This is a genomic window from Massilia sp. MP_M2 (genome assembly GCF_039123635.1).
Classification (GTDB): Bacteria; Pseudomonadota; Gammaproteobacteria; order Burkholderiales; family Burkholderiaceae_D; genus Telluria.
In genome coordinates this window covers 1-230,686 of sequence record NZ_JBCHJF010000009.1, presented here as the reverse complement: position 1 = coordinate 230,686, position 230,686 = coordinate 1, and the positions used below count along the sequence as shown (strand labels likewise).

Here is a 230,686-nt window from a genome sequence, read left to right as displayed (position 1 = left end):
GGCCTGCGTAGCTGCCGCCGATGACGATGGCGTCGTAGTCATTGTCAGAAACAGATTCAAGCGTCGGTTCAGTCGTGCTCATGCTCTGGCCTCGTGTGAAGGTGATTGTCGTAGCGTCCGTTGAAGTCGCGCGACAGGTCGGCCAGGCTCACCTGGCCGAGGCGCTCGACCAGCAGCGCCTCGGCGTCGGCAAAGGCGCTTTCGAGCGAGGCATTGACCACGCGCTCGACCAGGCACTCGCTGTGCTCGTTGCGGTTGCCCATCGCGAACACGGTGGGCGCGCCGACCGCGTCGTAGATATCGCGCAGCGTGACCTCGGCCAGATCGCACGTCACGGTCCAGCCGCCGCCATGGCCGCGTTCGGAGCTGATGTAGCCGCGTTCGCGCAGGCCGGCCAGCACGCGCCGCACGAGCACGGGGTTGGTGCCGAGCATGCCGGCCATCTGCTCCGAGGTCATCGGGCGATCGCTGTGGGCCAGGTGCAGCAGCACGTGGAGGACGGAGGAAAGTTTGCTGTCGCGTTTCATGTAACTAATGATAGTACAAAAACGCGCGGCGGGCGACGACGCAATAAAGAAACAGGGATTTACGGCAGATCGGTACGCGAAACGATGCGGTCGGCAGGCTCTGCGGCTGTGGGCGGCAGCTTCAGTGTCGGCAGATACCACCACATGTAGGTACTCACGCAGGCGCCGATCACACCCATCATGATCAGGATCGCGATGCTGTCGAAGTGCCGCGACGACCATGCCATCGACCCCCACAGCATGATGGTCGCCACGATCTTGCCCTTGAGCGGGATGCCGTGGCCAGCCTCGAAATTGGCGATGTATTTGCCGAACACCCGATGCCCGATCAGCCAGCGATGCAGGCGTACCGAGCCACGCGCGAAGCAGGCCGAGGCAAGCAGCAGGAAGGGCGTGGTCGGCAGCAGCGGTAGGAAGATGCCGAGGATGCCCAGCAGCACAGCCAGTACGCCGAGCGCGTTGTAGAAAAATTTCATGGCGTTACTCTAGCACCCTCGTATCGAACTTGTCGAAATGGCTATTCAATGTGCATTATCTGCAACCTGCAGGCATGATGCGTGGCTGAATCGCATATCATTACGCAACTTTAAATTCCCTAATGAAACTTAATTCGCGTAACTCAGTATAATGGCGAGCTCAACGACGGGCGCGTTTATTGGGCAGTCTCAGGAATTGTTTTTACGCCCGGCTACCCATTCCAGTTGCTGTCCGCCTGTTGCCTGGCTCGATCCGGCCACCTGCCATGTCTCACCCCATTTCGTGCAATCGTTTCGTTGCCATGTTCGGCAGCTACGTCAAGCGCCGCATACTGCGCCAGCTGCTGCTGTATCTCACCCTGATGCTGCTGGTCGTGTGGGGACTGGTCGCGGTCGAGCAGGTGCGCTTTGCCGGGCTGGCCGAAGCGGGCGGCAAGAGCAATGTGCAGAACCTGTCGCGCGCTTTCTCCGAAGAGGTCAGGGCAACGGTGGGACTGGTCGACCTGTCGCTGGTTCAGCTGCGCGGCTCGTGGCAGCGCGCCCCGGCCGATTTCGCCCAGGGCGTGGCCGAGCACGCGCGCCACCTGCGCATGCCGATCCATTTCACCGTCACCGATGCCGGTGGCCGTCTGCTATATTCGAATGATGACGTGCAGCTGCAGCTGCGGCTGCGGGCGCTGGGAGCGTTGCCCGAGTTTGCCATCCACCGCACGCAAGACGGCGACCGGTTGTATGTCGGCCGTCCCGAGAAACATGGCGTCAGCGGGCAATGGTCGATCCAGTTTACGCGCCCGATCCGCGATGCCGGCGGGCGCCTGACGGGCGTGATCGCGGCCTCGATTCCGCCATCGTATTTCCTGCGCTTTTATAACAGCATCGATCTGGGCCCGGATGCCGCTGTCAGCCTGATGCGCCTGGACGGCACCATCATCGCGCGCAGCTCGCGCCCGGACGGCGAACGCTACATGGGCGTCAACATGGGGCAGGCGCCGCATATTCGCGCCAGAGGTGACAGCGGCATGTTCCGCAAGGTCAGCATACTCGATGGTGTCGACCGGTTCTTTGCCTGGCACAAGCTGTCGGACTACGGCCTGGTGGTCACGGTCGGCCAGGCCGTGCACGATGCCGAAATGCGCTTTACCCGGCAAAGCACGATGATGCGCAATGTGGGCGTGATCGTCTCGCTGGTGTTGGGCGTGCTGGGATGGGCGGCGATTGGCGCTGTCGACCGACAGCGGCGCGCGCTCAAGGCGCTGGCAGCGGCCGAGGCGCGCTGGAAGCTGGCGCTCAATGCCGCCGGTGACGGCGTCTGGGATTGCGATGTCACGCAAGGCACGGCGCTGCTCTCGCCAAGTGCACAGCGCATCCTCGACAGCGAACACGCGACCGTGTCCTGGTTCGGCAGCAATGGGCTGGCCGAGCTGGTGCACCCGGACGAGTTCGAGGCCGTGCGCACGACCTTGCGCGACCATATCGACGGCGTCACGCCCGACTATGCCATGGTGCACCGGATCCGCATGCGTGACGGAGGCTGGCGCTGGATCGAGGCGCGCGGGACTGTCACCGAACGGGGCGAGCAGGGCGAGCCGCTGCGCATGGTGGGAACGTTCTCGAATATCGACGCGCGCAAGCAGGAAGAAGAGCGCATGCGGCGCATGGCGCATGAAGACGCACTGACGAAGCTGCCCAACCGTGTGCTGCTCGACGACCGCATGCGCCAGGCGATCCTTGTCGCGGCGCGCGACGGCCACAAGGTGGGCCTGATCTATTTTGACCTCGACAAGTTCAAACCGGTTAACGACACGTACGGCCACGCGGTGGGCGACCGCCTGCTGCGCATGGTGGCCGGGCGCGTGCGCGAGGTGCTACGCGAATCGGACACGCTGGCGCGGGTGGGCGGCGACGAATTCGCCGTGCTGCTGCCACGCTGCGTGCAGGCGCAGGACACCGAGCGCGTGGCCGGTGCCATCCTGGCCTGCCTGGAGCAACCGTTCATCGACGGCGTGCGTGAACTGAATATCTCGGGCAGCCTCGGTTACGCCTTGTATCCCGATTGCGGCGACGATGGCGAAGCGCTGCTGCACTGCGCCGACCTGGCCATGTACGACGCCAAGGCGCACGGGCGCAACCGGATCTCGGGCAGCTACCGTACCCGGGTCGGCTGACGGCGGCGCGCCGGCGTTACAGCAGCGCCCCCGCGTCCGGCGTGGCCAGCGCCGGCAGCACATGCGCCGTATGGCGCGGCAGGTAGATGGTGACCCTGGTGCCGGCGCCCGGCTTGCTTGCCAGCCGGATCTGTCCGCCGCTCTGGCGCACGAAGCCGTGCGCCATCGACAGTCCCAGTCCCGTGCCTTTGCCTTCCGGCTTGGTGGTGAAGAACGGTTCGAACGCGTGCTCCATCACTTCCGGCGGCATGCCATGGCCAGTGTCGGCCACCGTGATCATCACGTAGTCGCCCGGCGCCAGCTCGGCATCGAGCTGGCCGGCTGCGGTGCTGATCGTCACGTTCGCCAGCTGCAGTGCGATGTGGCCACCGCCTTCCATCGCATCGCGCGCATTGATGATCAGGTTGAGCAGCACGTGCTCGAGCTGGTTCGGATCGACCAGCGTCGGCCACAGATCGGGCGCGCTGCTGCGCTCGAGCTTGACCGCGTCGCTGGCGGCGCGCTGCAGCAGGCTGTCGCTGCGATCGAGCAGCTCGGCCACGTTGACCACGCTCGGGTGCAGCGGCTGGCGCCGCGCGAACGCGAGCAGCTGGCCGGCCAGCTTCGAGCCACGTTCGACCGCATCGAGCACGTTGTGCAGGCGCTTGCGCGTGGGCGGGCCATCGGCGCGCAGCATCAGCTGCACGTTGGCGCTGATGATGTGCAGGATGTTGTTGAAGTCGTGCGCCACGCCACCGGTCAGCTTGCCGACCGCTTCGAGCTTCTGCGCCCGGTGCATCGCCAGGCGCGCTTCCACCAGGCGCGCCTGGCGCTGCAATTCGCGTTCTTCGGCTGCGCGCCGCGACGTGATGTCGCGCACGAACACGGTGGCGCCGGCGCCGTCCGCTGGCGGCAGCAGCGCCACCGCCAGTTCGACCGGCACGCGCCGCCCGCTCGTGTGCAGCACCTCGGTCTCGGTCGGCTGGCCGGGCAGCGGGCCCACGCCACTGCGGGCAAAGACGTCGAACGCGTTGCGGAACGCCGCATGCTGCTCTGCGGGCAGCAACTCCTCGGCCGGGCGACCGATGGCGTCTTCGGCTTCCATGCCGAAGATCTGCGAAGCCTGCGCGTTCCAGTCGGTCACGCGGCCCTGGCGGTCGAGCGCGACGAAGCCGTCGTAGGCAGTTTCCAGGATCACCCGGGTACGGCGGCCGTCGGCGGCGATCCGGTCGTGCGACTCGCGCAGTTCGAGCGTCATCGCGTGCGCCAGTTCCAGCGCGCGCCGGCGCGAACTGGCCAGCAGCCACACGACCAGGCTGGCCAGTACGCCGAGCACGACACCGGCGATGCCGATCATGCGCGGTCGAGCGGTGTCGAGCGTAGCTTCCAGTGCGCTGCCTGAACCCATCCGTACGGTCCAGACGCGGCCGGCAATCATCATCCGGGTCGTCGTGGAAAAGCGCGGCGCTGTACGCGTGTCTGTGCCGGTGGACTGGTACAGCAGCGTGGCCGGTGTGCGGGCGTCGCCATCGTGGATCGTGACGTCGAGTTCCAGCGCGCCGATGCCGCCCACGCGGCGCATCAGCTCGTCCATGCGAAACGGCGCGTAGATCCAGCCGGTCAGCGCGGCCCGGCGCTGCGCGGCATCGTCGGTCAGGCGGCCGGTGCGATACACCGGCAGATACATCAGCACGCCCGATTCGGGGCTGCCGTTCGCTTCCTGGACCAGCACCACCTTGCCGCTCAGGGTCGCCTGACCGCTGTCGCGCGATGTCAGCAGGGCTGCACGGCGCACCGGTTCGGTGGCCATGTCGAAGCCGAATGCGCGCAGGTTGCGCGCATTGAAGGGCTCGATGTGCGAGATCACCGCGAGCATCGTCCCGGCCGCCGGGTCGGGCGGTGTCGGCTCTACGCGGTAATCGGGAAAACCATCGGCGCGCACCTGCGCCTCGTGCGCCGCCACATCGTCGGGCGCGAGCCGGGTAGCGATGCCGAGCGCGCCGATGCCGGGGAAATTCTGGACCAGGTCCAGGCTCCGGTAATACTCGCCGAACACGGAGCGCGGCAGGTCGACCGAACCGCGCAGGAAGCCGCGCGCGCTCTGCAGTGCCTGCTCGTAGACGAGCATGCGCCGGCTGATGTTGTAGGTCATCGCTCGGGTGCGATAATCGAAGGCTTCGCGCAGCTGCGCCTCGGCATTGCGCTGCGCGCTCGACCAGGCCACCCAGGTCACCAGCAGCGTGATCACGAACACCAGCAGCGCCATCAACATTGGCGCGTGGCCGGCGGTGGACGGCGGCGATGAGGCAGGGGGGCGGGTGGTGGTCTGCTGCATGTCCTTGTCTGGTGCAGCCGTGGTTGCGCAGTAGATGGGAGCCGTAAGGACTCCACAGGATACGCGCCATCACATTCGCAGGGCGCACGCCACTTTGCTGATTTGTTAATGAACCACGCCTGCCTGGGCCCATTGCTTGTTAATTTATTTCATGAAACATTCTAGCGTGAATCTCCTTTTTTGTAAGTACGAGGGTGCAAGATGAGGCAATTCCTGCTCCGCCATCTGCCGTTGACGATGCTGGCTGCCGCGCTCGGTTTGAGCGTGTTGTGGAGCATCCTGGCGCCAATCAAGGGCGGCAGCCATCAATTGCTGCTGGCGTTTCCACCCGGCGTGACGGTCAGCGGCATGGCCGTGCCGGACGAAATCCGCCTCACGCGGGGCGTGCAGGATGTGCTGCTTTTACGCAACAGCGATCGGGTGCCAATCGTGTTCGGCCCGCTCAAGCTGGCACCGGGGCGCGACGTGCGCCTGCCATTCGGCGAAGAAGGGGTGTTCGAGTATGTGTGCCCGCCGGTACTGGGCAAGGTGGTGCGCGTGCGCGTGGTGGCCGCGCCCGGCCCCGGCTGGGGACGCCTGGTCTGGCGCCTCGGCAGCCTGCGCCAGTGGGTGCGCTACCTGCCGCTGCGCTCGCCAGCCGACTGATGTGGATGCGGTGACGGCTGCGCAGCCTGGTGATTCGCAGCCGCCGGGGGCGCGGCAATCGTGTCCCGCGTTGGCGACGATTCTGTCATCATGAACCCATGTCGACGATTTCCATGCCACTGTTCCCGCTCAGTACGGTGCTGTTTCCGGATGGGGTGTTGCCGCTGCAGGTGTTCGAGGTGCGCTATCTCGACATGATCAGTCGCTGCATCCTCGATGGCACACCGTTCGGTGTCGTCCTGCTCACGAGCGGCCACGAGGTGCGCACGCCTGCCGGGCAAGAACGCTTCGTGGCAGCCGGCACCATCGCCTCGGTCACCGAAACGACCGCCGAAACACCGGGCCTGCTGCAAGTGCTGTGCCGTGGCGGGGCGCGCTTTAATGTCGTCACCGCCGAACAGCGCGTCAATGGCCTGTGGGTGGCTGAAGCCGAGCTGGCCGAAGACGACCAGATCGTGCGTATCCCATCCGAGCTGCAGGGCGCCGCCGATGCGCTCGACCGGGTGCTCAATTCGTTGCACGAAATACCACAGCACCGCTGGCCGGTGCAGCCACCGTTCCGGCTCGACGACTGTGGCTGGGTTGCCAATCGCTGGTGCGAGCTGTTGCCATTGCCCAACCAGCAAAAGCACAATATGCTGATGCTTGATAATCCCGTGATCCGGCTCGAACTGCTGCACGATGTCCTCGACGAACATGGGTTGATCACTTCCTAGCCGCTCATCGGGGTCCAGCCAGCATGACATTCTCGGACGACTTGCTCATTGCCTACATCAACGGCGACCTCGCCGAGCCGGCGCGTGCTGCGGTCGAGCGGGCTACGCGGGCCGATCCGGTCCTGGCGGCGCGCGTGGCCCAGCACCGGGCCGAACTGCGCAGCAGCCACGGGCGCAGCGTCGGGGTATCGGCCAATGGCCACGATGGCGGCCCCGGCCCGCAGCGCGCAGCGCCTTCCGGGGCCAAGGTGGTGCACCTGAACAGCCTGCGCCCCGGGCGCCCCATGCCCATGCCGCTGCCGCAGCCCGCCCCGAGCCGCGTCGTCGGCTTGCACTGGGTAACCCTTGCTGCGGCGCTGCTGGGCAGCGCAGTGCTGGGCGCGGTCGGCTGGCATCACCTGGGGCAAAGCCCCGGTCTGGCCGTGCTCGACCATGACAACGGTGTGCTGGTCGCGCGCGGCGCGCTGGTGACGGCCCTTGACGATCAACTGGCCACGCCGGGCCCGTCCGACAGCGGCGTGCGCATCGGCGTCACGTTCGTGGCCAAGGATGGCGGCTATTGCCGCAGCTTCGTGGTCGATACGACGGCGGGCCTGGCCTGCCTGCGCCGTGGGCGCTGGACGATTCCGGTGCTGTCCCAGGGTACGGCCGGCGCCGCCTGGCTCGACGGCTCGATCCCGCCGCCTGCCGTGCGCGCCGCCATCGAGGCACGTATCGCTGGCAGCGCGCTCGCCCCGGCTGCCGAACGCGCTGCCCAGCAACGCGGCTGGGTCCGGTGAGGCGGGCGTCGTCTGCGGGCGCCGCAGTGTTCCTTCTGGTAAACTGCTTAAAAAAGTGGCGGGCATATACATGGGTGCCGATTTCGGGTATCTTGTCACCCGCTAAAAGTGTCTCTACGTCCGCTTTCTCCGGCCCGCTTGCAGGCCAATCTTCCGGTCCCGCCGCCTTGCGCCGGCGTCCGGTTTCCGTTGTCACCCCTCGCTGCGTGCTGCCGATCGCGATGGGTCAACATGCCCGATCGTAGAGCTGAACGAATGACTTCCCGAAAAAACTATGTCTGATACCCCGAACAATACCGAAGTCGCTGTCACGCCAGACGTGGATGTGCTGGTCGCTGCCGACGCCGTCCCGGTCGTGCGCTTTGCCGATTTCGGCCTGGCGCCGGAAATCCTGCGCGCCCTCACAGACCAGGGCTATGTGAACCCGACGCCGATCCAGGCCGAGGCCATTCCTGTCGTGCTGCAGGGCCGCGACGTCATGGGTGCCGCCCAGACCGGCACCGGCAAGACGGCCGGCTTCTCGCTGCCGATCATCCAGCTGCTGATGCAGCATGCCAACCCGAGCATGTCGCCGGCGCGCCACCCGGTGCGCGCGCTGATCCTCGTGCCGACCCGCGAACTGGCGGTGCAGGTGGCCGAGAACGTCAAAGCCTACGCCAAGCACACGCCGCTGCGCGCCACCGTCGTGTTCGGCGGCATGGACATGAAGCCGCAGACCGAGATCCTGCGCGGCGGCGTCGAGATCGTCATCGCCACGCCGGGCCGCCTGCTGGACCATATCGAGCAGAAGAACGTCAGCCTCGGCCAGGTGCAGATGCTGGTGATGGACGAAGCCGACCGCATGCTCGACATGGGTTTCCTGCCCGACCTGCAGCGCATCATCAACCTGCTGCCAAAGCAGCGCCAGAACCTGATGTTCTCGGCCACGTTCTCGCCCGAGATCAAAAAGCTGGCCAACACCTTCCTGAACAATCCGTTGACCATCGAAGTCGCGCGCAGCAATGCCACTGCCGACAAGGTTACGCAGATCGTCTACAAGGTCGAAGAAGGACAAAAGAGCGACGTCGTCGAGCACCTGATCCGCTCGCGCAACCTCAAGCAGGTGATCATCTTCTCGAACACCAAGATCGGCGCCTCGCGCCTGTCGACGCACCTCGAAAAACGCGGCATCAAGGCCTCGGCGATTCACGGCGACAAGACGCAGCAGGAGCGCATGGCGGCCCTGGACGCGTTCAAGGATGGCGGTGTCGAAGTGCTGGTGGCGACCGACGTTGCCGCCCGCGGCCTGGACATCACCGACCTGCCGGCCGTGATCAACTACGATCTGCCGTACAACGCTGAAGACTATGTGCACCGGATCGGCCGCACGGGCCGCGCCGGCGCCTCGGGCGACGCGCTGTCGGTGTATTCCGAAAAAGACGAGCGCCTGTTGCTTGACATCGAAAAGCTGATCAAGCAGACGATCACGCGCGGCACGCTCGACGGCTTCGTGGCGCCGGCCAGCCGTGGGCGGGATGCCGCTGGCGGTCGCGAATTTGGCCGTGAATCGGGCCGCGAATCGGCCCGTGAATCTGGCCGTCCACCGCGCGATGCCAGCCGCGAATTCGTGCGCGATGGCAGCCGCGATGCGGCAGCGCCACGCGATCCTGAACGCGCCCCGCGCCGCGATGCCGAAGCCGCTCGTGGCATGCCGCGCACGCCGCGCACCGGGCCAGGTCCGGGTTCGCGTCGCGAGCGCGTCGACCCGTGGTTCCTCAAGCCTTACGAGCCGACCAGCAGCCCGCGCAAGGACCTCGATCCGGTCAACGCACCGGCCAAGCCGGGCAAGCAGAAGCTGGCGTTTCTGCTCGGCGGCGGGCCGAAGTAAGCACTTGGGTGAACTGTTGAACGCTGTGCCGGCATGGTTTCCATGCCGGCTTTTTTTTATGGCTCAGTCAGCATTATCTGTTGATGACTCTGATGGCAACACTAAGCAACTGTTCTGGTGAAATAGCCCTCTGGCCATCCAGCGCCCAGCGCCAGCCCAGATAATTGGGCAGGTAGCGCGATGCTACGCCATGGAAGCCCTGTAGCCAGGCCTTGAAGCGCTGGTGGTAAGCGTTCACGTTCTGCACGTGGATGGCAAGGCTACCCAGACGCCTCACACGCACTCCGGCGCGCAAATTGACAGTCTCGTGCGCGATCCTGTGCTTGCGTGCAAAGGCGCGGTAGGCAGCATGGCTGTCACTGACCAGCAATGCCTGCGGATCCAGCCTGGGCAGTAAGTCACGCTCGAGTTGTGCGGCCGTGAGCGCCCCGCGGCCGGTTACGGCATCGATGGTGCGCCCCTCGCGGTCACGCGCGACCAGGATGCAGTCCAGTTCGCTGGAAATGCCCCGTTTGGCAGCATGGCCGCCGCGGTGGCGCGGTGGCCGATCGAGCGCACGCGAACCTTTTTGAGATTCGAGCAGAAATGTTTCGTCAGCCTCGACGATGCCATTGAGGGCTGCGGGCCGGTCGAGCTTGACCCAATGCAGGAAGCGGTGGCGCCAGCGAAAGGCCGTGTTGCGGTGTACCCCGATACGATCTGCGGCCTTGCGCACGGGCAGTGAATCGAGCAGCACCTGCGAATAGGCGAGCCATTTGGCCTTGAGCCTGAGCCGCGCCAGTGGCGTGCCGGTCAGGTCGTTAAAGGTGCGACCGCAGGCACAGCAGCGGTAGCGCTGCAAGTCGTTGGCGAACCCGTGCCGGTAGCAGCGCTTGTTGTCGCATCTGGGGCAGCAGCGGCCTGGCGCCCTGACCTCGGTGATGAGCGCGACCACCTGATCGAGCCCGGCTGCAGGGTGCAGGGCGTCAAGCACTTGTCGACGCTGCGGCTGGTTGAGAGAAGGCAGTTTTGCGAACCAACCCTTGAAACGTGGCGCTTTCATGATCGACTCCTGACGCTGGGGACAGGGGTTGGACTACTGGAGTGCGCGTCAGTTCAAAGCTGGTCTCTATTTAACGTTGACTGCGCCTTTTTTTATCTGTTGCAAACCGGTTATTTCACTCATCCCCACCATCAATTGTTGCTGACATGGCATGTTTACGTGCGATAATTTTGCCCTTAAGCTACTTTAACGGCTGGTGACAAAGCCGTGATTCATACCTGGGGATTCTTTTGCATTCTGATAGTCAGGCAGTGCTCGCTGCTCAACATTTACCTTACCGAGCAGATATTGACGGAATGCGCGGCGTGGCCGTCGCCATTGTCGTGTTGTTCCATGCTTTTCCGTCGTTGATTCCGGGCGGCTTTATCGGTGTCGATATCTTCTTTGTTCTGTCCGGTTTCCTGATCTCCAAAATTCTGATGGTTGAGTTTGCGCAGAACGGATTCAGCTACGCAAATTTTTATGCGCGTCGCGCGCGGCGGATCTTTCCGGCCCTGATCGTGGTGCTGGCGGCGACACTGGCTTTCGGTTGGCTCGCGCTGTTTCCCGACGAACTGAAAATGCTCGGCAAGCACATGGTCGGCGGCGCGTCGTTTCTGTCGAACGTGTTTCTCTGGTTTGAGGTCGGTTATTTCGACACCGCCGCCGAAACCAAGCCACTGCTGCACCTCTGGTCGCTGGGCATCGAAGAGCAGTTCTATATTTTCTGGCCCATCCTGCTGGCGTTGGCTTACCGCTTCCGCGCCAATGTGTTCGCGCTGACGGCAACGCTGCTGATCGCGTCATTCATCGTCAACGTCGCCGGTATCAAGGCGTTCCCGTCAGCCACCTTCTATTCGATCGCCAGCCGCGCCTGGGAATTGCTCATGGGCGCCATGCTCGCGCATCTGTCGCTGAGCAAGATCTCGGTCTTTTTCGGCGGCATGCGTCGCCTGGCGAGTGATGGCACAGGCCTGCAAACGCAGCCACTCTTCGATTCGAGCAGTGCAGCCGGACGCAGCGCGATGTCCGTTGCCGGTCTGTTCTTCATCGTTCTGGCCTGTGTTCTGGTCCGGGGCGGAAACCGGTTTCCGGGCTGGTGGGCCCTGCTGCCGACATTGGGTGCCAGCCTCCTGATCGCGGCTGGGCCGGCTGCCTGGGTCAATCGCGTCATCCTGTCGAACCGCCTGCTCGTCTGGATTGGCCTGATCAGTTACCCACTATATCTGTGGCACTGGCCGCTGCTGTCGTTTGCGCAGATTGTCGAGTCGGGCGTGCCGGCGCGCGAGATTCGCATGGCAGCGGTGGCGGGCGCCGTGCTGCTGGCCTGGCTGACCTACAAGGTGATCGAGCAGCCGATTCGCCGCCGTGGTCAGCGTCATCCTGCCTCAGCGATCGTACTGACCTTGCTGGTGGTGGCGCTGGGCGGCATCGGGGGATGGGTGTACAAGAACGATGGTGTGCCGTCGCGCGCCGGCATTGTGGAGAACGCGAGCTTCCAGAAAGCGCTGAACCTGGTCGAAGATCGCGACAATGCTGCCGCGTGCAAGAAGCGCTACGGCTTCGACACGATCTATGAATATTGCCTGCTCGCGCAGGTTGACCGGGCGCCGACGATCGCGCTGGTTGGCGACAGCCATGGTTACCACGTTGCAGCCGGACTCACGAAATACTATAGCGGGCAGGGCGAAAATCTGATTTACCTGGGCACCGGAATTCCATTCTTCGATGTGCCGGCACTGCCCCATGAACTGTACCAGGGCGCGACACAGCAAATGTTCGAGCTGGTCCTGTCGACGGACAGCATCAAGAAAGTCATGATTTCCACGATGCTGAAACTGAATGTCGACACGAGCGGCGGGCGAATGATGGTGGAGAAATTCCGCGGAACCCTGAAAAAGCTGCTCGATGCGGGCAAGCAGGTCACGTACCTGTACGACGTGCCTACACTGAACTTTGACGTGCGTGCCTGCATCAAGCGCGCTGGCGTGGCCAGCTCGACGACCAATCGCGACTGCACGATGGATGTCGCCGATTACAACAAGGCAGTGCAGGCGCACAACGATATCGTCGCTTCGGTACTGAAGGAGTTTCCGACGGTGAGGACCTTCCAGCCGGCCAAATACCTGTGCGACCGGCAGCACTGCAAGGCGAAGATAGATGGCAAGCTGATGTACAGGGACACCAACCACCTGAGCTACGATGGTGACTTGTATATCGGTGCCAGATTCGCCGAAGAACAGGCGGCGCTTGCGCGCTGATTGCGCTGCCGATGTCCAGGCAGCCACGCGACTGCTGCACGAAACCGTGCACTATCGCCAGGCCCAGGCCCGGCCCCTTGGTCAGGTCGTCGAATGCGCCGTTGGAGAACACGATCGGGTTGTCTGGCTGGCGCGGGTCGGTGATGGGCATCGGCATGCGCGTCATCTGCACGGCGGCAAAGAAGATGTTGCCGCGTTCGTGCAGGCCGCCGTGCCCGATCCAGCCGGCCTGCCGGTGGTTCACGCCGGGGTTGTCCCTGGGCGGTACCATCGGGTTGACAGCATTGCCCTCGACCTGGCCAGTAGCCCGTACGCCGCGGCTCTGGCCGCCTCCTTGCACACCGAAGTCTTTCTGGAGCGTGTCGTCCCCGGGTAGCCCGAGTACCACGCCTTTGCTTGTGCCTGGCTGCGGCGGTGGCCAGGCTTGCTCAGATTGCCCGGCAACATCCAGTTGGCCGGGCATCTACCAGGGTCACGGCGTGGCTGGCGCCGGGGCGGCTTCGGCGCCAGTCTGGCTGAACGTCATGTCGCTGATCCCGATTCCCAGCAGGCGCGCATCGCCCGGGGTACCGGCCGACGCCGGCGAGGTCGGCTTGGGAACCTCGATCACCAGGCTGCGTGCGGTGCCGTCGGTATTGAACGTCAGGCTGATTGGCTGGAGGTGCCAGCCCAGTTGGAATTCCTTGGACACATTGCCCACCTGGATCTTGAACGGCAGGCCGGCATTCTCGCCATAGGCGCGCGCTTGCAGCACCAGGCCGAAGTTGCGCGGCAACGGCTGCGCGAAGTGGAACACGACACGCTTGGCATCTGACCAGCGGCCCCATGGTTCCGCGACCGACAAGCCTTCCACGCTGGTCACGAAGGCGGGATCGAAGGCCTTGGATAATGCCACTTTCGCGAACGATGGCAATGGTTCCGGCAGGCGCAGCAGGACGAAATCTTCAGCCTGGTACACCACCTTCGCAGCGCCGGCAATCTCGCGCTTGTCCAGTACCATCAGCCATTTCTGTTCGACCGGCATCTGGTATTCAGCCAGCGGTGCGTTGTCGCGCAGTTCGACGCCGACCGTGTCGGGATGGTCGGTATGGAATTGCACACGCATGACCTGGGTCATCTCGTTGCCAACAATCATGATCTTGCCGCGTTCGGCCGCAGGGACATGTTCAAGGATGACCTTGGCGGCGCGGTCGCCGTGACCGGCCGGACGATGGGCCTGGGTGAAATCCCAGGCCCGCTCCTGGGCGGCCAGCATCGACAGCGGCAGTGCCGTGAACAGGAACAGCCGCCCGGCGTGCCAGCGCTGTGTCGCCCAGATGGCCAGCAAGGCCAGTTGCGCCGCCAGCATGAGGTGACCGGATGTCTGGCGCATGCCGATCGATGCCACATCGGGGCCATCCACCATCTGTGCGGCGTAGCCAGGCAATGTGTACCACGCCAGGACAACCACGATGGCGACCAGCGCAGCAATCGCCCAGCGCAGGCGTGGCGCCAGGTCACGCGCCTTGTGCAGCCCTGCCGCCGCCACGATCCACACCATCGGGAAGATGAAGTTGTAGTAGCGCATGTGCAGGCGGACACCTTCGTTGCTGTCCGCACGCGCCAGCGTGGCCGTGTACAGGACCGTCATGCCAACGGCAGCGCCCAGCATCAGGAAGACATACACACGCAGCAGATTGGTGGATGCGCCGCGCTCGCGCACGCCGACGATCAGGCCGTGCAACAGAATGGCGAGCGGCACGCCAAGCAGGATGGCCAGCGCCGCCAGGTGACCGCGTCCGCTGATGAAGGCTGGCGCCAGCAGTGCCAGGCGCGCCGATGAATTATCGGCATTTGCGGCGCCCTGGTAGAACGGGCCCAGCAGACTCAGGCCCGCTTCGCCGGCAAGCACGAAGCCCAGGCCAAACTTGACGCCGACGGTTACCACGCCCGCGATGACGGCGGCAATGATGCCACGGATGAACCATGCACCGCCGGCATTCCAGCTCGCAAAGACCAGATACAGGCACAGGGCCGGGATCAGGAACAAGGCATGGACCTTGACCAGGCTCATTGCGCCAAGCACCGCGCCCGTGACGAGGGCAATGCGCGTCAATGACCACTCGGTCCTGGTCAGCACGATCCAGCTCAGGACGCAAAAACCGAAGTAATACGTCGTCTCGGGCATGAAGTAGGCAGTGTACAGATTCAGTGGCGCCGCCATGGACAGCAGTGCGACCGCAAGGGCGTAGCCCTGATCCATGTAGCGGCGCGCGATCAGGTACAGGAACGGCACCGCGCCCAGGTAGAACGCCAGATTGGCGGCGCGGACGCAGTCGAGGAATCCGGTACCGCAACTGCTGCTGGCGCCAAATATCCACAAGTACAGGTAGGAGGGCAGCAGGGACTCGGCCAGCGGCGTCAGGCGTGCCATCTTGCTGTAATACCATTCGTCGGCAAAGACGGTTGGTTGGAGTCCGTGGTTACGCAGGTACAGATAGGCCGCACAGAGGGCCAGGACAAGGCCGAAGGCGGCGTGCCAGATGCCGCGGTGTCGGTCAAACGTGGAAGTGGTCATGATTTCCCGGTGAGTTGAATGTTGTTATGGGGATGGCGGGTGACACGGTGACGGGGTCAGGCAGGCGGTTCGGGCGCCGTCGTCCCTGTTCCGATGCCGATCTCGGCAATCCCGATACCCAGCTCACGGTCGTCCGGCCATTCACCCAGCGTGCGTGGCGCGGTCGGGCGCGGCACCTCGATGGTCAAGCTGCGCTGGCTGCCATCGGTCGCAAAGTGCAGGCGCACTTCCTGGAAGCTGCCGGCGATGCGAAACTGCGCGCTCGCCGCGCCAACGCGCATCGTGAATGGCTCGGTCGTGTTGGCGGCGTAGGCGCGCGCCTTGATCACGATATCGACCTGCGGTGGCAATGGCTGCGCGAAATGCAGCACCACGCGCTTGCCATCGGACCAGCGGCCCCAAGGCTCCGAGACCGATAATCCCTCGGCCCGTACGATCGGGTTGGCGCCGCCATACGCGTCGGTCAATCGCGCCAAGGCCAGCAAGCGCAGGCCCGAATCGATGTTCAGCAGCGCGTAGTCCTGTCCCTGCAGCACCGGGGTCAACCCAGCGGGCAGCGCATGCTGGCCCATCACCAGCAGCCAGCGCTGGCGTGCCGGCAACTGGTAGCGTTCGATCGGTGCGCCGGCCGGAAGCTCGAGCATGCCGACGTCGCGCGCGTCGATGTGGAACTGCGCGCGCATGATATCCACCACTTCGGTACCGGCCACCGTGATCAGGTGCCGTTCGTTCTTCGGCACATGGTCGCGCGCGGCCTTGCCGGCGCGGTCGGCCGTCCAGTCGTTGGTGACCTGGCTCAGGTAGGTGGTCGTGACCATGCCGCCCAGGATGAGTGTGAGCGGCATGGACACGAACAGGAACAGTGGCGCGGCAGCGCGCTGGCCACCTGCCCACAGGCCGATGATAACCAGCGCCAGCGCGGCGACCGTCCAGCCACTCCAGGTGCGCAGGGCGAGCGATGAGATTTCGGGACCGTCGACCGAATTGAGCACGTAGCGCGGCACCATGACCACGGCGGCAACGACGGCAGCGCCAATCAGGAGCGCGACGACCAGGCGCAGACGGGTCGCGGTACGGCGGTGATGGGCGGTGGCAGCGGCCACGGCCAGCAGCAGCGGGAACGTGAAGCTGTAGTAGCGCAGATGCAGGCGCAGCACCTCCTGCGGGCCGACGCCGGCAATCGAGGCAGTGTAGGCCACCGTCATGCCGGCGGCCGAGCCGAGCGTCAGGATCGTGTACAGGGCCAGGCGATTGAACGGCGCGCCGGCATCCCGGCGCATCGCAGGACTGAACACCGCCAGCAGCAGCGCCGCCATCGGCAGCGGCATCAGGAGTGCCAGCACCATCAGGTGCGCGCGGCCATTGATGAACAGCGGGCGCAGCAGATCCAGCGGGGAGCTGCCGGTGCCCGAGGCCGCGGCGGTCGCATAGAAGTTACCGACCAGGGCCAGTCCCGGCTCGCCCGCCAGCAGGTAGCCCAGGCCCAGGCGGACGCTCAAGGTCACTGCCGCCAGCACGAGCGCGGCGATGAGGCCCGTGCGCAGCCAGCGGCTGTCGGGGGCGCGCAGCCAGGTGGCGCCGACCATGAACAGGCACAGTGCGGGCAGCAAAAACAGCGCATGCACTTTTACCAGGCTCATCATGCCAAGCACGACGCCCGCCACCAGCGCCAGGCGGGCCGGCGCCCAGGCCGTACGCGTCAGCACCAACCAGCTCAGCAGCGCGAAACCGAAGTAATAGCTGGACTCCGGCATGAAGAAGGCCGTGTACAGATTAACCGGGGCAAGCAAGCTGAACAGGGTGATTGCCACCGCGGCGACTGGCGCGGTGACCTGGCGCGCTACCAGATAGATGAACGGGCCGGCGCCGACGAACAGCACGGCGTTGCCGATGCGGACGCAATCGAGAAAACCGGCGCCGCACGCGCTGCTCGCGCTGAACAGCCACAGGTAGAGATAGGACGGAACCAGCGCCTCGCCCAGCGGCTGCAGGCGCGCCATCTGGCTGTAATACAGCTCGTCGGCGAAGATCGCCGGGTTCAGGCCGAGATTGCGGTACAGCAGCCACGCGAACACGGCGCCCAGTACGGCGACCAGCGCAGCCCAGGCGCGCGGGGAGGTGGTGCGGGGCTTGCCGGTAGGCCGGATCATGATGACCGAAAAATCCAGAAGCGGCCAAGCAGATAGCCATTGACCGCCACCAGCGGCAGCGACACGATCTTGCCGGCCATCGGGCTGTCGAACAGGGCCACGGCCAGCGCCACGCAGCCGAGCGTCAGGCAGTAATTCAGGCCCACTACGCACATGTAGCGTGCAAAGCTCGCCTTCGTGGCGGCCTGCGAGAACGTGACCTGGCTATGGAATGCGTAGTTCACCACCAGGCCGGCAACGAAGCCGGCGCTGGCCGCGCCCGCCGGGTGCACGCCGTTGGTCATCAACAGGTGCATCAGGCCGACGTCGATGGCCGCGCACAACAGGCCTCCGGCGACGTAGATGATGAACTGGCGCAGGCGCGCCGATTCAACCATTGCTGCGGCGCCGGAACAGCGTTTTCATGTGCAGTGGACGGGTCGGCACCGACGCGATGTCGTAGTTCAGGAACCCCAGGATGAACTGCACGCCCATGATCAGTGGCAGGGCGGCGAGCATCACGGTGCCGGCCGGTGTCGCGACGTCGCTCTGGGCCGAGCCGATCCAGTGGACGATGCCGAACACGATGCCGAAAATGCTCAGGGCCACGCCGATCGGCAGCTCGAGCGACGCCACCGACAGGTTGCGCAGGTAGTAGTTGTAGAACAGGCGCTTGAAGAAGTTGCGCACGTTCTTGGCTGCGAACTCGGTGATCACCTGCGAGACCTTCAGGTTACTGACCTCGTCGCCATACACCGCGTCCATCGGCACGTCGACTGCCACCGCGCCCAGCGTATTGAGGCGAAACAGCATGTCGCTTTCAAAGAAGTAGCGCTTGCTGATTTTGTCGAACGGCAGGTAGCGCGCCGCATCGGCGTGGATCGCGGTGTAGCCGTTGGTTGGGTCGAACAGGTGCCAGTAACCCGACGAGAGCTTGGTCATGAACGAGAGCATCGCGTTGCCGAACAGGCGGATCGGCGGCATCGAGCCGATGCGCTCCAAGTCGAAGAAGCGGTTGCCCTTGGTGTAATCGGCTTCGCCGGCCAGGATCGGCGCGATGAACATCGGGATCAGCGAGGCGTCCATCTGGCCGTCGCCATCGAGCTTGACGATGACGGTGGCGCCATCAAGGATCGCGGCGCGGTAGCCGGTCATGACGGCGCCACCCACGCCCTGGTTCTCGGTGTGGGTCAGCACCGTCACGCGCGGGTCGGTGCAGTTGGCGGTCACGAACGCGCCGCTGCCGTCGGGGCAGCGGTCGTCGACGACGTAGACGCGCGACACTTCAGGGCCGATCCCGGCGATGACGCCGATGATGTGACGCGTGACGCGGTAGCTCGGGATCACGACCGCGATCTGCGCCGCCTTGAGGGCGGGCAGGGGCGCTGCCGGGGCGGTAACGTTCATATCGTTCGCGGGAGAATCGGTCAAGGAATGCATTATCAGGTATTTATTGTTGAGTTGACTACTGGTTTGCTTCCCGGCAGGGTCTTGTACCAGCGCTGGCGCACCAGCGCGTCGAGCGCCTGCTGCGCGCTGCCATCCCAGGTCAGCCACGGCATGCCGGTCGATGCCGGCGCCTTGCCTTCGCGGTGCAGCGCCAGCCAGGCCCGGATGGCGTCGGCCAGGTCGCTCGGGGCCAGGCCATCGAAGTACGACGCGTAGTCACCCGCCACTTCGCGAAACACCGGCAGGCTGCGCGCCAGGATCGGAATGCCATGCTGGGCCGCTTCGATCAGCGGCAGGCCGAAGCCTTCGCCTTCGGAGGCCGCCAGCAGCGCGGCGGAGCCAGCGTACAGCTTGAGCAGCATCTCGTCCGAGATGCCCGGCAGCCAGAACAGGCGCACCGATTTCTCGGGATGGGCCGCCATGCGTTCGCAGACCTTCTCGACCATCCAGCCCTGTTTGCCGACGACGACCAGGTTGACGTCGACGCCGGATTCCCACAGCAGCTCGAACGCGGCCAGCGCCTGAGCGTGGCCCTTGCGCGGTTCGACCGTGCCAACCATGATGAAGCTCGGGCGTGCGGTCAGTTCGGCCAGCACGTGGTCCGCTTCCGGCGGCAAGCCAAAGCTCGGCGCGCTGGCATCGATGTCGGCGCCAAGGTGGAAGTGGGCCAGCTTGAATGGCGTGGTGCGCTCGAGCTTCTGGCTGGCGATCCAGCCGGAAAATTCGTCAGCCACGGCGCGCGAGATGCACAGCACGCCGTCGGCCACCTTGTGCACGGTACGCAGGAAGTCGCCGAAATACTGCTCGGTCCCGAACGGGAAGACTTCGGGGCGCAGCATCGGCAGCACGTCATAGATGACGAAGTACACCTCGACGCCGCGCATGCGCATGTCGAGCAGGCGTTCTTCGTTCTGCGAGGTGCCGTTGGTAAACAGGTCCAGGCCAAAGAAGATGTCGCCCGGGCGCACCTCGGCCGGCGCGTCTTCGAGCACCAGGTCGGTCTCGTCGACGACTTTCATGCCGAAGCTGCGCGCGTAGATATAGGGCTGGTTGCCGCCGTGCGAGTACACCGGTTCGATGCGTAGGCCCTGCGGCGGATTGGCGATCATCGAGCGCAGGATGCTGCGCACCACGCGCTGGATGCCGGTGCGCAGGTCGGACTGCATCAGCGCCGAGACGTCCACCAGCAACTGGCGCTGCGGCGTCGGCGCGCGGTTGAACGCAATCGCGGCGGCCAGCGCCGGCAGGTCGGCGGCGCTGCACAGCGGCGCGGCCTGCGTCACCAGACGGCGATAGATGGCGCTGCGGCCATTGTGCGCGAACGCTTCGATTGCCTCGGCGTACTGGCGCCCGACCTGTGCCGGCGCATGGCGGGCCGCCATGAACTCGAGGGCGTGCTGCGACAGGCGCTCGCGCAGGCCGCGGTCCAGCCGCAGGCGGCCCAGGCTCGCGGCCAGGTCGGCGGTGTCGAAGCGGTCTTCCAGCTTGATCAGCATGTCGTCCGGCAGTGCCGCGGTCGAGCCGTGGGCGTTGACGATCGTCGGCGCGCCGTACAACAGGCAGTCGAGCACCGAGGCCGAGGTCTCGCCGCGCGTGACGCCGCGCAGCTGCACGGCGCCGTCGCAGGCAGCGAGCCAGTCGGCGTAGGCGCCGGCATCGACGAATCCGGTGATGCGGATGCGCGCGGCAGCAGCGCTGGCCTTGATCGTTTTCGCCAGCACCTCGCCATACGGGCCGGGATCGTTGGCGCCGACGAACACGAGGTGGCAATGCGGATCGGCCGCCAGCGGCGAGGCCAGGAACGCGTCGAGCAGTTCGGCATTGAGCTTGGTGCTGCCCAGCATGCCGAAAGTGCAGACGACGAAATCGTCGTCGGCCAGTTTCAGGCGCTTGCGCGCGCTGCGCCGCGCCTTGTGGCAGGCTTCGTCGGTGACGCAGCCGTCTGGCCGGCCGCGCAGCAGCGGGATCGTGCGCCAGTCGTCGGCGGCGCCGTCGCCATACCATTTGGCGGCGAGCTGGCGCGAAAAGTCCGAATGCACGATCACGCCATTGGCGGCGTCGAGCACGCCTTTATTGAGCGGGAACTTCCAGATCGACGGGTTGCGGCCTTCCTTGCGGTGCGACAGCAGGCCCGAGTAGCCGTGCGACGCATACAGCGCGCGCAGGAAGCCCTTGGGCAGGTATTGCTCGCGCTCGAGGTTGTCGAGTACGCCCGAGAAGAAAAAGTCGTGCAGCACCACGATACCCGGCACGTCGCGCACCAGCTCGAACATGTGCTGGTGGGCGTGCGAATTGCCGAAGTGGTAGACCACGCGCTCGAATTCGTGCGCATGGGCGCGCAGCCAGGCCGGATCGCGTAATGGCATGCCGTTCAGGCGCGCATCGACCATCGTCTCTTGCGCCACCACGAGTTCGACGTCGTAGAATTTCGCCAGCTCGGGCACCAGTTCGGCGCTGTAGTCGGCGATGCCCGAATGGACCGGCGGCAGCGGCGACACATACGCCAGTTTTGGCCGCGCGGTCGGCAGTGGCCGCGCCGGGGCCGCGCCCAGCGCGCGCAGGCGCGCCAGCAGGCCGGCGGCATCCTGCCCGGTATCGCCGGCGTCGTGCGCCAGCACCGGATACGGCGCATCCGTGTCCGGTGCGCCGGCGCCGATGGCCAGTACCGCGTCGGGCGCCAGGCCCGCCACCGCATGGCGGCGCAGCAGCGCGCGCGCCGGGCCGGCCGGCAGCTCGAACGCGCGCACGCGCGCTGCCAGCGCCGGTTCAAGACGCAGCAGTTCGAGGGTAACGGTGTCGTGCAGCGGAGCGGCGATCCACAGCGTGTGATCAAGGCTGCCGGCGGCTGCAAGGCGCGCCAGGGCGATGGACAAGGCCAGGGCCGGCGCCGGCACGCTGGCGTGGTCGGCGGCGCCGAGAAGGTCGATAACGATACGCATGGATGTCAACTGCCTGTAGGGAGATTGCGGGCGCGCTGCAGGTCGGCCAGCACGGTGCGGACCGACTCTGGCAGGCCACGCAGTTCGTCGGGCACGGCCGGCACGTCCGCCGGCAGCGGCGCGGGCGCCGTCTGCTTGATCGTGGCCAGCTGCACCGACACGCGTCGGGCCAGCCACGGGAAGCGCAGCAGCACCGGGATGATCGTGCGGCGCAGCAGCTCGATCCGGGTCAGGCGCGTGACGACGCGGCGCAGCAGGTGCGGGCGGCGCAGCCCATGCAGCATCGTGCCGGCGCGGCGCAGCGGACGCGTGACGCGCCACGAGGTGCTGTGCTCGATCGCGACGAGGTGCGCTTCCATGCCCTTGGCCCAGTTGGTCAGGCGTTCGGCCTGTGCATGGACCTGCACCAGGTCGTGGGTCAGTGCCGCATTGCGTTGTTCGGCGTCGTTGGCGCGCTGCGCTTCTTCGCTGGCGCGCTGCGCTTCTTCGTTGGCGCGGCGCGTAGCGTGGTCGGCCCGCTCGCCCAGGTCATTGACGCGGGCATTGGCCTCGTCGAGCCGCCGGTAGGCGCCGTCGAGCTGCTCGAGCAGGCCCCTGGCCTGCGCATCGACGCGCTCGAGGTGGCCGTGCAAGGCCTGCTCGCGCGCTTCGACCTGCTTGACGACGGCGGTCAGTTCCCGGGCGTGTTCGCCGGCCTGGCCCAGCGCCGCGTCCAGCGCGTGCTCGTTGGCCCAGGCCTTGTCGAGGTGGTGCGAGACGTAGCCGTCGAACACGTTCGGCTGGATGTCCAGCTGCGCCAGCAGTTCGGCGTGTTCCTCGGCCACGTAATACCGGTTCAGGCCATCGAACCAGGCGTAGCGGTAACGCTGGCCCAGCACCATGTGCTCCCAGCTGGCGTGGTTGGTTTCGCGGCTGTTCGGCAGCGTCGCTTCGATGACCAGCACCCACGGGCGCCAGCGCTTGAAGTCCATCCCGCGCAGCACTTCGCCCTCGAAGCCTTCGACATCGATCTTCAGGAAGTGAATCTCGCCCCGCACGTGCTCGGCGCAGATGCCGGCCAGCGTGCGCACGGGGACCGTGATCTCGGCCACGTCATGGCCTTCGGCGCGGTGCATCTCGGCCACCGACGCTTCGGGCGATGCCCAGCCGCGCACGGCCGGCACGTCGTACAGCGTCAGTTCGCCATCGATGGCGCCGGCGGCCACGGCCAGGTTGACGTCGCGCGGGCGCTGTTCTTCGAAGGCCTGGTGGAACGACGGCAGCGGCTCGATGCTGATGCCGTTCCAGCCGGCGTCATAGAACGCCTTGGTGACCGAGTGCTCGACCGGGTCATTGGCGCCGACGTCGATGTAGTAGCCGTTCTTGATGTGCCCTAATGCGCGCCACAGCAGGACGTCTTCGTTGTTCTGGGAATACGAGATGAAATAGCGCATGCGGTCTTTCATGCCTGTGCCTGCCCGAACAGGTGGGCCAGTGGCGCCAGGCCAGTGGCGGCGTTGGCGCCGGCGGCATCGGCCTGGCGCGCCAGCGCCTGCGCGGCCGATGGTTTGTCATACACCAGCAGCAGCACCAGTGCCTGCGCCAGCAAGTCTTGCTGCGTGGTGGCGGCGCGCACGAACACGGCGTCGCCCCAGCCGAGGCGGTCGCGCGAACGCGCTGCGCTGCCCGCGCTCGGGTAACGGCACAGCGACGAGAAGTCGAGCAGGTAAAAACCTGCGGCGCGCAGCAGCGTCTCGATCTCCGAGAACAGGGCCTGTCCTTCGTAGATCGGCGCGAACGAGACTTCGCAGTGCACGACATTGGTCCGCGCCAGCACCGCTGTCGCGTGGCGCAGCGTCGGCAGTTCAAAACCCTGGATGTCGAGTTTCAAAAAGTCGATCGGGCCGGCGTCTGCCAGCACATCGTCCAGGCGGCTGGTGGCCACGCTTTCGGTCTGCACCGTCGCCAGATGATCGAGGTCGCGCAGCTGCGCGGTCAGGGTCCGGTTGAACGGCAGCAGCGAGGACGTGGCGTCGTCGTTATTGATGTGGAAGGTGTGCTGGCCGCCGTCGCCGATGAAGGTGGGGTACAGCGTGACGTGGCTGTCCGGGTTGTTGCGGCGGCTGGCGTCGATCTTGTCCTGCTGCGGCTCGAAGCCGATGATGCGATACGGCAGGCCGTGGCGCGTCAGCGGTGCATAGACGTGGTCTTCGTTTTCCAGTTCCTGGGCACCGATGTCGACCACGGTGAGCGGGCGTGCCAGCAATGGCGCGGCGGCGGATGCCACCTGCGCCTTGACCGCGTCGATGCCGGCCGCACCGGGCGCACCGTGACCGAGGCCGTATTCGTTCGAGGCCATCAGGGCGGCCAGCAATTCGTCGGCAGCAGCGCCTTCGGCCAGCCGCGCGCTCCAGTAAGCCAGGCCGGCCGGATCGGGCTCGCGCCCCAGGAAGCCCCGGTAGAGGCCGCGCACGATGGCGGCGTGGTCCTGCCGGGATGAAGTGGAATCGTGTTCAGGCATGGTGGTGTCCAATCGGGTCAGCGGATGCTGAACTTGAGCTGTGGGTGCAGGTTGACCAGGCCGCCCCAGACGATCGCTGCCGGATTCGGCGCGACCACGAAGCTGTGCGCCTCGTGCAGGTAGTTCAGCACTTTTTCGAACGCGCCTTCGCCATGGCCGCCGGCGCCCAGGCCCACGGTAAGCGTGTACTCGTCCGGGAACAGCGACAGGTTCAGGGCAAAGCTGGCGCTGATGATCGCGCCGCGCGCGGTCGGGCCGGGCGCGTGGCGCATGCAGTAGCTGTTGGTCTCGAACAGCGTGGCGCCGTAGCGGTTACGGATCTTGAAGCCGATGTGTGGATCGGCGACGTCTTCATGCAGCAGGTAGTCGACCTGCAGCGTGACCATTTCGTCGGCCATCAACGTAGCGCGTTCGGCGCCATGGCGGTCGAGCAGACGCACACCGACGCAATCGGCGCCGGGCGTGGTGATGCTGCCGGTTTTGCCGGCCACGACCGTCAGGTGCTCGCGCTCGATCGGCGCCAGCGGCGCCGTGTCACCTTGAATCTGGATGGCATCCGGCGCCTGGTCGAGCCGGCCCAACAGTTCGGCCTGGTACAGGTCGAGGGCGTCGGCTGGCGAGCCGTCGAAAGCGACCTTGCCGCCACGCAGGAAAATACAGCGATTGCAGATATTGAGTACCGTCCCGGCGCTGTGCGAGACAAACAGCAGCGTGGTGCCGGCCTTGATGAAGCCTTCGATGCGCGCATAGCACTTCTGCTGGAAGAACACGTCGCCCACGGCGAGGGCTTCGTCGACGATCAGGATGTCGGGCCGCACGCAGGTGGCCACGGCAAACGCCAGGCGCACCTGCATGCCGCTCGAGTACACGCGCACCGGCTGGTCGATGTATTCGCCAATGTCGGCAAACGCCAGGATCTCGGGCATCAGCGCTTCGACGCGGTCGGCGTCCAGCCCGATCATCTGACCGGCCATCAGCGCATTCTGGCGTCCGGTGAAGTCGGGGTGAAACCCCAGGCCCAGTTCGAGCAGGGCGGCCACGCGGCCTTCCAGGGTCACCGCGCCGGTGGTCGGCTGCGTTGTGCCCGTGATGAGCTTGAGCAGCGTGCTCTTGCCGGCGCCGTTCACGCCGATCAGGCCGACGGCTTCGCCCGGCTTGATCGTGAAGCCAATGTCTTCCAGCACCCATTTGAGCGTGTGGCGCTGGCCCGGCAGGGTCCAGTCTGCCAGGCGCGCCCAGCGATTGTTATATTGTTTATAGGCCTTGCCCAGGCCACTGGCGACGATCGATCCCATTACAGCTCATCCACGATTTCGCCGGCGCGCTTGCGGAACATGCGCAGGCCGAGCGTGCACAGCAGCAGTGCGATGACCAGCGGATAGACCAGGCTGCCCCAGTCCGGTGGCGTGCCCTTGACCAGCACGCCCTGCCAGGTCGCGATGATCGGGGCCATCGGATTCCAGTCGAGAATCGGGCGCACGTGCTCGGGCAGGATGCTGGCCGGATAGACGATCGGCGTGAGCCAGAACCAGAATTGCAGCGCGATCGTCATGAACTGGCCGACGTCGCGGAAAAACACGTTCAGGATACCGACCACCATGCCGATGCCCAGCGCCAGCATCACCTGCAGCACCAGCACCGGAAGGAGAGTGAAAAACGTCAAGCCGGGGAAATTGCCGGTGACGATCAGGAACACGACGAACAGGCCGAAGATGATGGCGAAGTTGACCAGCGCATTGAGCGTGACGATCACCGGCAGGCAGATGCGCGGGAAGCTGACTTTTTTCAGCAGATTGGATTGTTCCAGGAACATGGTCTGCCCACGCCCGACCATCTCGGCGAACAGGCCCCAGGTCAGGATGCCGGCGCACAGGTAGATGGAGTAGGCGAAGGTCGAATCCGAGCCCGGCATCTTGGTACGCATGACTTCGGCGAAGATCACGGTGTACACCAGGATCATGGCAAGCGGACTGAGTAGCGACCAGACGGCCCCCAGGATTGCATTGGCGTATTTCGACTGGAATTCGCGTTGCACGCTGCCCAGGACGAAACCGCGATAGGCCCACAGGCCGCGCAGCATCAGGGGCAGGATCATGGAGTAGGGGTGTTCAGAAGCGCCTCACAAGAGGGCGAAAGTGTTGTCGTCATAGTAATGCAGGCTGCAATAAGAGCGGAATTATACCGCACGGTCCTGCCTACAAATTGTTCAATTGTAACGACGTGTCGTGGTACGCGACACCTTGAAAGGCATCGCGAAATGCGTTCAGCCGCCCTGCGCCAGCCGCTGCAGCGCGTCCGGATCGAGGATCACCAGGCGGTGCGCATCCTTGAGCACGACCCCTTGCTGCGCCAGTACCAGCAAGGCGCGGGTGACTGTTTCGCGGCTGGTATTGATCATGTTGGCGATGTCCTGGTGCGTCGGGAGGTTCTCGACCACGCGCTGACCATCCTTGTCCTCGGTCTGCGGCATCAGCGCGATGTACGTGTAAATGCGGCGCGTCGTGTTGTTGATGCTCAGTAGTGCGCGGAACTCGGAATCGCGCTGGATCTTCTGGGCCAGGTGGCCCAGCATCTTGTGCGCCACCGACGGCGAGTGCGAGAACAGATGCATCGCAGTCGATGCCGGCAAGAACGCGACCAGCACCTCGGTCATGGCCACCACCGACGCCGAGCGGGTCGAGCCGTTGATCAGGGCGATCTCGCCAAAGAAGTCACCGGCCGCCAGCATGCGCAGGCCGACCGCGCGCCCGTCTTCGGTCACGTCGACCACTTGCAGCTGGCCCGAGAGCAGAAACAGCAGCGCATCGGCGACGCCGCCCTTGTGCAGGACCACCGTGCGCTTCGGGAAATGGCGATAACGCATTTCGCTCTTGACGCGCGCGATGTCTTCGTCGCTCAGGTCGGAAAACAGCGGAATCTTGCGCAGGTGTACCTGGACCTGGTGTTCCTGGAGTTGCGGCGCAGCGCCAGCGGCCGCCTCTTGTGCAGGAGCGGCAGCGGCGGCAGCGGCGGCGGATTTCAGGGAAAGCTTTGCGCTGGAACTCATGGATGTGTCGGTCTCGTCAAAAATGCCCGGCCACGAACATGACCAGGGCGGCGCAGCCGATGCCGGCCGCATTGGCAGCCAGATCGCGCCAGCAGAAGCGGCGATCGGGCACCAGGGCTTGCAGGCATTCGATCAGCCAGCCGAACACCAGGAGGCCGGCCATCCACCACGCTGCCTCGACACCGTCGTGCGCAATGCGCAAGGCCAGCACGGTCAGCAGCGCGAAGGCGCCAAAATGCATCAGTTTATCGTTCGGCAGAGGCGGCAGCCAGCGGTTTGGCACCAGACACCCGGCCAACAGTCCGAGCGACGCGCAGACCAACAAAATCGCTTCCAGTCTCACCAGAACAGCCCTCTACAGAATCAGGACCGCGATTGTACTGCCTACGGCGTGTGCCATTGCCAGCTCAACTGCAGCTGGCGGTTATTGTACTGAAAGATCGAGATGTTCTCGCGGTTGCGCACTGCGCGCGCCTCCAGAATGACACGCTGCTGCTTGCCGATCTGGTACGTCAGCGAAGCGCGCAGCACCTGCGTGCGTTGGGCGCGTACCTGGTCGATCAGCAGTTCGGGCGAATAGGCGCTGGCGCTGTCCCAGCTCTGGCGCGTATAGGCCAGTTCGCCCGTCGTGCTCCAGCCGAGCGGGCGGCGCAGGTTGAGGCTGACGTAGGCGCCATGCCGATTGCCGCCGGGGCGGTCGGCCAGCGCGCGGTCGGACTGCACGCCGGCCGTCACGGTGGCAGTGAGTTTGCCCGTGTAATGGCTCAGCAGCGCGCGTGCCTCGACCAGGTTGGCGTCGAACGCGTTCAGGGTGGCGTAATCGGTGCGGGTGGCCGCGCCGATCAGGTGCAACTGGGTGCGTGGCGGCAGTGGCACCGGTGGCGTCACGCGCACCTGTGCCTGGGCTTGGCGCTGGTACAGATGGCCGCCCATGCCCGTGAGCCCGAGCGAGGCGGTGCCGCGCACCAGCCAGCTGCCCAGCCGCCACGGCGATTCGACGCCGCCGTACAGCGCCGTCGTGTCGTAGTCGTGCAGGCTGTCGTAGCGCCGGCCCTGGAATTGCAGGAAGCCGAGTGTGCCGTTGGCCGTGATGTCGCGCAGGTAGTCGGTGCTCACTTGCGTGTAGCCGTCGCGCTTGGGCAAAAAATCGTCCAGCAGCGGCAGTTCGACCGTACCGTCCGGGCCTTCGACGATGAAGGACGAATTGCTGGCACCCTGGTTGACGTTGTCGTCGATGCCGCGACTGACGCTGATGGCGGCCGTGCTCGCCGGCGTCCAGCGCACGCAACCGGTATCGCGCGCTTCGGCAATCAGTTCCAGGATTTCACGACGCGGATTGAAGCGGGTTTCGACGTTGGCGAACAGGCGCTCGGCTTCATCGCCCTGGCCCAGGCTGCACTGGATCAGCGCCAGGTCGAGCCAGGCGCCGGCGTGCTGCGGCACGATGCCGATCAGGCGCGACATCTGCTCGGACGCATCGCTCTTGCGGCCTTCGGCCAGCGACTGCAGGGCTTCCTGGTACAGCCGTTCTTCCGGTGTATGGCCGGATGGGCCGGGCAGGGCGGCGTCATCAAGGCTGGCACCAGGGGATGGGCTGCCTGACTGCGCGAGGCCGCAGTTGCAGGCCAGCGCCAGGCTCAGGCCTGCTAACGCGTGCAGGACGGTAGGGGACGGGTTCAGGATGTCTGCTCCGGCACGGCGCTGCTTGCTTGCAGACTGGGTTCGAATGTATACAAAGGTGTCGCTCTTTCTTTGCCGCGCAGCAGGCGCTCGCCCAGGGCGAGGAAACGGTGGCGCCGGCTGCGCTCGACCGTTCCCGGACCAATAATGACATTGTGCGTGAAATCACGCGCGACCTGCTCCAGGCGGGCGGCGGTATTGACGCCGTCGCCGACCGCAGTATAGATGCTGCGGAACATCGTGCCAAAGTCGCCCGCCATCGCGGCGCCGCTCTCGATGCCGATCCGTACCCGCAGCGGCTGGTAGCCCTGGCGCACCCGGCGTGCGCTGAGCTCGTTCACGCGCAGCTGGATGGCGCGCGCCGCATCGAGCGCCAGGTCGGCGTGCTCGGCCTGCGGCAATGGTGCGCCCCAGAACGCCATCATCCCGTCGCCCGTGTACTTGTCGAGCGTGCCCTGGTGATCGATGACGGGGCCGGTCAGGCAATCGAGGAAGTCGCGCGTGAGCGTGGCCGCCGCTTCCACCGGCAGCGTCTCGACCTGACTCGTATACCCTTCCATGTCGGCCACGAGCGTGGTCACGTCGCAGCGGCGCGGGCGCAGCGGGTCTTCTTCTTCGCTGCGCAGCAATTGTTCGACCACGGCCGGCGCCACGTATTGGCGCAGCGTCTGCAGCAGGTGGCGCGAGCGGCGCTGGGCCTGCTGCCAGCCGTAGGGCACCGCCACGGCCAGCAGGAACAGGTTGGTGCCGAGCGGGCCCACCGGCGCGAACACCGGGTCGTGCGGTGCCACGACGTAGGCCAGTCCCAGCCACAAGGCCGAACTGGCGCCCAGCAGCAACACGCAATTGGCGGCCGACAGGCGCGGGAAGGCGAAGGTGCAGGCCACGCAGGAAGCCAGTGCGAACAGGCAGGCGATGGCGCGCCCCGGCCACGGCGCCGGTTGCCTGCCTTCCTGACGGTCGAGCAGGGCCGACAGGATGGTGGCTTGCACGCCGAGCCCCGGTCGGTTGGCCGCGAGCGGCGTCGAGACACGATCGCCCATGCCCAGTGACGATGAACCGATCAGCACCAGGCGCTCGCTGGCACCCTTGGGCACGATCCGCTGGGCCAGGATGTCGCCAGCACTGACCACCGTATAGGCGCGCCAGTCGCGTGTATAGGGGATGCGCATCAGGCCGGCGTTCTCGACGGCCAGCGCCGGCCGCCCGGTGCAGCAGTTGACCAGGGCCAGTCCGAGCGCCGGATAGGCCTTGCCGCCAAAGCGCGTTACCAGCGGCACGTGGCGCAGTGCGCCGTCGGCATCGGGAATGAAACCGATGGCGCCGACATGCGGCGCCCGTGCCAGCCCCGGAAAGTTGCCGATGAAGCCGGTGGCCGGGACGCCGCCGGCCTGGCCGGCAATCGCGCCGCCCAGGTGGCCGTCGAGCACCGGCTGCGGCCGGTTGCCGGCAAAGTCGAAATCGAAGGCCTGGGCCGGCACCAGCGGGCCGTGCGCGGCGAGCAGGGCCAGGCGCGTATCGCCATCGGTGCCGCTGGCGGCCGGCAGCAGGATGTCGAGGGCGACGCCGCGCGCGGCGTAGCGTGTGAGCAGGATTTCCACGAGGTGCGCCAGGCGCTCGCGCGGCCAGGGCCATGGCCCGAGTTCGCCAAGCGAGGCTTCATCGATGTCGACAACCAGAATGCGCGGTTCGGGCGCGGTGCTGACCTGCAGGCGCAGGAAGGCGTCGCGCAGCCACTCATTGGGCAGGAAGGACACCTGGTTCAGGCCGATCCGCGACCACCTGTTGTCAGATGGCGACAAGCCCGCCGTGGTGTACCACTGCGTCCATAGGGTGACCATGAAGGCCAGCGCAGCAATGATCCAGCGGCCACGGGTACGTGCTTGCGTTCTCGGTTCAGCCACGCGCTGCGCTCTTGTCAAAGAATTGGTTGGTCAAGTGTAGTGACGCAGTATAACTGGACGCATTGCTCGATTGCATTGTTTATTTGGAAATATCGCACACTGAAATGCCAATTACGGCACCATCCCTTTGCGCTAGAATGTGATAACCGTCACAGCAGCGCGTCAAGGCGACGCGGTACAGTGGGAAGGAAAGGGGTCTATCTTGCACAAATTATTCATTACCGCCACGCTTGCATGCGCCGCGCAGTTTGCCCATGCCGCCGAGGCAGGCAAGATCATTTTCGTCACCGGCGCCGCCTCGGCCGGTGAGCGTGCGGCCGTCGAAGGCGCGCGTGTCGAAGAAGGGCAGATGCTGGCCACCGGCGCCGATGGCTATATGTATGTCAAGACGGCCGACAATGGCCTCTTCATCCTGCGCCCGCAAACCCGGGCCCGCATCATTACCTACCAGATCGACAAGCAGAACCCCGCCAACACCCGCGTCAAGTTCGAGCTGCTCAGTGGCACCGCGCGCAGCAAGTCGGGCGAGGCAGTCAAGCAGGCGCGCCAGAACTTCCGCTTCAATACGCCCGTGGCCGCGATTGGCGTACGTGGCACCGATTTCACGGTCACGACCGACAACGACACGTCGCGCGTTTCCGTGTTTTCGGGCGGCGTCGTCGTGAGCGGATTCGTGGGTAGTTGCCGGCCCGACGGGGCCGGGCCGTGCGAAGGCGCAGCCAGCCGCGAACTGAGCGCTCTCCAGCGCGGGCAACTCGTGCAGGTCACACGTGGTCAGGCCGCGCCACAGGTGCTGGACGCCGGCGGCCATAGCCCCGACCAGGCGGCACCGCCGCGTCCGGACGAGCCCCTGACCAAGAAGGATGCCGACCAGCCGAAGGTCAATGTCGAGGTGGCCAAGAACATCGGTCTGAACACCGCCATCGACAAGGTTGTCAATCCAGGGCCGGCCGAGCCGACGAACCCGCCAGTCGATCTGCCTGACGTGGAAACGCCCGTGGTGGTACCGGTCCCTGAAACGCCGGTACCAGTACCGGTGCCTGAAACGCCCGTGCCGGTGCCGGTACCTGAGACGCCGGTATCGCCGCCACTGCTGGTCGGCGTGCCAAACCCAGTCGAGCGCTTTGCTATCTGGGGGCGCTGGCAACCGGTGAACGGGGAGGCGGCGCCGTTCGACTTTGCTGCACAAGATGCAAAGAATCAACGGATTGCGATCAATGGTTATTTCGCACTGTTCCGTACGCCAGGCCAGGAGTATGTCGCGCCGAATAATGGCAGTGTCGGATTCAGCCTGCGCAGCAGCGAAGCCTATGTCATGACCGAATATGGCAGTGGCATCATCGTGACCGCGCCGGCGATCTTGTCGAATGGCGCGCTGAACGTCGATTTCGCGAAACGCAGTTTCAACACCAATATGGATCTGACCACGCGCACCGATATCGTCAAGCTGCGCGGCGAGGGTACCGTTGCCAGCGACGGCCGCCTGTCGGGTGACGCCGCCGGACGTCAGGGCTACCTGAACATTCAGGGACTGCTGACCAACGAGCGTGGGCCGTCGTCGACTGCCGCAACGATCTTCGACGGGCGCATCGATAATCGCCGCACGGTGAATGGTGCTGCAACCTGGCGCTGAGTTTTTTGCACATTCGATAATAAAAAAACCCGGAGATTCCGGGTTTTTTTATCCAATAAGAATTAATGGCTGTGTGCATACAGCCTTATTTTTGTTTCAAGATGTAACGTCTAGGAACATTATCAAATTACAAGATTCCTAGGGTAGCTGGTGATAATTGAAGAGAATCGCCAGAGAGAATGGGTTTTATCTCGCAACTTTGTCCAGAAATTGTAATTTTTTCAGAAAACTTCGCCCTTACTGTGATGACCGTCACACGAGTGATGCTGACGTATCTGTCATGATGCGGCTCGTTGGACTTCAAGAGTGTTCCTGGCTCTTGCAATAAAGAATCAACATTCGATCGATCGATCTCATTTTTTTGGAGTTACACACATGGCTATCGTCACCACCCACGTTGCAGCAGTTCAACAAATGTACGTTGCATACTTCGGCCGTCCTGCTGACACCGCAGGCCTGGACTACTGGACCAACGTCGTTGAAGCCAACGCCGGCGCAACCGCTGCAGTGTCGGCCGCGTTCGCCGCATCGCCAGAATACATCGTGACCTACTTCGGTCAGACCAACACCCAGATCGTCAACAACGTCTACCAAAACCTGTTCGGCCGTGACGCTGATGTGGCTGGTCGTACGTACTGGGCAAACCTGCTGACCAACGGCACCATCAAGGTCGACACCATCGTTGCTGAAGTTGCAAAAGCAGCGCTGACCACCGACAAAGAAGCCGTTGAAAACAAGGTCGCTGCTTCGACCGCCTTCACCGCTGCTCTGGACACCACGGCAGAAAACGCAGGTTACGCTGGTAACTCGGCGCTGACCCTGGCTAAAGCATTCGTCAAAACGGTCACCACCGATGCAACCCTGGCAACCGCAATCGCTCCAGCGAACCTGACCGCACAAGTCGCTGCTGTCGTCAAAGCCGGCACCCCATTCACGCTGTCGAGCGGCCTGGCTGCTGTTGAAGCTGCTGACGACAACCTGGATACGTTCCTGGACGAAAACGAATTCGCATCGGCAACTGCTGCTGGCACCGCGATCACCACTGCTGAAACCGCAGCAATCGCTGCAATCGATGCCGAAGTCACCGGCACCTACACCGGTGCTACCGCATCGGTGCAAGCTGCTCTGATCGCTGATCAGCGCACTGCCAACACCAAAGCACTGAGCGATGCCAACAAAGCACTGGTTACCGCCAACGCTGACGCTGCTGCCATCACCGGCCTGAGCGCTGCGATCGCTAACCAGCGTGCTGCAGTTGCTGCAAACGAAGCTGCAATCGAGCTGGCTGCAGAGACCCAAGTCGAACTGGACGTCGCTGCTTCGGGCCTGAACACCCGCGTCGGTGGCACGCTGGACATCCAACTGGCTGCTGCTCCTGCAGCTGGCGCTGCCGCAGTCCCAGTCGTGACCTTCGTTGACGGCGCCACCACCGTCAACCTGATCTCGATCAACGCTGCTGGTAACTTCGTGCTGGCAACCGGCGCGACCGAAGTCAAGTACCCAGGCGTGACCGCACTGCGCGATGCACTGGCTGCTGACGTCGACGCTGATGTCGACGCTGGCTTCGCTGCTGCTGACCTGACCGATGCAAACGCTGACCCGCTGCTGGCTGCCAATGCTGACGAAGTCACTGCTGTCAGCGATGCATTCGACGATATCGAAGCTGCCAACACCAACATCGAAGAACTGGCTGACGCTGTTGCCGATCTGGCCGAAGCGCGCGCTCTGAAGACCGAGCTGGCTGCTCTGAACAAGGCAGTTGTCGATGCAGGTGCTGCATTCGAGGCCGCTGGCTTCGCTGCCCCAGTGATGCTGGACGGCCCTTCGGCTGCTGCAACTTCGGCTTCGGACGTCTTCCTGCTGGGCGATGAAATGGCAGTGACCATCAGCGCCTTCGGCCGTTCGGGTTCGGATGCTCTGGTCATCGGCGAAGGTTACGTCGTGAACAGCGGCGCCCTGACCACCGGCAATAACGCCGCACTGGAAGTCTTCTTCATCCAGAACGGTACCCGTACCGAAGTCCACGTCGAAACCGAAGCCTTCGGTTCGGCCAGCGACGACGTCACCGTCATCACCCTGATCGGTGTCGATGCTACTGACCTGCAACTGGTCGACGGCATCATCTCGCTGAAGGCAGGCGCTTAATTATCCAGCCCGCTTCGGCGGGCTTGGGCAAGTAAGATGAGAAACCCGCTACCGCAAGGTCGCGGGTTTTTTAACGTCTGTGGTTGATACGGATTGTTGTGGAAACGATGCGACTGAATGTAGTCAATGTGCTCATAATTTGTGATCTGTATCACAAATTATGAGTTTTATGCGTCATAATGAACGCGCTAAACGGTTGCTTGTAATTCGGCAACATGCAGGGTAAGCCAGCCCCAGCCCGATTCTGATTCCCGACCATCGTCCATGAAAAAACTGCTAAACGCTAAAAACGAAATCGAACGCGCATTGCTTGCGTTTAAGAGCACCTTCATCACCATCGGTGTCTTCAGCGCGATCATCAATATCCTGATGCTCACGCCATCCCTGTACATGCTGCAGGTGTACGACCGGGTACTGGCCAGCCGCAACGAGATCACGCTCTTGATGCTGACCTTGCTGATGCTGGGCGCCTTCCTGTTTATCGCCTGCCTCGAGGTCGTGCGTTCGTTCGTGCTGGTGCGTGTTGGCGCCAAGTTCGACATGATGCTCAACAAGCGCATCTACACCGCCGCCTTCGAGCAGAACCTCAAGCAGAGCGGCGGCAACGCCGGCCAGGCGCTGAGCGACCTGACCAGCCTGCGCCAGTTCCTGACCGGCAATGCGCTGTTCGCGTTTTTCGATGCACCATGGTTCCCGATCTACCTGTTCGTTATTTTCCTGTTCGAGCCGGCACTGGGCTGGTTTGCGCTGGGCGGCACGATCATCCTGATCATTCTGGCGATCGTCAATGAACGCGTCACGCGTGCACCGCTGTCCGAGGCGAACTCGATGGCCGTGGCCGCCAGTGCGATGGCCACCAACAATCTGCGCAATGCCGAAGTCATCGAATCGATGGGCATGCTGCCGAATCTGATGGGCCGCTGGTTCAAAACCCACGGCAAGTTCCTTTCCCTGCAGGCCGATGCCAGCCAGAAGGCCGGCACGATCGGTGCAATTACCAAATTCGTCCAGACCGCGCTGCAATCGCTGGTGCTCGGCTTTGGCGCACTGCTGGTGTTGGAAAACAAAATCACCCCCGGCATGATGATTGCCGCATCGATCCTGGTCGGTCGCACGCTGGCGCCTGTGCAGCAAGTGATTGGCGTCTGGAAAAGCTGGAGCAGCACCCGCAGCGCGCACGAGCGCCTGACCAAGCTGCTGGAAACCAATCCCGAACGCGCGGCCGGCATGGCGTTGCCAAAGCCTGAAGGCAAGCTGACGGTCGAAGCCGTTACAGCAGCGCCACCGGGCGTGACCACGCCGATTGTGCGCAATCTGAGCTTCGGCATCGTGGCTGGCGACGTGCTCGGCGTGATCGGCCCGAGCGGATCGGGCAAGTCGACGCTGGCGCGCCTGCTGGTGGGCGTGTGGCCGGCGATGATGGGCAAGGTCCGCCTCGATGGCGCCGACATCTACCAATGGAACAAGGCCGAGCTGGGCCCGAATATCGGCTACCTGCCACAGGACATTGAACTCTTCAGCGGTACGGTCAGCGAAAACATTGCCCGTTTCGGCGAGGTCGATGCCGAGAAAGTTGTGCTGGCAGCCCAGCGCGCCGGCGTGCACGAGATGATCCTGCGCCTGCCGAAAGGTTATGACACGCCGCTGGGCGATGCGGGCGGCGGCCTGTCCGGCGGCCAGAAGCAGCGCCTGGGCCTGGCCCGCGCGATGTATGACGATCCGGCCCTGATCGTGCTCGACGAGCCGAACTCGAATCTCGATGAAGTCGGCGAACAGGCACTGGTCACCGCCGTGCTCGAGCTGCGCAAGCGCGGCAAGACCATCGTGTTGATCACGCACCGTCCAACCATCCTGGGCGCCACCACCAAACTGCTGGTCATGAAAGATGGCATGGTTCAGGCCTTTGGCCCGACCCAGCAGGTGATGACGGCGATGCAGGAGGCCAACAAGAAAGCGGTCGAGGCAGCGCAACAGCGCGTCGCGGAGCAGGGTGGCGAGAAGCCGGCTGCCGATAAGATCCGCCGGCCGCGCTATGCGGTGCCTGAGCGCCTCGCCCCCGATGCCGCCGTCACGCCACCGCAAGCCCCAACTACACCCGTAGCCCCTGCAGCCCCTGCAGCCCCTGCTGCCCCCGCTGCCACCGCAGCGCCAGCACCTGGAGAAATTAACTGATGAAGTTGCTTAAGAAAGATGCAGCGGACGTCATCACCCATGACGTGACCCCGCTCGAAGTAAAGACCGATGCGCGCGCATTCGCCCGCATCGGCTGGCTGGTCGTCCTGTTTGGCTTTGGCGGCTTCATGCTGTGGGCCCTGCTGGCACCGCTCGACAAGGGCGTGCCGCTGTCCGGCACCGTGGCCAGCGAATCGAATCGCCAGGCCGTGCAGCACCTGAGCGGCGGCACGGTCCAGGAATTGCTGGTGCGCGATGGCGACGTGGTCAAGAAGGGCCAGGTGCTGGTGCGCATGAATCCGATCGTGGCCCAGTCCGCAGTGCAGGCCACCGAAGCGCAATACCTGTCGGCGCTGGCCACCGTCTCGCGCCTGCTGGCCGAGCGCGACGGCTCCCGCACGATCAAGTGGCCCGCCGATCTGGAATCACGCCGCAGCGAACCGCGCATCAGTGAGCTGATGAGCTCGCAAGAACAATTGCTGATGTCGCGCCAGGGTGCGTTGCAGAACGAATTGTCGGGTGTCGACGCGAGTATCGAGGGCCTCAAGATGCAGATCAACGGTCTGCAGGAATCGCGCGACAGCAAGAAGGAGCAGGTCGGTTTCCTGAAAGAGCAGCTTGGTGGCATGCGCGACCTGGCCAAGGAAGGCTACGTCGCCCGTAACCGCCTGCTCGACCTGGAGCGCACCTATGCCCAGCTCGGTGGCGCCATTTCGGAAGACATCGGCAATATCGGCCGTTCGCAGCGCCAGGTGGTCGAACTGACCATGCGCCGTTCGCAACGTCTGCAGGAATACCAGAAGGAAGTACGCACCCAGCTGAACGATCAGCAACGCGAAGCCGAAGGGCAGCACGCGCGCCTGATGGCCCAGAAATTCGAGCTGACCAATGTCGCGGTGCGTTCGCCTGCCGACGGCACCGTGGTCGGCCTGGCGGTGTTTACCAACGGCGGCGTCGTACCGTCGGGCTTCAAGATGATGGACATTGTGCCGAGCAATGCACCGTTGATCATCGACGGCCGGCTGCCGACCAATCTGGTCGACAAGGTGCATGCAGGCTTGCCAGTCGAGCTGATCTTCTCGGCCTTCAATACCAACAAGACACCGCACATCGAAGGTGAACTGACCCATATTTCGGCCGACAGCGCCGTCGATGAAAAAACCGGTATCCCGTATTACAAGGTGCACGTCAAGGTGGCGCCGGCCGGTGAAAAGAAAATCATCGCGAACAATATGGATATCCGCTCCGGCATGCCGGTCGAACTGTTCGTCAAGACGGGTGAGCGCACGATGATGAGCTACCTGTTCAAGCCGATCATGGACCGTGCCCACACGGCCCTGAGCGAGGAGTAAGCGATGACGTCCATCCATACCTCCCGCCTGCGTACCTTCGTGGCTGGCGCACTGCTGGCCGCTGCCGCCGGCAGCGCCGGCGCGATCACGCTCGAGCAGGCCTACCAGGCCGCGCTCAAGAACGATCCGGTGTTTCGCATGCGTTACTTCGAGAACGAGAGCGGCAAAGAAAACCGCATCCTCGGCCGCGCGCAGTTGCTGCCGCAGATCTCGGCCAGCCACTCGTTCAACCGCAATATCACCGACCTGTTGCAGCCGTCGCAACGCGTTCAGGGTACTACTGAGCTGACTCACCCGCGTTACCTGAGCCGGTCGTCGATCGTCCAGCTGCGCCAGCCGTTGTTCAATATGGACGGCATCCAGCGCTACCGCCAGGGCAAGGTGCAAAGCGAGCAGGCCGAACAGGCCTACGAAGCGGGCCTGGACGAAGTCTCGGTGCGCGTCGTCAGCGCCTATATGGACGCGCTGTTTGCCGAAGACCAGCTCGCACTGGCGCGCGTGCAGCGCGATGCCTATCTCGAGCATCAAAAAGTGAACACCCGCCTGTTCCAGCTGGGCGAGGGCACTCGCACCGACATGCTGGAAATCCAGGCCCGGCTCGACCTGGCCGAGGCCCAGCTGGTTGAGGCGCAGGACAACGTGGTTGCCGTGCGCAACACGCTGGCCGGCGTGATCGGCGCCGACCCGGGATCGCTCGACCAGTTGGCCGAGAACTTCCGGCCGGTAACGCTTAACGTGGGCAGTTTCGAAGAGTGGCGCAGCCTGGCCCTGGCGCGCAACAACACGCTGGCCGCCACGCGCCTGGGTGTGGAAAACGCCCGCCTGGACATCAACCGCAACCGCGCGGGCCACTTGCCGCGCGTGGACCTGGTTGCCGCCTACAGCAAGAACGACAGTGAAACGCTGAATCTTCGGGGCACCGAATCGACCAACCGCGCGCTGGGCTTCCAGGTCAATTTCCCGATCTATTCAGGCGGTTCGGTCAACGCCACCACGCGCCAGGCCGCAGCCAATCTGGGCCGCGCCCAGGCCGAGCTCGATGCACGCAGCAACGAGATCCTGATCGAGCTGCGCCGCGCGCACGACCTCGTGCTCAGCAGCGGCCGCAAGATCGATGCACTGGTCAAGGCTGTTGATTCGGGCAAGCTCCTGATGACCGCCACCCAGCAGAGCATCAAGGGCGGCGTGCGCATCAACCTCGACCTGCTCAACGCGCAGCAGCAGTTGTTCACCAGCCAGCGCGACCTGGCCCAGGCCCGTTATTCCTACCTCGTCGGCCTGATGCGCCTGCGCGCCGCCGCCGGCACGCTCGCGCCGGAGTCGATTCGCGAGATCGCGGCGTTTTTCCGCTGATCCTGCCGGCCGGATTTGCACCGCACCTGCCTCGATTGGATTAATATCAATTTATTACCAATCGAGGAGTTCTTCCATGGCCGTCAAAGCACTCGAAGTCCAGCAACTCTACGTCGCCTACTTTGGCCGCCCGGCTGATCCCGGCGGTCTGGATTACTGGATGGATACATTGGCCGGCAATGTCGTGACACTGGGCGACATTTCGCGCTCGTTCGCTGACTCGCAGGAATACCGCGATAATTACAGCCACATGGACAGTCGCACCGTGGTCACCAAAGTCTACGACCACCTGTTCGGGCGTGAAGCCGAGGCCGCGGGGATCAAGTATTGGGCTGACCTGATCGACCGTGGTGTCATCGCGATCGACGACGCGGTCCGGGAAATCTCGGACGCGGCCGTCGGTGCCGATGCAATCGTCTTTGACGGCAAGGTGGCCGTCGCCTCGGTCTTCACGCTGCGCCTGGATACGCCAAACGAAGTGGCCGCCTATGGGCGCGATGCGGCGTTCGAGCTGGCGATGGCATTTCTCGCCACCGTCAACGATGCCAGGAGCGCGCTCGATGCGGCGGACCCGGTCGTGGTTGATGCATGGATTGCGCGCATCGTGGGCGCCGACGGCACCGCCATCGAGGATGTGGGCCTGGTGGGCGTGGCGCCGCTGGCTTGAATCAGGCTGCTGCCTCGCCGGCTGCTGCATGGCCGCCGGCGTCGCTGCTGCCGATACAGTGCGCGCATGACACGCCATACACATAGCTCGGCGCGAGTTGCTGGCGCGGCGTCACCACCGCGCGGCAGGCGAAGCACTGCACGGTTTCGGTCGGCTCGAGCTTCGGGTTGAGCGCGGTGCGGTAGTCGAACACGAAGCAGTCGCCCGTGTAGTGCGCGCCGCCGACGTCCTCGAAGTACTTCAGGATGCCGCCCTCCAGCTGGTACACGCGCTCGTACCCGATTTCCTTCATGTGGATCGCCGCTTTTTCGCAGCGGATGCCGCCGGTGCAGAAGGTCACGACTGTCTTGCCGGCCAGCTCATCCTTGTGCTGCGCCGCCACTTCAGGAAATTCGGTGAATTTGTCGATGCGGTAGTCGAGCGTGTTCTCGAACGTGCCGACGTCGACTTCGAAGGCATTGCGCGTTTCCATCATCACGACCTCGACGCCGTCGTCGTCATGACCCTGGTCGAGCCAGCGTTTCAATGTGACAGGATCAACTGCCGGCGCGCGCCCGAGTTCCGGCTTGATCAGCGGCATGCGCATCGTGATGATCTCTTTCTTGATCTTGACCAGCATGCGCTTGTGCGACTGTTCGGTCGACAGGCTTTCTTTCCACGTCAGGTCGGCCAGGCGGGCGTCGCTGCGTACCCAGTCCAGGTACGTGTCGATGTGCTCGCGCGTACCCGACAAGAACATATTGATGCCTTCCGGCGTGAGCAGCACCGTGCCCTTCAGGGCCAGCTCGTTGCACCGCGCCTGATACTGCGGGCGCAAGGTTTCCAGATCGTCGAGCGTGACAAATTTGTAGGCGGCGATATTGACGTACTGTTGAGCGGAAGACATGGCGATAAAGAAGAGCAAGCGGTGAACGGACAGGCCGATATTATAAGTCAGTCAGCCGCGCCAACCAGCAGGGAACGATCGCATGCTTGTCGGATAGATTTACATGATTGCATCAGGGCATTGAGGAATATCAAATAAGTCATTGATTTGTATGGTAGGTAACGCCCTGGCATCAAGTTTGCTTATAGGGGGCGGTGCTGTTCAAACTTTGATCTACTAGGAAACAACAATGATCCGTAATATCGCTCTGCTGGCCCTTTCGCTGACCGCTGGTGCCGCTTCGGCCGCTACTATTCCTGCTACGCTGACCTTCAATTCGGACAGCAACACGGCCTACACCAATGTGATGCCGACAGCCCAGAGCGGCAGCGTGCTGATCGACTTCAGCTTCACCTACACCGGTGCCACGGTCGACAACAACGATTTCCTGGCCCTGTGGTTCGGCAACTCGAACAACCTGTCCCAAGCCTACAAAGGTCCGAACGTCGGCTTCAAGGCAAACTGCGGCACGGGTGGCAGCTGCACCAACGACCTGTTCGCACGCCTGGGCGGCGAGGGTGGTCCTTTCATGAACAACAGCAACCTGGTTGCCGGTACCACCTACAACATCTTCGCGAACCTGTACAAGGCCGCTGGCTCGACGACCTACAACCGCTTCGACATGTGGCTCAATGCAACGGCTAACGAAAAGTCGTCGCTGACCGGCGCTGATCTGATGGCAACCGGCAACTCGAACCTGACGTCGTTCAACACGATCGGCATTCGTACCCTGGGTCTGGACAAGGGCCTGACCGTGAACCTGAATGGTCTGAGCGTCAGCGGACTCGAGAGCGAAGTGCCTGAGCCAGGCAGCGTTGCCCTGATGGGTCTGGCACTGGCCGGCCTGGCATTCACCCGTCGCAACAAGCGCGGCTGATCATCAAGTAGTGCGCGGCTGACCATGTCAGCTGCGCTTCCCCACCCGCCACTGAAGCGGCCCGGGAAGGTTTCTTGAAGCCTCTCAAGCGGCCAGGCGAAGAAGGTTGTAAGAAAGCAATGCAGAAGTGTTGAAAATTTGTCGCCCAGACAATTTTTGTAGTGGAAACCCCACTGGGTTTCGATAAACTTTTGATGTTGCTGTTTCTGATGTTGGCTTTTCTGCATAATAATTCCACGTGGAAATTCTTTCCGCGGGTGAATAACAATGGCAGATCATGACCACTCAAAACGGCTACGCTTCGACTGTAAATTCCTTCTATCTCGCCTTCTATGGCCGTCCTGCTGATCCGGCAGGATTGGCGTTCTGGTCAAAGCAGCTTGCCAGCGCCAACGGCGAACTGAGCGCTATCACCAAGGCATTTTCCTCATCCGAAGAAGCGCAGACCCGTTTTGGCAGCGACACCCTGAACGAGCGCATCACCGAGATATACCAGCAATTGTTCAACCGTGCCCCGGATGCGACGGGCCTGGCGTACTGGGCCAATGCCATCACCAGCGGCAACGCGACCCTCGCCGACGTGTCCATTGCCATCCTCGGAGGCGCCCAAGGCACCGACAAAAGCCTGTCGACGCTGCGCCTGCAGGCGACCGATGCCTTTACTGCAGCAATCGAAGCCGGTGGCAGCGGCTACAGCGGCTACGCATCAATCGAAGCAGCGCGCGTGCTGGTGCGCGCCGTCACGGCTGACAGCAGCGCTGCCGACCTGAATGCACTGGTCGCTGCCGCCGTCTCGTTCGCTGATACCGCCACCAAGAACCCGTCGGTGGTCCAGGCAATTGCCAGCGGTAGCACCCTGCTGGCGCTGTTCGATACCGCTCGCGGCCTGGGTGATCCGGTCGCGCTGGCCCAGGCCTTGGCCGATACCGCCAGGGCGGCCGCAGGCGACCCGGTCACGCTGGAGCAACTGCTGCGCGGCGGTGGCATGGCCCAGGTACTCAAGGTCATGCCGGCAAGTGCGACGTTGAAAGACGTGGTCAAGGCATTGGCCGAGGGCGGCTTGCCAGCGGCGGTCGAGGTGGTCTACCCGCCGGCGCCGGCCGTGCCAACCCCGGGCAGGACGATCAACATCGATTTTTCCAGCGTCACCCAGAGTGATGACGACCAGGATGATGACCAGGTGACGAACCAGGACACCGCGGACGTCACGTTCAGCTACACGGGTCGCGATCTGGTCACCGGCCAGCACTTCGAATTCAGCCTCGATGGCAAGAACTGGAGCGTGGTCAATCGCGGCGATGTGGACACCGTGCACAACACCGTCACCATTTCGGACCTGTCGCTGGACCGTCAACAGGGAATCCAGGGGTTCTCGCTGCCGCCGGATGTGACGACCTCGATCACGATGCGCGCCGTCCAGGGCAGCCGTGTGCTCGACAGTACGAGCGTCCAGATTGTGTATGACAGCGCCGCGCCAACCGTCGCGGTGAGCTTCCTGCGCCTGGTCGACGGCGTCAACGGCGTTGCCAGCACGTCGCAAGAGAGTGCGTCGGCCTTGTTCGCCATCGATGGTCCATTGGGTGACGGCATCATCCAGTACCGCCTCGCGGGCAACAATGCGTGGACCGTGCTCGATAGCGATCTGATCGACCGCGATGGCGCCTTTATCATCGCCGATATCGATCTTGCGCTGGCCGACCAGACGATCGAACTGCGCCTGATCGATGCGGCCGGCAACGTCGGTGCGTCGATCGAGCAACTCATTGACGGTCCGGCCAGCGATGAGCCGCCTGCATTCGGGGTTACGCCCGGTTTGGACGGGCCTGTCGTGAGCAGCAACTTTGCCGGCGAAATGAGCATGTTTGATGGCAAAGACCATACACCCGTCTTTTCGGTCGATAACTCTACCAGAAGCAATATCGGCTCAACTTTGCTGGGCGCGCAGGCACAAGTCGTCCAAGGCACGTTCAGCCTGCTGCCGGACAGCGGCCCGGTGCCAGAGGATAACGGGACCTTTGCATTCGCGCTCGGTTCCATCAAGGGCGACGCGATATCGGGGCAGGCAGTGTGGGGCTTCGATGGCGACGACATCATTACCAGTACGAGTAACAGCAATCAGGGTGAAGGCAGCGTTGGTAGTTACCTGTTCGGCGGCGCCGGTAACGACGTGCTCACCGGTGGCGAGGGATTCGACGTGATAGTGGGTGGAGAAGGTGCCGACATGATCAACCTGGCCGAGCAGGTGAGCGAGGACGATATTCTCTTCTTTCTGTCAGGCGATACAGCGACTGGCATCTTTGTCGATGGCGGCAGCACTGCCGGCATGGACATCATCACCGGTTTCGATATCGGTGACCGCATCGCGACGCCGCACTTTGACAGCAGTGTTACGCAAGTGCTTTCAGCGTACCTTGGCGCGAGCGCTGGCGATGTCTGGGCGATCGTGCGCGGCACGAGCGTGGGCGGCACCTTCACGGCAGGCGGTCGCAGCACTGACAATGATTACATGGTGCAGTGGGCCGATGACGTCAATATCAATAGCATTATCATCAGCAACTTTGGCGCGCTTACGCCGATTGGCGTGGTCGATTCCAATGGCGGCAATTTGCGTTTCACCTTGCCGGATGTCGTTCAGAGTGGCGGCGCCGGCATTGATTTCGGCGTGGTGATCAGCGCTGCAATTGGGGACATCACCGGCGTGGCCAACGCTGACGGCCTTACCCTGGAAAACATCGCCAGCGGTTCGTCGACGGCGACCTCGGTCATGTTGGCGGCTGCTGCCGGCAAGGTGTTTGTCAGCGACGTCAACCCTGGCGTGTATTTCATGCAGTGGGCAGACGGCACCTTCGCCACCAATGATGGCGTGATGGCAGGCGACGCAGTCCATTTTGCCGGCGGCAGCGCACGGGAAATCGACCATGAGGGCTTCGAGTTCGGCGCTGTCACGATGGTCAGCGTTGACGTGGAAAGTGCCGACAGCACGATCTCGAATGACGCCTATCTGGCCGGGGCCGGATTCAGCGGACGGATTCATACCGGCGGTGGGCATGACGCCGTGTCCGATGTGGGCGGGACGATGACGATTGCCTATACCGACATCGCCGCCGCTTCGTACGACATGATCTTCGGCTTCGACCAAGACCAGGACATCATCCTGTTCGAGAACGAGGTCGCCCAGCTGATCGACAAGAACTTCACTGGCTCGATTGATTGGGACAGCATCGCGGACCTCACTGCCGACACCGAAGCGGTTGCGCTGCAAGTTACTGCCCGCATGACGATCTCGGAGGGCGCTGACATGTCGGCCACCGCCAACGCGCTCAATGCGCAGTTCAGCGGCGGCGAGATCGCGCAGCTCGATACGCTGCTGATCCTGGCACAAAGCGCCAACAGCCTGAACGATGGCGCGCTGTTCTTCTACCGCGACCTCGACAACAACGCCCGCATCGATGGCAACGAACTGACGGTGATCGCCAGTTTCTCCGACGGCATGGCGGTGTCGAGCGATATCCAGCTGATCGGCTCCGTGCCGGGCTGATCGCGACGCATGCAACGCCAGGCCCACTGCGAAAGCGGTGGGCTTTTTTTTGCCGCATGCGCGTCGGCGCGCCTGCGGCGTCGTGCTAGAGTGCACAGACTTTATCGCTCAACAAACAAGATCCTCCCATGCATGACTGGTCCGACGGCTACATGACCGAGTTAGCCTATACCTACGGCTACTATCCCGAACTGAATCCATTGCGTGCACGGCTGGCCCTGCTCGAGGCCGGCATCGTCCCGCCCGACGTCCAGACTGCCTGCGAGCTCGGCTTTGGCCAGGGCATGAGCATCAATATCCATGCCGTCGCTGCCGATGCAGCCTGGCATGGCACCGACTTCAATCCGGCCCAGGTCGGTTTTGCGCGCGAGCTGGCGCAGGACCTGCCGCTGGCGGCCAATCTGTCCGACGAGGCCTTCGAAGCGTATTGCCAGCGCGCCGATCTGCCGCAGTTCGACTTCATTGCGCTGCACGGCATCTGGAGCTGGGTGTCGGACGCCAACCGCCGCGTGATCGCTGGCTTCATCGAGCGCAAGCTCAAGGTGGGCGGCGTCGTCTACGTCAGCTACAACACCCAGCCCGGCTGGGCCGCAACCGGACCGGTGACCGAATTGATGGCCGGCTTCGACGCGGCGCTCAATCCCCCAGGCATCGGCCCCGCAGCGCGCATTGACGCTGCGCTCGACTTCGTCGATGGGCTGATCGCGAGCGGGGCGCTGTATGGCAAGGTCAATCCCCAGGTGACCGAGCACATGAAGCGCCTGCGCAGCCAGGACCGGCGCTATCTGGCGCACGAATATTTCAACCGCGACTGGCAGCCGATGCCGTTCGCGCAGATGCGCACCTGGATGGAAGGGGCGAAGCTGAGCTATGCCACGTCGGCCCAGTTCCTCGACCACGTGCCGATGCTGAACCTGACCGCACCCCAGCAGGACATGCTGGCCGCGATCCCGGACGCCGGGTTTCGCGAAACGGCGCGCGACTTCATCGTCAACCGCCTGTTCCGGCGCGATTACTGGGTGCGCGGCGCGCGCCGCCTGGCGCCGGCCGACCGTACCGAGCGCTTGCGGGCCATGCGCGTGGTGCTGGCCACGCCGGCCGCCAACGTCAAGCTCAAGGTCAGTGGCGCGCTGGGCGAAGCGAACCTGCACGAGGAGGTCTACCGCCCGATCCTCGAAGCGCTGGCCGACCACCGGCCGCATAGCCTGGGCGAACTCGAAAGCACGCTGGCCCCGCACGGCGCCACGCTGGCCCGGATCGTCGAGGCAGTGATGATCCTGGCGGGCGCCGGGAACCTGCACCCGGCCCAGGCCGACGAGGCAATCGCGGATGCCAGGGCCGGCACGCTCTTGCTCAATACGCGCCTGTGCGGCATGGCGCGCTATGCCGAAGATGTCGGTTGCCTGGCCTCGCCGGTGACGGGCGGCGGATTCCCGGTGCGCCGCATCGACCAGCTGTTCCTGCTGGCGCGCAGCCTTGGTGTGGAAGGCGTCGAGGCCCTGGCCGATTTCGCGGCTGCTGCGCTGCAGGCGCAGGGCCAGCGCATCATGAAGGATGGCCAGCCGGTGCTGGACGATGCCCTGCAGACCGACATGCTGCGCAGCCAGGCGCATGCGTTCGAGACGGCGCGCCTGCCGGTCTTGCAGGCATTGGGCGTGGCCGCATAGGGCCCAGGCCAAAAAAGTCGATTGTCGGTCGATACAGGCAACGGCAATAGCACCTTGTCAGTTACTATATTGCATCGTGCACAAGCCTGAGGCCATGCCATGCGGTCGCTGAACATCCAGTACAACCCACGGATCGATCAGCTACGCTGGCTGGCTGCGACGCTCGTGTTCATGTTCCACTTTCATCTGGAATATCGCCGTCTCGGCGGCAATGACCTGGTCAATCCCTGGGCCTCCCTGATCTCCGAAGGCCACACCGGTGTGGGGCTGTTCTTTACGCTGTCGGGTTTTCTGTTCATGCAGATCGCGCTGCGCCAGCGCGGGATTCGCTACGGCGAGTTCCTGCGCAACCGGGTGCTGCGCATTGCGCCGCTGTACGTCGTGATCTTCCTGGTGGCCACCTCGATTTCGCGCGACAAGTTCCAGCCGCAAGACCTGCTGTTCTTCTTTGCGTCGAACCTCGGCATGCCGCCCACGTCGCAAACCGTGATCACTGGCGCAGCGTGGACGATCTCCCTTGAATTCATGTTTTACCTGGTGTTTCCGTTCCTGGCGCGCTTTGCGATGGAGCGGGGCATGCGCTACCTGGCCGGCTGGCTGGTGCTGCTGCTGTTCTTCAAGGCGGCGGCGTTTACCGTCAACACCAACAGCACCCTGATGTATTTCAGCACCTTCGTCGGACGCTTCGACCAGTTCATCATCGGCATGATCGCGGCAATGACCTACGCCCGTCACGAGGCCGCCCTGCGGCGCTGGGCGCCGGCCCTGGTGATTACCAGCGCCGCGCTGGTGGTCTGGGACACCCGGCTCATGCACGTGAATGCCAGCTTCCTGACTGCGCCCCATGCGTCGTTCTGGATCATCTGGACGATGCTCGAAAGCGCCGGCTGGGCACTGCTGATCCTGGCCTGGGTCGCCTTCAAGCCCGGTGCGCAGACTGCGTTCGGGCGCATCTTCAGCCACGGCGGCAAGATCAGCTTCTCGTTCTACCTGCTGCACATGGCAGTGCTGCACGTGCTGGCCGAAGCATTCGGCCTGGTGCGCCCGACCGGCATCGGCTGGCTCGATGCCGCTTTCATGGTCGCGTGCGCCTATGCCATCACCTGGGCGCTGTCCACCCTCAGCTTCAATATCGTCGAAGAGCCGTTCCTGCGCGGGCGCCGCAACTATGGGACACTGCCTGCCGTTGGCGAGAACGCCACGCTGACCCGCCTCCCGGACCCGCCGGCGCCGCCGCGTGAAGCCCGGGCGCGGTAAAATGCGGGGATGACTTCCCCGACTTTTACCCATCTTCGCATCCACTCCGAATACTCCATCGTCGACGGCCTGGTCCGTATTGACGAACTGGTCAAGGCGGCGGTCAAGGATGGGCAGCCGGCGCTGGCCGTGACCGATCTGGCCAATACGTTTTGCCTGGTGCGCTTCTACAAAGAGGCGCGTGGCAAGGGCGTCAAGCCGATCGTCGGGGTCGATGCCTGGATCACCAACGACGACAACCGCGACAAGCCGCATCGCCTCTTGATCCTGGCCAAGAACCACACCGGCTACCTGCAGCTGTGCGACCTGCTGGCGCGCGCCTGGCTCACCAACCAGCACAAGGGCCGCGCCGAGCTGCGCGCCGAATGGCTCGAAGCGCTGGCCACGTCCACGTCCACGCTCAATCCCGAGCAAACCCAGGCCAATGGCCTGATCGTGCTGTCGGGCGCGCACTTCGGCGACATCGGCCAGGCCATCGAGAACGGCGATATCGCCCGCGCCGAAGCCAATGCTGCGCGCTGGGCGCGTGTGTTCCCCGGTCACTTCTATATCGAGATCCAGCGCGCCGGCCAGCTCAATCAAGAGCAGCAGGTGCGCCATTCGGTGGCGCTGGCCGGGCGCCTCGGCTTGCCGGTCGTGGCGACGCACCCGGTGCAGTTCCTCGACAAGGACGAATACATCGCCCACGAAGCGCGTGTTTGCATCGCCGAGGGCGAAATGCTGGCCAATGCCAAGCGCGTGCGCCGCTTCAACGAGAACATGTGCTTCAAGTCGCAGGCCGAAATGGCCGAACTGTTCAAGGATCTGCCGGGCGCGCTGGCCAACTCGGTCGAAATCGCCAGACGCTGCAACGTCACGCTCACGCTGGGCAAGCCGCAGCTGCCGAACTTCCCCACGCCGGGCATGACGATCGACGAATTTTTGATCGCCGAGACCAAAAAAGGCCTGGAAGACCGCCTGCTGCAGCTGTACCCGAACGAGCTTGATCGCGAACGCGAGCGCCCGCGCTACGAGGCGCGCCTGGACTTCGAAAATCAAACGATCATCAACATGAAGTTCCCGGGCTACTTCCTGATCGTGGCCGAGTTCATCCAATGGGGCAAGAACAACGACGTGCCGATCGGCCCGGGCCGCGGTTCGGGCGCGGGCTCGCTGGTGGCGTATTCGCTCAAGATCACCGATCTCGATCCGCTCAAGTACAACCTGCTGTTCGAGCGTTTCCTCAATCCCGAACGCGTCTCGATGCCCGACTTCGACATCGACTTTTGCCAGGAAAAGCGCGAGCTGGTGATCCAGCACGTGAAAGACCTGTACGGGCGCGATGCGGTGTCGCAGATCGCCACCTTCGGCACGATGGCGGCCAAGGGCGCGATCCGCGACGTCGGCCGCGTGCTCGATTTCGGCTACAACTTCTGCGACGGCATCTCGAAGCTGATTCCGTTCAAGCCGGGCAAGCAGGTGTCGATTGCCGAGGCGATCGAAGAAGAACCGATGCTCAAGGAGCGCCTCGAGAACGAAGAAGAGGTCAAGACGCTGCTCGAACTGGCGCAGAAGGTCGAAGGCATCACGCGCAATATCGGCATGCACGCCGGTGGCGTCCTGATCGCGCCGGGCAAGCTCACCGACTTTTGCCCGCTGTACACGCAGGGCGGCGATACCGGCGTGGTCTCGCAGTACGACAAGGACGACGTGGAGGCCGTGGGCCTGGTCAAGTTCGACTTTTTGGGCCTGACCACGCTGACGATCCTCGACCGCGCGGTCAAGTACATCAAGCAGCTCGACCCGGCCGAGAGCGAATTCGACCTGGCCAAGCTGGCGCTGGACGACCGTGCATCGTACAAGCTGCTGTCCGACGCCAAGACCGTCGCGATCTTCCAGCTCGAGTCGCGCGGCATGCAGGGCATGCTCAAGGATGCGCGGCCCGACCGCTTCGAGGACATCATCGCGCTCGTGGCGCTGTACCGTCCGGGCCCGATGGACCTGATCCCCGACTTCTGCAAGCGCAAGCACGGCGAGAAGTTCGACTACCCCGATCCGCGCACCGAGTCGATCCTGTCCGAGACCTACGGCATCATGGTCTACCAGGAGCAGGTGATGCAGATGGCGCAGATCGTGGGCGGCTACTCGCTGGGCGGCGCCGACATGCTGCGCCGCGCGATGGGCAAGAAAAAAGCCGAAGAGATGGCCGAGCACCGCGAGATCTTCCGCGCCGGCGCGGCCAAGGATGGCCTCACCACGGCCAAGGCCGACGAGATCTTCGACCTGATGGAAAAGTTCGCGGGCTACGGCTTCAACAAGTCGCACGCCGCCGCCTATGCGCTGCTGTCGTACCACACGGCGTACCTCAAGGTGCACCACACCGCCGCGTTCATGGCAGCGAACATGTCGCTGGCGATGGAAGACACCGAGAAAATCAAGATCCTGGTCGAGGATTCAAAAGAAGTCTGCAAGCTCACCATCCTGCCGCCGGACGTCAACGAATCGCAGTTCCGCTTCACGCCGGAGGGCGAGGCGCGCTCGAAAACGGGCAAGCCAGTCACCAATATCCGTTACGGCCTGGGCGGCGTGAAGGGCGCGGGGCAGGGCGCGATCGAAGCGATCATCGCCGCGCGCACGGCGGGCGGCAAGTTCAAGGACCTGTTCGACTTCTGCAACCGGGTCGATCGCAAGCAGATCAACCGCCGCACCATTGAATCGCTGATCCGCGCCGGCGCGATGGACGCATTCGGTGTTGACCGCTCGGTGCTGCTGGCATCGGTGTCGTTCGCGATGGAAGCGGCCGGCCAGCTTGCTGCTGCCATCAACCAGGTCAGCCTGTTCGGCGGTGACGATGCCGACCTGGTCGCGCCGCCCGAGTACGTGAAGGCCTTGCCGTGGACGGATCGCCAGAAGCTGTCCGAAGAAAAGATCGCGCTGGGTTACTACCTGTCTGGCCATATGTTCGACTCGTACGCGCAAGAGGTGCGGCGCTTTGCCAAGACGCGCATGAAAGACCTGGAGCCGTCGCGCGACCCGCGCATGATGTGCGGCGTGATCTCGGGCATTCGCACCCAGATGACGCAGCGCGGCAAGATCCTGATCGTGGCGCTGGACGACAAGACCGCCGTGCATGAGGTGACGGTCTACAGCGAAGTGTTCGAGGCCAACAAGAACGCGTTCAAGGAAGACGAATTTTTGCTCGTGGTCGGCAAGGTGTCGGAGGACCGCTTCAATGGCGGCCTGCGCATCACGGCCGAGAAGGTGTTCGACCTGGCCACGGCGCGCATCCAGTACGGCCACAAGCTCGAGATGGACCTGGACAAATCGGTCAGCGCGGCACGCCTGGCCGAGATCCTGCAGCCGCACCGGGTGCATGACGGGATGCCGGTGAGCCTGCGGCTGCGGCTGCAGACCGAGGATATTCCGTTCATCGTGCAACTGGGGGACGACTGGCGCGTGGCGCCATCCGACACGCTCAAGGCGGCGCTGGAGCTGTCGCTGGGCGCCAAGGACGTCGCCGTTGAGTACTAGCGCGCATTCGGGCGACGGCAGATCGGCCTTTGGCCGCATCCTGATCTGCCGCACCGACAATATCGGCGACGTCGTCCTGACGCTGCCGCTTGCCGGCTACCTCAAGCAGCGCTTTCCGCAGTCACACATCGACCTGCTGTGCCGTGCCTACGTGGCCCCGGCCATGCGCCACAGCCGCCATCTCGATCGCGTGCTCACGCTCGATGCATCGGACGACCTGGCCCGCCTGTTTGCCGAGGGCGACTACGATACCGTGATCTTTGCCTTTCCCGACCGGCGCCTGGCGCGCGCGGCGCAGGCAGCGCGCGTGCCGAACCGGGTGGGCACCAGCCACCGCGTCTATCACTGGTTCACCTGCAACCGCCTGGCCCGCTTCAGCCGCGCCAAGTCCGACCTGCACGAGGCGCAGCTGAACTTCCTGCTGCTGCGCCCGCTGGGCATCGACCATGTGCCGACGCTGGCCGAGATCCCGCATCTGTACGGGCTGGCTGCGCCACAGCGCGCCGCCGTCGACGCCTTGCTGGCGCCAGGGCGGCGGCACGTCATCCTGCACCCCAAGTCGAATGGCAGCGCCCGCGAATGGCCGCTGACCCACTTCACGGCGCTGGCAAGCGACCTGGGGAGCGACCCGGACATGCGCCTGTTCATCACGGGCAGCGCGGCCGAGGGCGTGCTGCTGGCCGCGCAGGCGCCGGCCTTGCTGGCGCTGCCGAACGTGGCGAATCTGTGCGGCCGGCTCGACCTCGATGAACTGCTGGCGCTGATCGATGCCTGCGATGGCCTGGTGGCGTGCAGTACCGGCCCGATGCACCTGTCGGCCGCGCTAGGGCGGCCGACGCTGGGACTGTTCCCGCCGATCAAGCCGATGGATCCGGGCCGCTGGGGGCCGCTGGGGGCGCTCGCCCAGGTGGCGGTTGCGCGCCAGCCGTGCGCCGGCTGCACGGACTCGGCGACCTGCTCGTGCATGGGGTCGATTACACCGCAGGACGTGGCCGCGCGCGTGCGGGCCTGGGATGGGGCGGGAGTGCAGCGCGGGGCCGGGATAGTATCCTGATCCTGCGGTTACAGCCTGTTTGTAGTTCCTGCTGAAGGAAATATGTCGCTATCATAGGCGATAGCCGGCAGCCCAAAAAAGGGCGCCCAATTACTCTGAGCATTTGAAGTAAGGCTGAGGACACCATGGAAGCCAAAACGATACCAATCAACCAACTGCATGTGGAACTTGATCGAGATGTATTTCTCAGAACGCTGATACGCGAGCTCGCCGGTACGCTCGAGGATGTCGTCGGGCTGGAGGAAGCTTCAGGTTTTGTCAGTGCCGTAGGTCAGCGCATTGGCGACCAGATCAACCTCAGTTACCGGTCGGCGCTGGGCGTCGAACTGCTGTCGAAGCAACAGGTGGCAGACGTGTTGGTGGATCTGAAACGAAGAATTCAAGGTGATTTTTTCATTTTGGAGCAAACCGATGAGAAGATTGTATTCGGCAATCGCGTCTGTCCCTTCGCCGAAAAGGTGATCGGGCGACCGTCGATGTGCATGATGACGTCCAATGTCTTCGGTACCATCGCAGCAGAAAACCTGGGTTATGCCAAAGTCGCGCTGGAGCAGACGATTGCTGAAGGCGAACCTGCGTGCCGCGTGGTGTTGTATCTGAAGCCGCAACCGGACGCGCACCATGTGCACGGGCGTGAATATTTTTCCGGCTGAGTAGCCCCCGATGGATACACGTTCGCAATTCGAGGACTTGGCCAATCTCTTGCCAGAAGCGATGCTGCTGGTCGATATGGACGGGCTGATTCAGGCGACCAATGCGGCTGCAAGACGGCAGCTGGGCAAGTTGGATATCGAGCCGGGACTGACCGCCCTCGCAGCGCTGTGCATCGAGCCGCCGCATCAGGTAGCCGACTATCTGCGCAGCTGCCGTCGGGTGGTCGCACTCATGCCCGCAACGCTGACCTTTCGCCTACCTTGCGGCACTGCGCTTCCCCTGCGTGCCCAAGGGGCTCGCTTCGCCCCGGCTGGAGAGACGACAGCGTGCTGGGTGCTGTTGCGGCTTATTCCAAAACACGCGGCGGAAAGCCGTTTTTTGGCCATGAATCGGCAGATCGAGAAACTTGCGCATGAAGTCGATCTGCGGCGGCGCGCTGAACTCGACTTGATCGACCAGCGCGAGTGGTTCAGGGTCACTCTGGCGGGTATCGGTGATGGCGTGATCGTCACCGATATCCATGGGGCCATCAGCTTCCTGAACCCCGTTGCGGAAGCCCAGACCGGCTGGAGCCTCGCAGACGCCCTTGGCCGACCCGTCGAAGAAGTCTTCCATATTGTCAATGAAGAGACAAGGACTGTGGTCGAGAATCCGGTGCGAAGGGTGCTTGCGGAGGGAGTCATTGTCGGGCTGGCGAACCATACCATTCTGATCCGGAAAGACCACTCTGAACTGCATATCGACGATTCGGGCGCACCCATTCGCGATGCACAGGGAACACTCATCGGCGTGGTGCTTGTGTTTCACGATATCACCGAACGTTGGCGACTTGAGCAGCAAGTCAGGGCCCGGAAGGTCGAACTCGAAGATGAGCACCGTCGCAAGGACGAATTTTTGGCCATGCTTGGTCACGAGCTCCGAAATCCGATGTCGGCGATCAAAACCGCCCTTGAACTGCAACGACTGCCAAGCGCCAGCAACGAAGCGCTCCAACGCGCTGGCGGTGTGCTGAATCGGCAGGTCAAGCACCTGACGCGACTGGTGGACGAACTACTGGATATGTCCCGGATCTCCAGCGGTAAAATAAATTTGCAGCGCGAAGTGCTCGATATTTCCGTGGTGATTCACAGTGCACTGGAATTGGTTGAGCCGATGTTGCAGGAAAAACGCCATGTCCTTTTCACCGACCTGGCAGCGGGAAGTTTATGTGTCAACGGCGATCTTCACCGATTGATACAGGTGATCGGTAATGTGTTGAATAATGCGGCGAAATACACGCCACATGGCGGCACGATTCATCTGGCTGCCAAAAGAGTCGACGATGCTGTCGACATTTCTGTCCGAGACAATGGCATGGGTATTCCGCTCACATTATTGTCCCGTGTTTTCGATATCTTCACGCAATCCGAGCGCACACTGGCCCGCTCCGAAGGGGGGCTGGGCGTGGGTCTCACCGTCGTCCATCGACTGGTGGAACAGCACGGCGGCACGGTTGCCGTCCATAGCGACGGGCCTGGCACAGGCAGTGAGTTCCGTATTCGCCTTCCGTTGGTTCAGGTCGTTTCCGAGCCACCGTCAACGCCCCATTCGTCTCCCGCCATGCCTGGTTGCAGAAAGATGTTGGTGGTTGACGATAACCAGGATGCCGCAACGATGGTGGCCGAGTTGCTTCGGATGTTCGGCAACGAGGTATCGGTCGCTTTCGATGGGCAAGAAGCGATATCTTTTTTTCATCAGGAGCTGCCAAGCGTGGTTCTGCTGGATATCGGTTTGCCCGGCATGGACGGGTACACGGTGGCACGCACCCTGCGCGCCAACGCCGCTCGGGGACCCTTCACCCTGATTGCCTTGACCGGTTATGGTCAACCAGAAGATATTCGCAAGTCGTTCGAAGCGGGATTTGATCATCACCTCACCAAGCCCCTGGACATCAGCAAGTTGCTCGATATTCTTGCTGCGACCCCGGCCACGCAAGTGCTGAACTGATCGGCTGCCCGGGCTGGTTGTGTCGCGGCGTTCAAGAAGCAAATGCCGCTCGATCCGATTGACGGTTTCATCGCCACGTCATACAAAAAAAATAAGCTTGTCTGCTCTTACATGATCGGAGCAGGCATGACTTCATCGCATTCGCGTCGCACTTTCCTGGCCCAGGGCGGGGCATTGGTGGGTGGTTCGGCACTGGGCGGCACCTTACTGCTCGGGGGCTGCGGCGGCAGCAGCCATGCGGCAGTCGTTGTCAGTGACAAGGAACGGCCAACGATGCCGTCGGGGATACAGTTCGGCGACATCACCGATCAACGCGCGATCATCTGGAGCCGCAGCGACCGCACTGCGCAGATGATCGTCGAATACGATACCAGCGAGCGTTTCAACAACGCCAGCCGCATTGTCGGGCCCACGGCCAGCGATGCGACCGATTTCACGACCCGTGTCGATCTCGGTGGCTTGCCGGTCGGCCAGACGGTCTTCGTGCGCGTGCGCTATGTCGATCCGAATAATGCAAAGATCGAAAGCGAAACCGTCTCGGGCCAATTCAGGACCACGCCCGCTGCCGATGGCACCCGGGCCGTGCGGTTTCACTGGAGCGGCGACCAGTGCGGGCAGGGCTGGGGCATCAATACCGATTTTGGCGGCATGAAAATCTACGAAGCGATGCGGTTGCGCGACCCCGACTTTTTCATCCACAACGGCGACACGATTTATGCCGATGGGCCAATCCTGGCCCAGGTGACGGCGGAAAACGGCCAGATCTGGCGCAATGTCGTCACCGAAGAGGTCAGCAAGGTCGCTGAAACGCTGAAGGAATACCGCGGCCGTTATGCCTACAATATGCTGGATGCGAACTTTCGCAAATTCGCCGCCCAGGTGCCGCAGATCTGGCAGTGGGACGATCACGAAGTAACGAATAACTACAACGCCGCCAAGGATTTGTCGGGCGACGCACGCTATACCGAAAAAAGCATCGCCACGCTCACGGCGCGCGGCCGGCGTGCCTTCCTTGAATATGCGCCGATGCGCTATTACAAGCAAAGCGAGCCGCAGCGCATTTATCGCAGCATCTCGCACGGCCCGCTGCTCGACGTATTCGTCCTGGACATGCGCACCTACCGGGGGCCGAACAGCGCCAATCTGCAAATCGGTGAAGACGCCAGTTCGGCGTTCCTGGGTACTGCACAGGTGGAATGGCTGATCGCCGGTCTGAAAGCCTCGAGCGCTACCTGGAAAGTCATTTCCGCCGACATGCCCATCGGCCTGAATGTCGGCGACGGCAAGAATGCCCGGGGTGAAGACGTCTGAGAAGCGCTCGCCAATGGCAACGATGGCGCGCCGCTGGGGCGCGAACTGGAAATGGCGCGCCTGCTCAGCAGTATCAAGGCCATTCCCAACGTGGTCTGGATTACCACCGACGTGCATTACTGCGCCGCCCACTATTATGATCCGGCCCAGGCCCGGTTCACGAACTTTTCGCCATTCTGGGAATTCGTCGCCGGGCCGATGAATGCGGGCGCGTTCGGTCCGGGCGTGCTCGATAAAACTTTCGGCCCCACGGCGGTCTTCTCGAAAAGCCCGCTGATCCAGAATTCGTCACCATTTGCCGGCTATCAGTTCTTTGGTGAAGTCAATATCGACCCCCGCAGCAAGGCGATGAAGGTCGAGCTGTTCAATCTCGACGGCGTGTCGCAGTTTGCGCAGACGTTGCCGGCGGCAGGCGTGTAACGCCTGGTCGTCAGCCAGCCAGATCAGCTGACGGCAGGGTGTTCACGCAGGCCGACGCTGGCCTGCGTGGTGCCGTCGGCCGCGCGCTCGAGCACAATGCGGCGGTTGCTCGATGCCTGATCGCGCTCGGCTTCGGCGTGCCACAGATGCAGCACTTCGGTCGCCATGGCGCCGTCCTTGCGCAGGACGCCCGCGTGAAACAGGCGCACCACGAGATCCGAATCCTCGTGGCCCCAGCCGGTAAAGCTCTCGTCGAAGCCATTGACTGCCATCAGATCCTGCTTCCATACCCCCAGGTTGCAGCTCTTGATGCGGCGCCAGCTGAACTTGCGGCGCACGCGGCCCAGGTCGGGCCAGCGCAGCATCGTCTGCAGCACCTTGTTCATGTCGCCGGTCAGGCGCAGGCGCAGGCGCGCCATGATGCCGAGGCCGGCCACGTCGATCCCGTCACGCAGCGCGCGTTCGGTCAGCGCCTGGCTGAGCAGGATGCGGCTGCCTGACACCAGGAAACCGGGCTGGGCCAGCGCGCGGTGGCGTGAGATGAAGTCGCGCTGCGGCACGCAATCGCCATCGAGGAAGATGATATAGTCGCCCGTTGCCGCCAGTGTGCCCCGGTTGCGGGCCATCGCGGCGCGAAAGCCGTCGTCCGGTTGCCACACATGCTTGACGGGCACCGGGGCGCCAGCCGCCAGCCGCGCGATGCAGTCCCGCGTGTTGGCAGTCGAGCCGTCATCAGCGATAATGATTTCAAAATTCTTGTCGTCCTGCAAGAAACAGGCGGCCAACACCGCCGCCAATGCGTCGGGCCGGTTGTACGTGGTGATTACGACCGACAATGTCTGTGTTTGCTGCATGGTGTCCGATACAAATGCGCTCTAGGCCGCAAGAATAGCCCACAAGAACAAGAATGAACAATACGTCGATGATGGCCCGGGAGCCGCTGCAGTTGTTGGTTGGCTTCCAGATGTTCCTGTTTCCCCTGATTAGTCTGACCACGCCTTCCGGCATCGGTTTTTCCAGCCTTCTGATCCTGCTCACAGCATTGTTCGTGCCGCGCAAGGCCTGGGCGGCGATCACGCCGTACTGGACAGAGATCCGCTGGGTGATCGCGGCCTTCGTGTTCCAGTTCGCGCTGGCCGTCGCGGCAGTGGCGCTGCGGCCCGAGGCGCACCTCGATGCGCTCGACAAACCGTCGCGCATGCTGCTGGCCATGAGCGCCATGGCGCTGGTCGTGCTGGCCCGGCCGCGCGCCGCAATGCTGTGGTGGGGCGTGGTTGCCGGCGCGATCGCGGCGCTGCCGTTCGTGGCCTGGCAGCGCATCGCGATGGGCATCGAGCGCCCGGGCGGCTTTCTCAATGCGATCACCTTTGGCGACCTGGCCCTGTGCCTGGGTCTGGTAGCGCTGGCGGCGGCGATCGATTATCGCCATCACGCCGCCAAGGCGGCGCTCGCGGGCCTGGGCGCGCTGGCCGGCCTGGCTGCCTGTCTGCTCACCGGCACCCGCGGCAGCTGGGTTGCGCTGGCGCTGGCCGCCGTGCTGTTTCTCAGTTATGCGCAGTTGCTGCGCAGCCGCAAGCTGCGCCTGCTGCTGGCCGGCAGCTTCGCGCTGGTCGCCGCCGCGTTCTTCGTGCCGGCCACCGGCATGCAGGAGCGCGCGCTGCAGGGCGTGGACGATGTCCAGACCTGGGTCGACGGCGGCAACGTGCATACCAATGTCGGCACCCGGCTCGAGTTGTGGAAGGGCGCGGCGATCCTGATCGAAGAGCGGCCGCTGTTTGGCCTGGACCGCAACACGCTGCGCGCCGAAATCCGCAACATGGTCGAGCAGGGTACACTCGATCCGGCGATCCTGTCGCTCGAACACCTCCATAATGACGCCTTGCAGGCGCTGGCCACCGGTGGCATCTTCGGGCTGCTGGCCTGGGCCGGCATCCTCGTGGCGCCGTTCGTGTTCTTTGCGCGCCAGCTCGGCCGCGGCGCGCAGAACCAGGCGCATGTGCGCGGGGTCGGCCTGCCGCAGTTCGCGCCGGCGCTGGCGGGCATGCTGGTGGTGCTGAGCTATTTCAGCTTCGGCCTGACCGAGGTGATTTTCTGGTCGCTCAAGGGCAGCATGTTCTATGCGCTGATGGTGTTCCTGCTGATGGGACTGTGCCTGGTGGCGAAGACGCGCCAGGCGCATGCCGCAACGCTTGAAAAGAAGGTTGAACAACGTGGAAACTAAGGTCATCGTGCGGCGCCTGCTGGCGCTCGTCAAACCGTATAAATCGCGCGCTGCGCTGGCGCTGCTGTCGATGGCGATCACCGCCGCGACGCAGCCGCTGCTGGCCAAGGCGATGCAACTGCTGTTCGATCGCGGCTTCGAAGAGCGCATCGCGTTCAGCCTGTGGCTGATTCCCGCCGTGCTGGTGTCGATCTTCGTGCTGCGCGGGATCGGCACCTTTGGCACCGCCTACTTCAACAACTGGGTGCTCTCGCGCGTGCTCAACGACATGCGCGCCATGGCCTTCGAGCGCGTGCTGCGCCTGCCGGTCGCGCGCTACCAGGACGAGAGCACCGGCAAGATCATCAACACGGTCGTCAACGACGTGCGCCAGGTCGTCGACATGATCCAGTCGGTGTTCGTCGCCTGCGTGCGCGACGTGCTGGTGGTGATTGGCCTCTTGGGCAGCCTGCTGTACCTGAACTGGCAGCTCACGCTGATCGCCATCGTCGTGATCCCGCTGACTGCCGTCATCGTGCGCACGACCACCAAGCGCCTGCGCAACCTGAACCGCGAAAGCCAGCGCGTGACCGCCGAAATGACCGGCGTGGTCGAGGAAGCCGCGCGCGGCCACCAGGTGATCCGCGTGTTCGCCGGCGAAGCCTACGAGCGGCGCCGCTTTCATCAACGCAGCGTCGCGCTGCGCGGCTTTTCGCAGCGCATGACGGTGGCGTTTGCCGCCACCACGCCGGTGACCCAGATCGCGACCTCGCTGGCGCTGTCGCTGGTGGTCGTGCTGGCGATGCAGGCCGACATGACCGTTGGTGAATTCACGCAGTTCGTCACCATGATGCTGATGCTGCTCACGCCCCTGAAGTCGCTGGCCGAAGTGAATGGCCCGATGCAGCGCGGGATGTCGGCCGCCGAGACGGTGTTCGGCATCATCGACGCCGAGCCGGAAGTCGATACCGGCAGCCGTGAACTGGGCCGCGCCCAAGGCCACCTGGTGTTCGAGCAGGTCGCGTTCCAGTACCCGAATGCGGCCGGTCCGGCGCTCGACAATGTCTCGCTCGAGGTGTTGCCGGGGCAGACCGTGGCGCTGGTGGGGGTCTCGGGCGGCGGCAAGTCGACCTTCGTGAATCTGGTCACGCGCTTTTATGATCCGCAGGGCGGGCGCCTGCTGCTCGACGGCGTGCCGTACACCGACATCAAGCTCGCGTCGCTGCGCAGCCAGCTGGCGATGGTGAGCCAGAACGTGGTGCTGTTCGACGACACGCTGGCAGCCAACATCGCCTACGGGGCCGAGCACATCGATTACGAGCGCCTGGCCGGTGCAATCCGCGCGGCGCACCTCACGGACGTCGTGGCGCGCCTGCCGGACGGCATCGACACCCGCATCGGCGAAAACGGTTCGCGCCTGTCGGGCGGCCAGCGCCAGCGCGTGGCGATCGCCCGCGCGATCTACAAGGATGCGCCGCTGCTGATCCTGGATGAAGCGACGTCGGCGCTGGATAACGAGAGCGAACGCGCGGTGCAATCGGCGCTCGACACGCTGATGGCAGGGCGCACGACGATCGTGATCGCGCACCGCCTGTCGACGATCGAGCGGGCCGACCGCATCGTGGTGATGGAAGCCGGGCGCATCGTGGAGCAGGGCACGCACGACGAACTGCTGGCCATGAAGGGCATGTACGCGAATCTGTACTATTTGCAGTTCACGGCCGAGAAGAAACAGCCAATTTCCCCTGCTACGCCGTCCATGGGGTGAGCCGACAGTCAGCGCGCGTGTTGCGTCGCTTCCCGCCGCTGCGTAGCGTGGACGGCTACGCCGTCCACGCGGTGATAGTTTGCCGCCAGATCATCCGGCACGGATCGGCGCCCGTAACGATCGCCGCGTGGACGGGGAACCCGTCCACCCTGCCAGCCGACAGGCAGCACGCCCCCTTTCCCAGCCTAGGGTGGACGGCTACGCCGTCCACGCGGTGATGGTTGGCCGCAGATCATCCGGCACGGATCAGCGCCGGTAACGATCGCCGCGTGGACGGGGGACCCGTCCACCCTACCAGCCGACAGGCAGTACGCCCCCTTTCCCAGCGTAGGGTGGACGGCTACGCCGTCCACGCGGTGATGGTTTGCCGCCAGATCATCTGGCACGGATCGGCGCCGGTAACGATCGCCGCGTGGACGGCTACGCCGTCCACGCGGTGATGGTTGGCCGCCAGATCATCCGGCACGCAAGCAGCACCGGTGATCGGCAAGCCAGCAGCATCAGCGCGCGTAATGCGCCGCTTCCCCGGCCTGCCGGATCCCCGCGCCACCGGCAGCTTCCTGCACCGCATGCGCATACCGCTGCAGCGCATCGTCCAGCGACGGCAGCAGCCGCGCACGTTCGCTGCCCAGCGCACTGTACGCCGGGCGCCGCGCCGGATAGAGGGCAGCGGCGGCTGCGATTTCCTGCAAGCCGTCCGCTGACATGCCCGCTGCCGCGCAGGCGCGTCGCGCCAGCTCGGCCCAGCTCACCGCGTCGCCATTGGTCAAATGCCAGATGCCGCGCTCGCGGTCGATCATCAGGTCGAGCGCCACCTTCACCAGGTCGGGCACATAGGTCGGCGAGACGATCATGTCGCCCGCGGCCTGGAACGGCTCGCCGTTGGCCAGCGCGCCCAGCGCCTGGGTCACGAAGTTGTGCCGGTCCCATGGGCCGAAGAACGCGCTGGTGCGGATCACGAGTGCCTGCGGATCGGCATCGAGCACGCGGGTTTCGGCATCGAGCTTGCTGCGCCCGTAGACGCCCAGCGGATTGGTCGCATCGGATTCGACATACGGCGCGCCCTTGGCGCCGTCGAATACCAGGTCGCTCGAGAACGTCATGAAGCGCAGCGCGTGGCGCATACAGGCCAGCGCCAGCACGGTCGGGCCCAGCGTGTTTTCGCGCATGCAGCGTTCGCTGTCGGCCTCGGCCTCGTCGACCCGCACGTAGCCGCCCGCATTGATGATTGCCCACGGCTTGAAGCGCACGATTGCCGCGTCCACCGAGGCCGGGTCGGTAATGTCCATCTCTTGCCGCGTGAGGGCGTGACAGGCCAGGTTGCGCGCTTCGCAGATGCGTTTGAAGGCTGCGCCGAGCGTGCCGGTCGCACCCGTGATCAGGATCGGCTGCACGGGCGCCGACTTGAACTGGCTGCGCACGGCAATGTCGGCCACCGCCGTGCGGGTGGCCACGGGTTTGCACCAGAAGCGGCCCGGCCGGCGCCACCAGCCTTCGCCCTGCAAGACGGGATTGGACAGCGCGCGCTTGCTGGCCAGTTCGCGCATCAGGGTTGCCAGCGCGGTGGGGCGGGGCGTGGGCGAGCGCACGTCGAACGGGCCGGGCTCGTAATAACCGTGGCAGGCGGTTACCAGGCTGTTCCAGTCGAACGAGCCCAGCAGCGCCCAGACCGTGACGGCGCGGACGTCGGCGCCCTGCTGGCGCGCCTTGAGCGAGGCGTTCCAGATTTCGACGAGCCAGCGCAACTGGTCTTCGCGGTTGGCGTCGATGTGCGCTTCGGTGACCGCGATCGGCAAGCCGTAGCGCTCCCAGGTTTCCATCAACAGCGGGGCAATGCCGGGCGTGGGCGTGGCCAGTGCGCGCGGCGCCTCGATGTCGGCGTGCGCCACGCCCCGGTACACATGGCGATGGCTTTCGGGATAGCGTTCGGGGCGATGGTCGAGCCAGCGTTCGCTGGTGACGTAGTAGTTCACGCCGATCACGTCGGGCGGGCACGGGTTGTCGCGGAACCAGCGCAGTTCATCGGCCGTGGCGCCCGAGTCGAGCAGGTAGTCCCACAGCTTGTGGCCGGTATCGACCATCCCGCACAGCAGGTCCCAGGCCAGCCAGCGGCGCTCGTTGAAATAGTTCGCGATGTCCTGCATCTCGGGCGTGCCGTAGGTCTTGGACAAGTCGTCGGTCTGGACCAGCTTGGCAGCCGGGTTGACGGCGCGGATGGCGCGCATCGACAGCACTGTCGCGCGGCACTGGATCAGCAGGGCGCGGATGAACGTGGCTTCGTCGCCGCCATGCGGGTACCAGACGCCGGCCAGACCCGAAAAGCGCGCCGTGGTGCAGATCTCGTTGACGGGGGTGTAGTGCTCGACCCACGGATAGCGGGCGGCCACGGCGCCGGCATACTCGGCCAGCTGGTCGGGAAAGGCGGGATCGACCAGGCTCGTATGACGCGGGCCGCTGCCGTGGTGGATCAGGCCGACAATCGGATTGACGCCGAGGTCGCGCAGCGCCGGCAGCCGTTCGTCGGCCCATGACCAGTCGGCCTTGTCGATGCCGTCGGGCGCCGTGCGCTCCCACAACACCGGGTAGCGGATCGCCGCGATGCCGAGCGATGCAAAGCGTTCAATATCTTGCAGGCGGCTAGCATGGCCGTTGCGGTCCATCTGGCTGAAGTAGTCGTCGCGTACGCGGTTAACCGTGCATTCGAGCCCGCCCCACAGGGCGAGGTCGGGCTGGGAATCGGTGCGAAGAGTCATGAAAGCTTACCTGCATAGTGAACATGACAACAGACTAACGGTCGCGGGGTGCTCACTATGTTAAGTGGTTCACATAGCGGGCGGTTTTCGGACCAGTCCTACTTTCTGGCGGCGGTATTTTGGGTAGCGCGCCAATTCTCCAGATGAGAACTATTCAAGCGACAATGTGTTTATTCCCAATGCAGGAGAAATCAATGTACATGGTGTACTGGACGATCGTGGATGGCGCCGCCACCCACGCGCAGGCGCAGGGTTTCGACACGACCGAGATGGTCCCGGCGATGGGGTTCATGGAGGCGCTGCGCAAGCGCCAGCGCGATGGCGAAGGCATCCGCTTCATTACCATGTGCTCGGAGCATCCGGACGTCGTGGGCCATCCCGGCGTGGACGTCACGGGCGCCGACTACAGCTGGAAGAAGCGGCGCAATTAGCGCGTGATGCTTGCGGCACGCGGCACGCGCGTGCTGCCAGTGGGTGCCACCGGCAGCGCATGCGGCGGGATGGCTAGCGGGACGGGTCGTTCAGGCCGGTCAGGCTCACGACCTGGCCGTCGGCGCGCACGACGCCGTTCTGGAGCACGATCGTCGATGCGCGGTTCACGTCCGGCAGCTTGATGGTGATGGTGTCGCCACGCTGGGCGATGCTGCCTTGCGCGGCGCAGGTGCCGAACAGCGGCGTGGGCGTGACACCGGCCGCGTCGGCCAGCAGGAAGTAGAACAGCGTTTCGCAACTGTTGCCGCGTCCGCCGCTGCTGGCGATCAGGATTGCTTCGTTGCCGCTGGCCAGCGTGAAGCTGCGCAGCGGGAACTGCCAGCCTGCATCCTCGCCCGTAAACAGGGCCTGGCCATCGAGCAGCAGCGCGCCGGTGCCATCGGCGCCGGTCCTGCGTTCCAGCAGCCCGGCCACCGTGCGCAGCGACGTCGGCAGGTTGTCGGCATTGCTGTCGAGAATACTGCCGCCAGCCAGCGGCGCAGTGGTTGCGGCCTGGTCGGCAGCGCGCTGCACGGCGCGCTCGCGTGTCGTGTAGTCCTGATAGGCAGGAGCGGCGATGGCCCCGAGGATGCCGATGATCAATGCGACTGCCATGATGCCGACGCCCCATTGCGACCACTTGCGCTGGACGCGGTTGAAGTGCTCCAGGCTATCCCACTGCTTGTTTTTCCAGGCCATCTCGCGGCCCTTGAACCCCAGCCAGAACACCATGATCCAGCCCACGTACGGCACCAGTGCGATCAGGCCAATCCAGCTGCGGTTGCCGATGGCCCAGATCCAGTTCAGGAAGAAAGCGCCCCAGCTCCAGCCCTTCACGCCATCGGGGATGTCAGCGCTTGCGCCTGGGGTTGGGGAGAATGGCTTGTCGAGGTTGACTGCCGGCAATGCGACGATCGCTACCGCCTTGCCGCAGACGGTGCATGCGGCAGCATCCGGCGCCATCGGGGCGCCGCAATGAGAACAGAACATGGGGGGCTTTCCTGAAAGTGGGGGAGGTACGCATCGCGGCGCAAGACCGATGCAGCAGGGCGATTATAGCGACCCTTGAATTGCAGGAAACTCACCCAATTCCACCCGTCAGATATTCAGAGCGGCAGGCTGTGCCAGGCCCCCACCGCGTTGTTGCCCCCGGGATGCTGCCGGTTTGGCGCTGGCGCCGATCATGGCCTTGAAGACACCCGGCATGGTTGCGATGGCAAGCTGATACACGGTCACCAAGATGGCACTCACCACCAGCGGCGCCATCACCCAATAGACCGGATAGGGAATGGCGCTGCCATAGCGGCCGTACAGGATCCAGGTCAGCATCAGTATCGGTGCATGGCCCAGGAACAGGAAAAAGCTGTATTTGCTCATGCCGGTCAGCCATACGCCGAACCGCGTGCTCGCCGCCCAGGCGGTTGCTGGCCAGAGCAGGAATGGCGAGGCCAGGCGCAAATAGGTCGTGTCTTCCATCCGGAAATGCAGGATGGCGAGGCAGGCGAGCACGAAGGTGACGAACAGGATGCCGGCATGGCGGTCGAGGCAGCGCAAGTCCCACGCGCGCACCGCCGCCATCCCGCCGACATAGAACTGCAAGGCCATCAGGTTACGCTGTAGCAGATGCCCGTCGAAGTCGCCCATGAAGACCACCGACACGAGGACCAGGCCAGGCCAGGCGGCCTTGCGCAGTAACCAGCCGAACAGAGGTGCCAGCAGGATCAGCACGATCAGGTCGCGCAGAAAATTCAGCGGGTAATTGATTGGCGAGCCAGTCAGGCCGAACGCCGCATTCAACCAGCCGGTCGCATCGAATGGCCACAGATTGGCCGACAAGTGCATGCCGCCAAACATTTCCGCACCCAGGGCCACTGGTGCCAGCGGCAGATTAAAGCAGAGGAAGGGGATCAGGATCGTGCGTGCCTTTTTGGTCAGGCAACGTACCGGTTGCTGATCGATGCAGGACTTGAACAGCAGATAACCCGAGATCACGGTCAGCACCGGCACGCTGGCGCGGAATACGGCAAGCTGGAAAAAGGCCTTGGTCAGGTCGAACCAACCCTCGCCAATCGCCGACATGGGCACGTACGCCGGCGTGTGCAAGACAATGACGCCAAAAATCATGACAATTCGCAAAAACGCGATGCGGTCACCGCTGGCATGGCCACGTGTCATCAAGAGCCTTTCGGACAGGTATCTGGTAGATCATCCAAAGGCAGCGCACAGCGTGTTCATACCACTTGGTAGCAAAATAGCAACCGATAGGTTACTCGAATAATTTACTCTAGTAAATAGAGCCGTTATAAAAAGTTAATAAAAAAAAGACACCGGGTGGTGTCTTTTATCTTGCTTCCCTGTCATCAGGCCTGTCTGCCCCTGTCGTGAGGGCAGGCTGGATTGATTTAGACAGACGGTGGATCGGTTTCGCGGGCAAACACGCGGAAGCCGGCGAGCGCCGTCTTGAATGCCGCCAGGGCCGCATCGCCATTGGCAGCGTCACCCATGATCAGGCCCGGATCATCCGAACCGTCCGGCAGCGTGGTTGGAATCATGGCCTTGGTCAGCAAGTCCGCGCCGGCGCCGAACGCGAGGATCGGCTTGCCGTGACGGTATTGCTCGCGCAGGAATTCGAGCACCTGTGCGTTCTTGGCCAGCGCCGCGACGGCTTGCGCGCCGTCCGGCACGATCACGGCGTCATACATGACCGACGGGCCGGCTTCGACCGACATTTCGACGTCGATCGGGTCGCCGTCCTGTGCCTTGACCTTGCCCAGCATATTGCCGACCATGCGTGGCACGGCGCCATCCTTGAGCAGGCTGCCGTACTGGCTCTTGACTGCCTTGTCGTCGACACCCGAGGCGATCAGCACCGCGACGCGGCGGCCCTTGATCCCGGTAACACCCGGACGGCTCAACAGCGACAGCGATGGCGATACCGGATAGGTTGGAATCGGCGCATCGGTGGCCAGTGGCAGCGGTGCCGGCACGTCCATGCCCAGACCTTCGGCCACACGTGCCACCAGCACGTCATCGACGTTGGCCAGCAGCGCCAGCGTACGCTCGCGCACTGCCGGCGTCTGCACGCGGGTCAGTTCGAAACGGAACGCGTTGACGATGTGGTTCTGCTCGGGCGTGCTCTGGCTCTGCCAGAACAGGCGTGCCTGGGAGTAGTGGTCGGCAAACAGTTCCGGATTGCCGCGCACCTTGTCGGCAGCAATCGTTTCCGGGAAGCTGGTGAAGCCTGCAGGACCAGCCTGGTATGGCACCCCGCCGCCCAGCGAATTCGGTTCGTAGTTCACGCGGCCGCGGTTGATGGCCTGGCGATGGAAACCGTCACGCTGGTTGTTCTGGATCTGGACGATCGGCGAATTGATCGGGATTTCGTGGAAGTTCGGGCCGCCCAGGCGGGTCAGCTGGGTATCCTGGTACGAGAAGTTACGGCCTTGCAGCAGAGGATCGTTCGAGAAGTCGATGCCCGGCACCACGTGCGAGGTGCAGAACGCGACCTGCTCGGTTTCGGCAAAGAAGTTGTCCGGATTGCGGTCCAGCACCATCTTGCCCACTGGCGTGAGTGGCACGAGTTCTTCCGGGATCAGCTTGGTCGGATCCAGTACGTCGAAGGGGAAGCTGGCAGCCTGCTCTTCGGTAAAGATCTGCAGGCCCAGTTCCCATTCAGGGAAATTGCCCGCTTCGATCGCTTCCCACAGGTCGCGGCGGTGGAAGTCGGAATCGGCGCCCGAGATGCGCACCGCTTCGTCCCACACCAGCGAGTGTGTACCCTGCATTGGCGTCCAGTGGAATTTCACGAAGCGCGCTTCACCCTGTGCATTGATCAGGCGGAACGTGTGCACGCCGAAGCCCTGCATCGTGCGATAGCTGCGCGGAATGGCGCGGTCCGACATTGCCCACATCAGCATGTGCGCGATCTCGGGCGACAGCGAGGCGAAGTCCCAGAACGTGTCATGGGCGGTGCCCGCCTGCGGCATCGCATGGTGCGGTTCCGGCTTGGCTGCGTGCACCAGGTCGGGGAACTTCATCGCGTCCTGGATGAAGAACACGGGCATGTTGTTGCCCACCAGATCCCAGTTGCCTTCTTCGGTATAGAACTTGACCGCGAAACCACGCACGTCGCGTGCGGTATCGGTCGAGCCACGCTCGCCGGCCACGGTCGAGAAGCGCAGGAACACTGGCGTACGCTTGCCCTTCTTGGCGAACGGCACAGCGCGGGTCAGTGCGGTGAAATTGTCGTAAGACTCGAAATAACCATGGGCCGCCGAACCGCGTGCGTGCACGACGCGCTCGGGGATGCGCTCATGGTCGAAATGGCTGATCTTTTCGCGCAGCACGAAGTCTTCGAGCAGGGTAGGGCCACGCAGGCCAGCCTTCAGCGAATGCTGGTTGTCCGACACCGGGACGCCCTGGTTTGTCGTCAGGTGACGGTCGGCCGGGTCAACGCGCACGCGGTCGAGCGGCTCGACGGTCGCGTTTTCGCCTTTTGGCGGAGTGCCATCGCCGACCTTGTCATTGGCGATGATTTCGGTCGTCGTGCTGCCGGTGGCGGCATGAGTCGATGGCGTGAAGGTTTCGCCTGCCGCCGGCGTACGCGATGCATCGCCGTATTCGCCGGGCTTGTTGGCATTGAATGGACGTGCCGCTGCGAGCTCTTGCCCTGCAGAGATTTTATCGAGCAAACGATCCGCGATCGGGTTGCTGACGCCAAGGCTCTGTGGCGGCTTGGCATCGGATGGACCGCCTACCGTGCTCAGGACCGATCCGGCGCCGTCGAAGGAGCTGGGGTGCTTGGATGTTGGCATGCTGTTCCTCATTTGTTGTAGGGATAATTAGACTCCCGATAACATAGCCCAGCACGTTAGCCCGGAACTGTGAGGTCACACACACACACGAGGATCAGTATTAAATTATTTCTATGATATCGATCAGGATTTTCAATCGATGACTTGCTTCAAAATAAAGAAGATATTCGTGCGGCATTGATGCAGATGGGACGAAGGGTGCAGCATTGCAATAAGCGGTGTCGGCATGCCACTAGGTCAGCCGACCGATACCTTTCAAGCCTCCTTGCGACGACGTCAATGGCAGGCGCACGACAAGGCACGCGCCTTGTAGATGGGCACTGTCGACGACCAGCGTGCCGCCATATGCGCTAACTTGCTCCTGCTGCGTCGCCAGGCCAAAGCTGCCCGACTTGCGTGGCGCCTGCGGAGTGAATCCGACGCCGTTGTCGCTGATGCTGAGTTCTAGCATGTCCTCATTGGCTGCCAGGTGCAGCTGAACGCGGCTGGCAAGCGAATGACGACACACGTTGTCGAGCGACTCTCGCAGCACGCGGTATAAGCTCAGCACGATGGCTTCGTCGATCTGCAGATCGTCGAGACGCCCGTCAGCCTGCACATCGCACACAATGCCACTTGCACGCGTGAACTTGCACGCCTCGATCTCCAGCGTGGCCACGACGCCCAGCTCAAGGCCGGCAGGCCGTAGCTCGCTCAGCAGGTGTTTGACCGTGCGCAGCGTCTCGTCGATGTTGCCCAGCGCCGCGCTCACCCAATCGTGCAGGGAGCCATGGCGGTCATCGGTTTGCTGGTGCAGGGTGACGATGTCGAGCCGCAAGGCCAGCAGGTTCTGGCCAAGGCAATCGTGGATCTCGCGCGAGATCCGCTTGCGCTCGGCCTCACTGCTGGCGCGCTGGTGGGCCAGTAAGGCATGCAGTTGCTGCTCGGATGTGCGTAACGACGCTTCGGAATGCTGGCAGGCGATGATCTTGTCGACCAGCGCCTGGTTGACGAGCATCTGCCCTTCGGTAAGGTGTCGCATGGACGCTTCGAGGCCGTCATCGGCAACCACGTCGGCATAGCACGATGGCGCCAACGGATCGCGTAGTTGGTCAGGTGCTTTGCTGTGACGATTGCGAAGTGAGTTTGGCATAGCAATCACCGAAGGTTTACGCGCGAAAAAGGAATGCGTTTTTCTGCTACCTGTTGTGAGACGCTAAGTATTTTGCTGACGCAAGTCAAGCGAAACTGATGGGAACGCACGCAGAATCACGCGCGCATGTGGCGTGCGTGTTCGATTCGCGGGCGGCAGCCAAGGCGCACCATGCATCTTGGATGGACTGGCTCTCAATAGGTTTGCAGGCGCGTTCGTCAAGCAGGCTGCAATCGATCTGGATCAACTTTGGCGTTGGTTGATGGATCGTTGATCAGAGTGACGAGACGGCCTTGGCCAGATTTTCCCTGGCGTGCTGCGCCAGGCGCTGCCGGGCGGCTGGCGTCGTGTAAATCTGTTCGCGGTCGAGAAAGCCTTGCAGTACGGCGCGGCGCTTGACGGCGTACACCTCTGGCGGCACCCATGCGTATTCGGCGTTGATCTGCTGCGTGTACTGGGCAAAGCGCGCGGCGGGCGCGCCCAGTATCGCCAGGTCGATGTCAACCAGCAAAGCCTGGTCCGGCGAGGCGGGCAGGGCGGTGTGGCAGGTGGCCATGATCAGGTCATGCACGCGCTGGCAGCGGACCGGATCGACGCCGCCGGCCGCCAATGCTTCGGTGGCCCAGTGCGCCGAGCGCGCTTCGTTAGCGTGGCCTTGCACGTCGTAGACGGCGTCGTGGAACCACAGGGCCAGCTCGATATCGGCAGGCTGTTCGGCATGCGCGCGCAGCGTGTCGAACAGCGCCAGGCACTCGCCGAGGTGTTGCAGCGTGTGGTAGTGGCGCTGGGGCTCATCCCACGCGCGCAGCAATTGCTCGCACAAGCCGGTGGGCGGGGTCAGTTCCAGGGCCGCCCAAGTTGCGAGCCAGCGCGCCACATTACGTTGGTGGGGCATCAATGATGAATGCGTCAGTTAAACACCTTGTTCTTGGGAAGTGCACCACGCTAACGACATCTGACATCGACCTGAGTCTCTCCGGCATGGGCGCCTTTCTTGCCTGTTACTGTGCATGTGGTGATCTCATCAGGTAGCCGTTTTGCCAACGAAACCTCACCGAACGCACCATAGTCCCACCTGAGCCATTTACCATCAGGATAGTGACCATCCAGTGCGTATGTGCGTTTCCAAGCTGTTTTGGTTTTTGTGGCGTCGCGTTCACGAATCAAGCCGAGCCGTTCTGGCGGGCCGTCGGCCGGGGCAGCGCTGCTCAAGTACAGCGGCGAAGCGACAAATGGTGTCCACTCATGACCGGGCGCGGCCAGGCGAAGAGATGCTTCATGGATCGATTGCGGACAGACATAGCTTGTTGGCGCTGCGTAGGCCATGAGGTGGGCCGCCAACAAAGCTGCTGCGACTGCATATTGAATTTTCATGGTTCAGTCGATCACGAAAAATACATCTGCATTGCAGGAAGGGCGATCAATCTGCCACGGCTACCGTACCCCTCCTACGGATAGAGCGCCTACCAATGGTCGCCTTTACATCTAGTCATACGTACACATAAGATTTTGATGTGATGTCGCGATTTCCTACATCAAAATCACGTCGTACTGTTCCTGGTGATACCCCTTCTCGACCTGCAGCGAAATGCGCTTGCCGATGAAGTCCCCCAGCATGGCCAAGTGCTGCGATTCTTCTTCCAGGAACAAATCGATGACCTCTTGCGAGGCGACGATGCGGAACTCGCGCGGATTGAACTGCTTGGCCTCGCGCAGCAGTTCGCGCAGGATTTCGTAGCAGATCGTGCGGCTGGTTTTCACCTGGCCCTTGCCGGAGCAGGCGGGGCACGGTTCGCACAGGATGTGGGCCAGCGATTCGCGCGTGCGCTTCCTCGTCATTTCCACCAGGCCCAGCGCCGAGAAATTACTCACGGATACCTTGGTGCGGTCGCGCGCCAGGGTTTTCTTCAGCTCGGCGAGCACCTGGTTGCGGTGTTCGCTGTTCTCCATATCGATGAAGTCGAGGATGATGATGCCGCCCAGATTGCGCAGGCGCAGCTGGCGCGCGATGGCGTGCGCCGATTCGAGGTTCGTCTTGAAAATGGTGTCGGCAAAATTGCGTCCGCCAACGTAGCCGCCCGTGTTGACGTCGATGGTCGTCATCGCCTCGGTCTGGTCGACGATCAGGTAGCCGCCCGATTTCAGGTCGACGCGCCGCCCGAGCGCGCGCAGGATTTCTTCTTCGACGCCGTACAGGTCGAACAGCGGCCGCTCGCCCGTGTAGTGGGCCATGCGCGAGAGCACGCTCGGCGTGTAGACCTGCGCGAATTCGACGAGTTTCAGGTAGTTCTCGCGCGAGTCGACCTGGATGGTGGCGGTTTCGTCGTGCACGAAGTCGCGCAGCACGCGCTGGGCCAGCGACAGGTCTTGATAGAGCAGCGTGGTCGGCGGCCGGGTGCGGGCGCCCTGGACAATGGCGCCCCAGGTCTTGCGCAGGTAGTCGACGTCGGCCGCCAGGTCGTCATCCGGCGCTTCTTCGGCCATCGTGCGCACGATGTAGCCGCCTTTTTCGTCCGGCGGCAGCATGCCTTGCAGGCGCGTACGCAGGCGTTCGCGCTCGCTTTCCTTTTCGATTTTTTGCGAAATGCCGATGTGCTGGTCTTGCGGCAGGTACACCAGCATCCGGCCGGCAATCGAGATCTGGGTCGACAGGCGCGCACCCTTGGTGCCGATCGGGTCCTTGATGACCTGGACCGTCAGTACCTGGCCGTCGAACAGCAGCTTTTCAATGGCGGTCGGAGCAACGTTGGTGCCGTCGTGGCTGCGCGCTTCCCAGATGTCGGCCACGTGCAGAAAGGCGGCGCGTTCCAGGCCGATGTCGATGAAGGCCGACTGCATGCCCGGCAGCACGCGCACGACCTTGCCCAGATAGACATTCCCCGCCAACCCACGCGTGAGCGTGCGCTCGATGTGCAGTTCTTGCACCGCGCCTTGCAGTACCAGCGCAACGCGTGTTTCCTGCGGCGTGATGTTGATGAGAATATCTTCGTTCATGGACCCGGCCGCACGTATTGTTCAGGGTGATCATGATACACGCTCGCGGCGCATCGCCGGGGCGGGAAGGCGATCAATTCAGACCGTGAGGCCCGCCTTGCGCAGCAAACTGGCGGTCTCGAACAGGGGCAGGCCCATGATGCCCGAGTGGCTGCCTTCGATGTGCTCGATGAACAGCGCCGCCGGGCCCTGGATGCCGTAGCCGCCGGCCTTGTCGTAGGGCTCGGGCGTGGCGCAGTAAGCCTGGATCTGTTCTGGCGTGAGCTTCGCAAAGCGTACGTTCGAAACCTGCGTGACCTGCTCGGCCACGCGCTCGGTGTGCACGGCGACGGAGGTCAGCACTTGGTGCGTGCGGCCCGACAGGCGCTCGAGCATGGCGATGGCTTCGCGCTGATCGGCTGGCTTGCCGAGAATCTCGCCATCGATCGTGACGGTGGTGTCGGCGGTCAGGATGGGGCGTAGCGGCTGGCGCCGTTGGAGCAGCAGGTTGAAGGCAAACGCGCCCTTTGCCCTGGCGACGCGCGCTACATAGTGGTGCACGTCTTCGTCCGACAGCACGTCTTCGCTGACGTCGACCGCGCGGCCCGGATCGCTGCGCAGCAGCATCAGCTCGAAATCGACGCCGATCTGGCGCAGCAATTCGCGTCGGCGCGGGCTTTTCGAAGCGAGGTAGATCTTGTTCTGGTTGTTTCTCATCGACTCGGACGATCAGGAAAAGCAGTCAGGCCTACAAATAATGACTGCACGAGCACATTCAGACCCGATGGTAAGGGTGGTTCTGGGTAATCGACCAGGCGCGATACAGCTGCTCGGCCAGCATCACCCGCACCATACCGTGCGGCAGCGTCATGCTGGAAATACGGATCAAGCCCTCGGCGCGCGCCTTGAGCTCGGGATCGAGACCATCGGCGCCACCGATCAGGAACGCCGTGTCGCGCCCGTCACGTTGCCAGGTTTCCAGCTGCTGTGACAGACCGACGCTGGTCAGGTCGCGGCCGCGCTCGTCGAGCGCGATGATGCGTACGCCCTTGGGCAAGACCGCTTCGATGCGCTCGCGTTCGAGCGCCATCGCCGTGGCGGCGGTCTTGCTGCCGGAGCGCTCGACCGGCTTGATTTCCTTGAGCACGATGCGCAGCTCGGGTGGCATGCGCTTCGTGTACTCGGTAAAACCCGACTCGATCCAGGCCGGCATCTTGTGACCGACCGCGGCAATGATCAATTGCATGGACGCTTACTCGACATCCTTCTTGATACGACGGATCACTTTCTTGACCGGCGCTTCGACCGCTGGCGCTTCTTTCGGCGCGGCAGCTTTCACGGCGCGCTTTGGCGGCTTGGCCTTGGTCGCTTCGACAGCAGCGGTCTCGGTCTTGCTCGGGCCGACCTTCACGGTCTTGCCGCTTGGGACAGCCTTGGCAGCGACCTTTTTTGCAGCCGGCTTCTTGGTGGCAGCAGGGCCTTCGGCAGCGATGGTCTTGGCGACGGTGGCGGCGCGCTTGGCGACAGGCTTGCGCTCGTTGACCGGCTTGGCCTCGACCTTGTCCTGGTTGGCGGCAAGGTGCTTCGACTTTGGCTTGGCGGCGTCGGCTTCGGTGCCTTCGACGGTCGACTTGCGCTTGGCGGCGCCCAGCTTGACCGGCTTTTCGCCCCAGATTTCTTCGAGGCGGTAGTACTGGCGAATGGCCGGCTGCATGATGTGGACGATGATGTCGCCCAGATCGACCAGCACCCACTCACCGGTGTCTCCGCCTTCCATGCCGATGACGTCGCCGCCGGCAGCCTTGACCTTGTCGCGCACCGATGCGGCCAGCGACTTGGTCTGGCGGTTCGAGGTGCCCGAGACGACCACGATGCGGTCGAACAGGCTGGTCAGGTGCGTCGTGTCGAACATGGTGATGTCCTGGCCCTTGACATCTTCCAGGGCGTCGACGACGAGGGTTTGCAGTTTCTTGAGATCCATTAGTTTTTGTACAGGTTATGTTGTTGAATATAGTCTAGCACTTGCGCCATTGCGAGCGCGTTTGCGTCCGCTTCCAGGCCCGCGTGCAAGGCCGCACGAATGCGGCTTGACGAAATGTCGACGTCCAGCGTCGGTGCGAGGCAAACTTTTCCGTGGCTGCTTGCGCGCACGGTGTCGGGCGTCGCAAGGCGCGTCGACAATTCTTGTGCCACCGGTGGCGGCAATGTTTCTTGCGCCAGGTCGTAACCCGGGCGCGTGGCCACACCCAAATTGGCCAGCGCGAACAGTTCGCGCCATTCATTCCAGGTATCCAGATTGCGCAGCTGGTCGGCGCCCATCAGGAAGACGATCGATGCCTGCGGGCCGAGTTCCCGGCGCAGCGCGCGCAGGGTCTCGACCGTGTAGGTCGGCGTCGTGCGTTCGATTTCCTGCAGGTCGAACACGACCTTCAGCTTGTCGTTGTTTAGTGGCCCGAACGCCAGTTCGAGCATCGCGATGCGATGCGCGTCGCCGGCTTCCAGGCCGTTCTTTTGCCACGGTCGGCCGGCCGGCAGGATGCGCAATTCGTCCGCCTGCAGCAAGCCGCAAAACAATTGGCCCAGCGCGACGTGGCCGCGGTGCACCGGATCGAAGCTGCCGCCCAGCACGGCGATGCAAGCCGTCACGGCGCGAGCCAGTCCCGGTGCGGCAAAAAGTCGGTCGCCAGGCGCGCTTCCGGGCTGCCCGGCTCGGGCTGCCAATCGTAGCGCCATTTCACGATCGGCGGCATCGACATCAGGATCGCCTCGGTGCGCCCGCCCGACTGCAGGCCGAACAGCGTGCCGCGGTCCCACACCAGGTTGAACTCGACATAGCGGCCGCGCCGGTAGGCCTGGAAATCGCGCTCGCGCTCGCCGTACGGCTGGTCCTTGCGGCGTTCCAAAATCGGCAGGTAGGCCGTGGTGAAGCTGTTGCCCACGCTTTGCATCAGCGCGCACGACTGGTCGAACCCCAGTTCGTTCAGGTCATCGAAAAAGATGCCGCCCACGCCGCGCGCTTCCTTGCGGTGCTTCAGATAAAAATACTCGTCGCACCAGTTCTTGAAGCGCGGGTGCAGCGTCGGGCCGAACGGTGCCAGGGCGTCGTGGCAGCTCTGGTGGAAGTGGCGCGCGTCGCCCTCGTCGCCGTAATACGGCGTGAGATCCATGCCGCCGCCGAACCACCAGACCGGTTCTTCCCCGGACGCGGTCGCTTCAAAAAACCGCACGTTCATGTGCACCGTTGGCGCATACGGATTACGCGGATGCAGCACCAGCGACACGCCCATTGCTTCCCAGGCGCGGCCGGCCAGTTCGGGGCGCACGGCGCTGGCCGACGGGGGCAGGGCGGCGCCCATCACGTGCGAGAAGTTCACGCCGCCGCGCTCGAACACATTGCCTTCTTCGATCAGGCGCGAGATGCCGCCGCCGCCTTCGGGACGCGCCCACGCATCGCGCAGGAACGGCTTGCCATCGACCTGTTCGAGGTCCTGGACAATGCGTGCCTGGAGGTCGAGCAACCAGGCCTTGATGGCTGCGCTATGAAGGGATGGCATGAAGCGATCGCGGTCGGGAAATGAAAAGAGCGCAGATTGTACACCTGCGCACGTGGTGGTTACCGGTTGTGGCATTGGCGGCACTGGCGGACGGGTTCGTCCACCAGCGCGCGCGCTTGCTTGCCTGGTCGCTTATTTAATCCCGCGCCAGCCGATGTCGCGCCGGTACTGCGCGCCATTGAAGTGGATCTTCTCGACCGTTTCGTACGCGCGCTTCTGTGCCATCCGGACGCTGTCGCCCAGACCCACGACGCATAGCACCCGCCCGCCATTGGCTTGCAGCGTGCCGCCCACGACGCGCGTGCCGGCGTGGAAGGTGACGCATTCGGGTGCTTCCGGCGGGATGCCGTCGATCACGTCGCCCTTGCGCGGACTGTCGGGATAGCCGGCGGCGGCCATCACGACGCCCACGGCGGTGCGGCGGTCCCATTCGAGTTCGACCGTGTCGAGCGTGCCGTTGCAGGCGTGTTCGAGCACGGTGGCGAAGTCGCTTTTCAGGCGCGCCATGATCGGCTGGGTTTCCGGGTCGCCCATGCGGCAATTAAATTCCAGTGTGCGCGGATTGCCATCGGCATCGATCATCAGGCCCGCGTACAGGAAGCCCGTGAACGGAATGCCGTCGCGCGCCATGCCCTGGATGGTCGGGTTGATGATCTCGCGCATCACGCGTGCATGCATCGACGGCGTGACGATCGGCGCCGGCGAGTACGCCCCCATGCCGCCCGTGTTCGGGCCCTGGTCGTGGTCCTTCAGGCGCTTGTGGTCCTGGCTCGTGGCCAGCGCCAGCACGTTCTTGCCGTCGCACATGACGATGAAGCTGGCTTCTTCGCCGGCCAGGAATTCTTCGATGACGATGCGCGCGCCGGCGTCGCCAAAGGCGTTATCGGCCAGCATGTGCTCGACGGCGCCGTGCGCTTCGTCGAGCGTCATCGCCACGACGACGCCCTTGCCGGCAGCCAGGCCGTCGGCCTTGATGACGATCGGCGCGCCATTGGCGTCGATGTAGGCGTGGGCCGCGGCCGCGTCCGAGAAGGTTTCGTACTTGGCGGTCGGGATGCCGTGGCGCTGCATGAACGACTTGGCGAAATCCTTCGAGCTTTCGAGCTGGGCTGCTTCGCGGGTGGGGCCGAAGATCTTCAGGCCGCGCGAGCGGAACAGGTTGACGATGCCGGCGGCCAGCGGTACTTCGGGGCCCACCAGCGTGAGCGCGATGTGCTCGGCCACGACGAAGTCGGCCAGCGCCTGCGGCTCGTGCAGGTCGACCGTCACCAGGCGCGTGTCGAGCTCGGTGCCGCCGTTGCCGGGGGCGACGAAGACCGTCTGGGCGCGTTCCGATTGGGCCAGTTTCCACGCCAGAGCGTGTTCGCGGCCGCCCGAGCCGACTACGAGAATTTTCATATTGCCTACCAGGTTATTCGTCGATCACGGCGTTGGTGAATACTTCCTGGACGTCGTCCAGGTTTTCCAGTGCATCGAGCAGCTTCTGCATCTTGATTGCGTCGTCGCCCGTAAACACCGTTTCGGTGGCGGGTTTCATGATGACTTCGGCCACTTCGGCCTTGAAGCCGGCCGCTTCGAGTGCTTCTTTCACGCCGGCGAAGGCGTGCGGATCGCACAGCACTTCGAAGCCGCCTTCGTCGTCGGCCGCGACATCGTCGGCGCCGGCCTCGAGCGCCGCTTCCATCAGCTTGTCTTCGTCCACGCCCGGTGCGAACAGGAACTGGCCCGTGTGCTGGAACATGAACGCGACCGAGCCTTCGGTGCCCATATTGCCGCCGTTCTTGCTGAATGCGTGGCGCACTTCGGCCACGGTGCGTACGCGGTTGTCGGTCAGGCACTCGACGATGATCGCCGCGCCGCCGATGCCGTAGCCTTCATAGCGCACTTCTTCGTAGTTGACGCCCTCGAGCTCGCCCGAACCGCGCTGGATGGCGCGCGTGACGTTATCTTTCGGCATATTCGCATCAGCCGCCTTCTCGACCGCCAGGCGCAGGCGCGGATTGGACGGGATGTCGCTGCCGCCCATGCGCGCGGCGACGGTGATTTCCTTGATCAGGCGCGTCCAGATCTTGCCGCGCTTGGCGTCAGTTGCGGCCTTTTTGTGCTTGATATTGGCCCATTTGCTGTGTCCAGCCATGTCGAGAATTCCTTAGACGGTATGCAAGAGTGGCCGACATTCTAGCATAGCGCCCCCTTGCAAAAAGGTCGGAGGGCCATCAAGCCACGGTCAAGAATCGGCATGGAAACAACAGTCTTGCGCGCCAGCGCTTTCGCCGGCGGCGGGCATGAATACGGTATTCTTGGTGCACACAAAGGAGAACCACATGCACGCCAAAGCAATCCGCATCGCCGCCAATGGCGGCCCCGAGGTGATGGAGTATGTCGATGTCGCCGTGGGCGCGCCCGGCCCGGGCGAGATCCTGCTGCGCCAGCACGCGATCGGCCTGAACTTCATCGACGTGTACTTTCGCACCGGCCTGTATCCGCAGCCGCTGCCCGGCGGCCTGGGCAAGGAAGGTGCGGGCGTGGTCGAGGCGGTGGGCGAGGGCGTGACCAATGTGCAGCCGGGCGACCGCGTCGCCTACGCTGGCGGTCCCAACGGCGCCTACGCCGACCTGCGCGTGCTGCCGGCAGCGGTCGTGGTCAAGCTGCCAGACGCAATCTCGTTCGAGACCGCGGCGGCCATGATGCTGCAGGGCCTGACGGTGCAATACCTGTTTCGCTCGACCTACCCGCTGCAGGCGGGCCAGACGATCCTGTTTCACGCTGCGGCCGGCGGCGTGGGCCTGATCGCCTGCCAGTGGGCGCGCGCCCTTGGCGTGCAGCTGATCGGCACCGTCGGCTCGACCGAGAAGGGCGAACTGGCGCTGGCGCACGGCGCGGCGCACGTCATCAACTACAACGACGAAGACATCGTGGCGCGTGTGCGTGAGATCACGGGCGGGGCCGGTGTGCCGGTGGTGTACGACTCGGTGGGCAAGGACACGTTTGCCGCGTCGCTCGACTGCCTGCAGCGGCGCGGCCTGATGGTCAGCTTCGGCAATGCCTCGGGCGCCGTGGAACCCTTCACGCCCGGCGAATTGGCCCGGCGCGGTTCTCTGTACATCACGCGCCCGACCCTGTTCGACTACATGACCAACCAGCAGGAAGCCGAGACGATGTCGGCCGAGCTGTTCGAGATGGTCACGAGCGGCGAGGTGAGTATCAACGTCAACCAGACCTTCCCGCTGGCGCAGGCGGCTGACGCGCACCGCGCGCTCGAGTCGCGCCGCACCACCGGCTCGACGGTGTTGTTGCCATGAGGGATACCCGTGACGAGGCGCCGTTCACGCCGCCCTCACCGCCGGCAAACGACGGTTCGCCGAAGTTCGGGCGGCTGCTGGTCGTGCTGCTGCTGGCCTTGCTACTGGTCGTGGCGATCACGTTCGGGTCGGAGGCGTATTTCAGCTAGCGCTGACCATGCGGACGTAAAAAAGGCCAGGCAGCGTTGCCTGGCCCTCGCCGGATCCTTCAAGGGGCCATCAGGCGCCCGGTTCTTTTGTTACCACCACGCGGCGCGCCACGCCCGACTGGCCGGGGAAGCCCTCGAACGCGCTTTGCACCAGCGCCGGCATGACGTCGGGTGTCGACATGGTGCGGCTCGTGTTGTGAACGGTCACTTCGAACAGGCGCTTGCCGTCGCGTGACGACTTGATCGCCACCTGCAGTTCGCGCCGGTACTGGTGCTCGATCGACGTCTGGTACGACGGGTACGGGCCCCAGAACGGATCGTAGAACGGGCTGTACCAGCCGCCCCAGTAGCGGCGGTTGAAGCCGCCGCGGTAGCCGCCATAGCCGAAGCGCGCACTCGGATAGAAATACGGCGTCATCAACGGTTCGATCACGCGCACCGGCACCTCGGTGGTGGTAAAGCGCATCGCCACGGTCAGCGCCGGCGTGGCGCCGTCGGCATCGCGGAAGCCCTGGCGCGCCAGCTGGCCACGCACCAGTTCCTGGTAGCTGCGCCACTCGAGGGTATCGTCCTGCGGCGACGGCACTTCAAACACATAGCTCTTGTCGGCAATCTGCGCCGGCCATTGGTGGAACGTGGTGACATCGCTGCGGATGCTCGTCGCGCAGCCGCCCAGCAGCAACGCGAACGCGGTGCCCAGAGCAATCGTGATGAAGCGTTTCATGCAAATCTCCCGTTTGTCTTGTCGGTTTTTCCCCGATCATCAAGATTACCGCTTGTTTGGAATTGGCGGAGCCACTTTTACACCCGGTTACCGTGCCTACAAAGCGATACATGGCAATTCGTCGGCGGCGATCCAAAAGCTTGTTGGTAAAATAAGCCCCTCATCCACTGTGTCAGCCCAAGCCCACCATGCGCACCGATACGCCCCAGACCATCTTCCGCAAGGACTATACCCCGCCCAGCTATCTGGTGGATACCGTCGAACTCGGCTTCGACCTGGACCCGGCGCGCACCGTCGTGGCCAGCCGTCTCACGCTGCGGCGCAATCCGGCCGCCACCACGCGCGGCATCGAACTGCATGGTGAAGACATTGAGCTGGTGGCGCTGCGCCTGAATGGCAAGCTGCTGGGCAAGCGTGACTACACGCTGGCCAACAACCTGCTGACGATCCGCTCGGCGCCCGATGACGTGGTGCTCGAAATCGAAACGCTGTGCGCGCCTGACAAGAACACGACGCTGAGCGGCTTGTATGTGTCCAACGGCAACTTCTTCACGCAGTGCGAAGCCGAGGGCTTTCGCCGCATCACGTTCTTCCCGGACCGTCCGGACGTGATGGCCAAGTTCACCGTGATGCTGCGCGCCGACAAGGCCCGCTATCCGGTGCTGCTGTCCAACGGCAATCTGCTCGAACAAGGCGACCTGGACGATGGCCGCCACTATGCAATGTGGGAAGACCCGTTCAAGAAGCCGTCGTACCTGTTCGCCCTCGTCGCCGCGCAACTGGTCTGCCAGGAAGAAACCTTCCGCCTGGCCGATGGCCGCGACGCGCTGCTGCAGGTGTGGGTCGAGGACGGCAATCTGGACAAGACCGACTACGCGATGCAGTCGCTCAAGCACAGCATCCGCTGGGACGAAGAAAAATACGGGCTCGAACTCGACCTGGACCGCTTCATGATCGTCGCCACGAACGACTTCAATATGGGCGCGATGGAAAACAAGGGCCTGAACATCTTCAACACCAAGTTCGTGCTGGCCAACCCGCGCGTGGCCACCGACATCGACTTCCAGGGCATCGAGGCCGTGGTGGCGCACGAATACTTCCACAACTGGACCGGCAACCGCGTAACGTGCCGCGACTGGTTCCAGTTGTCGCTCAAAGAAGGCCTGACGGTATTTCGTGACCAGGAATTCACGGCCGACATGATCGGCACCGCCACCGGGCGCGCCGTGACCCGCATCGACCAGGTACGCACGCTGCGCCAGGCCCAGTTCCCCGAAGACGCTGGCCCGATGGCGCACCCGGTGCGGCCCGACTCGTTTGTCGAGATCAACAATTTCTACACGGTGACGGTGTACGAAAAGGGTGCCGAAGTCGTGCGCATGTACCAGACGCTGTTCGGCGTCGACGGTTTCCGCAAGGGCATGGACCTGTACTTCGCGCGCCATGACGAGCAGGCCGTCGAATGCGACGACTTCCGCCGCGCGATGGCCGACGCCAACAAGCGCGAACTGGCCCAGTTCGAGCGCTGGTACAGCCAGGCCGGCACGCCAGTGCTGCGCTTCGACGGGCGCTGGGACAAGGCCGCACAGACCTACACGCTCACGCTGGCCCAGTCGTGCCCGGGCACGCCCGGCCAGACCGAGAAACTGCCGTTCCATATTCCGGTGGCGGTCGGCCTGCTCGACGCCGCCGGCGCCGACATGCCGCTCGTCGTCGATGGCGCGCAGCGCGGCACGACCGCCGTGCTCGAACTGACCGAGGCCGAGCAGACCTTCGTCTTCACGGGCGTGAGCGAGCAACCGGTGGCCTCGGTGCTGCGCGACTTTTCGGCGCCGGTCATCCTGCAGGGCGGCTACACCGATGCCGACCTGCTGCACCTGTTCAGCCACGACAGCGACCCGGTCAACCGCTGGGAAGCGGGCCAGCGCCTGGCCATGGAACGCCTGCTGAAACTCACCGGCGAAGCGGGTAGCAAGGACGATGCCGCCGCGAGCCTGAACCTGGACGAGACCTTTGTCGAGGCGCTGCGCAAGATCCTGGTCGACGAGACGCGCGATCCGGCCTTCCGCGAGCAGTGCCTGACGCTGCCATCCGAATCGATGGTGGCCGAGCAGCTCGAGTGCGTCGATCCGCTGGCCGTGCACATCGCGCGCCAGTTCGTGCGCGCCGACCTTGGCGCGCGCCTGCGCAGTGAGCTCATGGCCCAGTACGCCGCCAACGCCACGCCCGGCCCCTACAGCCCGGACGCCGCTTCGGCCGGCAAGCGCGCCCTCAAAAACCTGGCACTGGCCTACCTGAACGCCGCGCCGGACGCCGCCAGCGTCGCACTGGCGCAGCGCCAGTTCGATGAGGCAGACAATATGACCGACCGCGCCGCGGCACTGGGCGCCCTGGTCGCCGCGCGCGTGCCGCAGGCGGCCGACGCACTGGCCGTGTTCTATGACGAATTCCAGAACGAAGCGCTGGTCGTGGACAAATGGTTCGCGATGCAGGCGTCAAGCCCGGCCACGGATCTGGCGGCGGTGCGCGCGCTGATGACGCACCCGGCCTTCACGCTGCGTAACCCGAACCGCGCGCGCAGCCTGGTTTCGATGTTCTGCGTGAACAATCCGGTGCAGTTCCATGCGCCGGACGGCAGCGGCTACGCCTTCTGGGCCGAGCAGGTCATCGCACTCGACGCGCTCAACCCGCAAGTGGCCAGCCGCCTGGCGCGCGCGATGGACCGCTGGCGCCGTTATGCGCCGGCGCTGCAGTGGCAGATGCGCGAAGCCTTGCAGAAGGTGGCGGGGCAGGTCAAGCTGTCGAACGACGTGCGCGAAATCGTCGGCAAGGCGCTGGCCAACTAAACACATTCAACACAACCTGAGGAATCCATGAAACGCGTAAGTCTGACGCAGTACCTGGTGGAAGAGCAACGCCAGCACCAGAGCATCAATGCGGAGTTGCGCCTGCTGATCGAAGTCGTGGCCCGCGCCTGCAAGCGCATCAGCTATGCGGTGAGCAAGGGCGCGCTGGGCGAAGTGCTCGGCAGCGCCGACACCGAAAACATCCAGGGCGAAGTGCAGAAAAAGCTCGACGTGATCTCCAACGAGATCCTGCTCGAAGCGAACGAGTGGGGCGGCCACCTGGCCGCGATGGCGTCCGAAGAAATGGAAACCATCCGCCAGATCCCGAGCCGCTATCCGAAGGGCGAATTCCTGCTGCTGTTCGACCCACTGGATGGCTCGTCGAACATCGACGTCAACGTGTCGATCGGCACGATCTTCTCGGTGCTGAAAGCCCCGGAAGGCATGCAGGACCCGACCGAGCAAGACTTTTTGCAGGCCGGCAGCACGCAGGTGGCCGCCGGTTACGCCGTGTACGGCCCGCAGACGATGCTGGTGCTCACCACCGGCAATGGCGTGCATTGCTTCACGCTCGACCGCGAGCAGGGTTCGTGGGTGCTGACCCAGAGCGATATGCAGATTCCGGCAGCCACCAAGGAATTCGCGATCAATATGTCGAACCAGCGCCACTGGCACCCGCCGGTCCAGCGTTACGTCGACGAGCTGCTGCTAGGGTCCACCGGCCCGCGCGGCAAGGACTTCAATATGCGCTGGGTCGCCTCGATGGTGGCCGACGTGCACCGCATCCTGACCCGCGGCGGCGTCTTCATGTACCCGGCCGACCTGCGCGACACGAGCATGCCAGGCAAGCTGCGCCTGATGTACGAAGCCAATCCGATGGCGATGATCGTCGAGCAGGCCGGCGGCGCGGCCACCGACGGCAAGGGCCGCATCCTCGATATCCAGCCGACCAAGCTGCACCAGCGCGTGCCGGTGTTCCTGGGCTCGAAGGAAGAAGTGGATGTCGTTACGGGCTATCACGCGGCCTGATGGCGCGTCTGATCGTCTGCGTATAAATTAGGCAAACCGGAAATCTTGCGACAGGGACGCGATACACACTAGCAAGGTTGCCGGTTTGTTTGCTAGAATACGGCTCTTTCGTGAGCGACGGTTTGTTTGTCGGGCATGATGGAAGGCGAAGCACAGGTTTCGCCGCTGTAGCTCAGTCGGTAGAGCAGCGCATTCGTAATGCGAAGGTCACCAGTTCGATTCCGGTCAGCGGCACCAAAATTAGTTAGTCAGATCAAAGGGTTACAGGCTTCGGCCGGTAACCCTTTTTTCTTTTCCCTGCACTTCGTCTGATCGTGTAACCACTCGGTCAGCAGGTCAGCCCTCGCATGCTTCTCCCTGTCCGAAGATCAAGGCCGACGTAGCACGAGTACCCTTCGCTCTTCGTCCAGATGCAGCCAAGATCGCCTTTGCCGCGTTCCCGCTGGTCAGGCCCGGCGCCACAGGCGTGCTTGATGTCGGCGCCAAGATGGTCGAACAAATCCCTGGCAAGTGGCCCTGTCACCATCAACGATAATTTCCTGTCCTTGTCCGTCGGTGGGGTCGAGTCGCCGAGGCTGCCGCCGTACATGTAAAAATCTCCGGTGAGTGGTTTGGCCAGGTACCGGCTTTGGCTCTTGCTTTCGCCAGCAGAGGCGACTGAAGCCAGCGCAATAGCCCCAGCAAGACAGGTCAAGCGAACGTTCATGGCCGCTCCCAAAGTCCGATGTGAAGATGATCATCATGGTCACGCCATGGCTTTACAAGCGAACCGCACACCTCGCGCACCTTGGCGTCGTTGAAGCAGATGAGCTTGACGAGCGGGTGCCGTAAAAACAGGCTGACCAGTTTGATCGTAGCCACCTGATCGTAGATCGCGTCCCGGTACGAGCACCGGGCAGCCTGACCGACCAGCTTGTCTTTGCGGACCGGGCGGATGTCCATGTCGCTGCCCTTCATGTGGGTGGCGTGGTCGAACCTGAGTCCGCCCGCCACACTGATATTCCCGATGCCAAATTTTCGGTCATCGATTGCCTGCCACTCGCGTTCAACCTGAAATATCACGGTCAGCATAGTGGGGTGGGCGTATTGGGCCAGATGACCAGTGCCGGGCACGCCTTTGATATTGCCGCTTTCGTCCCCTTGGCAGATCACAGGCCATTGATGGAGTCTTGCAGCAGGCCGTCGATCGATTTCATCGCGTTGGCCTTCCGGGTTGCTGGCATGGGATGTATGCGGATGAGGATCAGAGCAATATCGTCATACTTGCAATAGAAATAACACTCGCGTGGTGATCACCCCGGTCGACGTGACCTGGATCTGCATGATGCGTACCGCCAGCACAGGAGTTCTGGGTGCGGCCTGATGCAGGCGTACTTCACGAAGCGCGCGCCGCGCAATCCTATGGTGGAGGCGATCCGTGTGCTGGCTGACGTCAGCTGTTAACTAGCTTGGGTCTCTTCGGTCGCGGCTTCCTGCAGGCCGCGCGCCATGCCCGACACGCTCGGGTTGTCGACGAACACACAGCGTTTGCCATGGCGCTTGCAATGGTCCTTCACGCGCCAGTAGGCGCTGTGGCTGATGCAGCCGGTCTGGCAAATCACCAGGTCGGCGGCGGCCAGGCTCGCATCGAGCTGGCTGCTGCTGTCTTCCAGGCCGCCGTCGTGGTGCGCGAACTGGGCACCGACTTGCTCGATCATCGTCCGGTAGATCGGCACGCTGCTGCTGCGCCCGCCCACGCACAGCACGGCGCGGTTGTGCAGCCGTACCGGCATCGCAACGGGGACGGCGACCGGTTCCGGCACCCGCTCGGGTACCGCCTCGGCATCGGGTGCGGCCGCGCGCAATGTCTTCAGTTCAGCGACCTGCGCACGCAGGGCCTGCTCGCGCATTTCAAGTTGTGCGATGCGCTCGGCCATGCGTTCGCGGGTGTCGAGGTCGGGGACGCTGGCTTGCAGGCGCGCCAGCTCGGCGCGCAGGGTAGCGACATCGCCGTCCCGGGCAATGGTGGCGGCGCGCGCCGTCATCAAGTGCTGCTCGTGGCGCTCGGCATCCAGCGCTTTTTCGTGCGTCAACGCATTGCAGCGTTCCTGCAAGCGGACGACCTCGCGCTCAAGCCGGGTATGGTCGGCAACGATCGCATTGAACTTGTTGATGTCGGCGCGGGCGCAGGCGCCGGCCTGGTGCTGCACCATGTGGATATCACGGCACATCTTCTCTTCGAGCGCCACGGTGCAGCGCGGATGCGACAGCCCGGCCCAGAACGCACCAGCCACATCGCCCGCCGCAACGGCCGCCGCCCACAGCGCGTCGACCTGCTCGGTGGTCTTGGCCGCGCGGAAGCGCTGGACATGCTGCGCATAGCGGCGTTCGAGTTCCTTCTGGACTGCATCGGCCACGGGCGTGCGCAATGCGCATTCGCTGACGGTGCCGACATGGATGTCATAGTCATCATGCAGCACTTTCCCGCCCGTCACCTTCTCGACCAGCTTGCGCAACCCATTCAGCGGCAACCCCACGCCCACCAGCGGACAATGCGACGCATGCGACAACTCCCAGACGCGCCGCCGGCGCGAGCTCTGCGCGCCATCGTTGGAGCAGGGTACGGTCGAAGCATGTTTGTCGCACATGGCAGATCCTTTGGCACAGAAAATGGCAGGAGGACAGTGTCCTCCATCAAATGATAATGATAATGATTCTCATTCATTCTAGCGCAGTCTGCGCTTCGTGCAAGCAGAATTTACAACGCCCTTACTATTTCCGACAACGCATCTGGCGTGATCCTGCGTGTCCGCGCGCGTGGATGAGCAACTTTGATTTCCAGATGGCTCTGTTACACTGAGCCGATCTTTTCCACAGCCCGCCGTCGCCCGCGTGATCCACATACATACTCCCAACGGCCTCCCATCCGTCCTCGCCGGCCCGCTGTTGCGCCGCCTCGAACCTGGTCGTCTTGTCCTTTGGCTGGTCGGCAGCACGCCGTTGTCCCTGACCCTGGTACTGGAGCCGCATGGCGGCGAGAAGCAGCGGCTGGTGGTGGACGAGGCCTCGTGCCGGATCATCCCGATCGGGCGCGATGCGCACATTCACTTCATCGACGTGACGCTGCCTGCGCCGCTGCCGCAGGACACACTGATCGACTACGACCTGTTGCTGACCGACGTCAGCGGCGCCGAAGTAGGGATCGCGGCCTGGGCGCCGCACCTCGTGCACGACGGCGCAGCGATGCCGAACATGGTGCTGCGCAGCCGCTCCGACAATATTCTGTATGGATCGTGCCGCAAGCCGCATCACCCGTCGCGCGACGGCATGGCGCGGGGCGACGATCTGATCGCCGCGCACCTGGACCAGGCCGGCGAGCGCCCGTCGATGCTGCTACTGGCTGGCGACCAGGTCTATGCCGACGACGTGGCCGGCCCGATGCTGGGCGCGACCCACGCGCTGATCAAGCGTCTGGGCCTGTTCGGCGAATGCGTCGAAGGCGCCATCGTCGCCGACAGCGACGAGTTGTACGCCCATCCCGACGGCTACTATGGTCGCCAGCGCCTGCTGCCGGCCTTCAAGTCGAACGAGGCGCTGCGCGAGAAGTTCTTCGGCGGCGTCGAAAAGCCGATCTTCACGACGGCCAATGCCGACAACCACCTGATGACGCTGGGTGAAGTGCTGGCCATGTACCTGCTGGTCTGGTCGCCGGTGCCATGGCAGGTCGTGGGCGAGATCGCCATGCCCGCGCTCGACCCCAAGCACCAGGAACGCTGGCACGAGGAAGCAGGCATCCTGCACGGCTTCTGCGATGAATTGCCACGCGCCGCGCGCCTGATGGCGCACGTGCAGACGCTGATGATCTTCGATGACCACGACGTCACGGATGACTGGAACCTGTCGTACAAGTGGGAAAAGACCGCCTACGGCCACCCGTTCTCGCGCCGCATCATGGGCAATGCGCTACTGGCCTACATGCTGTGCCAGGGCTGGGGCAACCGACCCGATGTCTTTGGCGAGGTGCTGGACGATATGGCCGCAATGGCCGCCAGGCCCGACGCCAGGAATCGCCTCGCACCCGAACCGCATGGCGCGCTGATCGAGCGACTGCTGACGTTCCGCCAGTGGGATTACATGCTGCGCACGCAGCCGGCCGTGATCGTGCTCGATACCCGCACGCGGCGCTGGCGCAACCAGCGCCGCCCGAGCCATCCGTCCGGTCTGATGGACTGGGAGTCGCTGACCGAATTCCAGCATGAACTGATCGATGAGACGGCGGCGGTGATCGTGTCGGCAGCGCCGATGTTCGGCGTGAAGCTGATCGAGGTGGTGCAGAAGATCGCCACGCTGATGGGTCAGGCCCTGACCGTCGACGCCGAGAACTGGATGGCGCACCGCGGCGCCGCCCGCAGCCTGCTCAATATCTTCCGCCACTCGCGCACACCGGGCAATTACGTGATCCTGTCGGGCGACGTGCACTATTCATTCGCCTACGACGTCGAAGTGCGCGACGACACCCGGCCGCCGCATATCTGGCAGATCACCAGCAGCGGCTTCAAGAACGAATTCCCCGAAGACCTGCTCAACTGGCTCGATCGCCTCAATCGGTGGCTGTATTCGCCACGCTCGCCGCTGAACTGGCTCACCAAGCGGCGCGCCATGTCGATCACGCCGCACCTGCCCGATCAGCGCAAGCACGGCGAGCGCCTGTGGAACGGCTCCGGCATCGGCCAGGTCTGGCTCGATGCGAAGGGCCGGCCCAAGCGCATCGTGCAGCACAATGCGGATGGCCGGCCTTCCACGCAGTTTTTGAAGCTCGGCGAGGAAACGTCGGCCGAGCGGGCAGTCGAGCGGCCAACGACGACAGCCTAGTCTAGCCGGGCGGCTGGCCCGCCAGCGCCAGCGGCAGTCCGCGCGCCCAGCGGTTCGATGACAGCGAAAACTCCAGCGCCCGCACCTGGTGGTACCAGCCGGCCGGCACGTACAGCATGTCGCCCGGTCGGACGATCACTTCGACCAATGATGCCTGGCGCGCCAGCGGAAAGCGCGCGTCGTCCAGTGCTTCCGGATCGACGGGCGAGCCGAACAGCAGCGGATTGGCTTCGCGCGTATACAAATACGCGTCGTGGTGGGGCGGCGCGAGGAAGATCCGCTTCACGCCGCGGATCTGGGCGAAGATATTGTCGTCGTAGTCGCAGTGCAGCGGCGTGATCGTGCGCGCCGGGCCGATCCAGAAGCGGGGCGGCCCCATCTTGTCGAAATACGCTGGCCAGTGGCACAGCCGGTTCAGCTCGCGCAGCGCCAGGTTGCCCACGTAGGGCGGCAATCCCGATTCGGGCGGCGTGGACAAATCGAGATAGTCGCGCAGCAGCATGTCCTGCATGGCCCGGTCCGGCGCGAACGCGGTGTGCACGTAGTCGCCCACGCGTGCGCGCACCGGCAGATGCCCATACTGCGCGCGCAGTGTGGCGACATCCAGTTGCACGATCGGCCAGCGCCCGACCACGTCCGTGACCAGGAACGGCATCCCAGCCAGCGCATGCGCGCGAAACGCCGCCGCATCGAGCCGTGCCAGGCGCGGCACGTGGGTGAACGCGGGCAGCGCCCGCGCCGCGGCCTTGATCGCCTCGCGCATGCCGGGAATCGAGTCCACACCGCGCACCTGTGCATCGCGCTGCGCGCGTACTGCGGCATCCTGTTCAACCTGGGCCGCGTCCGTGCGCCGCAGCGGCGGCAGGCGCGCGGCGCCGGGATCCTTCTCTACTGCCATGTCGAGCATTCCTGTAGTTGATGAGCGGGCGTATGGTACCGTCAGGTGCCGTAAAGTGCGCCTAAATCACCCAAAATGACCGCTTTATGAACCGATGTGACGGTTCTGTTAGTCAGCGCACGGTCTGCCCGGGGTGCCCATTGTATTTTTTGTATCGCGACGCAGTGAATCCGATACTGCGACTCGGAAAGTTGCCGCAAGGTGGCAAACCGGGATGGGACGCAAAGAAAATGTACAGAGATGCCGAGTCAAATCGATGTTGATGTAACGCAGTCAAAGATCGTTCCCGCTTGTCGTATCGGACTTATTCAATCAAAGATGTGGTGCTAGTCGAATTTCGTTCTACTCCGCGTTGATCACTATTTTATGAGGGTTACATCATGGATAATCAAAAGTCTACCGAGGGTAAAGGCATCAACGCAACCAACGCATCGAACCCAGGTTCGGGCAGCCAGCAAAACGCGTCGTTGTCGGGCACCAGCACCGGCACCGGTTCGCTGGGCACGAGCAGCGTGACCGGCAACAGCGGTCTGAGCAACAGCGGCAGCAGCGCCAGCACCGGCGCCGGCAACACGTCGGGCTCCACCATCGGTTCGTCGACGACGCCATCGACCTCGTCGACCGCATCGTCGATCAGCGACGCCGCAGCGAACACCGCTGCTGGCATCAAGGCAGCGATCTCGTCGATCACGCCAGAGAAAGCCCACGGCGCCATCGACAAGGCAGCGCAAGCCGCTCAGCCAGTCGTTGACAACATCGCTTCGAAGGCCCACGCCGGCGTCGAAAAGGTCAGTGGCCTGATCAGCACCGCGCAAGAGAAATTCGGCGACCGTTCGACCCAGATCACCGAGAAGTACTCGGATCTGTCGGCCCAGGGCAAGGAATACGTCAAGAACAACCCAGGCAGCGCACTGCTGGCTGCAGTCGGCGTCGGCTTCATTCTGGCCAAGCTGCTGGGTGGCTCGAGCGACCGTAGCGACCGTAGCGACTATCGTGACGATTATCGTAACGACTACCGCAAAGACTACAACTCGTATCGCGATTAATTCCGTGGCTTGATCGTCATGGCGTAGGGTGGACGGGTCCTTCCGTCCACGCGTTCAACCGGATTTCGCATTTTACGGGGAGTTTGGTTTGAACGCGTGGACGGCGCAGCCTTCCACCCTACGTATGACGGTTTAACACCAGGGACTGATCCAGGCGCATCATTGATGTGCCGATCAAAAGCCTGACCAGCATCTGCTGGTCAGGCTTTTTTCATTCTGCGTTTAACGCTTTCTTAACGCCTGGTTAACGTGACGGTGACGGCAGGCAATTTAGCATCCATACCGCATCAGAAAGCGCGTTGGATTCAGGTCCGCGTGATCGATTCATCGCCGGGCGGCCCATGGTCCGGCAAATCCGGCGGATTCATGAACACTGACGAGCTCTACCTGCACCGGGCAACCAACGCCCCGACGCGCCCTGCATCTTCCTGGCTGGCACGCTGCACACGCATGGCCGGGCCGTTTGCACCGCTGGTGCAGATGCTGCTCATCGGCCTCGTACTGCTCTCGGGCTTTCGCCTGGCGATGCTGGCCTGGCAATGGGAACGCGTGCGCGCCACCGGCGTCGTGCTCGACATCGTCGTGCAGGGCGTGCGCGCCGACCTGATCCTGCTCGGCTACTTTCTGGCCATTCCGTTGCTGCTGGCGCCGCTGCTGGCATATCCACGCACGTCTCGCCTGTGGCAACGCTTCACGCTGGGCTGGACGACGCTTGCCTTGATCTTCATCCTGTTCATGGAAGTCGCCTCGCCGCAATTCATCATGCAGTACGACGTGCGCCCCAACCGCCTGTTCATCGAATACCTGAACAATCCCCGGGAAGTCTTTTCCACACTGTGGCACGGTTTCCGCACTGCGGTGCTGCTGGGCTGCGCGCTGACGGTACTCGTGGGCGCAGCGCTGGTGCGCCTGCTCAAAGGGGCGTCGGCCAGCACGCCGATGTGGCCGGGCCGCAGGATGCTGCTGGTCTGGCCGGTGCTGTGCCTGCTCGTGTTCATGCAGATCCGCTCGACCACCGGTCATCGGCCCGCCAATCCGGCCATGTTCGCGCTGACGGGCGATGCGATGGTCAATTCGCTCGTGATCAATTCAGCGTGGTCGGTGCTCGACGCGATGCGCTCGATGGACAACGAAGCCAAGTCGTCCGATATCTACGGCGACTTCCCGCGCGCGAAGGTGTTTGCCGAAGTGAAGGCGGCGCCGTGGCTGCGCGATTACCAGTTTGCGCAGCCTGAGCAGCCGACGCAGCACTACCAGAGCGCGGCCATGGCACGCACCAAACCGCTGAACCTCGTTATCGTGCTGCAGGAAAGCCTGGGCGCGACGTTCGTCGAGTCGCTGGGTGGCCTGGCCGTCACGCCGGAGCTCGAAAAACTCAAGGGCGAAGGCTGGTGGTTCGAGCAGCTGTACGCCACCGGTACCCGCTCGGTGCGCGGCATCGAGGCAGTGGTCGCGGGCTACGCGCCGACGCCCGCGCGCAGCACGGTCAAGCTGTCGCTGTCGCAGCAGAATTTCTATACGCTGGCAGCCGGCCTGGGCGACCAGGGCTACCACACCGAATTCGTCTATGGCGGCGAAGCGCACTTCGACAATATGCGCAGTTTCTTTACCGGCAACGGCTTCCAGAAGATCGTCGACATCGGCGACATGAAGCCGAAGTTCGTCGCCAGCTGGGGCGCGTCGGATGAAGACCTGTTCGACAAGTCGCTCGAACGCCTGAATACGCTGCACGCCGCGAACAAGCCGTTCTTCAGCCTGATCTTCACGTCGTCGAACCACGAGCCGTTCGAATTCCCGGACGGTAAAATCACGCTGCACGACGGCGACAAGCAGACCGTCAACAACGCCGTCAAGTACGCTGACTATGCGCTGGGCAAATTCATCCGCGCAGCCAGGCAGCAGGCTTACTGGAAAGACACGGTGTTTCTGATCGTGGCCGACCACGACAACCGCGTGTATGGCGACAGCCTCGTGCCGATCAAGAAATTCCACATCCCGGGCCTGATCCTGGGCGCGGACATTGAACCCAAGCGCATCACGACGATCGCCAGCCAGATCGACCTGGCCCCGACGCTGCTGTCGCTGCTGGGCGTCTCGAGCACGCACCCGATGATCGGGCGCGACTTCGTAAAAGACAGCACGACACCGGGCCGCGCGCTGATCCAGTTCAACGATTATTTTGCCTACCTCGAAGGCAACTCGGCCACCGTGCTGCGGCCCGGGCAGTCGCCGCTGGCGGGCCGGTACGACGCGGCCAGCGGGCATTTCAGCCCGGGTAGCAGCAGCCCGACGCAGGCGCAGGTCGACCAGGCGATGGCGCACGTGATCCTGCCGTCGATCCTGTACCGCGAGCAGCGCTATCGCCCGCGCTGAAAACGGTGACCGATTCGCCTTACAATGACCGGTATGCGCATCCTCATCGTTGAAGACAATCCCGATATCCTGGCCAATCTGTACGGGTTCCTGGAGCCGAAGGGCTACGCCGTCGATTCGGCGCGCAACGGCTACGGCGGCCTGGCACTGGCGTCCGAAAACAACTACGACGTCATCATCCTCGACGTCATGCTGCCCGGCTTGAGTGGCCTGGAGCTGTGCCAGAAGCTGCGCACCGAGCTGCGCAGCGCGACGCCGGTGCTGATGCTGACGGCGCGCGACAGCCTGCAGGACAAGGTACTGGGCTTTGACAGCGGCGCCGACGACTACCTGGTCAAGCCTTTTTCGCTGGTCGAACTCGATGTGCGCCTGAAAGCCCTGGCCCGCCGTGCGGGCGGGCAGCACGCGTTCAGCCGCGTCCTGCGCTTTGGTCCGCTCGTGTTCGATCCCGATCAGCAGCAGGCTTCGCGCGACGGCGTCAAGATCGCGCTGACCAAGACCGGTTACGTGCTGCTGCGCAGCCTGATGGCGGCGGCGCCGCGCATCGTGTCGCGCGAGACACTCGAGCAGGCGGTCTGGGGCGAAGACCGTCCCGAGAGCGACGCGCTGCGCACGCACATCCACGCGCTGCGCCAGGCGCTCGACAAGCCGTTCGCCAGCCCGATGGTCCATACCATTGCCGGTGTCGGCTACAAACTGGCGATGCCCGATGCGCCCGGCTAGTTCGCTCAGCCGGCCGATCGTCGGCGCCTTCATCCTGTTCGGCGTCGTGCTGTCCCTGTTCTTTGCGATGCTGGCCGCGATGGTGGTCGAAGGCATCGAAGTGCACCTGGTCGACGAGCGCCTGGCCGAAGTCGAGAAGTGGGCGCGCCCCAGGGCCGCCGCCGGGCTGCCAGCCGACCTGCCGGCCGGACTGCGCTTTCACCGGGGCGACGACATCCCGCGCTCGCTGCGTACGCTGCCGGCCGGCGTGTCCGAGGCCGACGTCGATGGCATCGGCCTGCATGTCCTATCCGGCGCCGATGAACGGGGGCCGTATGTGGTGGTCGACCACGAAAGCGATTACGAAGAGATCGAGATCCTGGTGTACTCGATGTTCGCCGCCTTTTTTGCCGGCTTCGTCACGCTGGCGCTGTTTCTCGGCCGCTTCGTCGGCAGGCGCATCGTCACGCCGCTGCGCGAACTGGCCGACGCCGTCGGGCAGGGGGCATTTGCCTTGCCGCATATCGAACGCGGCGACGAATTGGGAACGCTGGCGCGGGCGCTGGCTGCGCACACGCGTGAGTTGCGTGACTACCTCGACCGCGAGCGCCTGTTCACCGGCGACGTCAGCCACGAGCTGCGCACGCCGCTGACCGTCATCATGGGCGCCGCCGAGATCCTGGTCGAAAACGGCAGGAGCCCGGCTGTGCAGGCGCCGGCGCAGCGCATTTACCGGGCGGCGCAGGAAGCGACGGAGTGCGTGACGGTGCTGCTGGTGCTGGCGCGCGCACCCCAGCTCGGCCTGTTTTCTCCCGTCTCGGTCAGCGAGATCGCGCGCCGCGAGACCGAGCGTTACCAGGCCATGGTGGCCGGCCGGCCTGTCACGCTGCGCTGCGTCGGCGATGCGGCGTTTCGCATTTGCGCGCCCGCCGAACTGTGCGTGTCGGCCATCGCCAACCTGATTCGCAACGCCTGCCAGTACACCGAGCAGGGCGAAGTGACGGTCGTGATCGAACCCGGCCGCATCACGGTCGAAGACACGGGGCGCGGCTTGCCCGACGCGGTGCGCCAGACGCTGGGCGAGGGCGCACGCCCGATCCCGTCGAGCGGTTCGGCCGGCACCGGGCTGGGCCTGTCGCTGGTCAAGCGCATCTGCGAATACCTGGGCGCATCGCTGGTGTACGAGAACCGGCCAAGTGGCGGCAGCCGTTTCACGATTGTTTTTCCTGCGGCGTTCACGCCATCCTAACGCCGCGTTGACGGTGGCTTGCCATCATCTTTTCTATCCTTGAAGCACTGCAGCGACGTCCGCTGCGATGTTGACAAGGGTGTTGGATGGACAAACTGTTTGCAAGACGTATCGATGCATCGCTGCTGATACTGGTTGTGGCGCTGTTACTGGCAAGCCTGGGCAATGTCACGTTCTGGACCGTGCTGGCCCATGCCGCCGGCGGCGTTTCGCTGGCCAGCCTGCCCATGCTGGCAGGCACGTTCCTGATCGTCGTCCTGTTCTTCAATGCCTGCCTGACACTGGCCAGCTTCCGCTACCTGGCCAAGCCGGTGCTGATCGCCCTCGTGATGGCGGCGTCCGCGGCAGGCTACTTCATCGCCACCTATGGGATCGTCATCGACAAGGCGATGATCCAGAATGTCTTCGAGACCGATACCCGCGAAGCGACTGAATTGATCAGCTGGCAGATGGCCGCCAGGATCGGGCTACTCGGCGTGCTGCCATCGCTGTGGATCGCCCGCGCCAATATCCAGTTCCCCAGCGGACTGAAAGGGCTGCTCAAGCGCAGCAGCAATGCCGGCGGCTCGCTGCTGCTGGCGTTCGTGCTGCTGGCGCTGCTGTTCAAGAGCCTGGCGCCGACGCTGCATGAGCACCGCGAACTGCGCTTCCTGCTCACGCCCACCAATTTCATCCAGGCCGTGCACGGGTATCTGCGCAGCCGCTGGGCAGCCGATGTCGTGGTTGCCCCGCTGGGCCGCGATGCAGTCAAAGGCGCCGCCTGGGCCGGCCATCACCGCAAGACGCTGACGGTGATCGTCGTTGGCGAAACGGCGCGTGCAGCCAATTTTTCGCTGGATGGTTATGCCCGCGACACCAATCCGCTGCTGGCACGGCAAGCTGGCTTGATCAACTTCTCGCGTGTCAGTTCGTGCGGCACCGCGACCGCGGTGTCGGTGCCATGCGTGTTTTCCGCCTTCGGCCGCAACGATTACAGCCAGTCGAAGGCGGCCAGCCACGAAGGGCTGCTCGACGTGTTGTCGCATGCGGGCTTTGCCGTGCTCTGGCGCGATAACAATTCGGGCTGCAAGGGCGTCTGCAACCGGGTGACGTACGAGGATCTGTCCCGCCCCGACGGCAAGAATCCGCATTGCAGCGGCGACGAATGCTATGACGAGCGCTTGCTGGATGGCTTGCCGGGCTTGCTTGCCAACAGCAGCACGGACATGGTCGTGGTCCTGCACCAGAAGGGCAGCCATGGGCCCGCGTATGCCAGCCGCTATCCGCGCGGGTTCGGCCGCTTCGGTCCGGTGTGCGCGAGCAGTGACTTCGACACCTGCTCGCGCGAATCGATCCGGGCCGCCTACGACAACACGATCCTGTACACCGATTACTTCCTGAGCAAGACCATCGACGGCTTGCGCGCGATCGCCGCGGCGCAGGACGCCGATACGGCCATGCTGTACTTCTCGGACCACGGCGAGTCGCTGGGCGAGAACAATGTGTATCTGCACGGCGCGCCGTATATGTTCGCGCCGCGCGAACAGACCGAGGTGCCGATGATGTTGTGGATGTCGGACGGCTTCAGCGAGCGTTTTCGCATCGACCGGCGCTGCCTGGCAGCGCGGCGCAACGAACCGCTGTCGCATGACAACGTGTTTCACTCGGTGCTCGGCATGCTCGACGTGAACACGGCCGTGCTCAATCCGCGCCTGGACTTGTTCCATGCGTGCGTGCGGGGTGCCTGAGATGCGGGCCGATGTCACGCTGCTGTCGGCGCGCGCCCTCCGGCGCCTCGCCGTCATGCTGGCGGCCGGCGCGCTGACCATCCTGTGGCTCGGGCGCTGGACCGATCTCGATCTGGCCCTGGCCGATGCGGTGTTCGACGCGCACAGCGGCGCCTTTCCCTGGCGCGATGCGTGGCTGACCGTCACGTTCAACCACGTCATCGTCAAGCAGCTCCTGATGGTGCTTGCGGTGGGCGTCGTCGGCTACGCGCTCGTCGATGCCTGCCGGCCCCGGCCTGCGCTAAGCGCCCTTGGCCGCCTGCAGCTGCGCATCGTCGCGCTGTCGGCCATCCTGGTGCCGGCCGTGACCAGCACGCTGAAGCAGCTCAGCGCATCGCACTGCCCGTGGGATCTGCTGCGCTATGGCGGCGAGCAGCCGTACGTGCGTCTGTTCGGCGCGTTTCCGGCCGGTGCGATGCCGGGCCAGTGCCTGCCTGCCGGCCATGCATCGAGCGCCTTGTGGCTCGTGGCGCTGGCCGTCTGCTGGCTGCCGGCGCGGCCATCGATGGCGCGCACTGCCGCGCTGCTGGCGATCGGCGCCGGCGCCACGGTCGGCTATCTGCAGCAACTGCGCGGCGCGCATTTCATGACACATACTTTGTGGTCGATCTGGATCGCGTGCACGATCGTCGTGATGCTGATCGCCGCCCTGCAGGCCAGGACACCATGAGCATGCGCCGCACAATGCTCGATCCGTCCCGCACGGCCCTGTCACGCGGCGACCGTCTCCGTTTGCTGGGCGTGGTGAACCGGCTGGCAAGGGCGTATCCGCCGGACTGGCTCGAGCGGTGCGGCGCACAACTCTATGGTGCGACCATCCTGGCCAGTCTGGGACTGACCGCCCTGGTCGGCGCGCTCTGGTCGCCATGGTGGACTTACCTGATTCCCGTCGTGTGTCCGCTGCTGCTGCTGGGCGTGCTGCCGGTCTGGCTGTTTGGCCGCGAACCGGGCCGCCCGCGCTGGGCGCATCCGCTTGCCGTCGTCAGCGACGACGATGCGGCGCTGATCGGGCGGATCGTCGCCGCGATGGACGAACAGAGCAGGGCGGGGCTGTTGCCGCATTGCCCGGCAAACGATGGCGCGAAGGTCTTCGCGCTGTGGCAGCAGTTGCAATCTGCCGGCGTCGAAGAACCTCGCTGAAGGTGATGCGTTCAGGCCGGGCTGTTGTCGGCCTTGTCGTTCCTGACGGCCCGCGCCGGCTGGCGCCGCATCCTGCGCCCGGTGCGCTTGAGCCAAACCTCGAAGTCGTCCACGTACGTGAACACGGCCGGCACCACCAGCAGACTCAGTAACGTCGACGTGATCAGGCCACCGATCACGGCCACCGCCATCGGCGAGCGGAAGCTCGGGTCGCCCGAGAACCCCAGCGCCAGCGGCAGCATGCCGGCGCCCATCGCGATCGTGGTCATCACGATCGGCCGGCTGCGCTTGTGGCAGGCGTCGACCAGCGCGTCGAAGCGGTTCATGCCGGCCTGGCGCGCCAGGATCGCGTAATCGACCAGCAGGATCGAGTTCTTGGTCACGATCCCCATCAGCATGATCAGGCCGATCATCGTCGGCATCGACAGCGCGTTGCTCGTCACGAGCAGTGCCACGAAGGCGCCGCCGATCGACAGCGGCAGTGCGGCCAGGATCGTCACCGGCTGCATGAAGTCCGAGAACAGCAGCACCAGCACGCCGTAGATGCACAGCACACCGATCAGCATCGCCAGGCCGAAGCTGGCAAACAGCGCCTGCATTTCCTGGGCGTCGCCCAGTTCGGCGATCGTCACCGACGACGGCAGCGACTGGAACACGGGCAGTGCGCGCGCCTCCTTGTTGACCTCGCCGAGCGAGCGGCCCGACAGTTCGACGTCGAGCGTGACGTTGCGGGTGCGGTTCAGGCGGTTGATCTGCGCCGGGCCACTTTCCATCGTGATGTCGGCCACGGTCGAGAGCAGCACCGGGCCGTTCTTGCCGGGCACCGTCAGGCGCCCGATGGCATCCAGGTCGGCCCGCACCGCATCGGGCAGTTTCACGCGGATTGGCACCTGGCGCTCGTCCAGGTTCATCTTGGCCAGCGATTGCTCGTAGTCGCCGGCGGTGGCCACGCGCACCGTCTCGCCGATCGCCGCCGCCGTCACGCCCTGGTCGGCTGCGCGTGCGAAGTCGGGGCGCACGATGATCTCGGGACGCACCAGCGACGCGCTCGAACTGACGTTGCCGATGCCGCGCAGGCCGCGCAATTCACGCTCGGCCTGGCGCGCCGCGGTGCTCAGTGCATTGGCGTCTTCGCTGCGCAGCACCAGCTGCATCTTGGTGCCGGCGTCGGGAATGCCAACCGTGAAACGTGCGCCGGGAATGGCGGCCACGCGTTCGCGGATCGTGTTTTCGATCACGCCCAGCTTCACGTCGCGCTCATCCCGCTCCACCGTTTTCACGGTCAGAACGGCGCGTCGCGCTTCGGCAGCGGCGCCGGGCGAAAACGCGTCGCCGCTCGAGCCGCCACCGATCGAACTGAAGACGCTCGTCACGCCCTCTACCTTCATCAGATCCAGGCGCACCTGTTCGGCCATGGCGCGGGTCTGGGCCAGCGTGGCGCCCGGCGCCAGTTCGACATTGACCTGCGTCTGCGAACGGTCGGCCGGCGGGATGAAGCCGGTTGGCAGCAGCGGCACCAGCGCCAGCGAGCCCGCGAAGAACACGGCCGCGCCCAGCATCGTCAGGCCACGGCGGCGCAGGCACCATTGCATGACGGCCAGGTAGCGCCGCATGATGGCGCTGTCTTTGGGCTCGTGACCGGCCACGCCGGCGTTCTTCGGCGCCTTGAGCAGGTACGCGCACATCATCGGCGTGAGCAGGCGCGCCACCAGCAGCGACGCTAAAATCGCCAGCACGGCGGTCCAGCCGAACTGCTTGAAGAATTTGCCGGGGATGCCGCCCATGAACGCGGTCGGCAGGAACACGGCCACGAGCGCGAACGTGGTAGCGATCACCGCCATCCCGATTTCGTCGGCTGCTTCGAGTGAGGCCTGCAGCGGCGACTTGCCCATATGGAGGTGGCGCGAGATGTTTTCGATCTCGACGATCGCATCGTCGACCAGCACGCCGATCACGAGGGCCAGCGACAGCAGCGTGACCATATTGAGCGTGTAGCCAAACAGGTACTGGCCCAGAAAGGCCGGAATCACCGACAGCGGCAGGGCAGCCGCGGCGATCAGCGTCGCGCGCCAGTCGCGCAGGAACCACCACACCACCAGCACCGCCAGCAGCGCGCCTTCATACAGCATGTGCATCGAGGCGTCGAAGTTCTCGTCGACCGACTGCGAGTTATCGATCACTTCGTTGACGATCAGCTTCGGGTTTTCTGTCTTGAGTTGTTCCATGGCGGCGCGGGCGCCCGTGGCGACATCGATCTCGCCGGCCCCGCGCGTGCGGAACACCTCGAAGGCGACGACGCGGCGGCCATCCTGCTCGGCTACCGAGCGCGGTTCTTCCACGGTATCGAGCACGCGCGCCACCTGGTCCAGCCGCACGTGGCGCCCGTCCGGCAGCGGGATTTCCATCGCAGCCAGCGCCTGCGCGGTGCCGACGGTGGCCAGCGTGCGCACCGATTGTTCGACGCCACTGACGTCGCCCCGGCCGCCGGGCGCTTCGCGCTGCACATTGCGCAGTTGGCGCGAGATGTCCAGCGCCGAGACGCGCAGCGCCGCCATCTTCTGGTCATCGAGCTCCACGCGCATCTCGCGCGTCACGCCGCCCACGCGCCGGATTTCACCCAGGCCCGGCACGCCCAGCATGCGCTTGGCGACGTCGTTGTCGACGAACCAGCTCAGGTCCTGGTCGTCCAGGCCCGAGCCTGCCGCGGCGGCGACCGTGAAGGTCGAGACGACGCGCCCGGCGGTGGCGGCCTTGGTGACGGTCGGTTCGCGCAGTTCGGCCGGCATGTCGGCGCGCACGCGCGAGACGGCGTCGCGCACGTCGTTGACGGCTTCGGCCGAATCGCGCTCCAGGATGAATTCGACCGTGACGGTGGCCACCCCATCGAGCACGCGCGTGTAGATGTTCTTGACGCCCTGCAGGGTGGCGACCGAGTCTTCGATCTTGCGCGCGACTTCCGTTTCGAGCTGCGCCGGGGCGGCGCCGTCCAGCACGGCGGTGACGGTGACGATCGGCAGTTCGATGTCCGGGAAGTCCTGCACCTTGCTGGCATTGAAGGCCATCAGTCCCGCCACGGTGAGCAGGACGAACAGCATGATCGCCGGGATCGGATTGCGGATCGACAGGGCGGAAAAATTCATCGTGCAGCCTTTGCCGGTGCCGCTGCCGCTGCCGCTGCCGCTGCCGGCGTCGCGATATTGCGTACCAGGTCGCCGTCGTTGAGGAACCCGGCGCCGGTGACGACGATCGGTGCGTCGGCCGCGAGGCCGGCGGCAATCTCGACCCGGTCGCCCAGGCGGCGGCCCGTGGTGACCTTCAGCTGGCTCACGCGGCTGTCCGCATTCAGGCGGTACACGTAACTGAAGCCGTCGCGCACGGCGATGGCCTGCTGCGGCACGGTCAGGGCATTTGACGTGCCCAATTCGAACCGGCCACTGGCGAACATGCCGGCCTTGAGCGGCATGTCGCTCGACAGCGCCGGTGGCAGGTCGACATAGACCAGCGCAAGCCGGGTCTGCGGATCGACCGACGGCGCCACCACGCGCACCTTGCCCGTGACTTCGAGACCGCTGGCGCCGCGTACGGTGGCGCGCGTGCCGGGCTTGATGCGACCCAGGTCTTGCGCCGTGATTTCGGCGCGCCATTCGAGGCGGCCCTGGCGGATCATGCGAAACAGTTCGGTGCCCACACCGACGACGGCGCCGACGGTGGCGCCCCGCGCCGAGATCACGCCGCTGTCGGGCGCCGTCACCTGCGTGTACTTCAGGCGCAGCTGCTGCTGCGTGAGCGTGGCCTGGGCCGACTGGACGCGCGCGGCGCCAGTCTGCTCGCCCGTCACGTATTGCGTGACTTGCTGGGCGCTCAGGGCGCCAGAGCTCTCCAGTGCCCGCGCGCGATCCGCGTTCGCCCTGGCTTCCTGGGCATTGGCCTTCGCCTCGAGCAGCGCTGCGCGCGCGCCGGCGATATCGGCGCGCACGGTTTCATCCGCGAACACGGCCAGCACCTGGCCCTTCTTGACCACGTCGCCGACATTGACGCGCACTTCGTTCAGACGCAACCCGTTCGATTCGCTGCCGATGACGGCATCCTGCCAGGCGGCGATGCTGCCATTGGCGGTCAGGCTGATCGGCAGGCTGGTGGTGGTGGGACGGGTGGTGGTCACGCTCAGGGCAGGGCGCGGGGCGGCCTTTTCTTCCTTGGCGTCGGCGCGGTTGATCGTGGCCAGCGCAATGACGGCGCACAGCGACGCGGCCCCGAGGGCGATGGCAAGGGCACGTGGATGTCGAATGGTTTTCATGGTGTCTGGGTGATCGCGGCCTGGTCCAGCAATCCGGTGATCCGGTGCTCCGGCAAGCAACTGAGTGTAGCAAATGTGACGCCCCCGGCAGGGCTGCACGGGTGTCATTACAAATAGTGCAGTGCGGAAAAATGGGTGGTTTGGCAGGGCATTCTACAAATTTACAACAGTAGATCGAACGTATTGCACTGCACAATAAAAAGGACTATATTGGATCTGTCTCCTCCAGTTTTCTCCGAAAATTGGATTTGCCGCCCGCCAACCAACAGGTTCTGCGGGCGTTTTTTTTTGCTCTCTTCAAGCGTGCTCGCCCTGGAACGCGTCGGCGCGCCAGGTCAGCACCAGCGTATCGCGGTAGCCGTGCTCGCCCAGCGGCTGGATCGGCGTCGATTCGTGGATCACGGCGGCGTCGTCCAGCAGCAGTAGCGTCCAGGGCTCGGTCATCGTGAAGCGCTGGCCGGCCGGGCCGTCGGCGTCGAACACGCGCGTCTCGCCGCCCTTGATGCCATGGCGGCCGATCATGATCACGGCCACGAAATTCACGCCGTCGCGGTGCGCGCCTTCGGGGGTCGGGCGGCCGATGCCGTCTGCCGTGTCGATCCTGAACTGGTGCGCTTCGACGAACCACGGTTGCACCGGCGTTACCGCTGAACAGACCGCGCCGAGCGCGCACAGCAGGCGCTCCCAGGCCGGGTTGGCGACGGTCGCCGTTTCCATCGGCGCGAATAGCCGGTGCATGCCGCCGTGCAGCGCGTTGTATTCGACCGGCTGCCAGTGCGCGCGGTGCGGCGTCTGCACCAGGCTGGCGCCATCGTCGATGAAGCACGAGTGGCGCCGACGGCGATAGCGCCCGCCATCCTTCAGGTAGTCGTCGAGTTCGAGCCGGTCCCAGCTCGGCACCAGCGTGGCGAGCTCAAGCAGGCTGCAGCCGGCCAGCAGCGCAACGTCGTCAGGGCGAAGCAGGGCGTAGCCGGTGTCGCGCAGTGCGGCCGTCAATTGCGACGGATCGAGATAGGGCAGGGGCGGTGTGGTCATCCCGCTAGCCTAGCACTTTCATTGCCGCCCGGCCAGACTTCACCATGTCTTGACCAGCGTCAGGCGCAGCGAGCGCGGTTCAATCGGGTGGAAATGCACGTCTGCCACCGGCGCGCTCTCGCCCGCCAGTTGCGACTCGTAGAAGTAGTCGATCGCTGACGCGCGCCGGTTGCTCAGGTTGAATGCTTCGAGTTCCAGTTGCAGGTCCTTTGCCAGCTGGTAGCCCAAGCGCCCGTTGAGCGTCACGCTCGCTTTGGAACGCACGCTGTCGTCCTCGATCAGCGGGCGCGGACCGAACCAGCGCAGGCGTAGCGACCCCGACCATGGGCCGCTGCGGTCGACCGTCACGCCCAGTTGCGCGACGCCTTCGATGGCGCCCGGGATCCGGTTGCCCAGCGAGCGCGCGCGGGCCCAGGCCGCATCAACATCGACCGACAGCCATTTGTAGGGCCGGTAGTAATTCGAAAACTCGATGCCGTAGCGGCGGCTTGGGTCGCCCGCCTCGGTATTGCCGGCGTCGCCGATATAGGTCAGCTCGGAATCGAAGTCGAGGCGGTAGACGGCCAGCGACATCTGCATCTTCGGGATCGCCTCGGTGCGCAGGCCAAACTCCACGCCGCGCGAGCGCACGAGGCCCGGCGTGCGCTCGAGCGCGTCGAGCGTTTTCGGGTCGACCGTGGCGACCGTGCCGCGCGCGTCGTTGCTGTGAAAACCGTGGCCGTAGTTGGCATACAGTTCGGTCGAGGCCCATGGGCCGTAGGCGATGTTCAGCGTCGGCGTCACCAGGGTGTCGTGCCCCTTGCCGGCGTTCTCAAGCCGGTCGCCGTCGACGCGGAAGCGGTAGTTATTTGCGCGCACACCGACGACCGTGCGCAGCGCATCGCTCCAGCGCGTGGCATTCTCGACGAACACCGCGCCACTCGTCTCGACGATGTGGTCTTCGCGCGTGGTGGCGATGCGCGCGCGCTTGCTGGTGTGGTACAGGCCGTTGAAGATATTGTCGTTCTGGAGTTGCGCGCCCACCGTCAGGTCGGACGACAGCGTGTCGCTGCGGTGCATGTGCCAGGTGTGGGTGGCGTCGACGCCCGTCGTCACGCGCCGGTCGGGCTGGGCGAACTGGTCGCCGTTCACGGGGTCGTTCAAAAAATACGTAAAATTCGAGAACAGTTCGAGCTCGTTGCGGATCACGTAGGCGCTCACTTTCGAGGCCGAATCGGTGTCCGTGCTGCGCCAGATGCCCGAGATGCTCTGGCGGCGCGCCTTGCCGCCATCGCTGTCGTCGATGAGGTCGTAGCGTCCGATGCGGCCATCGTCGACAGCCCGCAGCGGAATCTGGTCGGTCGAATTCCAGTGGCCGCTGTAGCTCATCGCGGTGACGTTCCAGCCATTGTTGGCGTAACCCTGGCTGTAGCGCAGCACGGCATTGACCTTGCGGTAGCCGTCGGGGCGCGTCCATGGGCCGTCGTTCTTCATCAGCTCCAGCGCGTACAGCAGGCTGCCGCCTGCGACCTCGGGCGAGCCGGCCAGCATCGTGCGGGCGTAGCCGTCCTGGCCAACCGTTGCGGAAGCGATGCTTTTCACCAGGCGATTGGCATAGCCCAGCGAGGCCACGCCGGCGGAAGAGAAGTCGCCTTCACGCGCCGAATACGGGCCCTTGCGGTAATCGAGGCGGCCCACCAGTTCGGGGATCAAAAAATTCAGGTCGGTCCAGCCCTGGCCGTGCGCATGGCTGCGCTGATTGACGGGCATGCCGTCGACCCAGGTGGCCAGGTCGGTGCCGTGGTCGAGATTGAAGCCGCGCAGGTAGAACTGGTTGGCCTTGCCTTCGCCGCTATGCTGGCTGGCGATCAGGCCGGGCGTGACTTCGAGCAGTTCGCCCGGGCGGTACGCGATGCGCCCGGCCAGGTCCTTCGCGCCGGCGCTGCCGGCGCCGGCCGAATCGGCGATGCCGAGCTGGCTGGCGCGGGCGCCTTCGACCAGCACGCGCTGGAGCTGAAAATCATCGGCATGGACGGTCGATGAGACGAACAGCGCGGCGAGCGCGCAGGCGATTGGACGAAGAGGCATCGGACGAAGCAGCATGGGCAAATTCAGGATAAGGTTCAGCGGGCGGGCTGTTCGAGCGCCTGGCGCATGAAGGTCAGCGAACGCACGGCGCCGCCTTCGTTGAGGTTGACGGTGTTGACCTGTTCGGCCAGGAAGTCGACCAGCATGCCCTGGCGGATCACGGCCGTTGCCGACAGCGGCGTGGCGGCCACTTCCTGGTAGATCACGATGCTTTGCGCATCGGCCGTCATGCCGACCCAGGTCACGGGCAGCCGCTTGCCGTCCTTGTCGGCGAGCCAGAAGTGACGCTCGACGTAGGTGCGCAGCACCGCCTGGTCTTGCACGTCGCTCAGGTCGAACTGGCGCCCGTACAGATTGAGCAGCAGCGCATCGATATCGTGCGCAGTGTAGGTGTGGACGATTTCCGTGCTCTCGGTGCGCGCGTTGTACGAGATGTCGGTCATGCCGAAGTGGAAGCGGTGCGCGCTGGCCGCAGCGCTGACGCACAGCAGCAGCGCCAGGAGCAGCGACTGTAATCCGCGCAGGTTCATTGGGCCGCCTTCGGCGCTGCGGTTGGTGCCGATTTTAACGGCGTGGCCGCGTCGCGCATCAGGTTGTTCGGGTCGCGCTCGGTCTTGAACAGCTCCAGGCGCGACGGCGTCGCCTTGCGTGGCCAGCTATTGTTGCTGACATCGATGTCGGCTGTTTCCCAGTACGGGTCCTGCGTCAGGCCGATGATCGGTTCATCGGTGACGAACAGCTTCGTGATCTTCTTGGGCGAATAGCGCCACACTTCGGCCGGAATACGCTCGATCGTCTTCGTACCGTTCTTGAAGGTCAGCTCGACGATCAGCGGCATCACCAGCCCGCCGCGATTGGAAAAGTCGACCAGTGTCAGGTGCTTGCCCTCCTTGAGCAGCGCCTTTTCCCAGTCTTCCAGTTCGGCCGTCGTCTCGGCGAATTTGTTGCGGTCCTTGTTGGTGACGGTGAACTCGTCGTTCTCGTTGTAGAAGTCCTTCAGCTCGGGATGCGCATCGACGCGGCGCGGCATTCCCTGGTTGCGCTGGTCGGTCACCGACACCGGCTCGGCGGCGCGGCGCGCACGCTGCCAGGCTTTTTCGATTTCGGGGTCCTTGGTGGACACGGTGTACTCGCTGATGCCGTCGATGCTGATGTCCACCGCGTCGGTCGTGTAGAACCAGCCGCGCCAGAACCAGTCGAGGTCCGTGCCCGATGCGTCTTCCATCGTGCGGAAGAAGTCGGCCGGCGTCGGGCGCTTGAACTTCCAGCGCTCGGCGTACTCCTTGAACGCGAAGTCGAACAGCTCGCGCCCCAGCACCGTCTCGCGCAGGATGTTCAACGCCGTGGCCGGCTTGGCATAGGCGTTGGCGCCGCGCTGCAGCGTCGACTCGGCATTCGTCATGATCGGCGCCTGGTTCGTGCTGCGCATGTAGTCGACGATGTCGCGCGGCTCGCCACGGCGCGCCGGATAATTGTCTTCCCACGCCTGCTCAGCCAGGAACTGCAGGAAGCTGTTCGTCCCTTCGTCCATCCAGGTCCACTGGCGCTCGTCCGAATTGACGATCATCGGGAAGTAGTTGTGGCCCACCTCGTGGATGATCACGCTGATCAGGCCATACTTGGCGGCTTGCGAGTAGGTCAGCGCGCCCGTCTTGGCGTCCTTGACCGGCCGGCGGCCGTTAAACGACAGCATCGGGTATTCCATCCCGCCCACCGGGCCGTTGACCGAGATCGCCACCGGATACGGGTAGTCGAACGAGTACTTGTTGTACTGCTCGATCGTGTGGATCACGGCCGGCGTCGAGTATTTTTCCCACAGCGGGTTCGCTTCGGCCGGGTAGTACGACATCGCCATCACGTCCTGCTTGCCGCTCTTGATGCCCTGCGCATCCCAGATGAACTTGCGGCTCGAGGCAAACGCGAAGTCGCGCACGTTTTTCGCATTGAAGCGCCAGGTGCGGTTGCCGCTGGCGCGCCCCTTTTCGGTTGCCTGTGCTTCGGCCTGCGACACGATCATCACCGGCTTGCCCGCCTTTTTTGCCTGCTGCAGGCGCTCGCGCTGGGCGCTGGTCAGGACCTCGCCCGCGTTCTGCAGCTCGCCCGTGGCGGCCACGATGTGATCGCTTGGCACCGTGATCGCCACGTCGTAGTCGCCGAACTCCAGCGTGAATTCGCCGTCGCCCAGATACTGCGCGTTCTGCCAGCCGGCCGCATCGTAGTAGGCGGCCATGCGCGGGAACCACTGCGCGATTTCGTAGATGTCGTTGCCGTCCTTGAAGCGCTCGAAGCCCATCCGGCGGCCCAGCACGTTCATCTCGGGGATGTTGAATTGCCAGGCCACGTTGAACGACACGTTTGCACCTGGTTTCAATGGCTGCGGCAGGTCGATCCGCATCATCGTCTTGTTGATCCTGTGGGGCAAAGGACGGCCGTCGCTGCCGGTCACGCTCTGGATGTCGATGCCGCCGGCGAACTTGCCTGCTTCGAGCGTGAAGCGCAGCGCGTCGAACTTCACGCCGTCATTGCCCCTGGCCTGCCACGCGCTGCGCGAAGGCAGCGTCGTGATCTTGCGGTTGTCCGAGTCGCTGCGGAACATGTTCTGGTCCAGCTGCACCCACAGGTACGACAGCGTGTCGGGCGAGTTGTTGTGGTACGTGACCGTGCCGGCGCCGCTGATCGCGCGCCGGGCTTCGTCGAGCGTGACGCGCAGCTTGTAGTCGGCGCGCTGCTGCCAGTAGGCGTGGCCCGGTGCGCCGGCGGCATTGCGCGTGACGCCGGGCGTTGGCAGCAGCTCGTCGAGCTGGCGGAACTTGTCGTCGAAGGCCGGGCCGGCTGCGCCGGCGGTGATCGCAACGCCAAGGGTGAGGGTCGCGAAGGCCGCGTGCAGGTGAGGGATGTTCATGATCGTGGTGCCCAAAAAATGACATCGGGCGGATTGCTCCGCCCGGGTAGTGAACCAACCGGATGCTGCGTTATTCCGCCGGCGTCGGCGCCGCCTCTGGCGTCGTTGCCGGAGCGCCTTGCTCATCCTTCGTCTTGAGCTTCGCATTGAAGTCGCGCATCAGGTTGTTCGGATCGCGGTCGGTCTTGAACAGTTCGAGACGCGACGGCGTCGACTTGCGTGGCCAGCTGTTATTGCTGACGTCGACGTCGGCTGTTTCCCAGTTCGGGTCCTGGGTCAGGCCGACGATCGGTTCATCGGTGACGAACAGCTTCGTGATTTTCTTCGGCGAATAGCGCCACACTTCGGCCGGAATGCGCTCGACGGTTTTCTGGCCGTTCTTGAGCGTCAGTTCCACGATCAGCGGCGTGACCAGGCCGCCCACGTTCGAGAAGTCGACCAGCGTCAGGTGCTTGCCTTCCTTGAGCAGCGCCTTTTCCCAGTCTTCCAGCTCGGCCGTCGTCTCGGCGAACTTGTTGCGGTCCTTGTTGGTGACGGTGAACTCGTCGTTCTCGTTGTAGAAGTCCTTCAGCTCCGGATGCGCATCGACGCGGCGTGGCATGCCCTTGTTGCGCTGGTCCGTGATCGACACCGGCTCGGCGGCGCGGCGTGCGCGCGCCATGGCTTTTTCGACTTCCGGATCTTTACTCGACACCGTGTACTCGGTGATCCCGTCCACGCTCACGTCTACTGCGTCGGTGGTGTAGAACCAGCCGCGCCAGAACCAGTCGAGGTCCGTGCCCGATGCGTCTTCCATCGTGCGGAAGAAGTCGGCCGGCGTCGGACGCTTGAACTTCCAGCGCTCGGCGTATTCCTTGAACGCGAAGTCGAACAGCTCGCGGCCCAGCACCGTCTCGCGCAGCACGTTCAGCGCGGTGGCCGGCTTGGCATAGGCGTTGTTCCCGAACTGCAGGACCGATTCCGAGTTCGTCATGATCGGCACCTGGTTGGTGCTCTTCATGTAGGTGGTAATGGCGCGCGGGTCGCCGCGGCCACCCGGCCAGTTGGCTTCCCAGGCTTCCTGCGCCAGGAACTGCACGAACGAGTTCAGGCCTTCATCCATCCAGGTCCACTGGCGCTCGTCCGAATTGACGATCATCGGGAAGTAGTTGTGGCCCACTTCGTGGATGATCACGCCGATCAGGCCATACTTGGTGCGCTGCGAATACGTCAGTTCGCCGGTCTTCTTGTCCTTGCTCGGACGCGGACCGTTAAACGAAATCATCGGATATTCCATGCCGCCCACCGGGCCGTTGACCGAGATCGCGGTCGGGTACGGGTAGTCGAACGAGTACTTGTTGTACTGCTCGATGGTGTGGATGATCGCCTGGGTCGAGTATTTCTCCCACAGCGGATTGCCTTCCTTCGGGTAGTACGACATCGCCAGCACGTCCTGCTTGCCGCTCTTGACCGCCTGTGCATCCCAGATGAACTTGCGGCTCGACGCGAACGCGAAGTCGCGCACGTTCCTGGCCTTGAAATGCCAGGTTTTCATGGCGCCGTTGCCCACTGCGCTGCGGGCTTTTTCGGCCGCTTCGGCTTCGGCCTGGGTCACGATGATGACGGGCTTTTTCGCCGTCTTTGCCTGTTGCAGGCGCTCGCGCTGGGCGGAGGTCAAGACCTCGCCCGGATTTTGCAGCTCACCGGTGGATGCGACGATATGGTCGCCCGGCACCGTGATGCGCACGTCGTAGTCGCCAAATTCAAGCGTGAATTCGCCCGAACCGAGGAACTGCTTGTGCTGCCAGCCATACACGTCGTAGTAGGCGGCCATGCGCGGGAACCACTGGGCGATTTCGAACAGGTCGTTCTTGTCGTCGAACTTCTCGTAGCCGGCGCGCCCGCCCAGCACCTTCTGCTCATTGATGTTGTAGCGCCAGTCGATCCCGAACGTCACCTTCGCGCCGGGCTTGAGTGGCTGCGGCAGGTCGATCCGCATCATCGTCTTGTTGATGGTGTACGGCAGCGGGCGCCCGCCCGCATCTTTCACCGCCAGGATGTCGAAGCCGCCGGGGAAGGTGCTCCCTTCGAGCAGCGTACGCAGGCCATCGTATTTCAGGCCGGTGGTCGCGGTGCCATTGGCCCAGGCTTCGCGCGAGGGCAGGATGGCGCTCTGGCGCGCATCCGAATCGGTCTTGTAGATGTTCTGGTCGAGCTGCACCCACAGGTATTTGAGCGTATCCGGGGAATTGTTGTGGTAGGTGACCGTGCCGGCACCGCTCAGCGCACGATTGGCTTCATCGAGCGTGGTGCGGATCGTGTAATCGGCGCGTTGCTGCCAGTAGGCATGGCCCGGGGCGCCGGAGGCGGTGCGGATCGTGCCCGGCGTCGGCAGCAGCTCATCGAGCTGGCGGAACTTGTCGTCGAACGGTGCTGCGGCAAACGATGATGCTGCGAGGCATAGCGCTGCTACGCCGATTGGCAAACGAAACATGATTCCCCTGGATTTGTTGTTGGAAATATGACAGGAATTCTATCGTTGATATTCGACAATTGCTTAACGTATTTGTAAAAATCCGGATACATGTGGCGCGCGCCACACCAATGACGCGCGCCTGCATGGTGTTGACCGATTAGTACGTGATTAGTACGTGATTAGTACGTGTTGGTCACGCGCGCATACCCCCGCACCCACGTACCCTGCACGATCGTGCCAAAGTCGGCGTCATAGCGGCGCAGTTCGAGGTCGCGCGACAAAACGAACAAGACCTTGTCCGATTCGGCGTACAGCGGTTCCCATTGCCCGCCGCGCTGCCTGATCACCAGCTCACCCTTGCGCTCGGCGATCTCGAAGTCCGTCACAGCGTCGAGTTGGTAGCGTCCCACCAGCGTGCGCCGCGTTTCCGGCGCGAGCGCGACGGCCTTGCGCAGCTTTGTCTGGTTGGTGTCCCATTTGTATTCGTAGGCGATGGCGCGCATCAGACCTGCCGCCACGTCGATGCCATTGTCGCCGTTGGTCAGGATGACCGCGCCGCTGCCGTCAGCGACGGCGGCGTAGATCACCGCCTTGAAGCCCTGGTTGCTGCCACCGTGGCTGAAGCCCTTGCCGCTGTCCTCGATGCTCAAGCCCAGCGCATAGTTGTTCTTGACCGGCTGGAGCATCGCGCGCGTCATCGCGGGTGTGAGTACGCCGCCCGTCGCACCCGCCGCGCCCTGCTGGATCGCGATCGCAAAGCGCGCCAGGTCCTGCGGCGTGCTCCACAGGCCGGCGGCGGCCTGTTCGGGATAGGTGTAAGCACCGCCGGGGTACGGCTTGCCGTCCTCGTCATGTGGCCGCGCGGCGTTGGGTGCCAGGCTTGCTGGCAGCGGCTGCGCATAGGTGCTGGCGGTCATGCCCAGCGGTGCCAGCACGAGCGCCTGCATGGTCGCGTCGAACGGCTGGCCGGCGCGGTCGATCATCGCCTGCTGCACCACGGTGTAGCCGCCGCCCGAGTAGCGGAAGGCCGAACCCGGCGCGGCATTGACCCGGATGGCCTTCGTGTTGGCGGGGCCGGCGCCATCGAGCACCTGTTGCAGCGTCGGCACGCTCTTGTCGGCGGCGTAGCCGGGAAAGCCCGAGACGCTCATGCCGCCGGTGTGCGACAGCAGCTGGCGCAGGCTCGGCATGCCGTCACCCTTGGGCAGCGTCCAGCTGGTCAGCGCCTGGTCGATGCCCGCGTCCAGATCGAGCTTGCCCTGTTCGACCATGCGCAGCGCCGCCATGGCCGCCACGGGTTTGCTGAGTGAGGCCGCCTGGAACAGCGTCTGCGGCGTGACGGCCGGCCCGCCGGTCCAGGCCACGCCGTAGCCGCGCGTCCAGGCCACCTTGCCGTCCTTGATCACGGCCACGCTCACGCCCGGCACGTTCAGCCGTTTCATGGCGTCGACCAGGGTCAGAGGCGGGACCGGCAGATCGGCCAGGGCGATCTCCGGGCGCAGGCCGGCTTCGATGCGGGCGATCGCGGCGCTGTCATCGGCGTGCGCGCCGGCAGCGGCCAGCATTGCGATGCAGGCGGCGAGGTATCGGACATGGGAATGGCGGCGGGGCAGGGCGGAACGCATCTTCTTCTCCAGACATGGTTGCACAAATGGCAAACAGTATGGGCAGGTGCAGCCAGGGCGGCAAGCGCCGGGAGAAGCTTATGCCACCGGCATGCTGAAGGTGAACATGATGCGCCCGTCCGGCGCGCCCGGCTCAGGCCAGCCAGCGCCCGTCTGCATACACCTGGGCGTCGCCCAAAAACACCGCATCGGTGACCGCGAACACGTCGATGTGAAAGCGCGCATCCTTGCGCTTGAAGCCCGGCTTCGTGTACACGCCATGCTTGGCGCCGAGCGACAGGTGGATGCCGCACATGCGCTCATACGTGCCGATATCGTCCACCCGCAGTTCGCGTGTGAAGGCGCGGTTCAGGCCGAAGCCCAGCTCGCGCACCCAGACCTCGCCTTCCTCGAGGCGGATGTTCTCGAGCACCTGCTCGAAGGCGGGCGTTGCATGTTCGGTGCCGACCACGCGGCCCGCGTCGATGATCAGGGTGACCGGCACGTCGGGATGGTTCGAGCGATACCCTGTGTCGCCGAACACGTGGATCTGCACCCGGCCATGCACGGCTTCGAGGTCTTGGGCTTCGGTGAACACTTCGCCGATCGGGAACTGGCCACCGACGTTGTTCATCTCGCTGTAGTCGCCGATATTCAGTTTGGCCGGCTCGAACGGTGAAGCGAAAGTAAGCGTCTCGCCGCCGCCGACCACGCGGCCATGCGGCGCGGCGTCGATCAGCGCCTTGAGCGCACGCCCGGTGCCGCGGAAGTAGGCGGGGTCGTAGGCCAGCGCATTGATATAGTGTTCGCCCTGGATGCCCGGCATGCGCGACAGGTGCACGTGCTCGATCACTTTCAGGTCAAGCTTGAACAGCTCGACGCGGATGCGAAAACCGTCGAGCCGGAAATTGGTCGACTGGACCAGCACCACCAGGTCGTGCGCGGCCATCGAACGAAACGCCGCCAGCACCGCATCGGGCGTGACGCTGTCGAAGTCGACGAAAGCGGCGTCGGGCAGATTGTGCCGGTAGCCCGCGAGCAGGGCGCGCGCCAGCGGCGTGCGCGTGTCGTACACGACCAGTGCCTTGTGCGCCGGGCCGTGTTCGAGGGCGATCGACAGCACGGCCGCCAGGTGCGCGGTCGCGGCGTCGACCACGGTGGCGGGCAGGTCGTCGTCGGAAAGGAGGGGGGCGGCAGCGGTCATCGGCGCAGAAGAGGGAAGGGGGAAGCGGACATTATACGTTCCGTTGCACCGTGAGGGATCATGCGGCGCTACCGGGCAAACAGCGCGCCGCGTGGCCGTGCGGGGCGCTATGATGCGGCCTTCGATCACGATCGCATCAACCATCACAACAGCGCTTGGCAGGCCGTTTTTCGGCATTCAGGGCAACAGCGAAATACGGGGCACCATGGCACACAACGATTCCTGCATCAATACCGGCTGCGGCCGCGCGTTTCCCCATCTGGTCGATTTTTGTCCGTGGTGCGGTGCGGCGCAGGCGCCGGTCAGCGCCGTGCCGGCGCCACCAGTGGTGATGCCACCCTTGCCACCGGCACCACCCGTGCCACCCGTGCCACCCGTACCGCAGGCGCCGGTCATCGCTGCGCCAGTCATCCCGCCACCGGCACCGCCGACATCCATCCCGGCGCCAGCACCCTTGCCACCAGCGCCGCCCGTGCGCGCCAATCCTGCGCCGCGCCCCGCCGTCCCGACGCGCAAACCGATCCGCCTGCGCTGGTGGCTGATCGGCCTCGGCATCCTGTGGCTGGCCTGGATGCTGACCAAGCCAACGGCAGCCCGCATCGAGCGGCGCATGGCATCGGCCATCGCACTGGCCAAGGAATGCAAACCGAAGGAAGCGCAGGACGAGCTGATCGCATTGCGCAAGACGCGCGCGACGCCCGAGCAGCTGCGCCAGGTCCAGAGCGCGCTCAATACGGCAGCAGCAGCCTGCACGCGCGCCGGGCAGCGCCGCGCCGCGTGGACCACCGCCAACAACGCCATCGAGCGCCTGCTCAATGCGGGCAGCATCGAACAGGCCCGCACCCGCCTGGCCACGTTTACCAAGCGCTGGGGCGAGGACGCGCGCACGCGCGAAGTCAAAGCGCGCATCGACGCCGGCCGGCGCGATCATCCGCTGGCCGATCCTTCGCGCTGAACCCGTAAGGACAGCCACGCCGCCGCGCCCCGTGTATCATCGGGCGCGTTGAAACAAGGAGCGAACCATGAAACCAGTCATGACGACTACGCTGCTGGCGTCGGCACTGCTGCTGACGCTGGCCGGCTGCGCGCGCGACGACGAGGGCAAGGGCCCGGCCGAGCGCGTCGGCAAGGCGCTCGACCACGCTACTAGCGGCGTTACCAAGTCGGTCAAGGATGAAATCGCCCGCGCCGACGAGGCCGTCGAGGATGCGCGCAACAAGGTCGGCAATGCGACGCAGGAAGCCAGCCGGGGCCTGGAGCGCGCCACCGAGAAAATGGGCCAGTCGGTCGAGCGGGCAGGCCAGGCAATTCAGGAGAACGCCGGTACGGCCAAGGACGACTAAGGAAGCACTGATTAATTCGTGGTGGCTTTTTCCGCAGCCAATTCCATCCCCCAGAATACATCAGTGCTTCCCTAAGCGTTGGCGGCCCGCAGCATGTCCGGATCGCCGTGCACGATGGTCATGTCGACCTGGCCCGAGCGCCAGGCGTGCTCCAGGTTCTGCTCGATCACATCCAGGTTCACACGTTCGCCATCGGCGAAACTGCGCACGCCGTAAGCGCGGTTGCGGCCATGCGACTTGGCCATGTACAGGGCCATGTCCACTAGGTTGACCACGCGTTCCCAGGCCATCACCTGCGTGCCGACGGCAAGCGGGAACGGCGCGAAGCCGATCGACACGTTCACCGAAATCTGCACGCCGGCATGGTCGATGACGATCGCGTTGATGCCGCCCAGGATGCGTGCGGCCACTTCGTCCATGCGATCGCGCGGCACCGAGGGCAGGAAGGCCAGGAACTCTTCGCCGCCCCAGCGCACGATCATGTCGGTCTCGCGCAGGATCTCGGCCAGGCTGGCCGAGATCGTGGTCAGCACCGTGTCGCCGGCCGCGTGGCCGTGGGTATCGTTGATATGCTTGAAGTGGTCGACGTCGAGCAGGAACAGCGCGCCGACGCCGTCCACGCCGGCCATGGCCGGTGTTGCCGCAGGCAGCGCGCGCATGTACTCGAGGAAGTGGCGGCGGTTGTACAGGCCCGTGAGCGGATCGCGCACGCTCTGCTGCTTCAGTTCGTGGTTCTTGGCATGCAGCTGCGCATTGGCGTGGCGCACCTTGCGGTACAGGAGGCCCACCACCACTGCCGCCAGCGCGATCACGACCAGCACCAGCCACCAGACGCGCTGCTGCAGCCGGCGGTTGTCGATTTCGGCCGACTTGATCGTGTTCTCGCTGCGCAGCAGTTCGATCTGGCGCTGCTTGCGCTCGGCCTCGTATTTCTCTTGCAGTTCGAGCATTGCCTTCTGGCGGCGCTTTTCGAACAGTTCGTTCGACAGCGTGCGCTCGCGGTGGTAGGCCTTCAGGGCGCCCGGCAGGTCACCCGCGCGCTCGAGCGCCACGCCGTATTCCACCAGCGCCGTTTGCAGTTCGGGCTTGTCGCCCATTTCCTCGAAGCCGGCGATGCCGGTCTCGATATGGCGCTTGCCTTCGACGAGCCGCCCGGTGGCCAGAAAGGCCTGGCCCAGGTTCAGGTGCGCGATCGCGTCGAGCCCGCGATCGTTCAGGGGCCGCGCCGCCTCGATCGTCTGCTGCGCGTAGACGACGGCGTTGCGGTAGTCGCCCATCTTCAGATACCAGTCGGACAGGTTGACCAGCGTGCCGGCGATGCGATTGAAGGCGCCGAGCTTGCGTTCGAGCGCGAGGCCTTCCTGTAGCGCGCGCAAGGCGCGCTCGTTCTGGCCAGTGTCCATCGCCAGGCCGTATTCCATCCGTTTGAGCAGCATCGTGCGGCCGGGCGAATTGGCGCTGGCCGCGGCGGCGTAGGCCTCGTCCAGCACGGCGAAGCCTTTTTCGGGCTCGCGCATCTGCAAATACAGGTGCGCCAGTGAATACAGCGCCATCACGGTGTGTACAGGATCGCTGCTCGAGCGTGCCAGCCCAGCGGCGCTCTGCAGGCCCTGCAGGGCGCGCGGCAGGTTGCCTTCCTCGGCATGCGATTCGCCCGACGAAATCGCGGCGCGCACGCGCAGATCGATGTCGTTGGTGGTGTTGGCCAGCTTCTCGGCTTCCCAGATCAGGCGGTGGGATTCGCCCGGGCGGTGCTGCGCGAATGCGGCATACCCCTGCATCAGCAGACCCTTGGCCAGTGCGCCGGGGTGATCGTGCTGGCGTCCCAGGGCGATGAGTTCATTGGCCAGTGCGACTGCCTGGGCATGCTGGCCCATGCCGTAGCGGGCCGAAGCCATCTGGTTCAAAAATTCGATCCGCTGCGGCAGCGGTGCAACGCGCGCCTGGTCCTCGATGGCTTCGAGCATCGGCAGGGCGCGTTCGGGAACGATGCGGTTGACTTCCCGGATCTCCGTCAGGCGCGCATCGAGCGCCGCGCCGTTACTGGCAAGCGCACAAGCAGACGCAACGCACAGGGCCAAGGCCACGGCGTTGAATCGGGAGCGCGACAAGGCGCGATGCAGGATAGCGAACATGCCGTGGTTTCATCGCACCGGGGAAACCGGCAGAAGTTGGTTTTGATTATTATATTGCTGTTGCAAACGAGAAATTCAGATTGTCGTGAAATGTCACAAAAATGACACAGCGTCACGGGGGCAGCGAGAGCGCGGCCCTAGAGCGCGATCTGTTGCAGCAGATACAGGCGCTGGTACAGCCCGCCCTCGATGCGCATCAGGTCTTCGTGCGGTCCGGCCTCGGTGATCCGGCCATGGTTGAGCACGATGATGCGGTCGGCGTCGCGGATCGTCGACAGGCGGTGCGCGATGGCGATGACGGTCACCTTGCCGCGCAGTTCTTCCAGTGCCTGTTGCACCACCTGTTCGGTGGCGCTGTCGATGCGCGACGTCGCTTCGTCGAGCAGCAGGATGCGCGGCTGGCCCGCCAGCGCGCGGGCAATCGCGATCAGCTGCTTCTGGCCCGACGACAGGCGCGAGCCGCCTTCGCCCAGCTGCGTGTCGTAACCCTGTTCGAGCGCACTGATGAAGTCATGCGCATGCGCCGCACGCGCCGCCTCGATCAGCCGCTCGAGCGGCAGGCCGCGGCCCATGTCGATGTTTTCACGCGCACTGGCGGCCAGGATGAACGGGTCCTGCGGCACCAGGCCCACTTCGTTGCGGAAGCGCTCGTTGCCGATCTTTGCCAGCGGCACGCCGCCGATCTCGATGCTGCCCTGTTCGACGACGTAGTAGCGCAGCAGCAGCGACAGCAGCGTCGACTTGCCGCTGCCGGTGTGGCCGACAATGCCGAAGAACGCGCCCTGCGGCACGTCGAGCGACAGGTCGTGCAGCACCGGCTGCCCGGCGACGTAGGCAAATTCGACGTTGCGCACGCTCACTGCCGGTGCGTCGGGCGAGAACACGTTCTGGCCGTCCTTGCGGTCCAGGTCGTGCTCGGGGGCGCCGGCTTCATCGAGCAGCGTGTTCACGCGCGCGGCCGCGACCACCGCCTGTTGCAGGCCGCTGAACTGCATCGTGATCTGGATGAGCGGCTCGACCACGCGCGCGATGTAGCTGACGAACGCGTACAGCACGCCCACTTCGACGGCGCCGATCTCGCGCTGACCGAAGGCGAAGATCACCAGTGCCAGCAGGGCCACGTTGAGCAGGTCGAGGGCAGGGCGCAGCAGGAAGGCATTGGCGCGCAGCTCGGCCAGGCGCGCCGTGTAGTGGGTGCGGTTGGTGACCAGGAAGCGTTCGCCGAAGCGCAGCTCGGCATTGCTGGCCTGCAGGACAGTCATGCCACCGATCGACTCGGCCATCTGCGCATTGATGTCGCTGCGCAGGGCGCGCGCGCGCGTGACGGCCGGCGCCGACAGGCGCTGGTAGAGCCAGACGATGCCGACCACCGCCGGCACCAGCAACAGCACGATCAGCATCAGGCGCCAGTCGAGCCAGGCCATCGCGATCATCGTCCCGATCAGGACGATCGAGTTGTCGAGCAAGACGTACAGAACCTGGATGTAGAGCGTTTTGACGGCTTCGGTGTCGTTCGTCACGCGGCTGACCAGCTGGCCGGTGATGGCCCGGTCGAAGAAGGCCATCGGCAGGCGCAGCACATGGTCATAGACCCACTCGCGCAGGCGCTGCACCGAGCGCATCGCCACGCCGGACAGGCGAATCAGTTGCAGATAGCGCACCCAGCTCGAGACCCAGCCGGTGACGACCAGGCCGCCCAGCAGCAGGGCCATCTGCGGCCAGTCGAGATTGCGCGGCAGCAGGTGGTCGTCGATCAGCGCCTTGCCCAGCAGCGGGCCGACGACCTCGAAGGCCGCCGCCAGGATCAGCCACAGCGTGGCGATGACCAGGTGGCGCTGTTCGGGCGCGGCGGCGCGGCGCAGCAGGCGCATGGCCAGCCTGGCCTGGTCGCGCATGACGCCGCGTTCCAGGCTGTTGTCGGTCTTGGGCGGCGGCGTGGTGGTGGATGCCGCAGCGGTGTCCAGCGTTGCTTCAGGTTGCGTCAAGGCTGGCCTCCAGTTGTTGATAGCGCCACTGGCTGGCATACCAGCCGTCCAGCAGCAAGAGTTCGTCGTGCGTGCCCGCTTCGATCACGCGCCCGGCGCGCAGGACCACGATGTGGTCGGCCGCGACCACCGCCGACAGGCGGTGGCTGGCAATGATGGCGGCGCGCTCGGGCCGCGCACGGCGCAGTTCGGCCAGATGGTCGAGGATGCGGGTTTCGGTGCCGGTGTCCACCGCCGACAGCGCGTCGTCGAGCAGCAGCAGCGGATTGTCGGCCAGCAGTGCACGGGCAATCGCCACGCGCTGGCGCTGGCCGCCCGAGAGCGTGATGCCTTTTTCGCCTACCGGCGTGTCGTACCCGTACGGGAAGCGCAGGATGTCGTCGTGGATGGCGGCCATGCGCGCTGCGCCTTCGATCTCGGCGCGCGAGGCGTCGGGCCGGGCCAGCGCGATGTTCTCGGCGATCGTGGCCGAGAACAGGAACGACTCTTGCGGCACCCAGCTGGTGGCGCCACGCAGGGCGCTCAGGCGATAGGCGTCGAGTGGCTGCCCGGCCCAGCGCACGCGGCCCTGTTGTGGTGTCGCCTGGCGCAGCAGCACGCGCAGCAGCGTCGATTTGCCGGAGCCGGTCGGGCCGACGAGGCCCAGCGTCTGGCCGGGTTCGAGCGTGACCGACACGTCGGAGAGGGCCGGCGCTTGCGCGGTGCCGTCTTGATGACCTTGCTTGCCACCGCCATTTGCACCATACGTGAACGTGACGCCATCGAGCACCAGCGGGCCCTGGCCCACCTGGTCGAGCGTGCCGGCGTCTTCGACCGACAGCGGCGCCTCGAGCAGCGGCTGCAGGCGCGCCATGCCGGCGCGGCCCCGTTCGATCAGCGTGACCACCCAGCCGGCGGCAAACATGGGCCAGATCAGCTGACCCAGGTACATCGTGAAACTGGTCAGCGCGCCGACCGTCAGCTCGCCCTGCCATACCAGGTAACCGCCCAGGCCCAGCGTCAGGCCGGTGGCAGCGGTCAGCGCCAGGCCGACGGCCGGCTCGTAGGCCGCTTCCCATTTCTGGGCGGTGAGGCTGGCTTCGGCCGCGTTCGCGGTCAGCACGCCGAACTGGGTGCTGCTGCGCGCTTCGAGGCCGAGGGCGCGCAGCGTGCGCACGCCCGACAGCGACTCCTGCACGTGGTCGTTCAGCTTCGAGAAACCCTTGAGCGCATCGCCTTCGGCCTTTTGGATGTGGGTCGAGATGTACCAGAACGCGAGTCCCATCAGCGGGAACGGCAGCAGCGCGACCAGCGCCAGGCGCCAGTCCACGCCCAGTGTCATGATCCCCAGGACCATCACCAGCGTGAGCGTGCCGTCGAACGCGGCCAGCAGGGCTTCGCCGGCGGCCATTTCGATGGCGTCGATGTCGTTGGTGGCCAGCGCCATCAGGTCGCCGGTGCGCTGGCGCTGATAGAAGGCGGGGCCTTGCGCAGCCAGGCGTGCATACAGGCGCGTGCGCAGCTCGACGCCGAGCTGGTAGGCGGCCGAATACAGGCGGATGCGCCAGCACACGCGCAGCACGTAGATGGCCACGCCCAGGCCGATGACCTGGGCGATGCCGAGCAGCAGTTCCTGCTCGCCGAGACGGTTGGTGGCGAGCGCGTCGACCAGTGCGCCGACCTTGCGGGGGATGAGGACCGTGCAGATCGCCACACCGACGAGCATCACGGCCGATGAGGCATAGGATTGCCAATGCCGGCGCACGAAGCCGCCGATCAGCCTGGACAAACTCATTCGAATTCCTTGCGGTTGCGCCCGAAAAAAAGCGGGCCGTAACCCTGATGCCGGCGTAGGGTGGGCGGGTACCCCGCCCACGCGTTCAACCAATGTCAATGCGCCACGAAATCAGTGTGATTTGAACGCATCGCCACGAAATCAGTGTATTTTGAACGCGTGGACGGCAGAGCCGTCCACCCTACGGCATCAGGGCGAGAGTCCGCTAGTGTAATCGTTTCGCCTGTTTGGCGCAGCGCGGCACCCTGGTTGATGCGCTCGTCTGGCGAGCTATCGGCCTTGGCGTTAGTTGCTGCCTTACTTGCGGCGCCGGCGTGGCGTGGCCGCCGTGGCCGGCGCATCCGGGTCGCGTCGCTCGATCGGCGCGGCCGCCGGGGCCGGTGGCGTCGCGGCGAGCACGGCGCCGTTGCCGGCGGCCTGGGCAATCGGCGTGGGCTTGGCTGCAGCAGGGCCGGGCAGCACATGCGGAGCGGCGTCATCGGGCGCCGATTCGTGCAGTACGCCGGCCATCGCGTCGATGGTCGGGGCAGGCTGGGGCGCAGCTTCTACTGCTGGCGCTGCTTCAATTTCTGGCTCGGGCGCTTCGGCAACAGGCGTCGGTGCAACGGCGACGGGTGCCTGCGTCGGCGCTACTGCAACCGCATCGATCGTGCGCTCGGCCGCTGCCTGCACGGTGTCGGCGGTGGCGTTGCCGGCATCGACGACAACCTGCGCCATCTCGGCGACCGGCTCGGTCACCGGTGCTGGCGTCGCGCTGCGCAGCAGGATTGGCTGCGCGCCGACAGCGATGCCCAGCAATTCGCGGCTATAGGCAAACAGGCTGTGCACCTGTTCTTCGGCATGGCTGCGCAGCACGGCGAGGTCGCGGGCATCACGCGCACCGATCAGCTGGCGGGCGGTTTGCGCCGAGCGCTCGAGCACTTGTTGGGACGTGGTCAGATTCAGCGCCGTGATGCGGCTGGCGCTCTCGAGCGCCTGGGTGGCAAATGCATTGAGCATCGTGAGCTGCGCGTTCATTGGTGCAGTCAGGTAATGGTTGGGTGCTGCGGACAACTGCTCGGAGAGTGAGGTCATGAAGTTTCCTATCTATCAAGTATGGCGCGCTGCAATAAATTCAGTGTACCCACGATTGGTGGCGCGTGCAATGAACGTCGGTCGCTTATCCGGCGCGGATGATATTGCGTTGCAGCATTGCCATACCCCTGCGCCACAGTTGCTACAATCGCACAACAACTCAATGGAGTCACCATGGACCTCGTGATCCGCAATACCACGCTGCCCGATGGCCGCACCGGCATCGACATCGGCATTCAGGACGGCCGCATCGCGGCGTTGGCGCCACAACTGGCAGCCCGCGGCGTGCGCGAGATCGACGCCGCGGGCGACCTGGTCAGCCCGCCGTTCGTCGATGCGCACTTCCATATGGACGCCACGCTGAGCTACGGCCTGCCGCGCGTGAACCAGAGCGGCACCTTGCTGGAAGGAATCACGCTGTGGGGCGAGCTGAAACCGCAGTTGAGCCAGGATGCGCTGATCGAGCGCGCGTTGCGTTATTGCGACTGGGCGGTGGCGCGCGGCCTGCTGGCGATCCGCACCCACGTCGACGTCTGCGACGACCGCCTGCTGGCAGTCGAGGCGCTGCTGGAAGTCAAGCGCCGCGTGGCGCCGTATCTCGACCTGCAACTGGTCGCCTTTCCGCAAGACGGCTTGCTGCGCAGCGCCAACGCGTTCGAGAACCTCAAGCGCTCGATCGCCATGGGCGTCGATGTCGTCGGCGGCATTCCCCACTTCGAGCGCACGATGGCGCAGGGCGCCGAATCGGTCCGCCTGCTGTGCGAATTCGCCGCCGAGCGCGGCCTGCGCGTGGACATGCACTGCGACGAGAGCGATGACCCGATGTCGCGCCATATCGAAACCCTGGCGTATGAAACGCAGCGCCTGGGGCTGCAGGGCAGGGTGGCCGGCTCGCACCTGACCTCGATGCATTCGATGGACAATTATTACGTGAGCAAGCTGATCCCGCTGATCGCCGAGAGCGGCGTGGCTGCGATCGCCAACCCGCTCATCAACATCACGCTGCAGGGCCGCAACGACACCTACCCGAAGCGGCGCGGCATGACGCGCGTGCCCGAGCTGATGGCCGCTGGCGTCGACGTCGCCTTTGGTCACGATTGCGTGCTCGATCCGTGGTACGGGATGGGCTCGGGCGACATGCTCGAGGTGGCGCACATGGGCCTGCACGTGGCGCAGATGACGGGACTGGAAGCGATGCAATCGTGCTTTACCGCCATCACCGAGACGCCCGCGCGCATTCTCGGCCTCGACAGCTACGGCCTGGCGCCGGGCTGCCACGCCGACCTGGTGATCCTGGACGCCGGCTCGACGTTGGAAGCGATCCGCCTGCGCGCCCCGCGCCGCTTCGTGTTGCGGCGCGGCCAGGTCGTGGCAGAAGCGCCAGCGGCGGCCAGCCGACTGCATCTGCCCGGGCGCCCGGATAGCGCCGACTTCCGCCTCGGCCGTAGCTAAAATGTCAATATACTGCGTGAGAATTCGTGTATTTTCAGGCAAAATAGCGGACCGCCCTGTCCTGGCACTCCCGTAGATTGTTGTGAAAGATCTTGTTATCCGTCCTGCGCTCGAAGCCGATTTCGAGTCGATCTGGACCATTTTTTGTGCCCATATCGAGGCCGGTGAAAGCTATGTCTTCAGCACGGCGACGTCCCGCGAAGCCGGGTACGACTACTGGCTGGGCGAGGGCGTGGCCAGCTTTGTCGCGGTGAGCGCGGGCGGCCGGGTTCTGGGCATGTACCGCCTGGTGCCGAACCAGGTAGGGCGCGGCCATCACGTGGCCAATGCCTCGTACATGGTCAACCCGGCGGCGCAGGGCGCGGGGGTGGGCCGCGCCATGGGCCAGCACAGCCTGGCCGAAGCGCGCAGCCGCGGCTATCTGGCGATGCAGTTCAACCATGTGGTCAGCACCAATGGCCCGGCCATCGGGCTGTGGAAAAAGCTCGGTTTTTCGATTGTCGGAACGCTGCCCAAGGCGTTTCGCCACAAGCGCCTGGGCTATATCGATGCCTACGTGATGTACCAGTTGCTGCAGGATCCCGATCACTGGCCGACGGCCGACGACGCGCCGGGTGGGTGATGGACGCCGTGCATCCTGTTGTATGTACCGAACGCCTGCGGCTGCGCCTTGTCACCGAGGCCGACGCACCGTTCTTCCTGCGGCTTGTCAACGACCCCGCCTTCGTCGAACATATCGGTCAGCGCAATCTGCATGACTTGCCCGCCGCCCGCGCTGCGCTGCGCGATGGCCCCATTGCGATGCAGGCCAGGTACGGGCATTCCCTCTACCTCGTCGAGGCGCTGGATGGGGGCGCGCCGCTCGGCTTGTCCGGCCTCGTCAAGCGCGAATTCCTCGAACACGTCGACATTGGCTATGCGTTCCTGCCAGAGGCGCGCGGGCAGGGTTATGCGCTTGAGGCAGCCCGGGGCGTGATGGCGCATGCGCGCACCCTTGGCATCACGTGCCTGGCTGCGTTCACGTCGCCCGCGAATGCGGCCTCGATCGCGCTGCTGCTGCGTCTGGGGATGCGGTTTGAACGCCTGGCCGTCCTGGTGCCGGACCAGCCGGCCGTCAACGTCTACCTGACCGATCTGGCGCCTGCACGCGACGGTTGAATAACGCACCTAGCGGCGGCAAGGCCGGTGATACGATGGCGGCATTCTCGATCAACCATCTTTCACCGAATCGACCTTGCGATGCCAGCCACCGAGTTGCTACCTGACGCTCCTTTCTTCATTGTTCTGAACGCGGGGTCGGGTCATTCCGAAACCGAGATGCGTATCTCCACGATCAACGAGGTCATGGCCGCCGGTGGCCGCGTGTGCCATCTGGAAGTGGTGGACGAGCCCGAGCGCATCGAACAGATCGCCAAGGACATGGCGGCCAAGGCTGTCGCCAGCGGCGGCGTGCTGGTGGCCGCAGGCGGCGACGGCACCATCAACACGGTCGCGCACCAGGCGGTGCTGGCCGGGTGTCCGTTCGGCGTGCTGCCGCAGGGTACCTTCAACTATTTCGGACGCACCCACGGGATTCCGGAAGACCTGGCCGAGGCCGTGCACGCGCTGCTGCGCGCCACGATCCGGCCGGTGCAGGTGGGCATGCTCAACGACAAGATATTCCTGGTCAATGCGAGTGTTGGCCTGTATCCGGCACTGCTCGAAGAGCGCGAGCACGACAAGCGCGAGTTCGGGCGCAGCCGCGTGGTCGCGTTTCTCTCGGCCATCAAGATGACGCTGCGTGCGCACCGCCATCTGCAGATCCGGCTCGAGCTCGACGGTAAAGAGCAGCGCTTGCGCACCACGACGCTGTTCGTGGGGAATAACCGGCTGCAGATGGAGCAGGTCGGCATGGAGCAATTGACCGATGCGGTCGAGGATGGTCAACTGGCCGCGCTGGCGCCCAAGCCGATGGGCAAACTCGGGCTGCTGGGCCTGCTGGTGCGCGGTGCGCTCGGCAAGCTGGGTGACGCCGACGACGTCGTGGCGTTCTCGTTCAAGCGCATGACCGTGCGTACGCCGTCGCTGTACGGGCGCAAGCGCCTGAAGGTGGCCGTCGATGGCGAAGTCAGCAAGATGGCAACGCCGTTCGAGTTCCGCGTGCTGGAAGGGCGGCTCAAGCTGTTGCTGGCGCCGCCACAGGCCGACGCCGCCACACCCGGCGACGCCGCCTGAGCCGGCCGGCCTACTTCACGCGGAGCAGCCGCACCCCATGGATGTCGAACCGGTTGGCCGGTTCGGCGCCACCGGCACCGGTGAAGGTGCGGTTGCTCTCCAGATAGCTCATATTGTAGAAATCCGTCATCTCCAGGCGGTAGCTGCCGGCCTCCAGGCGCGCGGCCAGTGGTGTCGAATACACGGTCGGCGTGGCGCCCTTGAACAGCGGCGCATGCGGCAACTGGATCACGCCCTGGGCCACGACCTGGCCAGCGCCATTCTTCAAAGCCAGCCACTTCACGCCGCCACTGATCCCCAGATTGACCTGGTTTGCACCGTTGTGATAACGCACCTGGACCCGGTAGTCGCCCCCATGTTCGACGCGCATTCCGTCCACGGCAAAGCGGTCGTGCGGCCGGCCCCAGTCGCGGATCGCGGGCAGGGCGAAGCGCGCATCCGGCGCGGTGCTCGTCAGGTTCGACGTCACGCGCGGGTCGGTGACGCCGATGTCGATGCCAGCGACTGCGTCAATGCAGCGCGGCTGGCTGTGGTGGCTCACATTGCCGCTGTCGGCAAAGCGCGCCTCCACCGCATAGCACGACGCCACACCGGCCTTGTGGTCGGTCCAGGCGCCGGCCGGCAGCTTGTCGGCCACCCGCTTGCCGTCGCGGTAGACGCGATAGGTCACATTCCCCGCATTGCCACCTGCGCCGATCGTCAACGCCACGGCGCCGGACGCATCTCGCGTCAAAGCGTCGATCACCGGTTCGCGCGGACCAAACGTGACGGACGATTCTTCATACGGATTGGCCTGAACGTGGCGGATGCCCTGCGCCCCGGCGACGACTTTGCCCAGCACGATCTCGATGCGATTTTCGGCGCGCAAATCACCCGTGCGCAGCGTGTCCCTGACCTGCTTGCCGTTCAACAGGATGCGCTCGACCCGGTGATAGCCATCGCCGTCAGCCGCGGGCGGCAGGCGCAGCACCACGTCGATGCGCTTGCCGTGCAGGCGCAGGTCGTGCAAGGCAATCTCGTTCGACGCGCCAAAAGTCTCGCGCCGCAGCCTGGCCGTCACGAACGGGCGCAGCACGATGCCGTCGTCCTGCACGCTCACGCCGAACACGCTGCCGATCACCATGCCCAGATACCCGCCGACCGACCATAACTGGCGGCGCGAATTGATCACGGGGCCGCTCAATGCCGGCGTGGTTTCATCGAGCAGCAATGGCTGGCCCGACAACCACTCGAGGTTTTCCATGTTCGACAGGTTCACCGCCGCGCCGCGCATCAGCGTCGCGTAGGCGGCATCGGCCACCGCCGCGTTCTTGCCCTGTGCTGCGGCGCGCAGGCCATACGCCGTGACGAAGGGCCAGATGGCGCGGTTGTGGTACACCGGCGCGCCGATCTGCTGTGGCCAGATCACGGGCGCGCCCATCGGGCCATGCGGATAGCGCGCCAGGATCGACGCCGTCTGCCTGTCGTCGGCCACGCCGCTGACAATCGCCAGCGCCTGGCCGAGCCAGTCGAACTTGTGCAGCGGCGCGCCGTCCAGATGGCCGGCCGTGAGGCTGCTGTACATGCCTTCGTCGGCCAGCCAGAGTTCCTGGTTGATCGCGCGTTTCAGCTCCGATGCCCAGCGCGTGTAGCGCGCGGCCTTGGCCGCATCGCGCTGTTCGCGCGCCAGTTGCGCCGCCAGCTTGAGCGCCTGGAAGATGACGACGTTGGTCGACAGCGCCTTCGCGCTGGCCATCGACGCCAGGTCGCCTGGCATCCAGGCGGCGTAGGTCTGGTCGCGCCAGTCGAGGAACGATTCTTCGCCCGTGTACAGGCCCGTGGCCGCGTCGAACGCCGCCACGCGATCGATCTCGAGCGTGTTCGACAGCGCGGTCAAGGCCTTGCTGGCGAACGGCGCACGCTCGGCAGCCGGCAGCGTGCGCAGCGTCTCTTCGGCCGCGAAGGCCCAGGTCAGGCGGTCGGTGCTGACAGGCCAGCTGCCGCCGCTGCCGGTGTCCTGCACGATCTGCAGGCCGTCCGCCGTGGCGGGGATCTGCGCCACCGGCGTGACGCCGGCGCGCCAGCCAGAGAGCTTGAAGTCGAGCGCATTGCGCACGCGCTGCGGGTCGAGCAGGGCCAGGCCCAGGTCGGCCGCATACGACAGGTCGCGCGTCCAGACATATGCCCACTTTTCGCCCGTGGAAAAGCACTCGCAATCGATGGCGTTGCCGCCGTTGTAGTTGCCGTCCTTGATCTGGCTGACCGAATTGAGCCGCATCTCGGCGCCGGCCAGCGCGAACAGCGCGTCGAAGGTGAGGTTGCCGGTACGGGCGCGCGGCAACCCTTCCTGCTCCACGTACGCCACATGCTGCGGACCGGGGTCGCGCAGGCTCATCGTGCTTGACTGGACATACTGGCGCAGCAGCGCCTGCGCATCCGGCGTCGAGTAGCGTACCGTCTCGGTCTTGCCGTCCCAGGTCGGCCAGGCTTGCGTGACGACCGCAGCGTGGCCCGCGTGCGGATCGGGCGCGTTGGCGCGATCTGCATCGGCCAGACGCGTGATTTTCAGCGCAGGTTTGGCCGGGTCGCTCGCGTCCAGCGTGAAACGGTACGTCCCGGACGTGCGCACGAACAAAAACGTCTCCGGCCCGGACAGGCGTTCGAGCTGGTACGCGGTGCCGGGGGCCGCATTGACGCTCTTGTCCGGATCGATCACCCATTCGGCCGCCCAGTCGCTGCTACCGAGTTTGAATGCATGATTGCCCGGCGCGACGGCGATGTCGGCCTGATAGATGCCCTTGCCCTTGGGCGCCAGCGCGTCCGCCGTCCCCCAGCCATTGAACGCACCGCGCACGAACAAGGCGGCATCTGACTGTGCATGGGCGGCGCCGCAGGCAAGGAGGGCGGCCAGTGCGATGGCGCTGCGCATCATCGCGGCGTCTCCAGCTCCAGCGCATCTAGTTCCAGGATCACCGAGGCGCGTGGGGGCAGGGTCAGCGTCGAGCGCAGGTCGAACGTCTTGCCGGTCAGGACATCCACGCCGCTGGTGACGCCCGTGAGCATTTCGCGGAAACGGTCGACATCGAGCGCCATTTCTTTCGCGTTGTTGTTGAACGCGACCAGCACTTTTTTATCCGCGTTATAGCGAAAGTAAACGTAGGTATTATTTTGCGGCCCGTAATGCATCAAGCGGCCGCTGTGGATCACCGGCTGGCCCTTGCGCCAGTTGGTCAGCTTGCGCACGAAGGCCTGCGCCGCGCGTGGCTTGTCCTTCAGGCCCTTGCCGGTGAACGCATTGACCTTGTCGCCGGCCCAGCCGCCCGGGAACGGGATGCGGTAGCTGGCGTCGTCGCGGTCCTTGGTCGGGCTGGTAAACAGCAGCTCGTCGCCCACATAGAACTGCGGGATGCGCGGCGCGGTCATCATGAACACCATCGCCATCTTGTACTTGTCGAAATCCTCGCCGGCGACGCTGTAGATGCGCGACATGTCGTGGTTGTCGGCGAACAGCACCAGGTTGCCGGCTTGCGGATACAGGTAGTCGAGCGACAGCGTCTCATACACATCGGAGAACACGTTGCCGCCCTTCTTGTCGGCCAGCGCGGTGCGCATCGCCTCGGCCACCGGGAAGTCCATCATGCTGGGCGTGTAGGCGCGGTAGCCGTCGAAGTTGTCCTTGCCGCGCTGCCAGCGCGCCACGACCGGCACCTTCGTGCTCCACTCTTCGCCGACCAGGTTCAGGTTCGGGTACTCGGCCATGATGCGGCGCGTGTACTCCGACAGAAACGCGCTGTCCGAATAGCCGAAGGTGTCGATGCGCAGGCCCGAGAGCTGCGCGTATTCAATCCACCAGATGTTGTTCTGGATGAGCTAGTTGGCCAGCAGCGGATTGGACTGGTTCAGGTCGGGCATGCTCTTGACGAACCAGCCGCGCGTGAAGTTGTCGGCGTCCTCTTTCGCGCCGTACGGGTCCTGTACCGCCGTGTGGTAGTGCTGGGTCGGGACGAACTTGTCGCTGTAGTTGATCCAGTCCGGCGCCGGCACGTCCTTCATCCACCAGTGATGCGAACCGATGTGCGACAGCACCACGTCCTGGATGATGCCGATGCCGCGTTTCTTCGCTTCGGTCGACAGGCGCACGAAGTCCTCGTTGCTGCCGTAGCGCGGGTCGATCTTGTACAGGTCGGTGGCCGCATAGCCGTGGTACGAGTAGCCCGGCATATTGTTTTCGATGAGCGGCGTCGGCCACAGCTGCGTGAAGCCCATGTCCGCGATGTAGTCGAGGTGGTTGATCGCGCCCTGGATGTCGCCACCGTGGCGGCCCAGGCCCCCCTTGCGGTCGGCCTTGTCGAGCATGCCGGCGACGTTGTCGTTGGACGGGTCGCCATTGGCGAAGCGGTCCGGCATGATCTGGTAGATCGCGTCCTTGCTGGAAAAGCCCTGGCGCGTCGCGGAACCCGGCGCGCGCGCCAGCAGGCGGTAGGCGTGCGTGGTCGTGCGACCGGCGCCGCTGAACGTGATGTCGAATTTGCCGGGCGCCACCTTCGCATCGAGCACGAGGTCGATGAACAGGTAGTTGCGGTTCGGTGTGCGCGTGACCGATGCAATGCGCGCGCCGGGGTAGGTCAGCGTCGGCGTCAGGTCGGCAATTGCCTCGCCGTGGACCATCAGCTGGACCTTGTTGTCGTGCATGCCGGCCCACCAGAATGGTGGCTCCATGCGATCGATGGCAGGGGCCTGGGCGAAGGCGGCAAGCGAAGCGCTGCCGAGCACGATGGTGGCGAGGAATTGTCTCATGGGTTCTGCGGCTGGTGCCAGTCGGGATACTGTTGACGTAGTTTGACTACAGAGGCAGCAAGTCGACGGTGGAACGCGGGGCCGGTGATGGTTGTGTTAATCGAAGGTTACTATAAACCCTGCGCTCCAACAATCCTGTAGGGCGGATTCGATTTCACCCCGACTACATAGACGTACGGCCGGCGAACCTTCAGATTACCTTCAGATTGGGTGTGAAGGGCCCTCAGATGGCCCTAAAGCCCGCAAATCTGTAGCCCAAGTACAACGTGCACAATGTTGTTGTCGTGCAAAGCATGCCATGATCCTCGCCACAGATTGCTGCCTGTTCCGGCTCTAGTTTTAGTACAGAGTCGTTACCGGCAGTTAATAAAAACCGAGGAGACACCTGAACGCCACCGCCACCTGGGCCACCACCGCCCGTCGCCGTACCGCAGCCAGTTTTGCATTTCCGTTGAACCCGTTCGCCGCCGGTTGCGCCGTGCTGCTGTCGGCCCTGGCAGGTAACGCGTATGCGCAAGCCTCGGGCAGTGCAGAAGCCACCCCCGTCGCACCGAACACGCCCGTGGCCGCTGCCACGGTGCAGACGCCGGCAGAGGCGCCGGCCGCCGCACCGACTGCTTTCCCGAACGCAGTGGTTTCGACCGTGACGGTGACTGGCATCCGGACCGGCATCGAAGCGGCGATCTCGATCAAGCGCAATTCGAACTCGATCGTTGAAGCGATCTCGGCCGAAGACATCGGTAAATTGCCGGACACGTCGGTCGCCGAGTCGATCGCGCGCCTGCCGGGCGTGACCGCCCAGCGCAGCCGCGGTTCGGGACGTGCATCGGAAATCTCGGTGCGCGGCCTGTCGCCGAGCTTTAACGGCACGCTGCTCAACGGCCGCGAAATGGCCTCGACCGGCAATGCCCGCAATCCTGAATTCGACCTGTTCCCATCCGAGCTGATGGGCGGCGTCGTGATCTACAAGACACCGGACGCGAGTGTCATCGGCCAGGGCCTGTCCGCGACGATCGACCTGAAAACCGTGCAGCCGCTGGACTTCGGCAAGCGTGTCATTGCCGCCAACTACAAGCGCAGCCGCCTGGGCGTGCGCACCGCCGAAGAAGGCAGTGGCGACCGCGTCTCGTTCTCGTACATCGACCAGTTCGCCGACCGCAAGTTCGGCATCGCACTGGGCATCACGTCGTACGACGAAACCGGCGGCGAGCAGCGCAAGTTCGACGCCTGGGGCGGCAACACGGCAGCCCTGCCGTTCAATGGCCAGAATGTACTGGTGCCACTGGGCTTTACCGCCGACACCGAATCGACGTCGCACAAGCGCGACGGCGCCTTCATGTCGCTGCAGTTCCGTCCGACCGCGATTTCCGCTCGACCCTCGACCTGTTCTATTCGGCCGGCGAGACGGGCTTGAAGCGCAGCGGTTTCGAAGGTGCAGTCGGCTCGAACACCTCGGGCCTGTATGACCCGGCCGGCGTGCTGCAGAATGTCGTCGTGCAGAACGGCGTGGCCACCAGCGGCACGCTGACCAACTACAAGGGCGTGGTGCGTAACCACGTCGAGACGTCGGAAGACGACCTGAAGACGGTCGGCTGGAAGAACGAGCTCAAGCTGGGCGAATGGAGCACCAGCCTTGATACCACCTGGTCGAAAGCGACCAAGCTGAGCGCGCGTTACGAAACCACCGCCGACCTGCCGGGCAATGCGAATCCGCTGGACACGATTTCGCGGACCGGTTTTAGCGGCGGCAATTTCACCGACGTCGCCTGGCGTACTGGCCTGAACTATTCGGACCGCGCGGTTGCGCAACTGACCGACGTGAACGGCTGGTCGGGCACCGCCACCAACATCCTGCCGCAAGCCGGCTACCTGGCCCAGCCGTACGTGGAAGACACGCTCAAGGCGATCCGCCTGAACGCCAAGCGTCCGGTTGAGTGGGGCCCGATGTCGGCCGTGCAGTTCGGCTACAACTTCACCGACCGCGAAAAAGCGCGCAGCGGCGAAGAAGGCCGTCTCGAGATCCTGGGCGGCGCCCAGTTCGCTGCGCAGACAATGCCGGGCACGGGAACCGCCGTTGCCGGCACCACCGGCATCCCGATCGTCTCGTGGAATCCGTCCGGCTCGCTCGGCACCGTGCACCAGCTGGCCACCAACATCAATGCCGACATCCTGACCAAGTTCCGGGATGTCAAGGAGACGGTCCAGACCGCTTACCTGATGGGCGACCTGAACGGCGAGCTGTTCGGCTTTAAATACCGCGGCAACGTCGGCTCTCAGTTCGTGCACACGAAGCAGACGGGCGGCGGCTACAACAGCGGCAGCTGCACCGGCGAAACGGCCGATGCCTGCCCGGCCGTGCGCGTCGTCGACAGCGTCAGCTACTGGGACGTGCTGCCAAGCCTGAACCTGTCGTTCGACCTGAAGAATGACCAGGTGCTGCGCATGGGTCTGGCGCAAGTGCTGTCGCGTCCGAACCTGGACGACCTGCGTGGCGGCATCGGCTTTGGCGTGAACACCGGCGTGACCAACCCGTTCATCAGCGGCGGTGGCGGCAACCCGGCGCTCAAGCCATTCAAGGCCAAGGCGTTCGACCTGTCGTACGAAAAGTACTTCGCGAAGAAGGGCTATGTCAGCGCGGCCGTGTTCTACAAGAAGCTCGACACGTTCATCCTGCGCACGCCGTCGGAATACGACTTCGCGCCATGGACGACCTCGACCACGCCGCTGCCGACCACCGGCGACTTCGCCGGCTCGACCGTTGGCGTGCTGAACCGTCCTGAAAACGGGAACGGCGGCAGCATCAAGGGCTACGAGCTGGCAGTGAATATTCCGCTGAACATGGCGAGCGACTGGCTGGACGGCTTCGGCATCGTGGCCAACCACTCGTTCACCAGCTCGGCCATCGACATTCCGGCACTGGGCTTTGGCAACGTGCAGACGTCGGCGCAGTCGATCCCGCTGCCGGGCCTGTCGCGCAAGGTCAGCAATCTGCGCGTGTACTACGAAAAGTACGGCTTCCAGATCGCCGCCGCAGCGCGCAAGCGTTCGGACTTCCTGGGCCAGTCGCCGGACTTCTCGGACACGCTGCAGTACACGTTCATGAAAGGCGAGACCATCGTCGACTTCCAGCTGTCGTATGTAATCCAGTCGGGCTTCGCCAAGGGCTTGTCGGTGTTTGCCCAGGCCAACAACTGGAACAATGCGCCGTACCAGGAGTACACGAACAGCAGCGATTCGATCACCCGTCGCGTCGATTACGGCCGCACCTACCGGTTCGGCGCCAACTACAAGTTCTGATGACCGGCGAGGCTTAGTAACAGCTTCCCACTTGCGTCAAGTCATCTTCGGCAGCCGCCAGGCTACCGGGGATTTTTTTTCGTCTGTTGTAAAAATACAAAATTTATGTAGTGAAGTTACAAGCGATCTTGTGGGGCCTGAATGTTTTACTACATCCGGCGCACCGTTTCGGTGCAAATGAGTATAAAGCGTCGCATTTTAGAGCCTTTGTAGCCGTACTACACGCGTTAAAAACCACACGCACGCTACTCATCAGTTAATAACTCATTGTTTTTGTTGAATATTGTGACTGTATGTGACCTGAGTTCGTTTGAAAGCTACTCCCGTTGACAGTGCATCTAGTTTTAATACAGAATCCCGCCCAGCGTTGCTGTTAAGGCGTGTCATAACAAAGTCCCGAACGTGCGGTCGAAAGCTGCTCTAGGGAAATTACGTCGTTCTGAGGAGATCATGAAAACTTTCGCCAACAAGCGTTCCGCGTTCCAGCTGAGCCCAGTGGCCGCCGGATGCGCCATCTTCGTCACCATCATGGCCGGCAGCGCGCAGGCGCAAACCGCCACGACGACTGACACCGCCGCCAGCGATGCGCCGGTTGCCACCGTGACCGTCACCGGTATCCGCCGCGCCATCGAGGACGCAATTGCCGTCAAGCGCGAATCGACCGGCATCGTTGAAGCCATTTCGTCGGAAGACATCGGCAAGCTGCCGGACGTGTCGATCGCCGAATCGCTGGCCCGCCTGCCAGGTCTGTCGGCGCAGCGCGTCAACGGCCAGGCCCAGTCGATCAGCATCCGCGGCACCTCGGGCGACCTGTCGACCGCGCTGCTCAACGGCCGCGAACAAGTCACCACCAGCTCGGACCGTACCGTCGAATACGACCAGTACCCATCCGAACTGATCAGCGCCGTCACCGTGTACAAAACCGGCGACGCCGCCGTGATCGGCCAGGGCCTGTCGGGCACGGTCGACCTGCAAACCATCAAGCCGCTGTCGCTGCGCGAACGTGTCGTCACCGTCAATGTGCGCGGCGAAAAGAACTCGAAAGGCGAAATCAGCGCCGGCTCGCCCGACACCGGCAGCCGCGTCAGCGCGTCGTACATCGACCAGTTCGCCAACCGCACGATCGGTGTGGCCATCGGCTACGCACGCCAGGACAAGCCGAACGTCGGCGAACAGTTCGAAACCTGGGACTGGGTGGACGATACCAATGTCGTGCCAGGCTCGACCGTCAAAGTGCCAAAGGGCATGAAGTCGATCGCCACGACCGGCAACCAGGTGCGCGATGGCCTGATGGGTGTGCTCGAATGGCGTCCTAACCGCAACTTCAGCTCGACCTTCGACGTCTACCACTCGCGTTTCGACCAGGAAGAAATCCGCCGCGGCATCGAAATGCCACTCAAGGACGACGGCGAAGTGCGTTTCTCGAACCCGACCGTCGTGAACGGCACGATGATCAGCGGCACCGCCAACAACGTCAATCCGGTCGTGCGTAACAACCGCCTGACGCGCGACGACAAGCTGACCGCCTTCGGCTGGAACAACCGCTATACGACGGGCGACTGGGTCGGCATCGTCGACATCAGCCGCTCGAAGGCTGATCATAAAGAACAGCTGATCGAGATCAACGCCGGCCGCGCTGCGCGCCAGACGCTGAACTACAGCTACAACGGCGGCACGATTCCTGTGCTGGGCCTGTCGGGCACCTATGACGATCCGTCGCAGATCGCCATCGGCGGCCAGTTCGGCGAAGGCTATGTCAATGCCCCGAACATGACCGACAAGATGACCTCGTTCCGCACGAGCATCGAGCGCAAGTTCGACAACGCGTACTTCAACAGCCTGGAGCTGGGCTTCAATTACTCGAAGCGCGAAAAAGAAAAAGCACACCTGGAAACGGGCTTCTCGAAGATCGGCAACGGCACCTTCGGCGCCAACGTTCTCAACAGCTCGCAAGCGTTGTACGGTCTGCAGAACAGCCTGAGCTGGGACATCGACGGCGTGCTGGCCAACAACTTCGGCCCATTCACGCCAGCCGTGCTGGTGCCATGGGGCGCGACCAAGAACTGGACGATCGAAGAAAAGGTCAAGACCGGTTACGCCAAGCTGAACATCGACACCGAACTGATGTCGATGCCACTGCGCGGCAATATCGGCATGCAAGTCATCGAAACCGACCAGAGCTCGACTGCGAACACGCTGCGCGCCTGGCCATTCGCCGACCTGGTCCCGCTGACCGACGGCAAGAAGTACACCGACTACCTGCCAAGCATCAACCTGGCCTGGAGCCTGCCTGACCAGCAATTCCTGCGCTTCGGCGCCGGCAAGACGCTGGCCCGCGCCAAGCTGAACCAGCTGAACGCGGCGCTGGAAGTGGGCCTGACCGCCCAGACCACCGGCACCCCGTACGGTAACGGCGGCAATGCGCAGCTCGATCCATGGCGCGCCAAGCAGGTCGACCTGTCGTACGAAAAGTACTTCGGCAACAAGGGCTATATCTCGGCTGCTGGTTTCTACAAGGATCTGTCCTCGTACATCTACAGCGTGACCGTGCCGCGTGACTTCTCGGAGTTCAACCTGCAGGGCGCCCTGACCAATATCGGCACCATCACCCAGCCGCGTAACGGCGAGGGCGGTAGTCTGCGTGGTCTGGAGTTTGCGGCATCGACCCCGCTGGATATGATCCACCCGATGCTCGACGGTTTCGGCATCACGGCCAACGCGTCGTTCACCAACAGCGAAATCTCGATTCTCGACCAGCGCTTCGGCAATGTCGCGATTCCGCTGCCGGGCTTGTCGAAGCGCGTGTTCAACTTCACGGCGTATTACGAGAAGGATGGATTCTCGGCACGTATCAGCCAGCGTTATCGCAGCGATTATGTGGGTGAAATCGGCGGAATTGGTGGTGCAACCGAGCTGACTTACGTAAAAGCTGATAAAGTAGTCGACCTGCAATTGGGTTATGACTTCAAGCAAGTCGAAGGTCTGTCCGTGCTGTTCCAGGTCAACAACCTGACCGACACCGCCTTCCGCAGCTACGCTGGTACCGAAGACCGTCCGCGCGGCTATGCCAAGTATGGCCGCCAGATGTTGTTCGGCCTGAACTACAAGCTGTAATCCGGTACTGAGCGAAGGTAGCGCCACCCAACGGGGCGCTACCGCGACCGCCAATGCCCTTGCAGGTGTGCCTGCAAGGGCATTTTTCATTGTTCGGATTCTGTGGTTTCGGCCGCCCGGTCCATTGTATTTAGCGCCCCCAACGAAGCAACGGTGTAAACTGTCGCATTCGTACTTACTTAATAAGAGCAACTTCCTCTATGTCAGACACCCCAATCCCATCGTTTTCCGACCTCAATCTTTCGGCGCCTGTCCTGAAAGCATTGAAAGACGTCGGATACGAAACGCCGTCGCCGATCCAGGCAGCCACCATTCCCCTGTTGCTGGAAGGGCGCGACGTGCTGGGACAAGCGCAGACCGGTACCGGTAAAACCGCGGCCTTCGCACTGCCGATCCTGTCGAACATCGACATCAAGCAGACCGCGCCGCAAGCGCTGGTGCTGGCGCCGACGCGCGAACTGGCGATCCAGGTCGCCGAAGCGTTCCAGAGCTACGCCGCCCACATCAAGGGCTTCCACGTGCTGCCGATCTACGGCGGCCAGAGCTACGGCCCGCAACTGTCGTCGCTGCGCCGCGGCGTGCACGTCGTCGTCGGCACGCCAGGTCGCGTCATCGATCACATCCAGAAGGGCTCGCTCGACCTGTCGAAGCTGACCACCCTCGTGCTGGACGAAGCCGATGAAATGCTGCGCATGGGCTTTATCGACGACGTCGAGCAGATCCTGCAAAAAACCCCGGCCACGCGCCAGACCACGCTGTTCTCGGCCACCATGCCGCCAGCGATCAAGCGCATCGCCAAGACCTACCTGCGCGAGCCGCAAGAGATCACGGTCGCGGCCAAGACCGGCACCGCCGACAATATCCGCCAGCGCTACTGGCTGGTGGCCGGCATGCACAAGCTCGACGCGCTCACCCGCATCCTCGAAGCCGAAGCCTTCGACGGCATGATCATCTTCGCGCGCACCAAGCTGGGCACCGAAGAACTGGCGACCAAGCTGCAGGCGCGCGGGTTCTCGGCCGCTGCCATCAACGGCGACATCGCCCAGCAGCAGCGCGAGCGCACGATCGATAACCTCAAGAAGGGCAAGATCGACATCCTGGTCGCGACCGACGTTGCCGCGCGCGGCCTGGACGTCGAGCGCATCAGCCACGTCATCAACTACGACGTGCCGTCGGACCCTGAGAGCTACACCCACCGCATCGGCCGTACCGGCCGCGCTGGCCGCAGCGGCGAAGCGATCCTGTTCATCACCCCGCGCGAGCGCAGCCTGCTCAAGCTGATCGAGCGCACCACTCGCCAGCCGGTCGCGCCACTCGAACTGCCAACCGTCAAGGCCGTCAACGAAGTGCGCATGACGCGCTTCAAGGACCAGATCCGCGCCACGCTGGCCGAAGGCAACCTCGAAGTCTTCCGCGCGCTGATCGAAGACGTCGAGCGCGACGACAATGTGCCGGCCATCGACATCGCCGCCGCCCTGGCCAAGATGGCACGTGGCGACGAGCCGCTGCTGCTGACCAAGCCTGACCGCGACGTGCGTCCGGAAAGCATGCCGTCGCAGCGCGAATTCGGTGGCAGCCACGAGCGTGCACCACGCGAACCGCGCGGTGACTGGGAAGAGCGTCCAGCGCGCCCTGCGCGCGAGCCAGGCTTCAAGAAAGAGCGCGTCATGCGCGACCCTGAGCCGGGCATGGCCACGTTCCGCATCGAAGTGGGCTTTGCTCACGGCGCCAAGCCGGGCAATATCGTCGGCGCGATCGCCAACGAAGCGAACATCCCGTCGAAGCAGATCGGCCGCATCGAGATCTATGACGATTACTCGACGCTCGACCTGCCATCGGACATGCCGGCCGAGCTGTTCACGCAGCTCAAGTCGATCTGGGTCGCTGGCCGCCAGCTGGCGATCACGCGTGACGGTGAAACGCCGGCCGTGCCAGCCGCCGGCGCCAAGAAGCCGTTCACCAAAAGCGGCGCCGACCGCCGCGTGACGGACAAGCCGATGCCGGGCAAGAAGCCGCATCGCAAGGGCGAGAGCAGCAAGGACTGATCGTTTCACCGTAAGTTGAAAAACGTCGTTCCCGCGCAAGCAGGAGCGACGTTTTTACATTGGCCCGTCGAATAACAAGCTCTCTCGCCTCTGTTGTTTGACTACAAAACGCCGTCGACTCTGGGGTGTGGCGCCCGTCGCACCCGCAGATCTCCGCGATTGACACCCCGATACCCCCATGTTATTTTGCTACAGATACGCTGGCAGGCTGGTTGCCTGTTCCGGCACGCCTCTGCACCAACGGCGCGCACCATCAGTGCGCCGCGCATTCACATAACAGCGCCCGCTCCCGTGTCGGGCCAGATTGGGGACACACATGGATATGCAATCGACCGTGCTCAAACCACGCCTGTCGTTCTGGCAGCTGTGGAACATGAGCTTCGGTTTCTTCGGCATCCAGTTCGGCTTCGCGCTGCAGAACGCAAATACCAGCCGTATCTTCGCCACCCTCGGCGCGGATACCGAAAACTTTTCCCTCTACTGGCTCGCCGCGCCTGTCACGGGTCTGCTGGTCCAGCCGATCGTCGGCTACCTGAGCGACAACACCTGGCACCCGAAGTGGGGTCGCCGGCGGCCGTTCTTCTTCATCGGCGCCGTGCTGGCTGCCATTGCCCTGTTCCTGATGCCCAATTCCACCGCGCTGTGGATGGCCGTGGCCGTACTGTGGATGATGGATGCCGCGATCAACGTGTCGATGGAACCGTTTCGCGCCTTTGTCGGTGACAAGCTCGATCCGTCGCAGCAGACGGCTGGCTACGCGATGCAGACCTTCTTCATCGGTTGCGGCGCGGTCATCGCCTCGCTTTTGCCGACCTTCTTTGAAAGCATGGGCGTGTCGAACGCCGTCATCGGCGGCGTGATCCCCGACACCGTGCGCTACTCGTTCTACGTCGGTGGCCTCGTGTTCTTCCTGGCCGTGACCTGGACCGTGGTGTTCGCCGACGAACTGCCGCCGCCCGACATGGAAGCGTTCAAGAAAGAGCGTGCCGCCTCGCGCAGCGTCGGCGTGGCCATCGCCGAGATCTTCGGCGGCTTTTCCAAGATGCCGCGCACGATGGTGCAACTGGCGTTCGTGCAGTTCTTCACCTGGATCGCGCTGTTCGCGATGTGGATCTATGCCGGCACCGCCATCGCCGACAGTGTCTACGGCACCACCGACGCGCAGTCGAGTGCGTACCAGGACGCCGGCAACTGGGTCGGCATCATGTTCGCGGTGTACAGCGGCGTGTCGGCGCTGGCCGCCTTCATCCTGCCCGTGTTTGCGCGCATGACCAGCCGCAAGGTCGTCCACGCGACGTGCCTGACCATCGGCGGCCTGAGCCTGGCCAGCGTGTTCCTCATCACCGACAAGAACATGCTGGTCGTGCCGATGATCGGCATCGGCATCGCGTGGGCATCGATCCTGACGATGCCGTACGCGATCCTGGCCGGCTCGCTGCCCGCCAAGCGCATGGGCTACTTCATGGGCCTGTTCAACTTCTTCGTCGTGATCCCGCAGATCGTCAGTGGCCTGCTGCTGGGTTTCGTGACCAAGCACCTGTTCGGTGGTCACGCCGTGCTGACGCTCGTGCTGGGCGGCGTCTGCATGCTCGTTGCCGCGCTGCTGACCCTCCTGGTGACGGACAAGGCGGCGCCGGTACGCGCTGCCGTGTGACGCCCATGGCGCACGGTGCGCGCGTGCGCGCCGTGAATCCGGCGTCTGTCGTATCGTAACGTTTTATCAACATTGTCCGGCGCTGTCCGAACGTGTTGTGAACGCTTACATTGACAGGAGTAGAGCATGACCATCCAGACCGTCGCGACCACCCCGTTTGCCGGGCAGCGCCCCGGCACATCGGGCTTGCGCAAGAAAGTGACCGAGTTCCAGCAACCCGGCTACCTTGAAAACTTCGTCGAGTCGATTTTCCTGACGCTGGGCGAAGGCGCTTGCCGTCACCTGGTCGTCGGCGGCGATGGCCGCTACTTCAACCGCGACGCGATCCAGACCATCCTGCACATGGCGGCCGCGCACGGGGTCGAACGCGTGCTGGTGGGCCAGGGCGGCATCCTGTCCACGCCGGCCGTGAGCTGCGTGATCCGCAAGCACGGCGCCCAGGGCGGCATCGTGCTCTCGGCCAGCCATAATCCGGGCGGCCCGGATGGCGACTTCGGCATCAAGTACAACATCGACAATGGCGGCCCGGCGCCCGAGAAAATCACCGACGCCATCTTCGCGCACACGCAAACGATCACGCAGTACCGCATCAGCGACGCGCCGGTCGTCGACCTCGATGTGCTGGGCACCACCCATCTTGAAGACATGCTGATCGAAGTGATCGACCCGGTGGCCGACTACGCCGAGCTGATGAAAGGCCTGTTCGATTTCGACGCGATCCGCGGCCTGTTCGCAGGCGGCTTCCGGATGCGCTTTGACGCGATGCACGCAGTGGCTGGCCCCTATGCCAGCACGATCCTCGAAGGCATCCTCGGGGCGCCGGCCGGCACGGTCGTCAATGGCGTGCCGAGCGAAGACTTCGGCGGCGGGCATCCCGACCCCAATCCCGTCAACGCTCACGAGCTGATCGCCGCGATGACCGCGCCCGATGCGCCGGACTTCGGGGCCGCCTCGGACGGCGACGGCGACCGCAACATGATCGTCGGGCGCGGCATCGCCGTCACGCCATCGGACAGCCTGGCCATCATCGCCGCCAACGCCACCGTGGCCCCGGGTTACGCGGGCGGCATCAAGGGCATTGCGCGTTCGATGCCCACGTCGATGGCGGCCGACCGCGTCGCCCAAGCGCTGGGCATCGCCTGCTTCGAGACGCCCACCGGCTGGAAGTATTTCGGCAACCTGATGGACGCCGATCTCGTCACGCTGTGCGGCGAAGAGAGCTACGGCACCGGCTCGTTCCACATCCGCGAAAAGGATGGCCTGTGGGCCGTGCTGTTCTGGCTCAATCTGCTGGCGGTGCGCGGCCAGACGGTCGAACAGCTGCTGGCGGCGCACTGGGCCCGCTTCGGCCGCAATTACTATTCGCGCCACGACTACGAAGCCGTTGATGCCGGCGCCGCCGGCGCCATGATGGATGCGCTGCGTGCGCGCCTGCCCGAACTGGCGGGGCAGACACTGGCCGGCCACCAGATTGTGCTGGCCGACGACTTCGCCTATACCGACCCGGTCGACGGCTCGGTCTCCACGCAGCAGGGCATCCGCATCATCATGGCGGACGGCTCGCGCATCGTGCTGCGCCTGTCCGGCACCGGCACCGAAGGCGCCACCGTGCGGGTCTACCTCGAACGCTACGAAGCCGATCCGGCGCACCACAACCTCGACACGCAGGCCGCGCTGCAAGGCCTGATCGATCTGGCCGAGAGCCTGTCCAGCCTGCGCCAGCGCACCGGCCGCAGCGAACCCACCGTCGTCACCTGACCCCTTCACCACACAGGAACCCCGCATGAAACTACCCGTCCTTGCTTCCGCCATGCTGCTCGCCTTTGGCGCGATGGCCTCTGCCAGCGCCCAGTTGCCCGGCCCGGCCCCCGCCGGCAAGCCGTTCGTCTGGGAGAACGCGACCGTCTACTTCTTGCTGACGGACCGCTTCAACAATGGCAACCCGGCCAACGACAGGGCCTACGGGCGCAGGGATGACGCGGCGCCGCTGCGCGGTTTCATGGGTGGCGACATCGCCGGCATCACGGCCAAGATCAAGGAAGGGTATTTCACCGACCTGGGCGTGAACGCGATCTGGCTGACGCCCGTGATCGAACAGATCCACGGCGCGACCGATGAAGGCACCGGCAAGAGCTACGCCTTCCACGGCTACTGGGCGAAGGACTTCACCGCGCTCGACGCTGCGTTTGGCACCGAGGACGAACTGCGCACACTGGTCGACACGGCCCACGCCAAGGGCATCCGCATCGTGTTCGACGTGGTGATGAACCACACGGGCCCTGTCACGCCGCAGGACAAGGTGTGGCCGGCGTCGTGGGTGCGCACCGGCCCGACCTGCACCTACAAGGATGCGCGCACGACGGTCGACTGCACGCTGGTGGCGAACCTGCCGGACTTTTTGACCGGCAGCGACAAGCCGGTGCCACTGCCGCCGCACCTGGTGGTCAAGTGGAAGAAGGAAGGGCGCTACGAGCGCGAAGTCAAAGAGCTCGACGCGTTCTTCAAGCGCACCGGCTACCCGCGCGCGCCCCGTTACTACCTGATGAAATGGCACGCTGACTGGGTGCGCAAGTTCGGCATCGATGGCTTTCGCGCCGACACCGTCAAACACACCGAGCCTGGCCTGTGGAAGGAACTCAAACAGGAAGCGAGCCTGGCGCTGGCGGACTGGAAGCGCGCCAACCCGGCCAAGAGCATCGACCAGAAGCCGTTCTGGATGGTGTCCGAGGTCTACAACTACGAGATCAAGCACGCGCGCAAGTTCGACATGGGCGGCGGCGAGTTCGTCGACTACCTGGACCAGGGCTTTGACAGCATGATCAGTTTCAGCCTGCGCAGCGACGCCAAGCGCCCGTACGAGCAGGTATTCTCGGAATATTCAAGCATCCTGCACGGCGACATGAAAGGCTTCTCGGTGCTGAACTACATCAGTTCGCACGACGACGGCAGCCCGTTCGATCCGCTGCGCCAGCAGCCGTTCGAGTCGGCCAACAAGCTGCTGCTGGCGCCCGGCGCAGCGCAGATCTACTACGGTGACGAAACGGCGCGCATCCTGAAGTTCGACGGTGCCGAGGGCGACGCCAACCTGCGCACGTTCATGAACTGGGACGAGCTGGCATCGAACGCCGAACGTGGCCTGCACCGCGTGGCCGATATCCGCGCGCACTGGGCGCGACTGGGGCGCTTTCGCGCCGCGCATCCGGCTGTCGGCGCTGGCAAGCACAAGATGATCGGCTCGAGCCCGTACACGTTCAAGCGCACGTGGGAACAGAATGGCGTGAGCGACCGGGTGGTCGTCGCGCTGGGCTTGCCGGCGAAGGAGCCGGTGGCAATTTCAGTCGGCGGCGTCTTCAACGACGGCGCCACGGTGCGCGACTGGTACACCGGCAAGACCGCCGTGGTCAAGGACGGCAAGGTGCGGTTCGAGACCGCCGCACAGGTCGCGCTGATCGCGCAGGACTGACCGGGTTCTGGGATAGACTGGCCGCTCCGTCCACTTCTCGGCGCCAGTCTGCCCACCTCCATGCCCGTCTTTACGCACATCGCCCGCGCCATCGCGGGCCTCTGTTTCGCCCTCGCGCTGGCCCCGGCGCAGGCGCAACCGGCCGCCGCGCCAGTCTACGGCGCCGAGCTCGAAGAATTCGCCTACCCCGCGCCAACGCAGCAATATCGTTTCAGGTCGCAGGGCGTCGACCTGCAGATGACCTATATGGACGTCAAGCCGGCCAGCCCGAATGGCCGCACCGTGGTGCTCATGCACGGCAAGAACTTCTGCGGCGCGACCTGGGCCGGCACCACGAATGCACTGCGCGACGCCGGCTACCGCGTCGTGGTGCCCGACCAGATCGGCTTTTGCAAATCGACCAAGCCGCAGCACTACCAGTACACGTTCCAGCAACTGGCCGACAACACGAGCAAACTCCTGGCGTCGATCGGCGTGAAGAAGGCGATCGTCATCGGCCATTCGACTGGCGGCATGCTGGCCACGCGCTACGCGCTGATGTATCCCGAGCTGACGGACCAGCTGGTGATGATCAACCCGATCGGCCTGGAAGACTGGAAGAACCTGGGCGTGCCGTCGCTGGGTGTCGACAAATGGTATGAGCGCGAGCTGAAATTGTCGGCCGAGCGCGTACGCGAGTACGAGCGCACGACCTACTACAACGGTGAGTGGAAACCCGAGTACGAAGTGTGGGTGCAGATGCTGGCCGGTATGTACCGTGGCAAGGGCAAGGAACTCGTGGCCTGGAATTCGGCGCTCATCTACGACATGATCTACACGCAGCCGGTGGTGCATGAATTCCCGTTGATCAAAACGCCGACCTTCCTGCTGATGGGCTTGAAGGACACGACCGCGATCGGCAAGGACGCCGCGCCCGCTGCCGTGCGGCCAACACTGGGCAACTACGCGGTGCTGGCCGAGAGCACGCGCAAGGCGATTCCGGGGGCGGTCTTGGTAACGTTCCCCGAGATGGGGCACGCGCCGCAGATGCAAAACCCGGTGCAGTTCCACAAGGCGCTGCTCAAGGGACTGGTGCGCTAATCGGCGGCCATTCTTTTGTCATTCGGTTAATGCTATCCTTGCGCGATGACGGAAGACCCTGATCCAAAAAGCAAACCACCGCGCGCCGCCTTTGCCGACGGCCCGCGCCTGCTGGCCGACATCGGCGCCACCCACGCGCGCCTGGGCCTGGAGACCGCGCCCGGCGTGCTGGGCCAGGTCGCGGTGCTGCTGTGCGACGACTTCGACGGCATCATCCCGCTGCTGCACGCCTACCTCGAACAGCATCCGGGCGGGCGCATTCACCACGCGGCCTTTGCGCTGGCCAATCCAATCAGCGGCGACTTCATTCGCATGACGAACCGCGACTGGCAGTTCTCGCTAGATGCCGTGCGCCGCGCGCTGGGCCTGTCGACGCTGTTGATCGTCAACGACTTCACCGCGCTGGCGATGGCGCTGCCGGGCTTCCAGTCGAAAGACCTGCTGCAGATCGGCGGCGGCGCGCCGCAGACGCATGCCGTCTCGGGCGTGCTGGGCCCGGGCACGGGTCTTGGCGTCTCGGGCGTGATCCCGACCATCGACGGTTTTGTCACGCTGGGCAGCGAGGGCGGCCACGTCAACTTCGCGCCCAGCGACGAGCGCGAATTCGCGATCCTGCAGTACGCGTGGCGCGAGTGGCAGCACGTCTCGAACGAGCGCCTGATCTCCGGCCCCGGCATCGAATTGATCTACCGCGCGCTGGCGCTGCGTAACGGCGTCGAAGCGCCAGCGCGCAGCACCGCCGACATCGTCAGCGCCGCGCTCGATGCGCACGATGCGCTGTGCCTCGAGGTGCTGGAGACCTTCGCCGGCATGCTGGGCAGCGCGGCGGCGAACCTGGCCGTGACGCTGGGCGCGTTTGGCGGCATGTTCATCGGCGGCGGCATCGTGCCGCGCCTTGGCGCCTGGTTCGCGCAGTCGCCATTCCGTGCGCGCTTCGAGGCCAAGGGACGCTTCCGGGACTACATCGCCCAGATTCCGACCTACATCATCATGACGCCCAACCCGGCGCTGTACGGCGTCTCGGCAATCCTGTCCGAGCACCTGCGCGGGCGCAGCGGCGCCAACACGCTGACCGACCGCGTGCAGCAACTGCTGCACGAGCTCTCGCCGGCCGAGCAGCGCGTGGCCGCGCTCGTGATCGAGCATCCGCGCAAGGTGCTGTCCGAACCGATCGCCGAGATCGCGCGCCTGGCCGACGTGAGCCAGCCGACCGTGATCCGCTTCTGCCGTTCGCTGGGCTTTCAGGGCCTGGCCGAATTCAAGCTCAAATTCGCCGGCAGCCTGACCGGCACGATCCCCGTGCGCCACAGCCAGGTGCGCGTGACCGACAGCACCCATGATTTGTCGGCCAAGGTGATCGACAACACGGTCTCGGCGATCCTCAAGTTTCGCGATGCGCTCGACGTGCACGCGATCGACCGCGCCATCGAACTGCTGCGGCGCGCGCGCCGGGTCGAGTTCTACGCGCTGGGCAATGCGCGCGCGGTGGCGCTCGATGGCCAGCACAAGTTCTTCCGCTTTCGCATCCCGGCCGCGTCGTACGGCGATGCGCACCTGCTGAACCTCGCTGCCGGTTTGCTGGGGCCGGGCGACGTGGTGATCGCGATTTCCACCGGCGGGCAGTTGCCCGAGCTGCTCGAGGCGGTCGATACGGCGCGCGAGCGTGGCGCCGACATCATCGCCATCACGGCCAGCCGCTCGCCACTGGCGAAAAAGGCCAGCGTGTGCCTGGCGGTGGACCACAGCGAAGACAGCACGAGCTTCCTGTCGATGATCTCGCGCATCCTGCAACTGCTTCTCATCGACATCATGTCGGTCGGGATTTCGCTGGGCGCGCAAGGGGAGGGCAGCGGGCATCAGCAGAGCGATATCGATGCGCGCCGGCTGCTGATTTCGCACCTGGATATCTGAGAAACCGCGCACCGCTGAGTCGCGGAGACGGCGAAACATGGCCTGCATTGCGGGTCATGCCTGGCCCGTGCAGGCGCTTTTGTACCGATGTCTCGCCAAAAGTTGTCGAAAAAACGTCAACGCCACGCGACGCACGGAACGGAACGTGTAGTTTCCGCACGGCACTGCGTGCTACCATTTCACGTGGCTCCCCAAATCCCCGGCGCCGTGTCGACAGGGCCGTCCTGCCCTGTCGTCCCCCGTTCCGGACCATGGAAGAGGTTTATCATCGTCAGCCAAATGTTAATTGAACAGGCCCGCCTTGCCGCGCTGGCCGAACTGCAGATTCTCGACACCCCAGCCGAGACCCGCTTCGACCGCTTTACCCGCCTGGCCGCCATGACGTTCGACGTGCCGATTGCGCTGGTATCGCTGATCGATGCCGAGCGCCAGTGGTTCAAATCGCATCACGGCCTGGAAGCCTCGGAAACCCCGCGCTCGCTGTCGTTCTGTAGCCACGCGGTGCAGGCGCGCGCGCTGCTCGTGATCGAGGATGCCGCGCAGGATCCCCGCTTTGCCGACAATCTGCTGGTCACCGGCGAGCCGCACATCCGCTTTTATGCCGGGCATCCGGTCTACAGCGATGGCGAGGCCGTGGGCACGCTGTGCATCATTGACCGCGCGCCGCGCCGCCTGAACCAGGAGCAGCGCCAGGTACTGGCCGACCTGGCCGGACTGGTCGAAGTCGAAATCAATCACCTGAAGGCGGTGACTGCACGCATGCTCGCCGAGCAGGCGCTCAAGTCGTTCAATACCGACCTGGAAGTCCGCATCGCCGCCCGCACCACCGAGCTGGAAGACAAGGTCGGGCAACTGTCGCACGAAGTAGCGCAGCGCGAAGCGGCCGAAGCCATGTTGCGCGAGAGCGAAGCCTGGAACCGCACCATCATCGACTCGTCGTTCAGTGGCTTCATCGGCACCGACAGCGACGGCGTGGTGGTGGCATGGAACACGTCGGCCGAGCGTATCTTCGGCTGGTCGGGCGAGTACGCACGCGGCCGCCAGTTGTCCCAGCTGGTGATGCCGGCGCAGCAGCGCGAAGCGCATGACGCGAACATCCGCCGCCTGCTCGATACCGGCACCGGCCCGTACCTGAACCAGAATGTCGAATTGCCAGCGCTGACCCAGAGCGGGCGCCAGATCACGATCCAGATGACGGTTGCGGCCTACGAGTGGAACGGCGCGCGGTACATCGGCGCCTTCGTCAATGACATCTCGGAGCGGATCCGCACGCAGCAGCAGCTGGAAGAAAAACAGGAGCTGCTCGACGCCGTGCTCGAATCGATCGATGTCGGCGTGGTCGCCTGTGACGCTGTTGGCAACCTGACGCTGTTCAACCGCACGGCGCGCACCTTGCATGGTCACGACCTGAAGGCGATCGCGCCGTCGGAATGGTCGCAGTTCTATTCGCTGTACCACGGCGACGGCCAGACCGCGATGACGATGGACGACGTGCCGCTGGTGCGCGCGCTCAAGGGCGAAGTCGTGCGCGACGGCGCGATGGTCATCGCGCCGGCCGGCCGGCCGCCGTACACGCTGCTGGCCAGCGGCCGCCCGCTGCGCAGCGCCCAGGGCAAGACCCTCGGCGCGGTGGTGGCAATGAAGGACATCACCGAACTGAAAGCATCGCGCGATCGCCTGGTCGACAGCGAAGAACGCCTGCGCACGATCACTGATAACCTGCCGGTCCTGATCGCACACCTCGACAAGGATCATCGCTACATGTTTGCCAATACGGTGCATCAGTCGTGGCTTGGCAAGGCGTCCGCGCAGGTGCTGGGCCAGACCATGGTGGAAGCCTTCGGCGAAGACTTCTACCGGCAGCAGAAAGAAGCGCTGGACGATGCCTGGCTGGGCAAGGCCTCGCAGTGCGAGCATGACATCGTGCGCAAGAAGCACATCCGCATCGTCCACTCGACCTTCCTGCCAGATGTGCGCGACGGCGAGGTGGTGGGCGTGTATATCCTGACGACCGATGCCACCGCCGCGCGCATGCACGAACGCAATCTGCACGCGCTGGCGCACACCGATGCGCTGACCGGCATCCCGAACCGGCGCCAGTTCGAGCTGGCGCTGCAGGCAGCGGTCGAACGCGCGCCGCAGCGCGAGCGCGCCTTTGCGCTGTTCTATCTCGATATCGATTTCTTCAAACGGATCAACGACACCTACGGCCACGCAGTGGGCGACATGGTGCTGGTCGAATTCGCACGGCGCGTGCGCAAGGTGGTGCGCAGCTCCGACATGGTGGCGCGCCTGGCCGGCGACGAATTCACGGTACTGCTCGACGAAGTCAACTCGCCGCGCGACGTCGAGCTGGTGGCCAAGAAGATCATGCAGGCGATGGAAGCCCCGTTCATGCTCGGTTCCCAGCCGATTTCGGTGAGTGCGACGATCGGCATTGCGCTGGCCGACGCGCCGGGCGTGACGGCGCTGACGATCAGCGAGCTGGCCGACAGCGCCTTGTATGAGGCCAAGGACAAGGGGCGCAATACGTTTGCGATTGCGCGGCTGGCGATGGTGGCAGCGCCAGCGCCTGTGCTGGAGCATGCTGGCTGATAGCGGCGCCGCTCACGTGCCGGATGATCTCGCTGCCAGCGATCCCCGCGTGGACGGCGTAGCCGTCCACGCTACTCGACGAACACCACCGCCGTACGCGCCGGCACCGTGAAGGTGCCGCTGGCGCTGTCGAAGCGCGCCTTGAGCGCGCGCTTGTCGGCCGCACCTGGCGCGCCATGCACCGGATGCAGCCGCAGGCGCTTGCCGCGCAGCGCAGCGTCCTTGATCGTGTGCGCCTGTTTGTCGACGTTCACCAGATAGCCCATGCCGGCAAAGCCCGCACCCGGATAGCCTTTGCCATCGAGCCAGGCGGCCAGCACGGTCGGCTCCTGCTGCGGCCCCGTATTGAAGAAGCGCAGGCGCGTGTTGATGTCGTCGGCCGTGCGCAGGCGCAGCAGCGTGCTGCTGGCGCGGATGCGCAGCAGGTCGCGGAACGCGTCGCGCGCGAACCCGATGTCGGCGGGCGCCGGCTTCATCGCGGCATTGGCCAGCAGCGGTTTGAACAGCGGCCAGTCTTTCGCGTTGTCCGGCGCCGGCGGCAGGCCGGTGCCGAAGAAGTTGTCCTGGTAGGTCCAGTCGATGCGGTTGAACCAGTCGCCCGAATTGAAGCTGTTGCGGTCGAGCGACTTTGAGCGCAGCGTGTCGATGCCGGCGTGGTAATACGCGACGCCCTGGCTGAATGCATTGATCGCCATCCCCAGCACCTGAACCCGCGCGCGCTCCGCACTGCTGGTTGCCACCGGCAGTTTGAGCACGTTGATGTCGTACAGCGTCTGGTTATCGTGGTTCTCGACGTAGTTGACCGCTTCGCCCGGTTCGCTCGCGTAGCCGGCCGGCTGGTTGCCGCCGTAGACCATCGCCTGCAACTGGCGCACCTGGCCATCGTAGGCCTGCATCGGATACGTGCGCACCGAGCCGGCCAGGCCGACGCGGATCAGGTCCGCCGCGCGCAGCAGGTCGACCTTTTTTGCGTCGCCGCCAAGGGCGTTCGCGTCGTACACCAGGCCATTGATATAGCCTTGCTGCTTGATGACAGGCAGGCCCGAGTCGCCGGGCGAGCCGCCGCGCACGGCGTCGCGCGCGCGGTCGCTGAAGGTGCCGATGCCGGTGCCGTTCAGCGACAGCTGTGACGCCTGCACGAAGCGCGCGCCGTCGGCCACTTCACCGAAATTCCAGCCTTCGCCGATCAGCTGCACGTGGCGGCCCGCCGCCGCGTCGACGGCCTGCTGCAGGCGCACCATCGCCTCGCGCGGCTGGTGGCCCATCAGGTCGAAGCGGAACGAATCGATCTTGTAGTGGCGTGTCCACAGCACCGACGAATCGATCATCAGCTTGGCCATCATCGTGTTTTCGGTCGCCGTGTTGAAGCAGCAGGTCGAGGCTTCGATGCCACCCACGGCATTCAGTCGATGGTAGTAACCGGGCACCACGCGGTCGAGGATCGATTTTTCTTCCTGGCCCGCGATGAAGGTGTGGTTGTAGACGACGTCGGTGCCCACGCGCAGGCCGGCCTTGTGCAGGTCCATCACCATCTGGCGGAACTCGATGATGCGGCGCGCGCCGTCCTGCGGGTCGCTCGCGTAACTGCCTTCGACGGCGTTGAAGTGCTGCGGGTCGTAGCCCCAGTTGAAGCAGTCGGTGTGGGCGGTCTTGACGACCAGCGCCTGCTGGCTCTCGCCATCCCGTGCGCCGGCGGGGGCGGGCTGCGCGCACGCCACTTCGGGGATGCTGCCGATGTCGTACACGGGCAGCAGGTGAATGTCGGTCAGGCCGGCCTTTGCCAGCGCGCGCAGGTGCCGCATCCCGTTGGAATTGGTCTCGCCAAACGCGCCGTACTTGCCGCGTTTGGCCGGCGGCACCGTCTGGTCGATCAGCGAAAAGTCGCGCACGTGCAGCTCGTAGATGACCATGTCGGTCTGCGCCTTGACCGTGGCCGGTGGCTGCGTGGTGTCCCAGCCGGCTGGCTTGAGGTGCGGCGCATCCAGGTCGGCGATATAGCTGCGTTGGGAGTCGGCGTTCAGGCTGACCGAGTACGGGTCGGTCACCAGGTTGCGTACCAGCCCGGCGCCATCGGCGACGACGTCGACTGCGTACTTGTAATACGTGCCGGACAAATCGCGCGGGACGCTGGCAGCCCAGGCGCCGGTGCGCGCATCGGGCGTCAGCGGCAGCACGGCGTTTGCGCGGCCCGTTGCGCTGTCATAGGTGCACACCGCGACATCGCGCGCGGTGGGCGCCCACAGCTTGAAAGCAGTCTGCTGGGCCGTGGGCGTCGCGCCCAGATCCGGGATGCGTTCGGCCGCCGCGTACAGGTCGTCGAGCGCGCCGGCCGCTTGCACGCGCGTTGCGTCGCGCACGGTGCCGTCCGGGTTCTCGTGGACCAGCACCAGCTGTTCGCGGTGCAGGGCAGGCAGGCGCGCCAGGTCGGCGTCCTGCACGCTCAGGGTCGGGCCGCTGGCGACCCATTTGAAGCGCGTGGCTGCAGCTTGCGGCACCGCCACGCGCGAGACGGCCAGCACGATCGCGCCGGCGCTGCCGGTGACCTTGCTGCCGGCCGTGGCCTGGATGGCGCCGACAGGGGAGTGGTACAGGCGATAGACGCCATCGCCAGAGGCGCCGGGCCAGCGCACGAGGCGGCGGTCGAGCCAGACGGCGCGCGCATCGAGTGTCGTGGCCGAGGCACCCAGCACCTGCTGGAAGGCCGGGCTGTCGCAGGTGGCGAGAGGAACAGCAGCATACGCGCTCGAGGACAGCGATGCTGCCAGCAGGACAAGGTGACGTTTCATGAACCGCTTATCCCGCAACGCTGCTGCGATAGTGGTCGACCATCCGGTAGCGCGTCGCATACCACCCGAACGCCGCCGCCGACAGTAGCGCGAACGCGGCAAAGAAGTACATCTGGAACGCCATCACCCCGACGCCCGAGCCTTCGATATACGCGATCACCGACTCGTTTTTCACGCTGGCGTTGACGATCAGCACCCACAGGTTGCCGACCGTGACGGCCAGGTACCACAGCGCCATGATCACGCCTTTCATGGCGGCAGGGGCCTGGCTGTAGGCGAATTCGAGACCCGTTGCCGAGACCAGCACTTCGCCCAGCGTGAGCAGCGCATACGGCGCGATCTGCCACGCGATCGAGACGGCGTCGCCGGCGTCGAGCGCCACCTGCAGATTGCCCACGACGATCCAGGCCGCGGCCGAGAGCACGATGCCGGCCGTCATGCGGCGCAGCGCGGTTGGCTCGATGCCCATCTTGCGCATCAGCGGGAACAGGGCGATGTTATTCAGCGGGATCAGGATCATCACGAGCAGGGGATTTAAGGCCTGCATCTGGGCCGGGATCACGTCGAAGGTCCAGCCCAAGAGGTTCACTTGCGTGGTCATCATGTTGGCCTGCACGATCCAGGTGGAGGCCTTCTGGTCGAACAGCGACCAGAACGGCGTGACGAGCGCGAACACGATCAGGATGCGCAGCACGGCGCGCACGCCGTCCACGGCGTCGTCCGGATGCAGGCCGCGTGCGCGGTTCAGTTGCATCGAGGTACCCATGCCGCCAAAGGCCATCAACAGCACCAGGGCGGTACAGGCGGCGATCACGAAGCCCCATTGCGCCGCCATGGCCAGCGACGCGAGGGCGCCGGCTGCGCCCAGCAAGGCCAGGTTCAGGCCCGGACGGCCCTGGCCGGGCTGCCTGGCCAGCAGCGCGCTTTTCGCCACGCGCATGAACGAGTGCGGATTGGCCGGCGCCGGCGGCACGTGCACGTATTTCTTTTTACCGCTCCAGAACACCATGGTCGCGATGAACATCAGGATGCCGGGCACGCCGAAGGCCCAGGCCGGGCCGTAGTCGCGCAGCAGCAGCGGCATCAGCAGCGATGCGAAGAACGAGCCGAAATTGATGATCCAGTAGAAGGCGTCGAAGACGACTTTCGCCTTGTCCTTGTTGGTGTGGTCGAACTGGTCGCCCACAAAACTGGCCACCAGCGGCTTGATGCCGCCCGAGCCGAGCGCGATCAGGAACAGGCCGAAGTAAAAGCCGTTGACGTTGTCTTCGAAAATCGCCAGGCAGGCGTGGCCCAGGCAATACACGAGACTGAGCCAGAACACCGTGTTGTACTTGCCGAAGTAGCGGTCGGCCAGCCAGCCGCCGAGCAGCGGGAAGAAGTACACGCCGATGACGAAGGTGTGGAACACGTGCTTGGCTTCGCCGGTGCGCATGTCTTCCGGCAAAAACATCAGGAGGGTCGTGATCAGGAATGGCGTCAGGATGTTGCGCATTCCGTAGAAACTGAAGCGTTCGCATCCCTCATTGGCAATGATGTAGGGGATTTGCCGGGGCATGCGCCCGGTGCCTGGCTTTGCGAGAGATGTCATCGAACCGCTTCCTTGAATTGGCAAACAGACGCGATGCTATGACGGGGACGCCTCTCTTTGCAACATAAAAATTGTCGTGAAACAAACTAGAAACAAAGTGGCAACATGCATACGTAGTTTAGGTACGGATGAAGAATCGGCACAATCACATATAACGTTTCAAGTCATTGAAATCAAATGATTAAATTCGATTTATTGCTAGCTGGGTGGAATTGTCAAGAAGGTTCGCCTGATGTATATTGCCTAGAATTCCACATCACGCACCCGCCCGGACTTGCCCATGACCCAGATCTCGACGACCGACAACCCGAACTGGTGGCGCGAAGCCATCATCTATCAGGTGTATCCGCGCAGCTTCCTCGATACCGACGGCGATGGCGTCGGCGATCTGGCCGGCGTGACCGCAAAGCTCGACTATATCGCGAGCCTGGGCGTGGACATCGTCTGGCTCTCGCCGTTCTTCAAGTCGCCAATGGCCGATTTTGGCTACGACATCGAAGACTATTGCGACGTCGATCCGCTCTTTGGCAACCTGGCCGACTTCGACCGCATGGTCGCCAAGGCGCACAGCCTGGGCCTGAAGATCATGATCGACCAGGTCATGTCGCACACCGCTGACACCCACAAATGGTTCGTCGAAAGTCGCGCCAGCCGCGACAATCCGAAGTCGGACTGGTATGTGTGGGCCGACCCGCTCCCGGACGGTAATCCGCCCAACAACTGGCTGTCGGTGTTCGGTGGCTCGTCGTGGCAGTGGGACACGCGCCGCAAGCAGTACTACCTGCATAACTTCCTCGTCAGCCAGCCGCAGCTGAACTTCCACAATCCGCTGGTGCAGCAGGCCCACCTCGATGCGCAGCGTTTCTGGCTCGAGCGCGGCGTCGACGGCGTGCGCATGGATGCCTGCGTGTTCCACTTCCACGACCGCCAGCTGCGCAGTAACCCGCCGGCGCTGGTGCGCGACACGTCAACCGTGACGGACGTGAACCCGTACGGCATGCAGGCGCACCTGTACGACAAGACGCAGCCCGAAAACATCGCGTTCCTCGAGCGCGTGCGTGCACAGCTCGATGAATTTGGCGCCGTGTCGATCGGTGAAATCAGCTCGGACGACGCGCTGGCCCAAATGAGCGAGTACACCGAAGGCGGCAACAAGCTGCACATGGCCTACAGCTTCAACCTGCTCACGCCGGTCTTCAACGCCGCGCACGTGCGCCGCCAGGTCGAGGAATTCAACGAGCGCGTCAAGGATGGCTGGGCCTCCTGGTCGGTCGGGAACCACGATGCGATTCGCGTGGCCACACGCTGGGGCGGTGCCAACCCGGCCCCTGGTTTCACCAAGCTGGTACTGGCGATGCAGCTCTCGCTCAAGGGCACGCCGTGCCTGTACCAGGGCGATGAACTCGGCCTGACCGAAGCCGATGTGCCCTACGAACTGCTGCAAGACCCGTACGGTAAAACCTTCTGGCCCGAGTTCAAGGGCCGCGACGGCTGCCGCACGCCGATGCCGTGGGTCGCCGCTGCGCCGCACGCGGGCTTTACCGACGGCCAGCCATGGCTGCCGGTGGACGCCGCGCACGTCAAGGCTGCCGTCGACGTGCAGGACCGCGACCATGACTCGATGCTGAACTTCCAGCGCCGCTTCATTGCCCTGCGTCGCAGCCTGCCGCAACTCACACGCGGCGAGATCGCATTCTTCGATGCGCCCGAGCCGGTCCTGGCGCTGCGCCGCGACCTGGCCGGGCATGACAGCGTGCTGGCCGCGTTCAATCTGTCGAACGAAGAAGTCAGCTTCGAGTGGCCAGCAACGGACGGCGTGGCGCAGATGCCGGTCGAGGGCCTCGATGGCAGTGCGCAGCAGGGCCACGTCACGCTGGCGCCGTACGGCGCCTGGTTCGGCACCCTGGCGGCGAACCGCTGATGGCCGGCGCGCAGCCCGAAAAATTCGCGCGCACGGCGTTTGCCGATGGCCCGCGCCTGCTCGCGGACATTGGCGCCACGCATGCGCGCTTCGCGCTGCAAAGCGCGCCCGGCGTGTTTCGCGACGTGGCGGTGCTGCGCTGCGAGGACTTTGCCGGCATCGTGCCGTTGCTGCGTCATTACCTGCTCGACCATCAGGATGTCACGCTGCACCACGGCGCCTTTGCAGTGGCCAATCCGATCAGCGGCGACTACGTGCGCATGACCAACCGCGCGTGGGAGTTTTCCACCGATGCGGTGCGGCGCGAGCTGGGCCTGGCCACGCTGTTGATCGTCAACGACTTCACGGCGCTGGCCACCGCCTTGCCCAACTTTGCGCGCGAGGACCTGATGCAGGTCGGTCCCGGCAAGGCGGTGCCGGGCGCGGTCATCGGCGTGCTGGGCCCGGGCACGGGTCTTGGCGTCTCGGGCGGCATCCCGACTGCCGACGGTTTCGTCACGCTGGGCAGCGAAGGCGGGCACGTGAACTTCGCGCCGTTCGACGAGCGCGAATTCGCAATCCTGCAATACGCGTGGCGCGAGTGGCCGCACGTGTCGAACGAGCGCCTGATCTCGGGGCCGGGGATGGAAGTGATCTACCGCGCGCTGGCCGACCGCAATGGCGTCGACGCCGCACCGCGCACGGCCGCGACGATCGTGGCCGGCGCGCTCGAACAGAACGATGCGCTGTGCCTGGAAACGCTCGAGTGCTTCTGCGGCATGCTGGGCGGCGCGGCGGCCAATCTGGCCGTCACGCTCGGCGCCTTTGGCGGCGTGTACATCGGCGGGGGTATCGTGCCGCGCCTGGGCGAGTGGTTTGCCCGTTCGCCGTTTCGTGCGCGCTTCGAAGCCAAGGGCCGGTTCTCGGACTACCTGGCCGACATTCCGACCTGGGTCATCACGACGCCGAACCCGGCCTTCCATGGCGTGGCCACCATCCTGGCCGAACACCTGCGCGGACGCAGCGGCGCCAACACGCTGATGGAGCGCATCACGCAGTTGCGTCATGAGCTCTCGCCGGCCGAAGGGCGCGTGGCCAGCCTCGTCATCGACCAGCCGCGCATGGTGCTCAATGAACCGATCGCCGAGATCGCGCGCCTGGCCGACGTGAGCCAGCCGACCGTGATCCGGTTTTGCCGCTCGCTGGGATTCCAGGGCCTGGCCGACTTCAAGCTCAAGTTCGCCAGCAGCCTGACCGGCTCGATCCCCGTGCGCCACAGCCAGGTGCGCCTGAGCGACAGCACGCACGACCTGTCGGCCAAGGTGATCGACAACACGGTGTCGGCGATCCTGCGTTTTCGCGACCAGCTCGACGTGCGCTCGCTCGACCGCGCGATCGAGATGGTCAGCCGCGCCAAGCGCGTCGAGTTCTACGCGATGGGCAATTCGCGCGCGGTGGCGCTCGATGGCCAGCACAAGTTCTTCCGCTTTCGCATTCCTACTGCGCTGTATGGCGACGCGCACCTGTTCACACTGGCCGCCGAATTGCTCGGGCCGGGTGATGTGGTGATTGCGGTGTCGAATTCAGGCGGACTGCCCGAATTGCTGCAGGCGGTGGACATCGCGCGCGCGGCCGGCGCCGACGTCATCGCGATCAGCAACAGCCAGTCGCCGCTGGCGCGCAAGGCCAGCGTCTGCCTGGCGGTCGATCACGCCGAAGACAGCACGAGTTTTCTGTCGATGATTTCGCGCATCCTGCAGTTGCTGCTGATCGACATCATGGCCGTCGGGATTTCGGTCGATGGCCAGCACGGACCGGCGCCGGGCCAGGATCCGCGCCGGCTGCTGATCTCGCACCTGGACAGTTAATCGGCGCTTTTCAGGTTGACGCGCTCGATCGTGCGGCGCCATTCCTGCAGGCTCAGCAGCGTGTCCGATTCGGTGTCGTCGACCAGGATCTCGCTGCCGTCCTGCGCGACCAGGAAGCTCTCCTGCCGCCGCGCATCCTGCGCGCGGTTCTCGACAAAACTCAGTTGGTAGTACTTCTTGCCATTGACTTCGCGCGGCGCCGGGTTGTCCTCGACCACGGCGCCGCGCGCCTTGCCGCCCGTGCGCCGTTCGATCTGCGCCGACCAGGCAGCCAGCTCCGGCAACGCCAGCAGCGTGGCCATCGCCTGTTCCTTGCTGTACGCGGGCGCCTGGACGACGGGTGCGACCGGCGCCGCTGCGGGCGGCGGCGCCGGCCGCTCGGCGCGCTTGCATCCGGCAACCGCGCAGCACAGGGCGAGCGCGGCAAGGGTGGTGCGCAGGGTGAACGAGGCAGAGGCGCGATTGGACATGGGAGGTTCCGGGAGACGAGACGGCCATACTAAACCATGCTTGTTTTTGCGGCAATATACCTCGCCCGTAACGGCCAGACGACCATTATTATTTCCACATGGAAATGCTTTCGTGATTTTCGCCACGCTCGCCAGGTGTTTCATGGTGGCATCTGATTTATTTAGTGCAACTAATGATATTCTGTAGGATCACTCCTACCAGTAAGTACACCGCATGGACACCCGCGCTAGCTACCAACGCCGTCTCGAAAAAAGTTCGCACCGCGAAAAACGCTTGATGACGCTTGCCGTGCTGGGCGTTGCCGTTGTTGTGGCCGGCGTCCTCCTGCCATCGCCATCGATCAGCTGGCCAACCTTCGGCCTGGCCTCGAGCACGACACCAGCCACCGGGGCCGTCCAGCCTGCGGCGCCGGCGAGCTCGTTAAGCGCGACACCACCGGCCGCGCAGCAGGCAAGCGCGGCGCGGCGTATCTACCGGCACTCGGTCGTGCCGGGCGGCGTGGCAGACAAGGTCGAGCTGGCGCAGATCCTGCGGACCGACCGCGTCGTGGCGGCGCACTATGCCACCTTCAATGTCGACAATGCGCGCGCCGTCACCGTGACATCCCCACGCGCCGTGTACGTCTCATACCGCAAGAACGACCAGATCTACTGGACGTCGAAGAAGGTCATGCTCGAGCAGGGCGAGACGCTCCTGACCGACGGCGAGCACGACATCCGCGCACGCTGCGCCAACCGCATCTCGGACGTGCCGCAGTATCCGGTCGAGCCCCATGGGCCAAGCGAAGCCGAACTCGATACCGTGGTTGGTGTCGCCGCCCCATCCGACAGGGGTGGTGCGGCCGGTGAAGAGGGCGGCCTGCTGGCCGTGGGCATGGACGACCTGGCTGCCAGCGAGGCGGTGGGGCAGCGCTACTACGCGACCAGCTTCCTCAATGGCGCTGGCCTGCTGGCGCTGGCAAATACGACATCGACGCCGACGCCGACGCCGTCCCGCCAGGGCCAGGCGCCGGGACTTCCGGACTGGTATGACGCGCCGATCTATCGTGCTGGCGTGCTGGGCGCCGCCAGCCCGGTGGGCGGCAGCGACGACATGGGCAATGGTACGCCGCCGCTGGTAGCAGACCTTCCCGGAACCGGCACGGTGCCGGGAAGCGTCGGCGCTGGCGACACGGGTGGGTTTGGTCGTCCTGGCAACGACACGGGTCCGATCCCGGTTGCAGCACCGGATGGCGGCGGCGTGACTGAGCTGCCGGTCAAGACGCCGCCCTCTCTGCCAACGCCAGGCGCTGGTACCGATACGCCGGTCGATATGCCTGTGACGCCGACGGCGCCGGGCACGCCAACGACACCGGGCACGCCGGGCACACCGACCACGCCGGGCACGCCAACGACGCCCGATGCGCCAACGATACCGGGCACGCCGACCACGCCGGGCACGCCAACGACGCCCGATGCGCCAACGATACCGGGCACGCCGACGATACCGGGCACGCCAACGACGCCGGGCAATCCCGTGGTCGAGCCGGTCGCGCCGGCCGACGTGCCCGAACCAGGTACGCTGTGGCTCGGCGGCGTCGCACTGGCCGCGCTGTTGTGGCTGCGCCGCAAGGGCCCGCGCGCGCGCTGACACGCGCGCAGCGCACCAAGCGCAGACAACAAAAAACCCGCGAGGTGTGAACCTCGCGGGTTTTTTATCGTGGGTCACCTGGGCGAAGCATGCAGCGCGCTTCGCCCGGATTGCCCCGGCAATTACATCATGCCGTCCATACCACCCATACCGCCCATGCCGCCCATACCACCCATGCCGCCGGATGGCTTGTCTTCCGACAGTTCCGCCACCATGCAATCGGTGGTCAGCATCAGGCCGGCGATCGACGCTGCATTCTGCAGTGCCGAACGGGTGACCTTGGCTGGATCCAGCACGCCCATTTCGACCATGTCGCCGTAGGTGCCGTTGGCTGCGTTGTAGCCGTAGTTGCCGGTGCCGGCCAACACTGCTGCAACGACGACCGATGGCTCTTCGCCGGCGTTCTGGACGATCATGCGCAGTGGCTCTTCCATTGCGCGCAGGACGATCTTGATACCAGCGTCCTGGTCAGGGTTGTCGCCCTTGACGGTGATGTTGGCACGAGCGCGCAGCAGGGCCACGCCGCCGCCGGCAACGATGCCTTCTTCCACGGCAGCGCGGGTAGCGTGCAGTGCATCTTCGACGCGTGCTTTCTTTTCCTTCATCTCGACTTCGGTGGCTGCACCGACGCGGATCACGGCAACGCCGCCGGCCAGCTTGGCCACGCGCTCTTGCAGTTTTTCGCGGTCGTAGTCCGAGGTCGCTTCTTCGATCTGTGCGCGGATCATCTTGACGCGGCCTTCGATTGCTTCAGCCTGGCCGGCGCCGTCGATGATGATGGTGTTTTCCTTGCCGACTTCGATGCGCTTGGCCTGGCCCAGCTCTTCCAGCGTGACCTTTTCCAGGGTCAGGCCGACTTCTTCAGCGATGACCTGGCCGCCGGTCAGGACAGCGATGTCTTCCAGCATGGCCTTGCGACGGTCGCCAAAGCCCGGTGCCTTGACAGCGACGGTCTTCAGAATGCCGCGGATGTTGTTGACGACCAGGGTCGCCAGCGCTTCGCCGTCGATGTCTTCAGCAACGATGACCAGTGGACGGCCAGCTTTTGCGACTTGTTCCAGTACCGGCAGCAGGTCACGGATGTTCGAGATTTTCTTGTCGCACAGCAGGACGAATGGGTTTTCGTGCACGGCGACTTGCTTGTCCGGGTTGTTGATGAAGTACGGCGACAGGTAACCGCGGTCGAACTGCATGCCTTCCACGATGTCCAGCTCGTCGTTCAGCGACTTGCCGTCTTCCACGGTGATGACGCCTTCCTTGCCCACTTTTTCCATCGCTTCAGCGATGCGCTCACCGATCGAGGTTTCCGAGTTGGCCGAAATGGCGCCGACTTGTGCGATCTCTTTGGTGGTGGTGGTTGGCTTGGCGATCTTGCGCAGTTCTTCGACGGTGGCAGCAACTGCCTTGTCGATGCCGCGCTTCAGGTCCATCGGGTTCATGCCGGCGGCAACGAACTTCATGCCTTCGCGGACGATGGCTTGTGCCAGCACGGTCGCGGTGGTGGTGCCGTCACCGGCGTTGTCGCTGGTCTTGGAAGCGACTTCCTTGACCATCTGCGCGCCCATGTTCTGCAGCTTGTCTTTCAGTTCGATTTCTTTGGCGACCGAGACACCATCTTTGGTGACGGTCGGCGCGCCGAACGAACGCTCCAGCACGACGTTACGGCCTTTTGGGCCCAGGGTGACTTTGACTGCATTGGCGAGGATATTGACGCCTTCGACCATCTTGGCGCGCGCTGCGTCGCCGAATACTACTTCTTTAGCTGCCATTTGTTATTTCTCCGAATGTTCGTGAGTGGGGTCAGAAATTACAGTGCGACGATCGCGAGAATTTCTTCTTCGCGCAGCACCAGCAGTTCCTGGCCATCGATCTTGACGGTCTGAGCGCCATACTTGGAGAACAGCACGCGATCGCCGACTTTCACTTCCAGAGGGCGGAGCTGGCCGTTATCTTGCACTTTGCCATTACCAACGGCGAGAACTTCGCCTTGGTCCGGCTTCTCTGCCGCGGCATCAGGGATGATCAGGCCGGACGCAGTTTTGGTTTCCTGGTCGAGACGCTTCACGATTACGCGATCGTGCAGAGGGCGAAGGTTCATGCAAAACTCCTTAATATTCAATGGTTTAACTGGCGTTTTTGACGCCGGCGCAATGACTTGATGCTGCTGCGCCGGTCTGCAAAGAGTTGTTAGCACTCTCAGCTAACGAGTGCTAATTATAGGGACGATAACCTGCCTTTTCAAGGCGCAAGATGGCGAAATCATTTTAAACATGTGATATAGCGCAATGATGACATTGGCATATCTACAATGTTTGTGACCGGCCATCGAGCCAGGCGGCAAGACCGGAGGCGGGAAGACGAGAGGTGCGACGCGTTTTGCGCCGCACGCCAAACCCTTGATACTGCCGCACAGCAATGCGCACCGGTTGACGGAAAAAGCAACTCGATCCTATAGTGTCGAATGATTTCCGAATTCCAAGACCTTTCAGACAAAATCGACCGGCTTGCGCAACTGACCCAGTCGTTGCGTGCCGAGAATTACCTGCTGCGCCAGGCCAATACCCTGCTCAGCACCGAGAACCTCGCGTTCAAGGAGCGCCTGATCGAGGCCCAGCGCCGCGTCGAAGCATTGCTCGACGAGCTGCCCAAGCCGCCGGTCGAAACCGGCGCGGCAGACGCACCTGCTGCAGACGTACCTGCCGCTGAGGCGCCGCTCGACCCCAATGCGCCGATCCCGCCGCATCTCGCCCATGCGCGCCGTCAGGGGGCACTATGATCCATCTGGACGTACATATCATGGGCCAGTCATATCGCCTGGCCTGCCGCGACGGTGAACAGCGCACGCTGCGCGAAGCCGTGAGCTACCTTGATGGCAAGATGTGCCAACTGCGCGATTCCGGCAAGGTCAAGGGCACCGACCGCATCGCCGTGATGGCGGCGCTGAGCGTGGCTGCCGAATTCCTGTCGGTGAAGTCGCCGCAGGGTCCGCTGTCGGACATGTCGATCCTCGAGGTCAAGCAAAAGCTCGAGTCGATGCACACGGTGCTCGATCGCGTATTGGCGAGCCAGGAAAATCTGACCTGAAAGGCCGAATCCGTTTGACAGAGCCGGGCAAAGGAGTAAACTCCTCCTTGCCCTGCGGTGTTCGAGATTTGCCATATATTCCTTGAACCATTCTTACGCATAGGTCGTGGAACAAGCTCGATGGGTGTGAGCGTCGCTAGTCCGACGAACCCGAAATTGATCTGACCGTGACCGCCTTGAACCGTTGTGGTTCAGGATGCCGGCAAAAACGGCACAGGCGGGGACTAAACATACAAGCGGTTGCGCACTCGGTACGCAGCCGCTTTTTTCATGTGTGCTTCCGGTGCATCGTGTGCTGGCAGGGAGAACAGCGCGATGCGCTATTGGTTGATGAAATCCGAGCCCGACGAAGTCAGCTTCGACGATGTTCTTGCGGCCCCCGGCGCCACCGTGGCCTGGTTTGGCGTGCGCAACTACCAGGCGCGCAACTTCATGCGCGATGCCATGGCCGTCGGCGACGGCGTGCTGTTCTACCACTCGGGCGGCAAGCTGCCGGGCGTGGCCGGCATTGCCGACATCGTCAGCGGCCCGTATCCCGACGCATCGCAGTTCGACGCCGCCAGCCACTACCACGATCCGAAGGCCACGCCGGAAACGCCGCGCTGGATCTCGGTTGACGTCAAGGCGCGCGAAGCGGGCCGCTTCGTGCCGCTGGCCGAACTGCGCACCGTTGCTGCCCTCGAAGACATGGTGCTGCTGCAGAAGGGCAGCCGGCTGTCGATCTCGCCCGTCACCAAAGCCCAGTACATGACCATCGTCGCGCTCGTGCGCGGCAAGGGAGCTTGATGATGGTGCCTGCATTCGATCCGCTGCTGATCCTGGCCCTGCTGGCGATGGGCGCGTTTGGCGGCTTCGTGGCCGGCCTGCTTGGCGTCGGCGGCGGCATGATCCTGGTGCCCTTCATCACGATGATTTTCACGGCACGCGGCTTTCCCGAGGCGCTGGTGGTGCACATGGCGATCGCCACCTCACTTGGCACCATCTTCTTTACCTCGTTGTCGTCCGTGCGTGCGCATCACAAGCACGGCGCCGTGCTGTGGCCCGTGGTACGCCTGTTCACGCCCGGCATCCTGCTCGGCGCGTGGGTCGGGCCCTGGATCGGCAAGCAGATGAACACCCCGGTGCTGGCGTTTTTTTTCGGCTGTTTCGTGGCGTTCTCGGCGATCCAGATGCTGATCGGGAAAAAACCGGCGGCGGCGCGCGAACTGCCCGGCAAACCGGGCATGTTCGCAGCGGGCAGCGTGATCGGCATCCTGGCGGGGCTCGTGGGCGCGGGCGGTGCTTTCGTCTCGGTCCCGTTCATGACGCGCTGTAACGTACGCATCCATAATGCCGTTGCCACCAGTGCGGCGATCGGCTTTCCGGTGGCGCTGATGGGTACCCTGTCGAACGTGTATTTCGGCTGGGGCGAACCCGGTTTGCCGCCCTGGTCGCTCGGCTTCATCTATCTGCCGGCGCTGGCGATCATCGTGCTGGCCAGCGTGTCCATGGCGCCGCTGGGCGCGCGCACCGCGCACAAGATGCCGGTACGTCAGTTGCAGCGCATCTTCAGCGTCATCCTGTGTGCGCTGGCCGCCTACATGTTCTGGAAAGCCTTCAACTAGGCTGCGCCTACGCTTTGCGCACCCGCGCGCGGTCCAGTGGCAGGTCGCGCATGCGCAGGCCGCAGGCGTCGAACACTGCATTCGCGATGGCTGCCGCGGCCGGGCCCTGCGCCGCTTCGCCGGTGCCCAGGAAAGGCTGGCCGGGACGGTCGATCAGGTGGACGTCGATCTGGTCCGGCGCCTGGGCAAAGCGCAGGATCGGGTACGACGCCCAATCCACCGTCAGCACACGCGACGCGTCGAAGCGCACCTGTTCCAGCAAGGTCCAGCTGGCCGACTGGATGATGCCGCCCTCGATCTGGTTGCGCACGCCGTCCGGGCTGACGATCTCGCCGCAATCGACGGCGCTTACCGCGCGCGTGATGCGCACCAGGCCTGTTTCGCGCGCCACCTCGACTTCCACCGCGATGGCGCAGTACGACGCCAGGTTTTTATAACGTGCAAAGGCGAAGCCGCGCCCGCGCCGGGCCGGGCGCCGGTACCCATCCCAGCCGAACTTTGCTGCGGCCAGCTTGATCACGTCGAGCGCGCGTGGATCGGCCAGGTGCCGCAGCCGGAACGCGACGGGGTCGCTGTTCGCGGCGCGCGCCAGTTCGTCCATGAAGCTCTCGATGGCAAACACATTGCAATAGGCGCCCAGGCCACGCAGCGCCGACGTGCGCAAGACCGGCTTTGGCTGGAAGTGGTGCACCACGCGCGCATTGGGCAGCACGTAATACGGGATCGCATTGCGGTCGCCACTGCCTTCCGGTTGCGGCGCAGGTTTCGCGACCGGCGGCACGAACGGGCGCGCCAGGTGCGTGGCCGCCAGCAGGTTGCCGGCCTTGCCGGGCCGCGTATTATGCGGCGGCGTGAAGACGTCGTGCTGCCAGTCGGCGATGCGGCCGGTGCTGTCGAGCGTGGCGGCCACCTGCACCACCATCGCCGCGCCGAATGGCTCCCACGCGTGTTCTTCTTCGCGCATCCACTGCACGCGCACGGGCCGACCGGGCAGGGCGCGCGCGAGCAGGATGGCGTCGGCCGCGACGTCGTCGGCGCCGTTGTGGCCGTAGCAGCCCGACCCCTCGACGTGGATGCAGCGGATCGTGTCTTCGTTCACGGCGATCAGTTCAGCCAGGGCCGTGCGCAGCGGGAACACACCCTGCGTGTGGGTCCAGACGGTATAGCGGCCGTCGACCAGCTGCGCCACCGCGCACGAGGGGCCGATGGAGGCGTGCAACTGGAACGGGCGCGTGTAGCGCGCAGCGAATTTACGGCCGGCCTGGACCGGTGCGCCGCGCGCCAGGATCGGCAGCACCTCGGCTGGCTGGGCGCGGATGAACGCATTCACGTCGGGATGCACCGGCAGCGACGCCGGCGTCTCCCAGCGCGTGGCCCGCGCCAGCGCCGTCGCCGCCTTCACGGCGCGGTACTCGCCCTCGGCGATCACGGCGAGAAAGCGCCCGTCCCGCACCACCTTGAGTACGCCCGGCAGGCGTTCGATTGCGGCAACCTCGACGTCAATGAGCCGCGCTGCCTGCGATGGTGGCCGCACGATCCGCGCATGCACCATCTGCGGCAGCCGCAGGTCTTGCACATACGCCGCGCCGCCCGTGACCTTGGCCGGAATGTCGACGCGCGGCACCGACTTGCCGATTGCCGTGCGCGGGCCTGGCGGGGGCGGCGCGGGCACCGGCGTGGCGCGCAGGTGCAATTCCTGGCCCGTCACCAGCTGGCCGAACGTGACACGCCGAGCACCCGCGCTGAACGCGCCATCCTTCAACGCCAGGTTGCCCAAGGGCGCGCCAAGCCGCGTTGCGGCCAGTTCGCCCAGGCGTAGACGCACCTGGCCGGCGGCGTGGCGCAGCGCCGTGCCACTGTCCTTCATCGAATTGCTGCCGGCGGTGATGCCTTCGTCCGGCGTGCGCGCCGTGTCGGCGGTGACGAGCTGCAGGCGACCAGGGGCCAGGCGCAGTTCGTCGGCCACTACCTGCAACAGCGCGGTCTTGATGCCTTGCCCCAGTTCGGCCTTCCCGGTAAACACCGTGATGCGTTCATTGGCCTCGATGCGGATCCAGGCGTCGAGCCACGGCGACTTGTCCAGGCTCTTGGGCAGCTCGCCGGGGGCAGCAAATGCTGCCCCCGGCAGCGCGAACGACAGTGTGAGCGCGCCGCCACCAGCGAGCAAGGCACGGCGGCCGGTATCGATCGTCATCGCTTGCCCTTCGCTGCCAGCGTATTGGCGACGCGCCGCACCGCGCGCAGGATGCGCATGTGCGTGCCGCAGCGGCACAGGTTCGGCGCCATGTGGGTGCGGATCTGGGCGTCGGTCGGCCTGAGGGTGCGTTCGAGCAGCGCCGTGGCCTGCATCAGCATGCCGGCGATGCAGTAGCCGCACTGCGCGGCCTGCTCGTCGATGAAGGCTTGCTGCAGCACGCCGGGGGTGGTCGCATCCCCCAACCCCTCGACCGTGCGCACCGGTCGCTGGCCGACGACGGATACCGGCACCATGCAGGCCATCGCCGGCTGCCCGTCCAGCAGCACGGTACACGAACCGCACTGGCCAAGGCCGCAGCCGAACTTGGCGCCATTGAGTTCCAGATCATTGCGCAGCACGTACAGCAGCGGGGTGTCGGCATCCTGGTCGACGGCGTGCACCTTGCCGTTCACGTGCAGGCGGTAGGTCGTCATTCTTTGCTCGCTTTGCGCACGGCCTTGTTCAGATCGGGCCACACGGGTTGGTTCGCGCCATACTTGCGCAGGTAGGCCGCCAGGGCACCGGTCTGTTCGTCGGTCAGGATCGTCCGGAAGGCCGGCATGAAGCGCGACGGCTCGCCATCGGGCGGCGTGATGCCGTCCAGCGTGATGTGAATCAGGTCGCGCGGGTCGGGGTCGTACAGCGCGATCGCCTTTTGCAGCGGCAGCGCGGTGCCGGAACTGGCATCGCGCCCGACGTCGTGGCAGCGCGCGCATGCATTGGCGTAGACCGCGTAGCCGAGCGTCATGCGCTGCAGGTCCGGATCGTCGCTTGCGGGCTTGGGCAGCGGCCCATCCTGCTGCGCGGGTGTCATGCGCGCGGGCGCCTTCGCCAACTGGCTGTGGGTCCAGGCGGCCAGCGCCGCCACATCGCGCTCGTCGGCTTGCGCCAGGTGCGTGACCACATCCTGCATCGGGCCGGCCGCCATCGCGTGGTCATGCGCGACGCCGGTGCGCAGATACGCGTGCAGCTGGTCGCGCGTCCAGGGCAGGGGCGAGGGCGAATGCTCGTTCAGCGCCGGCGCGTACCAGTCATCGGCCTCGCCGCCGCCAAGCTGTTTCTTCAGATCGGGGCCGCCCAGCAGCGTGCGCGGCGTATGGCAGGCCGCGCAGTGCGCGACGGCATCAAACAGGTACGCGCCGCGGTTCCATTCGGCCGATTGCCCGGCGACTGGCTGCCATGGCGCGTCGTCCAGGTACAGCACGTTCCAGAACGCCACCAGTGGGCGGAACCCGAACGGGAAGGTCATGCGGTTCTCGCGCGCCGGTGCGGCAATTGCGGGCCGCGTCATGAAGTACGCGTACAGGTCCTGGATGTCACCGTCGATCATGCGCACATAGTGGTTGTACGGGAAAGCGGGATACAGCAGGTGGCCATCGCGCGCGACGCCTTCGCGCATCGCGCGCGTGAAGGCCGCTTCGCTCCAGGCGCCGATGCCGGTCGTGGTGTCGGGGGTGATGTTGGTGCTGTGGACCGTGCCGAACGGGGTGTTCATCGGCTTGCCGCCGGCAAAGGGCCGCGCCAGATCCGGCGTGTGGCACGAGGCGCACATGCCAAGGCGCGCCAGGTTGGCGCCGCGCTCGATGCGCGTGGTGTCGAAGGATTGTGGCGCGGTCTGCGGCGCCAGCGCGGGGCGCCACATGATGGCAAATGCAACGCTGGTGGCGACGATGACGGCTGCGAGCAGCAGCCACCAGCCGATATGTCGTGTGCGCCGGACTTGAACCATCGGGACTCCGTGTCGTGAAGTCCCATTGTCGATGCAGGAGGGTGGGCGATCTGTGCGTTCGCCCACGCTGCAGTGTGCAAACCACCCTTACCGGGCGTTGGCCACCAGTTCGAACACGACGCGCGGCATCTGCGGATCGTTGGATTGGATTTCGTAAGTACTGGTGTGCACACCGGTCGAACGCCGGCCGGTCGTGGCATTTGTCAGCGCTTCGAATGACAGGCGCAGTTGCAGTTCGCCGCCCGGTGGCACCACGTGCACGATGTCGCCCACGTTGCCAAAGCCGCTTTCGCGATTGGCGGCCGGCGCTGCGCGCTCGAAGCCCAGATTCCAGTTTTCTCCGCCCGCCGGATTCATGACCCGGTCGCGCGCGGTGACGTTCATGGCCATGATGCCAAGGCGCAGGGTCAGGTTGGCGTTGCCCCGGTTGGCCAGGCGCACCGTCCGGAACGATGTCGAGCTACCCGTGCTGTCACCCAGCGCCAGCCTGGCGATGGCCGGATGCACGTTGTAGTGCTTGCCGTCGACTGTCAGCTTTGGCTGCGGCCCGGATGGCTTGGGCCGCAGCGAGATGAAGGGGTCGCCCTGCAAGCCCCAGTTCACACTGTCAAGCTTGCCCGCGAAGGCTTCGGCGAAGGTCGCGCCATGGGCGAGCGGCTGGTACATCGATTGCACCGCCTCCTTGTCGACCCAGTTCGACTGAAACACGACCGCGGTCGAACCGAGCACCAGCAAGGCGTCGCCCCGGGTCAGCAGCGATGTGCCGAACGAATCGGGATTGAGGAAATTCTGCGTCGAGCACGATTGCAGATTGATGAACTTGGCCCGGATCGGCGTGCCCGCCAGATCGCCCGACGTGAAGTCGACTGCATCGTTCGAGTGGAACGCTGTCGTGGGATCGGGCCCTTCTGCCACGATCCTGCCCTGGGTGCCGTGGCCGTTGAAGGCGCATATCTCGTTGGCGCCCGACAGGCAGCCACGGAAGGCATCGAGCCTCTCCTGGCCGCGGCCTTCTTGGATGTAAGTGATGCGGGAGCGTTCATACAGCGGGATATCGTCCCAGAAGCGCGGGCCGTCGACCGGCGCGGCGCCGCGTATCCACAGCGCGTTGACGTGCTGGTAAGCGGGCGTCCAGCGCGCATTCGACGCATCGGGGCCGCGGTGGTAGCCGATCATCTGGTCGAGCTTCGCCGTCAACTCGCCGGGCTGGCGCGCTGCGCTGGTGCCGCGCAAGATGGACACGGTCATGCCGTTGCGGCAGGCCGGGTCGTCGGTGGCGATCCAGGCATGGTCGCTGCCAGGCGCCGGCTGGACCACCTGCGTGCCTGACGGAATCCGGTAGCGCGCGCAGTCGGGGGCGCGGTAGGGTGTCAGATCGGGATAGCTCTGCCCATCGGCCAGGTCGACACGGGTCGGCACGACCACGTCGCCAATCAGGATGGCGCCATGCCGGCCCCGCAACTGGGCGCGCACGGCCGGCACGCTGGTGGCAGACTGCACGACATCCACGCGCCACACCGGTCCGAACTGGCCGGCGCGCGCGTTCAGGTCGGCCGCGAGCACGGTGGCGAGCGTGTCGAGCCGCGCGCGCAGCAGGGCGTGCTGGGCTGGCGCCACCAGCAGCGCGACCGAGCGCGCGCCCCCCGGCACTTCGGCGTAGCCGTCGCCCATGGTCCAGGCCTGGCCCGCCTTGAGCGCGGCGATGCCGGCATCGATCGCGCTGCCAATCTCGCCGTCGGTGCTGGCGCTGTGTGTTGCGCCCAGCAGATCGCGTACCAGCGCATTCGGGCCGTGTCCGGCGTACAGTGCCCGCGCCTCGGCCCGATCGAGTGCGGTGGTCAACATGCGCGCTGCCTCTGCCTTGCGTTCGAAGGTGATCACGTCACTGCCTTGCGCACTGGCGAGGATGGTGGTGATGGCCGCGCCCGTGCTCAATCCATGGGTCTGGATGGCGTCGAGCCAGAAGCGCAGCCCTGGCGCATCGGCGTCGCGATTGAAACTGTTGAGATACAGGGCGGCGATCAGGCGTTCGGGCGCGCCGCCATACAGTGCCTGCGCCTCGGCGCTGTTGGCCAGGCTGTCGATGATGGCGCGCACGTCGGCGTTCGTGCCATAGGCGGCCGCCATGGCACGCAGGCCGGTGGGGAGCTGCAGCCGCGCCAGCGTGGCGGCGTGGTAGGCCAGGCCGTCCGGATCGGCGGCCCGGCCGAAAAATGCGACGTAGAGCTGCTGCACCAGCGGCGTGTAGACGGTGATGTCCGCACCAGTCGCGCGCTGCGAGGTACTCATCGCGGCGGTCTGTGTGGCCGGCGCCTCCGGCGTGCCGCTCCCACAACCGGAAAGGGCCAGCATGGCGGCCATGATGGCCAGTCTTTTTGGCAGGGGCATGCGCGTCTCACTGAAAGGATTAGTGATCATTTTTGCATCAACCCCCGCCAAAGGCAATTGCCGGTCTACTGCATCAGTCAGGCGTGAACGCTCTGGCGCGGCGCCTGACGATACGCCCACACCAGCATGGCCAGCGCAGCGACGATCATCGGCAGCGACAAGACCTGGCCCGACGTGATCGGCAAGCCGAACACGGTGGTTTCCCAATCCGGTACACGGAACCATTCGGTGAAGAAGCGCGCGCAGCCATACAGCAGCGTGAACATGGCGCCCACGGCCAGGCGCGGGCGCGCCTTGCGCGCGAACAGCCACAGGATGATGAAGACCAGCACGCCGTCGATCAGCGCCTGGTACAGCGGCGACGGATGGCGCGGGCCGGCCACGCCTGGCCACAGCATGGCCCACGGCAGGCTCGGATCGGCCAGGCGGCCCGGCAGTTCGGCATTGATGAAATTGCCCATGCGGCCGGCCGCATACCCGAGCGGCACGAGCGGCGCGATGAAGTCGTACACGTCGAGGATGTTGCGGCGGCGCTTGCTGGCCCACAGCGCCATCGCGATCAGCACGCCCAAAAAGCCGCCGTGGAACGACATGCCGCCGCGCCAGATCATGAAGATTTCGAGCGGATGCGCGAGGTAGTAGAGCGGCTGGTAGAACAGCACTTCGCCCAGGCGGCCACCGATGATCACACCGAGCATCCCGTAGAACAGCATGTCGTCCAGATCATCCTTGGTCCAGCCCTGCACCGCCACGTGCGGCATGCGGATGCGCACGCGGCCCAGCATGATGAACAGGGCAAAGGCAACTACGTACATCAGGCCATACCAGTGGATTTGCACCGGCCCGAGCGCGAGCGCAATCGGGTCCGGCTGCGGATGAATCAGCATAGTCAGTCTTTCTTCAATAAGTCGAGGAAGCCCTTGAGGACGGGCGAATCGTTATCGCGTCGCCATGCCAGGCCTGTTTCGGCCAGCGGCGTGGCGTCGCGCAGGGCACGGTATTCTACGCCGGGGCGCATCAGGTTCGACACGGATTGTGGCACAAGTGCCAAGCCCATGCCGCCGGAGACCAGGCTGACGATGGTCTGCATCTGGATCGCTTCCTGCCCGATCGTGGGCAGGAGGCCGGCGGCGCGGTAGCACGCCAAAATCGCATCGTGCAGGCTTGGCGCCACCGTGCGCGGGAAGATCACCAGCGGCAGCGGGGGCAGTTCGCGCAGCCACACCGGCCCCGGTGCCGCGAGCGCCGCCAGTCCGCTCGGCGCGCACAGCACCAGCGGCTCGTCGAGCAGCTTGCGGTAGGCGAGCGCAGGATCGGCCACGCCCGCGGGTGCGCCCGGCTGCAGCGGGATCACGAAACCCGCGTCGATGCGGCCTGACAGCAGGTCGTCGAACTGCACGTCGGACGTCGCCTCGTGCAGCACCAGGCGCACGCCCGGAAACGCAGCGCGGTAGCGGCGCAGCACGTCGGGCAGCATGCCCAGGCCGGCGGTGGAGACAAACGACAGCGCCAGGCGGCCCGCCTCGCCGCTGGCCGCGCGCCGCACCAGTTCGGGCAGCGCGCCCGCTTCGTCGAGGATACGGCGCGCTTCGGGCAGCAGCGCGCTGCCGGCTGCTGTCAGGGCGACCATGCGGCGGTTGCGCAGGAACAGCGGCGCGCCGAGGAGGTCTTCGAGATTGGCGATGCTTTGCGAGAGCGGCGGCTGCGTCATGTGCAGGCGCTGCGCGGCGCGGCCGAAATGCAGCTCTTCGGCCACGGCGACGAAATGGCGCAGCTGGCGCAGTTCAGGATGCATTGATGGAGGTGATGAATGGACAGGGCTCGGTGAGTTGTCCAATGTATCACAGCGTGACGATTACAGGCCCTGCCGCTGGCGGCAATGCGGGGGTGCTAGCGGCGTTTTTCCAGCGACTTTTTCACGCGGTCGGTGCGGCGCTGCTCATCGACGTCGTGGGCCTTGCGCTTGTCCAGGCCCAGCGCCTTTTCGATGTACTCGAACCAGATGAAGGCGACCACCATCAGGCCGATGATGTACCACCAGGACAGGTCGGCGAAACGCCAGACCTCGAAGCCGCGCAAGGCGGCAAGCAGGGCGATCAAGAGGATCAGGGGCATGGTGAAAACTCCTTGTAGCCGCACATCTTACGGACTAAATGATGCTTATGGGCAAAATTAACAGTTTTCTGTTACACCGTATGAGCAAATGTGGTGATCGCGTTACAGAGTGTATCGCTTGCAGAAGGTCCACCGGATTGCCGGTAAAATTCACTCAGTCATTAATCCGGAGAATGCCATGAAGCGGTCCCTGTTGTTGTGTGTCGCGCTGTCGGCGTTTGCCTCAGGCAGCGCCCTGGCCCAGGCCGACCTGGCCAAGGCCAAGAATTGCATGGCCTGCCACACGTCGGCTACCAAGCTGGTCGGGCCGGCGTACAAGGACGTCGCCGAGAAATACGCGGGCCAGAAGGGCGCCGAAGACAAGCTGGTGCAGAAGGTGCTCAAGGGCGGCTCGGGCACCTGGGGCCCGGTCCCGATGCCGGCCAATCCGCAGGTCAGTGAGGCCGAAGCGCGCTCGCTGGTCAAGTGGGTGCTCGCGACCAAATAAGTCGTCGCCTGCGGTACGACATGAGAAGCGCGCCTGCGTCAGCAAGGCGCGCTTTTTCATTGGGGGCCACACAGGCGACGTGGTGTAAGATCGCGCCTTGTTCGCCTGCCACCCCACCTGACCGAAGCATGACTACCAACGATTCCCCCGTACCCGATGCGCCCCGCCAAGTCGTCAAGCCCACCATCGGCGTCTATCGTCGCCATCTGCTCGTGTGCACCGGCCCTCGCTGCAACGCCGATGGCGCTGCACAGGCGCTGTCCGACAGCCTGGGCGAGAAGTTCAAGGCCAGCGGCCTGGATAGTGGCCCGCTGCGCGTCAAGCGCAGCGCGGTGAGCTGCTTCGCGGCCTGCAATGGCGGCCCGATCGTCTGCGTCCAGCCGGACGGTACCTGGTACTACAACGTCACGCCGGACAATATGGACCGCATCATCGACCAGCACCTGTGCAAGGGCGAGCGCGCCGATGACCTGGTGTTCCACCAGGCGGGCACACAGGCGTGACGACCATGGCGCACCGCTTCGACGACGCCCAGGTCGACGGCGTCTACCGCGCCATCGCCGAGCGGCGCGACGTGCGCCACTTCATCCCCGGCGCGATCGACGAAGCAGTGCTGCTGCGCCTGCTCACGGCAGCGCACCAGGCGCCCAGCGTCGGCATGATGCAGCCATGGCGCTTCATCCGCATCGCGTCAACGCTGCTGCGCGAACAGATCTGCACGCTCGTCGAAGCTGAGCGCACGGCCACCGCCGATGCCCTGGGCGAGCGCGGCGCCGAGTTCATGCGCCTGAAGGTGGAGGGACTGCGCGACTGCGGCGAAGTGCTGGTCGTGGCGCTGATGGACGGCCGTGAGCGCCACATATTCGGCCGCCGCACGCTGCCCGAGATGGACCTGGCGTCGGTGTCCTGCGCGATCCAGAACCTGTGGCTGGCGGCGCGCGCCGAAGGGCTGGGAATGGGGTGGGTGTCGCTGTTCGATCCCGAACAACTGGCGGCCTTGCTGGGCATACCGGAAGGCGGCAAGCCGGTGGCGATCCTGTGCCTGGGGCACGTGGCCGAGTTTTATCCGAAGCCGATGCTCGAACTCGAAGGCTGGGCCCAGCGGGGCGCGCTGAGCGACTTTGTCTCGCTCGACCGCTGGTAGCGATCGAGCCCTACTGGCTGCCTTGGCACTGGCGCCAGTACCCTTTCAGGCGGCGAACAGCTTCAGCAATGCCACTGCCGGGGAGGCTGAGCCAATCCGCCGATTGGCTTGCGCAGCTTCGAGGACCTCGACAAGTTCATTGTATTTGTCGGCTTGACGGTCATTCAAATTGGTCATGTTCATACTCCAGCGAGGGAAGGTACGAAACTTGGCCGGCTCGTTGTACAGAACCCGGGAATTCTTGTGGCGCGGATCGAGTTCGATTTTTTTATACAGCTTGTCGAGCGCGGCTACCGGACCCTCCAGAACCTGCAGGAACCAACCCCCGTTGTAGAACAGACTGCCCGTCACGTCGAGTGGAGCATTGTTCGTTTTTGCCTTATCCTGAATGGACGCCAAATCATCTGGCGACATCTTGCGTGTGGATTGGCTGACGTAGACAAGTTGATTGATTGACATGCAAAATTCTTTCTTTAGGGAAAGTAAAACTATAGCTCAGCATCATGCTAATGTCGAACATATAGTGCATTTAAGAAATTTAGAGCGGTTCAAGAAACACGGGTCATTTTTTTATTAGCGAATTGCCGTTGGCTTTTTGACATCTGAGGGACGCATGCACGATCAACATGTTCACCCGCAGTGCACCGCTGGCGCCGCCGACGTAGCTGTCAAACGCCGGTGCGACAAAGTCCTATCACATCCATCAACATTGCCAATCCACGAATACCCGAAGTTTCCCTATAATTTTGTCAAATCTTACCGACCAGACAGGAGAAACAAATGAGTGTGGACAATATCCCGGCCAAGTGCCCGTTCAGCGGTGCAGCCGGTTCCGGCACGACCAACCGCGACTGGTGGCCAAAGGCGTTGCGTCTCGATCTGCTGGCGCAACATTCGGCCAAGTCCGACCCGATGGGCGGCGACTTCGACTACCGCGCCGCCTTCAACAGTCTCGACCTCGAGGCAGTCAAGGCCGATCTGGCCAAGGTGATGACGGATTCCCAGGAATGGTGGCCGGCCGACTTCGGTCACTACGGCGGCCTGTTCGTGCGCATGGCATGGCATAGCGCTGGTACCTACCGCATCGGCGATGGTCGTGGCGGCGCCGGTCGCGGCCAGCAGCGCTTCGCGCCCCTCAACAGCTGGCCCGACAACGTCAGCCTCGACAAGGCACGCCGGCTGATCTGGCCGGTCAAGCAGAAATACGGCGAAAAAATCTCGTGGGCCGACCTGATCATCCTGACCGGTAACGTCGCCCTCGAAACGATGGGCTTCAAGACCTTCGGCTTTGCCGGCGGCCGCCAGGACGTGTGGGAACCCGACCTGGACGTGTACTGGGGCCGCGAAAACAAATGGCTGGGCAGCGACGAGCGCTACACGGTCGGCTCGCCCGGCGTCGAAGGCCGCGGTGTCATCGACAAGGACGACAATAGCGAGATCACCCACTCGCGCGACCTCGAAAACCCGCTGGCGGCGGTGCAGATGGGCCTCATCTACGTGAACCCGGAAGGCCCGGACGGCAAGCCCGACCCGGTTGCGTCTGCCTACGACATTCGCGACACGTTCGCCCGCATGGCCATGAATGACGAAGAAACCGTGGCGCTGATCGCCGGCGGCCACACCTTCGGCAAGACCCATGGCGCTGGTCCGTCCGAGCACGTCAAGGAAGAACCGGAATCGGCCGGCCTGCATGCCCAGGGCTTTGGCTGGCATAACAGCTTTGGCACCGGCAAGGGCGCAGATACGACCACCAGCGGCCTCGAAGTCACCTGGACCAGCACGCCAACCCAGTGGGGCCACGATTACTTCACGTATCTGTTCGGCCACGAGTGGGAACTGACGAAGAGCCCGGCCGGCGGCCACCAGTGGGTGGCCAAGGATGCCGAGGCAACCGTCCCGGATGCGTATGACGCCGCCAAGCGCCACCGTCCAACGATGCTGACGTCCGACCTGGCCCTGCGCATGGACCCGGCCTACGAGGCGGTTTCGCGCCGCTTCCTGGAAAACCCGGACCAGTTCGCGGACGCCTTTGCCCGCGCCTGGTTCAAGCTGACCCACCGTGACATGGGACCACGTGCCCGCTACCTCGGCCCGGACGTCCCGGCCGAAGTGCTGATCTGGCAAGACCCGGTGCCAGCCGCCGAAGGCGCTGCGATTGACGAAGCCGATGCCAAAGCACTGAAAGACAAGGTGCTGGCGTCCGGCCTGAACATCGGCGAGCTGGTGTCGACGGCGTGGGCCTCGGCCTCGAGCTTCCGTGGTTCGGACAAGCGCGGCGGCGCCAACGGTGCGCGCATCCGCCTGGCCCCGCAAAAGGACTGGGCCGCCAACGAGCCGGAGCAACTGGGCCGCGTGCTGGCGCAGCTCGAAGGTGTTCAAGCCGAGTTCAACGCGGCGCAGACGGGCGGCAAGCAGGTCTCACTGGCCGACCTGATCGTCCTGGCCGGCAATGCCGGCGTCGAGGCGGCAGCCAAAGCGGCGGGCCACGACATTGCGGTGCCGTTCACGCCGGGTCGCACCGATGCGTCGCAAGAGCAGACCGATGTCGAATCGTTCGATGCCCTCGAACCGGTCGCGGATGCCTTCCGCAACTACGAGAAAGCCCTGTACAGCATTTCGGCTGAATCGTTGATGATCGACCGCGCCCAGCTGCTGACGCTGACGGCGCCGGAAATGGCGGTGCTGGTGGGCGGCCTGCGCGTGCTGGGCGCCAATACCGGCGGCAGCGCCGACGGCGTGCTGACGCAGCAGAAGGGCGCGTTGACGAACGACTTCTTCGTCAACCTGCTCGACATGGCCACCGAATGGCGTCCGGCCACGATGCCGGGCCACGGCGTCGAACGCTTCGAAGGCCGCGATCGCAAGACCGGCGAGAAGAAGTGGACGGCGTCGCGCGTCGACCTGGTGTTTGGCTCGAATGCGCAGCTGCGTTCGATCGCCGAAGTGTATGCCAGCGCCGATGCCGGCCAGAAGTTCGCGAAGGACTTCGTCGCTGCCTGGACCAAGGTGATGGAGCTGGATCGCTTCGACGTCAAGTAAGGTTTGATTGACGTCTGGCCCGGGGTTCAAGGTGAGCACGATAGCGTGCGCACCTTGAACCCCGGGCCATTTTCTTTGGCGCAGTCAACGTTAAATAGAGCTGCGCTGTGAACTGATAAACGGCCCCATGGTCCAACCCCTGTCACCAGTGTCAGGAGTCGATCATGAAAGCACCACCTTTCAAACGTTGGTTCGCAAGATTGCCATCGCTGAATGGGGCGCAGCGTCGTCAAGTGCTCGATGCCCTGCACCCTGCGGCCGGCCTCGACCAGGTCGTTGCGCTCATCGCCCAGGCCAGGGCGCCAGGGCGCTGTTGCCCCAGCTGTGGCAACGCACGCTGCAACCGGCACGGGTTTGCCAACGATCTGCAGCGTTTTCGCTGCTGCAATTGTGGGCGCACTTTCAACGACCTGAGCGGCACGCCACTGGCGCGGCTCAGGCTCAAGACCAAATGGCTCGCCTACTCCCAGGTGCTGCTGGACTCGCTCCCCGTGCGCAAAGCCGCAGATCGGGTCGGCGTGCACCGCAATACCGCCTTCCGATGGCGCCACCGCTTTCTCGCGTGGGTCAAGCTCGACCGGCCCGCGGCGCTGAACGGCATCGTCGAGGCTGATGAGACGTTCCTGCTCGAATCGCAAAAGGGCTCGCGCGCACTCGACCGCCCACCCCGTCGCCGGGGCGGGCGCGCTGCCCGGCGCGGCATTTCCCGTGAGCTCGATTGCATCCTCGTGGCGCGCGACCGCAACGGGGGCACCATTGACGCCGTCACTGGCCGCGGTGCGCTGACGGTCGCGCAACTCGAACGAGGCTTGCTGCCCAGGCTCGATCCACAGGCGCTGCTGGTCAGCGACAGCCATGCCGCCTACCGCGCCTTTGCACGCAAGCACAGGATCGCGCACGAGGTGGTGAATCTGTGCGCGGGCGTGCGCGTCAGGCGCCTGGGTAACCTTGCGATCCACGTACAGAACGTGAACGGGTATCACCAGCGCTTCAAGGCCTGGCTGATGTGCTTTCGTGGCGTGGCGTCACGCTACCTGCCCAATTACCTGGGCTGGCGCTGGGCCCTCGATGGGGGGCGGGTAAGTTCCCCGGAACAGTTGCTGCGCATCGCAGTCGGCACCATCAACAGATAACGTTGACTGCGCCAATGACAATGCCCCGCGCATTGGCGGGGCATCGGATGGCCATGCAGTCAGCGTGGCCGGTTTGGATCAGCGCGTGATGCGGCGCTTGGCGACATCGGCCAGCACCTTCGACAAGCCCTGCGCATCGGCTTGCCCGGTTGCCGCGATATAGCCGCGCACATAGGCCGCCTGCTTGGCGACCTGGCTGCTGCCGCCCTTGAGTTCTTCGAGCAGCTGGTCGGCCACGGCCAGGTCGTTCAGCGCGCCCAGGCGATCCTGCAGCTTTTCAAGGTGCCCGAGATAGCGCTTGACGCGCTGCGCCGGCAGCAGGTCGCGGAAGAATTCTGCCGCATAGCGCGCCTTCTTGGCCGCGATGCGCACGCGGTGACGGCCCGGTGCATCGGCTTCTTCCAGCCCGTCGATGCGCTTGGCCAGCCGCTTTTCGGCCGTGCGCAGCAGGGGCAGGGCGCTTTTCGCGGCGCGTTCGAGCAGCGGCGAATCCTTTGGCAGGCCGCCTTCGGGCTGCCAGCGGCGTTCGTCCAGCCAGTCGGTCAGTTGCGCCATCAGCTCGGTATAGCGCGCATCGCGCAGCACGTGCAGGATCTGCGCGTGGTGGCCCGTGGCGCGGTCGTGCGCGGCCTGGCGCAGCGCCTGCGCATCGATGCCCGGCACGCGCTGGATGGTGGAATCGGCCAGCACGTCCCAGTCGCGCGCCGGACCCAGTTCGCCGGACAGCCACTCGATGCCCGCGTGCAGCGGCACCGGCGGCGGCGCCAGTTCTTCGAACATCGCGAGCAGCGCGCGCAGGCGGCGCAGGCCGACGCGCATCTGGTGCAGGCTCTCGACATGCTGTTTCAGTACGCCCGGCACGTTCGCTTCGATCTGCGCGACACAATTCATACCGATGGCCTGGAACGCGTCTTCGAGCGTCATGCGCCCGCGCAGGTGAACCGGCTCGGCCTTGACGGCGCCGATCGGGGCTTCTTTGACGTCGCTTGCTTGCTCTTTCGGCAGCGGCTGGTCGGTCTGCGGTTCGTCGGGCGCGTCGGCGGCGTCGGTCGTGTCAGTGATCGTGACTGCCTCCGTCAGATCGGGCGTGGCGACTGTCGCGATCTCGGGCGTCAGGTGCTTCGTTTTATGGTGCTTGCTCATGCTGGTGCCTCTCGTGGACAGTGAATGGTTCCATCATACGCCTGCGCACTCGTCCGTACACATCTCCATGACAGGTAAGTGACATCGCGCACGGCAAGGCAGGTCAGCACCACGCCAGACGCACCAGATCCGGCCCGGGCCTTACTTGCCGATCCGGTAAATTACGTCCACGCCCTGCACGAATTTTTGCACGCCGACCAGCAGCGGATCGCGTGGAGACGACACCGACGCGTAGCGCGGCGCATCGCTGGCCAGCCCCATGGCGTTGGACAGGTTCTTCAACGGTGCCAGCGCCACGCCACCGGCCGGCCCCAATTTGGCGCCGATGCCGCGCGCGATGTTCTGCGCCTTCAGGCGCGCCGCGCCCAGTGCCTGGCTGACCAGTTCGGCCTCGATCTTGTCGGCGTCGCTGCGGCTGAAGGCCACGGCCAGCGCTTCGACATTGGGCAGCACCATCAGGCTCTGGATCAGCGCCGTCCACACGTTCAGGTCGCGCACGGTCGCGTGCACGGCGGTGCGGGTTTCGATCGCCGTCACCCGCTCGCCCTCCTTGAGCGGGCGACGCAGTACGTCCTGCACCGAGATGTCCTCGACCTTCACACCCTGTTCGGCCAGCAGCGCGCGGCTCGCTGCCAGGCGCTCGTGCACCAGTTTCCATGCCGCGTCCAGGTCGGCCTCGGTGGTGACGATCTCGAAGTCGATCTCTCCGGTGTCCGGCATGACGTGCAGGTCGGCAGCCGCCGTCACGTGGATGAAGGGGTAGGCGGGCAGGTCGGCGGCGTGGGCGGGCGCGGCGTGCAGCAGGGCAGCGCTGGCCAGTGCGGTGGCAAACATCTTGAGCATGATGATCCTTGTCGTATCCGGGACATTCCCGTGGCACAACAAGAGTAAAGCGTCTAGACCTTGATGTCTATATTAAATAGACGTCAAGGTCTAGATTATGTACTGTGCATGATCGCAGGTGCGCCGTCAGTGCGCGCCTTATTCGATCACGAACGCCAGGTCGCGGCCGTTCTGCGCCACCTGGCCGGCATAGTCAGCGGCGTGGATGCGCAGCAGATACTCGCCCGGCGCCAGCTCGCCAATGCGCCAGCTGCCCGTTTCGATCCTGCCATCGCGCAGGCGGTTGTTGAGCGCATAGTCGAACTGGGTCGACGCGCTGCCGTAGACCGTGATGCCGCTGGTCGGCGCATACACCGCTTTCACCGCATCGGGGTTGCGTGGCAGGCGGTCGTAGACCTGCGTGATGACGGGCTGCTCGAAGCCTGCCAGCGGCGCGCCGTCGGCGCGCAGCACCTGGTAGCCCAGCTTGTACAGCCCCAGCTTGCGGCGCGCCAGGTTGCCATTCACCTGGTCGTAGGCGTTCACGACGATCTGGAGCTCGCCCAGCGTGCGGTCCAGGCGCAGGGGCTGGCCCTTGTTCGCCGTGATGCGCTTGCCGGCCGTGTCGTACAGCGCGATGCGCGAGATCGTCGGCGTCACCGTGTCGACGAAGCCGATGAACGGCAGCGTCAGTGGATTGACGAGCGTGCCGCCCTGGTAGTAATCGAGATGCACGTGCGACAGCGCATTGAGCGTACCGAGCTTGTCGCCGACGGCAAAGCGGGTGCCGCGCGGCACCCGCACGCGCACGGCCTTGCCATTGGTTTTGCCATTGGCGGTTTCTTCGCGCTGAATCTGGAAGCGCGGATCGAGCGCGCGCCCTTGCGGATCGCGTCCCACGCGCATGTGGATGTACGACAGCGGCCCGACGCTCATGCCTTCGCCAAGGTTGTTAAACCCCCAGTTTGCATACGGGTCGGTCACCTTGGCCGGCAGGATCGCCAGCACGGTCGCGCCGACGTCGCCGCGCACGTCCAGGCCCGCGTGGAAATGGTCGCGGCTGTCGCCGCCATAGGTGCCGCGCACTTCGCCCATCACGCCCACCACTTCATGGACGGTGTCCTGTGGGCCGATTGGCCAGGGCATCGGCTCCGTGCGCCGTTGCAGCGGCGGGCGCGCCAGCACGGGCGCGGCCTCGCCCGTGCGCGGTGGCGCCAGCCGATGCAGGCGGTGGGCGTTGGCGTCAGCCACCACCAGGCTGCCGTCGCGCGCGACCGCAATGCCGCGCGGGCCGTTGAGCTGCACGGTGCCGTCGCTACCGAAACCGTTCGGCTCGAGCGGGCGGTCGGCGTCCGCCAAAGGGCGAAATTCGCCCGTTGGCGTCATCTGCAGGATGCGCCCGCCAGCGCTGGCGACGATGTACAGGTAGCCATCGCGCGTGACGGCCAGGCCCACCGGGCGGCGCAGCGCGGGCCGGCGCTCGGCCTCGGGCGGCAGCGCGAGCGTGTCGACCGTGCCGTCGGGCCGCAGGCGGCGCACCGCGTTGTTGCCGGTGTCGGCGATGTACAGGTTGCCGTCATGGTCGACGGCCAGCGCGCTCGGGGTATCGAAGGCGGCGGCCTGACCGGGGCCATCGAACAGGTTCGGCTTGCCGCTGCCGGCCAGCGTGGTCACCGTGCCATCCTGGGCGATGCGGCGGATGCGGTCGTTGTAGGTGTCGGCCACGTAGACGATGCCGGCGTCGTCCACCGCGATGCCGACCGGGCCGTTGAACTGCGCTGCACGGCCGATACCGTCCGCATAGCCGGGACTGCCGTTGCCGGCCAATGTCGTCACGGCGCCACCCGGCGCGATGCGGCGGATCGCATGGTTGCCGGTGTCGGCCACGTACAGGTTGCCCAGGTGGTCGAGCGCGATGGCGGACGGCGTGTTGAACGCGGCGGCGGTGCCCAGGCCATCGCTAAAACCTTCCTTGCCGCCAGCCAGCGTCGAGACCGCGCCATCGGGCTGGAGGACGCGGATGCGGTTGGCTTCGCCCCCGTCGGCGATATAGATCGCGCCGCGCGGGCCGATTGCCACGCCATATGGATCGCTGAAGCGGCTGACCAGCGCCGCGCCATCCTGCGCGCCGTCCTGGCCGTCGCCCGCCAGCAGGTGCACGCGGGCGGGCCAGAACGGTTGGGTATTGGCCACCCGAGCGGTGAGCACCGGGGTGCCGCCGGTGTGCGGTTCGACCCGGTCGGTGAACCAGAAGACCGTGCCAACGGCCAGGAGGGTGGCGCCGGCGAGCGCTGCGATAAGGGGAGTGCGTTTCACGAAGACGACGGGCTGATTGCTGAAGTTGCAATCTTAGCCGAAACGCGCGACTGGATGGGGCGGGCGGAAATGCGAACGCCGCCGGACGAAGGTCGGGGCGGCGTGCAGGCAGTACGTGGTGCGTTGATCAGTGCTGCGCGATCAGTGCTGCGTTATTAAATACGCAGATCGTCCAGCGACTTGCCCTTGCCCAGTGCTTCGACGACCCATTTCGGTTGACGGCCACGGCCGGTCCAGGTCTGGGTATTGTCAGCCGGGTTGTGATATTGCGGATTGACTTTGGCGCCGCCCGTCTTCTTGGCTTTGGTGCCGCCCTTGGCCAGCAGTTCCTCGACCGAGATGCCCATATTCTGGGCGATCTCGAGAATTTGCTCACGAGCTTTCTTTACGTCTTGCTGCTGGCGGTTTTTGATCTCTTTTTCGATATCGAATTGAAGACCTTTCAGTTCGGCGAGGTTATAACCCGACAGATTGATGTTTGCCATTTTGTTTCTTCCTTGATTAGGTGATTCGATTCGTTTCGAAGAGCCGCGCAGGGATTTTACTATTGAATCGTTAATTTGGAATGACAATCGTGCGCGGGGTTAATTTCGAATCAAATGGAAGGCAGAACGGCATGTGGCGCGGGTTTATTTTTCCAGCATTCTGATGTGGGCGATTTCCTGCGAAACTGCGCGCGTCACGACCTCGCTCAGTGTATCGCCGAGACTGCTGCGAATATCGGCCGAGAAATTGGCCATCGCTTTGTCGACGGCTTCGGCGATGCCATCGCGCAAACGCTGTTCGAGCACGAAATCGATCCGCCCCTGCAGTTGCTGCAGAATGCGCTCGGTGACGCGCCGCTCCATCACGCTCCATTGCTCGCCGTTCCAGTGGTCGACGGCGCGCCGTTCCAGCGCCTCCGGTGCATCCTGCGGCACGGTCTCCACGGTCTCCACGGGCGGCGGCGGTGGGGCGCTCGCCTCGACGACCGGTGCTGGCTGCGCCACCGGTGCGCCCGGCGCGTTTGATTCCGCGACCACTTCGGTCAACACGGGAATGCTTGCATCGAAAGCGGGATCGTGGCTCATGACTGTCCTGCGACGAAGTGGGTCAGCGGATAGGATTCTTTTTTATACGCGATATAGCGCTTGCGGCCTTCGGCAGCGTCTTCTTCGTCGATCGAGATAATTTCAAACACGCGCGCAAAGTGCGTGAAATTGCGTGGCCTGCGGCGCGTCAGGTTCACGAGCATATCGTGGTGCGGCAGCTCGCTGTCTTCATTATCGGTAATCACGATCGGCGTTTGCGGCGCCAACGCATCGCCTGCCATCACGTGCGGAATGAAATCAGTATCCGACAAGCTCCACATTGCCGCATTCAAGGCCTCGGCTTGTTCGGGGCTATCGGCCAGCACGACGATTTTGGCGCGCGCGCCATATGCCTTGCGCGCAAGGCGGCAGGCATAGGCCAGCTTATCCGGGATATTGGTATGAAAGTCGATGCGGGTCATGGGCGCTTATGGAAAATCGGGAGTGCCCTGGCACTCCCGATAGGGTCAATCCAATTGGTCAGGCATCATGCCGCTATGGCGCAGCAAGGCATCGATCGATGGCTCGCGACCGCGGAAGGCCTTGAATGAATCGAGCGCCGGCCGCGAACCGCCCACCGCCAGGATCTCGCGCTGGAAGCGCCGGCCCGTTTCGAACAGGTCGGCGCCGCCACCTTCGAGCGCTTCTTCAAACGCGGCGTAGGCATCGGCCGACAGCACTTCGGCCCACTTGTAGCTGTAATAGCCGGCCGCGTAACCGCCCGCAAAAATGTGGCTGAACGAATGCAGGAAACGGTTGAACGATGGCGGCGTGATGACCGCGAAGTTGCGGCGCACGTCGTCGATCAGTGCCTGCACCTGGCCGTTGTGCGCGTCGAAATCGTAGTGCAGGTGCATGTCGATCAGCGAGAACTCGACCTGACGCAGCGTTTGCATCCCGGACTGGAAGTTCTTCGCGGCCGTCATCTTGTCGAACAGCGCGCGCGGCAGCGGCTCGCCCGTTTTCACGTGCGCCGTCATCTGCTGCAGCTTGTCCCACTCCCAGCAGAAGTTTTCCATGAACTGCGATGGCAGTTCCACCGCATCCCACTCCACGCCCGAAATGCCCGAGACCGACAGCTCTTCGACTTCGGTCAGCATGTGGTGCAGGCCGTGGCCGAATTCGTGGAACAGCGTGGTGACTTCGTCGTGCGTGAACAGCGACGGCTGCAGCACGCCGTCCTTGGTGGCCGGCGGCGTGAAGTTGCAGACCAGGTAAGCGACCGGCGTTTGCACGGTGCTGCCATGGAGCAGGCGACGCCCGCGCGCATCGTTCATCCATGCGCCTTGCGCCTTGCCGGCGCGCGCATACAGGTCGAGGTAGAACTGGCCGACCAGCTGGCCGTCGCGCTCGATGCGGAAGAAGCGCACGTCCGGGTGCCAGGTCGGTGCGTCGTCCGGGCGCACGGTCACGCCGAACAGTTCTTCGATCACGCCGAACAGGCCCGCGACCACTTTCGGCTCGGGGAAGTATTCCTTCACTTCCTGGGCCGAGAACGCGTAACGCTGCTCGCGCAGCTTTTCGGAAGCGAAGGCCACGTCCCACGATTGCAGCTCGTCGATCGCCAGCTCGTCGCGCGCAAACGCGCGCAGTTCAGCCAGGTCTTTCTCGGCGTACGGGCGGGCGCGGCGCGCCAGGTCTTCCAAAAATTCGATCACGTGCTGCGGGCTTTGCGCCATCTTGGCCACCAGCGAGATATCGGCGAAGCTGCCGTAGTCGAGCATCTTGGCTTCTTCATTGCGCAGTTGCAGCAACTGGACGATGTTCGACGAGTTGTCCCACTTCGCGACATCGGTAAACATGATGCCGGCGTCGGACGCCTTGGTGGCGGTGGCGCGGTAGATCGTCTCGCGCAGCGCGCGGTTGGTACTGAACTGCAGGATCGGGAAGTACGAGGGGAAGTGCAGCGTGAACAGCCAGCCGGTCTTGCCATCGCGTTCGGCGGCGGCCTTTGCAGCAGCCTTCACGTCGTCCGGCAGGCCGGCCAGTTCGGCTTCGTTGTCGACCACGAGCTTGTAGTCGTTGGTGGCATCGAGCACGTTTTCGGAAAAGCGCGTCGAGAGTTGCGATTGCTGCTCCTGGATTTCGGCGAAGCGTTCTTTTTTATCGGCGGCCAGCTCGGCGCCGCCCAGGCGGAAGTCGCGCAGGGCGTTTTCGACGATGCGCTTGCGGGTGTCGCTCAGCGCGGCAAAGCCCGCGCTTTCGCGCAGCTGCTTGTATTTGGCAAACAGCGCCTCGTTCTGGCCCAGTGCGGTCGAGAATTCGACGACCTTGGGCTGGTTCTCGTTGTAGGTGGCGCGCAGTTCGGGGGTGTCGACCACGTGGTTCAGGTGGCCGACCACGCCCCAGGCGCGGCTCAGGCGCTCGCCGACCTCGTCGAGCGGGGCCAGCGTGGCCCAGGTAACCTCATCCAGCGGCGCCTCGAGTTGCGCGACGACCGCGTTCGCCTCGGCGATCAGACTGTCGATGGCGGACGTGACGTGTTCGGGCTTGATCGCGTCAAAGCGCGGCAAGTCGGAAAAGTCGAGGAGGGGATTGCTCGTTGCGTTCGTCATCAATAGTCCTTCCAGATTCGTTAGCGTTGGTTCTTCAGTTCGCGTTCCGCCGATTCCACCGTGTTTTGCAGCAGCATCGTGATCGTCATCGGCCCCACGCCGCCTGGCACCGGGGTGATGTGGCCGGCCACTTCACGCACGCCGGCAAAATCGACGTCGCCGCACAGCTTGCCCGCGTCGTCGCGGTTCATGCCCACGTCGATCACGATCGCGCCCGGTTTGACCATATCGGCGGTCAGGGTATTGCGGCGGCCGACAGCGGCCACCACGACATCGGCCTGGCGCGTGTGGTAGCCCAGATCCGCGGTCGCGCTATGACATATGGTCACGGTGGCATTGGCTTGCAAGAGCAGCATCGCCATCGGTTTGCCGACCGTGTTGCTGCGGCCGATGACCACCGCGTGCTTGCCGCGCAGGTCGACACCCGTGGTTTCGATCAGCTTCATGCAGCCGTACGGCGTGCAAGGACGGAAGCCTTCCAGGCCCGTCATCAGTTCGCCGGCCGAGAGCACCGAGTAGCCGTCGACATCCTTGGCCGTCGAAATCGCCTCGATGACTTTGTTCGGGTCGATGTGCTTGGGCAGCGGCATTTGTACGAGGATGCCGTGGATGGCCGGGTCGGAATTCAATGCTGCAATGCGATCGAGCAGGGCGGCCTCGCTCAGGTCGGCGTCGTATTTTTCGAGCACCGAGTGGAAACCGACGTCGCCGCAGGCCTTGACCTTGTTGCGCACATAGACCTGGCTGGCGGGATCTTCCCCGACCAGGATCACGGCCAGGCCGGGCTGCTTGCCGGCTTCGGTGAGCCTGGCGGTGCGCGCGGCAATGTCGGCGCGCAATTGTTGGGAAAGGAGGATTCCGTCGATGTGTTGGGCTGGCATGGTGGGTGGCTCGTCGCTGGGCAAAAACAGAATTATACGGCCCGCGAACCGGTTGCCGTTCGCTGTCGCCCGTTACGGCAAGCTGAAACCGGCGTTTTTTGTCGTGTGCCGGACGCTTCGGTATACGATGTTTGATGGCAGGAAGTTCAATATTTCACGATGTAAATTGTGCAGTTGCAGCATAGGTTTTCACATTATGAAATCGAATATCATAGTTTGAAAATGCAGAAGTCCACTGTTAGAATCTGATGGTTTAGCTAAAAGATAGTTCGAATTTCATCAACCGCCGCCAGCCTGCGCAGGGATCGGATGGGGCGTACCACACTAGGAGACGCATGACATGGCAGCTCAACTCGACCAGTTGACCTCGCAAACCGCCAACGATCCGGATGCAATCGAGACCAAGGAATGGCTCGATGCGCTGGAGGCGGTGATCGAACATGAAGGAACGGAACGCGCCCATTACCTGATGGAGCGCCTGGTGGACCTGGCACGCCGTCGCGGCGCGCACGTCCCGTTCTCGAGCAACACCGCGTACGTCAACACGATTCCCGCGCACCTGAACCAGAATTCGCCCGGCAACCTCGAATACGAAGAGCGCCTGCGCTCGTGGATGCGCTGGAATGCCATGGCGATGGTGGTCAAGGCCAACCGCGCCGACGGCGACCTCGGTGGCCACATCTCGTCGTTCGCTTCGCTCGCCAATATGCTGGGCACGGGCTTTAACCACTTCTGGCACGCCCCGACCGAAGACCACGGCGGCGACCTGCTGTACATCCAGGGCCACTCGTCCCCGGGCATCTACGCCCGCGCCTTCCTCGAAGGCCGCCTCACCGAAGAACAGCTGCTGAACTTCCGCCGCGAAGTCGACGGCAAGGGCCTGTCGTCGTACCCGCACCCGAAACTGATGCCGGACTTCTGGCAGTTCCCGACCGTGTCGATGGGCCTGGGCCCGCTGATGGCGATCTACCAGGCGCGCTTCCTGAAGTACCTGCATGCACGCGGCATCGCCAAGACCGACAACCGCAAGGTCTGGGTCTTCTGCGGCGACGGCGAGATGGACGAGCCGGAATCGATGGGCGCGATCGGCATGGCCGCGCGCGAGCAGCTCGACAACCTGGTCATGGTCGTCAACTGCAACCTGCAGCGCCTGGACGGTCCGGTGCGCGGCAACGGCAAGATCATCCAGGAACTCGAAGCCGACTTCCGCGGCGCCGGCTGGAACGTCGTCAAGGTCATCTGGGGCTCGCAGTGGGATCCGCTGCTGGCCCAGGACAAGGACGGCATCCTGCAGCGCGTGATGATGGAATCGGTCGACGGCGAATACCAGAACTACAAGGCCAAGGACGGCGCCTACGTGCGCAAGCACTTCTTCGGCAAGGATCCGGCGCTGCTCGAGATGGTCTCGAAGATGAGCGACGACGACATCTGGCGTCTGACCCGTGGCGGCCACGATCCGCACAAGATCTACGCCGCGTTCAAGAACGCGCAAGAGAACAAGGGCACGCCAACCGTCCTCTTGGTGAAAACCGTCAAGGGCTTCGGCATGGGCAAGTCGGGCGAGGCGCGCAATACCGCCCACCAGACCAAGAAGCTCGATGACCAGGCGATCCGCGACATGCGCGACCGCTTCAATATCGCGATTCCCGACGACCAGCTGGCCGACATCCCGTTCTTCAAGCCGGCCGACGATGCGCCCGAAATGGTGTACCTGCACGAGCGCCGCAAAGCGCTGGGCGGCTACCTGCCACAGCGCCGTGAAAAGTCGGACGAAAAGCTGACGGTGCCGGCACTGGCATCGTTCAAGGGCGTGCTCGAGCCAACCCCTGAAGGCCGCGAAATTTCGTCGACCCAGGCGTATGTGCGCGTGATCACGAGCCTGTTGAAGGACGAGAGCATCGGCCAGCGCATCGTGCCGATCCTGGTCGACGAATCGCGTACCTTCGGCATGGAAGGCCTGTTCCGCCAGATCGGCATCTTCAACCAGCAGGGTCAGTTGTACGAGCCGGTCGACCGCGACCAGGTGATGTACTACCGCGAAGACAAGGCAGGCCAGATCCTGCAAGAGGGTATCAACGAAGCGGGCGGCATGAGCTCGTGGATCGCTGCAGCGACGTCGTACTCGTCGAACAACCGCACGATGATCCCGTTTTACACGTTCTACTCGATGTTCGGCATGCAGCGCGTGGGCGACCTGGTCTGGCTGGCGGGCGACATCCGTGCGCGCGGCTTCCTGATGGGCGGCACTGCCGGGCGCACGACGCTCAATGGCGAAGGCCTGCAGCACGAAGATGGCCATAGCCACATCATCGCTGCGACCGTGCCGAACTGCCTGCCGTACGATCCGACCTTCGGTCACGAAGTCGCAGTCATCATCCAGGACGGCCTGCGCCGCATGGTGGAAGAACAGGAAGACGTGTTCTACTACATCACCATCATGAACGAGAACTACCCGCAGCCGGGCCTCAAGCCTGGCCAGGAAGCCGGCATTCTCAAGGGCCTGTACCTGCTGCAGGAAGGCGGCAAGGACAACGCCCAGCGCGTGCAGCTGATCGGTTGCGGCACCATCCTGCGCGAGTCGATGTTTGCGGCCGAACTGCTCAAGAACGACTGGAACGTCGATGCAGACGTGTGGTCGGCGCCGTCGCTGACGCTGCTGGCGCGTGATGGCAATGATTGCGAGCGCTGGAACATGGTCAATCCGGAGCAGCCACAGCGCGTGCCGTTCGTCACCGAGCAGCTCGCCGCCACCAGCGGCCCGATCGTCGCGACGACCGACTACATGCGCATGTTCGCCGAGCAGATCCGCGGCTTCATGCCGAAGGACCGCACCTACAAAGTGCTGGGCACGGACGGCTTCGGCCGTTCGGATTCGCGCGTCAAGCTGCGCGAGTTCTTCGAAGTGAACCGTTACTACATCACGGTGGCATCGCTGCGCGCACTGGCCGACGAAGGCAAGATCGACCGCGCCATCGTGTCGCAGGCGATCGCCAAGTACGGCATCGACCAGAACAAGCCGAATCCGGTGACCCAGTAATGCTCACGTCCGCCGCCCCGCGCTGTTCGGGGCGGCGGGTCGAGGCTAACTCACATAACAATTGGAGCTAACACTATGAGCATTGTGGAAGTCAAAGTCCCTGATATCGGCGACTTCAAGGAAGTGGAAGTGATCGAGCTGATGGTCAAGCCGGGCGACACGATCAAGGTCGACCAGTCGCTGGTGACCGTCGAGTCGGACAAGGCGAGTATGGAAATTCCGTCGAGCCACGCCGGCGTGGTCAAGGAAATCAAGATCAAGGTCGGCGACAAGGTTGCCGAAGGCTCGCTCGTGCTGCTGCTCGAAGAAGCGGGCGGCGCGGCCGATGCGCCTGCTGCTGCACCTGCCGCCGAAGCTGCACCTGCACCGGCTGCTGCACCAGCGGCCCCTGCGCCGGCTGCCGCCGAAGCGCCAGCCGCATCGGGTGGCCTGGTCGACGTGACCGTGCCGGACATCGGCGATTTTAAAGAAGTCGAAGTCATCGAACTGATGGTCAAGGTGGGCGACACGATCAAGGTCGACCAGTCGCTGCTGACCGTCGAATCGGACAAGGCCAGCATGGAGATCCCGTCGAGCCATGCCGGCGTGGTCAAGGAAATCAAGGTCAAGGTTGGCGACAAGGTGGCCAAGGGTTCGCTCGTGCTGGTCGTGGAAGCGACCGGCGGCGCACCTGCTGCTGCGCCTGCGTTAGCTGCTGCGGCAGCGGCACCGGCTGCCACGCCTGCCGCTGCATCTGCACCGGCCCCAGCCCCAGCGCCTGCTGCTGCACCAGCCGCCGCACCAGCACCAGCCGCACCAGGCGTGACCGGCGCGAAAGCCCACGCCTCGCCATCGATCCGCAAGTTCGCGCGCGAACTGGGCGTGGACCTTGGCCGTGTGCCTGGCAGCGGTCCAAAGGGTCGCATCACCCAGCAGGACGTGCAGAACTTCGTCAAGGGCGTGATGGCAGCGCCGCCTGCCGCCGCGCCAGGCAAAGCCGGTGGCAGTGGTGTCGGCCTGGACCTCCTGGCCTGGCCATCGCTGGACTTCTCCAAGTTCGGTCCGACCGAAACGGTGCCGCTGTCGCGCATCAAGAAGATCTCGGGTCCGAACCTGCATCGCAACTGGGTCATGATCCCGCACGTGACGCACTTCGACGAAGCCGACGTGACCGACCTGGAGCAGTTCCGCGTCGATACCAACGCCTCGCTGGCCAAGCAGAAGTCGGCGGTCAAGCTGACCATGCTGGCCTTCGTCATCAAGGCGAGCGTCGCCGCGCTGAAGAAGTTCCCGCAATTTAATGCGTCGCTGTCGGGCGACGGCGCAGCCCTGATCACGAAGCAGTACTACAACATCGGCTTCGCGGCCGACACGCCGAATGGCCTGGTGGTCCCTGTTGTAAAAGACGCGGACAAGAAGACCATCTCGCAGATCGCCACCGAAATGGGCGAACTGTCGGCGCAGGCGCGCGACGGCAAGCTGCCGCCAACCGCGATGCAGGGCGCAACGTTCACCATCTCGTCGCTGGGCGGCATTGGTGGCACCGCATTCACCCCGATCATCAACGCACCCGAACTGGCGATCCTGGGCCTGTCCAAGTCGGCGATGAAGCCGGTGTGGGACGGCGGGGCCTTCCAGCCGCGCCTGATGCTGCCGATGTCGCTGTCGTACGATCACCGCGTGATCGACGGCGCCGGCGCCGCGCGCTTCTCTGCCTACCTGGGCGAAGTGCTGGCGGACCTGCGCAAGACCCTTCTGTGATTGGAGCGCACTGATGAGCACTGTTGAAGTGAAAGTCCCGAATATCGGTGACTTCAAGGACGTCGAAGTCATCGAGTTGATGGTCAAGGCCGGCGACACGATCAAGGTCGACCAGTCCCTGGTCACCGTGGAATCGGACAAAGCCAGCATGGAAATCCCGTCGACGCACGCGGGCGTGGTGCAGTCGATCACGGTCAAGGTCGGCGACAAGATCAACCAAGGCACGCTGCTGCTGACGGTGGAAGAGGGTGCTGGTGCCCCGGCGGCCGACAAGCCAGCCGACAAGCCGGCTGCTTCTGCTGCGCCTGCGCCTGCGCCTGCGCCCGCTGCTGCGTCAGCCGCGCCAGCCGCGCCGACCGAATCGCAGGCGCCAGCCAAGCCGGCCCCTGCGCCAGCGCCAGCCGGTCCTGCACCGACTCCGTCGAGCTACACCGGCGCGGTCGACATCGAGTGCGACATGATGGTGCTGGGCGCCGGTCCCGGTGGCTATTCCGCCGCGTTCCGCGCGGCTGATCTGGGCATGAACACCGTGCTGGTCGAGAAGTACGCAACGCTCGGCGGCGTGTGCCTGAACGTGGGCTGCATCCCGTCGAAGGCGCTGCTGCACGTGGCCTCCGTCATGGATGAAACGGCGCACATGGCCGACCTGGGCGTGGCGTTTGCCAAACCAGAGGTCGACATCGACAAGCTGCGCGGCTACAAGGATGGCGTGATCAAGAAGATGACCGGCGGCCTGGCCTTCATGGCCAAGGCGCGCAAGGTCAACACGGTGCAGGGCGTCGGTCAGTTCTTGAGCCCGAACCACATCGAAGTCACGGCACCCGACGGCGGCAAGAAGGTCATCGCCTTCAAGAAGGCCGTGATCGCGGCCGGTTCGTCGGTCGTCAAGCTGCCGTTCGTGCCGGAAGACCCGCGCATCGTCGATTCGACGGGCGCGCTGGAACTGCGCCAGGTACCGAAGAAGATGCTCGTCATCGGTGGCGGCATCATCGGCCTGGAAATGGCGACCGTGTATTCGACGCTCGGCGCGCGCATCGACGTGGTCGAGATGATGGATGGCCTGATGCAGGGCGCGGACCGCGAGGCCGTCAAGGTCTGGCAGAAGTACAACGCGCACCGCTTCGACAACATCATGTTGAAGACGAAAACCGTCGGCGTGGAAGCGCTGCCGGAAGGGATCAAGGTCACGTTCGAAGCGGCCGAAGCGGGTGCTACTGCACCTGAATCGCAGCTGTACGACCTGGTCCTGGTGGCCGTGGGCCGCAGCCCGAATGGCAAGAAGGTCGCTGCCGACAAGGCCGGCGTATTGGTGAGCGATCGTGGTTTCATCGCCGTGGACAGCCAGATGCGCACCAACGTGCCGCACATCTTCGCCATCGGCGACCTGGTGGGCCAGCCGATGCTGGCGCACAAGGCGGTGCACGAGGCGCACGTGGCGGCCGAGGCGGCCTTCGACAAGAAGACGCACTTCGACGCCAAGGTCATTCCATCGGTGGCCTACACCGATCCGGAAGTGGCGTGGGTGGGCCTGACCGAAGACGAAGCCAAGCAACAGGGGATCAAGGTCGAGAAGGGCCACTTCCCGTGGAACGCGAGCGGGCGCGCCGTGGCCAATGGCCGCGACGAGGGTTTCACCAAGCTGCTGTTCGACGCTGAAACGCATCGCATCGTCGGCGGTACCATCGTCGGCACGCATGCCGGCGACATGATCGGCGAGATCGCGCTGGCGATCGAGATGGGCGCCGACGGCGTGGACATCGGCAAGACGATCCACCCGCACCCGACGCTGGGCGAGTCGATCGGCATGGCAGCCGAGGCCTATGAAGGTGTCTGCACCGATTTGCCGCCACCGCGCAAGCGCTGATCGGTAGCGTGGCAAGCGAAACCGGGACCGTGAAGGTCCCGGTTTTTTTTGGCGCAGTCAACGTTGTCTGTTGATGACGTCGACTGCGATGCAAAACAATTGTTCTGCGGAACTGACCCGCCCGCCATCCAGTGCCCAGCGCCATCCCAGGTAATTGGGCAGATAGCGCGATGCCACCCCGCGAAAGCCCAGTAACCAAGCCTTGAAGCGCCCGTGGTATGCGTTCACGTTTTGTACGTGGATCGCACGGCTACCTGAATGCCTGACGCGCACGCCCGCGCATAGATTAACCGCCTCGTGCGCAATCTTGTGCTTGCGTGCAAAGGCCCGGTACGCGGCATGGCCATCGCTTACCAGCAGCGCCTGCGGATCAAGCCTGGGCAGCAAATCGCGTTCGAGTTGCGCTGCCGTCAGTGCGCCACGGCCAGTGACGGCATCAATGGTGCGGCCATGCCGATCGCGCGCCACCAGGATGCAATCGAGATGGCGGGAGATGCCACGCTCGGGGGCGTGCCCGCCCCGTCGGCGCGGCGGACGGTCGAGCGTGCGCGATCCTTTTTGCGATTCGAGCAGAAACGTCTCGTCGGCCTCTACGATGCCGTTAAGCGCTGCGGGCCGGTCGAGTTTGACCCAATGGAGGAAGCGGTGGCGCCATCGGAATGCCGTGTTGCGGTGAACGCCGACCCGGTCGGCTCCCTTGCGTACGGACAGTGAGTCAAGCAGCACCTGCGAATACGCGAGCCACTTGTCCTTGTGCCTGAGCCGCGCCAGCGGCGTGCCGCTCAGGTCGTTGAATGTGCGACCACAAGCGCAGCAGCGAAAGCGTTGCAGGTCGTTGGCGAACCCGTGGCGATGACAGCCGTTGTTGCCACAGCTGGGGCAGCAGCGCCTTGGCGCTCTGGCTTGCGCGATAAGTGCGACCACCTGATCGAGGCCGGCTGCGGGATGCAGGGCATCAAGCACTTGCCGGCGCTGCGGCTGATTCAGCGATAACAAGCTGGCGAACCAGTTCTTGAAACGGGGCGCTCTCATGATCAACTCCTGACGCTGGGGACAGACGTTGGACCGCGGGACCGCTCATCAGTTCATAGCTCGGCTCTATTTAACGTTGACTGCGCCTTTTTTTATGCCAGTGTGCATCGTGCGTGCCGCTTGCAGCACGCCGTCAAAGGTCTAAGATGAAGTGATATGGCGGCGGCAGCGTTGCCGCCTTTCTCGCAGCATGCCGGAGTGCACATGGACGAGTACAGCACTGACTACATCGGCACCATCTACGTGCTACCGCGATCGCACGCATTCGAACTCCACACCGCGATCCACGGCGTAGCCACGATCATCACCGGCACCGTGATCCAGCCGTTGGCGCAGCAATTGGCCGATGCCATACCGGGCGGTGGCGGCGTCGCCGATCCGTGCCAGCTTGCCCTGCGGCCGCGCCGCGTCGAGGTGGTCACGCGTGAACTCCACGAACGTCACCGGGCGCCGCGCAAGATGCATTTTCTGACCCGCGTTCACGAGGTCGAAGAACAGGGCCGGCCGGTTCCGTTGTCGGCTGTCTAAGGGCAGCCCCCAAAAAAAATGCCGCCAGGTTCGCACCGTGCGGCATGGATGGCGCGGTATGGCGGGCTTAGGAGAAGCTGACGAAGCGCTCCGGAATATCGATTGCGCCGTTCTTGGCGGCTGCTGCGTAGGTACGCATGTCGGCGACGACCGCTTCCAGCTGGTCATCGCCCGGATTTTCGATAAAGCTCTTCATACGCTCTTGCAGCGCTGCTGCCTGATCACGCCATTCGTATCTGGACGACTTGCTCATACTTTCTCCTCGCGGTTACACCGCTTTTATTTGAATTCACGACACCTGTTGTGAACATTTACATAATCACACAGTTCAGCCGGGAATGTCGATACGATGGCAGACCGAATTTTTCCACCAGGCTACATGCTGAAATTTCAGCCGGGCTTGAGGGCGCTGCTGTAGAACAGTTCCATCCGCGCCGCCAATTGGCGCCGCGCTTCCTCGCCCGACGGCTCGGCATCCGGGAACAAAAAGCGCCCGACCGGGTCGCCGTTGATGCAGCCGATCAGGTGCGTCAGGATGATGGATGGCGGCACGTCGTCGCGCAGTTGCAGGCGGATATCGGGCCGCGCGAAAAAGCGCGCCAGCATCTCGCGCGTCATGCGCGGACCGCCTTCATAAAACGCTTCCGCCAGCTCGGGATTGGTGCCCGCCTCCGCGATCACCACCCGCTGCAGTGCGATGGCGTCGGGCTCGACCAGCAGGGTATAGAAATCACGCGCGAATTCGTCGAGGATCGTGCGCAGTGGGCGCGGGTCAAGATCCATATTGCGCTCTGCAAACAGGCGCTCGCGCCGTGATGCGAGCACGGCCTTGAGCAAGCCGGCCTTGCCGCCAAACTTGACGTAGATGGTGCGCACGGCCACCCGCGCTTCGCGCGCGATCGATTCCAGGCTGGTCCGGGTGTAGCCGTTTTTCAGGAACAGGCGGCCGGCGGCCTCGATCAGTTCCTGGTTGCGTGTTTCGACGTCGGCTGCCTTGGGACGCCCGGCGGATTTGGTGCAGGTCGATGCTGTATTCATAGGTTGGACTCTAGAGCAAAATAAAATGAAATGCAACCGTTTCATTTCTTGACTTCGATGTATTGATGGCGAATAATGCGACGAATCCATTTCATTTCATTTCGGAGCAGCACCATGGCAGAGAACGACATCACGGCAGGGCAGGCGAGCACAGCGCAACCTCGGGCGGCCGCTCCCGCCGCCAGGAAGCCGCCCAACAAGCGCGTGCTGATCGTGGTCGGCGTGATTGCACTGCTGGCCATCGGTGCCGGTGGGCGCATGTGGTACCGCAGCAGCCATTTCGTCGAAACCGAAAACGCCTACGTCACCGGCCGCATGCACCAGGTCTCGTCGCGCGTGGCGGGCGTGGTCACGAAGGTGCTGGTGGAAGACAACCAGATGGTCAAGGCGGGCGATGTGCTGGCGCTGCTCGACCCGGCCGACCAGGCCGTGCGCGTCGAGCAGATCGAAGCGCAGATCGCCAGCATGGAGCAGCAGGTCAAGCAGTCCGATGCCCAGTTGCTGCAGGTGCGCGCCCAGGCCGGCGCTGCCGGCGCCCAGGTGCGCCAGGCCGAAGCCCAGTTGCTGCGCGCCCGCCAGGACGCCGAGCGTTTCGGCCAGCTGTACAACGACACGATGAAAGCCGTGTCGAAATCCGAAGTCGATGCATCGAGCGCGGCGCGCGCCGGCGCCGTGGCCGACGTGGCCGCGCGCCGCGACAATGCCGCCGCCGCGCAGGCACAGATCGGCGCTGCAGAAGCGGGCCGCGATGTGCTCAAGGCCGAAATCAAGGTGCTGCAGGCGCAGTTGAAGGACGCGCGCCAGCAACTGGCCTACAACAGCATCGTGGCGCCGGTGGCAGGCCGCATCGGCCGGCGCAGCGTCGAAGTCGGCGCGCGCGTGCAGCCGGGGCAGGCGATGCTGGCGGTGGTCGAAGACAACGTCTGGATCGTCGCCAACTTCAAGGAAACGCAGCTGGGCGGCCTCGCGCCAGGCCAGGCCGTGAGCCTGGAAGTCGATGCGCTGCCCGACCATCACCTGGTTGGCCGCGTGGACAGCTTCTCGCCGGCGTCGGGCAACCAGTTCGCGCTGCTGCCGGCCGATAACGCGACCGGCAACTTCACCAAGATCGTCCAGCGCGTGCCGGTCAAGATCACGCTCGATCCGCAGGACGTCAAGAAGTACGCGGGCCGCCTGGTGCCGGGCATGTCCGTGGTGGCCGAGGTGGCGCTGGGCCAGGACGTGAAACCGACGCAGACCGCCGCAGCGCGCTAAGCACACCATGACCAGCTTGAGCAAATCAGCCCCGTCGGGTGCGATGTCCGGCGCAATGCCGGGCGCGCCCGCCAATGGCGCTGCCGTCGACCTGCGCACCTGGGTCGCGATCGCGGCCGGCATGCTGGGCGCCTTCATGGCGGTGCTCGACATCCAGATCACCAATTCCTCGCTGCGCGACATCCTCGGCACGCTCTCGGCCACGCAGGAAGAAGGCTCGTGGATCTCGACCGCCTATCTGTGCGCCGAGATCGTCGTGATCCCGATGACGGCGCTGTTTATCCGCGCCTTCGGCATGCGCAACTACATGGTGGGCACCACTGCGCTGTTCCTGGTGTTCTCGACGCTGTGCGGCGCGGCCTGGAGCCTCGAGAGCATGATCGTGTTTCGCATGCTGCAGGGCTTTACCGGCGGCGCGCTGATCCCGATGGCGATGATGCTCGTGATGACGCGCCTGCCGCCCTCCAAGCGCGCCACCGGCATGGCCATCTTCGGCCTGACCGCAACGCTCGCGCCGGCCATGGGCCCGACGCTGGGCGGCTATCTGACCGAGCTGTATGGCTGGCCGTCGGTCTTCTACATCAACTGGGTGCCGGGCGTGCTGCTTATCGCCGGCATGCTGTGGGGGATGGATCCCGAGAAATCCAATATCCGCACGCTGATCAAGGCCGACTGGCTCGGCATCGCGCTGATGGCCATGGGCCTGGCCTGCCTGACGATTTTCCTCGAAGAGGGCAATTCGAAGGACTGGTTCGACTCCAGCTTCATCGTGATCTTTGCCGCGCTCTCGCTCACCGGCATTCTGGGCTGGATTGCGCTGAGCTTTTCGCGGCCCGATCCGTTCGTGAACCTGGCGCTGTACGGCCAGCGTAACTTTCTGGTGGCGACGACGCTGTCGGCGGTGATCGGCATGGGTCTGTATGGTTCGGCCTATCTGCTGCCGCTGTACCTGGGCCAGATCGCCGGCTACACGCCGATGCAGATCGGCGAAGTGATCGCCTGGGTCGGCCTGCCGCAACTGCTGGTGATGCCGTTCGCGGCCAAGCTGTCCTCCAAAGTGGACAACCGCATCCTGTGCAGTTTTGGTCTGTTCATGTTCGGCATCTCGTGCATCATGAATTCGACCATGGATGCGACGACCGGCTACGACCAGCTGATGTGGACGCAGGTCGTGCGCGCCATCGGCCAGCCATTCGTGATGCTCACGCTGTCGAACTTCGCCATGTCCGGGCTGCCGCCGAGCGAAATGGGTTCGGCCTCGAGCCTGTTCAACATGACGCGCAATCTTGGTGGTTCGGTCGGTATCGCGCTGCTGGCCACCACGCTGACCAACCGCGAACACTTTCACTCGGCGCGCCTGGGCGAGGCCGTGTCGACCTATGCGCCGGCCACGCAGGAGCGGCTCGACATGCTGACCCAGGCCTTCATCGCCAAGGGCATCGACCCGGCGGCTGCGGCCAACCAGGCGCTGGGCGTAATCGACCGTCTGGTGCGGCGTGAATCGTATGTGATGGCCTATAACGACGGCTTCTGGATCATCGGCATGATCCTGATCGGCTGCATCGCGGCGATCTGGATGGCCGACAAGGTCAAGTCGCCCGGCGCTGGCGGCGGTGGCCACTGAACCCGCATTCAATTGAAAAGACAAACCATGTTCAAGCCTGTACTTAACGGCGTCCTCGCGATCGCCATCAGCACCCTGTTCGCCGGCTGCACCACGCTGGGCCCCGATTTCAAGGCGCCGCCGGCGCCTGCCGATGCGGCATTTCGCCATGTCGATGCCGGCACGAACGGCGCGCACCTGCCGGCCACCTGGTGGCAGGTGTTTGGCGACGCGACGCTCGATACGCTGGAAGCGCGCGCCTTGCGCGAGAATCCGAGCGTCGAAGCGGCAGCCCAACGCCTGCTGCAGGCGCAGGCGCAACTGGGTGTCGTGCGCGCCGGGCAGCTGCCGTCCGTGTCGGTGGGCGCCGGTGTGTCGAATGCCCGCACGTCGAGCCAGACGTCGCAGGGCCTCGCCCTTGGTGGCCGCTCGATCGAGGGCAATAACTACAGCGTGGCCGCGTCGTTCTCGTATGAGCTTGACCTGTGGGGCCGCGTGCGCCGCATCGTCGAAGCGAGCGACGCGCAGGCGCTGGCCGCGCAGATCGACCGCGATGGCGTGCTCCTGATGCTCTCGGGCCAGGTGGCGTCGAATTACTGGCAGTTGCGCGGGCTGGACGCCGAGATGGCGATCCTGCGCGACGCACTGGCCACGCGGCGCGAATCGCAGGATCTGATCGAAGCGCGCTTCAATGCCGGGCTGTCGAACGAGCTCGATGTGTCGCGCACCCGCATCGAGCGCGCCAATGCCGAAGCCGACCTGCACGAAGTCCAGCGCCAGCGCAATCTGGTTGAGCATGCACTGGCCACGCTGGTGGGCGCCTCGCCCAGCGCGCCGCTGCTGCCTGAGACGGTGGCTGGCGCGTTGCCGCAGCCGCCATCGATTCCGGTGGGGCTGCCGGCCAGCCTGGTGGGCCAGCGCCCCGACCTGGCGGCCAGCGTGGCCCAGCTGAAGGCGGCCAATGCGCAGATCGGCGTGGCCGAGGGCGCGTTCTATCCGGCGCTGTCGTTGACGGGCAATTTCGGCTATGCGTCGCAAAGCCTGAACGATTTGACCAGTGGTGGTGCGCGCCAGTTCTCGGCCGGGCCGCTGGCGTTGTCGCTGCCGATCTTCGACGGTGGCCGCAACCGTGCCAACCTGGCGCTGGCGCAGGCACGCTACGACGAGGCGCGGGCGAATCACGACACGCGCCTGCTGACGGCGCTGCGCGAAGTGGAAGATGCGCTGTCGGACGTCGAGCAGCGGCACAAGCAGGGCGACGTGCAGGCCCAGTCGCAGCAGGCGGCGGCGCGCGCGCTGCTGGTGGCGCAGGCGCGCTACGAGCGCGGCGTGTCCACCTATCTGGACGTGACCGACGCCCAGCGCAGCACACTGGCAGCAGATCGCGCTGCGGCGCAGATCCGCACGCAGCGGCTGCTGGCCACGGTGGCGGTGGCGCGCGCCCTGGGCGGTGGCTGGGAGCAGGGCGCGGCCGTGGCCACTGTGCGCTGAGGCGGCCGACCCGTGGTTGTCACGACCGACCACGGGCATGTGTTGCGTAATGGTGCACACGATTCAGATTAGATTCCAATGGGCAATAACGGGTGATATATTTGCGTTCGCTGAGAAGAAACCACTGTTTCTTTTGCGATACATTTATCTCTACTCCCCCCATGAAAAACAAGAACCTCACGATTGGTGCCCGACTGGCTTTCGGCTATGGCGTCGTCTTTTTGCTGATGATCGTCCTGGTCGCGCTAGGCGCGAGCCGCGTGGGGCGCATTGAAAATGTCCTGAATTACATCAACGACGTAAACAGCGTCAAACAGCGCTACGCGATCAATTTCCGCGGCAGCGTGCATGACCGCGCGATCGCCTTGCGCGACGTGGTGCTGGCGGCGGACCCGGCCGCCGCCGCGACGCCCATCGCGCTGATCAAGACGCTGGACGACAACTACGCCCGTTCGGCCGGGCCGCTGGACGCCCTGTTCGCCGAGCGCACCGACATGCTCGCCGAAGAGAAGGACGCTCTGGCTGCCATCAAGGCGCAGGAAAGCCTCACCAAGCCGCTGATCGAGCGCGTGGTCGCGCTGCACGCAGCTGGCCAGGGCGCCGAGGCGACCGCGCTGCTGTCGCAATCGGCCGCGCCTGCGTTCAGCGGCTGGCTCGCCAGCATCAACCGCCTGATCGACCTGGAAGAAAAACTGAATAACGAAGCGGCCGCCGATGCACGTGCGATGGCCAACGGCTTCGTCGGCTGGATGGCGCTGCTGTGCGTGGGCGCGATTGCCGCCGGTTCGCTGGCGGCCTGGTACACGGCCCGTGGCCTGTTGCGCCAACTGGGCGGCCAGCCGGATTACGCTGCATCGATCGCCTCGGCCATCGCCGGCGGCGACCTGGGCGTGGCGATCGTCACCCGCCCGGGCGACAACAAAAGCCTGCTGTTCGCGATGCAGGGCATGCGTGACAGCCTGGTGCGCATCGTGTCCCAGGTGCGCAACGGCACGCAGGCAATCAGCGCCGTGTCCACTGAAATTGCCGACGGCAACCGCGACCTGTCCAGCCGCACCGAACGTCAGACCGGCACGCTGCACGCCACCGCCACGTCGGTCGCCCAACTGACCGGCATCGTGCGCCAGAACGCCGACAATGCCCGTCAGGCCAACAGCCTGGCCGAGTCTGCATCGGCCGTGGCGCTGCGCGGCGGCGAAGTCGTCGCGCAAGTGGTCGACACGATGGCGTCGATCAATGAATCGTCGAAGAAGATCGTGGACATCATCGGCGTCATCGACGGCATCGCGTTCCAGACGAATATCCTGGCGCTCAATGCCGCCGTTGAAGCAGCGCGCGCCGGGGAGCAGGGCCGTGGCTTCGCGGTCGTGGCCACCGAGGTGCGCAACCTGGCCCAGCGCTCGGCTGCAGCGGCGAAGGAAATCAAGGTCCTGATCGGCAGCTCGGTCGAGCGCGTCGATGCGGGCGCCGTGCTGGTCGACCGCGCCGGCGAGACCATGGGCGAGATCGTCACGGGCGTCAAGCGCGTGACTGACATCATGGCCGAGATCAGCCATGCCACGGCCGAGCAGAATGCCGGCATCGAGCAGGTCAATGGTGCCATTGCGCAGATCGATGAAGCCACGCGCCAGAACGCGGCGCTGGTGCAGCAGGCAAGCGGCTCGGCCGCCACGCTCGAAGAAGAAGCAGGGCGCCTGGCGCAGCTGGTGAGCATCTTCCGGCTCGATGCCGGTGCGCATACCGGTTCACCTGCCAGGGCGACGCCGAAATCAGGCTATCAACCGCATTTGCTTAATTGATTTTTTAATAAGTGTACGGTGCCGCACAGAGCGGGTTGTTGGCATGACGTTTAATGGCTACACCAACAACCTAATAAGGGACATCACCATGAAATCGTTCATCGCCACCTTGATCACCGCCGCTGCCTTCGCCGCTGTCGGTATCGCACCTGCCGCTGCCCAGACCGTCAACAAGGCTGCGCACAAAACGGCCATGGACAAGGCCAAGGCCGACTACAAAGTCTCTAAGGACAAGTGCGACGCCATGAGCGGCAACGCGGAAGACATCTGCGAAGATGAAGCCAAGCTGATGCGCGCCAAGGCCGAGCACGATGCAGCAGTGAAGTTCGACAACACCGGCAACAACGTGATGAAAGCCCGTGGCAATGTCATCGAAGCCGAGTACGACCTGGCTGACGAAAAATGCGACGCCCTGAAAGGCGATGCAGAAGACAAATGCGAAATGCAAGCCAAGTCGACCCGCGACGCAGCGCGCGATGCCAACAAGGCCAAGTAATTCCTGATCTGCTCCCGGCCGCACCTCACTGCGGCTTGGGCCTGTCATGAAGACGTCGTCCCCGGACTTGTTCCGCGGACGACGTTTTTGTATCCGGCGCGCGTGTGGCCTTGACGCCACAGTTAGCACTCGCCGGGCATGGGGTGCATAGACACCCCCGGTGGGGCATACGCCGGGCGCTATAATCGCCGGGTGAATAAACTCGAAGCATTCGGATACATCGCCGCGCAAGCTGTCCGCGGCGAAATTACGTTCCCCACCAGCGTGAATGCCGTGCTGCGCCTGCAGCAGGCGCTCGACAATCCCGATTGCCATATCGATGAGGCAATCAGGCTGGTGCTGGCCGAACCACAACTGGCCGCGCGCACGGTCGCCATGGCCAACACGGCGGCATGCGGTGGCAGCAGTTCGCTGCCCGTGACCAATGTTCGCACCGCCGTGTCGCGCATCGGCTACCGCCGCCTGCAGGCGCTCGTTGCCAGCCTGGTCGTACGCCAGTTCGGCAACCGCATCAACGATCCGCAACTGCGCGCCAAGGCCGAACAACTGTGGGAGCACACGACCCACATGGCCGCGCTTGCGTATTCGCTGGCGCGGCGCGTGACGGGCGTCAATGCCGACACCGCGCTCTTCGCCGGCATCGTGCACGAAGTCGGCGCTTTCTACCTGCTGGCGCGGGCCGACGAATTTCCCGGCCTGCTCGACGACGATGCCGACAACTGGGGCGCGCTGTGCGAGGACGTCGTCAGCGCCGAGGTGATGAAGAAGCTGTCGATTCCGCCGGCCGTTGCCGAGGCGATCGCCGACATGCGCGGCGGCTGGCTCAATATGCCACCCGCCACGCTGCTCGACACGCTGCTGATGGCCAATCAATATGCGCCGGTGGCATCGCCGCTCGATGCCCCGCGCGAGCCGTTGCCGCCGCATGATGAAAACGCGATCGACTTCGTGTTCGATGAAGTCACGCTGGCCGAGATCCTTGAAGAAGCGGCCGAGACTGCGCGTGCGATGGGTGGTATCACGCTGGTGTAATGTGTTTGCTGTGCAGAACCACTTCTGGCAATGATACTATTAGCCATTATAAATTTCTGCGTGGAACTATCGTGATCAAGCTTGGGATATGTCTGACGGCGGCATTGGCAATGACCAGTGCACACGCTGGTGTGCTCGATATCGGTTCGGTCATGGGCGGCGCAAATGTCTTCACCGCCGGTAATTTCACCGCCAAATCAAGCGACGTCGAAGGCGCCATCGTTTCCGGGGGCAATGTCTCGATCGCCAGTTACGCAGTCAACCTGAATGGCAAGGCCGCGTATGGCGGCTACGCGGTGGCCGCGGGCGGCAATCTGTTCCTGGAAAATGGTGCGATCAGCAATGGCAAGACGTATGCTGGCGGCACGACCACGCTCAAGGGCGCCGCGCAGACGCCCGGCACCACCGTCAGCCCGGTCGATTTTGCCGTTGCAGCCCAGCAGTTCAAGGACATCGCCAGCGGCCTGAGCATGGTCGCATCCACCGGCACGGTCACGCGCCAGTACAGCGCGAACAAGGTTACCGGCAGCGGCAAGGGCGGGGTCGACGTGTTCAATGTCAACGCCGACTTCTTCAACGGCGGCGACAACTGGATGTTGAGTGGACTGAGCGCAGGCCAGACGCTGATTTTCAATATCAGCGGCAAGCAGGGCGGGTTCAACGGCGGCAATATCGGTTTTGACCCATTGAGCGGCTACAACGTGCTGTTCAACTTCTATGAAGCCGAATCGGTCAACGTCAGGGGCATCATCGGCAGCGTGCTGGCGCCGTATGCCACCGTCGAAAACGGCTGGGGCGTGATCAATGGCCAGGTTGTTGCCGATACGTGGAACTCGAGCGTCCAGGTAAACTCGAACCACTACTTCAAGGCGGTCGATGTGGCGGGCTTCGAGCTCGTCAAGAATACGCCGCCGGTCGAGGTGTCCGAGCCGGGCACGCTGGCGTTGATGCTGGCGGGCGTGATTGGCGTCGCCGGCGTTGTCGCCTCGCGCCGGCGCCGTCTGGGCTGAGGCTGCCGCTGAACTGACTTGGCTGTTACGCCGGCGGCGAGGTTGCCGGCTGTGCCTCACCCAGCATGCGCTCGACCGTCCTGGCCAACTCGCGTGCCTTCCAGCGGCGACGCGTCAGCATCAATGCCGTCAAGACCACACCGCACAGCGCCATCGCCGCCGCGACCCATTGCGGCGCGGTGTAGGCAAAGCCCAGCGTCAGCGGAATCCCACCCAGCAAGGCGCCCAGCGCATTGCCGACATTAAAACCCGCCTGGCCCAGCGACGACCCGAGCATTTCGGCTTCGCGCGAATGCTCGATCAGGAGCACCTGGACCGGCGGGCCAATGGCCAGCGCGTTGGCGCCAGTCAGAAACGCCAGCACCACCATCGCGATCTTCGACTCTGCCATCAAACCATTGCACAGCAGCAGAGCGGTCATCGACACCATCAGGATCAACAGGGCCGGCAGCGGATGGAACTTGTCGGCCAGATAGCCGCCAAACTGCACGCCCACCGTCATGCCCACGCCGACCGCCGTCATGATCAGCGGCAGCGCACCCGTGCTGAAGCCCGTGACATCGGTCAGCAGCGGCGCGATATAGCTGAACCACGCGAAGAAGCCGCCAGTGCCGATCGAGACGATGCCCAGGGCCAGCCACAGATCGAGGTGCCTGAAGATGCGCAAGTCTTGCATGAGGCCCGTACGTTTGCTTGGCTCGATCGGCGGCACCCACTGATACAGGCTCCACATGGTCAGCAAGCCAATGACCGCGACAATCAGGAACACCATGCGCCAGTCGAACGCATGGCCGATCCAGGTGCCGAGCGGCACGCCCAGGACATTCGCCAGCGTCAGGCCGGTAAACATCATGGCCATCGCCGCCGCCGTCTTGCCGGGCTCGGCCAGGCGGCTGGCGACGACTGCGCCCACGCCGAAGAAGGCGCCATGCGGCAAGCCGGCCAGGAAGCGCGAGGCCATCATCGTCTCGAAGTTCGGCGCGAACGCCGACATCGCATTGAACACGGCAAACATCAGCATGAACCAGATCAGCACGGTGCGCGGCGGACGGCCGGCGACAATGGTGACGAGGGTCGGCGCGCCGACCACCACGCCGAGCGCATAGGCGGTGATGAGGTAGCCGGCTTGCGGAATCGTGATCTGCAGACCACGGGCGATATCGGGCAGGATGCCCATCATGACGAATTCGGTCATGCCAATGCCGAAGCCGCCAAGGGCGAGGGGAAGTAGGCTTTTCTTGATCACAGGGGAGGTAGTTGTACTGCGGTGGAAAATGATCCCTGCCGACGGAGGAATTTGCGGCTGGGTCTGTCACTATACCGTCTGCATCGCCAAACGTCCGCTCACGAGTCGTGATGACAGGTATAGGGCGCCCGAATGGGCCGCCTCAAGCGGGCAGTGACTCGTCGTCGGCGGCGGGCCACACGATGCGGCCATGGCCCACGTCGCCCAGCCGCGCGCGGATGCCGGCAGCGTCGCTTGCGGGCAAGCTGAACGTGAACTGCACGTCGTCGCCATGCGCCACCTCGTCGAGCGTGGCGCCGGCCGCATCGAGCTCACGGCGCAGCATCCCTTCCATCGCATACGGCGCGCTGCAGCGCAGCTGGCGCAGCTTGATGATCGGAATCTTCGGCGCGCCGAGCAGCGCCTGCGCCACGCTGTCGGTATAGGCCCGCACGAGGCCGCCCGCGCCCAGCTTGACGCCGCCGAAGTAGCGCACCACCGTGGCCAGCACGCCATCGAGATCCTGGTGGCGCAGCACATCGAACATCGGCCGCCCGGCCGTGCCGCTGGGCTCGCCATCATCGACCGCCGCCGACTGGCCGCCGGCCAGCAAGGCCCAGCACACATGCGCCGCGCCAGGATGCTGCGCGCGCAGCGCCGCCACGACCTGCTGCGCCCCAGCACGGTCAGCCATCGGCTGCACGCACGCGATGAAGCGGCTTTTCTTGATGATCAGTTCGTGGTGGACGGCGCTGGCAATGGTCTGGGGCATGGGGCGCGCAGTAAAAGGACAACGAAAACGACAACGCCAACCCGAAGGTTGGCGTTGTCGATGAATCTTTGGTAGGCCGTGCGGGATTCGAACCTGCGACCAACGGATTAAAAGTCCGCTGCTCTACCAGCTGAGCTAACGACCCGAAGAAGACGAGATTATAGCCGCACTTGGCAGATTTACCAAGTGCTTCCGCTCATTCTTTCTTTTTGTCTACGTCAGCGTGGTATTCCTCGCCCTGTTCTTCGGCGTGTTCTTCACCTTCTTCCGAGACATCTTCGCCTTCGATGATCTTGTCTTCGGCCTGCACATCGTGCATGGCGTGCGGCTCGAGTTCTTCGGCGCTGACATTGAGCCGGACGAACAGGCCCCAGGTGGCGAGCAGGGCGGCAGCGGCAACACCGATCGACGCAGCGTGCGGCAAGTATTCCGGGCTGCCATGGACGAACTGGAACACACCGATCAGGCACTCGACCGACAGGGACACGACGACCACGATCAGGAAGCGCGACAGGAAGCGGCGCACGCGGGTAGGCGAGCTGATGTTTGCTTCGCGCTGGATTTCTTCTTCCAGCACGGTCTGGCCAAGACCGAGCGCGGCAACGGCGATGGTCAGCATGCCGATGCATTCGAGGATGAGGTCGAAGCGTTCGCGGGCAGAGGTCTCGGCGGAAGGGATGAGGGCAGCCCAGATTTCGACGCCCGCCAGCACGACGAGGCCGATGCCGCAGGCGAAGAACAGGATGACGATGAACACGTAGCCGAGTTCGAAGAGTTTTGTTATGGCTTTCACGGGGGTAGCGGTGGTTGTAAAGATGCGAGACTTTAGCAGTAAAGGCTGAGTTGGCGATGTTCAGGAGGTGGTGGGTGTGGACGTTGTGCGACAGCGGGTGGCGGGCATGCGCGAGGAGCAGGTGACACCTGTCTTATTTGTTACCGAGACGCGCGTGGTTTCATTCGATTAATAACTAATTCTAGAAAAGTCTTCATGGCGAAAATTTAGACGAGACGTGTGCTAAAAATACCTAGCCCTGAATAGCGGTCTGATGTAGAGGGATTCATGTGTAGTAGAGTCTGTAAAGGTAAGCATGGCCTTAACCTGTAGACTTTTGCTGATTTAGACTACCAGTGCGCGATTCCGGCTGAAGATGGGCTTACTATTCAATTTCCAGACACATCTTTCTGCGTGAGAATTCCTCTTTAAGAAATTGAAATAGCTGCTTTTTCTCAATGAGAGTCAAATTTTCTTTGTCGTCTGGTGCATCCCACTTTTCAATGCTGTTCTGATAAAGCACGAAGTCGGGAGATCCGTATCCCCTTAAAAACGCTTCGCCATATATAGTGATGCTCTTTCCTCCAACTTTCACCCAAAGATGCCCACGTGTGATTTCTACTAGCTCCACGTCGCCTAACTCCTAAAAATCGCTTTCGTTGCCCCAGTCTTGGGATTAATTCGGCTAGCAATTCGGCGACTTCGCCTGAAGATTGTGAAAATTAATTATGAAAATTGCTTAGCATTTTTAGTATTAGCTTTGCCTAATTTTTCTAAGATTCTAAATTCGTTGATAAAATTTAATTTTCAAACTTAGATCCCCTTGTTTCGCATCATAGAAGAACATGACGTGCCCCCAGTCACAAGAATCAAGCGAGGCAGAACTTGGATGGTTACTTATGAACTTTACGCCCCAAAAACTTTCGCATTTTTTCACTATTTTTGATTCGAGAATGCTGCAATCGAAAAATTCGATCAAATCGAATAAGAACGTGAAAACAATTGAATAGTCTTCTTCAACATCGATCACGCCATCCGCAGAATTTCCACAAATAGTAAATTTTTGTAAGAATTTATAACGTATACTAAACTTGTCTTGGTGAATTTTAGTTGAACAAAGATTTTCAATGGTATTTGAGAAAATTTTTTTTCCAAATATTATAGGTTGGGACTCTATAAATATTCCGCGGTCTTTCAAGTCTAATCTTACAAGAAGCATACTTTTTCCCATAATATAATTACCTTATGGCCGTATATCAGCCTGCCATATTTCAGATTGTCTCTAATGGACTTTTCGTTATGCGATAAATCAGCTCAAGTGATTATAAATTTCCTTCGATTCTTTTCAGTGATCTGAACGGCCCCTAAGTGAAAAACCGCACGCTGTTTAGATCGGAATTAAATTAAAGCAAACGTAGCTCGGACTTATTGGCGAATAAAATATTAGACATTAGGGCTTCATTAAATACAGCAGACAACTCGTTTTTCATCTGGTTGACCAATCGATCACCTCTTTCTCACCGGTAAGTCGAAAAATAAAGTAGTTCGCTGCATGAAACTCATTTGAGAATATTGCGACGTCGAAATTTTCTCCTTTTTCGGTGGTGTACACCACCCAAAAATCTTTAATTTTATTAATAACTAATTCGCCAAGACCGGTCGTGACTTGGTTGCCAAGAGCATATTCAATTCTATCGACGGCATGCTTATCAAGAAACTCTCTAAGAGTGCCGAGCAATGACTTAGTTGACAAGGAATCTGCATGAGATTTTTCAAATTCAAATTGCGGTAGCTCAATGATCATTAAATCCTCTCCGGGAATTATGAAGAAATTAACTTTTTTACTGATTGTTTGTATTATTTTGAGTGCCCATTCCAATCTCGTCAAGCCAGGGTGTTACAGGGCCTGACTCCATAGAAATCGGCTTAGTAACAGGCTAAGAATTAGGAACGCAAATTCGGGTTTTGAACGAAGCTTTTTTAAAGCTGCCTGAATCTTGTCAATTGCCGCCGGCTTCAATTCTGCTTGATTGCTTGCGATGCGCTGCCAGCAGTACAGAAAATACCTGAATGCAACTATATTCCATGTATCAGATGCTATCGCGCTTTCAGACACTTAATCAAATTATCTATAGTTTCCGATAGAGGGTCAAACATCAATGAAAATTTGGACTATATGAAATTGACATTTGGTACGTGTTCTTTGCGCAAATCGCCCAGTTGAAATAGCTTTTTAAAGTATTTCCATTTAACCGCGACTTCTCTCTGCAATGTACTGATGCATGAATCACTCCGATTTCAAGACCAATTTTGATTTGGCCTGCGGAGGTAAATTTTCAGGGAAAGAATTACTTTTTTAACTCATATTTTTTCTTAGAGCCAAATTTGTGGCATTTTTTATCACATGATATCCTTTGAAAGTAACCTTATCTACCCATTCTTAGAGTTATCAAATTCGCCGCATATGCTTTTTCGTTGCTCTGTTAAGATTTTCAAGTTTTTCCCACCAGTCTTTTTGTGATAAGTGAGGTGGGTAATAATCTCCAAGCCACTTTACATGGCAACGCATAGCTATCTCAATTAATATTGCATTGTGACTATCTGCTGCGAGCTTTTTGTCCAATAAAATATTGCAAAAATTCTTTAATTCGTCTGCATCATTGATAAAGCCGGCTTGGCGCAAATGGTAATTTATTTCGATTAATAATTCTGAAATTTTCATTGTTTAACTGATCCGTACGTTCGCCTCCTACAGTTCCTACTTACCGGCACCTATCAATTTGCACAGATTTCAGGTCCTAGTTAAAGCGCTTATTCCTTCAAGTAGTAGGTGGTCCTGAGTTAGGGAATCAATAATTTCAATTCCTACTGTCTTATTTGATGAAAGCGCGTTTCCTTAGCTTTTTCTGTAGTTGCTGCTCTACTTAGACTTGGTTTTAAGGGCTGAGTAGCAGCCTTCTTCATTATATTTTCGCGATGTTTAGCAACGATTTGAAATTAATTTTTAAAATCCGCCTTGCAATCAAAAAATATAGAGTCTAACGTGGTCATATTTTTCGTCGCAGCACGGTCTTAAAAGGTTTACTCAACCGAAAGCTAGTTTGGGCTCGGTCGCTTTACTGATTTCAAGCCGTCATGCATCAGCACACGGATTTTTAATCAGCCTCGCATTCACTAAGTATCAACGCTAGTACCGACGATATTCTTCCCAACTTGTTAGGTCGAAATCACTGCTGTTTTCAAAGCTATCACATTCGATCAATATTGAATTATCACAAGGGTCGAGTATCTTTGCCATATATCCGCCCGGTGTCATCGCTACAAACTCAAATTCAACGCCTTGATTACGTAGTAACCTGCAATATTCGGGGAATTCACCTACTACATTAAACTGAAACAACGGATTTTTCTGCGGATCAATCTTTACTCTTGAATACTGTAACTGGCCGCGGACTGTGGATATGTTGTTGATGAAAAGTTCACCTTCTTCCATTCTAAAGCCGAGAATATCACCATAGAAAGACTCCATTTTCTCCATCATTCCCTTTTTTACTGGAATGAATAGTACAATTATTTTACCGCGTTCCATATCTTCCCTTTGATGCTGGTCGGCTACTTGTGGTGGCGTTATTTCGCGCTTCCTTTGTAGCACACTGATTTGATCGAAATATTTTTGCCCCGGTTCTGCCAAGGGCTTTCTTTTCGGCGGCGTAAAAGGGACTCCTGTTTACAGCCGAGTCGTTCCCGATATCGATAAATTCGTAGCCTTCTGTTGCTCTTTCGCGAATCCAAGCAGCGTTTCCTCCAACTGCTTTTTCCTCCCACTCCTTCGATCCTTGATCAAACTTAAGAGCGCCCGAACGACGTACTATACTGCTCCAATCCTTTTTTATTGTTCTAAATTCCTCACAAGGAAATTTAATACGCATCGCTGCGGCGTAAGCTTCGACAGAAGCTTGTCCTTCGCCAATTACCAAATACCTGGCTAAACCCAGTGGGTCGATATATTCGGTAGGATTCGCAGCATATTCATAAAGGAGAATGCCGCCAGTTAATCCTATCGGATCTCTTGACAGGAATCTTCCAAGTCGGGGGTCATAGTATCGATGCCGATTGTAGTGCAGTGCGGTCTCTTGATCAAAATATTGTCCCTGAAACCGAATCGGATTCCGCATCCCAGCCTTATGTGCTGCCTCGCTGATCGTTTCCTTGGCGTGTCCCCACGCCTTGTATTGTGCCGACCAAGCAACTTTGCCATCGCGATCCGTCAACTCCAGTGGCGTACCGAGATGGTCACACTGGTAAAAGACGATCTCGTTCGCATCGAACGGCTTGGCTTCCAACTCAAGCTCTCCATTCCATAGCGGATCGAGTGCTACATCGTACTTGCCGTAGTTGTCTCTTATAAGCAACTTTATATCGGTACTGGGCGCTAGTCGAAGGGCCTGGCCTTGAGTTGCCTGCACCAGCGGCACGAAGCTATCGCGCTCGTATACATAGTGGACTGTCTGTTCGTCCCCGGCATGGCCAGGGTACACGCTGCTTTCAAGCGCCACTGTGTCGCCATCCCATCCGTACATGGTCTGCGCCGTTTTCAGGAGGGGACTGCCTACCTGAGACTGATGATGCTTGGCAATGCGACGCCCCAATGGATCATAGGCAAAGGTGGTGACGCCTTGCGACGTTACGGCGCGGGTCACCCGGTTGAACGCATCCCATGCATACTCGGAACGCTTGCCGTGTTGCATGCGCTCAACGAGATTGCCGCGTTCGTCGTAGCGATAATTTACGCTAGCATATTCCTTGAGCAGGTTGTCCAGCAGTTTCGGCAGCGGAGCGCGTTGGGAAATGGGTCCCTGCTGCGCGGTATCGGGAACCTGGATGTTCCCTGCGGGATCGAAAGCGAAGGTTTCGTAGCCCATTGCACTGTTTGCCGCCAGCAGCCGTCCGACCGGGTCATAGCGGTATGCGATGTGGCCGCGCCGGTTGTCTTCGACGCTGGCGAGTTGGCCGGACGGGTCATAACGGTAGCGGCGGACGATTGCGGCGCGCATGCCGACCTGAACGTCGGGACGGTACGTATCGGGGTAGAACAACCGATCCTTCTGGCCGACTTGAGCGATGGGGCCGAGCTGCTGTTCGATCAGGCGGCCGGCCGGGTCGTATTTCATCGTTTGCCGCAGGCCGTTGGCCTGGGTGCGGCTGGTTTCCTGGTACAGCGCGTTGCGTTCGAAGGCCACCAACTCTTGCCCGTCGAGCAGCAGGCCGTGCACGTGGCCAGCGCCGTAGGTCAGCCATTCGGTACGGTGGCCGTCGGGACGAACGGTGCCGATGCGCCCGTTCAATTCGTCATGCTGGTGGTGCCAGACTGCGGTGCCCTTACCTGGATGGAACGTGCCCTGGTAGTGCTGGTGCTCGCGCACCAGGTTGCCAGCGGCGTCATAGAACCATTGCAGCCTGGCGTGTTCGTTCTGTGCTTCGGCCAGTTGGCCATTGGCGTTGTAGGAAAAGGTTTCGGTTTGCTCCGGCTGGCCGGGGGCTGCGGCGCGGCGTTGCACGAGCCGGCCCATGGGGTCGAAGTCGAGCCGCGTGGTCACGCCGGCGTCGACGGTCTCCATCAGTACGCCGCTATCGTCGTCGTAACGGTACTCGGTGACCTTGCCGTCAAAACCTTGTTCCTGCAACAGGCGGCCGACCGGGTCATACCGGAAGCGGTAGACACTGCCATTTTCGTTTTCCAGCACGGACAGGCGGCCGAGCGCATCCCAGCGGTAGTGCAGGCCGTGTCCAAGGGCGTCGGTGCGCCTGGCGATCAATCCGGCTGCGGTGTAGCGGTAGGTGGTAGTGCGGGCGAGCGCGTCGGTGTGCGCGAGCAGCCGGCCTTCGGCGTCATGGCACAGTTGCTCTTGCGTACCGTCCGGGTGGATGACGGCTTCGAGCTGTCCGGGATGGTTGCCCCGGTCGCTGCCGTCATTGCGGGCTTGCGCCAGCGTATCGGCGCTAAGAGGTGTGTAGCGGTATCGGGTGACATTACCGGCGGCATCGATGCTCTTGGTAAGCCGTTTGCGATCGTCGTATTCCCAATGGCTGCTGTGTCCGGAACAGTCGGTGTAGCTGGCGAGTCCGCCGTCCGGGGTGTACGTGAGTTTCGAGACGCCACCCTTGGCGTCAAGGATCTCGATGGGCTGGCCGCGCTTGTCGTACGCATACTGCGTCTTGTTGCCGCGTGGGTCTGTCTCTTCAACCAGATGGCCCTGGACATTGTAGTCCCGCTTCCACACGCCACCTTCGCCATCGCGGATCCCGGTAATGCGGTGCTGGTTGTCATACTCGAAGTGGACCTGGCTGCCGTCAGCGCGCGTATGCGTGAGCAGATTGCCATGGTCATCGAAACGGTAGTGCTCGCTGCTGCCGTCGGTGTCGATGTGGCGCACGACGTTCTTGGCAGCGTCACGATAGAACCACTCTTCGCCCCCGTCCGGGTACACGATGCGGTAGGTGTAGCCGGCGATGTCATAGTAGTAGCGGCTCTCTTGACCAAGCGCATCGGTGACGTAGGCCAGGCGAATGTTCTTGTCCCACTCGAGCCGGGTGTCGAAGCTGCCATCGTCGGCCCATTCGCGGATCGCCTTCGCATTGGCGCCGCTGTCAGTGCTGGTATCGTAGGCGAGGTTCATGCCGCGCCCGGTCCGGTCGGTGTAGCGGGTGATGAGATGACGGTCGTACCCGTACTGCCAGGCGGCGCCGTTATCGTCCTGGGCGCGGACCAGGTCGCCGTGCTCGTCGTCATAGTCGTAGGCGGCAAGCTGGCGCACCAGCTTGCCATCCCGGATTTCCCACAGGGCGCGGATGCGACCGCTATTGGCGTCGACTTGAGTGCCGGCGTGGGCGACGATGGCCTCGCCTTGCTTGCTGATGATGTCGCTGAGCACCGCTTCGCCGGCATGGGGACCATGGGCAACGAAGTGGTCGTAGCGCAGGCCAAGGGCGGCGCCGTCGCGGGCGTGCAGTGCGATCAGCCGGAAATGCTGTTTGCCCATCTCGGCGGCCTTGGCGCGTACGGTATCGACCAGCTCGTAGGTTTCGCGCCAGGCGCTGGCTTCGCCTTCTGGCAGGGGCTTGCCGAAGTCGAGCGTGAGCAGGGAGACGCTGATGCGCGTGAGCGTGATCAGCTCGACCGGATCGTGGTGTCGCTGGCCGATGTCGAGGCACGGGTAGCGGTGACTGCGGCCGTCGGCGGCGTGATAGAGCAGGGCGGTGCTCTTGCCCTGGCCAACCACGTCGATGCGCGTGCTGTACGGGGTGAGCCAGCGCGCGCCGAGATGGCCGTGGTCATAAGCGGTCAGCTGGCTGCGGTAGGTGCGGCTCCATTCGATGGGAAGCGGCGCATCGAGGACGAAGTCGGTATGGGTAAAAGTTTCGGCGCCCGTGGCAAAGCTGATCGAGTGCGCGGTGCCGCCCTTTGCCGGGCACAGCTTGCAGGCATTGGCGTCGCCCCTGGCCGGAACTTGTCGGCCGGTGGCGCCCAGTTCGTGGCCCGGATTGTCCTTCTGATGCTGCGCGCCTTTGCCTGACGGGACGAGTGCCGGATAGCGCTTCTTGTGTTTTTTGACGGCGTCGCGCAGCCGCATCAGTATCCAGCGGATACTCATCTGCGCCTGTTCGTCGGCCAGTGCCGCGAGCTTGCCGCGAAACGCCGGCTTGAAGTCGGTGAGGTGGTTGACCATGCCGCTCACGCCCTCTACCGCGGTTTGCGGCAGGTGGCGGGCTGCCACGGCAACGATATAGTTCGCGCTCTTTTTGTATTCCCGGCCAAGTGCGCCAAGCATGCGCCGCCAACTGCTCGTTGCCTTGGGGTCGTACACCCTGGTCTCCACGTCCGCCGTGGCGGCCACGTCGAACAGTGGTTCCTTGCCGATGCAGCTATTCAAGACCTTGATCAGATCATCGGCAACGCCATCGGCAGTATTGGCGCATTCACTCAGGATGCCGGTCAGCTTCTCCATCGCTTTGTCGACAAAGGTGTCGATCTCGCCGGCCAGCTTGGCGTTAAGGTGCATGATCAGCACCTCGATCAGCGCGCTGCCGAGATCCTTGACACCCGATGCCAGCTTTTGCCGGACCAGGTGCAGTGTCGGCCGCAGGGTCATGCGCGCCGCGCTCATCGCGGGCGGTATCGGGACCACGCCGATCAGGTTGATACCCAGGCTGACCCACTGAAGGAATTCGACTTCTTTCTTGTTGATGAGCTTCTGGATCACGCCCACGATGTCCATGACGGCGTCGATCAACGCCATGATGTTGCCAATCACCGGCAAGCTGCCGGCCACGGTCATCAAGCGCTCCAGCGTGATGTAGTCATGGCTGAGCTTGCGCAGCCATTTGTCGAAGGCGGCAGCGCCGGCGCTGACGTCTTGCTGGTCGATGGTGTCGAGCGGCGCCACCGCAACTTCCGGCGCGCGTTGGGCTGGCTTGGACGAGGCTTGCGCGGGTTCGGTCATGGTGGCGCTCTATTGAAAGGACTTTTTCAGGACCGAGGTCACGACGTCGGCGCCAATGCGCGGCAGTGATCCGGGCAAGCCGATGGCTGCCGCGCCGCCCGGGAGCTTGCCCGCAACATGGGCCATGGCCGCCTGGCCGGCCTGCGCCATCAATGCCTGCGCGCCGCCCTGTTTCAACGACTGCACCGCGCTCGCCCCTTGCTCGGCTGCCTGCGCGATCGCGCCGAATTTGTCGGCTGCGTCCTCCAGACTGTCTGTCGCCGCACCGGCGTCCGCCTCGGACAGCGCCGCGACCGGCCATTCGGTGCCGTCCCCAAAGTAGCTGCCTTCATTCCACGGGTCGCGCGGGTCGCTGCCATAGCTGACCGTGGCCATTCCCATCGGCAGACCGGCCACGCTGGCAACGCCGTCGCCATCGAGCGTTCCCTGGTAGACGCCACCTTCGGCGTCGACGACGGTGTAGTCGCCTTGCTCGACGCCTTGCTTCTTGCTGCCTTCCCGGTTCACGTACCGGTGAAGCAGATCGAGCTGTCCCGGTGCCAGTTTCACGGTCTGCGGCAAGGCCGGTGTGCCTTCGCTCTTGCCAGGATCGAGGTTGTGCTGCGCCGCGTGCTGGCGCCAGACGCCGCTTGTGCCATGGACGATGCCGGACGCGTTCCAGCGGCTGAAGCTGGTTCCGCCGTTGATCACCACTTCCTCTTTCGCCGTGATCGTGATCCGGTTGGCGGTATGCGTGATGTTGAGCTTGGCCAGGATGTTGACGCTGTCCTTCAGGGCGGTGATGTCGATGTCGGCGCCCGCCGCCACCAGCTTCATGCCGGCCTTGTAGGCGAACATGCGCACCGCTTCCTTGACGCTGACGAGCAGGCTCTTGCCCGCGCTCAGGCTGGCATGGCCGCCACTGGTCAGGGCGGTGTGCTCCATGCTCATCAGATGCGTCGAGCCCTGCGTGCAGGTTTCGATGCCGGCGGGGCTCGCCAGAACCAGGTGGGGCGCCTGAAATTCAGGGAATTCACCTTGCGCAGGCTGGCCGCCCTGGCCCTTGATGGCGTCGACCTGCGATTTCAGCGCGGCGGCGACCTGGTCCTGGTCGCCCGGCTGATGCGCCTTCGCCTGCTGCGCGACCTGCGACAGGCTGTCGTGCAATGCCTGGCCCTGCGCCATGTGCGCCAGCGTCTCGGCCATGTCGGTGATATGGGCGCGGGCGTTGGGCCGGGCTTCAGTGCTGATCAAGAGGCCTTGCTGCGCGCGCAGCGCGCCATGGCCATCGGTGCGCAGCTCGAAGCCTTGGCCACGTGGCCCCTTGCGGCCGGCGTTGTCGTCGATGCGGTTGATGTGGCCCAGGCTGAGCTGGCTGGCCAGATGGTCGCTCTTGAGCTGCGCCTGGATCTGTCCTTCTGTGTCATCCAGCACCACGTGGTTGCTGCGCCCGCCAGGGGCGTTGCTACCGTTGGTGGTCAGCTCGCGGCTTCTGATCCCTGTCAACGCCCGCTGTCCGGGCAGCTTCCACGGCGGCATCGTGTTCTGGTTGTAGACGGAGCCAGTCACGATCGGATGATCAGGATTACCGTCGAGCCATTGAACGATGACTTCCGAGCCGACCCGCGGATGGCTGGCCAGGCCCTTTTCGCCACCGGCCCAGTTGCTGCCTACCCGTACCCAGCAACTACTGCGTTCGTCCCGGTCCCAGTGAAACCTGACCTGGATACGCCCGTACTGGTCGACGTTCAGGCCGCTCTGGCCTTCCGGGCCGACCACGATGGCGGTCTGCAGGGCCAGCAGCCTGGTCGTCGTGCTGTTGAAGCCGCGTCCGGGAAACCAAGGCACGGCCTTGCTCTGGCAGAGCACGCGATTCTTGTACTCGGCGAGTACATTCTTTCCTTGCAGGTAGTTGTTGCTGGCTTCGTGATGCACTTCCAGGATCAGGAATTCGCTGTCTTCACTTTCACTGAAATGGTCAAGCAGCCGGAACCACCTGCCCGCAGCGACGCGCCGGTTATTGCCGCACGCTTCGTACAGCTCGCCGCGGGCTTCGATTTCCTCCATGCGCAGCCGCGACAGCCGGGAGGCGCCCGACTTGTGCAGGAAGCCGTAATGCCCCTCATAGCTGTGCACTTCGAGTTTCGGCACATCGCCCTGCTGGGCAATGGTGACGGTACCGGCGTGGATCGGGTGGGGATGCTTGAAGTCGAAGCCGCTCACCGTCGCTTGTCCGGACGCCCACTGACGCATTGCACTCCAGTCGCTGAACGCGTCCTCTTCGACTGCGCCACCGGCGCCATGGAAGCGGATACCGGGCGAGGGCCCGTCGATCGGGTCTGCGGTGCGCGTGTCGTCGCAGACCTTCAGCACGTGCCCTTCGCCCGTATGTTCGTACCAATAGCTGTAGCCGGCGGCTTCCCAGCGCCGGCACAGATAGTTGTGGTCGGTCTCGTCCCATTGCGTGGCCATCGTGAACTGCGGCTGTTCGCCCGCGACCTTCCAGTCATAGTCCGGCAGGCTGCCGTAGCCGGCAAAGATCTTCTCCGTTTGCTGGCGCACGCTTTGCGCATGGAACAAGCGGTTGTTGCGGCGCAGGCGCGTGTACGCCAGCCATGGGCGCAGGACGGCCTCGTAAAACGCTACGCCGCCATCCGTCTTGACCAGTTTGAACGAGCTCACATACCCGGTGAAGGGCCGCAGGCGACCGTCAGCCTGTACGAGCGAGATGCACAGCAGCTTCCCGTGGATCGCCTCGAGTTCGATCCTGGCGTCGTCGCTCAGGAGTTCCACCGTGTAGTCGAAGTCGCGCGACACGTATTCCGTGCCGACGAACCGGTTCACCATCAGCGTGGCTTGCGGGCCGTCGTTCTCCGGGAACGCCATGCGCAGCAGGCGGGTGTTCTGGTGGGCGTCCAGCAGTGCGTGCAAGTCAGTCATCGTCTCGCTCATCGGTTGAGCTGCGGATTGTTGACGTCGGGATGCGCACTTGGCGACGCAAGCGCGCTTGAACGTGCGACGAACTTCTGACTGTAGTTATTGAGTTGCGGGAACTTACTGACGAGACGCAAGGCTGTGCGACGTTGCGTCGCGCTCTAGCCTAGACGGGTATGCCCAGCCCTCAAGCGCCGCCGCGCCGTGATGAAAGCGTTGTAAAAATCGGACGAGCCAAAACAAAAAAGGCGTCACGATTTTTCGTAACGCCTTCATTGCAACAATAAATTCTTGGTAGGCCGTGCGGGATTCGAACCTGCGACCAACGGATTAAAAGTCCGCTGCTCTACCAGCTGAGCTAACGACCCAAGGAGGCAGCATTATAGCGGGCGATCCGGCATCGCGCTAGGCTTCCCGCATAAATTTCTGCGAAGAACTACTCAAGACAACGCCGACGTGACCTTCAGCACCTCGTCCGCCGTCGTCACGCCTTCGACGACCTTCATGGCGCCGGCGATGCGCAGCGGCTTCATGCCATCGATAACACTCTGCTGGCGCAGCGCCACCAAGTCGCCCGCACCTCGCATGAGCTTGCCAAACCCCTCGCTCACGCTCAACAGCTCATAAATCCCGGTCCGCCCCCGATATCCGGTCTGCCGGCACTCAGGGCATCCAATGGGCCGGTACACGACCGTCGGCTTGGGAATCTTCCATGCACCGCCAACGCTGTCCCATACATCGTCGCTCAACTCGCCGCCCGGCGTCTTGCAGGCAGGGCAGAGCGTGCGCACCAGGCGTTGGGCCATCACGCCGATCAGGGTTGCCTCAAGCAGGTAATCCGGCACGCCCAGTTCGATCAGGCGCATCACCGCCGATGGCGCGTCATTCGTGTGCAGCGTCGAGAACACCAGGTGCCCGGTCAGCGCCGCCTGGATTGCCATCTCGGCGGTCGGCAGGTCGCGGATCTCGCCGACCATGATGATGTCCGGGTCCTGGCGCATCAACGAGCGCACGCCGTCGGCGAACGACAGGTCGATCCCCGGCTGCACCTGCATCTGGTTGAAGGCCGGTTCGACCATCTCGATCGGGTCTTCTACCGTGCAGACATTGACTTCGCTCGTTGCCAGCGCCTTAAGCGTCGTGTAAAGCGTCGTCGTCTTGCCCGAGCCGGTCGGGCCGGTCACAAGGATGATGCCGTGCGGGCGCTTGGTCAGGCGATCCCAGCGCAGGGCGTCGTCAGCCGGAAAGCCCAGTTCGGGCAATGTCTTGACGACGACTTCAGGGTCGAAAATACGCATGACGAGCTTTTCCCCGAATGCGGTGGGCATCGTCGACAGGCGCAATTCGACTTCCTGGCCGCCGGCGGTGCGGGTTTTGATGCGGCCATCTTGCGGGCGACGTTTTTCAATCACGTCCATCCGCCCCAGCAATTTGATCCGCGCCGTCATCGCAATCATGACCACGGCCGGCACCTGGTACACCTGGTGCAGCACGCCGTCGATGCGAAAGCGTACGACAGCAAATTCACGCTTGGGTTCCAGGTGAATGTCCGAGGCGCGCTGCTCGAACGCGTAACCCCATAGCCAGTCGACGATATTGACGATGTGCTGGTCATTGGCGTCGAACTGCTTGTTCGCCTTGCCCATTTCGACCAGCTGCTCGAAGTTGTTGCGCATCGCGACGTCTTGTCCGCTGCTGCGGTTGGCGTCGCGGATCGACTTGGCCAGCGCGAAGAACTGCGAGATGTACTGGGCGATGTCGAGCGGGTTGGCCAGCACCAGTTCAATGCGGCGTCGCGCGACTTTCGCGATCTCGGCTTCCCATTCGGTCAGCGACGGATCGGCCGTGGCCACCACCAGCGTCGTGGCCGTCATTTCCACCGGCAGAATATTGAAGCGCGCCGCGTAGCCGGCCGACATCACATCGGCCACTTTCGTGAAGTCGATCTTGAGCGGGTCGATGCGGATGAAGGGCAGGCCGACCTTGGCGGCGCACCATTCGGTCAGCACGTCCAGCGTGAGCAGGCGATTGGGGGGCAGTTCGGACACCATCTTGCATTGCGCCACCGCCGTGAGCGGGTGCGTCGCACCCGGCGCATTCCTGAGAATCCCCTGGGCCTGGGCGAATTGGGCCTTGACGTTGTCCTTCGTGACGATCCCGTCGGCCAGTAGCCACGAAAAAATCGATTGCAGGTCGAGCTTGCGCAGGCTGGCGGGTTTTTGTGGGATGGCGTTCACGGTGGCCCTTGGCGAATCAATCGGTGGCGAACAATCCCTTGACCCAGGACGCGGCGGGCAGCTTGGTCTGGAGTTTGATCTGGGCTGCCCGTTTGGTCAGCACGTCCTCGTCAAGTAGCGGGCGGGTCTTGAAGCAGAGCGCGACCACATTACCATCGTGCACCTCGGGCAGACACAATACGTGGCCGAAGGCAAATTTCATGGCCTTGAGGTTCTTGGCAAAACTCGGGTGGTCGCCGAACAGATTGACGGTCATGATGCCGTCGTCGGTCAGGCAATTGGCGCAGGCCACGTAGAACTCGGGCGTGTCGAGCACCGGGCCGCGTGCGGTAGCGTCATACAAGTCGCATTGCAGCACATCGAAGGCGGCGTGGTGCTGTGGGTCTTCGACAAAGTCCAGCGCATCCATCTCCAGCACGGTCAGGCGTTCGTCCAGGCCCGGCAGCTTGAACATCGAGTTGCAGATGGCGATCACCGACGGGTTCAGTTCGATGGCGGTGACGGTTGCCTCGGGAAACTGGCGGTAGCAGAACTTGGTCATTGTGGCCGCGCCCAGGCCGAGCTGGACGATGGCACGTGGCGACTCGATGAACAGCATCCAGGCCATCATCTGCTGCGCGTACTCGAGTTCCGGCCAGTCGGGCTTGCGGATGCGCATGGCGCCCTGGACCCATTCGGTGCCGAAATGCAGGTAGCGTACGCCCTCTTGCTCGGACAGCGTGACGGGCGCGTACTTGGGCTTGCGGGAAGGGCGGCGCGACGATTCGGCCTGTTCGATGGATTTGCGTTTGATGAGCATAAGACTGCCTGATGGAATCGCCCTATTATCGGCGGTTGCGTTCCCGCAGCGCAAGCTCGGACCGCGATCGGCGCTCTGCATACGACAACGCGGCCAAAGGGGCCGCGTTGTTTTTATTCAATGATGACGAAGCTTAACGCCGGTACTGGCTGTAGGCCTGGCCGTCGTCGTAGCTGTCCAGCGGCTGGACCGATACGCGCAGGCGCACGCGGTTGCCCGGGTCATTGCGCATCAGCGACGTGTAATTCTGGCCACGGTATTCGTAGGTCACGTTGTAGCCTGCGGTGCGCGATTCGATGGCTTCCACAGTGCGGCATTGCTGCACGGCTTGTTCTTGCACGCTGCTGCCTTGGCGGCCGTTGTTTTGGACGCGGTCGCCCACCATGGCGCCGGCGATGGCGCCGGCGGCCGATGCTGCAACTTTACCGTTGCCGCCGCCGATCTGGCTGCCGAGCAGGGCGCCGGCGATACCGCCGACGATCGTGCCGCCCGCGTTGCGTTCTTGCTGCACCGGCACTTGCACGTATTCGGTACGGCATTCCTGGCGCGGAGTGCGCACCTGTTCGACGCGCGGCTCGACGCGCACCACCCGGCCGAAATCTTCAAAGTCGGCAGCCTGTGCCAGCGGCAGGGTAGCCACACCCAGGGCTGCGATGATCAGTTTGGCTTGAAATTTCATGATGGTCCTCGTTCAGTGGTGCGACGTTGGTTGAGACAATAAATACAGTCTGCGTTCAAGTCTTGATAGTACGCCGATCACAAAAACACATCGAGTCCCCGTGGCAACAAAATGTAACAGCCGATTGTCGGGCGGTTGAAGCGCGCCAGAATGAATCAGGCGCGATTTGCCCTGATTTTGCGCCAGCTTGGCCGGTACCGATTCTTACAAATGACTATTCGCAATGCACATTTGGGTTGCTTCCAATACCACAAAACGTTACCCTTACACGAATCATGGACTTATTGGCGTATAGCAACGATAGCGAGGTAAGCGGCAGCAACGCCCGATGGCGTCGCGACGGGTTGCTCCATGGCGCGTTATTGACAGGTCAACTTGAGGAAAAAATGAGTTTGTTGATGAGAGTGGCGCCGAATATTGTGCAAGCGATCCGCGCGTTTAACGTTGGCGATCTGCAACAGGAGGCGGGGCAACTCGGACATCATTTTCTGTACGCACATTGCGCCAACACGCTCACCAAACAACAAGTCTGCGCCCGTATCGGCGAACAATTTTACTTCCCGAAGCCGTGCAGCAAGAACTTCGATGCGCTGCGTAAATGCCTGACCGAAACCGTCCACGAAGCGGGCCCGCAGCCGGGCTTTATCGTGGTGCTGGAGCAGCTGCCAAGCGCCCAGAAGTTCGACAAGGAAGCGCGCGAAAACCTGCTCGACGTGTTTCGCGATGCGGCCGAATTCTGGGCCGAAAAGAAGGTCCCGTTCCGCGTGTTCTACTCGTTCGCGACGGTGCCGCCGACCGCCTGAGCGAAGGTCAAAGGCAGCAGTTGGTGGCCGGCGTTACGGTACAATGCCGGCTATGAAAAATATCGTGATCCTGATTTCGGGCCGCGGAAGCAATATGGAAGCGGTCGTGCGAGCGCTTGATGCCGAAGGTTGGCCAGCCCGTATCGCCGCTGTCATCAGCAATAAACCTGACGCCGGCGGCCTGGCGTTTGCGCAGGCGCGCGGCATTCCCACTGCGGTGGTGCCCAGCAAGACGTTCGCTACCCGCGCCGAATTCGACGCCAAGCTGCAGGAAACTATTGACGTCTTTCAGCCCGACCTGGTCGTGCTGGCCGGTTTCATGCGCATCCTGACGGCGCCGTTCGTCGAGCATTATGCAGGCCGGATGCTCAATATTCACCCGTCGCTGCTGCCGCTGTTCCCGGGGCTGCACACGCATCAGCAGGCGCTCGAGGCCGGTTGTGTCGAGCATGGCGCGACGGTCCACTTCGTCACTGCCGAACTCGATCACGGCCCGGCTGTATTGCAGGCACGCATTCCTGTATTGCCGGGCGATACCGAAGCCACGCTGGCTACCCGCCTGCTGGTCGAAGAACACAAGATTTATCCGCGCGCGGTGCGCCTGTTCGTTGAAGACCGTCTGGTCGTCGAGAACGGTGCGGTGCGCATCGTCGAGCCTGGCTTTGACACCCTCAGTATTTAAAACACACTGTTTTAAATAAGCAGTTTACAACCCAAGGATTTACATGAGATTGCCTCCAGCGATCGTCGCCAAGACCGAAGAAGTCTTGCGCGAGATTCTCCGTTTTACCTCGCCAGCCGACGTCACCCTGTCGCGTTTCTTCAAGGATAACCCGCGTTTCGGCGGCCGTGAGCGTGGCGTGATTGCCGAAGCCGTGTATTCGGTGCTGCGTAACAAGTCGTTCTTCACCGATTTCGCCGGCCATGGCAGCACGCCATCGATGCGTCGCCTGGCGCTGCTGGGCCTGGCCGAAACGGCTGGCATCGATTCGATCGGCGGCCTGACCGAAGACGAAACCCACTTCCTGACCCGTATCAAGGAAGTCGATCGCACGCTGCTGCCAGGTCCGGTGCAAGCGAACCTGCCGCAATGGCTGTACGACAAGCTGGTGGCCCAGTTCGGCCAAGCCGAAGCGCTCGAACTGGCCGCGGTGCTCAACACGCCTGCGCCGCTCGACCTGCGCGTCAATTCGATCAAGGCCGAGCGCGATGCCGTCATCGCTACGCTGCTCGAAGCGCCGATCATCGCCGAGCCGATGCCGTATGCGCCGCTGGGCCTGCGCGTCAAGCAAAAGCCTGCGCTGCAGAATCTGCCGCTGTTCAAGGAAGGCGCGATCGAAGTGCAGGACGAGGGCAGCCAGGTGCTGTCGCAGATCGTCGGCGCGCGCCGTGGCGAGATGGTGGTCGACTTTTGTGCCGGCGCCGGCGGCAAGACGCTGGCACTGGGCGCACTGATGCGCAATACCGGTCGCCTGTACGCGTTCGATGTGTCCGAAAAGCGCCTGGCCAAACTGAAGCCACGCATGGCGCGCAGCGGTTTGTCGAACGTGCATCCGGTGTTGATCGCGCACGAGCGCGATGCCAAGGTCAAGCGCCTGGCCGGCAAGATCGACCGCGTGCTGGTCGATGCGCCATGCTCGGGCCTGGGCACCTTGCGCCGCAATCCGGACGTCAAATGGCGTCAGCAACTGGGCGCGATTGCCGAGATGCAGGAAAAACAAGCCGCGATCCTGGACGGCGCTGCACGCCTGGTCAAGAACGGTGGCCGCCTCGTGTACGCCACCTGCAGCCTGCTGGATGAAGAAAACGACGTCATCGTCGAAGGCTTCCTGGCGACGCATCCTGACTTCGATCTGGTGCCGATGAGTCAAGTGCTGGCCGAGCAAAAGATTCCGCTCGAGATGGACAAGTACCTCAAGCTCTTGCCCCACAAGCACCAGACCGACGGCTTCTTCGCCGCCGTGCTGCAACGCAAGGCGCTGGTCAAGGCTGCGCCAGTCAAGGCCGAGGCTGATGCTGACGCCGACGTGACGGCAACCGACGACGAATAAGGAGACCCTGCGATGCCCTTGTCCGACCTCTGGAATGTCATGATTGTCGACATACGCAACCCGGCCCTGTTGTGGCAGGCGCTTGCCATTGTCTTCTGCGTGGCTGCAGGCTGGGGGTTGGCAGGGCTGATCGGGCGCTCGCTGCTCAAGGGCCGCGACGAGCGGGGCCGCTTGATGCGTGTCGGGCTGGGCGGTGTAGCTCGCGTGCTCGGGCCGCTGTTGACCGTCGCGCTGCTGTCGCTGAGCAAGGTCATTCTGGAACACTTCCAGACCGTGAACCTGCTGCGCGTGGCGCTGCCGCTGTTCGTCTCGCTGGCGGTCATCCGCACCTTCTTCTACCTGCTGCGTCGCGCGTTTGCGCGTCGTGGCCAGGTGGGCGAAGCGTTGCAGACGTTCGAGCGCGTGTTTGCCTTCACGGCCTGGATCATCGTTGCGCTGCACCTGACCGGCATCCTGCCGGACGTGTTGCGCGCGCTCGAGACGACCATGCTGCCGGTCGGGGCCAAGAAAACCTCGCTGCTCGACCTGCTGCAGGGCGTCGTCTCGATCGTCGTACTGATGATCGTGGCGCTGTGGGCCGGCGCCGCGCTCGAAGAGCGGCTGATGCATGTCGAGCGCATGCACTCGTCACTGCGCGTCGCAATGGCGCGCGTGGGCCGCGCCGCGCTGATCCTCGTTGCCGTGTTGTTCAGCCTGTCGCTGGCGGGGCTGGACCTGACTGTGCTGTCGGTGTTTGGCGGCGCGCTCGGTGTGGGTCTGGGTCTGGGCATGCAGCGTATTGCCAGTAATTATGTGTCCGGTTTCATCATCCTGTTCGAGCGCAGCCTGGCGATTGGCGATCCGATCACGCTCGACAAATACTCCGGCAAGGTCGTGCGCATCAATACGCGCTACACGGTGTTGCGTAGTACCGACGGTACCCAGACGCTGTTGCCGAACGAAATGCTGATCACGGGCGTGGTGCTGAACCAGTCGGTGACCAACAAGAACGTGCGCGCCGTCACCAAGCTGATCGTGTCGTACGACAGCGATCTGTCGGTCGTGATGCCGTTGTTGGAAGAGCAACCAAAGGGCGTTGACCGCGTGCTGGAGACGCCGGCCCCGAACGTGCTGCTCACTGCGTTTGTCGCCGATGGCTACGAACTGGAAGTCGGATTCTTCCTGGGCGACCCTGAAAACGGGCAGGGCGGACCGATCTCGGAAGTCAACCGCAAGATCTACACGCTGGTGCATACGGGCACAATCAAGCTCGGCCACCCTTCGATGGACACACGCCTGCTTGACGCGCACATCACGTCGATGATGACGCGCACGCCCCAGGGTGCGCCAGACGCTACCGAAGGTGGCGTAAAACAGACTGCCGCGGATTTAGGCAAAAATTGAAGACGTGCTGCTGCCGTGCGGCAGTAGAAACACGTAAAATGCAAGGGTTATGCATGTGCGATCTTCCTGATCGACGTCATACAAGCCCTGCATTGGAGACTGAATGAATTTCTTTAACGACACTTTGCACGCTGTGCTGTCGTTCTTGTCGACCGGCCTGCTGGATTTTTCGGCATGGGAAGTCGTTCTGTACACGCTGGTGGTCACGCACATCACCATCATCAGCGTGACGGTGTACCTGCACCGCCATCAAGCGCACCGCTCGCTTGACCTGCACCCGATTCCAAGTCACTTCTTCCGCTTCTGGCTGTGGCTGACCACTGGTCAGGTCACCAAAGAGTGGGCGTCGATCCACCGCAAGCACCACGCCAAGTGCGACACCGAAGAAGATCCGCACAGCCCGCAAACGCGCGGCATCCGCAAGGTGCTGTTCGAAGGCGCCGAGCTGTACCGCGCCGAAAGCAAGGTTCAGGAAACCATGGACAAGTATGGCCATGGCACGCCGGACGACTGGATCGAGCGCCACGTGTACACCGGCCGCAGCATGATGGGCGTGGTGGCCCTCTTGGTGATCAACGTTGCGCTGTTCGGCGTGATCGGTTTGTCGGTTTGGGCAGTGCAGATGATGTGGATTCCGATCACCGCTGCCGGCATCATCAATGGCCTCGGCCACTGGTGGGGTTACCGCAATTTCGATTGCAGCGACGCCGCGACCAACATCTTCCCTTGGGGCATCCTGATTGGCGGTGAAGAGCTGCACAACAATCACCACACGTATGCGACGTCCGCCAAGCTGTCGAGCAAGTGGTACGAGTTCGATCTGGGCTGGGGTTACATCCGCATGCTCGAGATGGTGGGGCTGGCCAAGGTCAAGAAAGTGGCGCCGAAGCCAAAGCTTGCCAAAAACAAGGAGCAGGCCGACTTCGACACGCTGCAATCGGTTATCGCCAACCGCTATGACGTGATGGCCAAGTATGCAAAATCGGTGCGTCACGCGTTCCATGAAGAGTTCGCGCAACGCAAGCACGCAAGTGGCCTGGAAACGCGCTTCCTGAAAAGTTCGCGCAAGCTGATGCAGCGCGAACCGACCAAGCTGGAGTTGTCGCAGAAAGAACAGTTGGTCGAGCTGTTCCAGCACAGCAAGGCGCTGGAGACTATGCACAATATGCGCGTGGAACTGGGCGCGATCTGGGAACGTTCGCACCACACCCGCGATCAGTTGCTGCATCAGTTGCAAGACTGGTGCAACCGCGCCGAGGCGTCGGGCATCAAGGCGCTGCAAGAGTTTTCTTTGCGCCTGCGCACCTATGCCTGATCTGCATTAGCAGATTGAAAAAAGAACGGCTCCTTCGGGAGCCGTTTTGCATTTGGCCCAGCTGGGGTCAGGTCTGACATTCAGACACGACCTCAGCCTTGGCAACCTCTAATGGTGTCTGGCCCAGCTGGGGTCACAGCTGGGGTCAGATACCGTCTTGAATTGCAAGCCGATTCGATAAGAAATTTGCGTCGAATGGCTTGCCTGTTCGAATGACACCGTAAATCAGATGGGCCAATTTGTGCGTAACAGCGCCGATGACGGCTTTTTTCACCATGCCGGTTGCAAGCAGGCGGTCGGCAAACTGGCGCAAAATGGGGTTATGACGGCGCGCCACCATGCTCGGCATAAAGAGCGCAGCTCGTAGTGACGAACTTCCCGTCTTGCTCATTACCGTTCGGCCCCTCACCGAACTGCCGGACGTACGCTGCTTTGGTGTCACGCCTAGGAAGGCCGCGAAAGCCTTGGCGTTCTTGAAGCGACGAATGTCGCCAATGTGACCAAGGACACGGGCTATTGTCGTCGTTCCCAAGCCAGGGATACTGGCAATGAGCTGTGCGTCATTTTTGAGAGCAGGATGCCGATCGATGTGATCATCGATCTCCTTTT

Annotated in this window: 172 protein-coding genes, 3 tRNA genes, 1 other RNA gene and 3 pseudogenes (1 of these 179 cut by a window edge); 82 read left to right on the top strand and 97 right to left on the bottom strand. The window is 63.8% G+C overall.

Going from position 1 to position 230,686, the window contains the following annotated elements:
* The 3 genes in view from RCH14_RS18770 to RCH14_RS18760 are tightly spaced (at most 59 nt apart) and all read right to left on the bottom strand, a layout consistent with a single transcriptional unit that may run on beyond the window.
* Positions 1–82, bottom strand: the beginning of a protein-coding gene (locus RCH14_RS18770; RefSeq protein ID WP_343027624.1) for an NAD(P)/FAD-dependent oxidoreductase. It extends 908 nt beyond the left edge of the window; 82 of the gene's 990 nt are visible here — the first part of the coding sequence; the start codon lies at positions 80–82; its stop codon lies beyond the left edge, outside the window.
* Entirely contained in the window at positions 69–527 is a 459-nt protein-coding gene (locus RCH14_RS18765) for an Rrf2 family transcriptional regulator (RefSeq protein ID WP_343027623.1), read from the bottom strand. The genes RCH14_RS18770 and RCH14_RS18765 overlap by 14 nt, the downstream gene beginning before the upstream one ends.
* Positions 528–586: 59 nt before the next feature.
* Positions 587–1,003 (bottom strand): YbaN family protein, encoded by a 417-nt coding sequence (locus RCH14_RS18760; protein ID WP_343027622.1) that lies wholly within the window; start codon positions 1,001–1,003, stop codon positions 587–589.
* 266 nt (positions 1,004–1,269) lie between these two features.
* Here RCH14_RS18760 and RCH14_RS18755 point away from each other — a divergent pair, with 266 nt between their 5' ends.
* Entirely contained in the window at positions 1,270–3,168 is a 1,899-nt protein-coding gene (locus RCH14_RS18755) for a diguanylate cyclase domain-containing protein (RefSeq protein WP_343027621.1), read from the top strand.
* A gap of 16 nt (positions 3,169–3,184) precedes the next feature.
* On the opposite strand, the gene RCH14_RS18750 is transcribed toward RCH14_RS18755, so the two are convergent.
* A complete protein-coding gene (locus RCH14_RS18750) occupies positions 3,185–5,482 on the bottom strand; it encodes a CHASE domain-containing protein (RefSeq protein WP_343027620.1) in 2,298 nt (765 codons plus the stop codon).
* A 201-nt stretch (positions 5,483–5,683) separates the two neighbouring features.
* Between RCH14_RS18750 and RCH14_RS18745 the strand changes: the two genes are divergently transcribed.
* From RCH14_RS18745 to RCH14_RS18730, 4 genes are all read left to right on the top strand, one after another.
* The gene (locus tag RCH14_RS18745; protein WP_343027619.1) at positions 5,684–6,127 is read left to right on the top strand and encodes a hypothetical protein; all 444 of its coding nucleotides are present in this window, start codon (positions 5,684–5,686) and stop codon (positions 6,125–6,127) included.
* A gap of 98 nt (positions 6,128–6,225) precedes the next feature.
* Positions 6,226–6,843 (top strand): LON peptidase substrate-binding domain-containing protein, encoded by a 618-nt coding sequence (locus tag RCH14_RS18740; RefSeq protein ID WP_343027618.1) that lies wholly within the window; start codon positions 6,226–6,228, stop codon positions 6,841–6,843.
* Positions 6,844–6,866: 23 nt separating this feature from the next.
* Positions 6,867–7,622 (top strand): hypothetical protein, encoded by a 756-nt coding sequence (locus RCH14_RS18735; protein WP_343027617.1) that lies wholly within the window; start codon positions 6,867–6,869, stop codon positions 7,620–7,622.
* Between the two features lie 274 nt (positions 7,623–7,896).
* A complete protein-coding gene (locus RCH14_RS18730; protein WP_343027616.1) occupies positions 7,897–9,489 on the top strand; it encodes a DEAD/DEAH box helicase in 1,593 nt (530 codons plus the stop codon).
* A gap of 73 nt (positions 9,490–9,562) precedes the next feature.
* Here RCH14_RS18730 and RCH14_RS18725 read toward each other — a convergent pair whose 3' ends face one another.
* Positions 9,563–10,531 carry an IS1595 family transposase gene (locus tag RCH14_RS18725; RefSeq protein WP_343027615.1) on the bottom strand — a complete coding sequence of 323 codons (969 nt, stop codon included), beginning with the start codon at positions 10,529–10,531 and terminating at the stop codon, positions 9,563–9,565.
* A gap of 230 nt (positions 10,532–10,761) precedes the next feature.
* On the opposite strand from RCH14_RS18725, the gene RCH14_RS18720 reads away from it, so the two are divergent.
* Positions 10,762–12,771 (top strand): acyltransferase family protein, encoded by a 2,010-nt coding sequence (locus tag RCH14_RS18720; protein ID WP_343027614.1) that lies wholly within the window; start codon positions 10,762–10,764, stop codon positions 12,769–12,771.
* Between the two features lie 79 nt (positions 12,772–12,850).
* Here the strand turns inward: RCH14_RS18720 and RCH14_RS18715 are convergent.
* The 14 genes and pseudogenes from RCH14_RS18715 to RCH14_RS18650 form a co-directional block, all read right to left on the bottom strand.
* Positions 12,851–13,159 (bottom strand): annotated as a pseudogene (locus tag RCH14_RS18715) (hybrid sensor histidine kinase/response regulator); the annotation flags it as partial.
* A gap of 84 nt (positions 13,160–13,243) precedes the next feature.
* The gene (locus tag RCH14_RS18710; RefSeq protein ID WP_343027613.1) at positions 13,244–15,328 is read right to left on the bottom strand and encodes a DUF7024 domain-containing protein; all 2,085 of its coding nucleotides are present in this window, start codon (positions 15,326–15,328) and stop codon (positions 13,244–13,246) included.
* A gap of 56 nt (positions 15,329–15,384) precedes the next feature.
* On the bottom strand, positions 15,385–17,478 hold the full coding sequence (locus tag RCH14_RS18705) for a DUF7024 domain-containing protein (RefSeq protein WP_343027612.1): 2,094 nt from the start codon (positions 17,476–17,478) through the stop codon (positions 15,385–15,387).
* On the bottom strand, positions 17,475–17,855 hold the full coding sequence (locus tag RCH14_RS18700; RefSeq protein ID WP_343027611.1) for a GtrA family protein: 381 nt from the start codon (positions 17,853–17,855) through the stop codon (positions 17,475–17,477). The genes RCH14_RS18705 and RCH14_RS18700 overlap by 4 nt, the downstream gene beginning before the upstream one ends.
* Positions 17,848–18,864 (bottom strand): glycosyltransferase family 2 protein, encoded by a 1,017-nt coding sequence (locus tag RCH14_RS18695; protein WP_343027610.1) that lies wholly within the window; start codon positions 18,862–18,864, stop codon positions 17,848–17,850. Before RCH14_RS18695 ends, RCH14_RS18700 begins: the two co-directional genes overlap by 8 nt.
* Before the next feature lie 35 nt (positions 18,865–18,899).
* Positions 18,900–21,845, bottom strand: coding sequence for a glycosyltransferase (locus tag RCH14_RS18690; RefSeq protein ID WP_343027609.1), 2,946 nt, complete (start codon positions 21,843–21,845; stop codon positions 18,900–18,902).
* A 5-nt stretch (positions 21,846–21,850) separates the two neighbouring features.
* Positions 21,851–23,290: an FkbM family methyltransferase gene (locus RCH14_RS18685; RefSeq protein WP_343027608.1), complete on the bottom strand. Its 1,440-nt coding sequence runs from the start codon at positions 23,288–23,290 to the stop codon at positions 21,851–21,853.
* Positions 23,287–24,345 (bottom strand): FkbM family methyltransferase, encoded by a 1,059-nt coding sequence (locus RCH14_RS18680; RefSeq protein ID WP_343027607.1) that lies wholly within the window; start codon positions 24,343–24,345, stop codon positions 23,287–23,289. The genes RCH14_RS18685 and RCH14_RS18680 overlap by 4 nt, the downstream gene beginning before the upstream one ends.
* A gap of 17 nt (positions 24,346–24,362) precedes the next feature.
* On the bottom strand, positions 24,363–25,640 hold the full coding sequence (locus tag RCH14_RS18675; protein WP_343027606.1) for an ABC transporter ATP-binding protein: 1,278 nt from the start codon (positions 25,638–25,640) through the stop codon (positions 24,363–24,365).
* The gene (locus RCH14_RS18670) at positions 25,640–26,440 is read right to left on the bottom strand and encodes an ABC transporter permease (protein WP_343027605.1); all 801 of its coding nucleotides are present in this window, start codon (positions 26,438–26,440) and stop codon (positions 25,640–25,642) included. The genes RCH14_RS18675 and RCH14_RS18670 overlap by 1 nt, the downstream gene beginning before the upstream one ends.
* Positions 26,441–26,608: 168 nt before the next feature.
* Positions 26,609–27,391, bottom strand: coding sequence for a Crp/Fnr family transcriptional regulator (locus RCH14_RS18665; RefSeq protein WP_343027604.1), 783 nt, complete (start codon positions 27,389–27,391; stop codon positions 26,609–26,611).
* A 16-nt stretch (positions 27,392–27,407) separates the two neighbouring features.
* The gene (locus tag RCH14_RS18660; RefSeq protein WP_343027603.1) at positions 27,408–27,632 is read right to left on the bottom strand and encodes a hypothetical protein; all 225 of its coding nucleotides are present in this window, start codon (positions 27,630–27,632) and stop codon (positions 27,408–27,410) included.
* Positions 27,633–27,775: 143 nt separating this feature from the next.
* Positions 27,776–28,855, bottom strand: coding sequence for a tetratricopeptide repeat protein (locus RCH14_RS18655; protein ID WP_343027602.1), 1,080 nt, complete (start codon positions 28,853–28,855; stop codon positions 27,776–27,778).
* A gap of 212 nt (positions 28,856–29,067) precedes the next feature.
* A complete protein-coding gene (locus tag RCH14_RS18650; RefSeq protein ID WP_343027601.1) occupies positions 29,068–30,975 on the bottom strand; it encodes an adenylate/guanylate cyclase domain-containing protein in 1,908 nt (635 codons plus the stop codon).
* 202 nt (positions 30,976–31,177) lie between these two features.
* Here RCH14_RS18650 and RCH14_RS18645 point away from each other — a divergent pair, with 202 nt between their 5' ends.
* The 6 genes from RCH14_RS18645 to RCH14_RS18620 all read left to right on the top strand — a co-directional run bounded on the left by RCH14_RS18645 (position 31,178) and on the right by RCH14_RS18620 (position 40,297).
* Complete coding sequence (locus RCH14_RS18645) at positions 31,178–32,608, top strand: FecR domain-containing protein (RefSeq protein WP_343027600.1); 1,431 nt, start codon at positions 31,178–31,180, stop codon at positions 32,606–32,608.
* A gap of 375 nt (positions 32,609–32,983) precedes the next feature.
* Complete coding sequence (locus RCH14_RS18640; RefSeq protein WP_343027599.1) at positions 32,984–34,753, top strand: DUF4214 domain-containing protein; 1,770 nt, start codon at positions 32,984–32,986, stop codon at positions 34,751–34,753.
* A gap of 264 nt (positions 34,754–35,017) precedes the next feature.
* Entirely contained in the window at positions 35,018–36,925 is a 1,908-nt protein-coding gene (locus RCH14_RS18635; protein WP_343027598.1) for a type I secretion system permease/ATPase, read from the top strand.
* Complete coding sequence (locus RCH14_RS18630; protein ID WP_343027597.1) at positions 36,925–38,277, top strand: HlyD family type I secretion periplasmic adaptor subunit; 1,353 nt, start codon at positions 36,925–36,927, stop codon at positions 38,275–38,277. The genes RCH14_RS18635 and RCH14_RS18630 overlap by 1 nt, the downstream gene beginning before the upstream one ends.
* A 3-nt stretch (positions 38,278–38,280) precedes the next feature.
* Complete coding sequence (locus RCH14_RS18625; protein ID WP_343027596.1) at positions 38,281–39,630, top strand: TolC family outer membrane protein; 1,350 nt, start codon at positions 38,281–38,283, stop codon at positions 39,628–39,630.
* A 76-nt stretch (positions 39,631–39,706) separates the two neighbouring features.
* The gene (locus RCH14_RS18620; protein ID WP_343027595.1) at positions 39,707–40,297 is read left to right on the top strand and encodes a DUF4214 domain-containing protein; all 591 of its coding nucleotides are present in this window, start codon (positions 39,707–39,709) and stop codon (positions 40,295–40,297) included.
* A gap of 1 nt (position 40,298) precedes the next feature.
* Here RCH14_RS18620 and RCH14_RS18615 read toward each other — a convergent pair whose 3' ends face one another.
* Positions 40,299–41,183, bottom strand: coding sequence for a sulfurtransferase (locus RCH14_RS18615; RefSeq protein WP_343027594.1), 885 nt, complete (start codon positions 41,181–41,183; stop codon positions 40,299–40,301).
* A 229-nt stretch (positions 41,184–41,412) separates the two neighbouring features.
* Between RCH14_RS18615 and RCH14_RS18610 the strand changes: the two genes are divergently transcribed.
* From RCH14_RS18610 to RCH14_RS18570, 9 genes and pseudogenes are all read left to right on the top strand, one after another.
* Positions 41,413–42,099: a PEP-CTERM sorting domain-containing protein gene (locus RCH14_RS18610; RefSeq protein ID WP_343027593.1), complete on the top strand. Its 687-nt coding sequence runs from the start codon at positions 41,413–41,415 to the stop codon at positions 42,097–42,099.
* 277 nt (positions 42,100–42,376) lie between these two features.
* Positions 42,377–45,637, top strand: coding sequence for a DUF4214 domain-containing protein (locus RCH14_RS18605; protein WP_343027592.1), 3,261 nt, complete (start codon positions 42,377–42,379; stop codon positions 45,635–45,637).
* Positions 45,638–45,765: 128 nt separating this feature from the next.
* Positions 45,766–47,304 (top strand): class I SAM-dependent methyltransferase, encoded by a 1,539-nt coding sequence (locus RCH14_RS18600; RefSeq protein WP_343027591.1) that lies wholly within the window; start codon positions 45,766–45,768, stop codon positions 47,302–47,304.
* 99 nt (positions 47,305–47,403) lie between these two features.
* Positions 47,404–48,561 (top strand): acyltransferase, encoded by a 1,158-nt coding sequence (locus RCH14_RS18595; protein WP_343027590.1) that lies wholly within the window; start codon positions 47,404–47,406, stop codon positions 48,559–48,561.
* A 9-nt stretch (positions 48,562–48,570) separates the two neighbouring features.
* Positions 48,571–52,071 (top strand): DNA polymerase III subunit alpha, encoded by a 3,501-nt coding sequence (gene dnaE / locus RCH14_RS18590; RefSeq protein WP_343027589.1) that lies wholly within the window; start codon positions 48,571–48,573, stop codon positions 52,069–52,071.
* The gene (locus RCH14_RS18585; protein ID WP_343027588.1) at positions 52,061–53,125 is read left to right on the top strand and encodes a glycosyltransferase family 9 protein; all 1,065 of its coding nucleotides are present in this window, start codon (positions 52,061–52,063) and stop codon (positions 53,123–53,125) included. The genes dnaE and RCH14_RS18585 overlap by 11 nt, the downstream gene beginning before the upstream one ends.
* A 125-nt stretch (positions 53,126–53,250) precedes the next feature.
* Positions 53,251–53,778, top strand: a complete 528-nt coding sequence (locus RCH14_RS18580) for a methanogen output domain 1-containing protein (RefSeq protein WP_343027587.1) — start codon at positions 53,251–53,253, stop codon at positions 53,776–53,778.
* A gap of 10 nt (positions 53,779–53,788) precedes the next feature.
* A complete protein-coding gene (locus tag RCH14_RS18575) occupies positions 53,789–55,765 on the top strand; it encodes an ATP-binding protein (protein WP_343027586.1) in 1,977 nt (658 codons plus the stop codon).
* Positions 55,766–55,891: 126 nt separating this feature from the next.
* A pseudogene (locus tag RCH14_RS18570) lies at positions 55,892–57,496 on the top strand (alkaline phosphatase D family protein).
* A gap of 23 nt (positions 57,497–57,519) precedes the next feature.
* On the opposite strand, the gene RCH14_RS18565 reads toward RCH14_RS18570, so the two are convergent.
* Positions 57,520–58,350, bottom strand: coding sequence for a glycosyltransferase family 2 protein (locus tag RCH14_RS18565; protein WP_343027585.1), 831 nt, complete (start codon positions 58,348–58,350; stop codon positions 57,520–57,522).
* 53 nt (positions 58,351–58,403) lie between these two features.
* Here RCH14_RS18565 and RCH14_RS18560 point away from each other — a divergent pair, with 53 nt between their 5' ends.
* Complete coding sequence (locus RCH14_RS18560; RefSeq protein ID WP_343027584.1) at positions 58,404–59,717, top strand: O-antigen ligase family protein; 1,314 nt, start codon at positions 58,404–58,406, stop codon at positions 59,715–59,717.
* Positions 59,707–61,464: a lipid A export permease/ATP-binding protein MsbA gene (gene msbA / locus RCH14_RS18555; protein WP_343027583.1), complete on the top strand. Its 1,758-nt coding sequence runs from the start codon at positions 59,707–59,709 to the stop codon at positions 61,462–61,464. Before RCH14_RS18560 ends, msbA begins: the two co-directional genes overlap by 11 nt.
* A 340-nt stretch (positions 61,465–61,804) precedes the next feature.
* Here msbA and RCH14_RS18550 read toward each other — a convergent pair whose 3' ends face one another.
* A complete protein-coding gene (locus RCH14_RS18550) occupies positions 61,805–61,954 on the bottom strand; it encodes a hypothetical protein (protein ID WP_343027582.1) in 150 nt (49 codons plus the stop codon).
* Between the two features lie 10 nt (positions 61,955–61,964).
* On the bottom strand, positions 61,965–64,217 hold the full coding sequence (locus RCH14_RS18545) for a family 1 glycosylhydrolase (RefSeq protein WP_343027581.1): 2,253 nt from the start codon (positions 64,215–64,217) through the stop codon (positions 61,965–61,967).
* Positions 64,218–64,411: 194 nt separating this feature from the next.
* On the opposite strand from RCH14_RS18545, the gene RCH14_RS18540 reads away from it, so the two are divergent.
* On the top strand, positions 64,412–64,648 hold the full coding sequence (locus tag RCH14_RS18540) for a hypothetical protein (RefSeq protein WP_343027580.1): 237 nt from the start codon (positions 64,412–64,414) through the stop codon (positions 64,646–64,648).
* A 73-nt stretch (positions 64,649–64,721) separates the two neighbouring features.
* Here the strand turns inward: RCH14_RS18540 and RCH14_RS18535 are convergent, their stop codons facing one another.
* From RCH14_RS18535 to RCH14_RS18470, 14 genes are all read right to left on the bottom strand, one after another.
* Positions 64,722–65,678, bottom strand: coding sequence for a hypothetical protein (locus RCH14_RS18535; RefSeq protein ID WP_343027579.1), 957 nt, complete (start codon positions 65,676–65,678; stop codon positions 64,722–64,724).
* 108 nt (positions 65,679–65,786) lie between these two features.
* A complete protein-coding gene (locus RCH14_RS18530) occupies positions 65,787–66,863 on the bottom strand; it encodes an acyltransferase (RefSeq protein ID WP_343027578.1) in 1,077 nt (358 codons plus the stop codon).
* A gap of 227 nt (positions 66,864–67,090) precedes the next feature.
* Complete coding sequence (locus RCH14_RS18525; protein ID WP_343027577.1) at positions 67,091–69,502, bottom strand: catalase; 2,412 nt, start codon at positions 69,500–69,502, stop codon at positions 67,091–67,093.
* Between the two features lie 232 nt (positions 69,503–69,734).
* On the bottom strand, positions 69,735–70,523 hold the full coding sequence (locus RCH14_RS18520; RefSeq protein ID WP_343027576.1) for a histidine kinase: 789 nt from the start codon (positions 70,521–70,523) through the stop codon (positions 69,735–69,737).
* 385 nt (positions 70,524–70,908) lie between these two features.
* The gene (locus tag RCH14_RS18515; RefSeq protein ID WP_343027575.1) at positions 70,909–71,529 is read right to left on the bottom strand and encodes an N-methyl-D-aspartate receptor NMDAR2C subunit; all 621 of its coding nucleotides are present in this window, start codon (positions 71,527–71,529) and stop codon (positions 70,909–70,911) included.
* 50 nt (positions 71,530–71,579) lie between these two features.
* A complete protein-coding gene (locus RCH14_RS18510; RefSeq protein ID WP_343027574.1) occupies positions 71,580–72,008 on the bottom strand; it encodes an STY0301 family protein in 429 nt (142 codons plus the stop codon).
* Positions 72,009–72,164: 156 nt separating this feature from the next.
* A complete protein-coding gene (gene rng, locus RCH14_RS18505; protein WP_343027573.1) occupies positions 72,165–73,628 on the bottom strand; it encodes a ribonuclease G in 1,464 nt (487 codons plus the stop codon).
* A gap of 78 nt (positions 73,629–73,706) precedes the next feature.
* Positions 73,707–74,324, bottom strand: a complete 618-nt coding sequence (locus RCH14_RS18500) for a Maf family protein (RefSeq protein WP_343027572.1) — start codon at positions 74,322–74,324, stop codon at positions 73,707–73,709.
* Positions 74,325–74,382: 58 nt separating this feature from the next.
* On the bottom strand, positions 74,383–74,853 hold the full coding sequence (gene rlmH, locus RCH14_RS18495) for a 23S rRNA (pseudouridine(1915)-N(3))-methyltransferase RlmH (protein ID WP_183556438.1): 471 nt from the start codon (positions 74,851–74,853) through the stop codon (positions 74,383–74,385).
* Between the two features lie 6 nt (positions 74,854–74,859).
* Positions 74,860–75,588 (bottom strand): ribosome silencing factor, encoded by a 729-nt coding sequence (rsfS, locus tag RCH14_RS18490; RefSeq protein WP_343027571.1) that lies wholly within the window; start codon positions 75,586–75,588, stop codon positions 74,860–74,862.
* The gene (locus RCH14_RS18485; RefSeq protein ID WP_343027570.1) at positions 75,588–76,253 is read right to left on the bottom strand and encodes a nicotinate-nucleotide adenylyltransferase; all 666 of its coding nucleotides are present in this window, start codon (positions 76,251–76,253) and stop codon (positions 75,588–75,590) included. Before RCH14_RS18485 ends, rsfS begins: the two co-directional genes overlap by 1 nt.
* Positions 76,250–77,161: an oxygen-dependent coproporphyrinogen oxidase gene (gene hemF / locus RCH14_RS18480; RefSeq protein ID WP_343027569.1), complete on the bottom strand. Its 912-nt coding sequence runs from the start codon at positions 77,159–77,161 to the stop codon at positions 76,250–76,252. The genes RCH14_RS18485 and hemF overlap by 4 nt, the downstream gene beginning before the upstream one ends.
* 132 nt (positions 77,162–77,293) lie before the next feature.
* Positions 77,294–78,559: a phosphoribosylamine--glycine ligase gene (purD, locus tag RCH14_RS18475; RefSeq protein ID WP_343027568.1), complete on the bottom strand. Its 1,266-nt coding sequence runs from the start codon at positions 78,557–78,559 to the stop codon at positions 77,294–77,296.
* 13 nt (positions 78,560–78,572) lie between these two features.
* On the bottom strand, positions 78,573–79,298 hold the full coding sequence (locus RCH14_RS18470; protein ID WP_343027567.1) for a YebC/PmpR family DNA-binding transcriptional regulator: 726 nt from the start codon (positions 79,296–79,298) through the stop codon (positions 78,573–78,575).
* 187 nt (positions 79,299–79,485) lie between these two features.
* On the opposite strand from RCH14_RS18470, the gene RCH14_RS18465 reads away from it, so the two are divergent.
* Positions 79,486–80,463: a quinone oxidoreductase gene (locus RCH14_RS18465; RefSeq protein ID WP_343027566.1), complete on the top strand. Its 978-nt coding sequence runs from the start codon at positions 79,486–79,488 to the stop codon at positions 80,461–80,463.
* Entirely contained in the window at positions 80,460–80,612 is a 153-nt protein-coding gene (locus RCH14_RS18460; protein WP_343027565.1) for a hypothetical protein, read from the top strand. The genes RCH14_RS18465 and RCH14_RS18460 overlap by 4 nt, the downstream gene beginning before the upstream one ends.
* Positions 80,613–80,682: 70 nt before the next feature.
* On the opposite strand, the gene RCH14_RS18455 is transcribed toward RCH14_RS18460, so the two are convergent.
* On the bottom strand, positions 80,683–81,336 hold the full coding sequence (locus RCH14_RS18455; RefSeq protein WP_343027564.1) for a DUF4136 domain-containing protein: 654 nt from the start codon (positions 81,334–81,336) through the stop codon (positions 80,683–80,685).
* A gap of 188 nt (positions 81,337–81,524) precedes the next feature.
* Here RCH14_RS18455 and pepN point away from each other — a divergent pair, with 188 nt between their 5' ends.
* From pepN to RCH14_RS18440, 3 genes are all read left to right on the top strand, one after another.
* Positions 81,525–84,182: an aminopeptidase N gene (gene pepN / locus RCH14_RS18450; RefSeq protein WP_343027563.1), complete on the top strand. Its 2,658-nt coding sequence runs from the start codon at positions 81,525–81,527 to the stop codon at positions 84,180–84,182.
* A 27-nt stretch (positions 84,183–84,209) separates the two neighbouring features.
* Entirely contained in the window at positions 84,210–85,211 is a 1,002-nt protein-coding gene (locus tag RCH14_RS18445; RefSeq protein WP_343027562.1) for a class 1 fructose-bisphosphatase, read from the top strand.
* Positions 85,212–85,372: 161 nt separating this feature from the next.
* Positions 85,373–85,448 (top strand) — tRNA-Thr (locus RCH14_RS18440).
* Between the two features lie 91 nt (positions 85,449–85,539).
* Here the strand turns inward: RCH14_RS18440 and RCH14_RS18435 are convergent.
* From RCH14_RS18435 to RCH14_RS18425, 3 genes are all read right to left on the bottom strand, one after another.
* A complete protein-coding gene (locus RCH14_RS18435) occupies positions 85,540–85,917 on the bottom strand; it encodes a hypothetical protein (protein WP_343027561.1) in 378 nt (125 codons plus the stop codon).
* Entirely contained in the window at positions 85,914–86,363 is a 450-nt protein-coding gene (locus tag RCH14_RS18430; protein WP_343027560.1) for a hypothetical protein, read from the bottom strand. The genes RCH14_RS18435 and RCH14_RS18430 overlap by 4 nt, the downstream gene beginning before the upstream one ends.
* A gap of 287 nt (positions 86,364–86,650) precedes the next feature.
* A complete protein-coding gene (locus RCH14_RS18425) occupies positions 86,651–87,838 on the bottom strand; it encodes a DUF2325 domain-containing protein (RefSeq protein WP_343027559.1) in 1,188 nt (395 codons plus the stop codon).
* A 298-nt stretch (positions 87,839–88,136) separates the two neighbouring features.
* On the opposite strand from RCH14_RS18425, the gene RCH14_RS18420 reads away from it, so the two are divergent.
* Complete coding sequence (locus RCH14_RS18420) at positions 88,137–90,062, top strand: alkaline phosphatase family protein (protein WP_343027558.1); 1,926 nt, start codon at positions 88,137–88,139, stop codon at positions 90,060–90,062.
* 1 nt (position 90,063) lies between these two features.
* Here the strand turns inward: RCH14_RS18420 and RCH14_RS18415 are convergent, their stop codons facing one another.
* Positions 90,064–90,960: a cupin-like domain-containing protein gene (locus tag RCH14_RS18415; protein WP_343027557.1), complete on the bottom strand. Its 897-nt coding sequence runs from the start codon at positions 90,958–90,960 to the stop codon at positions 90,064–90,066.
* A 380-nt stretch (positions 90,961–91,340) separates the two neighbouring features.
* On the opposite strand from RCH14_RS18415, the gene RCH14_RS18410 reads away from it, so the two are divergent.
* The 7 genes from RCH14_RS18410 to RCH14_RS18380 all read left to right on the top strand — a co-directional run bounded on the left by RCH14_RS18410 (position 91,341) and on the right by RCH14_RS18380 (position 99,236).
* Entirely contained in the window at positions 91,341–92,006 is a 666-nt protein-coding gene (locus RCH14_RS18410) for a hypothetical protein (protein ID WP_343027556.1), read from the top strand.
* Between the two features lie 366 nt (positions 92,007–92,372).
* Entirely contained in the window at positions 92,373–94,379 is a 2,007-nt protein-coding gene (locus RCH14_RS18405) for an LTA synthase family protein (protein ID WP_343027555.1), read from the top strand.
* A gap of 33 nt (positions 94,380–94,412) precedes the next feature.
* Positions 94,413–95,102 (top strand): response regulator transcription factor, encoded by a 690-nt coding sequence (locus RCH14_RS18400; RefSeq protein WP_343027554.1) that lies wholly within the window; start codon positions 94,413–94,415, stop codon positions 95,100–95,102.
* Positions 95,089–96,330, top strand: a complete 1,242-nt coding sequence (locus RCH14_RS18395) for a HAMP domain-containing sensor histidine kinase (protein ID WP_343027553.1) — start codon at positions 95,089–95,091, stop codon at positions 96,328–96,330. Before RCH14_RS18400 ends, RCH14_RS18395 begins: the two co-directional genes overlap by 14 nt.
* Before the next feature lie 86 nt (positions 96,331–96,416).
* Positions 96,417–98,057, top strand: a complete 1,641-nt coding sequence (locus tag RCH14_RS18390) for a phosphoethanolamine--lipid A transferase (protein ID WP_343027552.1) — start codon at positions 96,417–96,419, stop codon at positions 98,055–98,057.
* A gap of 1 nt (position 98,058) precedes the next feature.
* Positions 98,059–98,766 carry a phosphatase PAP2 family protein gene (locus tag RCH14_RS18385; protein WP_343027551.1) on the top strand — a complete coding sequence of 236 codons (708 nt, stop codon included), beginning with the start codon at positions 98,059–98,061 and terminating at the stop codon, positions 98,764–98,766.
* The gene (locus RCH14_RS18380) at positions 98,763–99,236 is read left to right on the top strand and encodes a hypothetical protein (protein ID WP_343027550.1); all 474 of its coding nucleotides are present in this window, start codon (positions 98,763–98,765) and stop codon (positions 99,234–99,236) included. Before RCH14_RS18385 ends, RCH14_RS18380 begins: the two co-directional genes overlap by 4 nt.
* A gap of 11 nt (positions 99,237–99,247) precedes the next feature.
* Here RCH14_RS18380 and RCH14_RS18375 read toward each other — a convergent pair whose 3' ends face one another.
* The 9 genes from RCH14_RS18375 to RCH14_RS18335 all read right to left on the bottom strand — a co-directional run bounded on the left by RCH14_RS18375 (position 99,248) and on the right by RCH14_RS18335 (position 114,800).
* Positions 99,248–102,376, bottom strand: a complete 3,129-nt coding sequence (locus RCH14_RS18375) for an efflux RND transporter permease subunit (protein ID WP_343027549.1) — start codon at positions 102,374–102,376, stop codon at positions 99,248–99,250.
* A complete protein-coding gene (locus tag RCH14_RS18370) occupies positions 102,373–103,533 on the bottom strand; it encodes an efflux RND transporter periplasmic adaptor subunit (RefSeq protein WP_343027548.1) in 1,161 nt (386 codons plus the stop codon). Before RCH14_RS18370 ends, RCH14_RS18375 begins: the two co-directional genes overlap by 4 nt.
* Positions 103,534–103,830: 297 nt before the next feature.
* Positions 103,831–104,568, bottom strand: a complete 738-nt coding sequence (locus RCH14_RS18365; protein ID WP_343027547.1) for a 2OG-Fe dioxygenase family protein — start codon at positions 104,566–104,568, stop codon at positions 103,831–103,833.
* A gap of 39 nt (positions 104,569–104,607) precedes the next feature.
* The gene (locus RCH14_RS18360) at positions 104,608–106,635 is read right to left on the bottom strand and encodes a TonB-dependent receptor domain-containing protein (protein WP_343027546.1); all 2,028 of its coding nucleotides are present in this window, start codon (positions 106,633–106,635) and stop codon (positions 104,608–104,610) included.
* 35 nt (positions 106,636–106,670) lie between these two features.
* Entirely contained in the window at positions 106,671–107,165 is a 495-nt protein-coding gene (locus RCH14_RS18355) for a DUF6702 family protein (protein ID WP_343027545.1), read from the bottom strand.
* Positions 107,162–109,537 carry a M1 family metallopeptidase gene (locus RCH14_RS18350; protein WP_343027544.1) on the bottom strand — a complete coding sequence of 792 codons (2,376 nt, stop codon included), beginning with the start codon at positions 109,535–109,537 and terminating at the stop codon, positions 107,162–107,164. The genes RCH14_RS18355 and RCH14_RS18350 overlap by 4 nt, the downstream gene beginning before the upstream one ends.
* Before the next feature lie 70 nt (positions 109,538–109,607).
* On the bottom strand, positions 109,608–112,010 hold the full coding sequence (locus RCH14_RS18345; RefSeq protein ID WP_343027543.1) for a M1 family metallopeptidase: 2,403 nt from the start codon (positions 112,008–112,010) through the stop codon (positions 109,608–109,610).
* A 161-nt stretch (positions 112,011–112,171) separates the two neighbouring features.
* Positions 112,172–113,617, bottom strand: coding sequence for a serine hydrolase domain-containing protein (locus RCH14_RS18340; RefSeq protein WP_343027542.1), 1,446 nt, complete (start codon positions 113,615–113,617; stop codon positions 112,172–112,174).
* A 133-nt stretch (positions 113,618–113,750) separates the two neighbouring features.
* Positions 113,751–114,800 carry a hypothetical protein gene (locus RCH14_RS18335; protein WP_343027541.1) on the bottom strand — a complete coding sequence of 350 codons (1,050 nt, stop codon included), beginning with the start codon at positions 114,798–114,800 and terminating at the stop codon, positions 113,751–113,753.
* A gap of 205 nt (positions 114,801–115,005) precedes the next feature.
* Between RCH14_RS18335 and RCH14_RS18330 the strand changes: the two genes are divergently transcribed.
* Together RCH14_RS18330 and RCH14_RS18325 are read left to right on the top strand one after the other, a co-directional pair.
* Positions 115,006–115,755 carry a hypothetical protein gene (locus RCH14_RS18330; protein WP_343027540.1) on the top strand — a complete coding sequence of 250 codons (750 nt, stop codon included), beginning with the start codon at positions 115,006–115,008 and terminating at the stop codon, positions 115,753–115,755.
* Positions 115,756–115,822: 67 nt separating this feature from the next.
* The gene (locus RCH14_RS18325) at positions 115,823–116,143 is read left to right on the top strand and encodes a hypothetical protein (RefSeq protein ID WP_343027539.1); all 321 of its coding nucleotides are present in this window, start codon (positions 115,823–115,825) and stop codon (positions 116,141–116,143) included.
* A 71-nt stretch (positions 116,144–116,214) separates the two neighbouring features.
* On the opposite strand, the gene RCH14_RS18320 is transcribed toward RCH14_RS18325, so the two are convergent.
* From RCH14_RS18320 to RCH14_RS18305, 4 genes are all read right to left on the bottom strand, one after another.
* Positions 116,215–118,278 carry a GGDEF domain-containing protein gene (locus RCH14_RS18320; protein ID WP_343027538.1) on the bottom strand — a complete coding sequence of 688 codons (2,064 nt, stop codon included), beginning with the start codon at positions 118,276–118,278 and terminating at the stop codon, positions 116,215–116,217.
* Between the two features lie 137 nt (positions 118,279–118,415).
* Positions 118,416–120,173 (bottom strand): ABC transporter transmembrane domain-containing protein, encoded by a 1,758-nt coding sequence (locus RCH14_RS18315; RefSeq protein WP_343027671.1) that lies wholly within the window; start codon positions 120,171–120,173, stop codon positions 118,416–118,418.
* 76 nt (positions 120,174–120,249) lie between these two features.
* Complete coding sequence (locus RCH14_RS18310) at positions 120,250–122,037, bottom strand: ABC transporter transmembrane domain-containing protein (RefSeq protein WP_343027537.1); 1,788 nt, start codon at positions 122,035–122,037, stop codon at positions 120,250–120,252.
* Positions 122,038–122,334: 297 nt separating this feature from the next.
* Positions 122,335–123,111 (bottom strand): phasin family protein, encoded by a 777-nt coding sequence (locus tag RCH14_RS18305; RefSeq protein ID WP_343027536.1) that lies wholly within the window; start codon positions 123,109–123,111, stop codon positions 122,335–122,337.
* Positions 123,112–123,285: 174 nt separating this feature from the next.
* Here RCH14_RS18305 and RCH14_RS18300 point away from each other — a divergent pair, with 174 nt between their 5' ends.
* The 4 genes from RCH14_RS18300 (at position 123,286) to RCH14_RS18285 (ending at position 126,777) form a co-directional block, all read left to right on the top strand.
* Positions 123,286–124,563 (top strand): amidohydrolase family protein, encoded by a 1,278-nt coding sequence (locus RCH14_RS18300; protein ID WP_343027535.1) that lies wholly within the window; start codon positions 123,286–123,288, stop codon positions 124,561–124,563.
* Between the two features lie 82 nt (positions 124,564–124,645).
* Positions 124,646–125,185: a GNAT family N-acetyltransferase gene (locus RCH14_RS18295; protein ID WP_343027534.1), complete on the top strand. Its 540-nt coding sequence runs from the start codon at positions 124,646–124,648 to the stop codon at positions 125,183–125,185.
* 8 nt (positions 125,186–125,193) lie between these two features.
* On the top strand, positions 125,194–125,721 hold the full coding sequence (locus tag RCH14_RS18290; protein WP_407070090.1) for a GNAT family N-acetyltransferase: 528 nt from the start codon (positions 125,194–125,196) through the stop codon (positions 125,719–125,721).
* Between the two features lie 81 nt (positions 125,722–125,802).
* Positions 125,803–126,777 carry a diacylglycerol kinase family protein gene (locus tag RCH14_RS18285; protein ID WP_343027532.1) on the top strand — a complete coding sequence of 325 codons (975 nt, stop codon included), beginning with the start codon at positions 125,803–125,805 and terminating at the stop codon, positions 126,775–126,777.
* A gap of 10 nt (positions 126,778–126,787) precedes the next feature.
* Here the strand turns inward: RCH14_RS18285 and RCH14_RS18280 are convergent, their stop codons facing one another.
* From RCH14_RS18280 to RCH14_RS18270, 3 genes and pseudogenes are all read right to left on the bottom strand, one after another.
* Positions 126,788–129,688 carry an esterase gene (locus tag RCH14_RS18280; RefSeq protein ID WP_343027531.1) on the bottom strand — a complete coding sequence of 967 codons (2,901 nt, stop codon included), beginning with the start codon at positions 129,686–129,688 and terminating at the stop codon, positions 126,788–126,790.
* Positions 129,685–129,942, bottom strand: coding sequence for a cyclomaltodextrinase C-terminal domain-containing protein (locus RCH14_RS18275; protein WP_343027670.1), 258 nt, complete (start codon positions 129,940–129,942; stop codon positions 129,685–129,687). The genes RCH14_RS18280 and RCH14_RS18275 overlap by 4 nt, the downstream gene beginning before the upstream one ends.
* 195 nt (positions 129,943–130,137) lie before the next feature.
* A pseudogene (locus RCH14_RS18270) lies at positions 130,138–131,475 on the bottom strand (alpha-amylase family glycosyl hydrolase); the annotation flags it as partial.
* Positions 131,476–132,004: 529 nt separating this feature from the next.
* Between RCH14_RS18270 and RCH14_RS18265 the strand changes: the two are divergent.
* The 10 genes from RCH14_RS18265 (at position 132,005) to RCH14_RS18220 (ending at position 150,712) form a co-directional block, all read left to right on the top strand.
* On the top strand, positions 132,005–132,967 hold the full coding sequence (locus tag RCH14_RS18265; RefSeq protein ID WP_343027530.1) for a TonB-dependent receptor plug domain-containing protein: 963 nt from the start codon (positions 132,005–132,007) through the stop codon (positions 132,965–132,967).
* On the top strand, positions 132,964–134,850 hold the full coding sequence (locus tag RCH14_RS18260; protein WP_343027529.1) for a TonB-dependent receptor: 1,887 nt from the start codon (positions 132,964–132,966) through the stop codon (positions 134,848–134,850). The genes RCH14_RS18265 and RCH14_RS18260 overlap by 4 nt, the downstream gene beginning before the upstream one ends.
* A 450-nt stretch (positions 134,851–135,300) precedes the next feature.
* Positions 135,301–137,964: a TonB-dependent receptor gene (locus RCH14_RS18255; protein WP_343027528.1), complete on the top strand. Its 2,664-nt coding sequence runs from the start codon at positions 135,301–135,303 to the stop codon at positions 137,962–137,964.
* A 200-nt stretch (positions 137,965–138,164) separates the two neighbouring features.
* Positions 138,165–140,009, top strand: coding sequence for a DEAD/DEAH box helicase (locus RCH14_RS18250; protein ID WP_343027527.1), 1,845 nt, complete (start codon positions 138,165–138,167; stop codon positions 140,007–140,009).
* A gap of 316 nt (positions 140,010–140,325) precedes the next feature.
* Positions 140,326–141,663 carry an MFS transporter gene (locus RCH14_RS18245; protein ID WP_343027526.1) on the top strand — a complete coding sequence of 446 codons (1,338 nt, stop codon included), beginning with the start codon at positions 140,326–140,328 and terminating at the stop codon, positions 141,661–141,663.
* A 126-nt stretch (positions 141,664–141,789) separates the two neighbouring features.
* Positions 141,790–143,421, top strand: a complete 1,632-nt coding sequence (locus tag RCH14_RS18240; protein ID WP_343027525.1) for an alpha-D-glucose phosphate-specific phosphoglucomutase — start codon at positions 141,790–141,792, stop codon at positions 143,419–143,421.
* Positions 143,422–143,446: 25 nt separating this feature from the next.
* Positions 143,447–145,126 (top strand): alpha-amylase family glycosyl hydrolase, encoded by a 1,680-nt coding sequence (locus RCH14_RS18235; RefSeq protein ID WP_343027524.1) that lies wholly within the window; start codon positions 143,447–143,449, stop codon positions 145,124–145,126.
* Between the two features lie 60 nt (positions 145,127–145,186).
* A complete protein-coding gene (locus RCH14_RS18230; protein WP_343027523.1) occupies positions 145,187–146,206 on the top strand; it encodes an alpha/beta hydrolase in 1,020 nt (339 codons plus the stop codon).
* Between the two features lie 45 nt (positions 146,207–146,251).
* Entirely contained in the window at positions 146,252–148,117 is a 1,866-nt protein-coding gene (locus RCH14_RS18225; RefSeq protein ID WP_343027522.1) for a glucokinase, read from the top strand.
* Between the two features lie 279 nt (positions 148,118–148,396).
* Positions 148,397–150,712, top strand: coding sequence for a diguanylate cyclase domain-containing protein (locus tag RCH14_RS18220; RefSeq protein ID WP_343027521.1), 2,316 nt, complete (start codon positions 148,397–148,399; stop codon positions 150,710–150,712).
* A gap of 71 nt (positions 150,713–150,783) precedes the next feature.
* Here RCH14_RS18220 and RCH14_RS18215 read toward each other — a convergent pair whose 3' ends face one another.
* On the bottom strand, positions 150,784–153,498 hold the full coding sequence (locus RCH14_RS18215) for an alpha-1,6-glucosidase domain-containing protein (protein WP_343027520.1): 2,715 nt from the start codon (positions 153,496–153,498) through the stop codon (positions 150,784–150,786).
* 7 nt (positions 153,499–153,505) lie between these two features.
* A complete protein-coding gene (locus RCH14_RS18210) occupies positions 153,506–155,089 on the bottom strand; it encodes an oligopeptide:H+ symporter (RefSeq protein ID WP_343027519.1) in 1,584 nt (527 codons plus the stop codon).
* A 280-nt stretch (positions 155,090–155,369) separates the two neighbouring features.
* Here RCH14_RS18210 and RCH14_RS18205 point away from each other — a divergent pair, with 280 nt between their 5' ends.
* Together RCH14_RS18205 and RCH14_RS18200 are read left to right on the top strand one after the other, a co-directional pair.
* On the top strand, positions 155,370–157,010 hold the full coding sequence (locus RCH14_RS18205) for an alpha-glucosidase (RefSeq protein WP_343027518.1): 1,641 nt from the start codon (positions 155,370–155,372) through the stop codon (positions 157,008–157,010).
* The gene (locus RCH14_RS18200; RefSeq protein WP_343027517.1) at positions 157,010–158,857 is read left to right on the top strand and encodes a glucokinase; all 1,848 of its coding nucleotides are present in this window, start codon (positions 157,010–157,012) and stop codon (positions 158,855–158,857) included. The genes RCH14_RS18205 and RCH14_RS18200 overlap by 1 nt, the downstream gene beginning before the upstream one ends.
* Here RCH14_RS18200 and RCH14_RS18195 read toward each other — a convergent pair.
* The gene (locus tag RCH14_RS18195) at positions 158,854–159,327 is read right to left on the bottom strand and encodes a hypothetical protein (protein ID WP_343027516.1); all 474 of its coding nucleotides are present in this window, start codon (positions 159,325–159,327) and stop codon (positions 158,854–158,856) included. The genes RCH14_RS18200 and RCH14_RS18195 overlap by 4 nt on opposite strands.
* 214 nt (positions 159,328–159,541) lie before the next feature.
* Between RCH14_RS18195 and RCH14_RS18190 the strand changes: the two genes are divergently transcribed.
* Positions 159,542–160,957, top strand: a complete 1,416-nt coding sequence (locus tag RCH14_RS18190; RefSeq protein WP_343027515.1) for a PEP-CTERM sorting domain-containing protein — start codon at positions 159,542–159,544, stop codon at positions 160,955–160,957.
* A gap of 122 nt (positions 160,958–161,079) precedes the next feature.
* On the opposite strand, the gene groL is transcribed toward RCH14_RS18190, so the two are convergent.
* Both groL and groES read right to left on the bottom strand, forming a co-directional pair.
* Positions 161,080–162,726: a chaperonin GroEL gene (groL, locus tag RCH14_RS18185; RefSeq protein ID WP_343027514.1), complete on the bottom strand. Its 1,647-nt coding sequence runs from the start codon at positions 162,724–162,726 to the stop codon at positions 161,080–161,082.
* Positions 162,727–162,764: 38 nt separating this feature from the next.
* Entirely contained in the window at positions 162,765–163,055 is a 291-nt protein-coding gene (gene groES, locus RCH14_RS18180; protein ID WP_183555885.1) for a co-chaperone GroES, read from the bottom strand.
* A gap of 363 nt (positions 163,056–163,418) precedes the next feature.
* Here groES and RCH14_RS18175 point away from each other — a divergent pair, with 363 nt between their 5' ends.
* From RCH14_RS18175 to RCH14_RS18155, 5 genes are all read left to right on the top strand, one after another.
* On the top strand, positions 163,419–163,733 hold the full coding sequence (locus RCH14_RS18175; RefSeq protein ID WP_343027513.1) for a hypothetical protein: 315 nt from the start codon (positions 163,419–163,421) through the stop codon (positions 163,731–163,733).
* The gene (locus tag RCH14_RS18170) at positions 163,730–164,041 is read left to right on the top strand and encodes a cell division protein ZapA (RefSeq protein WP_343027512.1); all 312 of its coding nucleotides are present in this window, start codon (positions 163,730–163,732) and stop codon (positions 164,039–164,041) included. Before RCH14_RS18175 ends, RCH14_RS18170 begins: the two co-directional genes overlap by 4 nt.
* A 46-nt stretch (positions 164,042–164,087) precedes the next feature.
* Positions 164,088–164,269, top strand: a non-coding RNA gene (ssrS, locus tag RCH14_RS18165) — 6S RNA.
* An 87-nt stretch (positions 164,270–164,356) separates the two neighbouring features.
* Positions 164,357–164,827, top strand: coding sequence for an EVE domain-containing protein (locus tag RCH14_RS18160; RefSeq protein ID WP_343027511.1), 471 nt, complete (start codon positions 164,357–164,359; stop codon positions 164,825–164,827).
* A 2-nt stretch (positions 164,828–164,829) separates the two neighbouring features.
* The gene (locus RCH14_RS18155) at positions 164,830–165,645 is read left to right on the top strand and encodes a sulfite exporter TauE/SafE family protein (protein ID WP_407070094.1); all 816 of its coding nucleotides are present in this window, start codon (positions 164,830–164,832) and stop codon (positions 165,643–165,645) included.
* Between the two features lie 7 nt (positions 165,646–165,652).
* Here RCH14_RS18155 and RCH14_RS18150 read toward each other — a convergent pair whose 3' ends face one another.
* The 7 genes from RCH14_RS18150 to RCH14_RS18120 all read right to left on the bottom strand — a co-directional run bounded on the left by RCH14_RS18150 (position 165,653) and on the right by RCH14_RS18120 (position 174,113).
* Entirely contained in the window at positions 165,653–167,839 is a 2,187-nt protein-coding gene (locus RCH14_RS18150; protein WP_343027509.1) for a molybdopterin cofactor-binding domain-containing protein, read from the bottom strand.
* Positions 167,836–168,315 carry a (2Fe-2S)-binding protein gene (locus RCH14_RS18145; protein ID WP_343027508.1) on the bottom strand — a complete coding sequence of 160 codons (480 nt, stop codon included), beginning with the start codon at positions 168,313–168,315 and terminating at the stop codon, positions 167,836–167,838. Before RCH14_RS18145 ends, RCH14_RS18150 begins: the two co-directional genes overlap by 4 nt.
* Positions 168,312–169,610, bottom strand: a complete 1,299-nt coding sequence (locus RCH14_RS18140) for a cytochrome c (protein ID WP_343027507.1) — start codon at positions 169,608–169,610, stop codon at positions 168,312–168,314. Before RCH14_RS18140 ends, RCH14_RS18145 begins: the two co-directional genes overlap by 4 nt.
* A gap of 87 nt (positions 169,611–169,697) precedes the next feature.
* On the bottom strand, positions 169,698–171,998 hold the full coding sequence (locus RCH14_RS18135) for a DUF4214 domain-containing protein (RefSeq protein WP_343027506.1): 2,301 nt from the start codon (positions 171,996–171,998) through the stop codon (positions 169,698–169,700).
* A gap of 77 nt (positions 171,999–172,075) precedes the next feature.
* The gene (gene lgt, locus RCH14_RS18130) at positions 172,076–172,885 is read right to left on the bottom strand and encodes a prolipoprotein diacylglyceryl transferase (RefSeq protein ID WP_343027505.1); all 810 of its coding nucleotides are present in this window, start codon (positions 172,883–172,885) and stop codon (positions 172,076–172,078) included.
* Positions 172,886–172,887: 2 nt separating this feature from the next.
* Positions 172,888–173,793, bottom strand: coding sequence for a LysR family transcriptional regulator (locus tag RCH14_RS18125; RefSeq protein WP_343027504.1), 906 nt, complete (start codon positions 173,791–173,793; stop codon positions 172,888–172,890).
* 95 nt (positions 173,794–173,888) lie between these two features.
* Positions 173,889–174,113, bottom strand: a complete 225-nt coding sequence (locus tag RCH14_RS18120; protein WP_332533658.1) for a TIGR04438 family Trp-rich protein — start codon at positions 174,111–174,113, stop codon at positions 173,889–173,891.
* A gap of 178 nt (positions 174,114–174,291) precedes the next feature.
* On the opposite strand from RCH14_RS18120, the gene RCH14_RS18115 reads away from it, so the two are divergent.
* The 3 genes from RCH14_RS18115 to bluB all read left to right on the top strand — a co-directional run bounded on the left by RCH14_RS18115 (position 174,292) and on the right by bluB (position 175,744).
* Positions 174,292–174,600, top strand: coding sequence for a c-type cytochrome (locus RCH14_RS18115; protein WP_343027503.1), 309 nt, complete (start codon positions 174,292–174,294; stop codon positions 174,598–174,600).
* 128 nt (positions 174,601–174,728) lie between these two features.
* Positions 174,729–175,103, top strand: coding sequence for a (2Fe-2S) ferredoxin domain-containing protein (locus tag RCH14_RS18110; protein ID WP_343027502.1), 375 nt, complete (start codon positions 174,729–174,731; stop codon positions 175,101–175,103).
* A gap of 5 nt (positions 175,104–175,108) precedes the next feature.
* Positions 175,109–175,744 carry a 5,6-dimethylbenzimidazole synthase gene (bluB, locus tag RCH14_RS18105; protein WP_343027501.1) on the top strand — a complete coding sequence of 212 codons (636 nt, stop codon included), beginning with the start codon at positions 175,109–175,111 and terminating at the stop codon, positions 175,742–175,744.
* A 45-nt stretch (positions 175,745–175,789) separates the two neighbouring features.
* On the opposite strand, the gene RCH14_RS18100 is transcribed toward bluB, so the two are convergent.
* Positions 175,790–176,203: a BLUF domain-containing protein gene (locus tag RCH14_RS18100; protein ID WP_343027500.1), complete on the bottom strand. Its 414-nt coding sequence runs from the start codon at positions 176,201–176,203 to the stop codon at positions 175,790–175,792.
* A gap of 321 nt (positions 176,204–176,524) precedes the next feature.
* Between RCH14_RS18100 and katG the strand changes: the two genes are divergently transcribed.
* The gene (gene katG, locus RCH14_RS18095) at positions 176,525–178,783 is read left to right on the top strand and encodes a catalase/peroxidase HPI (RefSeq protein ID WP_343027499.1); all 2,259 of its coding nucleotides are present in this window, start codon (positions 176,525–176,527) and stop codon (positions 178,781–178,783) included.
* A 164-nt stretch (positions 178,784–178,947) separates the two neighbouring features.
* Positions 178,948–179,916, top strand: a complete 969-nt coding sequence (locus RCH14_RS18090) for an IS1595 family transposase (protein WP_343027498.1) — start codon at positions 178,948–178,950, stop codon at positions 179,914–179,916.
* Between the two features lie 78 nt (positions 179,917–179,994).
* Here RCH14_RS18090 and RCH14_RS18085 read toward each other — a convergent pair whose 3' ends face one another.
* From RCH14_RS18085 to folD, 8 genes are all read right to left on the bottom strand, one after another.
* Complete coding sequence (locus RCH14_RS18085; RefSeq protein WP_343027497.1) at positions 179,995–181,059, bottom strand: CHAD domain-containing protein; 1,065 nt, start codon at positions 181,057–181,059, stop codon at positions 179,995–179,997.
* Between the two features lie 141 nt (positions 181,060–181,200).
* The gene (locus RCH14_RS18080; protein WP_343027496.1) at positions 181,201–181,902 is read right to left on the bottom strand and encodes an SIMPL domain-containing protein; all 702 of its coding nucleotides are present in this window, start codon (positions 181,900–181,902) and stop codon (positions 181,201–181,203) included.
* 138 nt (positions 181,903–182,040) lie between these two features.
* Positions 182,041–184,197, bottom strand: a complete 2,157-nt coding sequence (locus RCH14_RS18075; protein WP_343027495.1) for an NHL repeat-containing protein — start codon at positions 184,195–184,197, stop codon at positions 182,041–182,043.
* 155 nt (positions 184,198–184,352) lie between these two features.
* Positions 184,353–184,682 carry an H-NS histone family protein gene (locus RCH14_RS18070; RefSeq protein ID WP_343027494.1) on the bottom strand — a complete coding sequence of 110 codons (330 nt, stop codon included), beginning with the start codon at positions 184,680–184,682 and terminating at the stop codon, positions 184,353–184,355.
* Positions 184,683–184,826: 144 nt separating this feature from the next.
* The gene (locus tag RCH14_RS18065; RefSeq protein ID WP_343027493.1) at positions 184,827–185,267 is read right to left on the bottom strand and encodes a hypothetical protein; all 441 of its coding nucleotides are present in this window, start codon (positions 185,265–185,267) and stop codon (positions 184,827–184,829) included.
* A complete protein-coding gene (locus tag RCH14_RS18060) occupies positions 185,264–185,689 on the bottom strand; it encodes a DNA polymerase III subunit chi (protein WP_343027492.1) in 426 nt (141 codons plus the stop codon). The genes RCH14_RS18065 and RCH14_RS18060 overlap by 4 nt, the downstream gene beginning before the upstream one ends.
* Positions 185,690–185,734: 45 nt before the next feature.
* Entirely contained in the window at positions 185,735–187,822 is a 2,088-nt protein-coding gene (locus tag RCH14_RS18055; protein ID WP_343027491.1) for a M3 family metallopeptidase, read from the bottom strand.
* 20 nt (positions 187,823–187,842) lie between these two features.
* Positions 187,843–188,703: a bifunctional methylenetetrahydrofolate dehydrogenase/methenyltetrahydrofolate cyclohydrolase FolD gene (gene folD / locus RCH14_RS18050; RefSeq protein WP_343027490.1), complete on the bottom strand. Its 861-nt coding sequence runs from the start codon at positions 188,701–188,703 to the stop codon at positions 187,843–187,845.
* A 340-nt stretch (positions 188,704–189,043) separates the two neighbouring features.
* Here folD and aceE point away from each other — a divergent pair, with 340 nt between their 5' ends.
* The 3 genes from aceE to lpdA all read left to right on the top strand — a co-directional run bounded on the left by aceE (position 189,044) and on the right by lpdA (position 195,344).
* Complete coding sequence (gene aceE / locus RCH14_RS18045) at positions 189,044–191,740, top strand: pyruvate dehydrogenase (acetyl-transferring), homodimeric type (RefSeq protein WP_343027489.1); 2,697 nt, start codon at positions 189,044–189,046, stop codon at positions 191,738–191,740.
* Between the two features lie 75 nt (positions 191,741–191,815).
* Entirely contained in the window at positions 191,816–193,480 is a 1,665-nt protein-coding gene (aceF, locus tag RCH14_RS18040) for a dihydrolipoyllysine-residue acetyltransferase (protein WP_343027488.1), read from the top strand.
* 13 nt (positions 193,481–193,493) lie between these two features.
* Complete coding sequence (gene lpdA, locus RCH14_RS18035; RefSeq protein WP_343027487.1) at positions 193,494–195,344, top strand: dihydrolipoyl dehydrogenase; 1,851 nt, start codon at positions 193,494–193,496, stop codon at positions 195,342–195,344.
* Between the two features lie 57 nt (positions 195,345–195,401).
* Here lpdA and RCH14_RS18030 read toward each other — a convergent pair whose 3' ends face one another.
* Positions 195,402–196,376, bottom strand: a complete 975-nt coding sequence (locus tag RCH14_RS18030) for an IS1595 family transposase (RefSeq protein WP_343027486.1) — start codon at positions 196,374–196,376, stop codon at positions 195,402–195,404.
* A 204-nt stretch (positions 196,377–196,580) separates the two neighbouring features.
* Here RCH14_RS18030 and RCH14_RS18025 point away from each other — a divergent pair, with 204 nt between their 5' ends.
* Positions 196,581–196,904, top strand: a complete 324-nt coding sequence (locus tag RCH14_RS18025; RefSeq protein ID WP_343027485.1) for a hypothetical protein — start codon at positions 196,581–196,583, stop codon at positions 196,902–196,904.
* A gap of 67 nt (positions 196,905–196,971) precedes the next feature.
* On the opposite strand, the gene RCH14_RS18020 is transcribed toward RCH14_RS18025, so the two are convergent.
* Complete coding sequence (locus tag RCH14_RS18020) at positions 196,972–197,157, bottom strand: hypothetical protein (protein ID WP_343027484.1); 186 nt, start codon at positions 197,155–197,157, stop codon at positions 196,972–196,974.
* 137 nt (positions 197,158–197,294) lie between these two features.
* Positions 197,295–197,942, bottom strand: coding sequence for a TetR/AcrR family transcriptional regulator (locus RCH14_RS18015; RefSeq protein WP_343027483.1), 648 nt, complete (start codon positions 197,940–197,942; stop codon positions 197,295–197,297).
* 114 nt (positions 197,943–198,056) lie between these two features.
* Between RCH14_RS18015 and RCH14_RS18010 the strand changes: the two genes are divergently transcribed.
* From RCH14_RS18010 to RCH14_RS17980, 7 genes are all read left to right on the top strand, one after another.
* Positions 198,057–199,196 carry an HlyD family secretion protein gene (locus RCH14_RS18010; protein ID WP_343027482.1) on the top strand — a complete coding sequence of 380 codons (1,140 nt, stop codon included), beginning with the start codon at positions 198,057–198,059 and terminating at the stop codon, positions 199,194–199,196.
* Between the two features lie 7 nt (positions 199,197–199,203).
* On the top strand, positions 199,204–200,820 hold the full coding sequence (locus RCH14_RS18005; RefSeq protein WP_343027481.1) for a DHA2 family efflux MFS transporter permease subunit: 1,617 nt from the start codon (positions 199,204–199,206) through the stop codon (positions 200,818–200,820).
* A gap of 27 nt (positions 200,821–200,847) precedes the next feature.
* Positions 200,848–202,290: an efflux transporter outer membrane subunit gene (locus tag RCH14_RS18000; RefSeq protein WP_343027480.1), complete on the top strand. Its 1,443-nt coding sequence runs from the start codon at positions 200,848–200,850 to the stop codon at positions 202,288–202,290.
* A gap of 161 nt (positions 202,291–202,451) precedes the next feature.
* A complete protein-coding gene (locus RCH14_RS17995) occupies positions 202,452–204,089 on the top strand; it encodes a methyl-accepting chemotaxis protein (RefSeq protein ID WP_343027479.1) in 1,638 nt (545 codons plus the stop codon).
* A gap of 88 nt (positions 204,090–204,177) precedes the next feature.
* On the top strand, positions 204,178–204,585 hold the full coding sequence (locus RCH14_RS17990) for a cell envelope biogenesis protein TolA (protein ID WP_343027478.1): 408 nt from the start codon (positions 204,178–204,180) through the stop codon (positions 204,583–204,585).
* A gap of 192 nt (positions 204,586–204,777) precedes the next feature.
* On the top strand, positions 204,778–205,617 hold the full coding sequence (locus RCH14_RS17985; protein WP_343027477.1) for an HDOD domain-containing protein: 840 nt from the start codon (positions 204,778–204,780) through the stop codon (positions 205,615–205,617).
* Positions 205,618–205,727: 110 nt separating this feature from the next.
* The gene (locus RCH14_RS17980) at positions 205,728–206,627 is read left to right on the top strand and encodes a choice-of-anchor A family protein (protein ID WP_343027476.1); all 900 of its coding nucleotides are present in this window, start codon (positions 205,728–205,730) and stop codon (positions 206,625–206,627) included.
* Positions 206,628–206,652: 25 nt separating this feature from the next.
* On the opposite strand, the gene RCH14_RS17975 is transcribed toward RCH14_RS17980, so the two are convergent.
* The 14 genes from RCH14_RS17975 to RCH14_RS17910 form a co-directional block, all read right to left on the bottom strand.
* Positions 206,653–207,873, bottom strand: a complete 1,221-nt coding sequence (locus RCH14_RS17975; protein WP_343027475.1) for an MFS transporter — start codon at positions 207,871–207,873, stop codon at positions 206,653–206,655.
* Positions 207,874–208,015: 142 nt separating this feature from the next.
* Entirely contained in the window at positions 208,016–208,624 is a 609-nt protein-coding gene (locus RCH14_RS17970; protein ID WP_343027474.1) for a YigZ family protein, read from the bottom strand.
* Between the two features lie 69 nt (positions 208,625–208,693).
* Positions 208,694–208,769 (bottom strand) — tRNA-Lys (locus RCH14_RS17965).
* Positions 208,770–208,820: 51 nt separating this feature from the next.
* Positions 208,821–209,417 carry a hypothetical protein gene (locus RCH14_RS17960; protein WP_343027473.1) on the bottom strand — a complete coding sequence of 199 codons (597 nt, stop codon included), beginning with the start codon at positions 209,415–209,417 and terminating at the stop codon, positions 208,821–208,823.
* Positions 209,418–209,781: 364 nt separating this feature from the next.
* Positions 209,782–210,027: an Imm74 family immunity protein gene (locus RCH14_RS17955; protein ID WP_343027472.1), complete on the bottom strand. Its 246-nt coding sequence runs from the start codon at positions 210,025–210,027 to the stop codon at positions 209,782–209,784.
* 855 nt (positions 210,028–210,882) lie between these two features.
* Positions 210,883–211,275 (bottom strand): hypothetical protein, encoded by a 393-nt coding sequence (locus RCH14_RS17950; protein WP_343027471.1) that lies wholly within the window; start codon positions 211,273–211,275, stop codon positions 210,883–210,885.
* A 570-nt stretch (positions 211,276–211,845) separates the two neighbouring features.
* On the bottom strand, positions 211,846–212,118 hold the full coding sequence (locus RCH14_RS17945; protein ID WP_343027470.1) for a hypothetical protein: 273 nt from the start codon (positions 212,116–212,118) through the stop codon (positions 211,846–211,848).
* A 465-nt stretch (positions 212,119–212,583) separates the two neighbouring features.
* A complete protein-coding gene (locus RCH14_RS17940; RefSeq protein WP_343027469.1) occupies positions 212,584–212,985 on the bottom strand; it encodes a hypothetical protein in 402 nt (133 codons plus the stop codon).
* Positions 212,972–217,897 carry an RHS repeat-associated core domain-containing protein gene (locus RCH14_RS17935; protein ID WP_343027468.1) on the bottom strand — a complete coding sequence of 1,642 codons (4,926 nt, stop codon included), beginning with the start codon at positions 217,895–217,897 and terminating at the stop codon, positions 212,972–212,974. The genes RCH14_RS17940 and RCH14_RS17935 overlap by 14 nt, the downstream gene beginning before the upstream one ends.
* A 9-nt stretch (positions 217,898–217,906) precedes the next feature.
* Positions 217,907–220,816, bottom strand: coding sequence for a type VI secretion system Vgr family protein (locus RCH14_RS17930; protein ID WP_343027467.1), 2,910 nt, complete (start codon positions 220,814–220,816; stop codon positions 217,907–217,909).
* 286 nt (positions 220,817–221,102) lie between these two features.
* A tRNA-Lys gene (locus RCH14_RS17925) sits at positions 221,103–221,178 on the bottom strand.
* A 72-nt stretch (positions 221,179–221,250) separates the two neighbouring features.
* Positions 221,251–223,047 (bottom strand): GspE/PulE family protein, encoded by a 1,797-nt coding sequence (locus RCH14_RS17920; protein WP_343027466.1) that lies wholly within the window; start codon positions 223,045–223,047, stop codon positions 221,251–221,253.
* Positions 223,048–223,063: 16 nt separating this feature from the next.
* Positions 223,064–223,846, bottom strand: coding sequence for a spermidine synthase (locus tag RCH14_RS17915; RefSeq protein WP_343027465.1), 783 nt, complete (start codon positions 223,844–223,846; stop codon positions 223,064–223,066).
* Between the two features lie 133 nt (positions 223,847–223,979).
* Complete coding sequence (locus tag RCH14_RS17910) at positions 223,980–224,525, bottom strand: glycine zipper 2TM domain-containing protein (protein ID WP_343027464.1); 546 nt, start codon at positions 224,523–224,525, stop codon at positions 223,980–223,982.
* 275 nt (positions 224,526–224,800) lie between these two features.
* Here RCH14_RS17910 and RCH14_RS17905 point away from each other — a divergent pair, with 275 nt between their 5' ends.
* From RCH14_RS17905 to RCH14_RS17885, 5 genes are all read left to right on the top strand, one after another.
* Positions 224,801–225,328, top strand: a complete 528-nt coding sequence (locus tag RCH14_RS17905; protein ID WP_343027463.1) for a barstar family protein — start codon at positions 224,801–224,803, stop codon at positions 225,326–225,328.
* A 52-nt stretch (positions 225,329–225,380) separates the two neighbouring features.
* Positions 225,381–226,010: a phosphoribosylglycinamide formyltransferase gene (purN, locus tag RCH14_RS17900; RefSeq protein WP_343027462.1), complete on the top strand. Its 630-nt coding sequence runs from the start codon at positions 225,381–225,383 to the stop codon at positions 226,008–226,010.
* 43 nt (positions 226,011–226,053) lie between these two features.
* Entirely contained in the window at positions 226,054–227,379 is a 1,326-nt protein-coding gene (locus RCH14_RS17895; RefSeq protein WP_343027461.1) for an RsmB/NOP family class I SAM-dependent RNA methyltransferase, read from the top strand.
* A gap of 12 nt (positions 227,380–227,391) precedes the next feature.
* On the top strand, positions 227,392–228,762 hold the full coding sequence (locus tag RCH14_RS17890; RefSeq protein ID WP_343027460.1) for a mechanosensitive ion channel domain-containing protein: 1,371 nt from the start codon (positions 227,392–227,394) through the stop codon (positions 228,760–228,762).
* A gap of 103 nt (positions 228,763–228,865) precedes the next feature.
* A complete protein-coding gene (locus tag RCH14_RS17885) occupies positions 228,866–230,077 on the top strand; it encodes a fatty acid desaturase (protein WP_343027459.1) in 1,212 nt (403 codons plus the stop codon).
* A 145-nt stretch (positions 230,078–230,222) separates the two neighbouring features.
* Here the strand turns inward: RCH14_RS17885 and RCH14_RS17880 are convergent.
* Positions 230,223–230,686 (bottom strand): transposase (locus RCH14_RS17880; RefSeq protein ID WP_343027458.1); only part of this gene is annotated, 464 nt, incomplete at its 5' end.

What these genes read in the sequence shown, in the direction of transcription:
- RCH14_RS18275 (WP_343027670.1), bottom strand. Translation starts at nt 129,942, where the DNA reads ATGCATTACGGGCCGCAAAATAATACCTACGTTTACTTTCGCTATAAC.
- RCH14_RS18470 (WP_343027567.1), bottom strand. Translation starts at nt 79,298, where the DNA reads ATGGCTGGACACAGCAAATGGGCCAATATCAAGCACAAAAAGGCCGCA.
- RCH14_RS18690 (WP_343027609.1), bottom strand. Translation starts at nt 21,845, where the DNA reads ATGCGTATCGTTATCGACCTTCTCGGCGCCGCCGACCACGCCAGCGTG.
- RCH14_RS18340 (WP_343027542.1), bottom strand. Translation starts at nt 113,617, where the DNA reads ATGCGTTCCGCCCTGCCCCGCCGCCATTCCCATGTCCGATACCTCGCC.
- RCH14_RS18280 (WP_343027531.1), bottom strand. Translation starts at nt 129,688, where the DNA reads ATGATGCGCAGCGCCATCGCACTGGCCGCCCTCCTTGCCTGCGGCGCC.
- RCH14_RS18545 (WP_343027581.1), bottom strand. Translation starts at nt 64,217, where the DNA reads ATGACTCTTCGCACCGATTCCCAGCCCGACCTCGCCCTGTGGGGCGGG.
- groL (WP_343027514.1), bottom strand. Translation starts at nt 162,726, where the DNA reads ATGGCAGCTAAAGAAGTAGTATTCGGCGACGCAGCGCGCGCCAAGATG.
- RCH14_RS17940 (WP_343027469.1), bottom strand. Translation starts at nt 212,985, where the DNA reads ATGGAACGCGGTAAAATAATTGTACTATTCATTCCAGTAAAAAAGGGA.
- RCH14_RS18330 (WP_343027540.1), top strand. Translation starts at nt 115,006, where the DNA reads ATGGCACACAACGATTCCTGCATCAATACCGGCTGCGGCCGCGCGTTT.
- RCH14_RS18445 (WP_343027562.1), top strand. Translation starts at nt 84,210, where the DNA reads ATGAAACGCGTAAGTCTGACGCAGTACCTGGTGGAAGAGCAACGCCAG.
- RCH14_RS18620 (WP_343027595.1), top strand. Translation starts at nt 39,707, where the DNA reads ATGGCCGTCAAAGCACTCGAAGTCCAGCAACTCTACGTCGCCTACTTT.
- RCH14_RS18225 (WP_343027522.1), top strand. Translation starts at nt 146,252, where the DNA reads ATGACGGAAGACCCTGATCCAAAAAGCAAACCACCGCGCGCCGCCTTT.
- RCH14_RS18250 (WP_343027527.1), top strand. Translation starts at nt 138,165, where the DNA reads ATGTCAGACACCCCAATCCCATCGTTTTCCGACCTCAATCTTTCGGCG.
- RCH14_RS18610 (WP_343027593.1), top strand. Translation starts at nt 41,413, where the DNA reads ATGATCCGTAATATCGCTCTGCTGGCCCTTTCGCTGACCGCTGGTGCC.
- RCH14_RS18560 (WP_343027584.1), top strand. Translation starts at nt 58,404, where the DNA reads ATGAACAATACGTCGATGATGGCCCGGGAGCCGCTGCAGTTGTTGGTT.
- RCH14_RS18685 (WP_343027608.1), bottom strand. Translation starts at nt 23,290, where the DNA reads ATGAAAGACCGCATGCGCTATTTCATCTCGTATTCCCAGAACAACGAA.
- RCH14_RS18240 (WP_343027525.1), top strand. Translation starts at nt 141,790, where the DNA reads ATGACCATCCAGACCGTCGCGACCACCCCGTTTGCCGGGCAGCGCCCC.
- RCH14_RS18515 (WP_343027575.1), bottom strand. Translation starts at nt 71,529, where the DNA reads ATGCCCCACCAACGTAATGTGGCGCGCTGGCTCGCAACTTGGGCGGCC.
- RCH14_RS18705 (WP_343027612.1), bottom strand. Translation starts at nt 17,478, where the DNA reads ATGATCCGGCCTACCGGCAAGCCCCGCACCACCTCCCCGCGCGCCTGG.
- RCH14_RS17905 (WP_343027463.1), top strand. Translation starts at nt 224,801, where the DNA reads ATGGACTTATTGGCGTATAGCAACGATAGCGAGGTAAGCGGCAGCAAC.
- RCH14_RS18530 (WP_343027578.1), bottom strand. Translation starts at nt 66,863, where the DNA reads ATGACACGTGGCCATGCCAGCGGTGACCGCATCGCGTTTTTGCGAATT.
- RCH14_RS17945 (WP_343027470.1), bottom strand. Translation starts at nt 212,118, where the DNA reads ATGAAAATTTCAGAATTATTAATCGAAATAAATTACCATTTGCGCCAA.
- RCH14_RS18625 (WP_343027596.1), top strand. Translation starts at nt 38,281, where the DNA reads ATGACGTCCATCCATACCTCCCGCCTGCGTACCTTCGTGGCTGGCGCA.
- RCH14_RS18325 (WP_343027539.1), top strand. Translation starts at nt 115,823, where the DNA reads ATGAAACCAGTCATGACGACTACGCTGCTGGCGTCGGCACTGCTGCTG.
- RCH14_RS18540 (WP_343027580.1), top strand. Translation starts at nt 64,412, where the DNA reads ATGTACATGGTGTACTGGACGATCGTGGATGGCGCCGCCACCCACGCG.
- RCH14_RS18235 (WP_343027524.1), top strand. Translation starts at nt 143,447, where the DNA reads ATGAAACTACCCGTCCTTGCTTCCGCCATGCTGCTCGCCTTTGGCGCG.
- RCH14_RS17915 (WP_343027465.1), bottom strand. Translation starts at nt 223,846, where the DNA reads ATGCTCATCAAACGCAAATCCATCGAACAGGCCGAATCGTCGCGCCGC.
- aceE (WP_343027489.1), top strand. Translation starts at nt 189,044, where the DNA reads ATGGCAGCTCAACTCGACCAGTTGACCTCGCAAACCGCCAACGATCCG.
- RCH14_RS18230 (WP_343027523.1), top strand. Translation starts at nt 145,187, where the DNA reads ATGCCCGTCTTTACGCACATCGCCCGCGCCATCGCGGGCCTCTGTTTC.
- rlmH (WP_183556438.1), bottom strand. Translation starts at nt 74,853, where the DNA reads ATGCAATTGATCATTGCCGCGGTCGGTCACAAGATGCCGGCCTGGATC.
- RCH14_RS17930 (WP_343027467.1), bottom strand. Translation starts at nt 220,816, where the DNA reads ATGACTGACTTGCACGCACTGCTGGACGCCCACCAGAACACCCGCCTG.
- katG (WP_343027499.1), top strand. Translation starts at nt 176,525, where the DNA reads ATGAGTGTGGACAATATCCCGGCCAAGTGCCCGTTCAGCGGTGCAGCC.
- RCH14_RS18380 (WP_343027550.1), top strand. Translation starts at nt 98,763, where the DNA reads ATGAGCATGCGCCGCACAATGCTCGATCCGTCCCGCACGGCCCTGTCA.
- RCH14_RS18385 (WP_343027551.1), top strand. Translation starts at nt 98,059, where the DNA reads ATGCGGGCCGATGTCACGCTGCTGTCGGCGCGCGCCCTCCGGCGCCTC.
- RCH14_RS18365 (WP_343027547.1), bottom strand. Translation starts at nt 104,568, where the DNA reads ATGACCACACCGCCCCTGCCCTATCTCGATCCGTCGCAATTGACGGCC.
- RCH14_RS18605 (WP_343027592.1), top strand. Translation starts at nt 42,377, where the DNA reads ATGACCACTCAAAACGGCTACGCTTCGACTGTAAATTCCTTCTATCTC.
- RCH14_RS18615 (WP_343027594.1), bottom strand. Translation starts at nt 41,183, where the DNA reads ATGTCTTCCGCTCAACAGTACGTCAATATCGCCGCCTACAAATTTGTC.
- RCH14_RS18640 (WP_343027599.1), top strand. Translation starts at nt 32,984, where the DNA reads ATGGCTATCGTCACCACCCACGTTGCAGCAGTTCAACAAATGTACGTT.
- pepN (WP_343027563.1), top strand. Translation starts at nt 81,525, where the DNA reads ATGCGCACCGATACGCCCCAGACCATCTTCCGCAAGGACTATACCCCG.
- RCH14_RS17990 (WP_343027478.1), top strand. Translation starts at nt 204,178, where the DNA reads ATGAAATCGTTCATCGCCACCTTGATCACCGCCGCTGCCTTCGCCGCT.
- RCH14_RS18580 (WP_343027587.1), top strand. Translation starts at nt 53,251, where the DNA reads ATGGAAGCCAAAACGATACCAATCAACCAACTGCATGTGGAACTTGAT.
- RCH14_RS18390 (WP_343027552.1), top strand. Translation starts at nt 96,417, where the DNA reads ATGGACAAACTGTTTGCAAGACGTATCGATGCATCGCTGCTGATACTG.
- purD (WP_343027568.1), bottom strand. Translation starts at nt 78,559, where the DNA reads ATGAAAATTCTCGTAGTCGGCTCGGGCGGCCGCGAACACGCTCTGGCG.
- RCH14_RS17995 (WP_343027479.1), top strand. Translation starts at nt 202,452, where the DNA reads ATGAAAAACAAGAACCTCACGATTGGTGCCCGACTGGCTTTCGGCTAT.
- aceF (WP_343027488.1), top strand. Translation starts at nt 191,816, where the DNA reads ATGAGCATTGTGGAAGTCAAAGTCCCTGATATCGGCGACTTCAAGGAA.
- RCH14_RS18170 (WP_343027512.1), top strand. Translation starts at nt 163,730, where the DNA reads ATGATCCATCTGGACGTACATATCATGGGCCAGTCATATCGCCTGGCC.
- RCH14_RS18190 (WP_343027515.1), top strand. Translation starts at nt 159,542, where the DNA reads ATGGACACCCGCGCTAGCTACCAACGCCGTCTCGAAAAAAGTTCGCAC.
- RCH14_RS18125 (WP_343027504.1), bottom strand. Translation starts at nt 173,793, where the DNA reads ATGCATCCTGAACTGCGCCAGCTGCGCCATTTCGTCGCCGTGGCCGAA.
- RCH14_RS18525 (WP_343027577.1), bottom strand. Translation starts at nt 69,502, where the DNA reads ATGCCAACATCCAAGCACCCCAGCTCCTTCGACGGCGCCGGATCGGTC.
- RCH14_RS17910 (WP_343027464.1), bottom strand. Translation starts at nt 224,525, where the DNA reads ATGAAATTTCAAGCCAAACTGATCATCGCAGCCCTGGGTGTGGCTACC.
- RCH14_RS18730 (WP_343027616.1), top strand. Translation starts at nt 7,897, where the DNA reads ATGTCTGATACCCCGAACAATACCGAAGTCGCTGTCACGCCAGACGTG.
- RCH14_RS18335 (WP_343027541.1), bottom strand. Translation starts at nt 114,800, where the DNA reads ATGACCGCTGCCGCCCCCCTCCTTTCCGACGACGACCTGCCCGCCACC.
- RCH14_RS18215 (WP_343027520.1), bottom strand. Translation starts at nt 153,498, where the DNA reads ATGAAACGTCACCTTGTCCTGCTGGCAGCATCGCTGTCCTCGAGCGCG.
- RCH14_RS18500 (WP_343027572.1), bottom strand. Translation starts at nt 74,324, where the DNA reads ATGAGAAACAACCAGAACAAGATCTACCTCGCTTCGAAAAGCCCGCGC.
- RCH14_RS18220 (WP_343027521.1), top strand. Translation starts at nt 148,397, where the DNA reads ATGTTAATTGAACAGGCCCGCCTTGCCGCGCTGGCCGAACTGCAGATT.
- RCH14_RS18110 (WP_343027502.1), top strand. Translation starts at nt 174,729, where the DNA reads ATGACTACCAACGATTCCCCCGTACCCGATGCGCCCCGCCAAGTCGTC.
- bluB (WP_343027501.1), top strand. Translation starts at nt 175,109, where the DNA reads ATGGCGCACCGCTTCGACGACGCCCAGGTCGACGGCGTCTACCGCGCC.
- RCH14_RS18150 (WP_343027509.1), bottom strand. Translation starts at nt 167,839, where the DNA reads ATGACGATCGATACCGGCCGCCGTGCCTTGCTCGCTGGTGGCGGCGCG.
- RCH14_RS17980 (WP_343027476.1), top strand. Translation starts at nt 205,728, where the DNA reads ATGACCAGTGCACACGCTGGTGTGCTCGATATCGGTTCGGTCATGGGC.
- RCH14_RS18460 (WP_343027565.1), top strand. Translation starts at nt 80,460, where the DNA reads ATGAGGGATACCCGTGACGAGGCGCCGTTCACGCCGCCCTCACCGCCG.
- RCH14_RS17895 (WP_343027461.1), top strand. Translation starts at nt 226,054, where the DNA reads ATGAGATTGCCTCCAGCGATCGTCGCCAAGACCGAAGAAGTCTTGCGC.
- RCH14_RS18060 (WP_343027492.1), bottom strand. Translation starts at nt 185,689, where the DNA reads ATGACCCGCATCGACTTTCATACCAATATCCCGGATAAGCTGGCCTAT.
- RCH14_RS18300 (WP_343027535.1), top strand. Translation starts at nt 123,286, where the DNA reads ATGGACCTCGTGATCCGCAATACCACGCTGCCCGATGGCCGCACCGGC.
- RCH14_RS18090 (WP_343027498.1), top strand. Translation starts at nt 178,948, where the DNA reads ATGAAAGCACCACCTTTCAAACGTTGGTTCGCAAGATTGCCATCGCTG.
- RCH14_RS18175 (WP_343027513.1), top strand. Translation starts at nt 163,419, where the DNA reads ATGATTTCCGAATTCCAAGACCTTTCAGACAAAATCGACCGGCTTGCG.
- RCH14_RS18145 (WP_343027508.1), bottom strand. Translation starts at nt 168,315, where the DNA reads ATGACGACCTACCGCCTGCACGTGAACGGCAAGGTGCACGCCGTCGAC.
- RCH14_RS18345 (WP_343027543.1), bottom strand. Translation starts at nt 112,010, where the DNA reads ATGTTTCGTTTGCCAATCGGCGTAGCAGCGCTATGCCTCGCAGCATCA.
- rng (WP_343027573.1), bottom strand. Translation starts at nt 73,628, where the DNA reads ATGAACGAAGATATTCTCATCAACATCACGCCGCAGGAAACACGCGTT.
- RCH14_RS18600 (WP_343027591.1), top strand. Translation starts at nt 45,766, where the DNA reads ATGCATGACTGGTCCGACGGCTACATGACCGAGTTAGCCTATACCTAC.
- RCH14_RS18015 (WP_343027483.1), bottom strand. Translation starts at nt 197,942, where the DNA reads ATGAATACAGCATCGACCTGCACCAAATCCGCCGGGCGTCCCAAGGCA.
- dnaE (WP_343027589.1), top strand. Translation starts at nt 48,571, where the DNA reads ATGACTTCCCCGACTTTTACCCATCTTCGCATCCACTCCGAATACTCC.
- RCH14_RS18510 (WP_343027574.1), bottom strand. Translation starts at nt 72,008, where the DNA reads ATGAAAATTCAATATGCAGTCGCAGCAGCTTTGTTGGCGGCCCACCTC.
- RCH14_RS18360 (WP_343027546.1), bottom strand. Translation starts at nt 106,635, where the DNA reads ATGCCTCTTCGTCCAATCGCCTGCGCGCTCGCCGCGCTGTTCGTCTCA.
- purN (WP_343027462.1), top strand. Translation starts at nt 225,381, where the DNA reads ATGAAAAATATCGTGATCCTGATTTCGGGCCGCGGAAGCAATATGGAA.
- RCH14_RS18100 (WP_343027500.1), bottom strand. Translation starts at nt 176,203, where the DNA reads ATGTCAATCAATCAACTTGTCTACGTCAGCCAATCCACACGCAAGATG.
- RCH14_RS17935 (WP_343027468.1), bottom strand. Translation starts at nt 217,897, where the DNA reads ATGACCGAACCCGCGCAAGCCTCGTCCAAGCCAGCCCAACGCGCGCCG.
- RCH14_RS18285 (WP_343027532.1), top strand. Translation starts at nt 125,803, where the DNA reads ATGCCAGCCACCGAGTTGCTACCTGACGCTCCTTTCTTCATTGTTCTG.
- RCH14_RS18305 (WP_343027536.1), bottom strand. Translation starts at nt 123,111, where the DNA reads ATGACCTCACTCTCCGAGCAGTTGTCCGCAGCACCCAACCATTACCTG.
- RCH14_RS18400 (WP_343027554.1), top strand. Translation starts at nt 94,413, where the DNA reads ATGCGCATCCTCATCGTTGAAGACAATCCCGATATCCTGGCCAATCTG.
- RCH14_RS18350 (WP_343027544.1), bottom strand. Translation starts at nt 109,537, where the DNA reads ATGAACATCCCTCACCTGCACGCGGCCTTCGCGACCCTCACCCTTGGC.
- RCH14_RS18700 (WP_343027611.1), bottom strand. Translation starts at nt 17,855, where the DNA reads ATGGTTGAATCGGCGCGCCTGCGCCAGTTCATCATCTACGTCGCCGGA.
- RCH14_RS18080 (WP_343027496.1), bottom strand. Translation starts at nt 181,902, where the DNA reads ATGCTCAAGATGTTTGCCACCGCACTGGCCAGCGCTGCCCTGCTGCAC.
- RCH14_RS18245 (WP_343027526.1), top strand. Translation starts at nt 140,326, where the DNA reads ATGGATATGCAATCGACCGTGCTCAAACCACGCCTGTCGTTCTGGCAG.
- RCH14_RS18205 (WP_343027518.1), top strand. Translation starts at nt 155,370, where the DNA reads ATGACCCAGATCTCGACGACCGACAACCCGAACTGGTGGCGCGAAGCC.
- RCH14_RS18370 (WP_343027548.1), bottom strand. Translation starts at nt 103,533, where the DNA reads ATGAAAACCATTCGACATCCACGTGCCCTTGCCATCGCCCTCGGGGCC.
- RCH14_RS17885 (WP_343027459.1), top strand. Translation starts at nt 228,866, where the DNA reads ATGAATTTCTTTAACGACACTTTGCACGCTGTGCTGTCGTTCTTGTCG.
- RCH14_RS18455 (WP_343027564.1), bottom strand. Translation starts at nt 81,336, where the DNA reads ATGAAACGCTTCATCACGATTGCTCTGGGCACCGCGTTCGCGTTGCTG.
- RCH14_RS18320 (WP_343027538.1), bottom strand. Translation starts at nt 118,278, where the DNA reads ATGTTCGCTATCCTGCATCGCGCCTTGTCGCGCTCCCGATTCAACGCC.
- RCH14_RS18675 (WP_343027606.1), bottom strand. Translation starts at nt 25,640, where the DNA reads ATGGGATCGATCGTCGCCAGTGGCCTGGGCAAGGCCTATAAACAATAT.
- rsfS (WP_343027571.1), bottom strand. Translation starts at nt 75,588, where the DNA reads ATGGATCTCAAGAAACTGCAAACCCTCGTCGTCGACGCCCTGGAAGAT.
- RCH14_RS18140 (WP_343027507.1), bottom strand. Translation starts at nt 169,610, where the DNA reads ATGGTTCAAGTCCGGCGCACACGACATATCGGCTGGTGGCTGCTGCTC.
- RCH14_RS18695 (WP_343027610.1), bottom strand. Translation starts at nt 18,864, where the DNA reads ATGAACGTTACCGCCCCGGCAGCGCCCCTGCCCGCCCTCAAGGCGGCG.
- RCH14_RS18750 (WP_343027620.1), bottom strand. Translation starts at nt 5,482, where the DNA reads ATGCAGCAGACCACCACCCGCCCCCCTGCCTCATCGCCGCCGTCCACC.
- RCH14_RS18000 (WP_343027480.1), top strand. Translation starts at nt 200,848, where the DNA reads ATGTTCAAGCCTGTACTTAACGGCGTCCTCGCGATCGCCATCAGCACC.
- RCH14_RS18415 (WP_343027557.1), bottom strand. Translation starts at nt 90,960, where the DNA reads ATGGCAGTAGAGAAGGATCCCGGCGCCGCGCGCCTGCCGCCGCTGCGG.
- RCH14_RS18155 (WP_407070094.1), top strand. Translation starts at nt 164,830, where the DNA reads ATGGTGCCTGCATTCGATCCGCTGCTGATCCTGGCCCTGCTGGCGATG.
- RCH14_RS18120 (WP_332533658.1), bottom strand. Translation starts at nt 174,113, where the DNA reads ATGCCCCTGATCCTCTTGATCGCCCTGCTTGCCGCCTTGCGCGGCTTC.
- RCH14_RS18030 (WP_343027486.1), bottom strand. Translation starts at nt 196,376, where the DNA reads ATGAGAGCGCCCCGTTTCAAGAACTGGTTCGCCAGCTTGTTATCGCTG.
- RCH14_RS18160 (WP_343027511.1), top strand. Translation starts at nt 164,357, where the DNA reads ATGCGCTATTGGTTGATGAAATCCGAGCCCGACGAAGTCAGCTTCGAC.
- folD (WP_343027490.1), bottom strand. Translation starts at nt 188,703, where the DNA reads ATGCCAGCCCAACACATCGACGGAATCCTCCTTTCCCAACAATTGCGC.
- hemF (WP_343027569.1), bottom strand. Translation starts at nt 77,161, where the DNA reads ATGCCATCCCTTCATAGCGCAGCCATCAAGGCCTGGTTGCTCGACCTC.
- RCH14_RS18195 (WP_343027516.1), bottom strand. Translation starts at nt 159,327, where the DNA reads ATGTCCAATCGCGCCTCTGCCTCGTTCACCCTGCGCACCACCCTTGCC.
- RCH14_RS18735 (WP_343027617.1), top strand. Translation starts at nt 6,867, where the DNA reads ATGACATTCTCGGACGACTTGCTCATTGCCTACATCAACGGCGACCTC.
- RCH14_RS18355 (WP_343027545.1), bottom strand. Translation starts at nt 107,165, where the DNA reads ATGAACCTGCGCGGATTACAGTCGCTGCTCCTGGCGCTGCTGCTGTGC.
- RCH14_RS18435 (WP_343027561.1), bottom strand. Translation starts at nt 85,917, where the DNA reads ATGAACGTTCGCTTGACCTGTCTTGCTGGGGCTATTGCGCTGGCTTCA.
- RCH14_RS18725 (WP_343027615.1), bottom strand. Translation starts at nt 10,531, where the DNA reads ATGAAAGCGCCACGTTTCAAGGGTTGGTTCGCAAAACTGCCTTCTCTC.
- RCH14_RS18115 (WP_343027503.1), top strand. Translation starts at nt 174,292, where the DNA reads ATGAAGCGGTCCCTGTTGTTGTGTGTCGCGCTGTCGGCGTTTGCCTCA.
- lgt (WP_343027505.1), bottom strand. Translation starts at nt 172,885, where the DNA reads ATGCTGATTCATCCGCAGCCGGACCCGATTGCGCTCGCGCTCGGGCCG.
- RCH14_RS18630 (WP_343027597.1), top strand. Translation starts at nt 36,925, where the DNA reads ATGAAGTTGCTTAAGAAAGATGCAGCGGACGTCATCACCCATGACGTG.
- RCH14_RS18135 (WP_343027506.1), bottom strand. Translation starts at nt 171,998, where the DNA reads ATGCCCCTGCCAAAAAGACTGGCCATCATGGCCGCCATGCTGGCCCTT.
- RCH14_RS18595 (WP_343027590.1), top strand. Translation starts at nt 47,404, where the DNA reads ATGCGGTCGCTGAACATCCAGTACAACCCACGGATCGATCAGCTACGC.
- RCH14_RS18760 (WP_343027622.1), bottom strand. Translation starts at nt 1,003, where the DNA reads ATGAAATTTTTCTACAACGCGCTCGGCGTACTGGCTGTGCTGCTGGGC.
- RCH14_RS17970 (WP_343027474.1), bottom strand. Translation starts at nt 208,624, where the DNA reads ATGCCCCAGACCATTGCCAGCGCCGTCCACCACGAACTGATCATCAAG.
- RCH14_RS18065 (WP_343027493.1), bottom strand. Translation starts at nt 185,267, where the DNA reads ATGAGCCACGATCCCGCTTTCGATGCAAGCATTCCCGTGTTGACCGAA.
- RCH14_RS18755 (WP_343027621.1), top strand. Translation starts at nt 1,270, where the DNA reads ATGTCTCACCCCATTTCGTGCAATCGTTTCGTTGCCATGTTCGGCAGC.
- groES (WP_183555885.1), bottom strand. Translation starts at nt 163,055, where the DNA reads ATGAACCTTCGCCCTCTGCACGATCGCGTAATCGTGAAGCGTCTCGAC.
- RCH14_RS18465 (WP_343027566.1), top strand. Translation starts at nt 79,486, where the DNA reads ATGCACGCCAAAGCAATCCGCATCGCCGCCAATGGCGGCCCCGAGGTG.
- RCH14_RS18670 (WP_343027605.1), bottom strand. Translation starts at nt 26,440, where the DNA reads ATGATCCTGCCCCTGATGCTGCGCGGCCTGTGGGCCTATCGCGGTTTC.
- RCH14_RS18410 (WP_343027556.1), top strand. Translation starts at nt 91,341, where the DNA reads ATGGATAATCAAAAGTCTACCGAGGGTAAAGGCATCAACGCAACCAAC.
- RCH14_RS18405 (WP_343027555.1), top strand. Translation starts at nt 92,373, where the DNA reads ATGAACACTGACGAGCTCTACCTGCACCGGGCAACCAACGCCCCGACG.
- RCH14_RS18210 (WP_343027519.1), bottom strand. Translation starts at nt 155,089, where the DNA reads ATGACATCTCTCGCAAAGCCAGGCACCGGGCGCATGCCCCGGCAAATC.
- RCH14_RS18010 (WP_343027482.1), top strand. Translation starts at nt 198,057, where the DNA reads ATGGCAGAGAACGACATCACGGCAGGGCAGGCGAGCACAGCGCAACCT.
- RCH14_RS18375 (WP_343027549.1), bottom strand. Translation starts at nt 102,376, where the DNA reads ATGAATTTTTCCGCCCTGTCGATCCGCAATCCGATCCCGGCGATCATG.
- RCH14_RS18255 (WP_343027528.1), top strand. Translation starts at nt 135,301, where the DNA reads ATGAAAACTTTCGCCAACAAGCGTTCCGCGTTCCAGCTGAGCCCAGTG.
- RCH14_RS18660 (WP_343027603.1), bottom strand. Translation starts at nt 27,632, where the DNA reads ATGCATTTTGGCGCCTTCGCGCTGCTGACCGTGCTGGCCTTGCGCATT.
- RCH14_RS17890 (WP_343027460.1), top strand. Translation starts at nt 227,392, where the DNA reads ATGCCCTTGTCCGACCTCTGGAATGTCATGATTGTCGACATACGCAAC.
- RCH14_RS18740 (WP_343027618.1), top strand. Translation starts at nt 6,226, where the DNA reads ATGTCGACGATTTCCATGCCACTGTTCCCGCTCAGTACGGTGCTGTTT.
- RCH14_RS18535 (WP_343027579.1), bottom strand. Translation starts at nt 65,678, where the DNA reads ATGTTCTGTTCTCATTGCGGCGCCCCGATGGCGCCGGATGCTGCCGCA.
- RCH14_RS18665 (WP_343027604.1), bottom strand. Translation starts at nt 27,391, where the DNA reads ATGAGTTCCAGCGCAAAGCTTTCCCTGAAATCCGCCGCCGCTGCCGCC.
- RCH14_RS18655 (WP_343027602.1), bottom strand. Translation starts at nt 28,855, where the DNA reads ATGTCGCGCCTGATCGGCATCGTGCCGCAGCACGCCGGCGCCTGGCTC.
- RCH14_RS18315 (WP_343027671.1), bottom strand. Translation starts at nt 120,173, where the DNA reads ATGCGCGACCAGGCCAGGCTGGCCATGCGCCTGCTGCGCCGCGCCGCC.
- lpdA (WP_343027487.1), top strand. Translation starts at nt 193,494, where the DNA reads ATGAGCACTGTTGAAGTGAAAGTCCCGAATATCGGTGACTTCAAGGAC.
- RCH14_RS18005 (WP_343027481.1), top strand. Translation starts at nt 199,204, where the DNA reads ATGACCAGCTTGAGCAAATCAGCCCCGTCGGGTGCGATGTCCGGCGCA.
- RCH14_RS18680 (WP_343027607.1), bottom strand. Translation starts at nt 24,345, where the DNA reads ATGCCTGAACACGATTCCACTTCATCCCGGCAGGACCACGCCGCCATC.
- RCH14_RS18200 (WP_343027517.1), top strand. Translation starts at nt 157,010, where the DNA reads ATGGCCGGCGCGCAGCCCGAAAAATTCGCGCGCACGGCGTTTGCCGAT.
- RCH14_RS18565 (WP_343027585.1), bottom strand. Translation starts at nt 58,350, where the DNA reads ATGCAGCAAACACAGACATTGTCGGTCGTAATCACCACGTACAACCGG.
- RCH14_RS18020 (WP_343027484.1), bottom strand. Translation starts at nt 197,157, where the DNA reads ATGAGCAAGTCGTCCAGATACGAATGGCGTGATCAGGCAGCAGCGCTG.
- RCH14_RS18765 (WP_343027623.1), bottom strand. Translation starts at nt 527, where the DNA reads ATGAAACGCGACAGCAAACTTTCCTCCGTCCTCCACGTGCTGCTGCAC.
- RCH14_RS18070 (WP_343027494.1), bottom strand. Translation starts at nt 184,682, where the DNA reads ATGGCAAACATCAATCTGTCGGGTTATAACCTCGCCGAACTGAAAGGT.
- RCH14_RS18575 (WP_343027586.1), top strand. Translation starts at nt 53,789, where the DNA reads ATGGATACACGTTCGCAATTCGAGGACTTGGCCAATCTCTTGCCAGAA.
- RCH14_RS18025 (WP_343027485.1), top strand. Translation starts at nt 196,581, where the DNA reads ATGGACGAGTACAGCACTGACTACATCGGCACCATCTACGTGCTACCG.
- RCH14_RS18520 (WP_343027576.1), bottom strand. Translation starts at nt 70,523, where the DNA reads ATGCGACACCTTACCGAAGGGCAGATGCTCGTCAACCAGGCGCTGGTC.
- RCH14_RS18310 (WP_343027537.1), bottom strand. Translation starts at nt 122,037, where the DNA reads ATGAGTTTGTCCAGGCTGATCGGCGGCTTCGTGCGCCGGCATTGGCAA.
- RCH14_RS18425 (WP_343027559.1), bottom strand. Translation starts at nt 87,838, where the DNA reads ATGTGCGACAAACATGCTTCGACCGTACCCTGCTCCAACGATGGCGCG.
- RCH14_RS18085 (WP_343027497.1), bottom strand. Translation starts at nt 181,059, where the DNA reads ATGAGCAAGCACCATAAAACGAAGCACCTGACGCCCGAGATCGCGACA.
- RCH14_RS18395 (WP_343027553.1), top strand. Translation starts at nt 95,089, where the DNA reads ATGCGCCCGGCTAGTTCGCTCAGCCGGCCGATCGTCGGCGCCTTCATC.
- RCH14_RS18745 (WP_343027619.1), top strand. Translation starts at nt 5,684, where the DNA reads ATGAGGCAATTCCTGCTCCGCCATCTGCCGTTGACGATGCTGGCTGCC.
- RCH14_RS18635 (WP_343027598.1), top strand. Translation starts at nt 35,018, where the DNA reads ATGAAAAAACTGCTAAACGCTAAAAACGAAATCGAACGCGCATTGCTT.
- RCH14_RS18055 (WP_343027491.1), bottom strand. Translation starts at nt 187,822, where the DNA reads ATGACGAACGCAACGAGCAATCCCCTCCTCGACTTTTCCGACTTGCCG.
- RCH14_RS18710 (WP_343027613.1), bottom strand. Translation starts at nt 15,328, where the DNA reads ATGACCACTTCCACGTTTGACCGACACCGCGGCATCTGGCACGCCGCC.